The following is a 230686-nucleotide window of genomic DNA, read 5'->3' as shown; positions in this document are numbered from 1 at the left end:
TGTTATATATTTATAAACGTTGTTGAAACGCAACAATGAATAGTTCTTTGAAAACTAAATAACGTTTCGATGAAACAAATGTGCAGGTGTGTCTCATATTTATAATATGGTAGATACAAACATTTGCGAAGTCAATTTCGCTAGTAAATTCGTTTAACATCTGTTAAACAACAAAAAAAGATTGAGTTATACTCAAGCTTCAATTTTAAATTGAGAGTTTGATCCTGGCTCAGGATGAACGCTGGCGGCGTGCCTAATACATGCAAGTCGAACGCACTGTGGTTGAAATGATATGAAGAACTTGTTCAGATTTGATTTTCAACATTGCAGTGAGTGGCGAACGGGTGAGTAACACGTGGGAAACCTACCTCTTAGCAGGGGATAACATTTGGAAACAAATGCTAATACCGTATAACAATTAAAACCGCATGGTTTTGATTTAAAAGATGGTTCTGCTATCACTAAGAGATGGTCCCGCGGTGCATTAGTTAGTTGGTGAGGTAATGGCTCACCAAGACGATGATGCATAGCCGAGTTGAGAGACTGATCGGCCACAATGGGACTGAGACACGGCCCATACTCCTACGGGAGGCAGCAGTAGGGAATCTTCCACAATGGACGAAAGTCTGATGGAGCAACGCCGCGTGTGTGATGAAGGGTTTCGGCTCGTAAAACACTGTTGTAAGAGAAGAATGACACTGAGAGTAACTGTTCAGTGTGTGACGGTATCTTACCAGAAAGGAACGGCTAAATACGTGCCAGCAGCCGCGGTAATACGTATGTTCCAAGCGTTATCCGGATTTATTGGGCGTAAAGCGAGCGCAGACGGTTATTTAAGTCTGAAGTGAAAGCCCTCGGCTCAACCGAGGAATTGCTTTGGAAACTGGATAACTTGAGTGCAGTAGAGGAAAGTGGAACTCCATGTGTAGCGGTGAAATGCGTAGATATATGGAAGAACACCAGTGGCGAAGGCGGCTTTCTGGACTGTAACTGACGTTGAGGCTCGAAAGTGTGGGTAGCAAACAGGATTAGATACCCTGGTAGTCCACACCGTAAACGATGAGTGCTAGTTGTTCGAGGGTTTCCGCCCTTGAGTGACGAAGCTAACGCATTAAGCACTCCGCCTGGGGAGTACGACCGCAAGGTTGAAACTCAAAGGAATTGACGGGGACCCGCACAAGCGGTGGAGCATGTGGTTTAATTCGAAGCAACGCGAAGAACCTTACCAGGTCTTGACATCCTTTGACCACTCCAGAGATGGAACTTTCCCTTCGGGGACAAAGTGACAGGTGGTGCATGGTTGTCGTCAGCTCGTGTCGTGAGATGTTGGGTTAAGTCCCGCAACGAGCGCAACCCTTATTGTTAGTTGCCAGCATTCAGTTGGGCACTCTAGCAAGACTGCCGGTGACAAACCGGAGGAAGGCGGGGATGACGTCAAATCATCATGCCCCTTATGACCTGGGCTACACACGTGCTACAATGGCAAGTACAACGAGTCGCCAACCCGCGAGGGTGCGCAAATCTCTTAAAGCTTGTCTCAGTTCGGACTGTAGGCTGCAACTCGCCTACACGAAGTCGGAATCGCTAGTAATCGCGGATCAGCACGCCGCGGTGAATACGTTCCCGGGTCTTGTACACACCGCCCGTCACACCATGAGAGTTTGTAACACCCAAAGTCGGTGAGGTAACCTTTTATTAGGAGCCAGCCGCCTAAGGTGGGACAGATGATTAGGGTGAAGTCGTAACAAGGTAGCCGTAGGAGAACCTGCGGCTGGATCACCTCCTTTCTAAGGAAAATCGGAAACCTGCATCTTCGTTGAAACGTTATTTAGTTTTGAGAGAATTATCTCTCTGTAATTAGTTCTTTGAAAACTGAATCATATTATAAGTAAATTTTAAAAATTTCAATTTTATTGAATACAATATAAATTGAACCGAGTAAATCAAGGGTTGATCATCGCAATGATGATTGACAGTGAATTACACCGCGTTATTTTTTGAGTTTTTTAATTAGTTCATCACGATATTTATATCGTGGTAATCGCAAGCGACCGTAAGGTCGCATACTCAAACTTGAATCATCAACGAAAGTTGATCGGTTAAGTTATTAAGGGCGCATGGTGGATGCCTTGGCACTAGGAGCCGATGAAGGACGGTACTAACACCGATATGCTTCGGGGAGCTGTAAGTAAGCTTTGATCCGGAGATTTCCGAATGGGGGAACCCAACTTGTTATGCAAGTTATCACTAGTTGAATATATAGACTAGTTGAAGGTAGACGTTGTGAACTGAAACATCTCATTAGCAACAGGAGTAGAAAGAAATATCGATTCCGTCAGTAGCGGCGAGCGAACCCGGAAGAGCCCAAACCAAAGTGCTTGCACTTTGGGGTTGTAGGACTACCGTTGTGGAGTTACAAAATTGTATGTTAGTCGAAGTGGTTGGGAAGCCACGCGAAACAAGGTGATAGCCCTGTAGACGAAAGCAGACAATCTCCCGTGTAGGATCCTGAGTACGGCCGGACACGTGAAATCCGGTCGGAATCTGGGAGGACCATCTCCCAAGGCTAAATACTACCTAGTGACCGATAGTGAACCAGTACCGTGAGGGAAAGGTGAAAAGCACCCCGGAAGGGGAGTGAAAAAGTTCCTGAAACCATGTGCCTACAAGAAGTCAGAGCCCGTTAATGGGTGATGGCGTGCCTTTTGTAGAATGAACCGGCGAGTTATGATTACATGCAAGGTTAAGGTGGAAAGACCGGAGCCGTAGCGAAAGCGAGTCTGAAATGGGCGCCATAGTATGTAGTTGTAAACCCGAAACCAGGTGACCTACCCATGTCCAGGGTGAAGGTGTGGTAAGACGCACTGGAGGCCCGAACCTGTGCATGTTGAAAAATGCTAGGATGAGGTGTGGGTAGCGGTGAAATTCCAATCGAACTTGGAGATAGCTGGTTCTCTCCGAAATAGCTTTAGGGCTAGCCTCGGAATGTAGCGTATTGGAGGTAGAGCACTGTTTTGGTGCGGGGCCCATCTCGGGTTACCAAATTAAGATAAACTCCGAATGCCAATTACGTATGTCCGGGAGTCAGACAGTGAGTGATAAGATCCATTGTCGAAAGGGGAACAGCCCAGATCGTCAGTTAAGGTCCCTAAGTGTGTGTTAAGTGGAAAAGGATGTGGAGTTGCATAGACAACTAGGATGTTGGCTCAGAAGCAGCCACCATTTAAAGAGTGCGTAATAGCTCACTAGTCGAGTGATTCTGCGCCGAAAATGTACCGGGGCTAAACACACCACCGAAACTACGGGTGCCACGTAAGTGGCGCGATAGGAGAGCGTTCTATGGGCAATGAAGTCAGACCGTGAGGACTGGTGGAGCGCATAGAAGTGAGAATGCCGGTATGAGTAGCGAAAGACAGGTGAGAATCCTGTCCACCGAATGACTAAGGTTTCCTGGGGAAGGCTCGTCCTCCCAGGGTTAGTCGGGACCTAAGGCGAGGCCGAAAGGCGTAGTCGATGGATAACTGGTTGAGATTCCAGTACCAGGTGAACATGTTTGAACGATGGAGGGACGCAGAAGGCTAATGGATCCCAGCGACTGGAAGTGCTGGGTTAAATCACAAGTTTTGGGAGTAGTTAAATGCTTATCCCTATAAGAACAAGTGATGATGAGGATCGAAATAAAGTAGAGAAGTCCATGATGTCACGCTGCCGAGAAAAGCTTCTAGTTAGTGTTTACCTGCCCGTACCGCAAACCGACACAGGTAGTCGAGGAGAGAATCCTAAGGTGTGCGAGTGAACTCTCGTTAAGGAACTCGGCAAAATGACCCCGTAACTTCGGGAGAAGGGGTGCTCAGCGCAAGCTGAGCCGCAGTGAATAGGCCCAGGCGACTGTTTATCAAAAACACAGGTTTCTGCAAAATCGAAAGATGACGTATAGGGGCTGACGCCTGCCCGGTGCTGGAAGGTTAAAAGGAGTGCTTAGCAATAGCGAAGGTGCGAATTGAAGCCCCAGTAAACGGCGGCCGTAACTATAACGGTCCTAAGGTAGCGAAATTCCTTGTCGGGTAAGTTCCGACCCGCACGAAAGGCGTAACGATCTGGGCACTGTCTCAACGAGAGACTCGGTGAAATTTAAATACCCGTGAAGATGCGGGTTACCCGCGACAGGACGGAAAGACCCCATGGAGCTTTACTGTAGCTTGATATTGAGTGCTTGTGCAGCTTGTACAGAATAGGTAGGAGCCGTAGAAATCGGAACGCTAGTTTCGATGGAGGCAATAGTGGGATACTACCCTCGTTGTATGATCACTCTAACTCACACCACTAATCGTGGTGGAAGACAGTGTCTGGCAGGCAGTTTGACTGGGGCGGTCGCCTCCTAAAAGGTAACGGAGGCGCTCAAAGGTTCGCTCAGAATGGTTGGAAATCATTCGTAGAGTGTAAAGGCAAAAGCGAGCTTGACTGCGAGACTAACAGGTCGAGCAGGTACGAAAGTAGGACTTAGTGATCCGGTGGTTCCGCATGGAAGGGCCATCGCTCAACGGATAAAAGCTACCCTGGGGATAACAGGCTTATCTCCCCCAAGAGTCCACATCGACGGGGAGGTTTGGCACCTCGATGTCGGCTCATCGCATCCTGGGGCTGTAGTCGGTCCCAAGGGTTGGGCTGTTCGCCCATTAAAGCGGTACGCGAGCTGGGTTCAGAACGTCGTGAGACAGTTCGGTCCCTATCCGTCGCGGGCGTAGGAAATTTGAGAGGAGCTGCCCTTAGTACGAGAGGACCGGGGTGGACGTACCACTGGTGTATCAGTTGTTCCGCCAGGAGCATCGCTGAGTAGCTATGTACGGATGAGATAAACGCTGAAAGCATCTAAGTGTGAAACTCGCCTCGAGATGAGATTTCCCATTCGAAAGAAGTAAGACCCCTTATAGATGATGAGGTAGATAGGCTAGAAGTGGAAGTACCGTGAGGTATGGAGCGGACTAGTACTAATGGTTCGAGGACTTAACCAAGTTGAATACGACGTGGTGGTTCATTTATATTTTTTAAAAAGTACTTGACAATATGGTTCAGTTTTGAGAAAATTAATTCTCGTAAGCGTGTCGTAACGATAGCACTGAGGTCACACCTGTTCCCATCCCGAACACAGAAGTTAAGCTCAGTAACGCCAAAAGTAGTTGGAGGATCGCCTCCTGCGAGGATAGGAAGTCGCGACGCAATCATGGACGTTTAGCTCAGCTGGGAGAGCACCTGCCTTACAAGCAGGGGGTCACAGGTTCGATCCCTGTAACGTCCATCTGGATCGTTAGCTCAGTTGGTAGAGCAGTGGACTTTTAATCCATTTGTCCAGGGTTCGAACCCCTGACGATCCATTGCCGTAAGGCATCATAAAAAGGCAATAAGCAGTTGCCGACTTAGCTCAGTTGGTAGAGCATCGCTCTTGTAAAGCGGAGGTCGAAGGTTCGAACCCTTTAGTCGGCATTGCTGGATTGGCGGAATAGGTAGACGCAGGGGACTTAAAATCCCCCGATGGAAACATCGTGCCGGTTCGATTCCGGCATCCAGCATTTAACATATATTAACGCACCTATAGCGCAATTGGATAGAGTGTCTGACTACGAATCAGAAGGTTGCAGGTTCGACTCCTGCTAGGTGCATTAGTCATTTTATGACTATTTATAATTAATATCGGGACGTAGCTCAGCTTGGTAGAGCACCTGGTTTGGGACCAGGGGGTCGCAGGTTCGAATCCTGTCGTCCCGATTCTATAATGATTTAAAATTATTATATTTCGCGGTGTAGCTCAGCTGGCTAGAGTGTCCGGTTCATACCCGGGAGGTCGAGGGTTCGATTCCCCCCGCCGCGATTTGACTTAACCAAGGACCTTTAGCTCAGTTGGTTAGAGCAGACGGCTCATAACCGTCCGGTCGTCGGTTCGAGTCCGACAAGGTCCATTAATGGATTTTTGTTAATTAATTTCTGGAGATGTACCCAAGTCTGGCTGAAGGGAACGGTCTTGAAAACCGTCAGGTCGGGAAACCGGCGCGTGGGTTCGAATCCCACCATCTCCTTGTTTCATTTAATATTATTATCGCGGGTTGGAGCAGTCTGGTAGCTCGTCGGGCCCATAACCCGAAGGTCGTAGGTTCAAATCCTACACCCGCAATTGGTCGCATGGTCTAGTTGGCTAGGACGCCTGCCTGTCACGCAGGAGATCACGGGTTCGAACCCCGTTGTGACCGTTATAATGGCTCGGTAGCTCAGTTGGTAGAGCATACGATTGAAGCTCGTAGTGTCGGGGTTCGATTCCCTCCCGCGCCATTGGCTTTATGCCATTTTAAAATTTAATTAAGCGGATGTAGTACAATGGCTAGTGCTCCAGCCTTCCAAGCTGGGAATGCGGGTTCGATTCCCGTCGTCCGCTTTTCATATTATTATTTTAATGTGAAGGTGTTATTTACAAACTTAATTAAGCGGATGTAGTACAATGGCTAGTGCTCCAGCCTTCCAAGCTGGGAATGCGGGTTCGATTCCCGTCGTCCGCTCTATGGGCCTGTAGCTCAGCTGGTTAGAGCGCTGTGTTGATAACGCAGAGGTCACAGGTTCGAGTCCTGTCAGGCCCATTTGTTTAGGATTTTTCTTAAACTTATGGGGACATACTCAAGAGGCTGAAGAGGCGCCCCTGCTAAGGGTGTAGGTCGGGAAACTGGCGCGAGGGTTCGAATCCCTCTGTCTCCGTTATATGAAAAATGAATTAATTAAAACCCCGTTATATCGCGATGATCGTTGATATGATGGGGTTTGTTTTTATACATGTGTTCGTGGGAGTTCAAAATCATTCGCCGAAGTTCGAATAAAAGGGTACTTAAGTGGGACTTTTTAGAAATTTACTAGACTGGTAAAAATATCAGCAGTAGTAGCTTTCATCTCCCTTGTAACAACGTTATAAATTGCCAAGGTTGTTTGAACATCATCATGGCCAAGTTGATATTGTAGCTGTTTGATCTTCATTCCAGCTTGATGAAAAAATATAAATAAAAGATTTGGATTTAATAGTAATTATTTATTATATTAAAATTTATTTGATGATTAAAATCATGAAATAATATATATAAAACTTTTAATGACTACAGATGATAAGCAACCCATTCAAATTATTAATAATAGTGATATGAATTAATATGAATATTTTTATGTCGATATAATTTGGTAATCGAAATAATTAATTAAAGGGTTGTTTTGTAGGCATTTCCCCAATATACTTGAAACTATCTTAAAGGAGAGTGGGGATTGCGATGATTATTAAGGGTGAGATACTCAAACATCAAAGAGAATCAATGGGATTAAGTCAGAGGTCATTAGCGGATGGAATATGTCACCAATCGTTGATTTCTAGAATGGAAAGTGAGAGCCATGTAACTAGTATGGTGATCCTTCAAGAAATCTGTCACCGTCTGCAAATTGACTTAGATCAAATTGTATCATTAGAAGAACCCAATTATTTAAATTTAAATGCTGTGCGAAATGCGATCAACGTTGGCAATTATGGAACGGCGCGGTAGCTCTTAAAAAGACAGTGTAATATTAAACATCTACCCGATGAAGCGAAACCGTTGTTTCATACGTTACATGCTCAGTTAGAGCTAAGTGCACGTAATTTTTTTGGTGCTTTAAATGATTTACAAAATGCGAGTGTTGCGGTTACGCCTTTACAACGCAACTTGATTTTGGAAATTGAAATGGTCACAACAGAGGTATGGTTGAAGCTTAAGGATTGTGATAAAGCACGTTACTCTAATGCAATTGTATTAAAAAAATTACGTAATTTTCAAGGAATTAAGCACAGCGTATTAGATAATAATTTAATTGTGGGTATTTACCGTCAGAGTGCCCAATTAGAATTAGAGCAAAAATCGCTCGTCATGGCTGAAAAGTTTTTAAGACAAGCCCGTGATCATGCCTCTAAAGTCACGTTAACTGCTGAATTAGTACGTTTAAATTTAGTTGAAGGATATTTAAAGAAATTACAGAATGAGAAAAAAGAATCGTGTAAAGCATATATTCGTGCTTATACAGGAGCTGAACAATTAGGGGACGCAGTGATGATGGATGATATTAAACCATTTTTGGCTGAACATCATATTGATTATTTTGATTAAGGTGCTCTTAACTTAAATTTGGTATTATATAACCAATAGCCTTCAAAAATTTTATTCATAAAAATTGAAGGATTTAGGTAGGGATGTAAATGGCAAGAAAAAAGAAAAAATGGTTAAAAAGTATACAGAAATTTAAATTTGGGAAAATATTTGTAAAAAAAGGTCATTTACAGGTTGGCCGTGTTTTAATCGCTTTATGTCTGTTACTAATTGTGGTTAGCCGAGCATCAGACCTACTACATTATCAACCGCGTCAAAATGTTGATGTTAGTAAACTACCCATGAATCAATTAACGAAGAAGCAGTTTATTCAAAGAATTGCCCCCGAAGCGCAAGATATCCAAACTCAAACGGGGATTCGAGCTTCAATCAGTATTGCTCAGGCAGGATTAGAATCTGATTGGGGGCAGTCAACATTAGCATATAAATATAATAATTTCTTTGGGGTCAAAGCTTCCGCAGGCATGCAAAGTATTTCTTTGTCAACGAGTGAATATGAAGATAATAAATGGGTCAAAGTCAAGGCTCCTTTTCGCGTTTATAGTTCATGGCAGGCATCAATGGAGGATCATGCTGACCTTTTGTTAAGAGGGACGACTGATAATCCGAATCGATATGCTAGAGTGGTCTCAGGAGAAAATGTTGAAGAGGCAGCCCAAGCGTTAGTAGATGGAGGATATGCGACTGACCCCAATTATGCGAAAAAATTGATTGAGATTATTAATATGTATAATTTAACTCAATATGATCATTAAGGAGTAGTGATAATGCAAATTTTACCAGGAAGTACAATTGGAATTTTGGGTGATAATACCAAGAACGCTCCCCTAATACGTGAAGCTCATAAAATGGGTTTCAATATTGCTTTGTTTACAGAAAATAAATATGAGAATTATCGTACGGAAGCAGATTATTGGTTTATGCAAGCTGCGCAATGGGATGATTTTGTGGGACTATCAACTGTCATTATTTATAATCAAAATTGGTTATCGTTTGAAATAATGGATCGATTAAGTAAAATTGAGATGCTTCAAGGAACAACATTATTGGAACTAACTAGTGATGCTACTTTGTTGCGTGGACTATTTGAAGAAAATGCGATTAATATTTTGCCCTATCAACTTGCTAGTACATTAGATGAAGTAGCTTTAGTGGCTAGTTCATTAAGCTACCCAGTCCAAGTTAAATCAATTTTTAAAACAGGTCAAAACAGCCAAGCAATTATTTTAATGGGGTCATGGGACTTAGGTCTCGTTGCGCCATTAATCGATGGTGGCCAGTTAATAGTGGAAACTTGGGTTGCGGATGCCAAGCAAGTTAGTTTACCATTGGTGATTGATCAGGACGGGCATCATGTAAGTTATCCGCTGCTGGAAACCACAATGCAGCAGGGGGGACAGCAAACTGCTGCAGGGATCCGACTAGAAGCAGAACTGGAACAAGCTTTATACGAAACTGCAGATGAAATTTTGCAAGCAATTCAATATGTGGGCGCCTTGACGGTGAATTTTTTGGTCACAGCAGAAAATAATCTTTATGTGCAAGATATTATTACTGGAATCTATCCTGCTCAATCATTGTCTGAAGTGGGTGAAAATCCTAATATTGCCCTTCAAATGCTTCGAGTTATTTCAGGGCAGGCACTAATGCCAGTTGACCGAAATACGAAGTATAAAGTTTTGGCGCGAAATTTAGAACCTAAACATCTTCCACGTTTATATACGCAATGGGGGATTCGAGAAAATTGGACTTTGACCTTGTATTCTAATACAGACTTAAATGGTCATGCAGGTAAAGTGGTTACCATAGGTGAAGATTGGGATAAATTACAAACTCAATTTGATGTTTCGGGAATCTGGTTGGATGATGAAGAAATGAATACGAAATAAAAATGATGACAAAAAAGCCCAATGAATTCTTTTAGTAGAACGCATTGGGTTTGTTTTAAGCATTAAATAATGTAAAAAACGGTGATGAAAGCACTTGTTAGTGCTAGAAATAACATGAGATAGACAAAAATTTGTAACGTTTTTGCCATACGTGATTTCTTTTTTTTAGCCATGGTTTCTCTCTTTCTAATCATTTACCTGACATACATTGTAACAAACGTTTTTTAATTTGAGTAGGATTACATGCTATAATGAAAAAATTAATGAAAGGAGAATTGATATGTTTTCAATAATTGATTGGAAGCTCGGTTTGGGTGCGATCTTAATTTTTTGGATCTTCTTGAATTTTGGTCGATCACTACCGCTATTAAAAATGATTCCAAGACATATCAAGCCTCTCAGTATTGTAGTTCCCCTGCTTTGGTGGGAAATTGGAGCTATATCGTTTCAAAGATGGCAGTTAGCGTTCACTCCATATGGATTTTTGATCTTAATTTTATGGGGAATTGCACTGGCATTGTATCAGGGCTTTTGGGAACAACGCTATACAGTCAAACGTTTTATCAAAATTTGGTGGCGAGTTATAGAATTCGCAACAACTATGACGTTGATTATATTTATTATTATGAGCTGGGGGCATTAAACAAAATGGAAAAAATTAGTGGAACAGTTAAAAGTTGGAATGAAAAAGATGGATATGGGTATATCGAAATTCCCAATGAAGATGATGTTTTCGTACATTTTTCAGGAATTGAAGATCGCAATCGGAATTTGACGATTGGTGAAAATGTTAAATTAGTTGTTATTAATGGGGTAAGAGGGCCACAAGCAGCCTTAGTTAGTCGGGATCTAGAAACAGAATGAATCAAAATTTAAAAATAACAGATTATCAAGAACGGGTTTTGCAAGAAGAAGTAATCTATACGGGTCAAATTATTGATGTTGTAAAGGAAAAAGTTCAATTACCAGATAGTACAACGGCCTATCGAGAAATTGTGCACCATGCACCCGCAGTAGCGATCATTGTGATCAATCAAGATGACCAAATGTTAGTAGTGCATCAATGGCGAGCAGCTATCAGGGCAATGACAATTGAAATTCCGGCAGGTAAAATGGATGAACGTGATTCTAATCCAGTACAGGCGGCAGTTCGCGAATTAAACGAAGAGACTCGTTTAGCCGCAGGTACCTTAGAACTTGTGACGAAATTTTATTCGTCAATTGGCTTTGCAGATGAAGAAATATATATTTATCATGCACAAGATTTATCAGTTGTTCAAAATGCGTTGCCACAAGACCAAGACGAACAATTGAGTTTAGAGTGGGTCGATTTCAAAACGATGAAGCAAATGTTTCAAACTGGTCAATTAAATGATGTCAAAACTAGTCTCGCTTTTCTATATTGGCAAGGATTAAGATTGAAGGCGGCAAAAATAAGATGAAAAAAATCTGGAAAAACATTTTTAATCGGAATAGCGGTAATGATGAACTAGAGGATTCTGAAAGTGTATTCGAGCAATTAAAAAGGTATTCTGGGGATGATTTAAAAAAACCGTTAACCCGGGCTGAAAATCGGTTAACCCATAAAGGTAAATTTGAAATTAATCCACAAACCCGAAAATTAACACCAGCTGGTAAAACGGATCGGTTGAAGTATCGATTAAATTGGACCATTTTTTGGTTGATATTAGGTTCTATTGTCACTTGGTTAATTTTATTTCTTTTATAGCATAGTTCAGAAATATTGATTCATATTAATTAAGAAATACTATCTAAGTCAGAAGGAGACACAAATGCGATACGGAATTATAAATGCCGAACAAACGGAAATGGATGGGTTATTAGCATCTATGAAAAATGAAACCATTCAAAAGGTTCACGGTGTAAATTTTCATGAGGGCACGATTGGTTCGAATGCAGTTGTGGTAGTTAATGGCGGAATTGGTAAGGTGGCAGCAGCACTTACGGCAACACTATTGCTATCTCATTTTGATATCGACCGTGTTATCAATTCGGGTTCAGCGGGTGCATTAGGTGATGGACTCAAAATTGGAGATGTGATTGTTGCAGATGAATTAGCTTACTTTGATGCTGATGCGCAAGTTTTTGGATATGAATACGGTCAAGTGCCGCAACAACCAGCTCGGTTTATAGCAGATCAAGATTTAGTTCAAGGGTTAATCGCTTCATATCAGAATAAGAATGCACAAGTTAAGCAAGGTTTAATTGTCTCAGGAGATACTTTTATTAACTCTGCGGAGCAAAAGCAGTTGATTAAGATTCATTTTCCATCGGTTCAATCCGGTGAAATGGAAGGGGCGGCCATTGCTCAAGTGGCAACTCAATTTAAAGTGCCGTTTGCAGTGGTGCGCGCTATTTCAGATAATGCGAATGGCGAGGCCGGAATGTCATATGATGAGTTTGTAGTTGCTGCAGGAAAACAATCAGCTCAAGTTTTAATTGATTTTTTCGCATAGGGTCAAAACTTGTCAAGGCTCTTTTAAAATGCTATGATGGTAGATGTAAATAAAAGCTCTTAATCGAGTGGTCTGGAAATCTTTTCTAGACCGCTCATTTTTTTGGAAAATATCATGCTTTGAATTCTGATTAATGAATAAAGGAGGAGTCCTATGACTGAAATTATTGAAAAAGTTCGTGACGTAATTGAACCAGTTCTTGACGAACAAGGCTACATGCTTTGGGCGATTGAGTATGAGCAAATGGATGGGGATATGGTCTTAAGAACTTTAGTGGACCGTAAAAGTGGTGCGATTACGATGGATGACTTGGTCCATTTAACAGAGATCATTGGTGAGTTAATTGATACAATTCAACCAGATCCTTTCCCTGCGGCATATATGCTTGATGTTTCATCACCTGGGGCTGAACGTCCATTGAGCCAAATGCGCGATTATGAATGGGCTTTACATCAAAAGATTGTGATTACTTTAAAAGATACTAAAGCTAATACGAATGATCTGGCTGGCGAATTAATTGAGCTAAAAGAAAATGGCGTGATCATTCGGCAAACGATTAAAAATAAAAATGTTTTGACTCCAGTTGCTTGGTCAGAAATTCAAGGTTCTAAATTAGCGTTAGTTCAAGATCGAAGTTTAAACACGGATGAAGATTTCAACTGGGCATTAAATAAACTAGTCCAGGTTAGTACCTATCAAAAAATTGATGGTGAAAAAGTCTTTAAGGGTGAGTTAGTTGATTTTGATTCAGACCAATTAGTGATTGAAAACGAAGATCAAACATTTGTTGTTCCAAGAAATGCGATTGCAAAAGCACGTCAAGTCAGTACAGATTAATAAGTGGAGATGAAAAAATGAGTAAAGAAATTGTTGCAGCATTAGATGCTTTAGAGACGGAACGCGGAATTCAAGCAGAAGTTTTAATTGAAGCCATTGAAGTTGCGCTTGCAAAAGCTTATGAAGAAAATTACGATGACGCAACTAACGTAGAAGTTAATTTTGATCGTAAAAAGGGAAACATTAAAGTTTATCAAATTAAGACGGTAGTTTCTGAAGATGAATTAGAAAATCATAATTTACAAATTACCCTTGAAGATGCACATAAATTACATAAAGATTATGAAATCGGGGATGAAATTAAATTTGAAGTGACCCCGGGTGATTTTGGACGATTGGCAGCTGGAAAAGCAAAGCAAATTATTATTCAAAAAGTTCGTGAAGCAGAACGAATGAAGGTTTACAATGAATATAAGGATGACTTAGATGATGTCATCACGGGTGAAGTGGCTTACCAAGACAATCGTTATCTATATGTAACATTGCCTGGTGGTAAAGAGGCGGCCATGAAGACGCAAGATCAAATGCCAAACGAAAGTTATCGAAATGGTGATCGCATTAAGGTTTTGTTGACCGAAGTTGAGCAAGAATCAAAGCGGGGGCCGCAAATATTCGTTTCACGGACAGCTCCTAATCTAGTCAAACGTCTGTTTGAAGCTGAAGTGCCCGAAGTGCAAGATGGAACGGTGGAAATTAAGTCGATTGCTCGTGAAGCAGGCGACCGATCAAAGGTAGCAGTTATTTCATATAATGAAAACTTGGATGCGGTAGGAACCATGATCGGACAACGTGGAGCACGTGTTCAAACGGTTATTTCTGAATTGTCGGGAGAAAATCTGGATATTATTCAGTGGTCAGAAGATCCAACTGAATTTATTGTGAATGCTTTACGCACAACTGATAAGGCGGAAGTTTTGGAAGTTATTTTTGACCCAACGAATGAACGTGGAGTGACCGTCCTAGTACCTGATGACCAACTTTCACTCTTCATTGGAAAGCGGGGCCAAAATGCGCGTCTGGCAGCAAAATTAACGAACTTCTCAATCGATATTAAGCCAGAGGCCCAACGGGAAGTAGTATATGCTGAAATGGAAGAAAAAGCTGGATCAGCAGCTACCCCCAAGTCAGCCGTGAATGAAGCCGCACAAGCGTTTGAAGAACTGGACCTAAATTAGAGGTTGGAGGTTAACGATGAAAGAACGTAAAATTCCAATGCGTAAAGATCTTGTTACGGGTGAGATGGTCCCAAAACAAGATTTAATACGGATCGTTAAAACACCAGAAGGAACGGTCAAGCTCGATGAGACCAACCGTGCCAATGGACGGGGTGCCTATCTAAAAATTGACGTTGAAATTGCCAAAAAAGCAAAGAAACAACATACTTTTGATCGGGCATTTAGCACAACTTTAAATGATGAATTCTATGATGAATTAATTGCATATGTCGACCATCAACAAGGACGACGGGAATTATTTGGTAATGGACAATAAACAAAAATTATTAAATCTTTTAGGTTTGGCCCGTCGTGCTGGTAAATTAGTGACCGGCGAAGATATGGTTTTAAAAGCTGTTCGCAACGGGAAAGTACAACTTGTATTTTTTGCCCAAGATGGTGGTAACAGTACCAAAAAGAAATTTACAAATAAAACACAGAGCTATAATGTTGCTTTTTCAACAACGTTAACTCGACAAGAAATTGCAGATGCGACTGGGATGGCACGTTCATTGGTTGCAGTTGCAGATCGAGGCTTTGCTAAGAAAATGAAAGAATATCTAAAACAAGAGGAGGAAACTCAATGACCAAGCGAATTTTTGAATTAGCAAAAGAATTGAATGTTCCATCAAAGGAATTAGTCGCTGCAGCCCAGTCTGCAGGATTTGAAGTTAAATCGCATATGTCAACTGTTGATGCACAGCAGGAGGCAACTTTACGTCAAAAGAAGCAGCCGGCTAAAAAAGAGACAAACCAACCAGCCAAAGCAGCTAATCATAAAAAAGAGGTTCAACCGGTGGAAAAAAAGTCAGCTGAGAATCAAAAACCTAAAACACAAGAAAATAAAAGCCAACCAACAAAAGCCGCTAAACCAGCGGTCAAGAAGGTTGTAGTTGCTCAAAAGAGTCAAGGAAATCAGAACAATCGCAATAATAATGGTGGTTGGAACGACCGTCGGGGAAATAATAACGGAAATCGCCGGGGGAAGCGTAATAACCGGAACCGTAATAATAACACTGCGAATCGTCCGGCACCAACTGTTCGAAAGGATCAACCATTACCAGAAACATTGGTTTATTCAGTTGGGATGAACGTTCAAGACATTGCCAAGTTAATTCATCGTGATGCAACCGAAATCATCAAAAAGTTGTTTATGCTCGGAGTAATGGTTAACCAAAATCAATCATTGGATGCTGATACGATTGAAATTTTGGCGGCTGATTATGGAATTAATGCTGAACCAAAAGTTGAAGTCGATATCACTGACTTAGACAAATTCTTTGAGACTGATGAAGATAATACTGAAGACTTAGAGCCACGAGCCCCAGTGGTAACTATTATGGGACACGTCGATCACGGGAAAACAACATTGCTAGATTATCTGCGTAATTCTCATATTACTGAGGGTGAAGCGGGTGGAATCACTCAACATATTGGTGCTTACCAAGTTAAATTAAACGGACGCGTGATTACATTCCTGGATACACCAGGTCACGCTGCCTTTACAGCCATGCGAGCACGTGGAGCGGATATCACTGATATTACCATTCTAGTGGTCGCGGCCGATGATGGTGTGATGCCCCAAACAATTGAGGCGATTAATCATGCGAAAGCAGCGAATGCGCCAATTATCGTTGCGGTCAATAAAATTGACAAGCCAGGAGCTAATCCTGAAAATGTTATCAATCAATTGATGCAATATGAATTAATCCCAGAAGAATATGGTGGAGATACGATTTTTGTTAATATCTCAGCTAAGTTTGGGCAAAATATTGATGAATTATTGGAAATGATTTTACTTCAGTCAGATGTTTTGGATTTGCATGCTAATCCAAATCAACGTGCTGCTGGATCAGTGATTGAAGCACGATTGGATAAGGGCCGTGGGGCTATTGCAACTGTCTTAGTTCAACAAGGAACGATGCACGTTGGTGATCCGATTGTAGTTGGAAATACTTTCGGTAAAGTTCGAACTATGACCAATGATCGGGGACGTCGCATTAAAGAAGCCACGCCGTCAACACCAGTTGAAATTACGGGACTAAATGATGTGCCTTCTGCAGGAGATCGCTTCGTAGTATTTGAGGACGAAAAAACTGCACGTGCAGCTGGTGAAGAACGTGCTAAGCGAGCTTTGTTATTAGATCGTAAGCGAAATAATGTTGTTTCAGTGGCCGATCTGTTTGATAAAATGGCTGAAAACGAAATGAAATCAGTTCCAGTAATTATTAAGGCAGACGTTCAAGGATCAGTAGAAGCTTTGGCTGGTTCTTTGAAGAAGATTGATGTCGAGGGTGTTAAGGTTGACATTATTCATACCGCTGTTGGAGCCATCAATGAATCTGATATTACTTTGGCTGAAGCATCGGGAGCAATCATTGTTGGATTTAATGTACGACCAACACCACAAGCTAAGATGCAAGCTGAATCAGATTCAGTTGATATTCGTTTACATTCAGTGATCTATAACGCCATTGATGAAATCGAAGCGGCCATGAAGGGCCAATTAGAGCCTGTCTTTGAAGAACAAGTTATCGGAACAGCGCAAATTCTTGAATTATTCCGAGTTTCAAAGGTTGGGACGATTGCCGGTTCAATGATGATGAGTGGAAAGGTTACTCGCGATTCAAGCGTACGTTTGATCCGCGATGGAATCGTCGTGTTTGATGGTAAAATTGGTTCACTTCGTCGCGGTAAAGATGATGTGAAGGAAGTAAAGAACGGAACTGACTTTGGAATGACGATTGAAAATTATAACGATGAAAAAGTCGGTGATGAAATTGAGGTTTACCACATGGTTGAGGTTAAGCCAAAGTAAGATTATTCTTGATCTTATAAATGGGTGATAAGCGTTAATGAACAGGAGGTTTCAATGGCACAACAAAATTTCCGCGTTGGTCGTCTAGAACAAGAGATTCAACGTTCAGTAAATGAAATTTTATTAAAACGAATTCGTGATCCACGCGTCCAAGATGTGACTATTACAGGAGTGGAAGTAACGGGCGACTTACAACAAGCAACGATCTATTATAGTGTCTTGTCGGAGTTGGCATCTGTGAATCAAAAAGCGGCGGATGGCTTGGCTGCAGCAACTGGCTTAATTCGAAAAGAAGTTGGATCCACATTAAACATCTATAAAACACCAGAATTATTCTTTAAGAAAGATGACTCTGTACTTTATGGTAATAAAATTGATGATTTAATTCGTCAATTACATACTGAAGATCGACCAAAACATCAAGATTAAGATGTGAATGGGTCAATTTTTCCAAGAGAGCGCCAATCGTTATTTGGGGCTCTTTTTTGTCTAGCTAGGGGATGACAGTCAGTACAAATGTTAAAGACCATAATAAGATTTAAACGAATTGAAATGGCATCAGGCAAAGATATGCTATACTTTTGGTTGATTGTAAAATTTGAAAATGATAAATAAAAAAATGATGAGGAGGAATTATGGCAAGTCAACGCAAAACCACAAAAAATACCGCTAAGAAGAAGCGGAAAACTAGTCGAAAGAAACAAGCCGAAACGACCAAGTATACATATCATATTATTGGAATCGTTGGAATTTTAGCCGTCATTACGGCAATTGGTAAATTTGGGATTGTCGGTGCTTTTTTAGCTAATATTACGCGGTGGGTCGTTGGAGATTCATATCAATTATTTTTGATTTTAACCTTAGTGATATTAGGTGGGCTAGCCGTCTACGGTAAGATGCCGGCCATTAAACGACATCATTTAGTAGGAATTGGTCTTTTGTATATGGGGATCACATTGATGGGGTCGATTCAATTATTTAATCATTTGAATCAACATCAACAATTTTTACAAAGAGTGGCAAAATTAATTGAGCAGGATATAAATAACAATTTGGTGCGAACTCCTGTTGGGGGCGGTAGTTTGGGTGCCGCAATTTTATCTCTAACTTATCCAGCACTTTCTAACTGGGGGTCATGGATCATTGCGTTGGTTTTGGTGGGGAGTGGTGCAGTTGTACTGTTTAAACTACCGATTAAAACTTTAATGACTGGATTCTTTTCTGCTACTGAATATACAGCAAATAAAGTTAGTGATTCAACTCGAACGGCGGTCGAGATTAGTGCTAAAAAAATGACTGCCATCAATGAAGCGTATAAAGAAAGGCGCAGCAATATTGCTTCAGAAGTTTTTGAATCCGATTTTGAAGTGAAAAATAGTCAAAGTCCTACGACTAAAAATGCGGTGGAAACTCCATTTCAAAATCAACCTAAGCAAGCGGTACAAGGAAATCCGTTTGCAATGGATTTTGAACAACAAGCTACACCGCAGTCCCAGGTGAAGTCTGAAGCCGAATTTGTGATGCCAGAAATTATTGCGCCTAGTGGCGAACCAGCTGTGATGCAAACGGTCAAGGCACCTGGATTTAATTCAGTTGAGCATCAAATTGATCCAGAAACAGGCGAGATTTTAAACTCAACCATGCTAAGTGCAACAGGTGTTACTGTCGATGAACCCGAACATACACTTGATAATGAAACTCATGATTTGATGCAATCAACAGGAATAGTTAGTCCGTCAACAGAGCCACCACATATCAGTACGGATGATGCTTCGTTTAGTACCGAACAAATTAAGGCATCTATGGAAACAAAGGCAGCGATTCGTGATTGGGAAGAAGATGCAAACGATTTACCAAAGGCGCCAGACAGTGAGTTTAAAACAGGGACGGACTTGGCTGCTGAATTAATCGCAAATCAACCACAGAGTGGTGATAAAAATCATATTGATACTGCTGCTGCGGATAGTCATGTGGATTTAATCCGTTCAGCAGCCAATTATCAAGCGTCTCAGCACCAGACAGTGGCTGAAGAGTACCATTCAACTCCTGAGGTTGGAATTGATTTGAACGGCTTTAATCAGCAAATCAGTTCCAAACCATACGAATTACCAGCAGTGAGCCTTTTAACGAAAGCGGGGTCAACTGATCAAAGTAGTGAAAAGAGTCAGTTAGCAGAAAAATCTAGAGTGTTGCAACAAACCCTTGAGAGTTTTAACATAAAGGCAACGGTGGAAAAGGTGGTCTTGGGACCAACTATTACGCAATATGAAATTAAGCCTGCAGTGGGAGTGAAAGTTTCTAAAATTACCAATCTAGCGGATGACTTGGCTATGGCTTTAGCAGCGAAAAGTCTTCGGATTGAGGCACCGATTCCAGGTAAATCATTGGTGGGAATCGAAGTGGCGAACGAAAAGCAAGCTATGGTTGGATTCCGGAACATGTTTGAACAGGTTGGTGTTAATCGAAATAAGATTTTGGAGGTACCGATTGGAAAGAGCGTGACTGGTGAGATTGTTAAAATGGATTTGACTAAGATGCCACACTTATTAATTGCCGGATCAACAGGATCAGGTAAATCGGTTGCTATCAATACAATTTTGGCGGCAATCTTACTACAAGCGAAGCCTTCAGAGTTACGCTTGATGTTGGTAGATCCCAAGAAGGTAGAGTTAAGTATCTATAATGATATTCCGCACTTAATTACTCCAGTGGTTTCCGAACCCCGAAAAGCTGCGGCAGCCTTGAAGAAGGTCGTAGCAGAAATGGATAAGCGATTCGACAAGCTAGCTGAGATGGGCGTTAGGAATCTTGATGGGTACAATAAAGCGGTAGACGAACACAACGCGCAGGGGCAAAGCCAATTATTAAGTATGCCATATTTAGTGGTAATTATTGATGAGTTGGCTGATTTGATGATCACCGTTGCTGGTGAAGTAGAACCAGCGATTGTTCGAATTGCGCAGTTGGGACGTGCTGCTGGAATTCATTTGATTGTTGCCACTCAACGACCTTCAGTGGATGTGATTACTGGTTTGATTAAGGCAAACGTTCCATCAAGAATGGCGTTTGCGGTTGGATCAGGGACCGATTCACGAACGATTTTAGATGGTAACGGGGCAGAAAAATTACTTGGTCGTGGTGATATGTTATTTAAGCCGATTGGTGCAAATAGCGCTGAACGTGTTCAAGGCGCCTTTATGTCGGATGATGATGTTGAAACTTTGACCGACTTTATTAAGAAACAAAGTAATGCGCAATATGATGAAAACATGGAAGTGACCGATGCTGATTTGAAGGCTGTCGATGGAGGCGGTGCCGATCCCTCAAATGATCAAAGCATGTTAGATGATATGTGGGATGAAGCGTTAGACTTTGCAGCAATTGAAGGTGAAATTTCAGCTTCAATGATGCAACGGCACTTCAGAATGGGCTATAATCGGGCAGCTCGACTAGTCGATGATATGGAAGCGCAAGGTGTTATTGGGAGTGCGACTGGTGGGAAAAGGCGCCCAGTTTTGCTAACCAAAGAACAGTGGTATGCACGTCAGGGACAATCTTAAAATATAAATAAAATTGATTAAAGTTCCTCTTTAAGAGACCTTTAATCAATTTTTTGATTTAACGATCAATTAGTTGAGCGTAAAATGTAGAATGCAAGGGATCAGGGCGATTAACTTAAAAACTAACTAAAGTAAATATGTATTAATTTTTTAATATGAGAGAATTAAAAGCTAATCTAATTATCCCTGATTGAAATTAGTGCAAAGGTTATTTACGTCATTAAGGTTAAAGATAACTATTATAATTATGAGTAAATAATTCATTTACCGTGTATAATTAAAGTTATAGAATAAAATCTACAAAAACGAGGATATGATTATGACACCAGGAGATATTTCATTTTTAATTATTGCTATCGCGATCTTAGCATTGGTCTTGTTTATTGGCTACTTTTTAGTCCAATTAAGTGCTACCTTAAATTCCGTAACGCAAGATGTGAAATTAATTGCACACGATGCCGACGACTTATTAATAAATACTAATGATCTCTTAAAAGATGTTAATGGTAAAATGATAACATTGGATCCAGTTTTCCAAGCGGCAGGTGATTTAGGGACCAGTGTCTCTGAGTTAAATGCATCTGCGCAAAAAATCAAAGAAAAAGCAGGCAAGAAAAAGAGTGGACTGGGGTCAAATTTAGGAACTGCGGTAACAACTGCTAGTATGCTTTTTAACTTAAAAAATAAAAATAAGCAAAAAGGGACAAAGGGTGATAAAAAATGAAAAACGTAACTAAAGGTATTTTATTAGGAACATTAACAGCAGGAATTGCTGCTGCTACGGCATATTACCGCTCACTTTCACCAATGCAAAAAGAAGCCGTTCAAGATCGAGTTTTGGCTCAATTGGCTGCTGGTAAAATTAAAATTGATCAATTAAAAAATGACACCACGGCTCATTTTAATATTCTCATGAGTGAACTGCGCCACGCGCAAGAAAATGACGAAGGATGGCAAGTACTCTTAGGTGACTTCAAACAAGAGTATGTAAACTTGAGTAATCAAGCCAAAAATCAATATACTTATTGGCAACAAGAGTTAGCGGAACAAGTGAACGCCCATTTAGATATTGATGTTGACGCGACTTTAGCGCAAATTCAAGCTAGCTATACAGATATTAAAGAACAAGCAGCTAAAGTTTTTGAAGATGCGAAACGAGAATTAACAGCTGAAAACCAAACTTCAAAAGCAGCAGTTGATGAAACTCTTGACGCCGCTCAAAATGAATTTGATATTGTTTTAGATGCACAACAGGCTGATGTGAAAGCTGCATTGGGGTTGACTGAAGAGGGTGAAGAGACAACGAATTAATCAATACGAAAGAAGGCTCCATTATGGCAATATTAGCATGGATTATTATCGCCGTGGCAATCCTTTTGTTATTGGGATTTGGTTATTGGTTTTTCCATAAAATTCAGGGTCAGTTAACTATTCTATTGGGGATTAGTGAAATGCTTCAGCGCGAGTCTGAGCCAGTTTTGGGGCAGGTTGAAAACTTACAAGCAACCTTAGCTGAAAAACAGGCACAGATGGAACAAGTTCAAGTTGATTTTAATAAAATAAAAGATCAATAATTAATTGTTAGAGACCAAGAAAATGTTTTTTCTTGGTTTTTTTTATTAAATTTCAATTATGATTACATATCAGTTGTTTTAAAATGAACGAAGTTAAGTCTAAAATAGATTATTAATAGTAAATTATTAAAAATATGATATATACAATAATTAAAAGATCGTTTGAATATTCCTTTGACTATATGTATAAAAATTAACTTGGATAATACGGAAAGAATAATTGAAGGATAAAAAAATGTCACAACTATTATCAGAATATGAATCATTAAAAATATTAAAGCAACCGCAAGCGATTCATGAACAAATTTACTTTTTGGAAAAAGCACTTTTAGCTACATCAGACACGGATCAATTTGACTTATATAAACTTGAAAAAGATGGATCATCTCGACTAGTTGTACCCCAGGTGAATGATTTTACTGGTAATCAAGAACACCTTTTTTATTTGAAAAACAAACAAATTTTTCAATTAACAGATGATGGGATAATGCAACAATTAACATTTCAATCTGGTGAAATTTTAGAAATGCAGGCAGTCCCACGTGCAGAAGCGGTTTTTTATGTCGCTAAGCAGGTGCAACTAGATCCGGATAAACAATGGGTGAGTGAACTTCGATCAGATCAGGTTGGACAGGTTACGTATCAGTTGCGGTGTATTAGTAGGACTGGTGGGGATGAATTAATTCAAACTTTTAGCGGTGCAATCCGTTTACTAGATGTTTTGAATATTGAGCAAGTCTTATTAGCCCAACAACTACCGCCTTCAGAGCTGTTGCTAGGACAAGAACGGTTGGTAGAAATAGAAGTGAAATCTAAATTATTAAAAATATTTTCAAATCGTTCTATTCTTAAAATTAGTTCCGCACGGTATAGTCCGAACGGAGACAAAATTATTAGTATTGCGACTGATCAGAGTTATGCAGATGGTTATATTCCGCAATTATTCTTGTTTGATCGGTTAATTCATAAAAATATCGTACAATATCGTGAAGAAGCATTGCCATGGAGATTCGATGATTTACAAGACTCAATGTTTCATCAAATTTGGTGGTTAGATAATCAAACTTATTTGTTCGTCACTGTTTTTCACGGGCATAATCGTCTCTATTTGGCAGACGTTACTGGAAAAAAAGAACTAGTTAGTGATGAGGCCCAGATGATTAAAGATTTAACAATCGTTAATGAACAAGTTTGGGCTGTACTCACTAAACCTCAACGGCCAGACTACTTATTTAACTTGTCAACGCATCAGACGATGTATGACCCTAATTTAACAAAGCAAGATTTTAAAAAAGCTCAGAAATATGTTTTTAGAAACCGACAAGGTGCCATTTTGGATGGATGGTTTTATACGAATGTACATGGTCAAAATGGGCCAACAGTTTTATTTTTACATGATCAACTACATGGGATGCATGGTGAAGCTTTTAATTGGCAAATTCAAGCGCTCCTTAATCAAGGAATGAATGTTGTAACCATTAATCCAACAGGCACATCTGGCTATGGGGTTAATCATTTTCAAAATGATTTTTTATTAGCACCTGACTCAGTCGTTGCAGACCTTTTGATTGGACTAACTGTTGCCATCCAGCAACATCCTAAGGTTAGTGATGTAAAACATCAACTTATCTTTGGAGCACAGGCGGGTGCAGCGGTGGCACATCAATTATTAATTCAAAGTAATCAATTTTTAACTGCTGTACTAACTGATCCGATCACTAATTGGGCTCAATGGGCTCAAATAGAAGGACATGCTGAAATTGGACACCAGAATTTAGAAAAACAACAACAGCTTTTAGCTAATTCGATGATTTGGTCACAAGCAACTTGGACCAGTGCAGTTGGTCTTTTAATTTCAGATACAATGACCACTCAAAGCCAAGGACTCCATCAATATTTGAAGCAATATTCTGTCAATCAATCCCCCAAAATACAGGTCTTTACATGGTCAAAGCAAGTAGGAAATCAAGGTGAATTGGATCAAGTAAAAATTGATCAAACAAAAGTAATGATTGATTGGTTCTTACGGTATGGTAAACTGAATATATTGACAAAACGTTTGGGAAAACTATCCCTTTAAATCAAAAATGAAAATGGACATAAAAAAATATGAGTAGTAATTTAACAATTATGCCGTTTGGCGGAATGCGTGAAAACGGTAAAAACATGTATGCAATTACGGTCGGTGAAGATATCTTTATTTTAGATGCTGGTCTTCAATATCCAGAGAGTGATCTTTTGGGAGTCGATGTGGTCATTCCAGACTTTAAATATCTTGTAGAAAATGCAGATCAAATTGCAGGGATTTTCTTGACCCATGGACATGCTGATGCAATCGGTGCTTTACCATATCTTTTGGGCCAAATTTCTGCTCCAATTTTTGGTTCAGAATTAACAATCGAATTAGCGAAGCTAGCTATTAGTAGTGATCCAGCTACGAAAAACTTTGATGATTATCATGTCGTGAAGGGAAGTCAAGAAATTGATTTTGGCGCAGTTAAGGTATCATTCTTTGAAACTACGCATACAATTCCAGATTCATTAGGAATTGTGGTTGATACACCAGAGGGGCAAATCGTTTATACTGGTGATTTTAAATTTGATACGACAGCTCAAGGAGCTTATCAAAGTGATTTGATGCGTTTAGCTGAAATTGGCCGCAAAGGGGTTAAGGCTTTATTGATTGATGCTGCTGGAACCGGAAACATTGGTCAAAGTGCACATGAGTCAGAAATTGAAAAATATATTTATGAAACTTTCCGTCATCAAAGTGGGCGAATTATTGTGGCGGCCGCGGCTTCGAATATTCAACGGATTCAGCAAGTGATTAATGCAGCACATCAAAATAAAAGAAAAATAATTTTGTCTGGAAATGACATTGAAAGAGTTGTTCGGACTGCGTTAAGCTTGGGGAAACTCGAATTACCAATTCCAGAAAATGAATTATTCGTCTCATTAAAGAATATTAAAACCATTGTTCCTGAAGAAATCGTAATTTTAGAGACTGGTAAAATGGGTGAACCAATTCGTCATCTGCAAAGAATGGCGCATGGTGATGATCGTAATATTCAAATTCAAGAGGGTGATTTGGTATTTATTACAACGACTCCTTCCACAGCGATGGAAGGTTATGTCGCACGTACTCGTGATATGCTTTTTCGGGCGGGTGCAGATGTTAAACAAATTTCAAATGATATGAAATCATCAGGGCACGCTTCAAAAAATGATTTCCAAATGATGCTTAATCTAATGAAGCCAGAGAATGTATTACCAGTTCAAGGTGAATATCGATTATTGAACTCAGGTGTTCGGGCCGCTAAAGAATTGAATTATTCAGATGACCACTTGTTTATTCTAGAAAATGGAGATCGTCTAGTTCTAGAAAATGGTCAATTTGAATTAAGCGGTTCCATTCAAGTCAATGCTACTATGATTGATGGTTCGGGGGTAGGTGACATCGGATCAATTGTCTTAAATGACCGACGGATCCTATCAGAAGATGGAGTTTTCATCGCGGTTATCACGATTGATCGGAAGAAGAAGAAAATTGTGGCCAATGCTAAAATCGATTCTAGAGGATTCGTGTATGTTAAAACCTCGCGAGATTTGATGAAGGAGGCGACTGCTTTAGTTGAAACGACGGTCGCTGCCGGTATTAAAAATTCTAAGGAATTTGATTGGGGTAAGCTAAAAAGTTCAGTTCGAGATGCTTTGGGGAAGTTTTTGTATGATAAGACCCATCGTAAACCAGTAATTTTGCCAGTGATTATGGAAGCGAACCAAAATGGACGACGGCGTCGGAGTACGAAGAAAAAAGGCGCTGATCAACCGGTAACTGAGAACTCAACAAATAGTAATTCAAGTGGCAATGATAAAGAAAAAGTAACCCCAGCTAAAAAAATAGATGCGAAGGCGCATACACCTAAAAAACGTCCGCGACGGAAACGAACAAATGCGGACCATGGTGAAAAGCATAGTCAAGATACGGAAGTAAAAAAATAACATAATCTAAGAGGTTGAGATCAGTTATTTCAACTTCTTATTTTTGTATAGATTTTTAATCGGTTGAATGATGAATTAAAGTTTTACGTGAGCTGAAAGATGAGGGTGAAATTTATGGACGCACAAATGAACGCATTTGAAAAATTCTTTCAGGCGGGTCAAGACGCGTACGCCGAAAAAGATTGGCTAACTGCAAATGAGCAATTAGAAAATGCTTATATTTTAGAACAATCAGACCAATTGCTATTATTACTGGTGGATAGTTTAGCGCAAAGTGAACAATTTCAGCAGGCTTGGGATCTAATTCAAAATCATAATCAGCTTTATCAAAAAACAGTTGATAGGGCTAATTTGTATCTTAAAATCGCTTTAGCGAATCAAATGTATTTGGCTGCTTGGGAATTTGCTTTAAATAGTCCTTGGACAGACCGTTTAGTAGATCAAATTAAGCTTAAAGAGCGCCAAGACCAGGTTGAATTAGCTCAGACGATCAAGAATCGCGGCCGTCATTTTTTTAACCTGAGTGATGTTGAATTACCCGAACAAGCCCAAAGATTACAAATGGCAGAGATGCTCCCACGACATTATTTTATTTCCGGGGCCAAGACATTATTAGTAGATCCGTTTTTACCAGCCATTTCCAGAGCAACATTAGCTGATCGGCTTCGACGACTACAAGTCTCAGATGAAATTGACTTTTTGTGGATTGACCAAAAAATCAAAAAAATTGTGCCAAATCAACTGTTAGCGATTGAGGATTCATTTTTCTGGAAAAAAATTAAAACTGTCTTGGAAAATGGAGCCATTCATGATGATCCAGTCATTTTAGAAGGATTAGAGAAACAACTTTACTTAGAAATGACAGTTAGTTATCCACATTATCCCAAGTTTAATTTGGATGCGAATGCTTGGATTCAAACTGAACTTGGGAATGTACAATTTGATCAAGTACGCCCAGAGAGTGATTTACAAGCTCGCTATCATCAACAATTATTAAACGAATTAATGAACTTAATGTGATTTGTAGTTTAACCTAATAATAGGTGTTAATAGCTATCAAAAACATATATATACCAACCGTTTAACTGATAATAGCTATTGATAGGTATAACCTAATATGTGCTTAGTTTTGTGCTTTTTTGATTAAAATTGTGCTTAATTCCGTGCTTAAAAATTAAAGATTTGTCCGCTGGCATGTTCGCTTTGACTTAATTGTTGAAGCGTTTTTTTTTAATTTTTTCACAATTAATGATATGATTAAAAAACTATGATTGTGGATAAAGTTAGGTATATAAAATGAAAATTATAAAGATGAGTAATGGTCACGTAAATGATTTTTGGGATTTAAGGTTAAAACTTTTTTGGGAATTAAATGAGGTAACTGAGGATGACAATATTGAATTATTGGAGAGGGAGACTCGTAAATTTTATATTGAAAATATAAATGATAATTTAATTAGTTTGGGTGCTGTTGTTGATGATAAAATCGTTTCTGTAGGATCTTTGTGTTTGATTAAACGTGTGCCTCATATAAGTAATATTTTAGGTTTTGAGGGATATATTTTGAATGTATATACTGAACAATCATACCGAGGTAAAGGATTTGCATTTAAAATAATAAAGGAATTGATAAATTATTCTAAGGAAAATAAAATTAAAAGAATTTGGCTAGATAGTAGTAAAGACGGAGAACAATTATATAAAAAAATCGGATTTGTAAAAAATGATAATAATGAAATGGAATTAAAGTTATAACCCCGCCCGTTGAGTAGGAAAAGAACCGAATAACAAATGGTGGCGTTTCTTTCACGCAGTGCAGTTATTATTATTTTTCAAAATCCCCCCTATCATAAAAAATAACGTTGCATTTACTTTGGGACACCGGGGGAAGGGGTCTCGACTGTCTGAAATATAGTGAAACCGTAGAGGGGTGGGGGTAACGCTGTTAAATCATTGATATAACTGAATTTATATAAAAAATAAGCGTCCAAAACGGGCGCTTTTTAGTTTATTTTAGTTATTTAATCTTATTGATAAAGTTATAAACTAAATCATCAATATCATCACGAGTAGATCTAAATACGTTCAAAATTTCTTCATTTGTTCCACTTGCTTGTGCTGGATCGTTTAATGGCCAATGTTCCTTTTTTACGCTTGGTGATGTCATAGGGCATTTGTCTTTAGCATCACCACATAATGTAATGACGTAATCGCTTGATTGTAAGTAGTCATTATCGATTAAATCAGAAGTATTATTGGAAATATCAATGCCGTTTTCAGCCATAACATTAACTGCTATATTGTTTAAACCGTGTTGTTCTACACCGGCACTCTTAATTATCCAATCAGAAGGGGCGTATTTTTCAGCAAAACCTTCAGCCATTTGGCTTCTGCATGAGTTACCAGTACATAGGAAGTATAGTTGCATAATTTAATCCCCACTTAATTATATGATTGTTTAATCATACTATTATTTGTATAAATATCACACTCAATAACAATTAAGTGTTTCTATTTTAAATGGTATTTTCAAATTCAAAAACGACGGCTAAAAATATATTATTCTAGAATAGAATGGCTTGATAATAACCTTTATACCCATTGACCCCCCTACCTAAAAGTTTTCAATATCGGGTATTTCTATAAGATCACGAACTGTGTGCGCTCCTTTAACCTGAAAACAGGCAGGGGGGGAGTGTTATGTCCTAAAGTCATATGTATCTTTAAAGTTATCCGCAAACATTAAATGAGCTTCACGTATCAGTTGTAAGCCACGTCGTGTAGAAATGCCACTTATTCTACTTGCTTCAGCCCATTCTAAATTTTTAAAGTATCTAAGTTCAATTAGTCGCTTTTGTCTTTCTGGTAGATTGTCTGTGGCTTCAACGGTACGCTTTAATATGTCTCGGCTGTAACTCATCCACTTGCTAGCTCCGTCTACTGATTCAATCTGATAAGGTTGTTCATTCATGCTTAAACTATAATGTGCCATGAGTTGGAAGCGTGGTAGTTCTTTGTTAAAAAAATATCTAACATCTTTAATAACTTGTGTATCATCTTTAGTCATTGTTGCCACCTCTTAAATCTTTAATTGGTGCAAAGTTTTCTGCAAAGATAAGGACAGATTGATTATAGACTTCCTGTGCTCTTGATTTATGTAGTCCTAAGATTGGTAACGTATCACGCCATGATTTAGCTTTTAAGCAACGTAATTCAAAGACTAGCTTCTGTTTATCGTTCATAGTGTCGCAGGCTTTAATAATGGTCTGTAATGCTTCAACGGCTTTGCTGGTGTAATGATCTGGTAGAGTAGCGATAAATTCATCACTAATAACTATTTGATTTGTTTCTGTTAAATGTGCTTGAGCCATATTGCCAATGTATAGCACAGTTGTCTTAAAGAAGTGTTTAACGTTTTTGGGCTCCTATGTCAATAATTCGGACATAAAAATACGAATAAATTTTGAAAAACGTTTTAATTATTTAACGTACTGGTAAAGTATGTGATTTATCTAAAAAAGTGCATCCTTTAATGTTTCCATGCCATTCTAAACAACCCGTCTATACTTATCGTTTTAAACGGGATATTAATATGATTTATTTGTAGCTACGCTACAAGGGAAATTCGATCACTGTTATACCAGCGAATATAGCTATCAATGCCAGCTATTGCTTCATTAATTGTCTTAAATTCTTGAAAATTAATGTATTCACGCTTCAAAATTGAGTGAAAGCTCTCAATTCTTGCGTTATCACCAGGTTGTCCTTTACGAGAATAAGAATGCTTAATCCCAAAACGAGTTAAAGTACTTTCAAATAAATCGCTTGTATACTGACTCCCCATATCGCTATGAATAATGCTTGGTTTAACAGACTTTACTGCGACTTGATTAATGACGTCGGTTGCTAATTCCTTAGTCATATGACTTCCAACTTTATAAGAAATAACCCGCCGGGTTACGGGATTGTACACACTAGCTAGATAAACCCAAGTATTTTTAACGGGAATATACGTAATATCTGTTAAAAGAATATTGGATTGATCAGGTAATCCTTTAATTAGATTTGGTCGTTGATCATATTCAGTATGTGTTTTAGGCTTATTAATTCGTTTAGTCATCCTAGACCTAATTTTTAAAGCGTACATCTGTTTATAAACCATACGCTGGCTAATTTTAATTTTTAACTGACGATTTAATAAAATTGTTAATCGCGGGTATCCATACATAGGATATTTTAACCATGCATCTAATACCTTTTGCTTAATGAAATTGCGACGAAGAAGGGTTTTACCAGGCTTCCAATGTATATAGCCATAATAAGTCGATCGTGGAATTCTGAGGACGTTCAAAATTTTAGTAATGCGGTGCCCAACCTGTAGATTGTCATTAATAATTTTTAAGGTAGGAATACGTCCTTTGATGATCAATTTTTCGCCATAAGCACCGCTGCTCGTTTTAAAATATCAAGTTCTTCTTTTAGTTGTTTATTTTCTTTAATCAATGCCCTTTCATTTGCTGACAATACTTTCGTATTGTTAGGATCGGCTTGATTAACCCATTTAGAAACCGTTGAAACACTAACGTTGTATTCTTTTGCTAATGAATTAGCTGAACGACCAACTTTATGCAAGCTTACGATCGATTCTTTAAAGTCATTTGAATATTTGATAACCATAATAAAAAGCTCCTTTATGATGTATTATATCGAACAATTTGTCCGTAATTCCATCATAGGAGCCTGAAGCTATCGAACGTGGCGATATTGTTATTAAAGAGCTGGAATACTTGCAACCACAGCCTTATACGTTTGAAGAGGCTTATAAAGAATGGTGGGAGTTTTATAGTAGTAGAGATATTACACAGGCTACTAAGGACAAGACAGCTAAATACTTTGAGAACCATCTTTTAAAGCCCAAGTTATTTGGTGGTCTCAGACTGGAAAGAATTGTTAGGCTCGATATACAAAAAAAGGTAAATAACTTTATTCCGCAATACACACACTCAAAAGAGATATTGCGATATGCTAGCCAAGTATTTAAATATGCGGTGGATAGCGATCATATAATTTGCGAGAGTAACCCATTAGAGCGTATTCAAACAGTTAGAGCTAAGAAAGTACCACGGCGTGAAGTGCGTTTTTATGATGAGACACAAGCTAAATTATTTGAAGCAGGACTAAATGAATATTATAAACAAGGCGATTTGTTCCTAACGTTGTTTACCGTATTGTTAAGAACTGGAATACGTAAGGGCGAGGCGTTTGGTTTGAAATGGAGCAATGTAGATTTTGAACGATGTGAATTATTATTAAATGGTCGTATATCAGAAGACGGACGTGGAGTAGGTAAATACTTAAAAGGGCTTAAAAATGGGGATGAGTTTAGATACATTGATATTGATGATGTCGTAGTTGAGAAATTAAAAGCGTGGCATTATGTACAGGCTCAACAGTCGATGTTAAAAGGTAAGCCCATTAATAAAGATAGTTTCGTCTTTGGTTCATTAAAAGACAGGGCTTATATAGACTTAAAAAAGTTTAATGAATGGTACAACAATAATCATACGCAACGTCTACCGTATTTAAACATTCATGGACTTAGACATACCCATGCTAGTTTATTAATATCAAATGGTATGGATCTTAAAAAGGTAGCTGACAGACTAGGACATAGAGATATTAATATCACGGCAAGCGTTTATGCGGAATTAACACCAAAGGCAAGGCGAGAAGTAGCAGATGTGTTCAGCAATATTATGGGAGATACGAAACAAGGTTAAACTTAATATTGCATTACGTTATTAGGTTAAGTTTAAATAAACACGATTTCGACCGTGCTTGTTCGATTATCAAACTATTTTAAATGGTGTTGTTAAGCTGTTTGCAATATGAAGCGTGAACTTAATGTGATTTAATGAATTATTTAAATCAAAACTTCCAAAAACTGAGAAATTGTTGATATATTGCATAAAAACATATTTACAAACCAATTTTGGTCTTATATAATTATTAACAGCTTCCCAAAGGGGAGAAATCAATTAAATTATTTTCGAATGGGTTGTTTATCCTATTATCCTTTTGGGGTATAATAGTTTTAGCAACTTTTAAGTTGTAAACATGTTTTCGACTTACGAAAATTAGGAGGATATGCTTTTGGCTAAGGAACATTACGAGCGCACTAAGCCGCACGTTAACATTGGAACTATTGGACACGTCGACCACGGTAAGACTACTTTGACTGCCGCAATCTCAAAGGTTTTGGCTGACAAGGGATTGGCACAACAACAAGACTTTGCTGCGATTGACGCTGCGCCTGAAGAACGCGAACGTGGAATCACGATCAACACTGCTCACATCGAGTATGAGACTGAAGCACGTCACTATGCCCACATCGATGCCCCTGGGCACGCGGACTACGTTAAGAACATGATCACTGGAGCCGCTCAAATGGACGGTGCCATCTTGGTTATCGCCGCTACTGACGGACCAATGCCACAAACTCGTGAGCACATTTTGTTGGCCCACCAAGTTGGAGTTGAATACTTGATCGTCTTCTTGAATAAGACTGACTTGGTTGACGATGAAGAATTGGTTGACTTGGTTGAGATGGAAGCACGTGAATTGCTTTCAGAATACGATTTCCCTGGCGATGATGTACCATTCATCCGTGGTTCAGCTTTGAAGGCCCTAGAGGGTGATGCTGAACAAGTTAAGGTTATCGAAGAATTGATGGATACTGTTGATTCATACATCCCTACTCCAGAACGTGATACTGACAAGCCATTCTTGATGCCTGTCGAAGATGTATTTACTATCACTGGACGTGGAACTGTTGCATCAGGTCGTGTTGACCGTGGAACTGTTGTATTGAACGATGAAGTTGAAATCATCGGTTTGAAGCCAGAAGTTCGCAAGACTGTTGTTACTGGAATCGAAATGTTCCGTAAGACAATGGATCAAGGACAAGCTGGAGATAACATCGGAGCATTATTGCGTGGTGTTGACCGTACTGAAATTGAGCGTGGACAAGTTTTGGCAAAGCCAGGATCAATCCAAACTCATACTAAGTTCTTGGCCGAAGTTTATGTTTTGACCAAAGAAGAAGGTGGACGTCACACTCCATTCTTCACTAACTACCGTCCACAATTCTACTTCCACACTACTGACGTAACTGGGGTTGTTCAATTGCCAGAAGGTGTTGAAATGGTTATGCCTGGAGATCACGTTACATTCGATATCGAATTGATCGCTCCAGTTGCCATCGAACAAGGTTTGAAGTTTACTGTTCGTGAAGGTGGACGTACTGTCGGTGCCGGAACTGTTTCAGAAATCAAAGACTAATTTTTAATTAGAATTAATTTTTGAAGAAGTAATACTTCTAACGAGAAGAGAATCTGAATTTATTCGGATTCTCTTTTTTTGTATATGAATTAATTGGCATTTGATAGTAGAAATCAATTAACGAAATTAAAGTTTCGGTTGGGCTGAACATTCCTGAAAGTAAAGTAGTTAAAACACACAAAATTAACGATGGAACCCTATGCAAACTTACTAAAATACGATAAAATATATAAGTATGTTAATTGAAATTAACGGATTAACTAAAAAGATAAGTTAATTGACTGTGGAGGAATAATTATAATGGTTGCAAAGAATGCAGAATTTACACGTGGTGATGGAAACAAAGGGACTTTGAAGTTTGAAATCCCAGTTGAAGATCATGCCGCAGCAATTGATGCTGCTTTTAACAAGATCAAGGATACTTTGGATGTTCCTGGATTCCGTAAAGGTAAGATGCCTAAGCAAATGTTTATTGCCCGCTTTGGTGAAGAAGCCTTGTACGAAGATGCATTAAATTTTGCATTGCAAGAAGCTTATCCATCAGCCATCGATGCAACTGGAATTGCACCAGTTAACCAACCACAAATTGGGGTTGAATCATTGGAAAAGGGTCAAGCTTGGGTTATTTCAGCTGAAGTTGAAATTGCACCTGAAATTGAATTAGGCGAATACAAAGGTTTGACAATTAAGAAGCAAGATGTTGAAGTTTCAGATGCTGATGTTGATGCTGAAATTGAGACAATGCGTCAAGGTCAAGCTGAGTTGGTATTAGCTGAAGACCGTGCGGCCGAAAACGGTGATACTGTTGTGATCGATTTTGATGGATCAGTTGATGGTGATCACTTCGAAGGTGGTAAAGGTGAAAACTTTAGCCTTGAACTCGGTTCAGGACAATTTATCCCTGGTTTTGAAGAACAATTAGTTGGGCATAAGGCTGAAGAATCAGTTGAAGTTAAGGTTACTTTCCCCACTGATTATCAAGCTGAAGACTTAGCTGGTAAAGATGCCATCTTTGCAACAACTATTCATGAAGTTAAGGTTAAAGAAGTGCCAGCCTTAGATGACGAATTTGCAAAGGACGTTGATGAAGAAGTTGCTGGTTTGGAAGAGTTGAAGGCTAAGACGAAGGATCGTTTGGCTGAAGCTAAGAAAAATGAAGCTGCCGAAGCTAAGGAAGACGAAGCCGTTTCATTGGCTGTTGATAATGCTAAGGTTGTTGGTGATGAGATTCCAGCTGCAATGCTTGATGAAGATATCTACCGTCAAATGAATTCATTCTTTGCTTCAATGCAAAACCAAGGTATTTCACCAGAAATGTATTCACAAATTACAGGACAGACAAACGAAGATATTCATAATCAATATGCTGAAGGTGCTGAAAAGCGCGTAAAGACTAGTTTGGTTTTGGAAGCGATCGTTAAAGCTGAAGGAATTACACCAGATCAAGCTGAAATCGATGCTGAAGTGAAGTCATTGGCTGCTCAATATGGAATGGAAGAAGATGCAATTCGCAATGCACTTTCAGATGATATGTTGGCTCATGATATTGCTGTCAAGCAAGCGGTTAATACAATCGTTGATTCAGCCATTGAAGCTTAATTATCTTAAATAAAAACCACTTCTGTAGAAGTGGTTTTTTTAATCAGCTTAATGAAATGTTGCATTGGGCTACTTTGACCCCTCGGCAACAAAATCAGATTCAATGTTTATTATGTTTAGCTTTTGACCATATTTTGTTACAATAGTAATAATTAATTTTGAAAGTAGAGAAGGGGAGATTAAGTGATGATTGATACAACTGATAACACAACTGCAGCATATTGCTCATTTTGTGGGAAATCATCGACTGAAGTAAAAAAATTAGTTGCCGGACCCGGTGTCTTTATCTGTAACGAATGTGTTGAATTAGCTCAACACATTATTGATGAAGATTTGCAACAAGATGCGCAAGATAATCAGATCAAATTGATGACTCCGGCTGAAATTGTGACTAATTTAAATACTTATGTAGTTGGACAAGAAGATGCTAAGCGGACCTTGGCGGTTGCTGTATATAATCACTATAAACGGATTAACGCAACGTTAGATATAAATCCTGAAGATAGCAATGTTGAGCTCCAAAAATCAAATATTGCGATGGTTGGTCCAACTGGATCGGGAAAAACCTATATTGCCCAGTCACTAGCCACAATGTTAAATGTGCCATTTGCGATTGCGGATGCAACTACGTTAACTGAGGCCGGTTATGTGGGGGAAGACGTTGAAAATATTTTGTTAAAGTTAATTCAAGCAGCGGACTACGATGTGGATCGGGCGGAGCATGGAATTATTTATATTGATGAAATTGACAAAATAGCAAAAAAATCTGAAAATGTTTCAATTACGCGTGACGTTTCAGGTGAAGGAGTTCAACAAGCTCTTTTGAAAATGATTGAAGGTACAATTGCCAACGTGCCACCGCAAGGAGGTCGGAAGCATCCCAATCAAGAATTCATTCAGATCAATACAAAAAATATACTCTTTATTGTAGGAGGTGCTTTTGCAGGAATTGAAAGTATCGTGAAGGAACGCTTAGGTGCTAAGACGATTGGGTTTGGAACGATTAGTACTGGGACTAAAACACAGGTCGATAAAAGTTTGATGCAACAGATTTTACCCGAAGATTTGATGACCTTTGGTTTGATTCCCGAATTCATAGGGCGACTGCCAATCTTAACTGCTTTGGAACAATTAACGGAAGATGATTTAGTGCAAATTTTGACGAAGCCAAAGAATGCGCTAACCAAACAGTATGAGGCCTTGTTAGCCTTAGACGGGGTCGAACTTCAATTTGATCCAGAAGCTTTACAGGCCATGGCACACTTAGCAATTGAACGTGAAACTGGGGCCCGAGGTTTACGTTCAATTATTGAGGAAGTTATGCTAGATGTAATGTTTGAAATTCCTAGTCGAAATGATGTTAAGCAAGTTATTATTTCAAAAGAGAATGTCGAGAAGCATACCGACCCTACAGTGGTACTAAAGTAAGCTTGAATTAAAAGGAGAGCCAAACCAAATGGAAGTGCATAATGTTGAAATGGTAATGTCGGCGGTACGACCTAGTCAATATCCAACTGATAATTTACCGGAAATTGCGTTGATTGGACGGTCAAATGTTGGTAAATCTTCGTTAACGAATACTCTGATTAATCGAAAAGCTTTCGCGCGTACGTCTTCTCAACCAGGAAAAACCCAAACTTTGAATTTTTATAAAGTTGAAGATCAAGTTTTCTTTGTCGATGTTCCGGGTTATGGCTATGCGAAGGTTTCAAAGAGCGCCCGTGAACAATTTCAAGTCATGATTGGTGAATACTTAGCTAAACGTGAAGTTTTAAAAGGGGTTATTCAATTAGTAGATGCTCGGCATGCGCCATCCAAGGAAGATATTGAAATGTATCAATGGCTAAGCTCGGATGAAATGGGTGGTTTGCCAGTTCTAGTCGTTGCAACTAAGGCAGATAAAATTGCTCGTGGACGTTGGAATAAGTCTGAAAGTACGATTAAAAAAGCATTACAATTTAAAGATCAAACAACCGATTTTGAAATTTTTTCTTCTGAAACCAAATATGGCAAAGATATTGTTTGGGAATGGATTGAGGCTCGGATGCTAGACGGAACTGATTTTATCGAAACCGATGAGCTTTAATCTTCATTGGTTAGTACGGGTAAATTAATCGATAATTTGCACGTTTAAAAACGCTTTGAAGGTTCTTTTCAAAGCGTTTTTATCAAATTAAAGGATAAGTTTTAGGGGTACGCCTGAAATGATACTTGGCTAGTCGTGAAAATTAAATTGTAATGAATGGGGAGAATCCGGAATGGTGATGAATCGAGTCCAAGGACAGATATTAGGAAAAACATATACTTTATCAACGTCAGAGAACGAAGCACATATGCAGGCGGTTTTTAAACTTGCTAATACACAGTTAATTGATTTACAGCAGCAAAATGCCCAATTGAATCAAAATGATGCGCTAGTGTTAATCGCCTTAAATGCGCTATCTGATCAACTTAGTATGCAACATAAATATGAGGAAAATTAATGGTCATTACAATTATAATTTTAGGATTGTTTTTTGTGGCAGCGATGAATGGATATCGTAGTGGATTAGTAAAAACGCTGTTTCGATTTGTAGGACGGATTATTATTTGGACGATTGCAATTATGCTATCGCACAATATTGGTCAATTTTTGGCTGAACATTTACAATGGTCTTTTGCGTCAAATTGGTCTTCTCCGGTGACTGATAATTTAGTTAATCAATCTAATAAATTTTTGTATTCTGGAATTGGCTTTTCGCTAATCACTGGAGTCGGTTTTTATCTTTTACATCGGCTACAAAGGGGACTGAAATTTATAAACAAGGTTCCATTGGTAGGAACAGTTAATCGATTAGCTGGAGCATTGTTGAGTCTTATAATTATGTATTTGGGAATTTTTTTCTTCTTATACATTGCTGGGGCACTCGATATTACGTGGCTTCATGAACAAATTACCTACTCGACGCTGGCGCAAACAATCATGCAGCAGACTCCAATTTTATCTGAAAAAATATATGAGTGGTTTTTGCTAATGTAGTTAATGAGAGCGTTTGGATATCCAAATGCTTTTTTATTAGAATAGATAGGTATTTGTCCGTAAATATAAGCTTGGCTCAGTTACTGTTATAATGAAATCAGTTATTTAAATTTAAAATCAGAAAAACAATGGAAGGAAACAACTAATGAATCATAAAATATTAGAAACACTTGAATATGATGTCATCAAACAACAGCTACATAATAAAATTATGACAGCCGGTGGTGAACTTGAATTGGAAACCCTAACCCCGACTAGTGATGCCAATGAAATGCAGAAATGGTTGGCTGAAACCGCTGATGCAATGACAATTATTCGAATCGCGGGGGGGATGCAGTTATCACGCCTTGGTAATATTAAACCCCAAATGAAGCGGTTAAAAATTGATGCCGATCTAAATGGAACAGAATTAGCGCAAGTTGGTCGGGTATTATTTGCGACTGGCCAAGTGAAACAATTCTTTGATAATTTTATTTTGGATCATGATGAAGAATTGGAACATCTAAGTCCCTATGTAGATCGTTTAATGACTCTACCAGAGCTTACTAAACAATTAAATCAAGCGATTGACCAAGATGGTAGAATTACCGATGAAGCTTCCAGTGAGTTAAAGCGGATTCGTCAATTGATCTTGGGCACTGAGAATGGGATTCGCCAAAAGATGCAAGAATATACTCGGGGTAAAATGGCTAAGTATTTATCGGACCCGATTGTAACGATTCGAAATGATCGATATGTTGTACCCGTACGTGCAGAGAATCGCAATAAATTTGGTGGCGTTGTGCATGATCAAAGTCAAACAGGCCAAACACTTTATATTGAACCTGCACCAGTAGTTGATCTCAATAATCGGTTAAAAGAAGCTCAACTAAAGGAACGGGCAGAAGAAGTGCGGGTGCTACATGATTTATCAATGGCTTTACAACCATATCAAGATGAAATTTTAGAAAATGCGCAATTATTAGGTCATCTCGATTTTGTAAATGCAAAGGCCCTTTACGCAGTTGATTTGAAAGCAGTTCAACCTGAATATAGTTCTGAAAAGAATATTCGATTAATCCAAGCCCGTCATCCACTGTTGGACCAGAGACGTGCGGTTGCTAATGATATTATTCTAGGCGAAGATTACTCGGCGATTATTGTGACCGGACCAAATACAGGTGGGAAAACAATAACGCTTAAAACTTTAGGTTTATTACAAATAATGGCACAGTCGGGATTGTTTATTCCTGCTGATGAATACTCAACTGTGGGCATCTTTGATAATATTTTTGCCGATATCGGAGATGAACAGTCGATTGAGCAGTCGCTGTCAACGTTTAGTTCTCACATGGTTAATATTGTCGATATTCTATATCAAATAACGGCTAATTCTTTAGTTCTATTCGATGAACTAGGCGCTGGAACGGATCCACAAGAAGGTGCAGCCTTAGCTATGGCAATATTAGATGCTGTTGGGGCCGTGGGGGCGTACACGGTTGCTACGACACATTACCCAGAATTAAAGGTTTATGGTTATAATCGTGTTGATACGATTAATGCTTCGATGGAATTTGATGTAGAAACATTAAAGCCTACGTATCGGTTTATGATTGGAATCCCGGGTCGATCAAATGCATTGGAAATTTCAAAACGCTTAGGACTATCTAATGCGATTATCGAACAAGCTAGTCAGTTGACTAGTGATGATTCACAAGAACTCAATGATATGATTCAAGATTTGGTTGATAAACGCAATTTGGTCACTAAGCAACAAATTGAATTAGAGCAACAGTTACAAATCAACCGCGTTAAAACCAATCAATTAGATCAAGCAACTACAAAATTTGAAGTTGAGCAGGCCCAAATGTTAAATCAGGCTCAGAGTGAAGCGAATCATATTGTGGCGGAATCGCGCAAACAAGCGGATAAAATTATCGCTGAGTTGCATCGTCTGCAACGGCAGGGGGCAAATGTCAAAGAGAACCAAATTATTGATGCTAAAGGGGCTCTAAATGCGTTGAAACAGGAACCAACCGCTGAAAACAATCGAATCCTACGCAGAGCAAAAACTAAAAAACAGGTTGCCATTGCCGTGGGTGATACGGTCTTAGTACCAGAATATGGGCAACAGGGGACCATCTTACGGCAATTAAAGGATGGTAAATATGAAGTCCAAATTGGAATCTTAAAGATGGTTCTTCCAGGCACTGAAATTGAAAAGCAATCTGGAGTCATGGCGACCCAAACGAATAAGACTAAGCAGGTTAAAAATAATGTCAATGCGAAGTCAAAGCGTAATGTCAGTTTAAATCAGGCAACAAATCGGGCCAATGCTTCAGCAACATTGGATCTGCGCGGAGTTCGGTATGAGGCTGCAATGCATGAATTGGACCGGTTTATTGATAGCGCGTTACTGAATAATTTATCTAGTGTTGAGATTATTCATGGAAAAGGAACGGGTGCGATTCGAAAAGGAACACATGAATACCTTCGTTCGCATCGAGCAGTGAAGCAATTTAACTTTACTGGGCCGGATCAAGGGGCTACCTACGCAGAATTAAATTAATGAACACGAGTAATCATCAACTGTACCTAGTGAGTGGGAATGGTTGATGATTATTCGTTTTATTTTAGATTGGAGGTACTTTGAAGTCAGTAACGAACTTTAAAGTGGGTACTGGTTAGTTTGCTCAGCACTTATTATATATAGAAGTACTGATGAGAAAAGAGGTGTGGTAAAAATGCTAAAAACACTGGATAAGAAGATTAAATTAAATAATGGTCTCCAAATGCCACAAATGGGACTTGGGGTCTTTCAAATTCCAAATGATCAAACGGCAGCGGTAGTAGAACAAGGGATTATTAATGGGTATCGCTTAATTGATACTGCTCAAATTTATGGAAATGAAGAAGGAACCGGTGTTGGAATTCAAGCTGGTTTAGCTGCAACGGGCCTCAGACGAGAAGATCTATTTGTGACGTCAAAGATTTGGAATGATAATTTGAGTTTTGATGAAGCGGTTGCAGCGGTGGAGGATAGCCTTGCCAAGCTCCAATTGGACTATTTAGATTTGTATTTAATTCACTGGCCCGGTCAAACTAGTTTTAAAGCAACGTGGCAAGCCCTCGAAATGATGTATAAATTAGGTAAGATTAAGGCGATTGGAGTTAGTAATTTTAACGATACGCATTTATCAATGCTAGATACTTTTAAGACGGTGAATCCGGTAGTGAATCAAATTGAATTACATCCTAAGTTAACGCAAGTTCCATTGCGCAAAACATTATTTGAGCGAGAGCTTGTTGCGGAAGCGTGGTCGCCATTGATGCAAGGGAAATTATTTCAAGAACCAGTCTTATTAAATTTGGCTAAGAAATATCATAAAAATCCGGCCCAAATTATTTTGAAGTGGGATTTACAGCAAGATTTGATTGTGATTACGAAGTCTATTAAGGCCGATCGTCTAAAGGAAAATGCTGAGTTAGATGATTTTGAATTGACTGAGATGGAAATGCAAAATATTAGTGCTTTGAATCGAGACGTGCGTGTAGGACCTGATCCAGAGCAATTCGATTTTTAAAGAATGAATTTATGAAATTGTAAAGCAAAAAGCAGCCATTTTAAATGGCTGATTTTTCATTAGTAGATAAAAAAATAAGTGTATCTACTAAACGTAGACACACTTAAGGACGATAGCTCATCAGGGAGTCGAACCCTGGATGCCGGTGTGAAAAACCGGAGTCTTAACCGCTTGACCAATGAGCCATAATATATTTGCTGTTACTTAACAACAAATAATATAATATCAAGAATATAGAAACTATGCAAGTGTTTTTTGAAATTAATTTTTGATTTTTATAAAATAAGATGGAAATATATTTAAACGGAATGGTTATGCTAAAATAGATTTAACAATTTAGTCTCCAAAAATCTAGTTAAGCGACAATTAGTTATACATAATTGTAGTTTTATGGCTGAATCTGATTGGGTAAAACCATCAATTGAAAAGAAGCATTGAGGTACGGTGAAATGTTTAAAGATAAAAAAATTGTGTTAATTGTAACTGGTGGAATCGCGGCCTATAAAGCAGCAGTCTTTGTTCGGCTTTTAATTAAAGCGGGAGCAGCCGTTCAAGTAGTGATGACTGCTAGTGCACAGGAATTTGTGACTGAAAAGACTTTTGCTGTCTTAACCAAACGGCCGGTATTGACAGACCTATTTAAAGAGACCGCGACTGGAAAAGTGCCACACATTGAATTAGCTGATTGGGCAGATTTAATGTTTGTGGTTCCAGCGACAGCCAACATCATTAGTAAGATCGCTCAAGGAATTGGCGACGATGTGGCTAGTACGCTTCTTCTGGCGCGCCATACGCCGTTATTGGTCGCCCCAGCGATGAATGAAAACATGTATCATAATCCGGCTATACAGCGCAATTTAGATCAATTAAGAGCAGACCAAGTTATTATTTTGGAACCAACTTATGGAATGTTAGCTGAAGGGTATGCGGGAATGGGTAGGCTACCGGAACCAGAAGTGCTTTTTGAACAAGCTGAAATCAATTTACGTCAGCAACAAAAAACACCTTTAGCGGGGAAGAATTATTTAGTGACGGCTGGTGGGACGAAAGAAGCATTGGACCCGGTCCGTTTTATTGGGAATCGCTCATCGGGTAAGATGGGCTATGCCCTGGCCCAAGCTCTGGTTGAAGCTGGAGCACAAGTGACTCTCATTTCAACGGTCGACTTAAAAGCTCCATGGGGAGTAAAAGTGGTAACGGTCCAAACGGCGCACGAAATGGAATTCGCTTTGGAGCAACGGTTTGATCAAAGTGATGGTTTGGTAATGGCTGCGGCGGTTGCTGATTTTAGAGCAGCACAGGTGGCAACTCAAAAAATTAAAAAAAATAATGGACAAGGCTTAGAGCTTCAATTAACGCAAAATCCAGATTTGATAGCGCACTTTGGAGCCAAAAAAGGGCATCAAAAAGTGATCGCGTTTGCGGCAGAGACTAATGATTTAATCACGCACGCTCAAGCAAAGTTGAAAAAAAAGAATGCCGATCTTTTGATTGCCAATGATGTTAGTAAGAGTGATCGTGGCTTTGGAGTCGACCAAAATCAAGTTACATTAATCGAACCTGGTCAGCCAAATGTTGATTTACCACTATTAAGTAAAATTGAAACGGCGCGCGCAATTGTAAAGAGAATTATTCAATTAACGGCAAGGGAGAATTAAATGCAAGTAGGAATTGATCAAATTAGTTTTTTTTCACCAAATTATTATATTGATATGGTTGATTTAGCACTGGCTCGGGACCAAGATCCAAATAAATATTTGGTTGGAATTGGTCAGAGTCAGCAAGCAGTGATTCCACCAACGCAGGATGCAGTTACGATGGCGGCAAATGCGGCCGAACCAATTTTAACTGACTTAGATCGACAACAATTGGATTTAATTATTTTTGCTACTGAATCCGGAGTAGATCATTCAAAATCAGCTGCAGCATATTTACAACGATTATTAAATATTCAACCCTTTGCACGGACCATTGAAATTAAACAAGCATGTTATGCGGGAACCTATGGTCTGATGCAAGCTCGTGATTATGTTGAATTGAATCCAACCAAAAAGGTTTTAGTTGTGGCTAGTGATATTGCTCGCTATGGTCTAAGGACCGGTGGAGAAGTGACACAAGGGGGTGGAGCAGTTGCGATGATGGTGACCGCTAATCCTCGGATTATGACACTTGAACGGGATAATCAGTTTATGACGAAAGAAGTTATGGATTTTTGGCGGCCAACTTATGCGACTGAAGCCCGCGTAGATGGTAAATTTTCAAATAATGTCTATCAAGAATTTTTTGTGGAACTATGGGAACGTTACCGGAAAGTTACTGGAAAGGATATTAACGATTTTAAGGCCTTTGTTTTTCATTTGCCTTATACCAAAATGGGGTTAAAAGGCTTACGACAAATATTGCCTGAAGCTGATGCAGACCAACAAGCCCGTTTACTAGCGCAATTTGAGGCAAGTCGGCTAGATAATAAAAAATTTGGTAATTTATACACGGGCTCGCTTTATCTGAGTTTATTATCACTATTGCGCCATAGTACCGATTTAGTGGCGGGCGATCGGATCGGACTGTTTTCATACGGATCAGGAGCAGAAGGTGAATTTTATTCGGGGATTATCCAAGCAGATTATCAACAAATGTTGGTGCCAAATCAGCTTGATGATTTGTTAGCCGAAAGAATTAAATTATCTATCCCAGAATATGAAGCAATGTTTCAAGCGACCCTAAATGGAGCTGCTGATCGTCAGCTAGATGGAGCTGCTGATCCCGCTCTATATGTCTTAACCGGTCTGCAACAAGAGCAAAGACAATATGAAAAACAATGAATTTGTAATTGTAATTAATGCTAGTTTACACTAAGAAATTAAGGTAAAATGATTAGGTAAGTGACGACCATACGTGGATTTAGAAAGAGGACATTTAGGATGAAAAATATTTATTTGGCTGGACCATTTTTTAGTGATGAACAAATCGCACGTTTAGAACGAGTAGAAGCTGCTTTGGAAAAAAATCCGACAGTTGGATCCTTTTATAGTCCTTTTCGGCATCAATTAGAAGATCTTGAATTTGGCTCAAAGGAATGGGCGGAAGCAGTCTTCGCTGAAGATCGGCATGAACTACATAATTCCGAAGTCGTCGTTGGAATTGTTGACTATCAAGACGAACATGTTGACCCCGGAACTGCTTGGGAATTAGGTTATGCAGGGATGCAAGAAAAGCCAGTGATTGTCTTTAAAGAAAAAGATGGTGGAATTAATATTATGATCTCTGTTCCTGGGCACGCTTTCGTTCAAAATGCAGAAGATCTTGCCGAATATGACTTTGACACTCTTCCTAAGGGTGACTGGGATGGACCCGTCTTCTAAATAATTAAGTAAGCAGGAGTATTAGCCGGTATGTTGCGACGTGGAATGGAAATAATCAAAAAATTTTTAATAAAATTTTGGCTTCCTTTGGGAATTACGGTTGTGATGTTGGCAATTGCATTAGCATTCACCATGGTCTTGTTGGTCCGCCAACAAATTACAGTGCACATTAATAATATTACAATTCGTCAAGGACCGGATGTTTTAAAATCGGCACAGGGTATGTTAAAAAAAGGTGAGCATCTAAATATTTTAGACCGCGATAATGGGTGGTATAAAATTCAACGTGAGGATGAGAGTACTGGTTGGGTCGCAGGATGGTTGGTTGAAAGAAAAGAACCGGTAAAACATATGAGTCTATTGTCTGAGGCTACCATTGAATTGGATCCTGGACATGGCGGTTCTGATAACGGAGCATCTAGTATTGATAAGAAGCATTTTGAAAAAAATTATACGCTTGCTTTAGCTCAAAAAACTCAAAGTGAGTTACAAAACAACTATGGAACACGAGTGCTGATGTCACGAGATGATGATCAAGTTGTTGGCTTACTTAAAATCCCTAAAGTTGGTGAGGCGCACCGTGCCAACGCTTTTGTTTCGTTCCATTTTGATTCCACTGACGAAAATAACACTGGAAGTGGGTTCACTTCTTACTATGGTAAAGAAGATAACGGCTCGCAAGAGTTAGCTCAGTATTTAAATAGTTCCATGGCCCCAGTCATGCCTATTAAAAATTTAGGTGTGAAACAGGCCGATTATATTGTTTTGAAATATAATTCAGTACCGTCTGCATTGTTAGAAAATGGTTATATCAATTCTAGTCGAGACTTTAAAAATATTCGTAATAAAAAATATCAACAAACAATTGCTAAAAGGGTGCCGTTAGGCTTAGAACAATATTTGAATTATCAAGCTAAGCAAACAGAATAACTTGAAAAATAGAGATGATTAAGGGATAATTAACTTTAATTAATAAAGAACCGATGATAAAGCTTATCTGGTGAAAAATGCTCAGCGAGCGGGAGTTGGTGCAAGCCCGTCATTTAATTCATAAGTGGACACTTTTAAGGTCGCATTTGCGCGTTTGCCTCGTTACGGTATTTTTAAGTACAAACCAAGGTGGTACCGTGCTCATAAGCGCCCTTGACGATTTTTTAGTCGGGGGCGCTTTTTATTATTTAAAAGATTGGAAGGATGCTCAGATGGCACAAAGTATGTATCAAAAACCCAAAGGAACAGCTGATCTATTACCAGGAGAATCACATAAATGGCATTATGTGGAAGAAACGGCACGGTTGTTATTTGGAGATTATCAATATCAAGAAATTAGAACCCCGATTTTTGAAAGTTTTGAAGTATTTTCGCGTACTTCAGGAGATACGTCGGATGTTGTAACGAAGGAAATGTATGACTTTAATGATAAAGGTGATCGGCACTTAGCGTTACGTCCGGAAGGAACAGCTGGAGTAGTGCGGGCTTTTGTTGAGAATAAATTATTTGGACCGGAGTATCAAAAACCATATAAGGCCTTTTATATTGGACCAATGTTTCGTTATGAGCGACCACAGGCTGGACGAATGCGTCAATTCCATCAAATTGGAGTGGAAGCATTTGGGGCTGATGACCCGGCTTTGGATGCTGAAATGATTGCGCTGGTTGTTGATTTTTTCCAAACCCTAGGACTTTCAAACCTCAAGGTGATGGTCAATACGTTAGGTGATTTAGAGTCGCGTCAAAATTATCGGCAATCTTTGATCGATTACTTAACGCCTCATTTCGCTGAATTATCACATGATTCACAGGTGCGATTAGAAAAGAATCCACTGCGGGTTCTCGATTCAAAGGATGCTAACGATCAAAAAATTGTTGCGGATGCCCCATCAATTTTAGATTATCTCTCGTCAGCCGCGAAAAGCCGTTGGGATAAATTACAAATTTTGTTAGAGGCGTTAGGAATTGAATATGAAGTTGATGCAAATGTCGTACGAGGATTAGATTATTATAATCATACAATCTTCGAAGTTATGACAAAGTCGGCTACGTTAGGTCATGGGTGGACCACAATTGCTGGAGGTGGTCGCTATAATGGATTAGTTGAAGAATTAGGTGGTCCTGAACTATCAGGAATTGGTTTTGGAATTGGTTTGGAACGCTTGATGTTGCTTTTGGAAAGTGAAAAAGCCAGTTTGCCTGAATCACCATCTCTTGATTTATACGTAGCTAATCAGGGTGAAGATACTGAGGTAGTAGCTTTACAGTTAGTCCAAGCTGCACGTTCCTTTGGCTATTCAGCGGATCGTGATTATTTGAATCGAAAGCTCAAGGGACAATTTAAGGCCGCTGATCGGCAACAAGCTCGGTATGTTGTAGTAATTGGCGAACGTGAACTAGAGACCCAGAGTGCTAATATTAAGAATATGCAAACAGGTAAAGAAGTTAATCTTAAATTAGCGGAGTTATACACTAATTTACCAACTTACTTAACCGATGAAACGGTAGATGTAGATGCTAATACGGAGGCAGAATAACGATGCAACGCACAAATTATGCGGGATTGATTGATGAAAATTATGTTGGACAAACTGTAACCTTGCAGGGATGGGTGCAAAAACGTCGAGATTTGGGCGCGTTAATTTTCGTCGACTTGAGAGATCGCGAAGGACTAGTGCAGTTGACATTTTCAGATGATATCAGCGGGGCTGCATTAAAAATAGCTGATCAATTAAGAACGGAATTCGTTATTGAAGTAGAGGGGATCGTTACCCTTCGTGAGGCGGGAATTAACTCTAATTTGCGGTCTGGTAAAGTGGAGGTTCAAGTTCAAACGGCTAAAATTTTAGCCACAGCTAAAACAACCCCTTTTAACATTGATGATGATGTTGATGCTGCTGACGAGCTACGTTTGAAGTATCGTTATCTGGACTTGAGACGCCCAGTAATGCAAAAAAATATACGAATTAGATCAAAAATTACGGCAGCTACCCATGAATTTTTGGATGCGAATGGTTTTATTGACATTGAGACTCCTTACCTAGCTAAATCAACTCCCGAAGGCGCGCGTGATTATTTAGTGCCATCACGAGTTAATCCAGGATCATTTTATGCTTTACCTCAATCACCACAATTATTTAAACAATTATTGATGGGGGCAGGATTTGATCGTTATTATCAAGTTGCGCGGGCCTTTCGTGATGAGGATTTAAGAGGAGATCGTCAACCTGAATTCACCCAACTAGATGTTGAAACTTCATTTATGAATCAATCTGAAATCATCGCTTTGGTAAATAAGTGGGTTGCTGCTATTATGCAAAAAACAGTTAATTATGAGTTGGAGACAGGCACTATTCCAATGCTAACGTGGCAAGAGTCAATGGATCGATTTGGAACAGATAAGCCTGATTTGCGTTTTGGGATGGAATTGATTGACTTGACGGCATTTATGCAGGACTCTAGTTTTAGTGTTTTTGCAAAGGCAGTTGAAAATCAAGGACAAGTGAAGACTATCGTGGTTCCAGGAGTCGCTGATGATTATTCACGTAAAGACTTGGATAAAAAAGCACAATATGTTGAGCGTTTTGGTGCCAAGGGCTTACCTTGGTTGAAAGTAACGGCTGAAGGGTTAAAGGGACCGATTGCTAAATTCTTTAGTGATAATGAGGAAGCATTGATTGCAACGACACAGGCTCAGGTTGGTGACCTATTAATTTTTGCAGCGGATCAAGCTAGTGTCGTGGCAGGATCCTTAGATGCCTTACGTCGAATGTTTGCGAAAGAACAAGATATGATTGATGAGCAAAAATGGGCTTTTGCCTGGATTATCGATTGGCCTCTTTTTGAATATCAACCAGAAGAAGATCGTTGGATTTCAGCTCATCATCCCTTTACGATGCCAAATGAAGCTGATTTGGAACTCTTGGAAACGGTGGAAGGTGCCCATCAGGCTCATGCACAGTCATATGATTTGGTCTTAAATGGTTATGAATTGGGGTCCGGTTCAATTCGTATTCATCGAATGGATATTCAAGAAAAGATGCTGACTGCGCTTGGATTTACCCCCGAGGCGGCCCAAGAGGCCTTTGGCTTCTTATTGGAAGGAATGGAATATGGATTCCCGCCAATGGGCGGAATTGCCTTAGGTTTGGACCGCTTAGCAATGATTTTGGCTGGGACTGAGAATATTCGGGAAGTCATTGCCTTTCCTAAAAATTCAAAGGGAAGTGAACCAATGACGGAAGCTCCGTTACCTGTTTCGAAGCAGCAATTGGCTGAATTAGAGCTAACGGCACCAATATATGCAGATACCAAAGCGCCGAATTTAGCAGAAGAATAATGAGGGCATTAATAATATTATGCAAACAGTAAAAGATTATATGCGAGGTCATGAGTACACGAGTCGTTTAACGGCTGCGGTGGTTTATGCGGTTTGTGCAGCGATTGCTTTGAATTTCTTTTGGACGAATGGTCATATTTATTCATCTGGCTTTACGGGATTGGCACAATTAATTAACACTATTTTAGTTAAAATCTTTGGGGTTCCGCTACCGATCTATATTATTTTTGTTCTGTTAAATATTCCATTATTAATTTTCTCAATCAAAAATATTGGTGGACGGTTTACGTTTTTTACGGCCGTTGCGATCTTTTTAGCTTCATTTGCAATGCGTTTTATTGTGGGACCACATCAACCTTGGACGCAGGACCCTTTGATGGACGCCATTTTTGGAGGTTTAATTAATGGATTTGGGACGGGATTTGCTTTGCGTAATGGTCTATCAACCGGTGGTTTAGACATTATTGGAATTGTTTTACGTCGTAAGTATGGGATTAATATGGGAAATGCCAACTTGATCTTTAATTTTTTCATCTTGCTAGGCGCTGGTTTTCTCTTCGGACCTAAGTATGCTCTATATACTGCGATTGGTTTGGTGGTGAATGCCCGGATGATTGATGCGCTATATACTCGTCAACAAAAGATGCAAGTGATGATTATTACTGAACGTCCACAAGAGGTGGCGGACTCATTACAAAATAATTTGCGTCGTGGAATTACAATCGTACATCATGCTGAAGGTGCTTATAATCATCGGCCCAAAGAAATTTTATTTACGGTAATTTCACTTTATGAAGAAATTGATGCATATCACGCGATTGGTCAAGCTGATCCCAAAGCTTGGTCGTCAATGTGGAAGATTGAACGTACATTTGGACGCTTCTATGAACCACGGTTGTAGATTGATGTTTTACTAATAATAACTTTAGGCAAAAATGCGCCGTATTTTAATCGGCATAGAAGATATAAAACCTTGCGTTTGAGTTAATGATTTGGTAATATTTAATATTGAACAAAGTGTGGGTCTTATTGACTAATTAAACACGAGAAAGGAGGGAATTTATCATGACAAAGACTGTTGTTCGTAAGAATGAGTCTCTTGATGATGCTCTCCGTCGTTTCAAGCGTGGTGTATCAAAGGATGGTACTTTGCAAGAATACCGTAAGCGCGAATTCTACATTAAGCCATCAGTTCAACGTAAGTTGAAAGCTGAAGCTGCACGTAAGCGTAAGAACAAGAAGAGCCGTTAATTGGTTCATGACCGAATTATCATTAAATTGATAGTTCGGTTTTCTTTTTGTGATCACAAATTTAAATTTAAAGATAAATAATTAGTGAACTATACATAGGTGTGACGAATACCGTATAATTAAATTAATGAATAAAGAAATGAGGCTAGAATAATGACATTGCTAGATACATTAACTGTAGATATGAAAACTGCTATGAAAGCTAAGGATAAGGCTACACTTTCGGTGGTACGGATGTTAAAGGCAGCCGTTTCCAATGAACAAATTAAATTAGGGCATGATTTAACGCCTGAAGAAGAGCTTGCGGTCTTATCACGTGAATTAAAGCAACGAGTAGAGGAACGTGATTCATATCAAGCCGGGCATCGAACAGAATTAGTTACTGAGATCCAACAACAAATGGATGTCGTCAAGCGTTATATGCCTGCACAGATGTCTGAAGCTGAAGTTGAAACGATCGTAAAAGCAACGGTTGAACAAGTTGGTGCCACTCAAAAAAGTGATATGGGAAAAGTAATGGGGGCACTTATGCCAAAAGTAAAAGGTAAGGCGGACGGTAAATTAGTGAACGATTTGGTACAAAAATATCTTAATTGATCCAAAATAATAAGTTTGAATGGTTTATTAATACTCAGTAAAATTTTTATTGAGCCAAGAATAAACAATTCAGACTTTTTTGTTAATAATAAGCAAATGTTAGGTGTCTTATTTAATGTGCGGTATAATAAATAAGACACTTAAACGAATAAAGAGGATGGATTTTTGACAAAAATCGTAAAAAATTATCGTTTTGAAAATTCAGAACAGGAATTGGGCTTAATTGGAGCGCAAGATACGAATTTAAATTTATTGTCTGAAGGTCTTAACGTTCAACTTGTCATAGTAGGGGATCAACTCCAAATTACAGGTGAAGCTGAATCAGTCGAACAAACCGTTGCAGTATTAAATCAATTAGTGCTTTTGGTTAAAAAGGGAATTAAATTGAATGCTGCTGATTTAGTAAGTGCAATACATATGGTTCAGCGGGGAACTTTGGAGTACTTTGTTGATTTGTACACTGAAACTTTAATTCGAGATCAAAAAGGTCGGTCAATCCGGGTTAAAAGTTTTGGTCAAAGGCAGTATATTCAGGCCATTAAACATGCTGACATTACGTTTGGAATTGGCCCAGCTGGAACTGGGAAAACATTTTTAGCAGTCGTGATGGCGGTAGCAGCCTTGAAACGTGGTGAAGTAGAGCGGATTATTATTACAAGGCCAGCCATTGAAGCAGGTGAAAATTTGGGTTTCTTACCAGGTGATTTAAAAGATAAGGTCGATCCATACTTACGCCCTATTTATGATGCGTTACATACTATTATTGGCAGAGAACAGACGGAGCGTTTGATGGAACGAGAAGTGATTGAAATCGCCCCATTAGCTTATATGCGTGGAAGAACTTTGGATAATGCATTCATTATTTTGGATGAGGCGCAAAACACCACATCACAACAAATGAAAATGTTTTTGACTCGTTTTGGTTTTGGTTCCAAAATGATCGTGAATGGTGATATCTCACAAATTGATTTAGGGCATAAATCTCAGTCGGGGTTAGTCCAAGTGGGGCAAATTCTGGAGAACGTGTCAGCAATTACTTTTATTAATTTTGATGCTGACGATGTCGTTCGGCATCCTGTCGTAGGGTCAATTGTACGAGCATATGATGAATATGAAACAAAATAATATACTTTAGAATAAATGCAGGAGATTAATGAAAATGGATTTGGCGATTGATGACCAAACAAAATTAGGGCTGCCTAGCACTCAAATCGATTTGGTGGAACGAGTTTTACAATTTGCAGGAACCTACCTTGAATTACCTGATAATACAGAAATGTCAGTAACCTTTGTTAATAATGATGAAATTCAACGTATAAATCGGGAATACCGTAATTTGGACAAACCAACAGATGTGATCTCATTTGCCTTAGAGGATGATGATGAAGATCTACCAATTATTATGGATCCTGAGATGATGGAAGAAATACCTAAAAATATTGGTGATATTTTTGTGTCAGTTGATAAAGTGCAAGAACAGGCCGATTTTTTGGAACATCCGTTCGAACGGGAATTAGGATTCTTGGTCGTTCATGGTTTCTTACATTTGAATAATTATGATCATATGCGTAGTGCAGAAGATGAAAAAGTAATGTTTCGTTTACAACGGGAGATTTTAGATGACTTTGGACTCAAACGATAATAAAAAAATTAAACCTATGATGCCATTAGATGAGCAGCAAGTAGTCAAAAACTCGCATTTTTTACAATCATTTGGGCATGCTGTTGAAGGAATCGGGCAGTTATTGGTACGGGAACGTAATATGCGCTTCCATTTTTTTGCATCAGTGATTGTAATCTATTTGGGTTTTCATCTTCATATTGGTCGGCAAGATTGGTTGTGGACGGCAATGGCTATCTTTGCGGTAGTGATGTCCGAATTTGTGAACACCATGATCGAAACCATGGTTGATTTGATTGTGGGGTATGAATATCATCCTTTAGCTAAAATTGCAAAGGATGTGGCAGCTGGAGCGGTTGTTTTTGCTGTTGTTTTTGCGATGGCTGTGGGAACAATTGTTTTTTATCCCTATGTAGTACCAATTATTGAACGTTTATTGAATTTAAAATTTTAGTGAATTTTCTACACGAAATTTCAAGCTAAAGTACTAAACGCAAATGACGAACCAAACTCGTCATTAATACGAAAAAGAGGAAAATAATGAGTGAACAAGAATTTAAGTCGGGCTTTATTGCCTTAGTGGGACGACCAAATGTAGGTAAATCAACTTTACTTAACCAGATGATTGGTGAAAAGATCGCGATTATGTCACCAAAGGCGCAGACAACACGGAATAAAATTCAAGGAATTTATACAACAACGCAAGGTCAAATAGTTTTCTTGGACACACCTGGAATTCACAAACCCCAAAATTCATTAGGCGATTATATGGTAAAAACGGCCATGTCAGCAATTCGTGAATCAGATATGGTTTGGTTTTTAGTCGATGCGGAAACACCTAGAGGACGTGGGGATGATTTTATTATTAATCGTCTAAAAGAAACTAAAACACCTGTCTACTTAATTATTAACAAAATTGATTTAGTGAAACCAGAAGCATTACTGGCCTTAATTGCAGACTATCAAGCTCAAATGGACTTTGCGGAAATTTTCCCTATTTCGGCCCGCAATGGGGATGGAGTCCAGAGCCTTCTTGATTTTGCGATGCCAAAAATGGAGGTTGGACCGCAGTATTATCCCGCCGACCAAATTACGGATCACCCGGAACGATTTATCATGGCAGAATTGATTCGTGAAAAAGTCTTGCAATTAACTCGTCAAGAAGTTCCACATTCTGTGGCAGTAGTGATTGATAAAATTGAACGGCAAGATGAAAATCATTTGCATATTCAGGCTACCATTGTGGTAGAACGCCCAACCCAGAAAAATATTGTTATTGGGAAGCAGGGAGCGATGATTAAGGAAATCGGAACAAGGGCTCGTCGTGATATTGAACGTTTGTTGGGGGATAAAGTTTTCCTAGAGACGTGGGTTAAGGTTGAAGAACGGTGGCGTGATAAGCCTCAAGCCCTCCAAACGTATGGTTACAAAGAGGACGCGGATGTTTAATTAAGTTACTTTGGGAGGTGATTAAGGTGGCTGAAACCAGATTAAGCACTTTTCAAGGGATTGTGATGTACCAGCGTGAGCACAAAGAACGAGATTTGTTAGTAAAAATTCTAACACGCGAATTCGGCAAAAAAATGTTTTTTGTAAAAAATGGTAAATCGAAGAAAAACCGTTTGACGGCTGAACTTCAACCTCTCATGCAGGCGACGTATGAGGGAACTATCAACTTTAATGGGTTAAGTTTTATTGATGATGTTAAAGCTATTCATTTGGCACGTTCATTTATGGAAGATATTGAATTAAATGCCTATGGAACATATCTTTTAGGCTTAATAGATTCAGCCTTTGTGGATAATCAGCCGCTCACAACGTGGTTTGATTTAGCTCAATTAGGTTTAGAAAAAATTGAACACGGATTTGATCCTCAAGGAATTGCTAACTATTTTGAATTAGCATTGTTACCGGCTTTTGGATTGGAAATGAATTGGAGTCAATGTGCAATTTGTGGGCGAAGTGACCTTCCTTTGGATTTTTCGGATCAATACCATGGGGTTCTTTGTCAAAATCATTTTCAAGTAGATGATCAACGCTGGCAAATCGATCCTAAAGCCATGCTAGTTTTATCAAAATTTTCTCAAATATCTTTAAACCAATTGGGTTCTTTAAAATTAAAGGCCAAGACGAAACAAGAGATGGCTCGGCTCATGAATCATATTTATGATGATCAAGTTGGAATACATTTAAAAAGTAAAACTTTTATTCAACAATTAGATAATTGGCAGGACCGGCTTGGAAGGCGCCAAACATCAACTTTAGAAAAAGGAAAGCAAAACGATGACTAATCATATTGTTTTATTTGAACCATTAATGCCTGCGAATACAGGTAATATCGCGCGAACTGCTACAGGAACTAACACTAAATTACATTTAATTGAACCTTTGGGTTTTCAGTTGGATGATAAGCATCTGAAACGAGCAGGATTAGATTACTGGGAGACTGTTGATATTACCATTCATCCAGATTTAACAAGCTTTATGAGCACTTTATCCGATCAAGATGAACTATTTTTAATTTCAAAGTTTGCTGATCGGAGTTATCACGAAGTTGACTATACGCTTTCCGACCATGACTATTATTTCATGTTTGGAAAAGAAACCACCGGGTTGCCGGAGACATTTATGCGGGAACATGCTGATTTGGCTTTGCGCATTCCACAAAATGACCAACATATTCGGGCCTTAAATCTTTCCAATTCGGCCGCGATCGTTATTTACGAAGCCTTAAGGCAACAAAATTTCCCGAATTTAGATTTAGTGCATACCTATGAACATGATAAGTTAAAGTAGTGCAGGCACGTCATTTTTGACGTGTTTTTTACCTTTTATTACCTAAATTGTAATGAACTGATTGAGGAGGATCGAGATGGACGGAATTATTGCAATAAATAAACCTAGTGGGATGACTTCGCATGATGTAGTTTTTAAATTACGTAAAATTTTAAAGATGAAAAAAATTGGGCATGCGGGCACGTTAGATCCTTCCGTTGATGGTGTTTTACCAGTGGCATTAGGGCGTGCAACGAAAACAATTGAATTTTTACAAAATAGTGGCAAAATTTACACGGGTGAGATTACTTTGGGATTTGCAACCGAAACTGAGGATTTAGATGGGGCTGTCGTTGAGAAAATGCCCTTAGTAAATCCATTTACATTGGATGAAATTCAAGCGGGAATGCAAAAATTAACAGGGGAAATTATTCAAATTCCACCGATGTATTCTGCAGTTAAAGTGAATGGCCGTCGGTTATACCAATATGCTCGTGCCGGTGAAACGGTTGAACGTCCAAAAAGACGTGTTAAAATTTATGAATTTAAAAATATAAATGAACCCAAGTTTGATGCACAGTCTGGAACCCAAACTTTTAAATTCACAGCTCAGGTTTCAAAGGGGACCTATATCCGAACGTTAGCTGTTGATCTAGGTAAATTTTTAGGTGTACCTGCGGTTATGAGCCAACTGACTCGAATTGAAGCGGGGGGTTTAACTTAGAACAAGCTCATACGCTAGAAAAGCTTGCTGAATCAACCCCGGATGAAATTGAACAGTTAATTTATCCGTTAGACTACGCCTTAAAGCCCCTAATCCACGTTGAATTAACCGCAATCCAATGGGCGGAAGTGAAGGATGGAAAAGGTTTGCCGGTTACAGAAATGCCATTTCAAACGGATCAACTTGTGTACGTCTACGCAAATGAAGTTAAGTCCGTAGTTGCTTGGGATTTTGATAAAAATCAATATCGGCCCTATCGGACGTTTAAAATTAATTGAAATTAAAGGTAAAAAAGAGGTTGAGAACGCATGCGAATTATTCATTTACATCATCCTTATCAATTGAGTCAGATTGATAAAGAACCAGTGGTTTTAGCAATGGGGTTCTTTGATGGAGTTCATATTGGGCATCAGGCAGTATTACAACGAGCAGCTAAAAAAGCTCAACAAGAAAAAATTAAACTAGCTGTCTTAACTTATAATCAACATGCTTCGATTGTGTTTAGCAAACAGTCACAGCCGTTGAAATACTTAACCCCAACATCACAGAAATTAGAAATTTTTGCTGATATGGGGGTGGATTTGGTGTACATGGTCGAGTTTACTTCAGCGTTAGCTCAAGTTCCACCAACACAATTCGTACAACAGTATATGGTTGATTTGCATGCGATGGCAGTGGTGGCAGGATTTGATCATACATTTGGCCCGGCAGACATTGCTAATATGAGTACACTACCCCAATTAGCAAAAGATCGCTTTGAAGTTTTGGAAGTACAGCCAATTTTAGTTCAAGGGACGGAAGCTGCATCAACTAAAATTCGGGCGTTATTAGATGCGGGAAAAGTGGAGCTCGTTACTCCAATTCTCAATCGAGTTTATACAACAACCGGGGTTGTTGTACATGGTGATGCTCGTGGACGTGAGATGGGATTTCCGACGCTAAATATTGTGACACCAGTTGATGAACGGTTGCCCCAAGATGGGGTGTACGTGGTGGAAGTACTAGTCAATCAGAAATGGTATGGCGGAATGGCTCAAATCGGCTATAATGTAACATTTGGTGCTGGTCGTGCTCAAACCTTGGAAATTAATTTATTTAATTTTACTGATTTGGTTTACGGCGAACAGGTGAAGATACGTTGGCATCAATATTTACGAGCTGAAGTCGAATTTTCAGGTATGCCCGATTTGATGGAACAACTGGTTTTGGATCAACAAAGAAGTGAAGCATATTTAAACACATTATCCGATTAATCCCAGGCTGACGATGATCTATGTCAACTAGTGGGTTGAATTTTACAGCAAGAGGAGGTATCGCATGGCATTTGATGGTCTCTTTACACATGCAATGGTACATGAATTAAATCAAACCTTGGCTGGTGGTCGAATCACTAAGATTCATCAACCGTATCCCAATGAAGTTTTTATCACAGTACGCAATAACCGGAAAAATTATCCGGTTCTATTGAGCGCGCATCCAAGCTTTGCACGGGCTCAAATTTCGCAAATTAAGTATACCAATCCGCAAACCGCGCCTAATTTCGTTATGATGTTACGTAAGCATTTAGAGGGAGCACAGTTATTGAGCGTTGAGCAAATCGAAAATGATCGAATCATTAAATTTGCAACCACTGGACGAAATGAATTAGGTGATGAAGAGAAGACGTCTTTGTATCTTGAAATGATGGGTCGGCACTCGAATTTATTCCTAGTTAGTGAAGCAGAACAAAAAATTATTGATTTAATTAAGCACGTTTCGCCTGACCAAAATCGGGTTCGTTCTTTGATTCCAGGTGGTCGTTACATTATGCCACCAAAACAAGACGTCTTGAACCCTTTCAAATCATTACATGGTTTGGCCCAATTAATTTTAGATATTCCAGAAATATCAGATTTAGCAAAGGCTTTACAACAAAGTTTTCAGGGGTTGGCAAAGGATTCAGCATTAGAATTAGCAACTGTCTTACATAATCCGGGGGATGCCTTAGCGAATGCACAAGCTTGGTTGGAACATTTTGACACACCGGCCCCCAAATTGTAGAACAAGAACGCGGGATTAAATTTGCCCCTTTTAATTGGCAGACTCTTCCAGGGACCGTCAGTCAATTTGAGACGCTTTCTGCAATGTTAGACCAATATTTTGCTGAAAAATCTGAACGAGATCGGGTTAATCAGCAGGCGAATGTGGTTTTACGGGTCATTAAAAATGAACTCAAAAAAAATCGAAATAAGGTAAAAAAATTTCAACAAGAACTAGTGACAGTTAGCCAAGCTGATGAATATAAAGTGAAAGGTGAACTTTTAACGACTTATATGCATGAGGTAGAACGAGGTATGACAACCATTGATCTACCAAATTATTACGATGATAATAAATCGTTGACGATTGAATTGTCTAATCAGCTGAGTCCGTCAAGAAATGCTCAAAAATACTTTACTCGATACAATAAATTAAAAGCTTCCGTTAAATATATTGATGAACAAATGAAAATAGCGAATTTGGAGATTGCTTATTTTGAAAATTTGCAATCACAAGTAAATATTGCGGCTCCTAAGGACATTGAAGAAATTAAGCAAGAATTAATTCAAGAAGGTTACTTAAGAATCCAGACTAAGAAAAAACAGAAGCCGCAAGTGAGCGCACCCGAAAAATTCTATGCAACTGATGGGACTTTAATTGAGGTTGGGAAAAATAATCTACAGAATGAACGATTATCAATGAAATCGTCAGATCGACATGATATTTGGTTACACACCAAAGATATACCGGGATCCCACGTAGTCATTCATGATAGTAAACCGAGTGCAAAAACGATTGAAGAAGGGGCTAAATTAGCTGCATATTTCTCTAAGGCACGTGATTCTTCAAATGTACCGGTAGATTATTTACCAATTCGTCGTTTACGGAAGCCGAATGGTTCTAAACCTGGTTTTGTGATTTTTGAGGGCCAACAAACCTTGGCAGTTACACCGCAACGTTCGGTCGTGGAAACATTAAGGAAAAATCAGGCTCCAAAGTAAATAATCAAAACAGGATAGAATTGAGTTTTGATATCAACTTGTTGAATACTAGTTAGCCGTTAAATTGTTAAGAAGCGGGCATGATTGGAATGGTAAACTTGAAAAGTTAAACGTTTTTAGATACCATGATTAAAGCAATCGAATTGATACTTAAATAAAAAGGTGAACAGAATGCTTGATGAAGCGAAACAATATACGGTGCGAGCACAGGGAATAACTAAAAATTTCCAATTGTTTTCAACTCAATCCGAAAAATTAAAATCTATTTTTAAAGGCAACACTGATGGTGCCAATTTTTGGGCTTTACGGGGTTTAACTTTTGATATTGAGCCAGGTGATGTCGTTGGAATTGTTGGAACGAATGGTTCTGGTAAGTCAACTCTTTTGAATGTTTTGAGTGGGGTGATTCCACAAACTTCGGGAACCTTAGAAATTAATGGTTCAATTGGAGTGGTAGCCATTAATGAGGGCTTAAATTGGGATTTGACTGGCCGTGAGAATATTAGGTTAAAACAACTAATGATGGGGATGACTAATCATCAAATTGATTTAGCCATGCCAGAGATTGTCGAATTTTCAGAATTAGGTGAGTTTATTGATCAACCAGTCAAAGATTATTCATCAGGGATGCGATCAAAATTAGGCTTTTCGATCGTAACTCATAATGATCCGGATATTTTAGTCGTCGATGAAGCATTATCAGTTGGTGATCAAAATTTTTCAAAAAAAGCGCTCACGAAAATTAGAGAATTTATCGCTGATGGTAAAACGATTTTTTTCGTTTCGCACGATTTAGAACAAGTTCGCGAATTCACCAATAAAGTGATGTGGATTCAATATGGACAAATGTTGAATTTTGGACCGACGAAACAAGTAGCGGATGAATATCAAGCCTTTACGCAAAAGTTAGATCAGATGAGTGAAGACGAACGCACGCAATTTGTGAACCATGAAAAGCAACAACAACAATTATTTACAATTGACCAATTAAAAGATAAATATATTCAGTCTGGTGTTTCAGAAACTGAAATGCGTCAAATGACAAAGCTGCGCAGCTTTGAAGGGTTTGGTCGCTTTAGCTTGTGGTTCACGTTAGCATTAATCGTGGCCATGATGGCGCTTGTGATCTGGATGGGATATGGTAGGTAAATTAAATGTGGATTATTATTAAATCAATGTTTCAACTGATGTTGGAGCAAATCAAAAATATTGGATTAACAGTAAGGCTGGCTATTTATGATACGCGGGCCAATAATGCGCACAAATATTTAGGTAGTTTGTGGGAAATTTTAGATCCACTATTCCAAGTTTTGACATACGCTGTCATTTTTGGAGGAGGATTTCAAACCCGTGCGCCACAAGATGGAATGCCATATTTTACCTGGATGGCAGTTGGTTTTTCAGCCTGGTATTTAGTAAATCAAGGTTTTTCAGATACGATTCGATCAATCCAGACCCAATTATACATGGTTAAGAACGTTAAATTTCCAGTAGTAATCTTACCAATGATTCGGGTAGTGCAGGTGATTCCGGCGGTCTTATCAATCTCTGGAGTTGCAATGATTGCAATGATTGTAACTGGCCATTTTCACCCTAGTATTTACTGGTTTCAAGTGATTTATTACTTGTTTGCGGCATTTGTAATGTTATTTTTCTTAGGTATTTTTAATGCTACAATCAATATTTTGATTCCCGATTATGATTTGGCGATTCGCCAAGTCTTGCGTCTATTATTCTTTGTTTCTGGAATTCTTTCAGAGCCAGTGCAAGGGAATGGATTCAATAACTTTATTTACTTTATTTCTCGAGTAAATCCGTTCTATTATATTGTGAATGGTTGGCGAGCCACATTTTTAAATAATCAATGGTTCTGGGATTCACCAACAATGATGGCTATTTTCTGGTTAGAAATTGCTTTCTTTGCAGTAATTGGAACGCACCTCTACTTAAAGTTCAAAGATCAATTAATTGATTTTGTATAATTTAATAATTAAATTTGGAGATTAAGATGACAAATAAGAAGGTCGCAGCGGCGATTGTTACTTACAATCGACTAGCCCTGCTTAAAGAATCGTTGCAAGCAGTATTAAATCAAACTGATTACTTAAGCCATGTAATTGTAGTTAATAATAAATCTAATGATGGAACTGCAGAATATTTAGCCACGATTGAAGATCCACGTGTGATCGTTTATAACTCACCGGATAATTTGGGTGGTGCCGGTGGATTTAATCAAGCTGTTCGTTTATTTGCGGAGAAGCTAGACGATGACTATGTTTGGCTCATGGATGATGACACGATTGTAGATCCAGATGCTTTAAAATATTTAGTTGAATTTATTGCTGAAAATGAAAAAGTCGGTTTTGTAAATTCTGTTGTGCGGTGGGGTGAGCGAACAGGTAATCCTTCATGGATGAATGTTCCAGCACCACGTGGATTTACGTGGCAAAGTCATTTAAATAGTGATAACAAAGGAATTGAGGTTGTTAATTCAACCTTTGTGTCTGTGCTATTTTCACGCGAAATGGTGGCAATGGTTGGTTTACCACAAAAAGAGTACTTCATTTGGGGTGATGATATGGAGTATACCAATCGTATTGCAGACGTTAATCGTGGATATACCGTTTTAAATTCGGTTGTTGTGCATAAGTCAAAAGAAAATTCGATGCCAGGTGATGTCATTCGTGAAAAAGACGAAAGTCGACTTTGGCGGTATGGTTATGAATTTAGAAATCGAATTCTAACTGGACGACGAATTTCGAAGAAGGACGCTCGTAGCTTGGCTTGGGGTGCATTGAAGTATGAATTGCCGCGTGTACTATTAAAGCGAAACGTTAAATTTAGGTTTCCAAAAGCTAAGATGATTATCGGCGGAGTCTTTCGTGGAATTAAATTTAATCCCAAAATTGAATATGCGCAAATTCCACGCTTACAAAAACGTTCGATTAATGCAATTATGCGTGCCTATCAATTAGCTCATCCGGATGAACGAATTACGTTGGATCGCGAAATTGAAATTATTAGTGCCTTCCAATTAAATGATCTGAAAGGTATTAATGCAAAAACTGATAAGTTTATTGCTGAATACGAAAAAGAGCAAAGTACACGTTAAAATTAATCAAGGCTCAAAAGTTGAAATTTTTCGAAAAAATTGTAAAAATTATCAGAATTATACAAATTCAAGTTATATTAAAAAGGTTGGGGACCGGGCTTCTACAACCTTTTTTATATCTTTTTTATGAAAACGGTTGCAAAATTAAATCGTTTTACTTATAATATTCAATGTGCTTAAATAATTTACGCAGTTATATGTAAAAATTTTACATATAAAATGCTTGCATTGTAAAAAAGCTTTACATATAATTGTGTATTATAAATATAATAAATAATGCGATTTTTTCATACTTGGAGGATTGAGCGAATGGATTACTTAATTGGTGTTGATATGGGGACGACCTCAACGAAGGCCGTATTGTTTGACAAAGCAGGACATGTCATTACCTCTGCGAATAAAGGATATAATCTTTACCGGGACGCCCCGGATATGGCGGAAGAAGATCTAGATGAAATTTTTGAAGCTTTCTCAGATGCAATGCGTGAAGTCATTCGCTTTGATAAAGATGCAAATATTTTAGCAGTTTCCTTTTCATCAGCGATGCACTCATTGATCGCGTTTGATGCCGATTGGAATCCACTAACGCGAGTAATCACGTGGGCGGATACACGGGCAGTTAAGTATACTGAAGAATTAAAAGCCAATGGATTAGGTGCTGAAATATACGCACATACGGGAACTCCGATTCATCCCATGGCGCCATTGTCAAAGTTACTTTGGTTGAAAAATGAGCATGCTGATGTTTATAATCAAGCAGCCCACTATTTGGGAATTAAGGAATATATTTTCCACCGTTTGTTTGGAACGAATAAGATGGATATTTCTATTGCCTCTGGTACCGGGATGTTTAATAGTTTTAACTTAGATTGGGATGAACAAGCCCTTGAAGTAACAGGAGTTCAGCGTGATCAAATGCCAACTCCAGTTGATCCATATACGATGGAAACTGAAATGTTGGAAGAATACTCAGTTCTTTTGGGATTACCAAAAGATACGCCGTTTGTTTATGGAGCAGGTGACGGTCCGCTATCTAACTTAGGTGTTAATGCGGTGCAACCCAGTGTAGCTGCCGTGACGATTGGAACTTCAGGTGCCATTCGAGTAGTTACGGATGCTCCTAAGATTGATCCAAAAGGGCGGACCTTTACTTATGCTTTGGACAAGGACCATTGGGTTGTTGGTGGTCCGGTTAATAATGGGGGTGATGTTTTCCGGTGGGTCCGGAACAATTTATTTGATTCAGAAAAGTCAACCGCATCATTACTGAATATGGATTCATATGACTTGATTACAGAAATTGCGAGTCAAGTTCCTGCAGGAGCTAATGGATTGCTGTTCCATCCTTATTTGGGTGGAGAACGAGCACCAATTTGGGATGCAAATGCACGGGGCTCTTTCTTTGGTTTGACGCATAGTCACACACGCGCACACATGGCTCGTTCCGTGTTAGAGGGAATTATTTTCAATATTTATATGGTTGAATTAGCCCTTGAGGAAGTTGTTGGTGATTTGAAGTCTATTCAAGCGACAGGTGGTTTTGCTCGCTCAGCGCTTTGGCGTCAAATGTTAGCTGATATTTTCGAACAACCAGTTACAGTGCCGGAAGCGTTTGAATCAGGGGCCTTAGCAGCAACTGTGATGGCGCAAAAGGCATTGGGACTTGTAGATTCACTGGATGTGATTGGGGATATGATTGGAAATGCCAATACGTATGAACCAAATCCAGAGAATTATACGGTTTACCGAGAACTGGCTCCGATTTTTATTCGTTTAAGCCGTCAATTACAGACGGAATATAAGAATATTGCGGATTTCCAACGTTCACATACAAAATAGATAACAAATTTTATTATTCGTTAAAAAATTATTAGGAGTGTTTTAGCTATTATGTTTAATCTTGCAACTGGGGCTGCTCCCAGCTTTTATTCATGGATGGTCAATGGGGTCAATGTTTGGCCATTCTTGATTTTGATCCTCGGAATTGCTTTATTACTATTATTTATCTTGAAGTTAAAGGTGAATACTTTTGTTTCTTTGATTATTATTTCGATTTTAGTTGCTTTGGGTCTTGGAATGGGACCTGCCTCTATTGCTGACGCCTTAAAGTCAGGAATTGGTGGTACGATGGGTGAATTGGTCGTGGTCTTTGGATTTGGTTCAATGATCGGTCGACTAGTTGCTGATTCTGGTGGATCATATCGCATTGCCTCAACATTGATTACGTTATTTGGTAAAAAACGTTTGCAGTGGGCTGTGGCGATTGCATCATTTATTATTGGAATTTCACTTTTGTTTGAAGTTGGACTTGTCGTCTTGATTCCAATTGTGTTCTCAATTGCTTTGGAAGTTAATGTGCCATTGCTTTACCTTGGAATTCCAATGGCAGCGGCTTTGTCAGCGGCGCAAGGATATCTTCCTCCACAACCATCACCAACTGCAGTTACTAACATTTTGGGTGCCAATATTGGAGTGGTACTGATGTATGGAGTGATCGTTGCATTGGTTGCGCTGATCGTTGCTGGTCCAATCTTTACTCGTTTTGCTCAAAAAATGGAACCGGGTGCCTTTAAAGTAACCAAGAAATTGGATGCTTTGGGTGAAGTTAAGAAGTTTGATTTGAAAGATACGCCAAGTTTTGCAATGGCAATTGTAACATCATTAATGCCCGTTATCTTCATGTTGATTGCTACTGCTTATACGATGATCAAAAATGGTGGTAAGCAAGTTTACGCTGGTACAATCGGTGATACAACTTGGCAAGCAATGTCACATGCTGCACAAAGTGGATATTTACATAATCCATCAACTTTTGATCAAATCATGGCAATGTTGGGAAACCCAATGATTGCTATGGTCATTGCCATGGCCTTTGCTATCTGGTCAATGGGACCTAAGCAAGGTCGGACGATGACAGAAGTTGGGAAGACGATGTCTGATGCTTTGAGCTCAATTGCTAATCTTTTGATGGTTATCGGTGGAGGAGCAGCATTTAAGGGGATTTTGACTTCTGGTGGAATTTCAGATGCCATCGCACAAGCTTTCCAACACACTTCACTATCACCAATCATCTTCGCATGGTTAATTGCCTTGATTATTCGTGTTTCAGTTGGGTCAGCCACAGTTGCTGGTTTGACGGCGGCTGGAATCGTTGCACCATTAGTGGCTGGGCAAACGGCCGTGAACCCTGCATTTGTTGTTTTGGCGATCGGGGCTGGATCAATTGGATTATCACACGTCAATGATGCGGGATTCTGGATGTTTAAAGAGTTCTTTGATTTGACAGTCACACAGACATTGAAAGTTTGGACCGTTTTGGAAACAATTCTTTCGGTTGTAGGTTTGGTGGTTATCTTAATCTTAAGTGCAATCTTTTAAATTTTAATGGTAAGATGAAAGCTCCTTTTGACGAAGGGGCTTTTATGTTAAACTCAAATAAATACTTGCTGGGATAGCAACGATAGGAGCATTCATTTAATACTATGCCGTTTTTATACTTACATTTTAATATTTTTGCAGATATTATTGTTTTGCTGAACACAATTGCGGCTGTTGCCATTGTGTTTCATGGTGAACGAGAAGTTTCATCGATGTGGGCTTGGTTAATGGTCTTGGTGACTTTACCAGGAATTGGTTTGATTATTTATATGTTTTTGGGACGTAATCTAAACAGTAAAAAAATTTTTAGTTTACAAACACAAAAAGTATTGGGCATTGATAAAATTGTCAAAAATCAAAAAAAATTAGCACACGAAATTGAGACCGCAGAACATTTAGAAGAAGAAAGTAGTTTTGTACGTTTATTTTTACAAAATGACGCTGCCTTATTAACTTTCCAAAATTCAGTTCAAATTTTTACTGATGGTCATGATAAATTTGATCAACTGTTTTCCGATATTAAACAAGCGAAGCATCACATAAATATTGAATATTTTACGATTTATGATGATGAAATCGGAAATCAACTAGTTGACTTACTCACACAAAAGGCACGTGTAGGGGTTCGGGTTCGGGTTTTATTTGATCAATGGGGTTCCAAAGGCCGACATGATAAAATGTGGCGTCGCTTCAGGGATGCTGGCGGACAGGTGGTTCCTTTTCTATCACCACGATATGTTCCAATTACATTTAGAATCAATTTTAGAGATCATCGTAAAATTGCGGTTATTGATGGTAGCATTGGATATATTGGTGGTTTTAATGTTGGCGATCAATATTTGGGTCGATTTAAAAAATTTGGTTATTGGCGCGACACGCATGTGCGGATTGAAGGTGATGCAGCTTTAGCTATCCAATCTAGATTTTTTACCGATTGGAATGCAACAACTAAGAAGCAACAACTTAATTTTTCTGATGATTACTTTCCAAATCAACAAGCGTCTAATAACCGGACGACAGCAATTCAAATTGTTTCATCGGGTCCAGATGATTCCAAGAAGCAAATTCAAACAGGCTATTTGAAGATGTTTGCGACGGCATCACAGAGCATTTATATCCAGACCCCATATTTTATTCCTGATCAAGCTGTGCTTGAAGTGTTGCGGATGGCGGCTTTATCGGGGGTGCAGGTGAAAATTATGATTCCGGCCTTTCCAGATCACCCATTTGTTTATCGTGCTACTGAATGGTATGTCCAAAAGTTGCTACAGGTTGGTGCAGAAGTCTATCGATATGATAAGGGCTTTATGCACGCTAAAACTGTAACGATTGATGGTCGTATTACATCAATTGGTTCGGCGAATATGGATATTCGGTCATTTATTTTGAATTTTGAAGCTAACGCTTTTATGTACGACCGGAATTTGGCAGAACAACTTGAAAATATTTACCACGCGGATATATTAGACTCAACACAATTAGATTTGAAATATTTTGAACAGCAGCCACTTTGGAAAAAAATTCTTCAACGGATGTCACGTTTATTGGGACCAATTTTATAATTTAGAATCGTTAGAAGGAAGATGAAATAATGGAACAAATTAAAATGGCTGATGGAGTTCATTTGCAAGTTGAAAAAACGGAACAGTTTACGACAACTCAAATTAGTATTAATTTTGCAACGCCCAAAGTAAATGCAGATTTAGCTGGGCGTTTTTTAGCTTCAAATTTTTTGGAGACTGTATCTAAAAAATATCCCACCCAACAAAAATTTGCACAGGTATTAAATGAATTATATGGTGCCGGTTTTAGCGTTGAAGTCAGCAATATGGGTGGAGTTCATAATTTTTGCATAAATTTGGAAATTGTGGATCCAAAATTATTAAATAGTTCAGAAGATTTATTAACGGCGGCTTTTTCTTTTTTGGAAACAATTTTATTTGAACCATTGGGTAATGAGATTGAAGGATTTGAACCAACTATTTTTCAACGGCAAAAAGAAATAGCATTAGATGAAATTGCAGGGCTTAATGATGATCGTGAATATCAAATTATCCGGACGACCATTGAAAATAGTTTTGTTAATGGAAATTTAGGCTTGGCAGCTTATGGAAATCAAGAGTTAGTGGAACAGAGTACTAATTTATCCGTTTGGCGAACTTATCAAAAATTATTAGTTGCAGATCAAATTGATGTCGTGGTAGTTGGTCCGGTTGATGTCAGCCAGATTAAACAATTGATGCATCAATACCTACCATTTCAGGCACGGACCATCCAATTACCAGTGAAACAACAACCAGGCTTTCAGCCCCCCAAAATTCAATATTTGAATGAGCCGGTGTTGCAAGCTCAAATTGTATTAAGCTGGCAACTGACATTAGATTGGTCGGAACGTTTTAGTGGTTACGTTTTAAATGCATTATTAGGTGGGAATGGTTTATCACGTTTATTTTTGCATGTTAGAGAAGAGGCAGGACTCGCATATACCATCTATTCAGATTTTAATTTTTATACAGACCTTATGTTTGTGGTGGCAGGAGTGCGGGTTGATCAAGTTAATGCGGCGCGCAAAATGATTTTAGATGAGGTTCATGATCTACAAGATAATCAGATCACGGAGGCAGAACTCAAGCAAATTAAACAATTAATGCTTAATGACTATCGCTTAGGTCAAGATCAAATCAGGACACGGACTGAACGGGGATTGAGTCGGGCAATCACCAAAAAAGTATTGACGCCCATTGAATGGCAAGCATGCTTAGAAAAAGTTACGAAAAAAGACGTGCAAGCAGTTGCTCAACGGCTACAACTTAAAATACAAATGATTTTGCAACGAAGGGAAGATAAAAATGAATAGACAAGTTCCGCAAGGTCAGCATTATCAACTTGAAAATGGATTGCGAGTTCATTTAATTCAGCGATCCGAATTTCATCAAGTTGTCAGCTTGTTAACGGTTGACTATGGGGCACGTGATTTAGATTTAACACAGCAGTCTGAAAATGTTGAAACATCTAAGCTAGGAATTGCTCATTTTTTGGAACATCAATTATTTAAGCAACCAGGTTATGATGCCATGTTAAAAATTAATCAAGCGGGCGACACAGTTAATGCATACACTTCGCCAACTCGAACTAGTTATTTTACGGTCTCGCCGGCAGAAGAGTACCAAAGCTTGATTGAACTACTAACTTTTACGCAAGAACCATATTTTGAACGGACTTCGGTGGCCCGTGAGGCCAATATAATTAGCCAAGAGATCGACATGTATCAGGATGATCCAGCCTCACAACTTTATCAGGCGATTTTAGGACAACTTTACCCACATGACCCGCTAGCCTTTGATATAGCTGGTACAGTGGAAAGTGTGCATACCATTACAGCAAGTGATTTACATAACGCTTTTGAGATGGCTTATTCACCGAATCGAATGGATTTGGTCATTGTTGGTGCATTTAATGAAGCCATAATTAAAACCTTGATATTAAATTCTCCCGCTGGAAAACGCCAGAGCAAAATGGTCGTTCAATCCACAAATAATGAGAGCCAGTTGATTGAATTTAATGTTAATGAAGAAACGTTATATCTTGATGCGGATATTCATCGAAATCGGGTAGCAGTTGGGCAAAGAATTATGTTGCCGCAAGCAACTGGAAGAATGGGTTTAAAAGATGGATTGGCGCTGGAATTAGCATTGGATTTAGTTTTTAGCGAAATTTCACCTAACTATCGTCAGTGGTATGATATGGGTTTGATTGATGATAATTTCAGTGTAGAATTAACTTGGGAACGTGGATTATCATATTTAGTGCTCTTAGGAGAAACGCCAGAACCGGAGGAGTTGATTACAGTTTTGAAAAATGAACTGATGAGCTTACCACAACGGCTAGAAGATTTAGCTGATGAATTTGGGCGTGTTAAACGGGGCGCAATTGGTCGTTTGATAAACAAATTTAATTCATTAGAAGAATGGGCTACTCAATTTGAAGGCGAAACCTTTGAGGCTGCATTTTTACCTGATGAACTTGAACTCCTGCAAAGTCTGTCTTATCAAGAAATGCAAACGATTACGCGACGAACAAAAATGAGTGGGATTGCAAGTGTAATTATCCAACCGGAATGATAAAAATATGGTAGAATAATTATATAAATATTAATGTAGTAAAGGGATTAAATGATATGGCAGACATAGAGCAAAAGGGAATTGGTGATGAACTGCAAGCAGCTCGGATTGATAAGGGCCTCACGTTAGATGATGTTCAAGCACAAACAAAGATTCAAAAGCGTTATTTGCAAGCAATTGAAAATAACCAATTTGATCAATTACCGGGTAAATTTTACGAACGTGCCTTCACACGACAATATGCAGCGGTCGTTGGACTTGATGCATATGATTTATTAGAGCGACATGATTTAATTACTCCAGTGGCCAGTTCGGATTTGGAACAGGCTCGGGTAGATGAAGATAATATCACACGGGTTGGGATGCGCCGCGAAGAAAATTTGCAAAAGAAACAACTAATGAATGTTTTGCCAAAGGTCATTATGGGAGTAGCCGCATTGGCTGTTGTCATTTTGGTGTGGGTCCTGGTTGCTAATTTTGCGGGTCATTCTAAGTCATCGACAGAAGATTCACATGTTTCGATTAGTAGTTCATCGATTGCAAAGAGCTCATCAGCTTCTGAGACATCAAGTAGTGAAAAGTCATCTTCTGAAGATACTAAAACAGAAGTTGGAGCGCCAGCAATTGCAGGCTCAACAACAACCTTTGAAGCTCAGGTTCCTGCTAATAGTGAACGCAAATTAACTTTGAGCGGACAAAATGGCGATGCTTGGGTGTTAGTTAAGACTAATACGGGGGCAGTTTTGTATTCTGGAACGATTAAAGCCGGTACTAATCAAGACTTTGTGGTTAATAGTGATGTTACTAGTGTTAATTTCCAAACAGGGAATGCTAATAATTTAAAGGCCCAATTTAATGGTAATGACCTGCCATTGAGTAATACCACTTTGGTTTGGCATGCATTGATTAATATCGTTCAAAAATAGGAGTAGGTTTGCATAATTATGAATTTACCGAATAAATTAACCATTTTTAGAATTATTTTAATTCCCGTTTTTGCCGTTATTTTAATGTTGCCAATAGATCTCTGGGGGCAGTTTGGAGTTTTGCCAATTACTCATCTTGTGGCTGCAATAATATTTATTACAGCTTCGCTAACGGATATGGCTGATGGGCAAATTGCTCGTAGACAGCACCTCGTAACTAATTTTGGTAAATTTGCGGATCCCTTAGCTGATAAACTATTAGTTATGACGGCCCTGATTTTCTTTGTTCAATTTCAATGGGTTTCTGCATGGATGATTGCACTGATCGTGATTCGTGAATTAGCAGTGACTGGTTTAAGAACTTTAATCGTAGAGAACAATGGGCAGGTGATGGCAGCGGCAATGCCTGGTAAAATTAAAACTACTACGCAAATGTTAGCCATTATTTTTTTCCTGCTACATAATTTAGGCTTTAATTTGATTAACTTACCATTTGCACAAGTAATGATCTGGATTGCTTTATTCTTTACGCTTTATTCAGGTGTAGAATATTTCTGGAAAGCACGCTTTGTATTTAGTGATGGTTTTAAATAAAAATTTATTAAGAGAAGGTTTGAACGTTTAGTTCAGACCTTCTCTTTAGCTTATTTGGGAAAAACATTATAATTAAGAATAGATTTAATAATTTATTGGATCCTTATTAGTTAGGAGCGATGATAGTGAAAGTAATTGAAAAATTAGGACGACGTTTGATTGAACAAAACCAAAGTATTACGGCTGCAGAAAGTTTAACGGCAGGGATGTTTGTCAGTCAATTGGCAAATGTGAGCGGCATTTCAGCTATACTCAGTGGGTCATTTATTACATATAGTGCAGAAGCAAAAGAGCAACTTATTGGCGTTTCAGTAGAAATGATTGAGCGCTATGGGGTCGTTTCCCCACAAGTAGCTAAAGCTATGGCACGAGGAGCACAGCAAGAGCTAAATACAAATTGGGCAATTGGCTTAACCGGAGTAGCCGGGCCGGAGGCTTTAGAAGGGCACCAAGCAGGAACGGTATACATCGGGATTGCACAGCCGAATGGCTTAGTTACCGCTAAGTTATATCAATTAACGGGCGATCGCATGGCAGTGCGAGAACAAGCGGTAGCATGTGGCGCACAATTAATTTTAGATTTAATGACTAAAAACGTTACAAAAAGTTAAAATTAGGTTATACTTAATATATTGAATTTTGAATTGAACGGAGAAATTAAAAATGGCAAGTGGAAAGAATATTAACCCTAATAAAAAAATTGAAGGTAAAATTACGGAACCCAAGGCCCGTAAAAAAGCATTGGATGAGGCACTCAAAAAGATCGAAAAGAATTTTGGAAAAGGGTCGATTATGCGAATGGGAGATTCAAAATTTTCTCAAATTGAAGCATCTTCAACAGGTTCTTTGAAGTTAGATATTGCTCTTGGAATTGGTGGCTATCCAAAGGGCCGAATTATTGAAATTTATGGACCAGAATCTTCTGGAAAAACGACGTTGGCCTTGCACGCTGCAGCAGAAATGCAAAAAAAAGGTGGTAATGTTGCATATATTGATGCTGAAAATGCCATGGATGTTGAATATGCCAAGGCGCTGGGCGTGAACATTGATGAATTGTTACTCTCACAACCAGATACTGGTGAACAAGGGCTGTCAATTGCAGATGCTTTGATCCAATCTGCTGCGATTGATATGATCGTGGTTGATTCTGTAGCGGCTTTAACACCGAAAGCGGAAATTGACGGTGAAATTGGTGATAGTTCAGTTGGACTACAGGCGCGTATGATGTCTTCTGCTTTAAGAAAGCTATCAGGCTCAATTTTAAAAACTGAAACAACTGTGATTTTTATTAATCAATTGCGAGAAAAGATCGGGGTTATGTTTGGAAATCCTGAAACGACACCAGGTGGGCGAGCTTTGCGTTTCTATTCAACGGTACGTTTAGATGTTCGACGGCGAGGTGGAATCGACGGGACTAAAAAAGACGGTGAAGACGTGAAGTCAGTTGGGAATCTGACTAAAATTAAAGTGGTTAAAAATAAGGTGGCCGCTCCCTTTAGAGAGGTTGAAATTGAAATCATCTTTGGAAAAGGAATTTCTAAAACTGGTGAGATGATCGACCTAGCTGTGGATAAAGATATTATTAAAAAAGCAGGTTCATGGTTCTCGTACGAGGGCGATAAAATTGGGCAAGGAAAAGTTAACGTCATGCGTTGGTTGGACGACCCAGAGAATAAAGCCACATATGATGAAATCATGGAACGCGTACTTGCTGAATACTTTAGCCAAACAACAGATGGGGACAAAGACGCAAATGTGGTTGAATCTGAAGCTTCCGAGACACCAACGACGGATACAAATGATGTTGAATTAGAAATTGAAGAAGAATAGGATGATAATTGTTTTATTTTAATGTAAAACAGAAGCTAAAACTTAGTTGCTAAGTTTTAGCTTTTTAATTTCATTTTAAAGATAATGAATACAGTAAAATTTATTAAATAATACATTCGTCTTTTAATAATATTTTTGGTATACTGAATTTAGTTTAGAATGATTATAAATTAGATGTAGGGAGTTAGTATGAGTAAGGAAAAACAAAGTTTAGCACAACGTAGTAATATTATTCGAGCGGCGGTCATGGGTGCCAATGATGGAATATTATCAGTTTCAGGGATTGTCATTGGGGTAGCTGGGGCGACTACGAATTCTTTTGCGATTTTTATTGCCGGTTTTGCAGGTGCTTTAGCGGGGACTGTTTCCATGGCAATGGGCGAATATGTCTCAGTCCATTCACAAAATGATGCCCAAAAAAAAGCAGAACAAAACCAATCACAACGATTAGATCACGATTGGCAAGCTGAATTTAACTTTGTGCAAGATAAGTATATTGCAGCCGGAATTAAGCCAGAATTAGCTCATCAAGCCACACAAGAAATGATGCAACAAGATGACCTTGGAACTACCGTTCGTGAGCGCTATGGGTTTACTCTAAATCAAGAAATGGATGCCATTTCAGCTGGTTTAGCCTCGATGATCTCATTTCCATTAGGTTCAGTTTTGCCCATGCTCGCAATTACGTTGATTCCTGCTAACTTACACTTGAATATTTGGGGGACAGGCGTAGCGGTAGCAATTGCATTGGCTATTACTGGATTCTCAGCAGCCAAGTTATCCGGCGCTGATTTGAAATGGGCAACCTTACGAAATGTTTTGGCTGGTATTTTTACGATGATTATTACTTACATAATTGGAACATTAATGGGGGGCTTATAAGATGAAGCTATCAAAAGAAGAAGAGCTTCTAATGCAAAATGGGGCCCATAAGCATGAAAAATTAACTTTAGAAGAGCGCTTAAATGTTGTTCGAGCGGGGGTTTTAGGCGCTAATGATGGCGTTTTAACCGTTGTTGGAGTTTTATTTTCCGTCGGAGCAGCCACGAATAATTCATTTACCTTGCTTATTGCTGGAGTTTCAGATTTGCTGGCTTGTGCATTATCAATGGCTTCCGGAGAGTATGCTTCAGTGAGTTCTCAGTCGGATGCCGAGAAGGTTGTTGTTCAAAAAGAGGCATACAGAATTAAAGAACAACCAGCATTAGTTGAGGCGGATTTAGAACAATTTTATGTTGGTCGAGGTGTGTCAGATCAAACTGCGACTTTAATTGCCAAAGATCTTATGCAAAAACAACCTTTGAAGGCAATTTTGGAGACAAAATATGATGTTCAACTCGGACATTATGTTAATCCATGGGAAGCGGCACTTTCTTCCATGATTTGTGCGGCATTAGCAGGGGTGGTGCCACTATTAGCTATGGTTTTGTTAAGTCGGACTCAGGGAATGTTAGTTGCAATCTTAGCAACTACGGTGGCTTCTGCGATCATTGGCTGGGCGAGTGCCAAATTGGGACAGGGATTTGTTAAAAAATCGATTATCAGAAATATTATTATTGGTCTTTTAACGATTACTATTCACTATGGGATTGGTTTGCTATTTTGAATCGTTTCTGCACTCAAATAATATCGGATCTTTTAACTTAAAACGAAATTTTAGCGGTATAATGATAGACAGTAGAATAACGGAGGTTAATGATGATAACGTTAAAATCAAAGCGAGAATTGGTTGCTATGGAGAAGTCCGGGGCAATTATTGCTGGTATGCATCAAGGGATGAAAAAATTGATTAAGCCAGGTCTCTCAACATGGGAAATTGAAGAATTCGGTCGAAAATATATCGAAAGTCATGGTGGACGGGCTGCACAAATTGGGTTTGAGGGTTTTAAATATGCCACAACCGTATCTGTGAATGATGAAGTTGCTCATGCTTTTCCACGTAAAGGATTAATTCTTAAAGATGGGGATCTCGTTAAGGTGGATACAGTTGTAGAATTGGATGGAGCTTTTTCTGACTCTGCTTGGAGTTATGCAGTTGGAGAGGTCTTACCAGAAGTGCAAAAGTTAATGGATGTTACCTTAGAAGCGCTTTATATTGGGATTGACCAAGCCCAAGTTGGTAATCGCCTTGGTGATATTGGCGCTGCGATTAATCATTTTGTGGAGGATGAGCATGGTTACGGTAATGTTCGTGATTATATCGGACATGGAATTGGGCCCACGATGCATGAAGAACCAGCTGTGCCGCACTATGGTGTAGCAGGACATGGGCTACGTTTAAAGCCAGGAATGACAATTACGATTGAGCCGATGGTAAATCTGGGAAGTTGGGAAGTGGAAACATCTAAAGAAGATGGTTGGACTGTTCGAACGATTGACGGTTCTTGGTCTGCTCAATATGAACATGTTATAGCGATTACCGAAGATGGACCTAAGATTTTGACTTCACAAGATCCAGAATTTGACGCAAAATATTTATTGAAATAAGAAAAAAATCATCTTACGCTACTTTTATAAAATAGTATGAGATGATTTTTTATTAGTATTTCTATTCATCAATGTGGATGGCTTCAGTGGTTAAAACAGTCAAGATGACGGTGTCTTTTTCAAATTCAACTTGAGTTTCAGCACTGGAACCAATTTGTTGTTCCGTTTGTTGGGCTAAGAAGCCAGCTTCTAAAAAGAAATCCGGTTTAGTAGCCTCCGACATGCGCCTTTCAACAAGTGAGCCAGTTAAAATCCATCTTTGACTAGTTGCTTTTTGTGATTCGATATTTAAAATTCCAAAGCCAGCATCATTGAAGAAATCAACAATGGCACTTATTCCTTGTAATGGAAATTCACGCGCTAAATCCTTACCGGCCCAATAAGTAATATCGCTCAGATCATCCGTCAATAATGCAGGTAGTAAATGATCTCTTAATAGCGTAATTGGGAAAATATTATTGTTTTGATCAGCCATACGATGCTCCTTTTTTATACTACTTATTATAACGAACATAATTCAATTTGCCAAATAGGTTGCAAAAATGTTACAATTTTTTAATGGAAAGGATGGGTAATTAAATATGGACTTACCAAATAATCCATTAATTAATAGCACCCTTGGGATGCTTGATGGTGATTTATTAACACAAAAGCATCTACCATTAGAGCAACGTCGTTGGAGTAGTGGTAGTTCATTAGCGCTTGCAACGATTGATGCTTTGTCAAAAAATTATGATATCAATGAAATCATGCAAGCTTTTGAAGCATGGTATAAACACGGTAAATATACAGTCGATGGTAAAATTCAGCCTGCTGGAAAAACAACTAAAAAAGCATTGGACACATATTTAGCAACACAAGATCCGTTTTCTTCGGGAGGAATATCTGAAGATGATAACGGGAGTGGGGCATTAGCACGAATTATGCCCATGATAATTTATATGTATAGTCTATATGGATCGGATTTTGTGAATAATGAGACGGCAATGTTGACGTTGCATCAAGTCGCTGGTCTAACTCATAATTACCCTCGAGGACTAATGGGGATTGGATTGTATGCAATTTTGGTTGGACAAATCTTAGACGGTTTTGAATTTGAAACAGCTTTGGATCGGGCAGTAGGGATTTCCTATGAATATTATTCTGAACACAGCTTATTTGCTGGTTTTCTCAAAGAATTAGATAATCTAAATACCCCGGATTTTAGTAGCCAACCCCAAGAAGCTTTGAATGGAAGTGGTTATATTGTTGATACACTTGAAAATTTGGTCTGGATTCTTTTAAACACCAAGTCATATCAAGAAGCAATTCAAGCCGCTGACCAAGTTCAAGGTCCGTCTAAAAAAATTGTAGCAATTGTAGGTGCGGTGGCAGCGCTGATCTACGGGAGACCGATCAAGGCTGACTTAAGCAGTCGCTTAGAAGTGGCACCAAAAGTTAAAAAAATGTTAATTCAAGCCAGTCGCAGTGGTCGATTTGAGATAAAAAAAGCTGAATAATTGGTGCAAACCTGTGATTATCAAGAAAAATGGAATAAGGGATCGTTGAATTATACGATCCTTTTTTATTTTCATGAAATTTGAGACCTATTTAGGATTAAAAATAGTTAGTTTTTTAAGATTTCATGCTAAACTATTATTAGTTTGTTAAAAAATAAAATATGATTATTATGAATCAATAACGAATGTGGTTATCTGATCCTAAGCAACCGATTGCAAGCGTGATAGATTAACGTGTATATCTAGTAGTTGCTTGGTAATAAGACATTGGAGAAAAAATGCAAATATTTAAAATCATTTTGGGATTATTAATGGCTTATTTATTAGGTTCAATTCCCTTCGGTTACTTAATTGGTAAGTATGTTTATCATAAAGACATTATGCAAGCAGGTTCAGGTAACATTGGAACGACCAATACTTTTCGGGTTTTAGGATTTATTCCAGGCACAATTGTATTTATTTTTGATGTTTTAAAAGGAACCGTGGGAGGGTTACTAGCGTATTTAATATGGACGCCATTACCAGATAATCGTCATTTTTTGATTTTAGCAATTGGTGTAGTAGCAGTTTTAGGTCATACTTTTTCAATTTGGTTGAATTTTAAAGGTGGGAAAGGGGTGGCTAGTTCGCTAGGAATTTTGTTGGCGTACTCACCTAAGCTATTTTTAATTTCATTGTGTATTTTTTTGATTTGTCTAATCCTCACTAGTATTGTCTCGATTAGTTCGTTGTTGAATTTTTTCTTTAGTACACTTGTTTTTTGGTACTACGACGAAAAATTTTTAGCTTTAGTTGCGGCTGGTTTAATGGTCTATGTGACATATCTTCACCGCAGTAATTTGGGACGGATGATTCATGGGAACGAAAATACAATTAAATTTGGGATTCCATACTGGATTCGGCGATTAAAAGCAAAATAAAAAGCCAATGGTCTAGGCTTATTAGAAAGTAGGCAAGATATTTTATGCAATTAGAATTTTTAGGAACGGGAGCGGGCGTCCCCGCTCGATATCGTAATGTGACCAGTGTGGCTCTACGATTATTGGAAGAATTAAATGAAGTGTGGCTATTTGATGCAGGGGAAGGGACCCAACAACAGATGCTTCAGTCAACGATTCGCCCTCGAAAAATAACAAAAATTTTCATCACGCATTTACATGGTGATCATATCTTTGGTTTACCAGGTCTATTATCATCGCGTTCATTTCAAGGGGGGATGATCGATTAGATTTATATGGACCACATGGAATTAAGCAGTATGTGGAAACCAGTTTACGTCTTTCACAAACGCATTTGACCTATCGAATTAATTACCATGAAATTAATCCTGAAGGTGGATTGGTTTTTAAAAATGAAAAGTTTCAAGTGGAGGCGTTACCTCTCGACCATCGGATTTTATCCTATGGGTATCGTGTCGTTGAAGCTGATCATGAAGGAGAATTATTGGTAGAGCGATTAAGGGAATTAGATGTACCGGCTGGACCACTTTATGGCAAACTAAAACATGGTGAAAATGTAAGTTTACCAGATGGACGCGAAATTCAGGCGAAAGATGTAGTGGGAGATCCTAAAATCGGGCGGATAGTTACGATTCTAGGAGATACCCGACGGACGGCCAATATTGATGAATTAATCAAGAACGCAACGGTAGTGGTTCACGAATCAACCTATGGTAAGGATGAAGCGAAGTTGGCTCGATCATATCATCATTCAACTAATTTACAGGCCGCGCAGGCCGCGTCCGAACAAAAAGTAGGACGGCTTTTCCTAACGCATATTTCGGCTCGCTATCCCGGCCGTTTAGCGAATGAATTAGCGTATTCCGCTCAACCGATCTTTAAAAATACGCGTGTTGTAAATGATTTTGATGTATATGAGATTCCAATGGGGCAACAGGATAATTCGGGGCCGATTAAAATTCAAATTGAGCCAGATGAAAACGAGGAATAGATAATGATTGATCCACAGTACCAGTGGCAACTTGATCAGTTACCCCAAGATGAACGGGTATCACAATTACAGAGTCAAATTGGCGCACAACCCCTGATTGCAAAGTTGTTAGTTGCACGTGGGTATGACACCCCTGAAGCTGTGCAATCCTTTTTAAATCCAACTTTAGATGATTTGTTAGATCCATTTCAATTACATGATATGCAAAAAGCTGTTGACCGAATATTTGCAGCCATCGATCAAGGCGAAAAAATTGTAGTCTATGGAGATTATGATGTTGATGGAATTACGGCGACGACAATCATGGTCTCAGCGCTGGAGGTCTTGGGGCAGAGGTTGATTATTATGTACCTAATCGTTTCAAAGACGGTTATGGACCTAATCTAGATGTATATGAAACATTGGCCGAACAAGGAATGCAACTTCTGATTACGGTCGATAATGGAATTAGTGGCAGAAACGCGATTGAGACGATTATGCAACAAGGTATTGATGTGATTATAACTGATCATCATGAATTACCTGGAGAATTACCACCAGCCATTGCTATCGTTCACCCTCAATTTCCAGAAGATCAATATCCATTTACTGGATTATCAGGTGCAGGAGTGGCTTTTAAAGTTGCATCCGCTTTACTGGAGGCTCCCGCGGATGAATGGTTAGATCTTGCGGCTTTGGGAACTATTGCAGATGTGATGCCCTTAAATGGTGAAAATCGAGCAATTGTAAAGCTTGGTCTGGATAATTTAAATGAAATGCAACGGCCCGGGCTAGAAGCATTATTAAAAATAGCTAAAATAAGTTCAGAAAAAATTGATGCGACGATGGTTGGCTTTCAGATTGCGCCACGACTGAATGCGATTGGACGGATGGCAGATGCCAAAACGGGTGTTCAAATGTTGTTGGCTGAAGATGAAGCAAGTGCTTTAAAGTTAGCACAGCTCGTTGATCAATCTAATCAAGAGCGTAAACAATTGGTCGATTCAATCGCAGAAGCAGCTCTAGCACAGGCCCAAAATGAATTTGCCAACGATTCAGTCTTAGTGTTAATGGGTCAAAATTGGCACGAAGGTATTTTAGGAATCGTGGCGGCACGTATTCTAGATGCAACAGGTAAACCGACGATTGTCTTGAATCAAACTGATAATCTGGCTAAGGGTTCTGGTCGGTCAGTAACCGGGTTTGATTTATTTGCGGCAATTGATCCACATCGAGACTTATTTATCAATTTTGGGGGACATGCTTTAGCAGCGGGAATGACAATTGAGGTTCAACAAGTTGATCAAGTTCGTCAAATGTTGAATGATGCGGCTTCAGCACAGTCTTTTGATGCGCAAAAGAAAAAAGTCTTAGCGATTGAGGGGACTTTAACCGGTCAAGATTTTAATGCTGATTTTTACCAGCAACTACAACTTTTGGGTCCCTTTGGCGCAGGTAATCCCGAACCAGTGTTCAAGCTAGAATTGGATGACATCGAGAATGTTAAAACCATGTCAGAAGGAAAACATCTACGATTTACGGGAGTTATTAGACAACAACCTATTCCAGTGATTGCCTGGCAAAAAGGGTTATTAGCGAATGACTTACAAGGACGTTTTAAAAAATTGACGGTTGTAGGGACAATCGATCAAAATACATACCGGGGTGCGACTAGTTATCAGTTAATATTTAAGGACATTGAAGCATCAGGTTCGGCGTTAGTTGATGCAAGAACAACGCATTTAACGAAGCAAATGTTTGATCGATCGGTTACCTATCTATTCTTTAATCAGAGGATGCAACAACAATTAACCCCGCTGATTACTAATTCAGGAACAGCTCTTTGGTGGGAAGATGCATTTAATGTTACACAGTTAGATCGAGTCGTTTTTGTAGACTTACCTCAAAACTTAGATGAATTACATCAAGTATTAGCGTATGTTCCAATCGGTAGTTGGGAGACTATTTTTTACACTAAAAATCCGGCATATCTACAAAAAATCCCGGCACGCGATGATTTCGCAAAATTCTTTAAATTTATTCAACAGCAAGAGACAATTGCCTTAAAAACTCAGTTTGAAGCAATGAGACAATACCTAAAAATGGATGATTTGATGTTGAAATTAGTAATTCAGGTGTTTTTGGACGCGAAATTTGTTACAATTGAAGACGATTTGTTAAAAAAGGTGTTAGCCCCGACTAATGTTGATCTAACCACCATGCCTTCTTATCAGAACTTTTTACAAAAACGGGAAGTGGAAGCTAAACTAATTTATAGTACCACTGCCGAGTTAGAACAATTGCTAAATGAATTAGCACAAGATGATTAATTCAGATCATCGACATAGGAGCATAAAATGACAATGGATTTGCATGATTATATTGCATCAATTCCTGATTTCCCACAACCAGGAATTACTTTTCGAGATATTACCCCCTTATTGGCGGATACAAAGGCCTTTGGTTTTGCGATACATGAATTAGCTGAATATGCGAATGAAAAAGGCGCAACTAAAATCGTTGCACCTGAATCACGAGGATTTTTATTAGGAACCCCCATGGCGCTTGAAATGGGAGTTGGTTTTGTTCCAGCTCGTAAGCCTGGTAAATTACCTCGTAAGACAATATCTGAAAGTTATACTTTGGAGTACGGTTCAGCAACCCTTGAGCTTAATGCAGATGCAATTGAACCAGGAGATAAAGTTGTGGTAGTTGATGATTTATTAGCTACAGGTGGTACAATTGCGGCGACTAATAAGTTGATTGAACGCCTCGGTGGTGAAGTTGTCGGCTTAGCATTTCTCATTGAATTAACTGAGCTACAAGGCCGTCAAGTTCTAAAAGATTATGATATCAGGGCCCTGTTAACGTATGAAGGTGAATAAAAATACAAATTAAAATGACCAACCCAATGAGAAAGACTCATTTGGTTGGTCATTTTTAGTTAGTTTGAAATTTTAGTAGACATAGGGGCGAAAAACAGACATAACGCGACCGATAACCGTATTTCTAAACATAATATCTGGGGCTATTAGTTCGTTTTCAGGTTGTAACCGGTATTGGGCTCGTTCTCGAAAAAAACGGGCAATTTTAATTTCTTGATTTTCATTCAAATAAGCTACAATTTCGCCATTTTCCGCATTTTTTTGGCGGTGAATGTACAGCAAGTCGCCAACTGAGATGCCAATGCTTTGCATATTTTTATTATTGATCTGGAAAATAAATAACTCACCAGCATAACGACTGAGATGTTTGGGAAGGGGATATTGGGGCGCATGGTCGGGGATGAAGTTGGCCCATGGCGTCTCTATTAAGGGCACAGTGGCCTGGACCTGGATTCCTAAGACGTTTAGTCCACTGGGTGTGATTTCTAAGGTTCGTGACTTGAGAAGGTTTCGTTTTAAGTATTCTTTTTGCTGCAGGCGTGTCACATAACCCTGAACTGTAGCTGATGAACTTAAGTTTAAGCCATCCCCAATTTCACGAATCGTGGGAGGAAACCCATTGTTCTGGATAGATTCATATATATAACGTAAAACTTTTAACTGTTTTTCTTCGCTACGCGACATGGTAAACTCCTTTGGGTCGATTTCATTAATAAGTTTAACTGATAAATTGGAATTGGGGCATTGTTTTAAGAAACTATAATAAAATGTTATAATTAGAAAAAATATTAAATAGAAAGGAGATTAGGTAATGAGCGAGGATAATCATATGTTGGCGGTTCGAGAACGAATTAACGAATTGGCAGCAAAGGCTAAATTGCCTGCAGGTCTAACAGAAGAGGAGTTGGTTGAGCGAAAGGCCTTACGAGCTGAATTCTTAGAGAACTTTCGTGCATCTTTCCGTTCACAGGTGGAAATGTTGCAAGTCTTTGATAAAGATGGGAAGGAAGTAACGCCAGATAAAGTAAAAGACATTCAACGGGATAAAGGGCTACGGGATAACTAAGAAATCTTTTCTAGATCTAAGCTAGTATTCTAAGCTAGATTTGATACAATTGAAGATGAATTAAAAATAAGGTTAGGTTAAGGTAAACACATGAGTACGTCAATTTGGATTGTTATTGTTGTTATTGCATTAGTTGTGGGAGCCGTTTTTGGTTTCTTCATGGCGCGTCGTTCAATGGAAACTTATTTGAAAAAGAATCCACCAATCTCTGAGGAAATGATGAAGTCAATGATGACTTCGATGGGACAAAAGCCTTCTCAAAAGAAATTGGCTCAAATGATGGCTCAAATGAAAAATCAACAAAACAAGTAATTTATATTTAATTTAATAAAACCCCAGTAGCCATTAAAACTATTGGGGTTTTATTAAATTATTAAGTACTTAGGGGTTGGCCAAAATATTAGTTTGAACAGCACTATTTTGAAATAACTGACAATGGATGTTTTATTTTTGATCTATATATACAAAATTAGGATCAATGCTTTGATCTAATTGTTGGAAAGCTGTTTTTAATACTTGATCGAATTCTTGACTGGCCGTTTCTTTGTTTTTCGAAAAGCCGTTTGGATCAATGGGGGTACCATAAGCTAACGTCACGTTATTTCTTTTGAATAATCCACTAAATTTGAGCGGACCTTGGTAGACTAATGGGACAATCGGTTTTTTGGCTAGTTTAGCGATTAAAAGGGCACCGTCTTTCATGTCAGAAGAATGACGAGACCCAGAAGGGAAGATGATTAGACTCATATTTCCTTTTTTAAGACCCTTGACGGGAATCTTAATAACAGAGGGACCCGGATTATCACGATCTACTGAGAAACCGTTGGCACTTTTAATAATCCAACCGAGGATTGGATTTTTAAATAATTCTTTCTTAGCCATAAACATATATACCGTAGGGAAACCTATGGCAGCAAAGAAAAGAGGATCCCACCAAGTACGATGAGGCCCAACGAGCACATACTCTCCTTCGGGGACCTGATCGCGATTTAATACGGTCACTTTACCATTAATTAACCAAATTAGGCCACGGACAACACGAGCTGCAAATTGATAGAACATTGAAAAATACCTCTTGTTTTCTTAAATCATGTTTTTAATTATCCCATAAAGTAGAATTAGTTGACAATTAATAAATTGGAATAGAAAATAAATGAGACTAAAAAGGATGGAATAAAAAAATGAAAATTGAGTTGCAAGCCGATGAACGGCTAGACATGTTATACCGAGATGAGGTCCAAATCATTCAAAGCCATTCAGTTTTTTCATTTTCACTGGATGCGGTTTTGTTGGCTCATTTTGCGAATCCCAGAAATGGTGGTCGTGGAAGAATTGTTGATTTGGGAACTGGTAACGGAGCAATCCCCTTGTTTATGGCGCATAAAGTTACAGGCCAAATTATTGGGATTGAGATTCAACCACGTTTAGCCGATATGGCGCAGCGTTCAGTGCAATTTAATGAGCTAGAAGATAAAATTAAAATTATTAACACGGATATGCGCGACGTATTTGATTATATTAAACCTGGTTCAGTTGAAACGGTGGTCTCAAATCCGCCATATTTTGAAGCTACAGAAAAATCACATAAAAATCCAAATCAACATTATGCGATTGCTCGACATGAAATCAAAGCTGATTTGAATTTAGTATCACATACCGCTAAAAAACTACTTAAATCAGGGGGGCATTTTTTCATGGTACACCGCCCAGATCGTCTCTTTGAAATCTTAGATGCCTTACGGGCGAATAATTTAATTCCCAAGCGGATTCAGTTTGTCTATCCTAAAGTAGGAAAAGAAGCTAATATTGTTTTAATCGAGTCGATTAAGAATGGAAAATTAACCGGTGCACAGATTTTACCGCCTATTATTACGCATCACGATAATGATGAATATCGAGATGAGGTCTGGGCCATTTATGAAGGCCGGGCATGATCAATGACGGACAAGAATTATTACATGTATGTTCTTTTAACGGCGGATAATACTTTTTATTGTGGATTTACAGATAATGTTGTACGGCGTTTGTCCGTCCATGAAGCGGGTAAGGGAGCAAAGTATACTCGCCCGAAAAAAAGGCATCCATTACGACTAGTTTACTCAGCAGAATACAATACCAAAACAGCAGCTCTGCGAGCAGAGGCAGCTTTCAAAAAATTATCGAGGGCACAAAAAGAAAAATTTTTAGTGCTTCATGATGCCGAGTGGGATAGTCCTCAGATTAATAATTGACAACTTTCATACTTCAGCGTAAAATTTGATATTGGTTTAATAACCAAAAATACTCACTAAATCTAATAGTTGAACGGGTGCCGTTTCGGTCGTCGAACTACATGCGGATTTAGGTGGCAAAACAATTTGGAGGAATTTTACTCATGGCAGTAATCTCAATGAAGCAATTGCTTGAAGCTGGTGTTCACTTTGGTCACCAAACTCGTCGTTGGAACCCAAAGATGGGTGAATATATCTTTACAGAACGTAATGGTATTTACATCATCGACTTACAAAAGACAGTTAAGATGGTTGACCAAGCATATAACTATGTTCGTGATGCTGCTGCAGATGGTGCAATCGTTTTGTTCGTTGGAACAAAGAAACAAGCACAAGATGCAGTTGCTGAAGAAGCTACTCGTGCAAACATGTACTTTGTGAACCACCGTTGGCTTGGTGGAACTTTGACTAACTGGTCAACAATCCAAAAGCGTATTGCACGTTTGAAGGAATTACGTTCTTGGTCAGAAGATGGAACATTCGATCGCTTGCCAAAGAAGGAAGTTGCATTGTTAACAAAGCAACGTGAAAAGTTGGAAAAGTTCTTAGGTGGAATCGCTGATATGCCACGCATCCCAGATGTTTTGTATATTGTTGATCCACACAAGGAACAATTGGCTGTTCAAGAAGCAAGTAAGTTGAATATTCCAATCGTTGCCATGGTTGACACAAATGCTAACCCTGATCAAATTGACGTTAAGATTCCATCAAACGATGATGCGATCCGTGCTGTTCGCTTGATCACTGCTAAGATGGCAGATGCAATCATCGAAGGTAATCAAGGTGAAGATGCGGTTGCTGATGAAGCCTTTTCTGAAGAAGGAGCTGAAAAAGCTTCTTCAATCGAAGAATTGACTGAAATCGTTGAAGGCGACAACAAGTAATTATTTGCTTTAAATCAAGCTGAGGACTTTGGGACTCGGCTTTTTTTATGACCTTTGTTAAAATTCACGGGGGTAGTAGTGTTAAAACACTACTAAATTGTGTATAATTAACTAGATAAAAACTTATATATTTAAAGGAGACCATTTAAAATGGCAATCAAAGCGGCACAAGTTAAAGAATTACGTGACAAGACAAACGTGGGAATGATGGATGCAAAGAAAGCGTTGGTAGAAACTGACGGTGATATGGAAAAGGCTATCGATTTCTTGCGTGAAAAGGGGATGGCTAAGGCAGCAAAGAAAGCCGGAGCAATTGCAGCTGAAGGAATGACATATGTTGCCGTTAAGGGGAATTTTGCGGCTATTATCGAATTGAATTCACAAACTGACTTCGTTGCCGGGAATAAAGAATTCAATGATTTATTGCATGCAGTTGCTGAAACCATTGTGGATGCAAAGCCTGCTACTGTGGAAGCTGCTCTAGAATTACCAATGGCTGGTAAGACTATGAACGAAGAAATCATTCATACTACTCAAATTACCGGTGAAAAGATCACTCTTCGCCGTTTCGAAGTAATTGAAGCTAAGGATGGTCAATCATTGGGAGCCTACTCACACATGGGTGGACGTATTTCTTCATTAGTTTTGCTTGATGGAGCTTCTGCTGAAGTTGCAAAGGACGTTGCAATGCACGTTGCTGCTATTAATCCACAATATGTCTCACGTGAAGAAGTTCCTGCAGATACTTTGGCACATGAAAAGGAAATTCAATTAGCTGCAGATGATTTGAATGGTAAGCCCGATGCAATCAAAGAAAAAATTGTTGAAGGTCGTTTGAATAAGTTCTTATCAGATATCTCATTAGTTGACCAAGCTTTTGTTAAGGGCGATGGTGAAACTGTTGCGGCTTATGTTGAAGCACAAAAGGGTAAGGTTATTTCATTCGTTCGCTACGAAGTTGGTGAAGGAATTGAAAAGGCCGAAAGTGATTTTGCGGCTGAAGTTGCAGCCCAAATTAAGTAAGATTTGATAGGGGTGCACAAACATGGCAGACGTAAAGTATAAGCGAATTTTATTAAAGCTATCAGGGGAAGCCATGGCTGGAGAAAAGGGTTATGGAATTGATCCATCAACAGTTAATAGTATTGCCGCTGAAATCAAAGAGGTTCATGAGTTGGGGATTGAAATTGCCATTGTGGTTGGTGGTGGAAATCTTTGGCGTGGTGAAAATGGAGCTCAATTAGGAATGGAACGCGCTCAAGCTGATTATGTTGGGATGCTGGGGACGGTAATGAATTCTCTTTCATTACAAGATGCGTTAGAAAATATGGGGGTTCCGACCCGCGTACAAACGGCTATTGAAATGCGTCAAGTTGCTGAGCCTTATGTCCGTCGTAAGGCTGTACGCCACTTAGAAAAAGGGCGTGTTGTGATTTTTGGAGCAGGAACTGGTTCGCCATACTTCTCAACTGACACCACTTCCGCTTTGCGAGCCGCTGAAGTAAATGCTGATGCGATTTTAATGGGTAAGAATGGCGTTGATGGTGTTTATAGTGATGATCCACGTAAAAATCCTGAGGCCGTAAAGTATGAAAGCTTAACGCATATGGATGTATTGTCACAAGGCCTTAATATCATGGATTCCACAGCTTCTACCCTTTCGATGGATAATGATATTGATTTAGTGGTCTTTAATTTGAACACGCACGGCAATATTAAACGAGTTGTTTTGGGTGAAAATATCGGAACAACGGTTGGGGGAAAATAAAGCATGGCAAATCAAATTATTGAAAATACCAAAGATAGAATGGAAAAAGCTGGGATGGCTTTGCAAGCTCAACTCGGTAAAATTCGAGCTGGAGTGGCAAATCCATCAATTCTACGAGATGTTAAAGTTCTTTACTATGGAGCAGAGACACCTTTGAATCAAGTGGCATCAGTTTCTGTCCCAGAAGCTCGAGTGCTTTTGATTACACCATTTGATAAGACGGCCTTAAAAGAGATTGAACAGGCAATTTTTGCTTCAGATCTTGGATTAACACCTTCAAACGATGGATCTGTGATCCGCTTAGTGATTCCAGCTTTGACTGAAGAAACACGTAAAGATTTGGCAAAGGAAGTTAAGGCTGAAGCAGAAAAAGCGAAAGTTGCTGTTCGTAATGTTCGTCGAGATGCTTTAGATCAAGCCAAAAAAGAAGAACTATCAGAAGATGAATTACGGAAACTTGAAAAAGATATCCAAGGTTTAACAGATGATGGCGTTAAAAATATCGATAGTATTGCTGCTTCTAAGGAAGATGAGCTTTTGACGATTTAATAGATGAAATACACCACTTGAATGTTAGTTAACAACCTAGATTAAAACTAATGCCAACTGGTGAAAATTAAAGAACCTTTTCATTGCGAAAAAGGTTCTTTTTTATTTAAAAATGAAACCGCATTTCAAAATAACTGTTTGGTGTATTATGACCTTTATTCGTTGTTTTATAATGATATTGTTAATGAGATATATTTTAATTGAAAAAATAATGTGACCGTCAATCGTGAAATTAAACTGTTGAGAATGAATCAAGAAGCCATTTTGATTATTGGGAATGAGATGGTTGTCACTTTTTTAATTGTGGGATTTTTGGTGGCAATCAGGCATGAGGAGCAAGGTTAATTACAGACGCATTTATAACTGGGACTGGGTTAATTATAAGGTTTTGTTGGCAAAGCGCTGTTTAATAACTAAGCAAGATGAAATTTAAATCAGGGGTCGTAAAATTGAAATTGGTTTAAAAAATAAATAAAATATTTGGCAAAAGATTAATAATTTGATAGAATTTGATGCCGATAGGATGAGTGATATAAACATTATACAAACCAATTATGACAATAATTTAATAATATTCAGGTATACCAATATATACCATTCTGTAGAAAAGATATTCTAAAACGATTGACTTAGGGCTATTCAAAGGTATAATTATACATATAATTTTAAAAATATAATATATACCAATTTATAAAAGGTATCAGGGGGAACGTTAATGTATTATTGCGGAATTGTGGGTTACACAGGAACACAAAAAGAATCAGCACCAATCTTATTAAAAGGTTTGGAAAAACTAGAGTATCGTGGATATGATTCTGCGGGGGTTTTTATCCCAAATCAAGATAGTACGGGGGATGAATTAGTTCGTCAAAAGGGGCGTGTGGCTGATCTTGAAGCATTAGTTGCGGAGAAAAATGTGAATGGTAAGGCCGGGATTGCACACACACGGTGGGCGACACACGGTGAGCCTGCTGTTAAAAATTCACACCCTCAATATTCTGAAGATGAAAAATTCTACTTAGTACATAATGGAGTTATTGAAAACTTCATGGAATTAAAAAAGCAATATTTATCAGATGTAACATTTCAATCTGATACGGATACCGAAGTGGCAGTGCAATTGATTAGTAAATTTGCGCGAGAAGATAATCTTTCAACTTTTGATGCGTTCAAAAAGGCAATTAGTTTGTTTGGTGATTCTGCCTATGGATTCCTATTGATGGATCAAGCTGAACCCGAACGTATGTATGTGGCTAAGCGTAAGTCACCATTGTTGATCGGAGTTGGAGCTGATTTTAATGTTGTTACATCCGATGCGGTTGCAATGTTGGATGAGACCCATGACTTTATTGAGTTGTTGGATGGTGAAGTAGCAATTATTGACCCAAAGGCGATTCAATTATTCAATGAGCAAGGTGACCGAGTTGAAAGAGAACCGTTCCATTTGGATATTGATGCTTCTGAAACTGATAAGGGAATTTACCCATATTATATGTTGAAAGAAGTGGATGAGCAGCCTGTTGTAATGCACCGCTTAATGGAACGTTACTTTGATGAACAAGGTAATGTTTTGATTGGAAAAGCGATCTTGGATGAAATTAATGCTGCTGATCGGGTTTATATTATTGCTGCTGGAACATCATATCATGCTGGTTTAGCAGGAGCTCGTTTGTTTGAACAGTGGGCAAATAAGCCTACAAGCGTCTATATTTCATCTGAATTTGCTTATGAACAACCTCTGTTGTCAGAGAAGCCATTCTTTATTTTCTTGAGTCAGTCTGGAGAAACAGCGGATTCCCGTGAAGTTTTGCAAAATATTAATGAAGCTGGATATCATTCATTGACGTTAACTAACGTTGAAAAATCAACGCTTTGGCGCGAAGCCACGTATGCTTTGCCACTACTAGCAGGACCTGAAATTGCGGTAGCATCTACGAAAGCGTACGTAGCTCAAGTGACTTTGGAGTCAATATTGGCCTATGCGTTGGCAGATAATCAGGACTTAAATTTGATGGAAGAATTATCAAATATTGCGGTTGCCATTCAAGCAATTGTTGATGATAAGGAAACCTTTAAAAACGTAGCCGATGCAATGCTGGTACCGGCATCTACGCACAGTGCTTTTTATATTGGTCGTGGAGTTGATTCGACGGTTGCATTGGAAGCAGCTTTGAAATTAAAGGAAATTTCTTATGTTCAAGCTGAAGGCTTTGCGGCGGGAGAGCTTAAGCATGGAACATTGGCCTTAATTGAAGAAGGGACACCAGTGATGGCTTTAATCACACAACCAAAGACGGCTGGATTGGTTCGTGGTAACTTATCTGAAACTACCGCACGTGGTGCACATCCGTACACAATTGTTTCAAAGTCTTTGGCCAAAGAGGGTGATGGATATATCTTACCTGACGTTGATCCTTTGTTAGCACCGTTAGTTGAAGTAATTCCAACTCAATTATTAGCATATTATACTTCTCTTGGCCGTGGTTTGGATGTTGATCGTCCACGTAATTTAGCTAAGTCAGTCACGGTACAATAGTAATATTATCGGGTATTTTAATTGACCATTTAAGGTAATATAAAATTAGTTTATAAATTTTTACAAATCGATGGTTATAAATCATCGATTTTTTAATGCTTAAAATGTAAATTTGTGCTTACTACTTTGTTAAGCTTTTAGTTTAAATCGACGGAAATCTAGAAGTAAAAAGTAGAAGATCGGGGTCTGAAGTGTTTATAAGTGAGCTAGGGTAATATTATTTAGTATATGGATTGAGTTATTGATTATGATTTTGTAAAATAAATTTAATAAAACTGAAAAGGTGGATTGGTAAGGGGTATACAGGGGCTACATACCATAACCAATTTAATAAATGAAGTATTGTATTTAAACTCTGATTTGGGTAATATAGTTATAGCAAGTTTCCTAACGCTATGTTAGTTTACAAGATAAAATTTAATGAAAGAAGGACAATCATGGTGATTATTACGGCAGGCATGATTGGGGTTGGTAAGACAACCTTGACAGATTTAATTGCAAAACATAAAGGGACGCAAGCCTTTTTTGAACCGGTGGGGGAGAACCCAGTCCTACCACTGTATTATGCCGATCCTAAGCAATATGGTTTTCTACTTCAAATCTATTTTTTGAATAAACGATTTGCCATGATTAAAAAAGCGTTAGCAGATGATAATAACGTCTTAGATCGTTCGATTTATGAGGATGCTCTTTTCACGCAAGAAAATCACAGTTCTGGTAATATTTCAGACGCTGAGCTAGATGTTTATATGAAATTGTTGGATAATATGATGGCTGAATTAAGTGGTATGCAAAAGGGGCGTCCGGATCTAATGGTCTTTGCGGATGCTGATTTTGATACAATTTTATATCGAATCAAGAAGCGTGGACGTGATTACGAGCAATTCGATGATAATGCGGAACTTCGAGACTATTACTTTAAAATGTGGAGTGCATATCAACAATGGTATAAGGATTATGATGCGTCACCAAAGATGCGTGTTGATCTACAAAAGTACGATTTAGAAGAGCCAGAAAGTCAAAAAGCTGTTCTAAAAATGATCGATGATCGTTTGAATGAATTAGAAGTTCAATAATTAAATCTTAATAAGATAAATGGTGTTGAAGATAGTTGTGAAATATGACTATTGGAAACACTATTTTTGTATCCAATATATTTTATAAGAAAAATGCAGAATTGTTTTAGAATTCAAGATTAGAGCGGAATGTTATCGTGATTTAAGAAAAAATGATTTCGTTGATTCTCGTATTTATTTAGGAAGTAAGGATATAAATTAAGCAGAAGATGTTGAATGAATTTCTTGTATAAAAAAAGATATATTAAATGACAAAAATTAGATACTTTGCAGATGGTTTAGCAGAATAAAATTCAGTGATTTAATTATTATTTTGGTATTTTTAATATTCGAAAATATAAGCATTGCTGGGTTCAATTATTTAAATATTGAGCATTATTTTAATAGGTAAGTAAAGACATTTACAGATTATTTTGTAGATGATTTTTTATTTAGTAAGTTTATAATGGTTCATTTAATATATCGAGATAAAATATCATTGCTTAGATGTCTTGATAATTTTTTGAAATATTAAATGCAGACGCCTTGTCAAATGATAAGTATAGTTTAATATATGAGAAAAAATAAAAATTAAACGTTCGACTAAGGGGACGTATCACTCGATAAAATAAGTAAGCGCTCTTTTATTGATGTCATGGTAAAATAGAGGTATTACTTTTAAACGGAGGAATGAAACATGAAATCGATTATTTTCGATGTAGATGGGACTTTATTGTCAACGGAAAGTATGTATATTACTGCCTTATCAGAAACATTAAAGGCTCATCAGATTGAACGATCAGAAGCAGAGTTGCATCATGTTTTTGGACTGCCGGGACCAGAGTCATTAACATACCTCAAAATTCCGGAGCCAGCAATGATTCTGGCGGATTGGGTCGCGCGTCTAGATGATTTTCGAGATAGTATTTTCCTATACCCAGAAATTTTTACCATGTTAGAACAATTACAAAAAGCCCAATATAAAATGGGGATAGTCACGTCAAATACGCCTGCTGAATTTGCAGCACATCAGGATCGTTTTGAAATTGAGCAATTTTTTACAGATTTTGTTTTTGCGGGAATGACACCACAAATGAAGCCGGCCGCTGATCCGATATTATTAGCAATGAGCAACTTAGTAAGTGATCCAAAGCAAACCATTTATATTGGTGATTCGATTCATGATATGAAAGCTGCTCATAATGCTGGCGTAGCATTTGGAATGGCAGGCTGGGGCGTTCTGGATCGGACTGTCTTTGAAAATGAAGCAGACTATATTTTTGAAAGCCCAAATGATGTTGTAAAATGGGCTAGACGGTAGAAAGTAGGCAAGGTAATGGACAATCGAGCCATTGGTTATATTGATTCGGGTTTGGGTGGTTTAACGGTTGTTAAGGCAGCACTAAAACGATTACCGAATGAAGCAGTTTATTATCTGGGTGATACAGCTCGAATGCCGTATGGACCACGTTCACAAGCAGAAGTTATTACTTTTACACGCCAAATGATTCAATTTTTAGTTGAACAGAAGGTTAAAATGGTTGTGATTGCATGTAATACTGCCACAGCTGCGGCCTTGACCGTTATGCAAAATGAATTTAAAATCCCAATTTTAGGAGTTATTGCTGCTGGAGCGAAAACGGCCATTGAACGAACCCAAAACAAAATGGTTGGAGTTATCGCGACTCAAGGAACCGTGAAGATGGACAGTTATGTTGAGGCGATTAATCAAAATGCCACTGACGTTGACGTTTATCAACTCGCTGTACCAGAGTTTGTGACTTTAGTGGAGAGTGGTGTTACGGATGATTTGACCATTCAACAGGTTGTGGATCGAAATATGAAGGCTTTTCCGAATGCCAAAATTGATACGCTTATCTTAGGTTGTACCCACTTTCCGCTATTGGAGAGTAATATCAAAAATACTATGGGGGCGGGGGTAACCATTGTAGATGCTGGTGCTGAAACGGTGACATCAGTTGCAAAGCAATTAATGCAGTTAGACTTAAATCATCAGAATGATAATTTCGTCGACCATCATAAAGATCGATATTATACTACGGGGAATGTAAGTCGTTTCAAGCTTTTGGGTGAACAATGGTTAGAACGCAATGATTTGCACGTGCAACGATTAGCACTTATTGATCAAAAACTATGCTTAGATGAGGTGATCTAATGAGACAATTAATTGTTGCAACTAAAAATAAAGGCAAGGCATTAGAAATTAGCACATTTTTAGCGCCCTTTGACATTGAGGTACTTTCGCTCAATGATTTAAAGACACTCCCTGAAATCGTTGAGGATGGAAATTCTTTTGCCGAAAATGCCATGATCAAGGCGGAAACCATTTGCGAAGCAGTTCATTTACCAGTTTTAGCGGATGATTCTGGCTTGATGATTGAAGCGTTAGATGGTGAGCCAGGGATATATTCTGCGCGATATGCAGGGGATCATGATGATGCTGCTAATAATCAAAAGGTGATAAAAAAATTAAAGAACGTACCTGAAGGGCAGCGTCAAGCAGCTTTTCATACGGTGATAGTTGGAATTAAGCCCGATGGTGGTCAAATCATGGCTGAAGGTCAGGTTAATGGCATTATGTTAGACACTCCACAAGGCACAAATGGATTTGGCTACGATCCGTTGTTTTTTTACGAACCATATCAAAAAACACTAGCTCAAATGAGCGCAATAGAGAAAAATAAGATATCACACCGAGGTAAGGCTTTAGAAGCTTTGGCCCGTGATTTTAAAAATTGGTGGTAATAAGGAGGTAAAAATGGATTACTTACTGGTTTCAGATATTCATGGTGATCGAACTATCCTAGAAAAAATTGTGAATCATTATCATGATCAAGTTCATGCGATGTTTTTTAATGGTGACTCAGAGTTATCGGCGGATGATGAATTATTTCGACAAATTCAACCGGTGATTGGAAACATGGATTTTGATGAATTATTTCCAGATGATCGTTTGTATGGAGATCGATGGATCAAAATTTATCAAACACATGGACATTTGTATCACACCGAGGCAAGCTTGAATCAAATCCGGACACATGTGGCAACTCTGGATGCGGATGTAGTTACTTTAGGGCATACACACCAATTAGGAGCTGAAATCATCGATGGTAAATTGTTTATTAACCCAGGATCAATTTCATTACCGCGAGGTCCCTACGCATACTTAAAAGGAACTTATGCAATCTTATCCGTTCAAACAGATAATTTGCAGGTACAATTTTATAATCGAGAATTAGAACCAATCGAGGGCTTGAATTTCATATTTGACCGGCGTGAATTAGGAATGGGGTAGTAAGAATGGCTTTTACAAAAACAGTAACAATCTTAGGCGATAAAAATATTTATCAAATTAATCCGACCTTGAAGAAATATGCCCTGACTGATATTGGGTTTGTTAAAAACAACGCGGGTACCTATGTCATGCAGCGGGCGTTGGAACCTGCTAAAGGACTGGAACAATCTATCAAATTTAAGGTGGCGATTAACGAAACTACAGATGGATTTAAAATGAAAGTCGTAAATGCATCTGGCAATACCAATATTAATATTTTTAAAGCATCCGATCAGACTGAATTAGTGGAGCTATTAAGATATTATCTAGATGAATTGGTCAGTCGAAATATTATTACAATCAATTAAAATTAACTCAATTAAGTTGCTCATTTGATGAGCAACTTTTTTATAGATTTTCATAATTTTTAATTATAATAATTTAGCTAAAATATTTTGAAAAAAGAATATTAAACGATTAAGTTCGTTATTTGCTGTTATATTTAAAATGAATTTGCTTTTTGTTAATAATTTGCGTTAAAATTTAATTATCATAAAAAAAGGCGGAAAAAAAATGATTGAACGATACACCCGGACAGCAATGCAGAAAGTATGGTCTTTGGAGCAACAATATCAATCATGGTTAGAGGTTGAGATTGCAGTGATGGAAGGATTGGTCCAAGAAGGACAACAGCATCCAGAGTTGACCTCAGTACGGCCGACAGCAGCAGAGTTGACCGCCGTAAAAGAAAATGCTCGATTCGACGTGGATGAAATTGCGGCGTTAGAGCAGGTTACTAAGCACGATATTGTGGCCTTTACGCGTAATTTATCAGACTCACTCGGACCGGAAAAAAAGTGGATTCATTATGGATTAACTAGTACCGATGTGGTTGATACGGCGCAAGCATTACGTTTGCGACAAGCGAATCAAATTATTCGACAAGATTTAGTGGCTTATCGTGATGTTATACAGCGTATGATGTTAAAGTATAAAACAACGGTCATGATGGGACGGACCCATGGAGTTCATGCTGAACCGACAACTTTTGGTCTGGTTTTGGCCCGCTATTACCAAGCAGCCCTTCGAAATTTAGAGCGATTTGATCGGGTTGCAGATGCTATGGCTACTGGAAAGTTATCGGGTTCGGTAGGAACTTTTGCTAATATTGCCCCAGAAGTCGAAATTACAGCAATGAAAAAACTTAAGTTAACACCTCAACCGGTTGGATCTCAAGTTTTGCCGCGAGACCTCCATGCCGATTATATTTCGACTTTGGCCTTGATTGGTTCTTCTTTAGAAGAAGTGGCAGTTGAAATTCGAGGATTACAACGTTCGGAAATCCATGAAGTTGAGGAAGGTTTTGCAGGTGGGCAAAAAGGATCATCATCAATGCCACATAAACGTAATCCGATCGGATCTGAGAATATTGTCGGCCTTTCGCGGGTGTTACGTGGGATGACGATCCCCGCCTACGAAAATATTCCGCTTTGGCATGAACGTGACATTTCACATTCTTCTGCTGAACGGATGATTTTACCAGAGGCCACGGCAACATTAGATTATATGTTAAATCGCTTGACTAATATTTTAGATAATTTACAGGTTTTCCCAGAACAAATGGAAAAAAACATGCATAAGACATATGGACTTATCTATTCTCAACGCTTGATGTATGCTTTGATGGATGAAGCAAACTTTTCCCGGGAACAAGCATACGATGTTGTTCAACCTTTAACCGCACGGGCATGGGATGATCAACTTCAATTTAGGGAATTAGTTGATGCTGAACCAGCTATTACTAAACGCCTTTCAACCAAACAGATTGATGCTGCTTTTGATTATCATTGGCATTTGCGTCATGTTGATGATATTTTTGCTCGCTTAAATTTAACCGATGAAAGATAAATTATCTAATATTTGATTTATATTTTAACTATAATGTAAGTAATTTAAAAAATCTAGCCGGCCATTTGATAGTGGAAAGCTAGATTTTTTTGGTTGGTTTGTAACGGACCATATATGATTGACGAAATAATTGTGATATTACTTTCTATCATAGAAAAATTAGGGTTTAAGCTGAACTACAGTGCTGATATTGGTAGCAATAACTATTATGAATACTTCGTTTTGTATATTGCGAGCTGATCTATTAAAAATGTCGTCACAAATTAGGTCAACGAAACGTAAAAAGATTACACATTATTTAATGTTTTACTATGACCATTTATATTAATGGTCATAGTAATGACTCAGTTTGATAAGTCTGGGATTAGTTCGGGTCCATTCGTACTTACTTGTAGTTTGGTGCGGTTGTTTTAAAGATCATAATCATGGATACTCTGATGAATGACAAGGAATACCATCATAAATTTTTATGTACGATTACATGGAATATCAAAATATAGCGCAGCCGTATTCCATGATTAATGCTGCAACTTCAATCGAAGAAATTGATAAATTAAACTTAAAATGGTCCAAGAGATAAATGGCGTAACATTGAAAAAAATTCAAAATAAATACCTTGATCGCTCGCGATCAATTTTTTCAAAAAAGCTCGTATTAAAATTTTCAACGATGCTGAATGAAAATAAAGTGGGGATGAAATGTGGAATTCATAAAATTATAAGTTAAAGTTAACTTTACGGGTTTGCTTGTTATATAATAGAAATAACACACAATAAGGGAGTAAGACATGACAAAATTATATTTTATTCGTCACGGTAAAACAGAGTGGAACAATGAGGGACGGTTTCAAGGAGCCCAAGGAGATTCGCCATTATTACCGGAGTCATACGAACAAATTGCTAAATTGGGGAAGCATCTACAAGATGTTGAATTTAAACATGCATTTGTTTCACCTTTACGGAGGGCCCGTTTGACAGCAGAAAATACATTGCAATTGGTCAAAAAGCGTCCAGCTATGACTTTGAATTCCGGGTTAATTGAATTTAGATTGGGTGTGTGGGAAGGCCAAACCTTTGTCGATGTCAAGAATAAACAAGCTGATCAATATGAAGCTTGGCGAAACCATCCAGATCAATATGATGCCACCTTGGTACCTGGAGCCGAAACATTTGAAGCTGTTCAAAAGCGCTTTAAATATGCGGTTGATGAGGCGGTAAGAGCTTATGGTGGTGATGATGTTAATTTGATATTTTTTGCGCATGGTATGTTATTAACGATTGGGATTGAAACTTTACTAGATACCCCGTTGGCACAGTTACGTGCGCGAGGAGGCTTGAGTAATACTTCCACATCAATTCTTGAGACAAATGATGGAGAACATTATCAAGAAATTTTACGAAATGATACTAGTTATTTAGGCGTAATTGATGATCCCAGTAATACGATTTAAGACGGTAGGAGGTAAGCTGACAGATGCCAAAAAAAGAAACAGAAAAATTACAGGCTGATATGCATCAGCTGGTCCAGTTAATTGAAAAAGATCCGCAACATTGGCGAGCGTATGTTGATTTAGTGAACCTTTTAGCAACCAGTGAAAATTTGATTGAGGCCGAGGAACTTGGATTAAAAAGTTTAGAATTATTTAAATCTGAACCGGTCGCCATGAATCACTTACACTATGTTGTTGGTAATGTGTACTATCTTGCAGGAAATTATGATAAAGCTAATCAATTTTTCCAATTAGTAACGGATGAACAATTGAAATATGATGCAGTTATGATGCAGGCTCAATCCTGGTATAACCAACAAAATTATCAAAAAGCGTTGGTCTATGCATTAACTGGAACTGAGATGGATGAAAATGATCTTGCAGGTTGGATTTTATTGGGGAATATTTGGTTGAGCCTACAAAATTTGGACCAGGCGGCCAAAGCTTTTGAGCGGGCGTTAACTTTTGATCAAGCTAATTTTGATGCTAATTTTGGACGTGGTTTAATTGCTACAGCGTTAAAAGAAAAATCAAATAATTGGTTTGAAAAAGCGAAAAAAATGAATCCAGAACGTTTTAAGCAACAAGTTAACCAATTAGATGCTTTGACACAAATTATGATAGGGAATCAGTAATGGATAAGGCGCTCAAATTAATGGTGGATGAGACGCCTGAGTTAGTGGGACAGGTTCAGGGCATTATCTTTGCGGCGACAGATAGCTTTTATAAAGTGCTTGCTGTTCAAATCGACGAAATGAATTTTGAATACGAAGGTGATGAAATTACTGTTACAGGCTCGTTTGGAGATTTACAAATTGGTTCCAATTATCAATTTACAGGTCAATTAAAAAATCATGCGCGGTTTGGGCAGCAGTTCGCTAGCGAACATTATCAGCGGTTAGATACCAGTTCAGCCGAAGGATTGGTTCAGTATTTATCCGGGGATGACTTTACAGGAATCGGGACTAAAACGGCAGAAAAGATTGTTGATAGTCTAGGGACAGACGCAATTGATCAAATTTTGGATAATCCAGCCGTATTAAATAATTTGGGACTAAGTGAAAAGCAAAGTGCCACAATGGTTGAGCAATTAAAACAGTCTGATGGCATGGAACGAGCCATTATTGCTCTGAATCAATTTGGCTTTGGATCCGCTCTAGCAACGACAATCTATGAACATTATGAAAATGATACTTTGGAAATTATCAAAAGTGATCCTTATCGAATGGTGTGGGAAATTGATGGAGTGTCTTTTAATCGAATTGATCAAATTGTGGTACAAGGTGGATTAGATCCATTGGATCCACGACGTATTCAGGCCGGAATTGTCGCGGCAATGAACCAAGCAACGTTTGAACAGGGAGACACCTTCATTGAGTTGAAGGAACTCAGTTTAGTTGCTAAACGCGCTTTGGAACGCAATGATCATACTAGAATTGAGCCAGAATTAATTCAGAAAGCACTCTTAGATTTAGTTGAGCAAGAAATTATTGTCGCAGATGATGAACGATTATTTATGGCTGATTTATATTATGCTGAGGTCGGAATTGCGCAACGGATCGTTGAATTAAATGAGCAAAAAGGAACCTTTAAGCGCTCCGAAGTTGAAAAAATTTTGAATAAAGTTGAAAAAGTACAGCAATTAGAATATACGAATGAGCAACATGAAGCAATGTTGGCAGCGTTGACTAGCAAATTATTCATTCTGACGGGAGGGCCAGGAACTGGAAAAACAACGATTATTAATGGAGTAGTGGCGGCGTTTCAACAATTGTTGAGCCAAAGCGGACTCGATCAGGATAAAATTGCATCAGCGATTAAACTGGCTGCACCTACTGGTCGTGCCGCAAAGCGATTATCAGAAGCAACTGGAATGCCGGCGGCTACGATTCATCGCCTGCTGGGTATCTCAGGACGCGAAAGTTTAGCGGATCTAGATTTAGATCCATTAGAAGGTCAACTTCTAATTATTGATGAGATGTCGATGGTAGATACTGAATTGTTTAGTTTTCTATTGGAAAATACCCCTAATTCAATGCAAGTGATTTTGGTAGGTGATAAAGATCAATTGCCATCTGTTGGACCAGGACGAGTTTTTTTCGACCTATTAAGTAGTGGAAAATTAAACTATCGGGAATTAGCAACTATTCACCGGCAAGATGCTGATTCAACCATTATTGAATTAGCAAACGATGTTAAGCATGGTGAATTACCCGATAATTTAATGCAAAGGCAAGCAGATCGCTCCTTTTTCCCGGCACATGCCCAACAAATTCCAGCGGCGATGGAAAAGATTATTGTGAGCTGGATTGAGCATGGGAATTCAGTACGAGATATGCAAATTTTGGCTCCGATGTATAAAACATCAGCAGGCGTCAATCAATTGAATTTATTGGCGCAAGCCCTTTTTAATCCGAAATCGAAGCAGAGCCGCGAATTAATATGGCGAGAAGGTGATTTTGAATTCGGTTTTCGAGTTGGTGACAAAGTGATGCAGAAAGCAAACGATCCTGAACATGATGTTTTCAATGGAGACATTGGCTATATTAAAACGATCATGTTTGCTAAAGAGGCTGAAAACGAAATCAAAGCGGATTATATTGAAGTTGATTTTGATGGTAATTATGTTTTGTATCAACGGTCTGACTTGATGAACATTACTTTAGCCTATGCAACGACGATTCATAAGGCGCAAGGGGGAGAATATTCTTTGGTTATTTTGCCATTGGTGCAGGCCTTCAACCGAATGTTACAAAGAAATCTACTTTATACAGGACTGACACGGGCCAAAGATTCATTAGTTTTATTAGGGGAACCAGATGCATACCGTCAAGCAGCTGAAACTGAGGGGGCTAAACGTCAAACGATGTTACCAACCCGTTTGGAAAAGGCATTGGTTGGGATACTTCCCAAGGGACCTAGCCAAGCAGTTCGCCCCCAAAATGAAATACCAACGCCTAGTTATGATATTAATGGGCAAAGAGGAGCACCTGAGGCACAAAGTGTTAATGATCCAAAGGAAGACGATGCGGTGCCAGCCGAAGTTTACCAAACGAAGCAAACGATCGGAGCGGTCCCAACCATCGCAACGCGCTTAAACAACGCAATAATTCAAGATCAAACAATCGACCCCAATGTGGGAATGATGGGGGTATCACCATATGATTTCATGTAAATTAGGTCTAAATCACAAGCAATTAATTGTGAGTTTGGGAGCTCTGTTAATAGGATTAGCGTTATATCAACGAACGATTGAATAGGAGGAACGTATGCAATTAAAACAATTACCAGTAGAATTTGAATCTGCTTTACCAGTGATTAAAACATTGGAAGAAGCGGGATACGAAGCATATTTTGTCGGTGGATCGGTTCGTGACACGCTCTTGCAAAAACCAATTCATGATGTTGATATTGCAACCTCCGCCTATCCAAATGAAATTAAAGAGCTTTTCCAAAAGACAATTGATACGGGGATTGAACATGGAACGGTTATGGTGTTAGATCATGGTAACGGTTATGAAATCACTACATTTAGAACAGAGTCAACTTATACGGACTTTCGACGTCCAGATGAGGTGCAGTTTGTACGCCAGTTAGATGATGATTTGAAGCGCCGTGATTTTACGGTTAATGCCTTGGCACTAAAAAGTGACGGCTCAGTAGTCGATCTATTTGATGGATTAAGCGATTTACAACATAAGTTATTACGTGCGGTAGGAAGTGCAGATGAAAGATTTAATGAAGATGCACTACGAATGATGCGTGCCGTGCGCTTTGCAGCGCAATTGGATTTTAATTTAGATCCAGAAACTAAAGTAGCGATTCATAATAATGCTGCACTCTTAAAAAATATCTCAGTTGAGCGTATTAATGTTGAATTTACGAAGTTACTACAAGGAAAAAATGCCCAATTTGGCTTATTAGCACTATTAAGTACTGGGTTAAACGAGTATATGCCTGGCTTGAAACATACAGAAATTGATCTCTGGGGGTATGCAGAATTATTAGCAGTAGATCAAGCTCATACTGATGGCGAGGCTTGGACGCTACTTGCGTTTGAATTAGGTTTAACTGCTGCTGATGTTAAAGATTTTCTGAAATTATGGAAGCATAGTAACGAAATGATTCAGATAATTCAGCGTTCGTTGAGACTTTTAAACCAATTACGTCTAGATAATGTAACAAATTGGCAACTCTATGAAACTGGTACAGCAATTGAAAATGCATTAGCAGTTTTGAAACTAAGCGAGTTAACAATCGATCCTGAGAAATTGCGGCAACGATATCAGGATTTGACGATTCATCAACGAAATGATTTGAAATTGAATGGTCAAACGTTAAAGCAACAGCTTAAATTAGCACCGGGACCGTTATTAGGTCAATTATTAAAAAAGCTTGAGCAAGCAGTGGTGGCTGGGCAAGTGGTAAATGATGAAGCTAGCTTAATCCAAGCTGCAGAAGAATATTTACAAAAACACCCATCAGTGTAAATCCATTATTAATAGGGTGATTAAAAGTTTAACTTAATTTTAAACTAGCTATGGCACGATTAATTTTATAGCGAATTAAGACGAATAAAATATTAAGAGAAATAGATGAGGATAATATATGAATCGAAAACGATTAACTCAACAAGGCTGGTTTCGGGTTTTAGCTATGATCATTGCATTAGAAATGGTAGCAATAGCAATTAACTTTTTTTATGCACCAATCCATGTCGCAGCTGGAGGAGCGACGGGGGTAGCGATTCTTTTAGATACAGCTTTTGGAATCAATCGTTCCTTAACCGTGTTGATCATTAATCTTGCGATGATTATTTTATCAATAATTTTTTTAGATCGAAAAACCGTAAGAAATATCACAGTTGGTAGTTTTCTATTACCGCTTTTAATGTATGTAACACCAAGCTATAAAGTAGTTAATGATGCCGTTTTGGCAGTCATTATTGGTGGTGGTATATTTGCAACGGGGGTGGCTTTATTATACCGATTGGAAGCCTCAGCTGGTGGGACGACCGTGCCACCCATGGTTTTAAAAAAGTTTTTTGGAATTAATACGGCAGTTTCATTACTTTGTATTGATTTAACGATCACGATGTTTAATCTAATTGTTTCAAGCACAAATGCTTTTTTCTTAGCCGCCTTTTCATTGGTGGTTACTATGATTGTGATGCGCTATATTGAGACTGGCTTGGATTTGAAGCGACAGGTTCAAATTATGAGTAATAAGCACTTGGCAGCTATTCACCAAATGCTCTTAGACGAGAATTTAAGTCTAACAATTTATGAGGCACGTGGAGGATATACTAATGAGGCACGTGAAATGATTATGGTCATGTTGAATGGAAATGAATACGCGCATCTTTTACGGAAAATTCATGATATTGATCCAGATGCATTTATTACAACTACTAACGTGACGGAAGTGCACGGTGGCAGTTTGGGCTATTAAATTTATAAATTCAAAAATCATGTATGGGCAGAAAAGGAGTAGGAGTCATGAGTGATCAATATCAGATTAATCACTATTTGGATGCTGGTAACATTGACATTAGCCTAATTTTACTGCAGCGTTATCACGAGATCGGTCTAACTGATCAAGAACTAATTATTTATTTACAAATCAAAGCGATGCTTGATCGCGGATTTGTGGAACCAAGTACTGAAAAAATAGCAAAGTATATGGGGTTACAACCAACTCAAGTTTTTTCAGGTATTGAGAATATGCGGGCAAAAAATTTAGTAGTTTTTGAAACTAAACGCGATGAAAACCAACGGCTGATTACTACCTTGAACTTTCATCAACTCTATCAAAAGTTATTGGAACTACCTGATGGTAAAGCCACACGTGCCGTTGATCGCCAAAAAAACAAGCTAGTTCAAATCCAGTCCATTCAAGATGAGCCAAGTCGAGCCGAAATTTTTAATATGTTGGAACAAGAATTTGGTAGGTCATTATCACCGATTGATTTGGAAATCGTTAGTAACTGGTTTGATGTTGATCATTTTTTACCTGTTTTAATGCAAGAGGCCATCAAGGAAGCAGTCGCCAATCAGGCACTAAATTTACGATATATTGAGTCAATTCTGGTAAATTGGACAAAATTGAATTATCATTCTAAACAAGATGTGTTAAAAAATTCAAAGCGGCGGCGGAATTTTAAAAATAAGCAAAATGGTTCAAATAAAGATACACCCAAAATTCCTTTGAATGTAGATCTTTTAAGCTTGGACCCCCAAAAACTATAAAACAAAGGATTAACAAATGAAAAAATGGCGACAAAGCAAGATTCATGAAGTGTTACCAGATCAAGTTTCAGCCACTGTCAATCGGGTCAATGATTTGAGTGATACGGTTATGGATAGTGCCCTAGCGGGTGATTTCCGCTCCTTTTTAACGGGCGATCGAGTCACTGGGTTTGCCATTGGTGTGGTCGTTGGGAATGCATTTTCCAGTTTTGTGAAAGATTTTGTTGATCTCATTAGTGGTGTGTTGGAGTTTTTAGGTATTGGGCTTCGCCACGGAACTTGGGCATTTAGTGTAATTCCTTGGGCTAATTTTGGTAAATCATTTTTAACAATGATCTTAGTTGCCGGTTCAGTCTTTTTATTCATTCGGATTCTCAACACTTTTGTGGCACGGAACCCCACTGAAAAATTCGGGTACAATGGTAACTTAATGGAGGTCAAGGCATTACGTAAGGAACAACAACAAACCAATCAATTATTAACAGAATTAATATCCATAGAGAAACAAAGGCAAAATTAGGGTAAAATGTTATAATGGAATTATTAAATAAATGGGGTTAAGATAATGAAAAAATATGATAAATTAGCAAAAAAACAAGCAACAAAGATGGCTAAAGAAATGGAATTACAACTTAAGCGAGGACAAATTCATGTTGAGTTAGTCGAATCACCAACTGAAATGGATGCATTCTTAGCTGGCCTACATTAATCTTTGTTTTCAAGAAGATTGATCATAAATATCGAGTTTAACTCGATATTGAATTTAATGTAAAGGAGGTATCCATGATGGAGATGGAACGCATTAATGATGATACAATTCGGGTGCTAGTTACAAAAGAAGATTTAGATGAACGTAGTATTTCATTGGTTGATTTACTCAGTAATCAAGATGAAGTTGAAAAGTTCTTTTACAGCATCTTGGCTGAAGTAGATGTTGAACATGATTTCGAGCAAAACGAAGCGGTTTCTTTCCAAGTGATGCCTAGTCAAAAGGGGTTGGAAATTTTCATAACTAAAAATATGTCTGAAGATCAAGTTCCTAAAGAAATCTTAGATAAATTAATGGGACCAGAAAAGGGATCAGAGACGCAAACGCAAGATGAAGTGTCAGATAGTACACTCCATGAACTATTGGAAACCGACCAAAATGATTCTCCATCGACGATTGATAAAGCAGCCGGTGATCGAAAAGAACAAGCAAATCACAGTCCGAAAGTTCCGCAAAGCTTAACCTTTAAATTCCATGATTTTGAGGAGTTAATTCAATTATCACAAGTGTTAGAGATTGAAGCGGCCAATAAATTGGTTAAGTATGCGGGTGATTACTACCTAGAATTACTTTTCGATGAAACTTATCAGTTAGATGAGATTAAAGATATTACAGCAATTGTACGTGAATTTGGACAACTTTCGCCAGTGGCAACTGCTGTTTTGGCCGAACATGGGCAATTAATCTTTGAGACACGGGCGTTGAGTCAAATTGTTGGTTTTTTCAAATAATGGGAGAGTCCGATTCTGCAATTAGAATTAGGGCTCTTTTTTGACGCAAATTGGAATTGATTTTTGGTTTAAAGAAGTAGCTTTATAGCTAGAAATATAGTAGATTTAATTGATGTCACCGGATGATCAATGACCTTATTTGTGTAAAATTCAAAAAAACAATTCAGCAAGAAAAAAATATGGGATTTTGGTGATTAAACCATAAAATTTATTAGAGCAGTTAGAACAGCAACGTCCAGATATTGTTTTAGGGATGCCGATGGTTGACTATCAATGCACTGACATTAGTCATGCACTAGAGATAACTGGAATCTCGGGCGTTTTGGTTAGAGTGATAGAATATGGAATGATGTAACAGGCAGAAATTATTTCATCAATTCAAAAAAAATTAGATAATTACTGAGTAAATGTTCCTTACTAATATGCAATATTTTCAAAATAGTAAGGAGCTTTTAAAAATGTTATTCGCAAGAGATCAACAATCACAAGCAATTGTGCACGCCAAACAGGCCCAACGTTTCGTCATTTATCAATGTTTAGATTGTCAGCAACAAGTTCATTTAAAATCTGGACCGGTTCGTCATCCGTATTTTGCACATATGAGGTTGTTAGATTGTGGAATATTTAGCGAAAATGAAACATTCGAACATGTTTTGGGTAAATATCATTTATTAGCTTATTTTTCAAAAAAGGGTTATCGGGTTGAATTAGAAAAATATTTAATTAATTTAAAACAACGTCCCGATTTGATGATCCATCGTGATAAGCTTGAAAATTTTGCGATTGAATATCAGTGTGCACCGATTTCTTTAGGAAAATTGAATTCACGATGTCGGGGTTATCAACAAAATGGAATTAAAGTGCGATGGATTTTAGGTAAGCCATACCAAAATAAGAATTTACAGGCGGGCACTTGGGCAAAATTTGCACAGCCCATTTCATCCAATACAATTGGGGTGACTTTTTGGTCAACCAAGCAACGCCGTTTGTTGGTACGACCATGGATCAAAATTGACGGACGTTCAAATGATCAAAAGAATGTATCAAACGATGTATTAGCTAATAGACAATTAGGCCAATTGATTCGAGCTAGTCGTACTTTTAATCCGTTGAATAATCGTTTATATCAGATGCATCGATTTTTGTGGGGGATTCCTTGAATTTTGCATAATTTTAAAAGCCTAGTAGGGGGCTTAAAGGATTCTAATACGATCGCATTAGTGAAATTTTATTTGTTTTTGGAAATTAATCAGCGATGTTCTTGGGAGAATGTAGTTCGCTTTGTTCAAACTTTACCGTGGCACGATTTTGGTTGTATGTCAGTGAATCAAGTGCAATTGATCTGGATTAGACAAGTACTTGAAGAATGGGAAAAATTGGAGATAGTTAAATTTGAAACAGGTCAATTGGTTATGTTAAAACCCGTTATTTGGTATGAAAATTTAGAGCATAAACGCCGAGATTGGTGTGATGTTTCGCAGCGCTTTTAATCGATAGTGGTAAAATGAATTAAATCAAAAAGAATAAGAATGGAGATAAATTAATGGTAAAAGCAATTCCAACTCGCTCAGAAGTGCCGTTGAGTGCAACCTGGGACTTAACAACAATTTTTGAAGACGAGCAAAGTTTTGAAGCTGCAGTGGAAGATATTAGTCAACGAGTCACATTATCTGAACAAATGGCTGATAAGGTCACCAATTCAGGATTAGATTTGTTAAACGCATTGCAGTATGGATTAAATTTGATGCGTGATTTAGAAAAAGTCTATGTCTATGCCTCAATGAAAGCTGATCAAGATACTACTAATCAGTATTACCAAGGCCTGAATGCAATTGCAGGCAATTTAGCTGCCCAAGTCTCTAGTGCAATTGCCTTTTTTGATCCAGCAGTGCTAAGCTTATCCGAACAAGAACTCGCAAACATGATTGAAGCTGAACCTCAATTAGAACAGTATCAGCATTACTTTGAAACTATTCTGACTCAAAAAGGACATGTTTTATCCCGTGAGGGTGAAGAAATTTTGGCAGGAGCTTCAGAAGTTTTTAACGCCTCACAAAATACATTTGGCATTCTCGATAATGCAGATATTGAATTTGGAGCGGTGGAAAATGAAGATGGTGAGTGGGAACAGCTAACAAATGGTGTTTATAGCCGTTTGTTAGAATCGACTAATCCGATGGTTCGTAAAACGGCATTTCAAACTTTTTATGCAGCTTATGCCCAATTAGAAAATACGTTTGCGACATTAATTAGTGGAAATGTTAAACAGCAGAACTTCCAAGCACAAGTACGCCATTATCACTCAGCGCGTGAAGCTGCATTAAGTAATAATCACATCCCTGAGGTGGTATATGATAACTTAGTAGATGAGACCCACCGGGCCTTGCCTCTATTACATCGCTATGTGGCCTTACGTAAAAAAATGCTGAAACTTTCTGAATTACACTCATATGACCTGTATACACCTATATTAGGGACACCTGACTTTGAGATCGATTATGAGTCGGCTAAGGCGATGGCGTTAGAAGCCCTAAAGCCAATGGGTGAAGATTATTTAGCAATTATGAATCAAGCATTTGACGAACGCTGGATTGATGTGATGGAGAATCAAGGAAAGCGTAGTGGGGCATATTCTGGTGGTTCCTATGATACTAATCCATTTATGCTGTTAAATTGGGTGGATAATCTAAATAACTTGTATACGTTAGTACACGAAATGGGGCATTCGATTCATAGTTATCAAACCCGGCATAATCAACCATACCAATATGGAGATTATCCGATTTTCTTGGCAGAAATAGCGTCAACTACAAATGAAAACCTCTTAACAGACTATCTATTAAGGACGATTCATAATCCACAGATGCGGGCATATATCTTAAATCAATATCTTGATGGGTTTAAAGGTACGATGTTTAGGCAAACTCAATTTGCTGAATTTGAGCAATGGATGCACGAACAAGATGCAGCGGGTATACCCTTGACAGCTGAAGTCTTAGATGAAGCTTATCGTAATTTGAATCAAGAATATTATGGAGCTGCTCTTACCGCTGACCCAGAAATTGCCTTTGAATGGGCGAGAATTCCACACTTTTACTATAATTTCTATGTTTTCCAATATTCAACTGGGTTTGCGGCGGCTACGGCGTTAGCCGAGCAAATTTTACATGGAGGAAGTACTGGGATTGCTAAATACATGGGTTACTTACAGGCCGGATCAGCCGCCTTTCCTTTAGAAGTTATTAAAACGGCGGGTGTTGATATGACGCAAGTAGATTATTTGCAAGCAACTTTTCAAGTCTTTGAAACGCGTCTAAATGAATTTGAAACATTAACTGATACTTTATAAGTGTCTTCCATGAGTAGAAATTAATAACGTTGAAACATGATTAAAACTTGCTGAAATATCATTTTAGGCATATAATTTTCTAGTACGTTATGATTGTAGAAAAAGTGAAGTAGATGTACTCAGCAAGTTATCGTTAATGTGAGGATAATTACATCATTGCACGGGGAGCTATAGGAGCGTATTAAAAATTAAATGAAGCTGTCAAAGGGCATTTTAAGTCGTTATCTTTCCTTTGGAAGCAGGGTGGAACCGCGCTAACAACGTCCCTGCATCAATCATTTTTAAATTTGATTGGTGAGGGATTTTTATTTTGCACTTAATTTTAAATTAGCTATATGAAAGGAATTAAAATGAGTAATACTTTATCAGTCCAGGATATTATTTTAAAGTTGCAAGGCTTTTGGGCCAAGCAAGGGGCGATGTTGATGCAATCTTATGACACCGAAAAAGGGGCGGGGACAATGTCACCATATACTTTTTTGCGTGCCAATGGACCAGAACCATGGCATGCAGCCTATGTGGAACCATCACGTCGACCAGCTGATGGTCGTTATGGAGATAATCCGAACCGACTTTATCAACACCATCAATTTCAGGTGGTGATGAAGCCATCACCGGATAATATTCAAGAATTATACCTAGCTTCATTAGAGGAGCTGGGAATTAATCCACTAGAACATGATATTCGATTTGTGGAAGATAATTGGGAAAATCCATCTATGGGCGCCGCTGGAATTGGTTGGGAAATTTGGCTTGATGGAATGGAAGTCACCCAATTTACATACTTCCAACAAGTTGGTGGTATTCAAGTGGACGCGGTTACCTCTGAAATTACTTACGGATTGGAACGCTTATCATCATATATTCAAAATGTTCCAACGGTGTATGATTTGGAGTGGGGGAATGGTGTATTGTATGGTGATATTTTCAAAGAACCTGAATTTGAACATTCAACCTATTCCTTTGAGCAATCAGATCAAAAAATGTTATTACATCATTTTGATGAATACGAGCAAGAAGCGCAGCGTTTGCTGGATCAAGGCTTAGTACATCCGGCGTATGACTATATATTAAAGTCATCACACACTTTCAATTTGTTGGATGCTCGTGGAACGGTGTCCGTCAGTGAACGAGCGAAGTATTTAAGCCGGATTCGAAAGATGGCACGTCAAGTGGCTCGAGCATTTATTGATGAGCGGAAGAAATTAGGCTTTCCTTTACTAAAAGACGAAGAACTACGAAAGCAATATTTACCAGATGAAACGGAGGAAGACTAAGATGGCTGACTTTTTAATGGAAATTGGTTTGGAAGAAGTACCTGCACATTTAGTAACCCCAGCTATTAATCAATTGGTGGAAAGAACGGCGGTCTTTTTTAAGGAACATCGCTTAGAACATGGGCTAATTCAACCATATTCAACACCGCGGCGTTTAGCTGTTTTAGTCCACGATGTGGCCGCGCAAGCTGCTGATATTGAAGAAGAAATGAAAGGCCCAATTAAACGGGCCGCCTTAGATAACGATGGTAACTTTACCAAGGCCGCACAAGGCTTTGCTCGTGGAAAAGGGATGACAACCGATGAGATTGTCTTTAAAGAATTTAATGGGCAAGAATTTGTAACTTTAAGTCGTCATGAAAAAGGTCAAACGGCACAAGAAGTGTTGAGTCATTTTAACGATGTAGTTATGGCAATGACTTTTTCAACGACGATGAAATGGGCCCGACATACTTTTGAGTATGTACGACCAATTCGCTGGATGGTGGCGTTATTAGATACGGAATTAGTGAATTTTAAAGTCTTAGATATTGAGACTGGTAAAATATCACGTGGACATCGTTTCCTTGGCCAATCCGTTGAAATTAAACATGCTGATGATTATGTTAAGAGTCTTAAAGGTGAGGCAGTAATTGTTGATGCTAAGGAGCGTAAGGAGCTAATTGAAAGTCAGATTAAGCAATTAGGTTCTGAAAATAATTGGAACATTGTGATTGATGCTGAATTATTGGAAGAAGTTAATAATATTGTAGAATTTCCGACTGCATTCTTTGGTCGTTTTTCGGATGAATATTTACAATTACCAGATGAAGTTTTAATTACTTCAATGAAAGAACATCAACGATTCTTCCATGTTCAGGACCAAGCAGGTCAATTATTACCATTTTTTGTTTCGGTTCGAAATGGAAATCAAGACCATCTTGAAAACGTGATTGCCGGGAATGAAAAGGTCTTGGTAGCACGTTTAGAGGATGCTAAGTTCTTCTATCAAGAAGATCAAAAACATAGTATTGATTTTTATAATGATAAATTAGCGGTTGTTTCTTTCCATGAAAAGTTGGGATCAGTCGCGGCTCATACGCGCCGTGTTCAGGTTCTCGCAAACATGATTGCCGATCGGCTTAACTTGGAAGCGACTAAAAAAGAGTTATTAAAGCGCGCGAGTGCCATCTATAAATTTGATTTAATGACGGGGATGGTAGGCGAATTTGATGAACTGCAGGGCGTAATGGGCGAAATTTATGCGCAACAGTTTGGAGAAGATGTCACAGTTGCACAGGCCATTCGCGAGCATTATATGCCCATTTCTGCCGATGGAACGTTACCTGCATCAGACTTAGGAAAGATTTTGGCAAGTGCTGACAAGTTAGAATCATTAGTAGCTTTTTTTGCGGGTGATATGATCCCATCTGGATCTAATGATCCTTACGCACTAAGAAGAGCCGCTTCAGGACTAGTAGCGATCTTAACGGATAATCAATGGCACCTAGACTTAAAAGCCATCTTAACTGAATTTGTGCAAATTATTCAACAACAAGGTGTGAAGTCAGGATTACCTGAAAATATTAGTGCACAATTACCAGCACAAATTACGCCAGTTTTGAATTTCTTAACCGATCGGGTGATGAAAGAATTACAAGAGCAACAGATTCGTCGAGACATTATTGATGCAGTCATCAAGAATGATAATCCTGATATGGTGGCGATGTTAAATAATGCGCAATTATTACAGGCGGCGAGTCAAAAGCCAGCATTCCGACCTGGGATGGAAGCTCTAACGCGAGTAGCCCGTTTAGTAGTTAAAAATCCGACAAGTGTTACGGTGGATGTCACATTATTTGAAAATGAAGCAGAAAAAAAGCTAGCAGCAGCAATGGAGCAATTTCATCCACAAGATCAAGACGACCGGTTGGACCAACTATTAGGCTTAGCACCCTTGATTTCGGCCTATTTTGATCAAACAATGGTCATGAGTGATAATGATGCGATTAAGAAGAATCGTTTGGCGACCTTAATGCTCGTGCAAATGGAGAGTGTTAAGATAGCAAATGTTTTGGAATTGCAACTAAAGTAATAAATTTATCTAAGTTTTGAGACATCGATTGTAAAAAGGTTAATTTGATATTGGAACCGTACCCCGAAAGTTGTTTCTAACCTTCGGGGTACGGTTCTATTTGCTTAGCATTTTTCTCTTGAGAGCTTTAAAATATGGTGTAAATAAATTTGAGAAGGATATAATAGTATAAATAAAAATACATCAAATTAGATGGGAAGGTGAGTGTAATTTGCATAAAATCAAAAATATGCCGGTTTGGCAGCGTAATATGTATATTTTATGGATCGGAGTTTTTTTAACGGGGATTGGCTTAAGTATGGTTATCCCTTTTATGTCTTTATATATTAATACTTTGGGGCATTATTCCAAACGCATGTTGAGTCTGTATTCGAGCTTAGCATTTTCAGGTAGTTATTTAACAATTGCAATTTCTTCGCCCTTATGGGGACGGTTGGCTGATATGAAGGGGCGCAAGAAGATGATTGTCCGAGCTGGGCTTGGTATGGGAATTGTGTTCTTTCTGATGAGTCTAGTAACTAATGTTTGGCAATTAATTTTGTTACGAGCAGTTCAAGGTGCGTTAGGTGGTTTCACTTCCAATGCCAATGCCCTAATTGCTTCTGAAACACCGACTGAACGCTCAGGTTATAGTATGGGTATTATGATGACAGGTTCAACTGCGGGAATGTTATTAGGCCCATTGATTGGTGGAGTGTTAGCCGATACAATTGGTTACCGGTTTGCATTTACTCTGACGGGTGGACTAATACTAATAGCAACAATTCTGGTTATCTTTTGGGTTAAGGAAGTTGTGGTACCAAAGAAAAGGCGGCAACCTTTGCAAAGAAAGGAAATTTTCTCAAGCCTGCCATATCCAAAAGTTATGTGGGGCTTTTTTATAACCACTATGCTGATCATGGCGGTAAATCAGTCGATTAATCCAATTTTAGCGCTCTTTGTTCAGGAATTGAATCATGGATCCAATAATACAGCGTTATTAGCCGGGTTAGTGGCGGCCATGCCTGGAGTGGCATCGTTGATTTTTGCACCACAGTTAGGTCGATTAGGTGATAGATATGGGACATCTAAGATCATGCTAGGTGGATTTATTTTAGGGGTAGTGGTCTTTTTGCCTATGGGTTGGGTGAGTGCAATTTGGCAATTAGCTACCTTACGCTTTTTCGTTGGCATCATTGACTCAACAATGATGCCCTCAATTCAGACTCTGATAACCAAGACGACACCCCATGAAGTCGTTAGTCGAATGTTTGCGTATAACCAAAGTTTTCAAGCTTTAGGCTCAGTTGCAGGACCTATTATTGGTGCTGTTGCCACGGGATTGTTTGATTACCGAGGTGTTTTTGTAATTTCCGCCCTCATTATTGGAATTAATGGAGTTTGGTTTCATCATAATACGAAAATTCTACGACAAGATGGGATTGCTTAGGCAGATTATACGAATTGTCTGGTTGCTATTACTGGATTGTAATAATTCTATTAAGTTAAATAGTAAAACATTTCAATTGATAGTATAATGAAAAAATATGGTTAATTAAAATTAGTGAGAATGGCTGGGTACAATTATGTCAAAATATTTTAAAATTACATGGGTTCATCCAGTGTTAGTATTTTTTGCGCTGATTTTAGATGGAGTGATTGCTCTTAACTGGGCCCCCTTGCTATATAAATTACCAATGTCGGCTAGTCCGTTATTAGTCTTATTGGTGCTGTTAATGCCCATTTTAGTAAAAACAGATGATGTACTAAATGAACATTTAAATCTTTATTTTTTGGCAGGCGTAATTGGCTTAATTTATGATTTTTATTATACGGGCTATGTTGGTGTCTCATTGATTGGTTTTCCGTTGATGGTTGGGTTAGCAACTTGGGTCCAAAAATATTTCGAATATTCATATTTTTGGGAAATGGTCATTTTCTTTACGGTCATTAGTGCATATCTGATTTTTGATTATTTGGCTTTTGGTGTGATTAATGTTGCAAAAGCTAATTTTCAGGAATTTATTATCTTTCATATGTTTCCATCCATTTTGATTAATTTAATATTATTTATTATAGTTTTTCCAGCTTTAAGTATTTTATACCGTTGGCTTCAGGCACCGAATTTAGTTGACTATCAGGTTGATAATAAACAAATTAATAATCGTCTTATTTTTAGGCGTTCTGACCGGATGTAACTAGATTAGTTTGACATTTCGGGTTAAAACGCTTATCCTTACAACATAAATTAAATTCACGTAGAAGAGTAGATCATCTAATTTGTTCAGAGAGTTGCGCCGAAGTTGAAAAGCAATCAAATTAATGAAACGAACCACACCTATGTTTGTTTAAAAATTGTAATGATTTTTCGGTCGACCGCGATATAGGTCCCCACCCTTACGTTAATAATGGTGGCTGAGTGTATCTTAGTAATAAGATGCAAAATTGAGGTGGAACCACGAATTCGATCGTCCTCAAGGTATGTTGTTGACCCGCATACCTTGAGGGCTTTTTTTAATTAATAAAGGATGGGAAATATGAATTATTTATGGTCGATCTTACCTAGTATGCTAGATGGTTTGAAAATGACTTTTGGGGTATTTGGCCTAACATTGATTGGTGCCATCCCACTGGGAATTCTAGTTGCAATGGCGTTAAGGTCAGAAATCGTCTTGTTGAAAATGTTGATCAATTTTTATATTTGGGTAATGCGGGGAACGCCGTTGCTCTTGCAGATTGTTTTTGTTTATTATGGATTAAGCTTAGCTCAAATTGTCACATTTCCCCGCTTTGAAGCGGCAGTGGTGACGTTTATTTTAAACTATGCGGCGTATTTTGCAGAAATTTTTCGGGGTGGGTTACAAAGTGTTCCACAAGGACAATTCGAGGGCGCGCAGGTTTTGGGATTTTCAAAATTGCAAACCATGCAAAAAATTATCTTACCTCAAGTAACAAAGATCGTAATGCCATCTGTGGGGAACGAAGTAGTTAATCTCGTGAAAGATTCTTCATTAGTTTATGTGATTGGCTTAGGGGATTTGATGCGGGCTGGAAATATTGCAGCAGCCCGGGATGTCACCTTGGTTCCGTATCTATTGGTTGGTTTACTATATTTAATTTTGACCGTTGTAGCAACATTGATTATGCGAAAAATCGAAGAGTCTTTGGATTATGACCGATTAAATCGCTAGAAAGGAAGACAAATGTTAGAGATTAAAAATTTAAAAAAACAATATGCTGAACATCTGATTTTTAAAAATTTAAATTTAGTAATTCCAACTGGTAAGATTATGGCAATTGTCGGTCCATCTGGAATTGGGAAAACAACATTTTTAAAAATTATCGCTGGACTATTATCTGCAGATCAGGGAACGATGAAATTAAATGGTGAATTACTTGATTTGACTGGTAACCGACAAGGAGCACAGGTGGGGGTGATTTTTCAAGATTTTAACTTGTTTCCTCAATACACGGTGCGAGAAAATATCACGTTGGCCCCACTAACGGTGTTAAACGACCCCCAAAATGTTGCGAAAGATAAAGCAGACCGTTTGCTGCTCGAATTAGGGTTAAATAATCAAGCTGAGCAATATCCCAGTCAATTATCAGGCGGGCAAAAGCAACGAGTTGCAATAGCTCGTGCTTTGGCGATGCATCCCGGAATGTTAGCGTATGATGAACCTACGTCGGGGTTAGATCAAGCTTCAACGCAACAGGTTATTCACGTGATGCAACAAATGAAAGCCCAAGGTGTGACCCAGTTAGTGGTAACGCATGATTTACCTTTTGCTGAAGCTATAGCGGATCTAACCTTTGATTTTGGAAAAGAGGTTCAGCGGTGAAACATACAAAGCTTTGGGGTAATTTGAGTGTCTTATTAATTCTTATGGGATTAATTGGTGGAATAGTCTGGAAAGTCAATCATCCGCAAGATCAATGGAACAAAACGCAGCAAAAAAAAATCGTCGTGGTTGGAGTGGATGACACTTTTGTACCTATGGGGTTTCGAAATCAAAAAGGGGAGTTAGTTGGGTATGATGTGGATCTAGCTCGAAAAACGTTTCAGGCAATAGGCTTGCAGGTTAAATTTCAAGTAATTGATTGGTCTATGAAGGAAACGGAACTTAAGTCAGGGCATATTGATGCCATTTGGAATGGCTATACGGCCACAGATCAACGAGCCAAGCATGTTGCTTTTTCAACCCCTTATCACCAAGATGAACAAGTCATTTTAACTGTAAAAGATCGTGGATTTAATCAATTAACGGATTTAAATAGTTTAGATTTAGGGATTCAAACTGGTTCTTCTGGTGCTGCTAGTTATGATGAGCATCCAAAGCTGCTTAAAAAGTTGATTCGTAATACTACGCAATATGATGATTTTTCTAAAGCTCTCAACGATTTGCAAGTTAACCGTATTCAGGGAGTTTTGATTGATAGTGACTATGCTCGCTATTATATGGCTCATTCTAAACAAGGCGAAAATTTTAAAATTATTAAAACTCCGTTTCCAAAAGAACAGTTTGTAGTTGGCTTTCGGAAGTCGGATCTTAAATTAAGAACCGCGGTAAATAAACAGTTGGCAAAATTTAAAAAAGATAGTACCATGAATGAGTTGGCCAAAAAATATTTTTAAAATTTTATGGTCATCAAAATAATTAATGTTTATTAAAAAATGAGGTCGTTCACGCGCCTTCATTTTTTATTTTTATCAATTAATTTGAGGGGGGGATTCGGATGCAAACAAGGGGAATGTCATTAAGATGGCTTTTAACGGCTAGTTTTATCAATAATTTTGCCTTGGGATTTATTTGGCCCTTGACGTCGATTTATTTACATAACCAATTAGGGCAGACACTAGTGATGGTCGGTTGGGTAATGTTAATGAATGCACTCGGCCAAATGTTAGGTAGTATTATTTCAGGAAGACTCTTTGATCGGATGCAACCATTTAATTTGATTCAGATCGGGGTTGGAATTATGGCTTTATCACAGATCGCTTTTATTTTGTGGCATGGTTGGCCAGCATATCCTATCATTTTAGCGATTACGGGGATTTTTAGTGGTTGGAATACAGCAACCATTAATTCATATGGCACACAAGTTAAGACTCACGATGGACGCTATGTTTTTAATATGCTGTACTTTATTGCTAATTTTGGGATGGTTTTTGCTACTGCTATGGTTGGACCCATCTATAATTATGGCATTATCTGGTTATTTATGATTTCACTAGTCATGTATAGCGCACTTTTTATTATTATTCAAAAACATTTTAATTTCACATTAGCTCAAGTGAGTAGTGATGATGCTTTGAAAATTAAAAAAATAAAATTACCAGTTTGGAATTTAAGAATTATTTGGACCGTGATTTTAGGGCTTAGTGTTTTATGGATCTCTTATTCACAGTGGCAAGGAAATTTGTCAGTTTATATGTCAGACGTTTTACATTTACCATTATGGCAATATTCAATGCTGTGGACGATTAATGGGTTACTGATTGCAGTAGTTCAATTAACGATGAATTTTTTGAATTTGTCGACGAATCGTAAAATGATGTGGATTCAAATTTATGGTGGGATCGCATGTTTTGGGTTAGCATTTTTAATTCTACCTTATGTAAACAATTTCAAAGGTTTTGCGATTGCGATGATTATTACCACGTTGGGTGAGGCGACGGCATTTCCAATGATTCCGGCCCTAGTTAATGAATTAACACCAATGAGTTTAAAGGGGCAATTTCAAGGTTTAGCTGCTGCCGCGCCATCAGCTGGTCGTGCTTTTGGACCGTTAGTGGGTGGATTTTTAATTGAACGTTTAGGCTATCATTCAATGTTTTATTTAGCTGCAGGACTTGTCGCAGTTACTTTGGTTTTGGTGATATTGATGGTCATGGTCGGCTTTAAAAGGACGACTCTTTTCTAATAAAAAGTATATTAACTGAGATTCAGTAAAAAAAGACACATTGTTAAAATGTGTCTTTTTTTAGTTCTTTTTATGGTTCTTTAACATTGTTATTGCTTGTTACAGTGCTAGTTGTTGCATTCCGGTTACTTGAGGTTGTTGCCGGAGTAGTAGTTTGTTGGGTTGTCGTCGTTCGCGTGGTCGTAGTATAGATTGTCGATGATTGAGCAATTGAAGATGAAGCTGAACCACTGACTGCAGTCGTAGAACCAGCAACACGGTTGGCAAATGGATCATTGAAATCAGCGCCATCAACTTCGTATTCCGTTTGACCATATTTGTTAACCTTTGAAACCGATGAAGGGACACTCCAATCTGAGCCATCACTTCCATTTTTATCCATGACGTATTGCATTAAGCTATCGTAGATCTCACTAGGTAGTTGCGAAGTTGCACTTAGCGGTGTTGTTACATCCATTGGTTGATCATAGCCAGTCCAAACCGAAATTGAGGCAGACTTAGTAAATCCAGTAAACCAAAGATCCTGGGCCGTATTTCCTGCTAACTTAGAGCTAGAAGGGTAAGCAACTGTCCCGGACTTAGCTCCCTGAGTATAATCTGAGTGCACGTATTTATTAAATCCTAGGTTCCAAGGTGCTTTAGCAGTGAAAACGGATTGTAACATACTGTTGACCATGAATGCCGTTGATTCTTTCATAGCCTTTGACCCAGTACTGGTCATATTTTCAACTTTACCTTCACGGGTAGTAACAGTCTTAATGTATGAAGGTTTGTAGTATGTTCCTCCGTTGGCGAAAGCCGCAAAGGCAGCTGCTTCTTGTTCCGTTGAAACATTAAAGCCGATTGCAGAACCACCAGTTAGCTTTTGATCAATCCCCAATTTATTCAGGAATTTCCCAGCACGTTTATAGCCAACATACTCATCTTTTTCACCACTTGGTAAGGTGCTTTGGCCTTCCAGTGTGTGTAGGGCAGGTACATTGAGAGAGCGTGAAAGAGCATTGCGCATGGTTACGTATGATTGGCCACTTTGCTTGGAGTAAGGTGCATTGTTAGTCATACCGGCATCGCCGACGTAAAGATTCGTTCCAGCATATTTAAATGAGGCAGAATCATCAACCGCTCGGTAAGTTGGCCAATTAAAGGCTTCAATGGCCGGAGCGTAGTCAATCAAAGGTTTAACCGTTGACCCACCAGAACGCTGTGTAGAGGTAGCCAAGTTTAGGCCTTGCAAACTATCTTGATTTCGGCCACCGATTTGAGCAATCACATCCCCGGTTTTAGGGTCAGTAATTGTAACGGCTGCTTGAAGTTCATCATCAGGGTAGGCAATTCCGTAGGTATTACTTGTAGATGAATTAATAATATCGTAGGCCTTGTTTTGAACATCACTGTCCAAATTAGTTTTAATAGTTAGGCCATCACGATTAATGTCATATTTCTGTTTCTTAACTTGAGCCAAGACTGATGAAATGTAGGCATCTGAAATTTTTTCATTTTCAGCTTCGACATCTTTTTCGGGATGCTCGGAGACCAAACCATCATCGATGGCTGTGGCCTTATAGGTTGCCGCATCACTCTTTGAGATCGTACCGTATGCAGCCATGGCATCCAAAACTTGATCACGGCGATACTTAGCACCACTAGGATTGGCATATGGATCATAACCAGAAGGGGATTGAGGTAATCCAGCAATTAAAGCAGTTTGTGGGATGCTCAATTCATCCATATTCTTATTGAAGTAGAACTTAGCAGCCGTTTTCATTCCATAGACACCGTTCCCCATGTAAACTTTATTCATGTAGAGGGTTAAAATTTGGGCTTTGGAATATTGCTTTTCCACTTTAATTGACATCCAGGCTTCTTGAATTTTACGTTTAATAGTTTGGTCACTGGTTGCGGATGAAAAAGCGGTCTGTTTGATTAATTGTTGCGTTAGAGTTGACCCACCTTGAAGCCCAAGGGATGAACCAGTTAGATTGGCAAAAGCCGCTCCAATAATTCGGCGTAAATCGACTCCTCCGTGTTTATAAAAACGACGATCCTCAATGGCAACGACGGCATTCTTCATATTGGAAGGATACTCGCTTTGCCGTGCAATTTCTCGCCGTTCATTACCACTGGTCCAGACAGTGTTGCCATCTTTATCTAAGATAGTTGACTGAGATGATCCCACAAGGCCAGCATTGGTGACTTTTGGTGCGGTAAATGACCAATAAGCAGCCAAGCTAATTACTAGAATGGCAATAACACCAATCACGCTCGCTGTAATATAGAGAATGCGTTTTTTCAGAGGATGATGCGCCTTTTTATTTTTAGGATGCGTACGATTAGTTCTAGAAAGATTTTGATCAGACATTTGATCGTTCTCCTTGGATAATATAAATTTAATGTGCTGCAATTAGTTGATCAACTGCATTGAGATAGGGAAGAATTGGTCTTAATCCAGTTGGAATTAAAAACCCATGTTTAACAATTTCAGCGTAGGGGACGGACTTCCGGGTTTCTTGACGATGTTGCCAAGAATCAATTAGAAGACTGCTATCAATTAGATATGTTTCACCACGTTTTGTGAAACGAATAATGAAGAAGCTGAGGCCACCGAGTCGTTTGATATCTGCTAAATGGTCAATTTGATGTTGATGAACATTGCTAAGCGGAAAGGAAGTTTGACTGGCAGTTTCTTTGGCATCAAAATCTAAATAGCGGCCTTGGTAGATTCCGTTATAATCTGTGGTTGAGGCTTGGCGAAAATAAGCTTCGGAAATTTTCGCCGCTGACCGTTTGGGATAATCAACATTAACAATTTGAATTGGCGTCGGTTTCTTATGAATATTGGCTACTCCATTTTGTAAATAAAATTGATTTGCTTGATTTAATTCACTTTCCAAAGACATTCCGCGATGTCCTTGGCTTGGCCGGTGCACAGCACGTTTATTCGATTGTGCCGGGTCAAAACCTTGTCCATTCGGATATTTAATGGTCATCGCAATACCTCCGTATGAAAGATAATCGTTACTATTATACCAAACTTATTATAACTATTCCTAGATTGAAATTATTTAATTTAACAATGGAGTTAAATTAAAATTATTCGGGTTAATTTGTGTTATTAGATTGGAATGATATTAGGTGTTTTTTCCAAGAATTTAATGATTTTATAAGATAACTTTATTCAATTGTCATGGCCCATTTTTGATATAATATTTTAGGAAATAACAACAGTTCTGTTGCGTTAAGGACGGGGTACTGAAAATAAGAAAAAATATATTTAGATATAAAAATTGGAGATATTATGGGGAAAAGGAGATGTTAACGAATGACAAGACTGTGGGTTACGGGTTTTAGAAGTTTTGAATTAGGCGTGTTTGGCAATCAAGACCCTAAGATTACGGTTATTAAATATGCGCTTGAAAAAATTATTAAACGAGAATTGGATGAAGAACTAGAGTGGATCATTACGGGTGGTCAATTAGGAATTGACCAGTATGCACTTGAAGTAGCCAATGCCCTGAAAGCAGAGTATCCAGCCTTAAAGACAGCCTTGATGACCCCCTTCAAAGATTTTGGGGGGCAATGGAACGAGAATAATCAAGCACAGCTGCAAAAATTAAAAGCCGCTGTTGATTTTACCCAGAGCGTGAGTCAAGATGAGTACAAAAATCCGCAACAGTTTAAAAACTACCAGAATTTTATGTTAGAACATACGGACGGAGCAATTCTGTTTTATGATGCGCAAGCTGAAGAAAGTAAAGTTCGTTATTTATATTCGGCCATGCAACAATATGATCGGCAACGAACCTATCCAATTACATTAGTCGATTTTGATCGACTGCAAGAATATGCCGATGAATATGTTGAGAGCATTCGTGAGTGGTAAAGAACTGTCTACAATAATTGGCAGATGGAAATGGCAAAAATTGTCAATTCCATCTGCTATTAAAAAAACTCCATTAATAGAACAACGAGATAATGAGCTTGAAATTTCAAGAGATAAATTAATGGCAGAAGTTTTGAATAATTATGCTGAAAGAATTTCTGAGAAAAAAGCGGCTGAAACAATTCATACGCAACTTGATTCTTTGATGTTAAATCAAAATCGACTAATTGAGGCAACTAATAACTCAGCTTCGAGTTTGTCAGAAGCGATTCAGGAACAGATGAAAATGAACCAATCTTTGATGCCTGGTATGTCACTAGAAAATATTTCTAAAGTATTATTTAGTGCATATGCTAATAACCAGGCTTTAAGGGTGCAAGAGAAGGTCATTGTTGATGGAATAGTACCCGCTATTATTTCTGGAATGGTCAAAGGCTATGATGAGGAATATGTATTTATTGGTGGAACTAAGATTGCGATTGATTCAATTAATTGGATTGAAGATAAAAAATAAAAGAACCTCACATGAATGAGGTCCTAAAAATTTAACTGGAATATAATTAAGAAAAAACGGGAGATAAAACGATATGAAAATAATCGCATTGTCTGGTTTAGAGGGGAGTGAAAAAAGAATATTTTAAAAGCATTAATTTCACTTATATGTATCTAATGTTAACCAAATTTTTGGTTTTGTGAGACATATTGTGTCGATAATAGGTGAAAAATGAGTTAAACTGAAATTAATACTTAAAATAAAAAAATACGGTTGACAGTATATTAGAAAGGATTTGCATAATGATGAAGCACAGCACAGCACAGCACAGCACAGCACAGCACAGCACAGCACAGCACAGCACAGCACAGCACAGCACAGCACAGCACAGCACAGCACAGCACAGCACAGCACAGCACAGCACAGCACAGCACAGCACAGCACAGCAAGATTAAATGTATAGATAGAGATAGATGTGAAGACATGGTTAAGCTATTGTTGGTTTAACTGTGTCTTTTTGTGTGCAATTTTATAATCGGAGTAAGTAATTATGAAACAAAATGGTATGGAAGATATAAATTATTTGTTTTCAAAAATTAAAGAATTAGCTTTAAAAGATGTTGAAGAGTTAGAGATATTGAGAAAAGGATATTTAACAAAATCTGGAGATACGGTATCTAGTGTTTTTATTTTAAGAGAAGGGGTGATACTTTCATCCATTCCTGGAACAAGTGGAAATAATGTAAATATATCATATATGGATGAACCAGGTATTATAACACTGCTTGAAAAAGAGGATATAAATTTAGTGAAACAACCATACAATATCCGAGTTGAATCTAACATTGCAAAATTTTATAAAATAAATAGAATCGAATTTTGGAAAATGATTAGGAATGATCCTTTTCTTCAAGGGCATGTTCGAAACTATTATCGACAAAAAATTGATGAAAATACAACAAGATTAAAAAGACAAGTTAGTAACAATAGGAAGGGGCAAGTGAGTGCCTTTTTATATGATTCCGCTAGGAAGTTTGGGGCAATAGATAAAAATACTAATAATGTTTTAATTGATTTAATCATCACACAAGAAACAATTGCAGACTTTGTCGGAATTAATAATAGAACATCAGTTACTAGAATTATGAACGACTTGGAACGAAATGGTGTAATTGAGTATGTTGATAGAAAAATATTAATAAAGGATTTAGATTATTTATCTGTCTTTTCAAAATCTGTCTTGTAAGTAAGTGAGAATTAGAAATGAAATTAAAAAAATATATATTAATAAGTACAATTATTCTAGGAGTAGTTAATCCTTTATGTGTGTTTGCGGAGGATGAAATCAGTCTTGATAATAATAAAATAAAAGCTCAAATAAATGCAAACGATACTTCTGAACCGCTTAGTGTTCAGAATAATAATTTAGATATTACCGGTAAAATAAAAACTAAAACAAGTAGAGTTAGCTACATTAATAAAAACACACAAACTTTAGATAATTCAGACAACGAAGATGAAATTCCCTCTACATCAGTTAAAACCAATTTTTCTACAATTAAATCATCCAATAATGTTACCAAAATGGATTTACAGATATTGAACGAAGCACCCAACAAATTGATACATAAAGGCGATAAGATTGTTCTAAATATTGATAGTAATGGTATACAATATTCGACTTTAAAATTGATTGATGGGTCGAAGTATTTCTCTATGAAATCTGATGCATCTGCTAGTACGATAACATTAACCGCTACTCAAATAATCGATTTTAGTGGGGTAGTAAATATTAGTGTAACTAGTAATCCAACTAAAAATGAAGATAATACTGGTAAAACAGCTGAATACCCACTTAATGTTAAATATAGTAGAAACGACATATACTTTGATATATACGGTGAGAACATGATATTGATGGTTCAGAATAATAAAGCTGATCAAATTGATAGCTTTGGACCACATTTACAGGGGAGTCTAAAAACAATTTTTGATTCTAATACTGACTGGTTTAATAATTATGTTGGATATGATAATTACAAACATATGTATTCCTATGACCAAGAGGGTATGTTAATTAATGCAAAATTAGATAATTTTGTACATGACTTAACAGCTACTAATGTGAAGTGGGGGGTGACACTTAAATCGGATATATATCATTCTTCATCAACTATTAAAAAAAATACGCTCAGAATATATCATGGCAATGAGGATGTGACTAATACAGTTAAAGTTGTATGGGAAGATGATGATACAGGATTTTATATTCTAATACCAGAATATAAAGGATATGATAAAAACCAGTATTCTGCTAGTTTTATCTCCAATACTAATGGAAATTTGAGTCATGTTGATGGATCATCGTTTGTAAGTGCTGATAATGCTGAAACTGGTAAGCCAATTGAACCGATAAAAAATAATGATTTATCAATAACACTGGGTTCTGGGGATATTATGTTCAGGTATTATCCAACATTAAATGGATCTTTCATACCGCATATTAATGCAAAGCCTCTTACTATTTATAGTACAGAAAAAATCAGTTTAAAAGATATACTGAATTTGGCAAATGCAACAGACCAAGATGATGGTGACATAACATCTAAAATTAAAATAGTGGATTCTTCTGATATTATAAATAATAATAATATTCCTGGAGAATATTTAATTAAATATTCAGTTGAAAATAGTACAGGTAATATTGGAACAGGTCAAACTACAATAACTATACTTGAAGATAAAACTAATATAAAAGTAAAAAATTCTACAATATTAACTGGATCTAATTGGAGTAAAGAAGATAATTTTGTTTCTGCTACAGATAAAAACGGTAAGGATATAAGTATCACTGATATCCTTACCGAAGGAGATGTGAATACATCTACTCCTGGAATATATGAGATTAAATATAAGACATTAAATGCGAATAATAGTCTAGTAGATAGTGTAGCCAAAATTAAGGTTGTTGAAAATAAACAAGGTATTAAAGGTTCTGACGTAACAACATATGTTGGAGACAAAGTTCCTGCAGATGAAGAATTTAAGGCTAGTGCTACAGATAAAGATGGTCAAGATATACCCGTTAAGCTAGATAAAAGTAAGATTAATATGAATAAATCCGGAAATTACGACGTTATCATAACGACAGATGATGGTCAAAGTAAGACGGTTAAAGTACATGTATTAGAAAATAAACAAGGTATTAAAGGTTCTGATGTAACAACATATGTTGGAAATAAAATTCCCGCAGACGAAGAATTTAAGGCTAGCGCTACAGATAAAGATGGTCAAGATATACCCGTTAAGCTAGATAAAAGTAAGATTAATATGAATAAATCCGGAAATTACGACGTTATCATAACGACAGATGATGGTCAAAGTAAGACGGTTAAAGTACATGTATTAGAAAATAAACAAGGTATTAAAGGTTCTGATGTAACAACATATGTTGGAAATAAAATTCCCGCAGACGAAGAATTTAAGGCTATCGCTACAGATAAAGATGGTCAAGATATACCTGTCAAGCTAGATAAAAGCCAGATTAATATGAGTAAATTCGGAAATTATGACGTCATTATAACGACGGATGATGGTCAAAGTAAGACGGTTAAAGTACATGTATTAGAAAATAAACAAGGTATTAAAGGTTCTGATGTAACAACATATGTTGGAAATAAAATTCCCGCAGACGAAGAATTTAAGGCTAGCGCTACAGATAAAGATGGTCAAGATATACCTGTCAAGCTAGATAAAAGCCAGATTAATATGAGTAAATTCGGAAATTATGACGTCATCATAACGACGGATGATGGTCAAAGTAAGACGGTTAAAGTACATGTATTAGAAAATAAACAAGGTATTAAAGGTTCTGATGTAACAACATATGTTGGAAATAAAATTCCCGCAGACGAAGAATTTAAGGCTAGCGCTACAGATAAAGATGGTCAAGATATACCTGTCAAGCTAGATAAAAGCCAGATTAATATGAGTAAATTCGGAAATTATGACGTCATTATAACGACGGATGATGGTCAAAGTAAGACGGTTAAAGCACATGTATTAGAAAATAAACAAAGTATTAAAGATACAGATAATTATAGTAAAAGTACCTTAGATAGTATGTTTAAAAATCTGAACATAAAATTACCCAATACATCTATAAGTAAATTGAATTTAGCAGGACTTGCAAGCGTAGTATTAGCATTATTGGCTTACATAATTATTTATAATAAACGTAAATAATTCCCCCAAATATTAATCATGTGGAAACATTGATTCAAATAAAGGAGATAAATTAATATCATGAAAAAAACAGTCATCCTATCTTTTAGTATATTACTATCAACTAATATTTTAGTTCCAATAGCTCAAGCTGATATGAAAAATAGTGAAGATTATCAAACACGTAATTCAGAGATGGTCCCCCAAAAGAGTGAGTTAGATAACAACAAAAATGAAAAAATTAATTTAGATGTGGACTCTAAGCTAACTAATAATTCAATATCAAATACTACGAATACATCCAGTAGTACATCCGTAAATGAAAGCTCCAGTGTTAGTGATTCAGTGAATATGGCAGAAGGAACATTTGGTACTAGTGACTGGTATATTACAGAATCTGGGGTATTACATATTGGGCAAGGAACTTTTAACAATACAGGTTATCAATCTCCATGGGAAAAGTATTCTAAGTCTATAAATAAAGTGATTTTTGATGGAAAAGTTAGTGCAGCCAGCGATATTAGTTATTTATTTTATAGCTTTGAAAATGTAACAAGTATCGACAACCTTACATATTTAGATACAAGTAAAGTAACTAATATGCGTTATATGTTTCATGCGATGACCAATCTGCAAAGTTTAGATTTATCAAATTTTAATACCCTAAATGTAACAGATATGTTTGGAATGTTCGATTATTGTACAAATTTAACTTATCTCGATTTATCTTCATTTAATACATCAAATGTCAAGAATATGAGTAGTATGTTTAGCCAAACAAAGAAGCTAACACAGTTAGATATAAGCACATTTAATACATCAAATGTAACTAATATGAACGCAATGTTTTCGGAGACAAAATCATTACCTAAATTAGATTTATCTTCATTTAATACAGGTAATGTAAGTGACATGTCTAATATGTTTAGGGGAGCATCAGGGTTAACCTCTCTGGATTTAAGTAATTTTGATACTAAAAAAGTGACTATTATGAGTGATATGTTTTCAGGAGTCTCTAAAATATCATCACTTGATTTGAGTGAATTTAAAACAGAAAATGTTACTAGTATGGCGCAAATGTTTGCGGGTATGACTGCATTAAATGATTTAAATGTAAGTAATTTTAATACAAACAATGTTACAAAGATGAATGGTACATTTTATGGAGATGCTAATTTAAATAGTTTGGATATAAGCTCATTCAATACATCAAACGTTGTTACTATGGTATCGATGTTTGCGGGAATGACTAATTTGAAAAATATTAATTTAGATAATTTCAATACAAGTAAAGTAACTACCATGTGGAGTATGTTTAGTGACATGCAAAACGTTAAATACTTAAATTTACAGTCTTTTGATACAAAAAATGTGACGGATATGAGAGGGATGTTTGTACGATCTGGATTCACAGATATTAATGTTTCCTCATTCAATACGCAAAATGTTGCAAATATGAATGGTATGTTTGAAGAACTACCTAATTTAGAAAAACTGAATTTAGATAATTTTATAATTACTAATAATACTAATATTAAAGATATGTTTTTATCTGATATCGAACTTAAGGAGATAGTACTTGGTAAAAATATTAGTACGTTACTAAATTCAGGAATTCCTGAATTTAAAAAGAGCAATAAATACACAGGTAAGTGGCAAAATGTTGCAGAGGGGAACTCAAGTCGGCCATCGGGGATAAATGTATATAGTTCAGAAGATTTAATGAGTAATTACGATGGATTAAAAAATTCGGATACGTACGTTTGGCAACCCGTTGTTATGGCGGCTAACGTAACGGTTCATTATCAAGACGTAGACGGTAATAAAATTGCCGATGATGAGATCAAGAGTGGTAATATCGGAGATGATTATTCTACCGATAAAAAAGATATCAAAGGTTATACGTTTAAGAAAGTCGAGGGTGATGCCTCAGGTAAGTTGACTGATAAAGCACAAACGGTGACTTATGTTTATACTAAGGATCCTGTGAAGGCAGCTAACGTAACGGTTCATTATCGAGACGTAGACGGTAATAAAATTGCCGATGATGAGATCAAGAGTGGTAATATCGGAGATGATTATTCTACCGATAAAAAAGATATCAAAGGTTATACGTTTAAGAAAGTCGAGGGTGATGCCTCAGGTAAGTTGACTGATAAAGCACAAACGGTGACTTATGTTTATACTAAGAATCCTGTGAAGGCAGCTAACGTAACGGTTCATTATCGAGACGTAGACGGTAATAAAATTGCCGATGATGAGATCAAGAGTGGTAATATCGGAGATGATTATTCTACCGATAAAAAAGATATCAAAGGTTATACGTTTAAGAAAGTCGAGGGTGATGCCTCAGGTAAGTTGACTGATAAAGCACAAACGGTGACTTATGTTTATACTAAGAATCCTGTGAAGGCAGCTAACGTAACGGTTCATTATCGAGACGTAGACGGTAATAAAATTGCCGATGATGAGATCAAGAGTGGTAATATCGGAGATGATTATTCTACCGATAAAAAAGATATCAAAGGTTATACGTTTAAGAAAGTCGAGGGTGATGCCTCAGGTAAGTTGACTGAGAAAGCACAGACGGTGACTTATGTTTATACTAAGGATCCTGTGAAGGCAGCTAACGTAACGGTTCATTATCAAGACGTAGACGGTAATAAGATTGCCGATGATGAGATCAAGAGTGGTAATATCGGAGATGATTATTCTACCGATAAAAAAGATATCAAAGGTTATACGTTTAAGAAAGTCGAGGGTGATGCCTCAGGTAAGTTGACTGAGAAAGCACAGACGGTGACTTATGTTTATACTAAGGATCCTGTGAAGGCAGCTAACGTAACGGTTCATTATCAAGACGTAGACGGTAATAAAATTGCCGATGATGAGATCAAGAGTGGTAATATCGGAGATGATTATTCTACCGATAAAAAAGATATCAAAGGTTATACGTTTAAGAAAGTCGAGGGTGATGCCTCAGGTAAGTTGACTGAGAAAGCACAGACGGTGACTTATGTTTATACTAAGGATCCTGTGAAGGCAGCTAACGTAACGGTTCATTATCAAGACGTAGACGGTAATAAGATTGCCGATGATGAGATCAAGAGTGGTAATATCGGAGATGATTATTCTACCGATAAAAAAGATATCAAAGGTTATACGTTTAAGAAAGTCGAGGGTGATGCCTCAGGTAAGTTGACTGAGAAAGCACAGACGGTGACTTATGTTTATACTAAGGATCCTGTGAAGGCAGCTAACGTAACGGTTCATTATCAAGACGTAGACGGTAATAAGATTGCCGATGATGAGATCAAGAGTGGTAATATCGGAGATGATTATTCTACCGATAAAAAAGATATCAAAGGTTATACGTTTAAGAAAGTCGAGGGTGATGCCTCAGGTAAGTTGACTGAGAAAGCACAGACGGTGACTTATGTTTACGTTAGCGAAGATAATAAGAACAATACACAAAATAATTCAGATAATGCGAATAAGGACGAAAAAAACAGTTTAAATTCAACAACAAAAAATATAGTAAGTAATGCAAAGAATATGTTGCCAAATACTGCAGTACAGAAAGTAACTTTGGCAGGACTTATCAGTTTTATTTTAGCTAACTTAATGGGATTATTAATCTGGAAGAAACGAAAATAATAATTAAATTTTAGACAAAGACAAGTAATTGATTTACTTGTCTTTTAATATGTAAGATTGGATCGAAATACCACCATTGAATAAATCTAATATCAAAAATGTATTTGTAACTAGAGTGGAGCAAGAAATTTAGAATTACCCCTTCCTAATTGTGAATTTGATGAATATGATTAAAACTAAAGTTGCTCCTGTGTCAATAAATGGTACAGAAATAGTTAAACGGTTGTCCGTATTCTATTGTGATTGTACCAATACATATAATTTTCAATTTTCAAAATTAAATCATCATAACTTTGGAATTTAGTTAGGTAAACAAACTCACGTTTGAAAATTGAATGAAAGGCCTCAATTGGTCCATTGTCATAAGGATGACCTTTGAGAGAATACGAGTGTTGTATTTTAACTTTTTTGAGTAATTGTTCAAATTGGTTACTGGTATATTGACTTCCCATATCAGAATGAATAAATTGTGGCCTTTTATGATGTGATAATGCCATTTTCAATGTATCTGTTACTAAATTACTAGTCATCTGATTTGCTACTTTATAGGCAATAATTTTATGATTACTTTCACTATAAACACTACTTAAATAAACCCAATGACCTGGATATTTCTCTATATAAGTAATATCAGTTCGCCAGATTGACGCATTTTTATCACAATGTTTTATTAAATTTGGTCGCTGATCATAATCAACATGCGTTCCAGGTTTTTTAAATCGGCGACACATAAGAGAACGAATATTAAATTGATGCATTAAACGGAATTATACGAGACGTACCAATTCTAATCCCAAATGACCGTAAGGCCATTTGTAAACGTGGACGTCCATAGACTTTATAATTATCACGCCATATATTTAGCATTATTTTACCAATATGTTGATCATCTTGTTCACATCGTGAAGGATGATGATTTATCCAATTATAATAAGTTTGTCGTGGAATTCTTAATTTATTTAAAATCATTGTTAAGCAGTATCCTCGTTGACATAACTTTTCTATAAGCACTAACCCATTTTTAAGTTTTATCTCTGTCCGAGTAATACCGCCGCTAATTTTAAAATTTCATTTTCCTCTTTTAATCTTTTATTTTCTTTAATTAGGTCTTTAATTTCAGTCAGATTAGTTTGTTTCCCGTTTGATAACTTGATGGGTTCAATTGATTTAACCCATTTCGAAATAGACCCAGTCGTTACATCATATTCACGAGATAAAGAGGCCATCGATCGATGGCCTTCTAAATATAATTTTACTATTCGTTCTTTAAAATCAGTTGAATAACGTTTACTTGAATTATTTTTCATAAAAATATCTCCTGTTCTGATTAAATTATCGCACAAGCAGTTTCTCTTTTCTTGTACCATTTATCAGTATAGGAGCACTATACAGCTGCACCTGATACCAATACACCAACAAAACCATTGAATCCAGAGACCAATATGCCCACATTACCAGTAATCGATGATAATGGTAATGACGACCATGGATCAAATGGTAACGACAATAATTCAAATAATATAAACCCAGGGAAAAACAATAGCAATTCAAACCCAAATATTAACAATGATAAAAAGCGCAACGACGTTGTGAATAATGTAGTTGAGGAAGTTCAAACATTACTTCCAAAGACTGCAGCGCAAAATCTGACATGGATAAGCGTTGTGAGCATTATCTTAACAAGCTTAGCTGGGGTGATGATTTGGAAGAGTCGCAAATAGTATTTAAAAGACTACATTAATTTGTGGTCTTTTTTAAATGCCAAAGTAATAATATGGTTTAATAATAATCAATACTTTGACAGCTTAATTTAAGATGAGTGGAATATTATGGTGGATAAGATACCTTTATGGTTAATCAAAATATAAATGTATTAGAATTAATTGTTAACTAATCATCGAAAAATATTCATTTTAGATGAAAAAAAACAAATAAACTGGTAAACTTTAATTAAGATTAAACTAAAGGAGCTCCATTATGGAACAAGTACGGCATACCGTTGAAGAAATTTTTAATAAAGATTTTAAGAAAACTGCAATTCAAGGTTATAACACCAATGATGTAGATAGTTATCTCGATGAATTAATGGCAGATTATCAATCTTTTGAAAGTAATATTGCGGAACTAGAAGAAACGATTGAAAAACAAAAATTAGAAATTGCGGAATTGACTCGTCGAGCTAATGCAGTGACAACGCCTGCAAGTACAATTAATCCGGCTACTCCTTCAGCTAATGCCAATATGGATATCTTAAAGCGACTTTCAAATTTGGAACGTCGAGTCTTTGGAACCGTAAATGAAAAAACTGAATAATTAAAAGCTATAAATTATGGAGTAATTGGTGTATAATTTATGACATTGTGTTAGTGGGTAATTGCGTATCATTTTTATGGTATGAGGAAAGTCCATGCTCGCACTGGCTGTGATGCCAGTAGTGTTCGCGCTAGCTGAAAAAATAAGGCTAGGCTGCCATTTAAATGGTAGACGGCCAACGAACGGCCTAAGGGTAACTATGGTTTAATAGTTGTGAAAGTGCCACAGTGACGAATCTTTTTAGAAATGAAAAGGGTGGAACGCGGTAAACCCCACGAGCGGGCAACCCAAACTTTGGTAGGGGCGCTTGATCTAACAAATTGAAGTGATGATCGGGGAGATATTTATAATATCTGAGATAGATGATTACCACCTAACAAAACCTGCCAAGTTTTGTTAGGAACAAAACATGGCTTACAGCTAACACATCCGGCAGCCGACACTTTTAGGGTGTCGGCTTTTATTTTTACAAAAAAATGAATAAATTATCTTAATTGGGGATTGAGCGCGTTTGCTGAATAACGCATAATTAAGGTAATTAATTCAATTGATAATAGAACTATATTTGAGTCTGTGCTCGAGTGATACCGGGAGCAACTTAATTCTGAAAATATGAGGAGAACAAACTATGACTGAACCAACTTTTAAACTAATGGCCGTGATGGGTGCTGGGATGGAAGCCATTGTTGCCAAAGAATTGAAGAATCTGGGGTATCAGGTCCAAACAGAGAATGGGCGTGTTTTTTTTGAAGGAAGTTTAACCGATATTTATCGGGCCAATCTATGGTTGCGTGTGGCAGACCGGATTAAAATTGTCTTGACTGAGTTTGAAGCTAAAACGTTCGAGGATCTTTTTCAAGGCGTTAAAGCTTATCCCTTTGAAGATATTTTACCTTACGATGCTCAATTTCCAGTTAATGGACGTTCAAAAGGATCAATATTACATTCCGTGCCAACGGTGCAAAGTATTACTAAAAAGGCCATTGTGGAACGTTTAGCTGCGACTTACAACACCCGGGGACATTTACCTGAAACTGGGGCGCGGTATTTGATTGAAACGGCGATTGATAAAAATCATGTCATGGTGACCTTAGATAGCACGGGTGATTCATTATTTAAGCGCGGCTATCGAACTGAAAAAGGGGGGGCACCACTAAAAGAAACAATGGCAGCGGCGCTTATTGATTTATCCCACTGGTTTACAGATAATCCATTTGTAGATCCTGTAACTGGATCAGGGACGATTCCGATTGAGGCAGCTTTAATTGGGCGTAATATTGCACCAGGTTTGAACCGAGAGTTTGATATTTCAGACTGGGAAATGTTTGATCCAGCGATTGGAAAAACATTAAAGGAAACGGCACGGGGCTTGATTGACTTTAATGTTGAATTAAATATCAGTGGTTATGATATTGATGATAATATGATTCAAATTGCCAAAGATAATGCCAATAAAGCGGGCGTGGGTGAAGATATTGAATTTAAGCAGTTGGCTGCTAAAGATTGGGTACCGGAAGGTAAGAATGGTATTATTGTTGCAAATCCACCGTATGGAGAGCGTTTAGGTGATGAGGAAACAGCGCGTCGTTTGTATGGTGAAATGGGGCAAATTTACAGCAAAATGCCAACTTGGTCGAAGTATATTTTAACCAGTGATGATGGTTTTGAAAAAGCCTACGGACAAAAAGCAACTAAGAAACGAAAACTTTATAACGGTGCATTAAAAGTGGACTTGTATCAGTATTGGGGAAAGAAGGAGCGTTAATAAATGAGTCAAGAATTGTTAAAGGGGATGAACCCACAACAAGCTGAAGCCGTAACTACTACGGAGGGACCATTATTAATTATGGCCGGAGCTGGATCGGGTAAGACCCGGGTTTTAACGCATCGAGTTGCTCATTTAATTCAAGATCAAAAGGTTGCGCCGTGGCGCATTTTAGCTATTACTTTCACGAATAAAGCTGCCCGTGAAATGAAGGAGCGAATTGCCGATTTAATTGGAGTGACTGATGCTAATCGTGTTTGGATTTCGACTTTTCATGCGATGGCGGTTCGAATGTTACGACGAGATATTGATAAGTTAGGCTATAAACGTGACTTTACAATCATAGATGCCGGAGCACAAAGGACTTTAGTGAAACGAATTTTAAAGGATCAAAATGTTGATATTGAAAAATTTGATCCAAGAAGTGTTTTAAGTGCCATTTCGAATGCTAAAAATGCGATGGAAACGCCAGTTGGATATGCAAAAACGGCTAATGATATTTTTAGTAAAATTGTAGCGAAAGCTTATGCGGCCTATCAAAAGCAGTTGGAGCTTGCGCAATCTGTCGATTTTGATGATTTAATTATGTTGACGATTGAGTTATTGGAGCAAGAACCAGAGGTCTTAGCATATTATCAAGATAAATTTGAATATATTCACGTTGATGAGTATCAGGATACCAATGATGCGCAATACCGTCTCATTCAATTATTAGCTGCAGGTTGGAAAAATTTAGCGGTAGTGGGTGACTCTGATCAAAGTATTTACGGTTGGCGTGGTGCCAATTTAGAAATTATTTTAAATTTTGAAAAAGACTATTTGGGCGCTAAAAAAGTACTTTTGGAACAAAATTATCGTTCGACACAAATCATTTTAAATGCGGCAAATGATGTAATTGCTAATAACCATGGACGCATCTCTAAAAATTTATGGACCGATAATGGCGATGGTGAAAAAATCACTTATCACCGATCCAACTCTGATCGGGATGAAGCCGTTTATATTTTAGGTGAGATTACGAACCAGGTTAAGAATAAAAATCGACAATATCGCGATTTTGCGATTCTCTACCGAGCCAATGCACAGTCGCGTGGAATCGAAGAAGCCTTAGTTAAAGCAAATATTCCGTATACGATGGTAGGTGGTTCTAAATTCTACGAGCGTAAAGAAATTCGGGATATTTTAGCCTATCTTTCATTAATTACCAATCCAGCTGATGATGAAAGCTTTTTACGCGTGGTAAATGAACCTAAACGGGGTCTAGGTGATACTTCCATTATTAAGCTGCGAGCGTTCGCCAGTGAACATAATTGGCCCCTTTTGGAAGCCGCGGCTAATGCACATTTGATGAACGATTTACAGAGTCGGGCACAAAATAAGTTAATGGATTTTGCTATATTAATGCAAAAATTGATCCAACAAGAACAATTTGATGTTTCAATTACTGATTTAACCCGGGCTGTATATCAGGAAACTAAATATGTTGAGACATTGAAAGTTAGTCCAACCCCGGAAAATGAAAATCGATTAGAAAATTTGGACGAATTTTTAACGGTGACAGAACAATTTGATAAAAATTATGAACCCGACGAGGATAGCGTCTCTAAATATGTTGATTTCATGAGTGAACTAGCCTTGGTTTCAGATATTGATAATGTAGATCAAGAAGATAACAATGTCACCTTGATGACGCTTCATGCGGCTAAGGGATTGGAATTTCCGGTGGTTTTCTTGGTTGGAATGGAAGAATCAATTTTCCCATCATTTCGGGCTATTATTGATCCAAAGCAATTAGACGAAGAACGACGTTTGGCTTATGTTGGTATCACACGAGCCAAAGAAAAGCTCTATCTAACGAATGCCTATTCAAGAATGCTATACGGTAAGATGAGTAATAACATGGCCTCACGTTTTATTGATGAAATTTCACCTAAATATTTGGATATGTCCGCCGCTGGTCAATTGGATAGCTATCAAGCACGAGAAGCCAGTTTGCCATTTGCGCGTCGTTTTCAACCGGCGACTGGTACGACTTTTCAAGGTCGTCCAGTTGGGCAACGTGAGCCTAATAATCGGAATTTAACTTCTAGCCGACAAATCCACCAAGCTCCCAATCCGGACAATCTTGAGCAATCAGTTAGTTGGTCCGTTGGTGATTTGGTAACCCACAAAAAGTGGGGCACTGGAACGGTGGTGAAAGTGAACGGTCTTGGTGAAGATATGGAACTGGATGTTGCTTTTGAGTCGCAAGGAATTAAGCGCTTGTTAGCGGCTTTTGCCCCCATTAAAAAGCAAGAATAAAGGAGTAACGTATGGCCGAAGATCAATTGACATTAGCGACAGCTGAAAAAATGTTAGCTGTTCGGCAGACTCAGTTAAAACAGTGGGCTGAAGAATATTATCAAAATGATGCACCGACGGTTGAAGATAGTGAGTATGATCGGGTTTATCAAGAAGTAATTGATTTAGAAAATCAATTCCCAGAATTGATTAGGACAGATTCCATCACGCAACAGGTTGGGGATCAGACTAAGGAAAATTTGCCTAAAGTTGAGCACATTCAACCGATGCTTTCATTAGGTGATGTTTTTTCGATGGATACATTAAGTGATTGGATGCACACCACACAACAGAATAGTTCAACTGCTTTGGCCTACAATGCAGAATTAAAAATTGATGGATTGGCCATTAGTTTACGGTATGAGAATGGAAGCTTAATTCAAGCAGCAACTCGTGGGAATGGTCAAATTGGTGAAGACGTTACCGCCAATGTATTATATATTCAAAATATTCCGCATCAATTGAGTGAACCGCTTAATCTTGAAGTGCGAGGGGAAGTCTATATGCCCAAGACGGCATTTGTGAATTTAAATGAACAAAGAGATCGAGATGGACTGACACCCTTTGCAAATCCGCGAAATGCTGCCGCAGGTTCATTGCGGCAATTGGATCCGCAAATTACAAAACAACGGCAATTAGCTGGATTTATGTACCAGGTGATTGACTCACGAAACCAACTAGGCGTAAAAACGCAAGCTGAATTGTTAATCAGATTGGCTGAATTAGGATTACCGGTTAATTTAACCAATCAGGTAGTTGAAAGTATTGTCGAATTAGAGCGATATATTGAGCAACAAACGAACCAAAGAGATAATTTAGATTATGGAATCGACGGTATTGTCGTTAAAGTTAATCAATTAGCATTACATGAAGTATTGGGTGCGACTGTAAAAGTACCTAGATGGGCAATTGCCTATAAGTTTCCGGCGGAAGAAAAGCAAACTGTCTTAAAAGAGATTGAATGGACTGTTGGGCGAACGGGAGCTGTGACACCTACTGCCGTAATGAACCCCGTTCAATTAGCAGGAACTACTGTTTCAAGAGCATCGCTCCACAATCCAGAATATTTGGTAGCTAAAGACTTACGCATCGGTGATACAGTAACACTGCATAAAGCCGGCGATATTATCCCCGAGGTGGGGACCGTTATTTTGGAGAAGCGGCCTATGGCTAGTCAAAGCTATCCAATCCCCACGAATTGTCCTGTTTGTGGGGATGAATTGGTGCATGTGAATGGCGAAATTGCACTACGTTGCTTAAATCCATTTTGTCCGGCACAAATTAAAGAACGATTGACTCACTTTGCATCTCGAAATGCGATGAACATTGATGGGTTGGGACCAAAGATTATTGAACAATTACTGGCCCGCGGTCTGGTTAAAACCATTGCGGATTTGTATCGTCTAAATGAAGAAGAGTTGTTAGAATTAGATAAATTTGGCCCCAAGGCTACGCAAAATTTAATTGTTGCGGTTGACCAATCAAAGAACAATTCAGCAGAACGCCTCTTATTTGGATTTGGAATTCGCACGGTTGGGGCAAAGGTTGCACGGCAAATCATGCAAAAATTCCTTAATATCCATCAACTAGCGCATGCGACGGTTGATGATATTGCTGAGATTCCGGGCCTTGGGATGGTGATTGCTGAAAATATTGTCCAATACTTTGCTGATCCATTAGTTCAAGAGCTATTGGAGCAATTAGAGCAACAAGGTGTTAATTTTTCTTATCAAGTAGAAAAGGCAGTGATCAACCAACCTGAATTTACGGATAAGAAAATTGTTTTGACAGGCAAGCTAACGATGTTTAGCCGACAGGAAGCCACGCATTGGTTAGAACAACGTGGAGCACAAGTGGTAGGCAGTGTCTCAAAAAAGACGGATCTACTCATTGCCGGGGCAGATGCTGGAAGTAAACTAAGTAAGGCTGAAAGCCTAGAAATTACCATTTGGTCTGAACAAGATTTGCAAGATGTTATGCAAAATAATTCTTAATTTGTTAAAATATAAATTATATGAATAATATTAAATGTAAAAGGGGCGGATAAATGCGCTATATAAAATGGATCGGGGCCGTGGTTGGTGTAGTGCTCTTGGGCGGCGCTTTAATCTTTTTTGGTAATTTTTATTCTAAAAATTCATCGAAGGTTGAATCTCAAAAAGGTAAAACAACCGTTAATAATAAAGTGGCCACTAAAAAAGGAATCAAATTAACGGGATCAAATTCTAATGATCAGTATCAATCAGTCATTAAAGATGGAAATTACTTAGTGGGCAAGGCACGGGGTGTTACCGCTAATCAAAATGGTAATCAGTATAATACAGTTAATTTTGAAAATGGATTGCTCAGCTTAGCTAAAAAAAGCTTTTCACCAAAATCGTATATATTTCAGGAAGGCCAATATTTAGATACTAAAACAGCCCAAGCATGGTTGAAGCGTAAATCAAATGATAATGCCGTTGGATTAAATCCAGAAGATAATGGTAAAACGGATGATGGTCGAAATCCATACTATTTACAATCAATTGAAGAACAGGACTTCATGATTCAAGAAGACAATAGCTTAAAGCTTAAAGGGATTGTCTTAGGTTTGGCGATGAATACAGAAGATGTTTATCAAAAAGAGGAATTTGGAGCTAATTTCACGCAAAAGATTGATGATAGTACTCGCATAGCTAAAGGACAAGAGATTGCAGCTGAAGTCGTGGCCCGTTATCGTAAGATGGAAGGTATTAGTGCTGATACGCCGATTATCGTGGGGATGTTTAGCCAATCATCTGATGATAGTTTGGCTGGTGGAAGTTTTTACAGTTATGCTGAGTCTAAGTCTGGGACTAAGCTGAGCGATTTTAAGTCAATTAATGAGCAAAATGTTGTTTTACCAATGCAAGAAGGTACCAAAAATTATAAAGATATGGCCAGCGGCTTGAATACTCAGTTTGTTAATTTTCAAAATAATATTCAAGGCTTTTTCCCAAATGTTTCGTACGTAACTGGGACAGCCAATTATGCCGATAAAAATATGACTAACTTGAAAGTTGATATTACCACCCAATTCTATTCACAAACTGAAATGGATAGTTTTACCAATTATGTGGCGCAAACGGCACCTAGTTTTTTGCCAACAAATGTTTCCGTTCAAATTCGGATTAAGACAGTTGAGGGCATTCAAGCAGTCTTAGTTCAAAAATCTAATGGGAAATCATATGATATTACCCGGCTATCAAGCGATTAGATATAACATTCAAAGATAAATTTTATCTGTACCCCAAAAGTTGGAAACAACTTTTGGGGTCTTTTTATTTATTAAATGATGAATGAATCTTTTGAATGAATTAGGTTGATTCAGTTGAAGAAATCCGATGATGCAAAGCTAACTGTAGTAAAAGAATGCCCTTGCAAGAGTTTACAGACTTATGTATAGTAATATCAATTAATAAATTTAGATTAATGATTTTCATAACAGGAGGAATATCAGATGGGATTTCATCAGTATTTATCAGGACTAACTGAATTGGAGATGATTAATCGAGCTCCGGGCTATTTTAAATATTTCCCGCATTCTGTGGCAGCTCATTCATGGAAAGTGACGCAAGTTGCTCAATTTTTGGGTGATATAGAAGAACAGCATGGGGAAACTGTTAATTGGCGGTTGCTTTATGAAAAAGCATTAAATCATGATACGAATGAACGTTTCATTGGTGATATTCGTACGCCAGTTAAATACGCTTCTTCTGAGTTACGACATATGCTATCAGATGTAGAGGAGTCATTAGCAGATAATTTTATTAGAATGGAAATACCGACAGAATATCGACAGAATTATCATCGACGTTTGACTGAAGGCAAGGATGATAGCTTGGAGGGGCGGATTTTATCAGTTTCTGATAAAATTGATTTATTATATGAAGCCTTTGGTGAGTTACAAAAGGGAAATCCTGAGCCAGTCTTTATGGAAATATATAAGGAAAGTCTCGAAACAATTTATGCCTTTCGCGATATGGAAAGCACTAAATACTTCATTCATGAGGTGTTACCGGAAATGTTGGCGGAAGAATTTCCAGGTTCAGAGCGTTTACAAAGAATATACATTGGCATTTTTAACCGCGGAATCAATCAATAATTGAAGACATCATTAGTATGCTGATCCAATTTCTATTGGCGGCATACTTTTTTATACATTTAAAAATATTTAGTTTAAAATTTACAAAACTAAATAAACGATTATAATAATATTTGTTAGTTAATTTGTAACCAAACTAAATATAAATAAGGATGATAACTATGGAACAAAATGATATATTAGAAAATTTAACGGAATTAATGCGACAACCGAGCTTGTGGTTTACGATGATGGCGCGTGGCGATGAACATCGGCAGCGGCCGAATAACCAACGGCGCTTGTTACGAATTTTAAGTACAAGCGACCAAGCCATTACGGCAGGAACAATTGCAGATATTTTAGATATTAGGCCGGCTTCTGTAACTCAAATTATTAAAAAATTAGAAGATGAAGACAGGGTTGAGCGGATTAAAGATCAACAAGACGCGCGGATTGTTTTAATTAAGATTACGCAAAAAGGGTGCGATTTTTTGAACCAACTTGATTTAACGCGTGACAAAATTGAAGATGAAATATTTAATATTTTTACAGATGCGGAACAGGCACAATTTGGAGCGCAACTAGAGCAATTAAATCATCATTTAAATTCAGAGCAATTCGATCAGAGATTTATGGAGCATTTGAGTGAACAACAACGCACACGCTTTAATGAAATTAAAGACCGGAATCATCATTTTGGGCATCACTTCCATCGGGGACCAGATCCAAGGCGTACATTTAATGATCATCCTAGGTTTTAGGAACTATTAGTAAAAAAGAGGGAAATAATTATGCAACGTGAACAACGACAAACTAGAGCCACAAAGACAGTCTCAGGAGCTGGTGGCGCAAAGAGTTTGATTAAAATTATTAAAATGGCACATCCACAATGGGGATTAATGATAGTTGGACTGCTTTTATCATTAGTAGGAGTATTTGCCAATTTATTAGCACCTAAATATTCGGGAAACTTGATCAATTTATTCATGGGAAAGCACGGAATGGATTATCAATTAGTAGGTATTGTATTGGCACTCTTTATCGGTGGTGCATTAATTTCCGCTGGGGGAAGTTTTTTAACATCAGTTGCAGGGGAGCAATTAGTTAAAAATCTACGAATTATTGTTTGGAAGCGCTTGTCGATTTTAAAAGTTCGCTATTTTGATCAAACTAAATCTGGAGAAATCACGTCACGTCTAACTAATGACACGACCCAGGTGAAGCGTTTGGTTGCTAATGACTTACCCAATTTTGTAACAAATATGTTACAAATGTTAGGAGCGGTAGTGCTTATGTTTTCTACAGATTGGCACCTCGCCTTATGGATTTTATTAGCAGCTCCAGTAACCCTATTACTCTTATTACCAGTAATGATGTTTTCACGAAAAGTTGGGCATGCGACACAAGATGCCATGGCTGATTTTTCAGGTGTTGCACAAGAAACATTAGCTGAAATGCGCTTAGTCAAATCATCTGGTGCTGAAGAACAAATTATCGCTACCGGAGATTCTGCGATTAACCGTTTATTTAAATTTGGTCGAAAGGAAGCGGTGGTTGATGGAATCGTCGGACCAATGATGAGTTTAGTTATGATGGGCCTCTTTGTCGTAATTTTAGTGGTGGGAGCGTTAAGAATTGCGCATGGACAATCAACCATGGGAACATTATTTAGCTTTTTAATGTATTTATTCCAAATTATGCCAGCCTTCATGGTTTTGGGAACTTTTTCAACAACTTATGCCAAAACGCAGGGATCAACGCAGCGTTTAACTGAAATTTTGGATGAGGCCTCTGAAGATTTTGAACAAGGACAAGCAATTGAAGTTGAAGGTCAAACTCTAAAAATGCAAAATGTCGACTTTGGTTATACATCCTCTGAAGAGATATTACATAATATTACAATTGAAGCTAAGCCCAATACGATTGTCGCTTTTGTAGGACCATCAGGAGGTGGAAAATCAACCATCTTCCAATTGTTGGAACGTTTTTATACACCGACAGCCGGGAATATCCAGATTGGAAATCAAGCCATTGATGATATTAATTTAAAGAATTGGCGCCAACAAATCGGCTTCGTAGCACAGGATTCGGCGATTATGGCGGGAACAATTCGTGAAAATTTAACTTATGGATCAAATGAAAAATATACCGATGATCAATTGTGGCATGTCTTACAATTAGCATATGCTGATCAATTTGTTAAAAAAATGCCGAACCAATTAGAAACGCAGGTGGGCGAACGTGGAATTATGGTTTCAGGTGGTCAGCGCCAACGCTTAGCCATTGCTCGAGCTTTTCTACGAAATCCTAAAATTTTAATGTTGGATGAAGCAACGGCGTCACTTGATTCTGAATCTGAGGCCATGGTGCAAAAAGCATTAGAGCAATTAATGCAAAATCGAACGACCTTAGTGATTGCGCATCGGCTAGCAACAATTGTAGATGCCGATCAAATCTATTTTGTGGAACAGGGAATGATTACGGGTTCTGGTTCGCACAATGAATTACTACAGAGTCATCCACTATACAAAGAGTATGTGCAAGAACAGTTAGTTACACAGTAATTATCTCAATAACTCACGGTCAAAAGCGATCGTGAGTTTTTTAATGGTAGTAAAAAAATCTAGATAAAATTCTTTTGTATTACTAGATTAGTTTAAACTTAACTTGTTATAGAGTATAATAGAAGTATTAATATATAGGCTTAATTAAAAAAATTCAAATGAGGTATGTAGATGATTACACGGCAAGCAGATCGTAAATATGAAGTAGTATCGAAATATCAACCAACTGGAGATCAACCCAAAGCGATTGATAAATTGGCACAAGGTTTAGCGAATGGCGTCAAGGAACAAATCTTGTTGGGGGCCACTGGAACGGGGAAAACGTTTACCATTTCTGAAGTAATTGCCAAGGCTAATAAACCTGTTTTGGTCCTTTCGCATAATAAAACGTTAGCTGGGCAATTATATGGAGAATTTAAAGAGTTTTTCCCTAATAATGCGGTCGAATATTTTGTATCTTATTATGACTACTACCAGCCAGAGGCGTATGTTCCATCATCAGATACTTATATTGAAAAAGATTCATCTATCAATGATGAAATTGATAAATTACGTAATTCAGCTACCTCTTCATTACTTTCTAGAAATGATACGATTGTGGTCGCATCAGTGTCTTCGATCTTTGGATTGGGTGATCCCCACCAATATCGGGATCATGTGATTTCAATTCGTGTAGGAGAAGAATTAGAACGTAATACGTTAATGCGGGATTTAATTGATATTCAATTCCAGCGTAACGATATTGATTTTCAACGTGGAAGGTTTCGAGCACGGGGGGATGTTGTTGAAATTTTCCCGGCATCATCAGATTCAAAGGCCCTGCGGATAGAGTTTTTTGGGGAAGAAGTCGATCGTATTCGTGAAATTGACAGTTTGACGGGGGAGATTGTAGCGGATTTAGATACAATTACTATTTTTCCAGCGACTCACTTTATGACGAATGAAAAAATTCGTGAAAAAGCACTCAAAACAATCCAAGCTGAATTGGATACCCAGTTAAAAAATTTAGAAGATTCGGGTAAATTATTGGAAGCTCAACGCTTGAAGCAACGAACGGAATATGATATTGAAATGATTCGTGAAATGGGCTTCACCAGTGGGATTGAGAATTATTCCCGACATATGGATGGACGGCAACCTGGAGAACCACCATATACATTACTTGATTTCTTTCCAGATGATTTTTTAATTGTTGTTGATGAATCGCACGTGACGATGCCCCAAGTGCGCGGAATGTATAATGGAGATCGAGCTAGAAAACAAACGTTAGTTGATTTTGGTTTCCGCTTACCATCGGCTCTTGATAATCGACCTTTGAAATTGCAAGAATTTGAAGAACATGTTAACCAAATTATCTATATGTCAGCCACGCCTGGTGATTATGAAAACGAACGTGTTCCTGAAAAAGAAGTAGTGCAACAGATTATTCGTCCGACGGGCTTATTAGATCCAACAATCGAAATTCGGCCCGTCAGCGGTCAAATTGATGACTTATTGGGTGAAATTAATGAGCGGTCAGCCAAGGATGAGCGGGTCTTTATAACAACTTTGACAAAGAAAATGGCCGAAGATCTCACTGATTATTTAGAAGACGTCGGGGTGAAAGTTAAATATCTGCATTCAGATATTAAAACCTTGGAACGAACAGAAATTATACGAGATCTCCGTTTAGGAAAATTTGATGTTTTAATTGGAATAAATCTGTTACGAGAAGGAATTGATGTTCCCGAAGTCTCTCTGGTAGCAATTTTAGATGCGGATAAAGAAGGATTTTTGCGAAATACACGTTCCTTAATTCAAACCATTGGACGTGCGGCTCGAAATGAAAATGGGCATGTTATTATGTATGCCGATCGAGAAACCGATTCAATGCGGTCATCGATCAATGAAACGGCACGACGACGTCAAATTCAGATCGAATATAATGATGCGCATGGAATGGTTCCTCACACGATTATTAAACCGGTTCGCGATTTGATTGCGATTTCGCATGAAACTGATAATTCTAAGAAGCAGAGTTCGTTTACGGAGATTGCTTTCCGTGACATGGCCCGTGATGATCAAGAAAAGATGATTACTAATTTGGAAGAACAAATGCGGGCAGCAGCTAAACGTATGGATTTTGAAGATGCAGCGAATTTGCGAGATTCAGTGATGGAGTTGAAGTTACAATTAGGTAAATAAAAATGATTCCTTCGATTGTGAAATTGAAGGAATCTTTTTTATTTAAGTGTGCATTCTATTCTTTCAGAATATATGAGTTGATTGTAAGCGAGAGTGATTTGCATATAACAAAACAAGTTTTGTATATAGCAATTATAGCTTAAGTGAGACTTTGTCGGGCTAAATGATGAGCTCCTTGATTTGATTTTTCTGGAATCCATTGTGAAATAACCAAGTTAAATTGATCTTGTAATATTAAATATTGTTCTAATAAGGCCTTATATTTTTTTGAATATTTTTTGGCAATGGCATCACTAACCATGCGAGAATCCGTAAAAAATTGAATAGTGTCATCAGGATTAGCGAGTGTAGATAATTTCTTAAAACCTGCAATCGCTGCTAAAAATTCGGCAGTATGGTTATCAGCCGCATAGTCTAATGTTTGATGATATTGATGTTGTATATTGTCTTTGATAATTAGGATGCCGATTCCGACTTGATTATTTTTGTTATAAATGGTGGCATCGGTATAAATTTTAATGATCATTTTAGATCCTTTTCAAGTTTTATGGTCCATTTTAATTATTTTAAGGTGTTTTATAGCAAAAAGGAGGATGATCGCACTGAATAATGTTAACTAGTTTTTGCCATAAATAGCCGTTTCTCTGGTATACTTAGGGTTAATTATAGCGTAAAAAGAAGATTGAGGACGTAACATGCAAAGTTATTATCAACCAGGTGGCCTAGCGGGCTTGGTAAATTTGGCTTGGGTATTAATGCTGGGGCTCTTAGCATTAACATTACAGTTGGAATTCATTACTTTTAATATTTGGACTTTAATAGCAACCGTTATTTTTGTCTTAGCGGTGCTTTTTATGATTTTACGGCGAAAAGTTGAATTAACGAACGACTATATTCATCTGAAGCAAATTCTGAGTTTTAACCGGTTATCAATTCGCCTGGATGGAATTAAACATGTCCAGATGACTAAACATGGTATGATTTTTGATTATAATGATAATTCGTATGATATTTTATTATCTAAAAAAATGCGTAATGCGATTGAACAGAAAACAGGGGTAAAGTAATGACGTTGGAAAAATTTGTGGTGACCGAAACAACTGGTCGATTAGATAAAATTATCGCGGAATATTTGCCGCAATATTCACGGTCACAAGCAAACGAGTGGATTAAAAAGGAATTAGTGCAAGTGAATGGTGAAACTAAAAAAGCTAAATATCAGGCTAAGACTAACGAAGTGATCACTATTGAAGTTCCAGAGCCAGTTACCTTGGATTTAAAGCCTCAAGATATTCCGTTAGACATCGTCTACGAAGATGACGATGTCTTGGTCGTCAATAAACCACAAGGAATGGTAGTACATCCTTCCTTAGGGCATGAAGATGGAACCTTAGTGAATGCTTTAATGTTCTACACCCCTCTTTCAAATATTAATGGCGTCTTTCGACCAGGGATCGTCCATCGGATAGATAAAGATACTTCAGGTTTATTGATGGTTGCAAAAAACGATAAAGCGCATGAGGCGCTATCAGTTAATTTAAAGGCCAAGAAAAATTTACGAGAATATTTAGTTTTGGTGCATGGGGAATTTAAAGAAAATATTGGAACCATCAAGGCACCACTTGGTCGATCAAGTAAGGATCGTAAGAAACAAGCCGTGATCGATGGAGGGCGTGAGGCAGTGACCCATTTCAAAGTGATCAAGCGCTTTGTCGGATATACCTTATTATCGGCAACGTTAGAAACAGGGCGAACACACCAAATTCGAGTTCATTTAGCATATATTGGACATCCGGTAGCAGGTGACCCTCTCTACGGTCCTAAGAAGACATTACCTGGTAATGGGCAATACTTACATGCGCATACCTTAGGTCTAACGCAACCTACAACTGGTCAAGAATTAGAATTTGAAGCACCCTTACCAGAATACTTCACAACAATGCTTAATCAATTAGAACCATATAGTAATCAGGGAAGTGAGGAATAACAAATGGCAGCTAAAAAAATTGTTGATGCAATGTCGATGCAACGGGCTTTAACTCGAATTACGTATGAAATTATTGAACGCAATAAAGGAATTGATAATTTAGTATTAGTGGGGATTAAAACCCGGGGGGTTTACTTGGCCCGTCGAATCGGTGAACGACTCCAACAGTTAGAAGATGCCAAGGTGCCGGTGTTAGAGCTTGATATTACTAATTATCGAGACGACCGTGAAAGTACTGCACAAATTGACAATCGCTTTGAATTAAATTTAGACCATAAGCGAGTGATTTTGGTAGATGATGTTTTGTATACTGGAAGGACTATTCGGGCGGCATTAGATGCACTGATGGATAACGGTCGACCAGCGGCCGTGAATTTAGCAGTCTTAGTAGATCGAGGACACCGTGAATTACCGATTCGGGCCGATTTTGTTGGTAAAAATATTCCGACAGCCGCTTCTGAGCGCATTAAGGTTCATGTAAGAGAATTGGATCAAGAAGATTCGGTTGAAATCGTCTAAAATATAGCAGTAGGCTTAAATTAACAAGCATTAAAGGGGATCAAATCTATGACCCAGCGATATTTAATATTACAAGACCAAACGGTGTTTAAAGGTGAAGCCTTTGGAGCACCTGCAACGACTTTTGGTGAAATTGTGTTTAACACAGCCATGTCGGGTTATCAAGAGATTATAACTAATCCAATTTATCATAATCAAATTGTGATGTTTACCACGCCTACCATTGGTGCTACGGGAATTAATCACCGGGCGGATGAGGCGATTGTGCCAACGATTAAAGGAGTAGTGGCTCGTGAAATTTCAGACGTTTCGACAAACCGTCTGCAACAAATGAGCTTGGACTCTTTTTTGCGGCGGCATAATATCCCCGGTATTTCTCAAATTGATACTCGGGCGTTGGCGCGCCATCTCAGAAAAACGGGAACCCAAAAAGCTAGTATTGTTGATGTACCAGATGCTCATGCTTTTGATCAACTGAAAGCAATGGTATTGCCAACGAATCAAGTAGCTCAAGCATCAACACCAAAGCCTTATGCTAATCCTGGACGTGGAGCGGATGTGGTGATTTTGGATTTGGGGTTAAAACACGGTATTCTCCGTAGTTTGCGCGATTATGATGCGAATATTACAGTCTTACCATATGATGTAACGCTCGAACAAATTGTCAATTTAGATCCAGATGGGATTGTTTTATCTTCAGGACCGGGAAATCCATTAAAGTTAAATGATTCAATTTTAAAGTTGATTCGGATGATTCAAACAGAAATACCATTACTTGGAATTGGATTAGGTCATGAATTATTTGCTCTAGCCAATGGAGCAGAATTGGAACCTTTGGCTTTCGAGCATCATGGGATGAATCACCCAATTCGGGAGCAAATTACAGGCGAGATTATTTTTGCAAATCAGGGAAGTGGGTACACGATTAATCGTGAGTCGTTGAAAGCAACGGACCTAATGGTGACACATTTAGATCTAATGGATAATTCGATTCTGGGATTACGTCATCGAGACTATCCGGCGTTTAGTGTCCAATTTTTCCCAGATGGAGCACCTGGACCATTTGAAGCCACGAATATATTTGCGGAATTTATGGAAATGGTGACAGCTCGGAAAGGGGGGAACTTACGATGATGGAAAATGTTTTAATCGTTGGTGGCTCAGCTAATGACTTTAATCATGAAACAGAGAGTGACCTTGCTAGCTACCAAGCTGTTTCGGTTTTAAAAGAGCATGGAGCCACTGTTTTTTTGGTGGATGATAATCCATACAATTTTACAATTGAACGTTCTGACATCACGCCGATAATTGCGGATTTGACCGTTGAAAGTTTAGTTGCAATCATTCATAAATATGCCATAACTAGTGTAATGGCTAATATTGGTGGTACGACTGGCATCCAATTAATTTATCAAGTGGTTAATGCGATGGGGGAAGCAGCACCTAAAATGTTAGGCCTCTCCATGGACGCACTAGAAGCAACTCAAAATACAGAACTTCTTCGAACTAACTTAGAAGCATTAGGTGAAAAAGGGGTCAAAACCAAATTAGCAACAAATATTTCAGAGGCATTTGATGCGGCTCGTGAGATTAATTTCCCCGTGGTTATTCGACCAGTCACTTCAAGTGGAGGGACGCTTCGATTAAATGCGAATAGCCCAGAACAGCTAGAAGAAGCAGTGCAAACTGCTCTAGAGCGTTCGCCGACGAAGCAAGTTAATGTGGACCAGGGGATCAATGGGTATCAGGAGATCACATTGGTAGCATTAAGGGATCAGTCCGACCATATGATTTTAGTCGGTGGAATTGAAGATATGGATCCAGTTGGCATCCATACCGCTGACTCGATTGCCTTGACACCGATTCAAACGCTTTCTGATCCCGTTTTACAAAGACTACGGCGTTCAGCATTTAATTTAATGCGCGGCTTTAATATTATTGGGTTAGCAGAGGTTCGTTTCGCGGTAAATTCAGAAACCGAAGAGTATGTTGTTACTAGATTAAATCCCTACTTTGACCGTCAATCAGCATTTATTGCTGTTTCGACGGGATATCCGTTATTACCTGTGATGGTGAATTTGGTTATGGGTAAAAATTTATCTGAAATCAAGTTACCATCCAACTTTACGTCCAATACCGCTTTACTGGAACCGGTTATGGATCATATTGTAACGCGTTTTCCCGTCTTTAGTTTTGGTGAATTTGAGGCGGCTTGGGTTGTAACAGACCACCGGTTAAACACGATTCAAAAATCAGTTGGAGCCACTATTGGGGTTGGGCGTAGTGTTGAGGAAGCGTTAGAAAAGGCGTTAAGAGCTGCTCATTTTAATAGTCGGGATTTTTCGCCAACAATTATGAACACCTTATCAGAAGATGATCTAATTGAACGAATTATTCATCCGCGTGATAATCGAATTTTGGTTTTGATGGAAGCATTGAGACGTGGTTACACAGTCGATGAATTAGCAGAGATGACGAAAATTAATCCTTTTTATTTTTATAAACTACAACGGATTATGCGCATTGAAGAAGATGTAGCAGCTAAACCTTGGGATACTGATGTTTTGCGTGAAGCTAAGTATTACGGACTCAGTGATGGTTTGATGGCAAAGTTGTGGGATGAAGAATATGAAAGCATTCGGCGTTTTCGTTGGGATCATAATATTTTGCCTACGTTCAAGGCGTTTGACCCATCAGCAGGTGAATTTGATGAAAACAATCCGCACTTTTACAGTACTTTTGAAACTGAAAATGAAACCAGTCGTTTATCCCAAAATTCAGCTTTAGTAGTTGGAACGGGTGCTTTTCGTTTGGGTGACGGTGCAGCTGGATCATACACCATGGCAATGATTAGCTCTGAATTACGTAGATTAGAGATTCCAACGATTGTGATGAATAATAATCCAAATGATTTATTATTTATTCCGCAAATTGCTGATAAGCATTACTATGAACCATTAGAATTATCGGATGTAATGAGTATCTTGGAAGTTGAAAATCCGCAATATGTTTTTATTCCGGGTAATCGGGTCAAGTTAATTACTAAACTACGTGATATGGGTGTAGCTGTGAATGTTATTGCAAAAGATAAGTATCTACCTACGAGCTTGTCAGAAAATCAAGAGCAAATAATTGTGAACTATTTTTGGGATGGAACTAGTTTAACCCCAATTTCCATGGCTCAACAGGATAATGATCAGATTATTAGTGACCAAAAGGTGATGACGCAATCACTATATGAATCATTACCGAGACCAACGTTAAATGTGGCTCATCCTGGATTATATCAACTAGTGGTGGATCATTGGCCGTTTGAACAGGAAGTTCAATCAACAGACCTACGGCCCATGCCGTTTACACATTTAGCATTTTTAAATAAAATTTCTGGCGTAAATTGGATTAGAATGATGGTAAGATATATGATGGGTCAAGTTACTGTGGCGGATCGGGAGTTGATTAAAAATTGGCGAATTCAAAGTTGGGCCATTCCAGCAGGACGCCTGTCATATTCAAATCCAGATTTTAAATCGCATTTGCGAATTAAAGAATCGCAAATTGACAATGGTCAATTCGCGATGGGCGCACGGATGAATAAAATTGAGAACGATTAATAAAAGGAGCATAGAGGTTTATGAAAAAAGGTTGGTTAGTATTTGGAAGTTTAATTATTATCGCGGGTGGATTGGTTGCTTTTGGTCTTTCAAGTGGTAAAAATGTAGCAACTTCTGATGCAGGTTCAATATCAGAACAAAAATTGTATGATAGTTTGAAGAAAACATCCGAAGGAAAGCAAACTTTCGCGAACTTAATGATCAAGCAGGTTTTGCAAAAAAATTATGGCAATAAAGTTGACCAAAAGGACATTGATCAACAATTTTCAGACGCTAAAAAGCAATATGGAGCATCGTTTGAATCAACTTTGCAAAGTAGTGGAATGACGCCTGATTCGTATAAGGACAACCTATATCTATCTGCTTTGGAAAAGGCGGCTTACCAAGCCAATCAGAAGTTTACGAATAAAGAATTACAAAAAGCATACGATGCATATACCCCCAATGTAAGTGCTTCAATTATTAAAACTGCTTCCGAAGAAGATGCCAAGAATGTTATTAGCGATATTAAAGGTGGGACTGACTTTGCCAAAGAAGCAAAGGATAAGTCTACCGATACGGCTTCTAAGGATAAAGGTGGTAAGCTAGATAAATTTGATTCAACGGTTAGTTCTTCGGTAGTTAATAGTGCCGTGCGTGATGCTGCCTTTAAATTAAAAGCTGGTGAAATGTCTGAATCACCAATTAAGGTTGCCGCAGATGGAACCACTAGTACCAGTGATAGTTATTATGTAATCAAATTAAATTCTAAAGATAAAAAAGCTAGCTTTGCTAAATTGAAGGAGAAAATGAAGGGAATCATCGTGGATGAGAAGTTGAATGCGGATTCAACTGCGATGCAGACCTTTATTGGACAACAATTAAATAAGGCGAATGTCCATATAACTGACAGTGATCTAAAGAACGCACTTTCAACGTATACGGAAGCTGCGAGCAAAAAATAAGTAATTTAAATTTACTGATATAAATAGTGTTAATAAGCGGAGTGAGAACTCTCTTGTTGACACTTTTTTAATATCGAATTATTTAAATAGATAAGCAGGAATAAAAGCCATTAACTGTAGTTATTAAAGAATGATGATCAAGCAAATGAATCTAACTTATCGAATCTGATGGACGATAAAATATTTATATCAACTATTAATCTCAGCAAGGAATGATTCATATTAATCAGGATCAAATAGTAAGCAATCGAAGGATTTGAAAAACAATAATATTAAAGTTTTTAGAGTTAAGATTGATCCAGCAGAAAATGGATACTGATGATTGCTCAATAAAGAAGGAAAGATAGTTGACTATAAATCACCAGAAAGGCACATATCGTATAATTAAAAGGTACCAACTAAGTGATTTTAAAATTTATAGTATGAGGTAATTTAGTATGAGTGAAATGGTATTCCAATAATATGCATGCTAATTTGGCTTGAGAATTTAACGACGTATTACAATATACGCATATCAAATTATGCATTTTAATAAATGATGTAAAAATTTGTTGAATTTACTGAAGGAAAGTCCTTTTTACAAAAATGAAAAGTTTAAATTGATGGTATTCAATCGACCTCTAACGAATTTAGGTTAATAGGTAGTAAAATCTTATAGAAAATAGCAAAGTTCATTGCGTCGAATTTATTAAGTCGTTTAGGCAAAGATGAATTTGCATTATGAAGACAATTATTAATAAATAAAAAGAATGGAACAAGTCAATTTGAGACTTATTTCATTCTTTTTAGTATTGTCTGGTTAATCGAAATGGGACAATCGGTTACATAAAAGTTCCTTGGGCATCAGTCATTTCTTTTGCCATTTCTGATAAGCTTGCAATTGAATCTTGCATTCCGGTTGAAATCCACCGAATCGCAATTGCTAACATCCCTGAAGCCGTGAAATCTGAAATGTAATCGACCGTGGCTGCATTTTTCGCATGGTCACGTAAAATGTCAGAATAAAGGACATGAAGAATATCACGTAATGGTGGATAAAATTGTTCGCGTAGACCAGCATTTAGTAGAATCGCAATTTCAACCGCATTGGCTTGAATAAATTCAAAAAAAGCTTGAGCGACAGCTCGTGAATCTTTGGGAAGATGGCGCGCATCGCGTGAAAAATCGTCAGTTAATTGTTCAACGATGGTATGTATGATTTTTTCTTTGGTTCCAAAATGTCGATAAAAAGCCATTCTAGACACGCCTGCCTTACGGGTGATTTCAGTTACCGCAAGTTGGTCATACGACTGGCTTTGAAGGAGCGTCAAAGTTGCATCAATAATCTGATCATCCGTTTGTTGACGGATACTTTCTGTTTGTAAATTTCGCATATGTTAAGTATATAAAGAAAAAGCGACCTTGTTTAGCAAGTTCGCTTTTTCGACTTAATAGTTTATTAAATCGCAACTTCTGTTAATAAAAATTTAAAATTTGGGTGTGTTTAAATTACGTTGTTGAGCATAATTCGACAATTCCGAATTTAACACATAGGGAACGGCTGTTAAATCCGATTGTTGACTGGCGCCTACCAAGGCATAGAGCTTTGGTAGGTGAGCTTGCCAGAGCTGAATTGTTTCAATTAAATGTTCAGGACCAAAACTTAGCAAATCATGTAAGAAATAACCAGCGACCCCGACGGCTTTAGCGCCAAGGACTTGGGCTTTGACGACATCCAAAGGTGATGAAATACCACCAGTGGCCATAATATGAGCAGAGCTGGATTGTGCTTCCAGTAATGATTCTGCAGTTGTCTGACCCCAATCATATAAATAGTGGTGACTGTTTTTGGGTGTGTCGGTTCGGTTACGACGATCTTCGATCACGGCAAAGTTAGTTCCTGAACGACCCCCAACATTAATATATTTGGCACCTAGTTGTTCTAGCTGCAGAATCGTTTGTTGATCCATACCAAAACCGACTTCTTTAATAATGACTGGGACCGAGCTAGTCGTGATAATTTCACCAATTGATTCTAGCCAATGAAAATCACGGTCACCCTCGGCCATGACGATTTCTTGAGCTACATTGACGTGAACTTCTAGAGCATTGGCCCCAATCATATTAATAACGCGTTGAGCTTCATAGGCTGTGTGGCCTGCACCAATATTAGCAATTAAAAATCCATCGGGGTTTGCTTTTCGGGCAATTTCAAAAGAAGGGATGGCATCAAAATCTTTTAAGGCAATACTTTGCGATCCGACAGCCATAGCTAAGCCAGTGGTTTTAGCGACGGTAGCTAATTGTTCATTAATTTCACCTGTTTTATAACTACCACCGGTCATTGCTTCAATATAGAAGGGGTAATCCCAATTTAAGGCAGTATCTTGTATTCTCAAATCAACATGTTGGACGTTGGTTTCTGGTAAAGAGCGATGAATTAAACGAACTTGATTCAGAGATGAGATCGGCGGATTTTTTTTGAACTCAGCTTCAGCTAAGGCTAAATGTTCATCTTTACGATGGGCGTGTTCAGATTCCATATGAAATTCCTTTCGCTGGCGCAATTTTTAATGGAAGGGGTTGAATACCTTGGTTGCGCCAAGTAGCTAGTAAATCTAAGTTAGGTGCGGGCAATAGTTGAAAGGCGATTCCGTTATCACCGTTTCCAGCTCCCGAAATTTTACCAGGCAAATTAAAATGTTCTAAGCTATTTAAAAATGCTGTTAATGCAGGAGTTTGATAAGGAAGATGTTGTGCATTCGTGTACTTTATCAGAAGTAGCTGGATCTCACTTAGTTTTAATCGGAAATCCGACCAATTTTTTTGTGAAATGGCTTTTTGAATCGCCCAAACTAAATCACTTGATGCTTGTAAAAAATGTTGATCAAGTTGTTTTTGACGCTGCATCGTGTCCAAACTGGATTGAGTGTCAGCGGGGCTTTGGGTCCAACCAACTAGCAGTTGCCAAGTTGTGGGAAAGGGCATGTTTTTAAGCACTAAATGGGGCCAAGGAATTTGTACTAAGTTCGCTAAATGATCATTTTGCAACATCTTTTGAACCCAGGTTCGGTCGAATTTATGATAATAGACTACGCCACCAAAACTTGCAGCCGCCACATCGCCCATTGAGCCATTGCTGAATTTAGGGATTTTGAGTAGGGCTATTGTAGCTAACTTAAAAAGCATTATTTTTGAAAATGAAATTTGATGAAATTGTAAAAGACTAGCTATTAGACCAACCATTGTCGCACCAGAAGAACCTAATCCAATTTTACGTTGATTCAGATTCAAATGGCTTTCAATACTTAAATGAAAAGGCTTGAGTTCTGGAGCATTAGGTAAATCGCGCCGAAATTGTTCAAAAGTTTGCAATCCAGCTTGAATTAAGCTCCAATCATCATTTTGCGCCTTTAGAATTGGTTGGAGTTTATTATTAGAAATTTGATAAGTACCCAAGAGATCACTATTAATTTCAATTGTTTCGGCGGCGGTGATTTTGAATTCAATATAACGATCAATTGCCATAATAATGCTGGGTTGATTCGTGTACGTAGCTGCAAATTCACCAGCTAAAAAAAGTTTACCAGGAACTTGAAGTTTAAGCATGAGCGGCTCCGTTCTGCCAAACGGTTAAACCTGGACCAGGTGTGGCAACTTGAATGCTGATTTCAGGTAAAATTTTGAATAGGGCGGATTTAATTGTTGGAGTATCATCTGGATGAGAAATGATTTTAACGTTGGGACCTGCATCCATGGTTGCATAGACTTGTAGTCCACTTTGCCGCAGATCTTGGACTAGATTAATAATTTGCCATGAGATATCGGTTAAATAGAAAAACGGAGGGTTAGCGACCATGTTTTGCGCATGCATTTCAAGTGCGTTTTGTTCAGCAATAGTTCCCAAGGTGGCCAAATCATGTTGATTGATCGCAGTTTGCATCGGCTTGACTAGGCCATTTGAACGTTCAACCCAGTTTTGATAGAAGGGTGAATTTTGCATGGCATTTTGCATTCCGCCCCGAGAATTAATTTTTTTGGGTTGATCGGAGACGATGACTGTGAGAAGTTGGATGGGCCAATCGACGTTTTCCTGCAGAGGATGGGCCACTGAAGTTTGGTGATCGGTTCCACGATCCCATTGCACGAAGCCACCAAAAATAGAACGACTTGCTGAACCAGACCCTTGGCGCGCTAAACGTGATAAATCGGCTTGCGATAAGTTTAATCCTGCCGCGGCTGAACCAGCCCCCGCTAGCGCAGCAAAAGCCGAAGCAGAAGATGCGAGACCGGCGGCAGTTGGCACATGGTTAACTGATTGGACGCGGGCAAATGTATTTATCTGGGCTTGCGTCCGAATTAGATTAAGAAAGATACTAATTTTATGCCGATCTTTTTCTTTTAAAGGTTGTTGATCGAGTGTGATTTGGTCATTAGGCAATGCAGGGTCAAATTCAACTGTCGTTTCAGTATAAAATTCATCTAGGGTTAAACTAATGGAAGTGGTGGTGGGGATAATTAATTGTTGATCCACCTTTCCCCAATATTTTAATAGAGCAATATTTGTATGTGCCCGTGCTGTAAAAGCCACCATAATAAATTCTCCTTTTTAAAATGTGGGATAGGTCTGTGTCCAAACCTCATTGGCTCCGGCAGTCTCCAAGGCAGTAATGATTCGATTAGCAACTTCCATATTCGGGGCTAATGCTAACATGGTCCCGCCAATGCCACCGCCGGTAAGCTTAGCCCCGAGGGCTCCTGCTTGATTGGCAGCCTCAATTAGAACATCCAGTTGGGGGTGGGAAACTTCAAGGGCCGTTAATTCTTGTTGGGCTTGATTCATTAACCGACCTAGATTTTGCAGATCGTTGGTTTGAAGAGCGGTTTGAGCTTCGGTAGCTAATATACCTAAAGTGTGAATATGTTGCTTAGCATCTTGAGGATTTTCTTCCAGTAAGCTTCTAACAACTGACACGGCCAAACCAGTTTGCCCTTTAATTCCAGTATCTGCTAGGACGATGACCCCATTGAGATTCAAGGAAAAAGGTTGGGTGACTTCGTGTTTAATAAACCAGATCGGTGCATCACTAGAAACTGTCGCAGCATCTAAACCAGAGGGCGATCCATGGGTGATTCTTTCTTCAATCGCCGTCCATTTTTGTAGGGTTTTTGCATCTAGTGGGGTATCAAAAAAATCATAAAAAGCGCGAATGATTGCCGTCGCACTAGCAGCTGATGACCCCATTCCACGTTCTTGTGGGATGTCGGAACGCAGGCGTAAAGTGAACGGCTGTTTAAGTGCGTTAAAGTTGATGAGAAGGCGATTAACTAATTGTCGAATTCCCTCGTAACCCTCAGCTAAGCTAGAAAAAGGGCCTTGGTAGGTTGGGGTGAAAATAATTTGACCAGCTAAACGTTCTTCAACTGTAGCAGTAAAAGTAATGTCTGGTAGTGGCAAAGAGATTGCTGGTTGTCCGTAAACGACTGAGTGTTCACCCATTAAAATTACCTTGGCATGACTTTTACCGATTGATGTTTTTTTCAAGACATTGAACCGCCATTTCTAAAAATATTCTTAATTAATATATTCTACCAACTTTTTAGTTAATAATGAAGCGTTTAAAGGATTTAACCTATTAAAGTCAAGATAAAGGTTCTTCACAGTATAAGCGCATTGAGTTAAAACAAACTTAATGTTAAATGTTTATATACTTCTGAAGTATGGTTGAAATATATTTGTGAATGATCATAAAAAAACGCCAATTTAGCCCACTAAAATGGGGAACTCATGGTACAATTGGAAGGACATTATGGAACATGTGAGGTTAGATTGTGGACGCAAAAACGATTTATGCCGTCGTTGATTTAGAAACAACGAGTAATCAGAATCAAGCCGGCCGAATTATGCAGGTAGCGGTTGTTTTTGTACGGAATCAAAAAATTATTAATCAATTTTCAACACTAGTGAATCCGGGTCAGCCCATTCCAGTTGGAATTCAAAAGCTAACCCATATTAATGATGCAATGGTTAAAAAGATGCCCTTTTTTGAAGATGTAGCTCAGACTTTGCATGCAATGTTGAGTGAGACAGTTATCGTCGCACACAATATTAATTTCGATTTACCTTTTTTAAATGCTGAATTTGAACGGGTGGGATTAACAGCGTTAACCAACCTAGCATTGGATACTGTAACGCTTGCTCAAATTTTGTGGCCCACAGCGAACAGTTATCGCTTAGGCGATTTGACCCATCAATTAGGGATTGCACATTTAAATCCACATCGTGCTGACAGTGATGCAAAGGCTACGGGAGAATTGTTGATTGCTGCGCAGCAAAAAGCGTTAAGGCTACCAATGATCACATTACAGCAATTAAATGATTTGCCATTAGCTTTACCGAGAGATACTAAACAAATTTTTACTTGGGCACTTGCTGAAAATCGACGTCACCCGCAACCGCTGGCTAATAACCTAGAAGTGGTTGATCGGTTAGCATTGCGTCGTTTTGCTACACCATCAGCTTATAAACAACATCAACCAGAATTGCACTTCCCCAAAAAAGAAGATGAGAAGCGTACGCTTTTAACGCCCAGTTTAGATTATCGGGTATCCCAGGCACGACTTATGAACCAAATCTATGAACATTACACAAGTGGGGAGCTCTCGAATCAACCGGGTGAAACTGCGATGGTGGTTGAAGCACCGACAGGAATGGGTAAAACCTTAGGCTATTTGATGCCTTTAGCATACTTGGCCATTCAGCAAGGTCGGCAAGTTGTCTTGTCGGTCCCTACCAAAACTTTGCAAAAACAAATCAGTACGACAATTAACCAAACCTTAAAAAATATTTTACCTTTTGAAGTTCGTGGGGTGCAGCTCAAAGGGCAACAAAATTATTTGAATTTACAGAGCTTTAAACGATCATTAGCTCGAGATGAAGGTTCGATTGCCATGCAGTTTTTAAAAGCTCAAATTTTGGTCTGGCTCACTGAAACTTTAACCGGTGATTTTGATGAACTAAATTTGAATAATGTTAGTCACGACTTTTTAAGACAACTAGCACAAACGGCAAATAATCCCGAAGCATCAAAATTTTATCATCATGAGTTTGCTCATCGGCAATCAATTTTAAGAACACAAGCGACTTTCTTGGTGGTTAATCATGCATATTTGACACGCCAAGTACAACAAATCACGCAACAAGCTAAAAAGCCATTCTTAGTGATTGATGAGGCTCAAAATTTGCCGGATGTGGTTTTACAGCATAGTCGACATCAGATTAGTTGGTCTGGATTAATCGCCCAAGCTCAGTTATTACAACAAAATTTGATGGTCAAAAAAAATAATCATTTAAACCCAATTTTTGAACGATTACCTAATGGGCAACGAATTAGTCAGCAATTTATTCAAACCATGGAACCAATGGTTGATTTGTTGGTTAATATCCAACAGAGTCTATATCGACAATTTGTTTTAAGTGCTAAAATGCCAGCAAATGTGGGTAAAGATGAATATTTAGTGCCAACAGATCATTTGATCCAATTTTGGGTAGAACATCAAAACGATTTTAAACAAGTTCAACAATTAATTCAGCAATTGAGGTTGAGCTTAGATCAAATGATGGAGGCATTTATTCAAATTGGGACTCCTTTTAGTATTGACGAGCGGCAAAGCTTAGCTGACTTTCGTTATTTAATTGAAAGAATTGGGCAGACTAATACGACTTTAAATACTTTTCAGGATGCAATGATTGATTACGCAGAGACAAGTGTTTTCTGGTTAACTGATTATCACGGACAGAGTGGACCTAGTTTGCAGTTGACGGGTGGATTATTGCATACTAAGGATTATTTCAAAAATAATATTTACCCTGCGTTCTTATCACCATTAATGATCGGGGCAACGCTATTTAACAGTGCCAAGTCAACTTATTTATATACGCGATTAAATTTGGATCAGCAAACAGCTCAAGTGGAGAAATTTAAAGATTCTTTTGATTGGGCGAACCAAGCTGAATTGTTATTAGTAGAAGATGGGCCAGTGCCGGGTAGCCCGATGTATGGGGAGTATTTGAGTCAACAATTGTTAGCTATTTTACAAAAATTATCGAAGAATACACTTGTTTTGTTCACGTCGCTTGAACTAATGGAGCAAGTCTACCATGTAGTAACTGAAAATAAAATTTATCGTGATAGCGACATGACGGTACTTGCTCAAGGTATTTCGGGAAATAAATCAAAAATTCTTAAGCGATTACAAAATGAACAACACCTCATGGTTTTTGGCGCATTAAGTTTTTGGGAAGGTATTGATTTACCGAATCAACAATTAGAATTGTTGATTTTAACACGCTTACCATTTGAACAGCCCGATACCATTTTACAAAAAGTTGAGGAACAGCAATTAGCTGCTAGTAAGCAGAGCTTTTTCCATCAGAGTGTTTTACCCAAAGCAACGCTTAAATTACGACAAGGGGTCGGTCGATTAATTCGTTCAGACCAAGATGGAGGAGCAATTGTGATTTTAGATTCACGAATTGTAAATAAACAATATGGAAAAACCATGCAAAAAATGTTGCCTGAAGCATTACCTAAGCAGGTTATTACTCACCAACAGTTGGTAGATAAATTGCTACATTTCTTTAACCGTGATCAGATGAATAATAAATAAGCTTGGATATTAAGGCTTGTCTTTTAATTTAGAGTTTTTTTGGTGCTTAAATCAGGATATGTAGTGGATCAGTCTAGAAAAGTAATGGTAAGTTTGCTACACTTAGCTAAGCGTAATTAATGAAATATTAATCAAAAATATTGGGGTAACTAGCATGCAAATGCGACAGCTGAATCGACAAAAATCAAAGTTTCATTGGGGAAGATGGGTGGTCTTAGGAATCATTATTTTGGTGGTGATAGGTTATGGTATCTTAGGAACTGCCACGAAACCGATTAATCAAGCTAATCAGGAATATAGTAAATTAGTTCTAAAAGAACACAAACTCAGTTCCGTCCAAAATTTTTACTGGAGTAACCGATCAGGTGATTATTACACTTTGATTGGAAAAAATGCTCAAGGTCAAAAAACAGGTGTAATTGTGAATGCAAAGTCAAAGGCGATGACAGTTTTGCCGATGAATGAAGGCTTATCTTACCAAGCCGTTCAAGATCGCATTAATCAAAAATATCAACCTAAAAAAATTACAAATATTGGCATGAGTGTTTATAAAAAGGTTCCTGTTTGGGAAGTTAAATTTATTGATCAGAATGAAAATTTAAATTTTATTACCATTCAATTCACCAATGGAAAAGTAGTTCGTTCAATTAATAATCTATAATTTAGGGTAATTAAAATCAATTAGGAGAGAAGACTAAATGGATACGATCAGATTAGAAGATGTTAAAAATTATGTAGGGCAGGAAGTTAGAATTGGAGCATGGCTTCGTAATAAGCGTGGATCCGGGAAATTACAATTCTTGCAACTTCGAGATGGAACGGCATTTATGCAAGCAGTTGTGGTTAAGGCTGAAGTAGGGGATGAAATTTTTGCTAAGGCAAAAGAGCTGAAGCAAGAGACGAGTATGTACTTAGTTGGAACTATTAAAGAGGATACCCGTTCTGATTTTGGCTACGAAATGGATGTCAATGATTTGGTTGTTGTTGGCGCATCAGAAGGATATCCAATTACACCAAAAGAACATGGAACAGATTTTTTGATGGATCATCGCCATCTTTATCTTCGGCATATCCAGCCATTTGCAGTCTTGCGGATTCGTAATACCATGATTGCAGCCACGTATGAATTTTTCAATAAAGAAGGGTTTATCAAAATTGATGCACCATTCTTAACGGGGTCAGCACCGGAGGGAACGACAGAATTATTTTCAACCGAATACTTTGAAACTGAAGCATATCTATCTCAAACGGGACAATTATATGCTGAAGCTGGCGCCATGGCATTTGGAAAAGTCTTTACGTTTGGACCCACTTTCCGTGCGGAAAAATCCAAGACACGGCGCCATTTGACGGAATTTTGGATGATCGAACCTGAAATGGCTTGGATGGATCAAGCGGCTTCATTGGAAGTTCAGGAACGTTATATTGCCTACTTAATTAATGCCGTTTTGGAACGCAATTCATATGAATTGGATTTGCTTGGTCGTGATAAGGAATTATTGGCATCGTATACTAAACTCCCATACCCTCGGGTATCATATGATGAAGCTATTAAATTGCTTCAAGAAAACAACTTTGATGTCGAATGGGGAGTTGATTTTGGTTCACCGGAAGAAACCTTCTTGGCTAATCATTTTGCAAGCCCCGTTTTCATTACGAATTTTCCAAAGGAGATCAAGGCCTTTTACATGAAGCGTCATCCAACACGCGATGATGTCGTTATTTCTGCTGATTTATTGGCGCCTGAAGGTTATGGTGAGATTATTGGTGGATCGGAACGGGACACTGATTATGAATATTTGGCAGAACGAGTTAAGGCTGAAGGCTTAGATATGGATGAGTATGCATGGTATCTCGATCTTCGTAAATATGGTTCAGTACCACATTCTGGCTTTGGTCTTGGTCTGGAACGTGCGGTTACTTGGATTACAGGTGAAGAACATATTCGAGAAGCAATTCCATTCCCTCGAACTATGACTCGTCTACGGCCATAAAACATCATTAAGTCGCTATTGTTGGCTACCTACCAACGATAAGCGGCTTTTTATTATGCGTCATAATTCGTCACTTTTCGTCATAATTCGTCAAAAATTCGCACAAAATTTGCACAATTTAAAATAATTCGCACCGAACTCGCACCAAAATTACAGAATATTATTTCGTATATAGAGTATCTTTTGTGCTTTCTTTAAAACTCGTTGTGATTTATGGCTCCTATGATGGAATTACGGACAAATTGTTCGATATAATACATCATAAAGGAGCTTTTTATTATGGTTATCAAATATTCAAATGACTTTAAAGAATCGATCGTAAGCTTGCATAAAGTTGGTCGTTCAGCTAATTCATTAGCAAAAGAATACAACGTTAGTGTTTCAACGGTTTCTAAATGGGTTAATCAAGCCGATCCTAACAATACGAAAGTATTGTCAGCAAATGAAAGGGCATTGATTAAAGAAAATAAACAACTAAAAGAAGAACTTGATATTTTAAAACGAGCAGCGGTGCTTATGGCGAAAAATTGATCATCAAAGGACGTATTCCTACCTTAAAAATTATTAATGACAATCTACAGGTTGGGCACCGCATTACTAAAATTTTGAACGTCCTCAGAATTCCACGATCGACTTATTATGGCTATATACATTGGAAGCCTGGTAAAACCCTTCTTCGTCGCAATTTCATTAAGCAAAAGGTATTAGATGCATGGTTAAAATATCCTATGTATGGATACCCGCGATTAACAATTTTATTAAATCGTCAGTTAAAAATTAAAATTAGCCAGCGTATGGTTTATAAACAGATGTACGCTTTAAAAATTAGGTCTAGGATGACTAAACGAATTAATAAGCCTAAAACACATACTGAATATGATCAACGACCAAATCTAATTAAAGGATTACCTGATCAATCCAATATTCTTTTAACAGATATTACGTATATTCCCGTTAAAAATACTTGGGTTTATCTAGCTAGTGTGTACAATCCCGTAACCCGGCGGGTTATTTCTTATAAAGTTGGAAGTCATATGACTAAGGAATTAGCAACCGACGTCATTAATCAAGTCGCAGTAAAGTCTGTTAAACCAAGCATTATTCATAGCGATATGGGGAGTCAGTATACAAGCGATTTATTTGAAAGTACTTTAACTCGTTTTGGGATTAAGCATTCTTATTCTCGTAAAGGACAACCTGGTGATAACGCAAGAATTGAGAGCTTTCACTCAATTTTGAAGCGTGAATACATTAATTTTCAAGAATTTAAGACAATTAATGAAGCAATAGCTGGCATTGATAGCTATATTCGCTGGTATAACAGTGATCGAATTTCCCTTGTAGCGTAGCTACAAATAAATCATATTAATATCCCGTTTAAAACGATAAGTATAGACGGGTTGTTTAGAATGGCATGGAAACATTAAAGGATGCACTTTTTTAGATAAATCACATACTTTACCAGTACGTTAAATAATTAAAACGTTTTTCAAAATTTATTCGTATTTTTATGTCCGAATTATTGACATAGGAGCCTATTTTGAAGAAACGATATATTATAGTTTATAAGAACAGCTTATTCTGAGTAAATTTAATTAAAGAACTTAATGATATAATGAAAGCAAAGAAATTTTAGGAAATACGGGATAAAAACAAATGAAACAGCTAAGGGCAATAGATTTACAAAGTGTTTATGGTGAGAAAACATTATTAGACAAAATTTCATTCCTAATCGAAACCGGTGATCGAATTGGGATTGTTGGTGTGAATGGAACGGGTAAAACGACCTTATTGAATGCTCTTGCCCAAACAGTCCCAGCTGATAGTGGTGAACTTGAAACACCTAACGACTATTCAGTGGGGTATTTAACACAGGATCCAGATTTAGATCCAGAAAAATTAGTTTTAGAAGCGATTTTTTCGGGTGCCCAACCCGTCTTTGAATTAATTCGAGACTATGAAAAAGCCGTTAATTTTTATGCTGAACATCCCTTGGATGAGAAAGCTCAGGATCGTTATACAAAATTAGAGCAACAAATGACCCAAGAGGATGCGTGGGCGGCAGAAGCCGAAGTTAAAACCATTCTTTCTCAGCTTCATTTACCAGATCTCAGTTTACCAATTAAGGCTTTATCTGGTGGGCAAAAAAAGCGAGTGGGCTTAGCGCAGGTTTTGATTCAAGCACCAGATTTACTGTTATTGGATGAACCAACTAATCATTTGGACTTTGATTCAATTGAATGGTTAGAGAAGTATTTATCAAGTTATCAAGGGGCTGTTATGACGGTCACACACGATCGATACTTTTTAGATCATGTGGCAAACCGAATATTTGAATTGTCATTTGGAAAGTTATATGAATATATGGGGAATTATCAAGACTATGTATTGGCTAAGGCTGAACGCGTGGCCGCTGCACAAGTTGCAGATCATAAAAGTATTCAACTTTACAAAAAGGAATTAGCTTGGATGAAAACATCTGCGCGAGCCCGTAGTACAAAACAAAAAGCGCGTGAAACGCGATTTGCTGATTTACAAGAGCAACAAGGAACGCTACAAGTGGATGGGACATTAGAAGTTAATTTAGGGCAAAAAAGGTTGGGTAAGAAGGTTATTGAAATTAAGCAGGCTCAGCTAGCTTTTGATGGAATGCCCATCCTGAAAGATTTTAATGAATTGATCCAAGCCAACCAAAGAATCGGAATTACGGGTCCTAATGGAACGGGAAAGTCAACGTTACTTAATGTGATTGCCGAGAAAATTGCCTTAGACCAGGGGACGGTTGAAATTGGGGAAACGGTTCAGATTGGTTACTATACGCAACAAACAGAGACCATTCCCGAAGATCAAAGGGTCATCGCTTACTTATCGGCTGTTGCTCAAACCGTGACCAATAATGCTGGCGAAAAAGTGTCTGTGGCTGAATTATTGGAACAATTTCTATTCCCTAGTTTTATGCATGGTACCTTAATTCGGAAGCTTTCTGGTGGTGAAAAACGCCGGTTATTTTTATTGAAAATCTTATTACAACAACCGAATGTTTTATTGTTAGATGAGCCAACTAATGACTTAGATATTGGAACATTGACCGTTTTGGAAGAATATTTGAAACACTTTGCTGGGACGGTAATTACTGTTTCCCATGATCGCTATTTCCTAGATAAGGTTGCTGACCACCTCTTGATTTTTAGAGGTCATGGGGCAATTGAACGTTTTGATGGCTCATTTTCAGACTATCTAGTCCAAAATGGGGCTCCGACGTTAATGAAATTAAATCAAGAAAATATTCCTAAAAATGCTGATACGAAAAATATTAAAACGACCGCAGTTACGCAACCGAAAAAAAAGAAGTTAACATATAATGAACAACGTGAATTCGAAACCATTGAAGATAAGATCAGTGGGTTTGAAATGAAAATTGAAGAAATTACGACGGCAATGAATGAGGCTGGAGATGATTTTGGGCAGTTAGCAGATTTACAAAAAGAACTTGATGCACAAAATCAAGCGCTAGAACAGGCGTTGGAACGTTGGGAAGAATTATCAGAACGTGCATAAAGGAGATTTTCGATGGCCGAAAAAGTATTGATTTGGGCTCAAACCCAGGATGGAACGATTGCTATGAATGGAATGATTCCATGGCACGTTCAAGATGATATGAAATTTTTTGCGCAAACTACTAAAAATCAGGTTGTATTAATGGGTAGAAATACCATGTTATCTTTAAATGGATGCCCCTTACCCAATCGGATTAACCTCGTTTTGACCCATCAAAAGACGCTTGAGGTGCCAAGCGGATTTCATCTGGTGAATTCAATGGAAGCTGCAGAAAAAATTGCGGATGCAGCAGATAAGAAGTTAATGGTTATTGGTGGTAAAGGAATTTATGATTCATATTTACCAATCGCTGATCAGTTATTAATAACATATCTTGATACAGATTTTCATGGAGACGTTTTAATGGATCCGATTAAAGATGAATGGAAAAAAGAATTATATGCCTCTGGTGGAGCGAATGAAAATAATGATTACGCTTATCAAATTTGGAATTATCAACGGTCATCAAACAGTTAAATAAAGGCTGGTAATTATTCAATAAAAGCGTAAAATTAAAAATAAGTTAAATCAAAGATTATTGAAGAGTGGAGAAAAAATAATGAAGTATATTACGACTTTCTTTTGGACCGCCATTTTGGGGGCAGTGATTGGGTACATTGGGGGAGCATTACAAAATGTGGAAGCTAATTATACCCAAGCCATGGTTACGGCCTTGATTGCTGGATCAATTGGAACTATTTTGGTTTATTATATTTCTCGTAGTAATGCTCCTAAGGTGAGTAAGACTGAAGAAGATGAATCAGAAAAAGATTAAGACAATTAATTAAAATGAAGGCTGAGTAACTTATTATGTAGTTATTCAGTCTTTTGTTATACTTAAATTCAAAGAAATTAAAATTAATGCTGGGAGGAGGCAATGGGATGGTACCGTTAAATGTCCGGAGTGCGTATAGTTTACTCCAAAGTCCGATGTTACCGAGCCAATATGTTACACAAGCGAATCAATTTGGTTATGCAGCAATAGGTTTAGCAGATGAACAAAATTTATATGCAATGGTTAATTTTTACCAATATGCTAATAAGAATGAATTAAAACCATTATTGGGCCTAACGTTAGAAGTCTACGGTTTAATTAATACGTCAATGACCTTTCCATTGCATGTTTACGTTCAAAATCAAACCGGTTATCAAAATTTATTAGCGATTGCCAGTCAGCAGCGGACGCAAACAAACGCCCTGGATTTAGCTAAACTAGCTCAGGAACAAAAATTGGAGGGACTCTTCCTAGTGATTCCTCCTACCAGTGAATTATCATTAAATTTAATGAATGCACCGGTGTATGGTAAACAAGTAATGGCACAATTTCAAACCTATGTGCACTCCTCACGACTTTATTTGGGGATTGACTTACAGATGGATGCAGAATTACTTGCGTTAGAAAAACAATTAAGTCAGGAAATGGATGTCCCTTTGTTGGCATTTGATGAAATTAGATACGCTCAGCCACAAGATCACTTTGCATACAAAATTTTAACGTACCTTAAAGTTGGCGAAACAATTAGTAATATTGGGGCGATCCAGCAAGAAGCAGGTGAACAAGCTCTTCGACCAATGGATGACTGGTATCAAGCATATATTGATGTAGAGCTGAAAGAAGCAGCGGATCAAACAGAGTTGTTAGCGCAACAAGTTGACTTTATAATCCCGCAGAGAAAGGTTGATTTGCCGCACTTTTACGAAAGTTCTAGTGCAACCCGGCAAAAATTATGGGAATTAACACAGTCACAATTAGCCCAGTTACAGGTTGCAAATCAACAGCAAAAAATTTATCAAGAGCGATTAGCTTATGAATTGAAAGTTATTAATGACTTAGATTTTAATGATTATTTTTTGATTGTCTGGGATGTGATCAATTTTGCAAAGCAAAATGAGATTATGACTGGTCCGGGGCGTGGATCCGTGGCAGGATCATTGGTAGCATATTGCTTGGGGATTACCGAGGTTGATCCAATTGCAAATGAATTATTATTTGAGCGATTCTTGAATCCGAAAAGATCACAGATGCCAGATATTGATATTGATATTCCGGATAATAAACGTGAAATGGTTTTAGATTATTTACATACAAAATATGGACATGATCAAGTGGCTCAAATTATTACCTTTTCCACGATGGGAATGAAGCAAAGTCTGCGCGATGTTGCACGAGTATTTGGGCTGAAACCGGCTGAGATTGATCAATTGGCTCGTAGTCTACCAAAAGATGCTACGAGTTTACAGGAGGCTTACCAAAAATCGCAAAGTTTTCAAAATGCGATCATAGATTTACCCGTGGATGGGCAGTTACTGTTAAAAACCGCATTACAATTGACTGGAATTCCACGTAATAGTTCTTTACATGCGGCAGGGGTCGTTATTTCAAGTGCCCCGTTGATTAACTCCATTCCAGTTCAAATTGGTGAGGATGGGCGATTAGTCACACAATTAACTAAAAATCCAGTTGAGCAACTTGGTTTATTAAAAATTGATTTCCTTGCACTTTCTAATTTGAATATTTTAGCTATTGCGTTACACGAAGTGCACAAAGTTAAACCTAATTTTGATTTACAAGCCATTGATCTCAATGATGCTGAAACTTTAGCTTTATTTGGCCTTGGTCAAACGAATGGAATTTTTCAATTTGAATCAAATGGGATGAAACAGATGTTACGACAAATGCAACCAGATCGTTTTGATGATTTAGTGGCTGCTAATGCATTGTATCGTCCTGGTCCCATGGCCAACATTCCTCATTTTATTGCACGTAAACACCACGAAGAAGCTAATCCGACGATTGATCTGACCATTGATCAGCTGCTAGCACCCACGTATGGAGTTATTGTTTATCAAGAACAAGTCATGCGAGTAGCCGAAGATTTTGCTGGTTTTAGCTTAGCTGAAGCCGACTTGTTACGCCGTGCAATTTCTAAAAAAGATATTGCTCAGATGGAGACAGTTAAACAACAATTTATGCAGGGAGCCCAAGCAAAAGGGCAGTCAGCGGCAGCATCCAAAGAAGTTTATCAATATATTGAACGTTTTGGAGCGTATGGTTTTAATAAATCGCATGCGGTGGCATATTCAAAGTTAGCTTTTGAATTAGCTTATTTAAAGGTACACTATCCACTGGCTTTTTATAAGGCGGTGCTCAACTTAGAAATTAACAATCAAGCGAAGGTTCGGATTTATATTAATGAAGCAAAAATGCGTGATGTTAAAGTTCTTGGACCTCAGATCAATCAGAGTTTTGCTGGATACACTGTGGTTAACGATCATCTGCAAATGGGCTTAGCTAGTATTAAAGGGCTACGCAAAGATTTTCGTGATCATTTGATTAATTTGCGTCAAGAAGCAGGACCCTTTAATAATTTAGGCGATTTTTTATTACGGATTGATCAAACTTTTAGGCAGATGAAATTCTTAGAACCGCTCATAATGGCGGGTGGATTAGACGCTCTACAACCAAATCGAAAAATGCTGAGCTATATTTTGCCTGGTTATCTAGATGCGGTACAACTAGCTGGTAACTCTTTGGATTTATTAAATCGGTTGAAGCCTAAACAAGTGGCGATGGAAGATTATTCTAAACTGGAAAAACTGAATCAAGAATTTGAAGTTTTAGGTATTTATCTTAGTGGGCATCCCCTCGAAAAAATCTTACAAGAAGTGACGATCGATACCTACACGAATATTAGTGAATTATCGGCTAATCAAAATGGGATTAAACTAATTTTGATGATTGATAAGATTAAAATTATTCGAACCAAAAAAGGAACTCAAATGGCTTTTGTGGATGCGGCGGACCTGACTGGTAAAATTTCGCTAACTATATTCCCTAAGCAGTATCAAAAATATCAAAATGCTTTGATTGAGGGTGGCTTAATCGCCGTGTATGGAAATATTGAATATCAACGGAATCAGGTGGACCTCCAGTTGTTGGTAGATCAATTAATTCCAGCGAATGATCTATTGCATTCAAAAGAACCCGTGGTTAATGTAGCTGTTAATTATGGCGTTTGGTATATTCGGCCGCATCTGTGGCCAATTCCAGATGAACGTTTGACAAATATTGCGCAAATTGCACAAGAATTTCCGGGTATGAACTTAGTGATCTTAGTTAACCCCAAGAATAAGAACCAGGCACTTAGATTATCGTCTGGTTATAATTTAGCTAGCGGGTTACCAGTTAAACAAAGGCTCGTGCGAATTTTTGGGGAACAAAATATATCATTTAAGCCAGCCAAAGATGTTGATAAACAATAATTTAAAAGGGAGAGGGCGGTTAGTATGTCTATTTATGAAGAGATTATGACGGATCCTATTAATGCGGAATTTACGGCAAAAGGTTGGCATCCAATCTATCATGTCAATACTGAAGCTCGTCTGTTAATTATTGGACAAGCACCTGGTCAACGAGTACAGGCCACAGAAGTGATGTGGAATGATGCGTCAGGTGATCGACTAAGAGATTGGATGGGGGTTACTAAAGAAACCTTTTATCATTCTGATAAAATAGCAGTTTTGCCGATGGATTTTTATTATCCTGGGAAAGGACGTTCAGGTGATAAACCACCTCGTTTAGCAGTAGCCCAAAAGTGGCATGCGCGGTTAATCCAAACAATGCCACACCTAGAATTAATTATCTTAATTGGCGCTTATGCCCAGAAATATTACTTGCAACTTCCTGCTAAAAGTACGATTACGGCAACAATTGCAAATTATCAAAATTTTTTACCGCAATTCTTTCCAATTGTTCATCCGTCACCACGTAATAATATTTGGTTGAAGAAGAATCCTTGGTTTGAGCGTGACGTCGTTCCGGCCTTAAAAACAGAAGTTCAACGTATTTTAAAATAATTTAGGCGCTACATTTAAAGGTTGCGATTACCTTTAGGTTTATTAGTCATAGTTTGTCAGTTCAGGGGTTTTTAGTTACAATAAATATTATCAAACCGATTAAGTGCTGCGGGTGCAAACCCCTACCGGCGATCAATCGAGAAATCAGGTTTAATATGACAGAAGCAAAAGTATATACCCAAGCAGAAGTGCATCAGATTTATGCTAGTTATATGAATACAGATCATGTAGCTAAGGTCGATCAGGCTTTTGAGTATGCCAATAATTTACACCAAGAACAACGCCGCCGTTCAGGTGAACCATATATTATTCACCCGATTCAAGTTGCTGGTATCTTAGCGGATTTACATATGGATCCTGATACAGTCATTGCTGGCTATCTACATGATGTTGTAGAGGACACTCCAGCAGAGTTAGATGACATTTTAACAAGGTTTGGTGCAGATGTAGCGGCCATTGTTGATGGTGTTTCCAAAATTTCTAAAATTGAATATAAATCAGACTCCGAACGATTGGCTGAAAATCATCGAAAATTATTATTGGCCATGTCCCATGACATTCGTGTTATTTTTGTTAAGTTGGCTGATCGTTTGCATAATATTCGCACCTTGGATGCTTTGAATGCGGCGAAGCAAAAACGAATCGCCGGAGAAACACTCGAAATTTATGCGCCCTTAGCTGATCGTTTGGGAATTATGACGATTAAATGGGAGTTAGAAGATACTTCTTTACGTTACCTCGATTATGAAGCGTACCATGCGATTGCTAAGGCGATGCAACTTCGACGAAATGAACGTTTAGAGATTGTAGCAACCGCTGTTGATGAAATTAAGGTAACGATTGAAAATTTAAAGTTAGCTAATGTTGCAGTTTATGGGCGTCCTAAGCATATTTATTCCATTTATCGAAAAATGCAAAAGAAACAGAAAGCCTTTGATGAAATTTATGATTTATTAGCTATTCGAGTCATTGTTGATTCCATTGGAGATTGTTATGCCGTCCTAGGTGCTATTCACTCACATTGGACACCAATGCCAGGGCGCTTTAAAGATTACATCGCCTTACCAAAGGCCAATGGATACCAATCTCTGCATACTTCCGTGATTGGTCCGGAAGGTCGTCCGCTTGAAATTCAGATTCGAACGCATGAGATGCATGAAGTAGCTGAATTTGGGGTTGCTGCACATTGGGCGTATAAAGAAGGAAAGTTTGATGGTGCAGATGTTCAAAATTCTGACCAACAGCAACTAAATATGATTCAAAGTATTTTAGAATTACAGACTGAATCCAAAGATTCTGGCGACTTTATGGAAACAGTCAAAAGTGATTTATTTACTGATCGAGTATATGCCTTTACGCCGTTAGGGGATGTCGTGGAATTAACACAAGGGGCAGGCCCTCTAGATATGGCATATTCGATTCATACTAAAGTTGGTAATTCCACCACTGGCGCTAAAGTAAACGGTAAAATTGTCCCATTGGATTATGAAATTAAAACTGGTGATATTGTAGAAATTATTACGAGTACTACAGCAAAACCGAACCGTGATTGGTTGAAATTAGTTAAGACCCGCCGGGCACGTAATAAAATTAGGCAATATTTCCGAAAACAAAATCATTCTGAAAATGCGGTAGCCGGTAAACAAGAATTGATGAATTATTTAATTTCACAAGGTTATAATTTAGATGAATTGATGACTAATCAAAATACTGAACAGGTAATGGAACGTTTACATTATCAGTCAATTGATGATATGTATGCTGCGATCGGTTATGGTGATCAATCAGTTCAAGGTGTCACGAATAAGTTAACTGAAGATCTTAGAAATCGAATGGAAGAACAACGACTTTCAGATGAAGAAGCCCTGGTCTTTGAGCAGCATGCAACCGTTGAAAAAGATGATGATGAACATAAAGGCCGCCATCATCGGGGGGATGATCCAATCGTCATTCAAGGGATTGATTCGATGCTGGTTCGACTCGGACGTTGTTGTACCCCTGTTCCAGGTGATGACGTAGTGGGGTATATAACTAAAGGACGTGGGGTGTCCGTTCATCGTGTGGGCTGCCCAAATTTAGCGAATGAAGTTGAGTTGAGTCAACGATTGGTGGATGTAACTTGGGATAGTGATTTAGAACATAGTAAACGAGAATACGTAACCGATTTAGTTGTGACTGGAGAAAGTCGCGCCCGATTGTTGAATGATATTATTCGCATGATTGGAAATCATGCGCGGACATTGAATTCAATTAATGGACGAGTTGATAGTAATAATCAAGCGGTCATCTCGATGACCGTGGAAGTCCATGATTTGGTTCAATTAGAACGAGTAATGGATGCAATCAAAAATGTGAAAGATGTTAGCTCGGTTAAAAGAGCATTTAAATAATTCTGGAGCAGATGAATTTAAGGATTAAAGATTGTCTTTTGAGATGATCTTTTTTAATTCCGCAAATAATTGAAATTATGATATATAGTCCTTATTATAAAATATTTGAGTTTGATTAAAAAATCATTAAATTTAAAATTTAAGGCTTACTTTAAGCTTAGAATGTTGTAATAAGGCTATTCTATCAGGTTGATTGGGCTGGTTAAGTTGAAAATAGATGCTTTTTTTAGTCAATAAAGTAGTTTTTTTATCTAAATATGATTGATTTTAGTGATATAAGTGAACAACTTCTTTTGACAGTCGTAATTTAAGCATGTTAATCTAAGAACACATTTGAAATTAATGCAGAGAATGAGAGGGATACAATTATGGCCGAAAAGTTAATTCAATTAAGAGTTGAAGAGGGTGTCAAGGATGCAGCTGATGAAATCTTTAAGACACAAGGTTTAACAACTCAAACAGCAATCAAGATTTTCTTAACACAAGTCGCTAATACCGGTGATTCACCATTTTCAAATTTATTTACTAAAAAAGAAAAATAGACGATAAACAAAAACAAGACTTTGTAAAAAAGATGTGTGGTTTTAAAAGCTTTTTAGCAATTAATACCAATCACGTCTTTTTTTGTGGCATAATAGAGATTAACCTTAAGAACCAGATGATTATTAGTTGTTAAGACAGCAAATGACTTTGGTTACGCAATTTAAATCATGAATTAACGAAAGAGTTTAAGATGGAAAAAAAAGTCGGTATAATTGTAACAGCGAAAGTAACTGATGAGAATGAACAATCCTTCTTTGCACAAATTGAAGGAGTTACTTATGAAATTGATAAGGCAGAGCTACAAAAGCCACTTCATATCGGTGGCTTAGTAACAGGCTTTGCTTATGAAAACCAAGCTAGTCAATTGCAAATCACAAAGAATATTCCGGAGGTTCGTTTAGGACATTATGCCTTTGGGACTGTGACGGATGTGCGGCGTGATTTAGGGGTTTTTGTTAATATTGGATTACCAAACAAAGACTTAGTGGTCTCTTTGGATGAACTTCCGACAATTAAAGAATTGTGGCCTCAACGGGGTGATCGCTTGATGATTACTTTGAGAATTGATCAAAAAGGTCGACTCTGGGGCGAATTAGCAACGAATGAAGTTTTGAATGCCGTTCGAATTCCAGCAAAAGCTAGTATGAAAGGACAAAAGCATGTCAAGGCCACGGTATATCGCTTAAAAATTGTTGGAACATTAGTATTGACCGATGATTTTAATATTGGCTTCATCCATCCGAGTGAACGTTATCAAGAACCTCGTATGGGTGAGCAATTAGATACGCGTGTGATTGGTGTACGTCCAGATGGAATCTTGAATTTATCATTAAAGCCAATGGCGTATCAAGCCATTGATGGCGATGCCAAGATGATTTTAACGCTCTTGCAGCGTTCTAGAATTGGTCGCTTACCATATAATGATAAATCCAACCCCAAGGCGATTCAGAATTACTTTGGGATGTCAAAGGGCCAATTCAAACGGGCTTTGGGGCACCTTTACAAAGAACATCTGATTCAACAAGATGATGAGGGAATTGTGTTAGTCGCGGATCAGACGGACGATACAAAATAGAAAAGATTAGTTAAGATGAGGAGAATACAGCATGTTAGTGATGGTTTCAGAAACGCAACCTAAAATTGCAATGGGACTAATGTCGCATGTTGATAATCTTCCAACTTTTGTGGAGATCCAACGTGAAGTGAATTGGTATCATGCCGATTCTAATCGGCATTTAATGTTATGGAAAGACCCCAAAACTCGACATTTCACAGCGGTTATCGGAGTCGAGGAGATGGATGAAATTCTAATTTTGCAGCTGGTGGCATTTGGTCCAGAAGTAGCAAATTATGAACAAAAATTAGTTGGGCGTGAAATTTATGCAGCGCTATCGAATTGGTTTCCAAAAACAACTTTAATGGGAACAATTCGAACACAAAAGATCTTAAACGAATGGAAAAAACAGCAATTAACAGATATTGAAATGTCTGATTAGAAGTGAGGATTAAATGGCAGAACGATTACAAAAGGTGATGGCCCAAGCTGGGGTGGCTTCAAGGCGGGCTTCAGAAAAATTAATTAGTGATGGACATGTAACTGTGAATGGTCAAACGATTACGGAACTTGGGACCCGTGTCAATCCTGGAGATAAGATTGAAGTCAATGGAAGTCCCATTGAAGGGTCTGAAAAATTAGTCTATTATCTACTTAACAAACCGCGAGGGGTGGTTACGACGGCATCTGATGAAAAAGGACGGACCACAGTTATTGATGTCCTAGATGAAGTGAAAGAGCGGGTCTATCCAGTAGGTCGGTTGGATTATGATACAACTGGGGCGTTACTATTGACTAATGACGGAGAATTGGCTAATCAACTCATGCATCCCCGTTATAAAATCGATAAAGTCTATGTTGCTAAAGTTAAAGGGATTCCGACCAATGATGAATTAAAAGCCTTGCGATTAGGTGTGGTGGTTGCAGGCAAGAAAACTGCTGAAGCACGGGCTGATGTCGTTAGGACTGATCATAAAAAGGGAACAGCGACGGTGCAATTAACAATTCACGAAGGTCGATATCATCAAGTGAAAGAAATGTTAAAAGCCGTCGGGCATCCGGTGATTAAATTACACCGCGAACGTTATGGAATGTTGGAAGTTGCTGATTTATTGTCAGGTGAATATCGAGCTTTACGGCATGACGAAGTACAATATTTGAAAAATGGACGACAAATTCGTAAGAGTTCCGGTCGCTTGTAATATTTAACGGATTTGTAACTATTGAATGTAGTTATGAATCCTTTTTGTATAATGAAGTGATATGATAAAAAATGTTCACAAATTTTGGGTTAAATTCATTGGAATTAGGCGATCAATGTTGGAGGGATAAAATGACACCGGAATTTTTATTAATGTGTTTTGATACACAGCAACCCCGAAGACAACGCGTTATTTTTGGGTTATTAACGAATCATTTAACGGTCTCGACTGCGTTTAATGGGCTAGCGTACCAATTGTTGGCGTTAATTAATTTGCACCCACAATTGACTAAAGAACAGTACGATCAAATGTTGCGACAATTGGTTGAGCAAAACGCGATTCAAGAAATTGAACCGGGAATGTTTTTAATAACAGAACAAGGTTCAATTATTTTTCAACAAGCTAAGTTATTGCATTACTATCCAGAGTGCTTCATACAAAGCGGTCATGCCAATATTATTGATTTTAGAAATGCGTTTCTACTTGCTAATCAAGTGATCTCAGAACATTCATTTAAAAATAAAAAATATTATCCAGTTTTAAATAATTTGATATTACGTGATCTAGTTAAACAATGGTTTCAAGTCCAAAAACAAACTGATTTAATTTTCAATTGGGTGCAAGAATTACAAAATTTTTTAAAAACTTTACCTGAAATGGACGCGAATCGATTAGCTAATACTTGGACGGGGCATCAACAACCGGGATTGCGCCCCGATCAATTAATGTTTCCAGCAACTTGGAATGAAGCTGATATCTATTATTGGGAAATCGATCAATATGCAAAAATGGCGCAATATTTAGAGCAGGTGGGAGAACAGCAAAGCTTAAAACAGCTATGGCAACCTTTCATGAAAACACAACATTTGAGCTCTTCGATGTGGCAAACTTATCAAGTTTATACTCAAAAAATGTCAATTGAACGAATTAGTAAAATTAGAAATTTAAAAATTGGAACAGTTCGTGAACATTTGCTATCTGCGGCAGTATTTATGCCGCTTGAGCAATTTAATTATCAATTATTGTTGACGCCTCCATTAATTAGTTATTTTGAAGAACATTTGCAAGGTAACCCTGAAAGCTGGGCTTTTCAAGCCGTGCGCTTGACGGGTGATCCCGATGAGTTTTTTTATTTTCGTTTGTATCAAATCCAACAAGTTAAGCAAAATTTATTAAAGGGATAATATGGACTTGGGGGCACTAAAGATAAGGGTGATTAAAATGCTGAATTTACAAACAGAACTAAAAGCATATTTGGGATATACGCGTTTTAGGCCAGGACAAGAAGAGATTTTAAACGCGTTGTTACAGCAGCGTTCCGCATTAGCAATTTTACCCACGGGGGGTGGTAAAAGTTTACTTTATCAAATGATGGGACATTTGCGTCCTGGTTTGGTGATCATCATTTCGCCGTTGCTATCGTTGATGCAAGATCAGGTCGCACGATTAAACTATACGGGTGAAAAGCAAGTTGTCGCGTTGAATTCGACGTTAGATCGAAAGGAACGACAACAAGTTTTACAACAATTACATACATTTAAATTTCTTTTTATTTCACCTGAAATGTTAGCTGACGACCAAGTACAAACACAATTGCAAAATATTAACATCAATTTATTAGTCATTGATGAAGCACATACGATGTTAAGTTGGGGACCTGACTTTCGTCCAGAATATTTAAGGTTACCGCAACTGCACGAAAAGTTGCAACGCCCACAACTATTATTATTGACAGCTACGGCCACGCCAGCGATGAGCCAGCAAATGCTTGATTTATTTAGACTGAAGCGCCCGGATACGTTCGTTTATCAAACTTCGATTGATCGGGCAAATATTTTTCTCAATACTGAAAAATTAAGCAATGAAACGGAGAAGGAGGGGCGCTTAACGCAACTAGTGGAACGTCTAAAAGGTCCGGGGATTGTTTACGTGTCATCACGTAAATTGGCTAATTCGATGGCGCGACGGTTAACAGTCGCAACTGGGTTAAGAGTGGTTGCATACCATGCTGGTTTAGATTACTATACGCGATACCGGATTCAACGGCAGTTTATGCTGGACCAAATTGATGTAATTATTGCTACCTCTGCATTTGGGATGGGATTAAATAAATCAGATATTCGCTACGTGATCCATTATCAACTCAGTAGTGATTTGACCAACTATCTACAAGAATTTGGACGGGCGGGTCGAGATGATCAACCGGCTTTAGCTATCTTACTATATGCGCCTGGGGATGAATTATTGCAATCGTATTTTATTGATTTAACCCTACCAGAGCCGGCGACTGTCGCATTAATTTCTAAAAAAAGTAGCAATACCGAAAGTATCAATGAAAATCAAGTCAATTTGGTTAAGTATTACCTAGAGCAAGGACAAACAGTGACGCAAATCAATCAACAATTTGAAAAGCGCCGCCAACAAAGGTTGTTAGCACTTAATCAATTGGTTAAATATATCAATTTAGAACAAGGGCTCAGACGATATATTTTAGAGGCCTTTCAGGATGAAAGTGAATTTAAGGTGGATCAAGAAGCTGCCAATCAACCGGTTGATTGGCAAAAATTTGCCCGTCAAAAGCCGATTGTAACGGAATCTGATTTCGATCAAATGCAACCGTGGTCAGATAAATTACGGCAACTGTTTAATATAAAGTAAAGACCTACCTAAAAAGCTTCCCTTTGGGGGACCATTTATGGTAATTTAATAACATTAAAACTGTTGTGGAGGTTTCCAGCAAAATGGATGATCAAAATAAGCCTTGGGAAACGTCATTTGACAACCAAGAAGATACTGTAAAAAAATATTCACGTACGGCGAATCGCAAGAAAACAAAACGGGTAAGTTTAATTGTAGGATTATTGGTGACTTTAATTTTGGTACTTTCATTTGTACCGGTTTATAGTTATCTAAAGGAGTTAAATAAACCTAGTCAAGCTAATCAAGGGACCGCTGTATCTGCACTTGACCATAATCAGACGAAAACTTCAGTTTCAAAAGTAGATGGTCAAACAAAGGCCGAAAAAGCGAAACTAAAAAAGCAAAAAGAAGCGGAAGCCAAGGCCACGTCTGAAAAGGAGGCTGCAAAAGCCTCTGAGGAGCAAGCAGCTAAGGAATCATCTGAAAAAGCTGAGAGTACTGTGAAAATGGAATTGCCATCTGATCGGCCAACGTTATTTGGTTTTGCAGCAGCTCATAATATTTCTGTAGATCAATTGTATTCATTAAATCCTGGATTGACGGCGGATAACTATACCCAATGGGTGGGAAAAGACGTTAAAATCAAGTAAAAGATATTTGTGAATTTTTAATTTTGGTGCTTAATTTAAGTGCCATTTTTTATTAAGCATGGAATTTCTTTAAAGGGTAGGTGGGCTAACCACAGAATGATCGGGCATGATTAATGAATTTATGCTAATATGAACAACTGGAATGAAATAAGTTTTCGGGCTTTATTTTGAATTATTAAACATTGTTAGGTGAGATTAAGATGAATGAATTACAAATTGCAATTGATGGACCAGCTTCAGCAGGTAAATCGACAATTGCTAAAATTTTAGCAACTGATTTGAAATATGTTTACGTTGATACAGGGGCGATGTATCGTGCCATTACTTTTGCTGTTTTGACGCAGAATGTGAATCCCAAAGATGAAGTTGCAGTTTCTGCAATGGTCCCGGAATTGGAGATTAGTTTTGCACCAGGCAATCCTGTCCAAAAAGTTTTTTTGAACCGCCAAGAAATTACCACAGAAATTCGGAGTGTTGAAGTAACTGCCAATGTTTCGCTTATTTCATCGTATGCGGTTGTTAGGACGGCTATGACGGCATTACAACGGAAGATAGCTGCAGATGGTGGGGTTGTGATGGATGGCCGTGATATTGGAACAACCGTCCTTCCGGCAGCACAAGTTAAGATTTTTTTAATTGCGTCTGTCCATGAACGTGCATTACGACGATATAAAGAAAATCAAGCCAAAGGAATGCCGGAAAGTTTGGCTGAAATTGAAGAAGCAGTTCAAAAAAGAGATCATCTGGATTCGACGCGTCAAATTAGCCCGCTGAAAAAAGCTGTAGATGCTATTGAAGTCGATACCACTGGTCTATCGATCCCCGAAGTAGTCCATGTTATTAAAGAAATAATTCACCAGCAACAGGCGGTAAACTAATTCCTGGGATTAATCAAAATCAGTGATCGCTAAAACAAATAAAATAGTGTAAAATAAAGAGGTTGAATGTTTAGTTACTTTCAGCAGCTTTAAATTAAAAAAATTTAAAAAGTCACACGAAAACACTGGAAATTGAGGACAGTTTATTTTATAATGGACTGTATTATCACATTCGTGTGACCAGGAGGAATTATTGTAATGAACGAAGAAAACAACGAGCTATTGGCTGCACTTGACGCACAACCTGATGTAAAGGTTGGAGATGTTGTCACTGGTGAAGTTTTGGCGATTGATGATGCTCGTCAAGTTGTAGTTGGTATTGATGGCGCTGGAGTTGAAGGTGTAATCCCTGCCCGTGAATTAACTACTGATCGTGATGCTGATGTTAACGACCTTGTAAAGGTTGGAGATAAAATTGAAGCAGTAGTTAAAATGCCTATTACTTCAGAAAAAGAAGGATACTCATGGATCCTTTCAAAGCGTCAATTAGAAGCTCGTCGTGCTTGGGAAGAAATCGCAAGCAAGTACAGCGAAAATGACATTGTTGAAGCTCCTGTTACGCAAGTCGTTAAGGGTGGATTAGTGGTTGACGTTGCAGGTGTACGTGGATTTATCCCTGCCTCAATGATCGAAAACCGTTTTGTCCAAGACTTGAACCAATACAAGGGTCAAACTGTTAAGGCACAAATCATCGAGATTAATGTAGCTGAATCACGTTTGATCTTGTCACGTAAGGCTGTTTTGTCAGCTGAACGTTCAGAAGCTTTGAAGCGTGTCTTTGAAGAATTGGCTGTTGGTGACGTTGTTGAAGGTAAAGTTGCTCGTATGACTAACTTTGGTGCCTTTATCGACCTTGGTGGTGTTGATGGATTAGTTCACGTTTCTGAAATTTCATACGAACGTGTTTCACAACCATCAGATGTTTTGTCAGTTGGACAAGAGGTTAAGGTTAAGGTTTTGGGATTGGATCCTGAAAAGGAACGTATCTCATTGTCAATCAAGGCTACTCAACCCGGACCTTGGGATGCTGCTGCTGAAAACGCACCCGAAGGAACTGTTCTTGAAGGAGTGGTTAAGCGTGTCGTTGATTTCGGTGCCTTTGTGGAAGTATTCCCTGGTGTTGAAGGATTGGTTCACGTTTCACAAATCTCACATCAACACGTTGAAAACCCTTCAGATGTTTTGAAGGCTGGAGATAAGGTTCAAGTTAAGGTTCTTGATGTTAATCCTGAACGCCAACGTTTGTCATTATCAATTAAGGCTTTGACTGAAGCTCCTGCTCGTGAAGCTGGAGAAAGCAACGATGGAGAACGTCGTAGCAATAACAATAACAGCTCAAGCAACAACAACCGTCGTGGTGGAAACAGCAACAACGGTGGTGGACGTCGTAACAATAACAGTCGTCGTGATTCAGCACCTATGAATTACTCAACGACTGAAGAAGAAGGTAACGCAACTTTGGGTGACTTGTTCAACTTGAAGGACTTCGACTAAAATTAAGTGCATTAAAAAATTTATTAGTGATTTATTATTAATAAATATTTTTGAAATCAATCCTTTAATAGGATTGATTTTTTTATTAAAAATATTTGTAAAATGAATTAGTGACTTCTTAGAAGAATGCCAAGGTTTAATGGTATAATTAACGTTATTATATAAAAAGCAAATTAGCAGAAAAGAGGTGGCGAAATGGCCTACCCAGTCGTAGCAATTGTAGGACGTCCGAATGTTGGAAAATCAACGATTTTTAACCGAATTGCGGGAGACCGAATTTCAATTGTTGAAGACACACCAGGTGTGACTAGAGATCGAATTTATACCCGAGCAGAGTGGTTAACGCACGAGTTTCGCTTAATTGATACTGGTGGAATTGAAATGAGTGATGAACCATTCATGAGTGAAATTAAGCAACAAGCTGAAATCGCTATGGATGAAGCTGATGTGATTGTCTTTATGGTTTCTGGTCGCGAAGGTTTAACTGAGGCCGATGAACAAGTGGCAAAAATGCTCTATAAGACCAATAAACCAGTTGTATTAGCAGTTAACAAAGTTGATAATTTTGAGATGCGTAGTGAAATTTTTGACTTCTATGCCCTTGGATTCGGAGAACCATTCCCTATTTCTGGTTCTCACGGAACTGGGTTGGGTGATCTTATGGATGAAATTGTTAACAATTTTCCTGCTGATGCTGGCATTCCAGATGATGATACGATTCGATTCTCATTCATCGGTCGACCTAATGTTGGGAAATCATCATTAGTGAATGCAATGCTAGGCGAAGAACGAGTTATCGTTTCTGATATTGCTGGAACAACACGTGATGCGATTGATACTAAATTCGTCACTGAGAACGGCGACCAGTTTACGATGGTCGATACTGCTGGAATCCGAAAGCGTGGTAAGGTTTATGAGAATACTGAAAAGTATTCTGTCATGCGAGCAATGCGGGCGATTGATGATTCTAATGTGGTATTAATGGTTTTGAATGCGGAAGAGGGAATTCGTGATCAAGATAAACACGTTGCTGGATATGCCCATGAGGCTGGACGAGCAGTGATTATTGTGGTCAATAAGTGGGATACTTTAGAAAAAGATAACCATACGATGCACGAATTTGAGGAATTAATTCGGACCGAATTCCAATATTTGGCCTACGCACCAATTGTCTTTGTATCGGCTAAGACGAAACAACGGTTGGATAAGCTTCCAGAGATGATTAAGCAGGTAAATGATAATCATCAACGTCGCATTCAATCTTCAACCTTAAATGAAGTCGTGATGGATGCATTGGCCTTGAATCCAGCTCCAAATCGTAATGGTAAGCGATTGAGGGTTTACTATGCAACACAAGTTTCAATTCAACCACCAACATTTGTGGTCTTTGTAAATGAGCCGGAATTAATGCACTTTTCTTATGAACGTTTCTTGGAAAATCAAATTCGAAAAGCGTTTGATTTTGAAGGAACGCCTATTCATATTATTAAACGGGCACGGACATAAAATTACATTAAATTTGTATGTATACAATCAAAAATGGGCTAAATATTAAAAAAGTGTTATAAAAGGCGCTGTTACGGCGTTTGATTCATGAAAACGCTTGTTATTGCGTTCAAATTATGATAAATTTAATATCGACATAAAGTGAGTTTGACTTATTTTATGATTCAAAAATTGTAATCTCACATATCAGGAGGATAGTCGCATGGCTAACAAGCAAGATTTGATCAACAAGGTAGCGGAAGCTGGTTTCTCAAAGAAAGATGCAACAACTGCTGTTGATGCTACTTTTGCCGCAATTCAAGAAGAATTAAGCGCTGGTGAAAAAGTTCAATTGATCGGTTTCGGTACTTTCGAAGTACGTACGCGTGCTGCTCGTAAGGGACGTAACCCACGTACAAACGCTGAAATTGATATTCCAGCATCAAAGATTCCAGCATTTAAGCCTGGAAAGGGATTGAAGGACGCAGTTAAGTAATTAACTTATCATTCAATCCAAAAAGAGTGAGCCTATCTAGACTCGCTCTTTTTTAATATTTATAATAAAAATTAATTAAATAAACCAATTAAAAAAAATAATGTTTAAATGGTTAAACGATTTAACTTGAAGCGTATACCAATTTGAAATAAATTTACAATTTAAGCATTTATTCCAAAAATGATGCAATAAATTTACAAAAGTGAACGCTTACATTCGTTTATGTGGTACAATTTTTAACATAATATAATTGGAAATGGGGAAATATAAAATGCAAGCATCATTATTAATTGCATTAATACCAGCTTTAGCGTGGGGTGCAACTGGGATCGTTACAACTAAAATGGGTGGATCAGCTGGTCAACAAAGTTTAGGAATGACCTTTGGAGCATTGATTTTTGGAATTCTAACCTTAGTCTTGTATGTTATTCCGTCTGCGGGGTTTGATTTTGCAATGAATCCACGTTTGTGGGTTGTTGGCTTTGTCTCAGGCTTATTTTGGGCGGTTGGAACCGCTGGTCAATTTATTGGCTTTAAGAAAATGGGTGTTTCAGTTGGGAACCCTATTTCAACGGGGGGACAAATTGTATCAAATGCTTTAATGGCAGCAGCTGTTTTAGGGGAGTGGACGACAGGCAAGATGTGGTTGTTTGGTTCATTGGCCATTCTAAGTGTGGTAGTTGGAGCAATTTTAACTTCGTTGCCAGATGCTAAGACGCCGAAAGTGGAAAATCCTAATTACGATTTTAAGGCAGGGTTACTAGCCATGCTGATTTCGACGTTAGGTTTTATGATGTATTTTGTGCTACCAAATCTTCTATTTAAATTGGGATATATTTCATCTGCAATTCATGGAGCTCCAAATGGAAATGGTTTGTATTACATGACTTCCGTCGTGGGACCGCAATCGATTGGGCAAGTTTTGGGTGCATTTATCATTGTTATTTTCTTTTTGAAAGAACGTTCAATTATGTTTGAACTGCCCACTTGGCGAAATATTGTGACGGGATTAGTTTGGGCAGTCGGAAATGTCTTTATGTTTGTTTCGGCTGCGAATCCTGCAGTGGGACAGGCTGTGGCAACTACCCTTTCTCAAATGGGTGTGGTCGTGGGTGTTTTTGGCGGTATTTTCATTCTTGGGGAGAAGAAATCGAAGCGACAATTGGTTTATGCTGTCATTGGTTCGCTCTTAGTTGTCCTAGGTGGTATTATGATTTCAAATTTGAGCATTTTCTAAATTTTGAACGGGCTATGCTATAATTAATTTTAGTTAAATCGAAGTGAGACTTTCAAGAATTAAAGCTTGAATGATTTGGAAACGGTAAAGGAATATAGCAAAATGAATAATATAAAAATTATATCAATTGATATTGATGGGACTTTGTTGAATGATCAACACGAGGTTACCTCGGATGTTAAAGTTGCGATTCAAACAGCAATGAAGCAAGGCATTAAGATTGTGATTACAACTGGTCGTCCGCTATCTGGAGTGCAACCTTTACTGGATGAACTGGAGATTAATGGAAATCAGCAATATGTGGTCACCCATAACGGTGGTTTAATGCAAACGGCGGATGGTCATGAAATTCTATTTGCTTCTGCGTTAACTTTGACCGAATGGTCTGAAATTCATCAATTTATGCAGCGGGAGAAGATTTATCTCCAAGCTGAAGACCAGAATCAAGCCCACACTACAGCTAAATTGGTTGATCCTTGGGCTAGTTATGAAAATTACTTAGTCAATCTTCCGTTACATGTTTATGAACATGATACTGATCTACGGGACGTTAACTTGATTAAAGCGATTGCAAATGCTGATGCGAAAGAATTAGATCGGGTCCAAGCAATCATTCCAGAAACCATCAAAAGCCAAGTTACTGTTATTCGATCAACCGCCAATAATTTAGAATTTGTGAATAAGAAGACTTCCAAAGGAAATGCGCTTCTTGCCCTTGCACAACATTTAGATGTTAAGATCGAGCAAACAATGGCCATCGGTGACCAAGCCAATGACGCTACGATGATTAAAGCGGCCGGTTTAGGTGTTGCAATGGGGAATGCTATTCCTGATATTAAGCAATTAGCGAATGTGATTACAGAAGATAATAATCATTCAGGAGTTGCTAAAGCGATTAAAGCTTATGCATTAAATTAAAAATAACCAAATTAATAAATTAATATATGATATGCAGAGAACCAGATTAGTTTTATAACTAGTCTGTTTTTTTTAGGCATAAAACGAAAAATTAAATTCATCACATATAAACACTGCCGAGTAAGGATATCTTGGGTAAGATACCTTGATTGTTAAAGTAGTGTATGTGTTTAATAAGTGAAAATATCAACAAAAACGAGGCCAGTATAATGATCACCAAAATACTTCAATTTTATCGTAATGTACCTATTTATATGTGATATACTAAAAATGTACGAAAGAGTAAGCGCTTTCATTAGTGCGTGCAAAGGAGTGCTAAACATGAGGTATATTAATTATTTAGGTCAGGATGCCTATGAGAACATTGCGATGGATAGTTGGTTATTGGATCATTTAAAACCTACTGAACCTGTCTTTGCTCTTTGGCAAAATAAACGCGCCGTGATTGTTGGTCAGAATCAAAATACTTTTGGTGAAATTAATCAAGAATACATTGATCAAAATCAAATCCAAGTCGTCCGACGTGTTTCAGGAGGTGGCGCAGTCTATCATGATTTAGGAAATATCTGTTTTACATTCTTTGTTCCAGTTAAACAGAGTAGTTCAGTAAACTTTAAACAATTTGTCCAGCCAATGTATGAAGCCTTACGTTCGTTAGGAATTCAGGCTGAAATCACGGGACGAAATGATCTAGAGGTGGCTGGAAAGAAAATTTCTGGTAATGCGCAGCGTTACGCAGGAGGTTACCTCATGCACCATGGAACTTTACTTTGGGATACAGATGTAGATGCGATGGTTCATTCATTAAATGTTGCCGATGAAAAGTTTATTTCAAAGGCAGCTAAGTCCGTTCGAGCCCGAGTTGGCAACATTAAAGACTATGCACCGCAAGATTTGACAATTGAAAAATTTATTGAGGCACTACGATACTATCTAACTAATAAAGGTCAAGATGGTGAATTGGTATTGTCTGAGGAACAGTTAGCTGGAATCAAAGACTTACGTGATCATAAATTTGCGACATGGGATTGGAATTATGGTCATAGTCCAAAATTTGATTTTGAGAATCACGCCAAATTTGCGGGTGGTAGTATTGATGTGCAAGTTAACGTTGATCAAGGAAACATTCAGGAAATTAATTTTAAAGGTGATTTCCTTGGTGTTAGGGATTGGCGTGAAATTAAGGATCAATTTATTGGCGTACCATTTGACAGACGAGTAATTGAGAATGTCTTGATCGCCAATCAAGATTGTCAATATTTTGGAGGAATCCAAAATCAGGAATTGGCAAGCCTCTTTGTTGGTGACCGGGAAGATTAGAAAGGAGCCTGAAATGGCAAATATGACAGAGCAAAATGCAAAGGTTTTAGATTTTGATTATCAAATTCAGCAACAAGATGAGGCTTTTCCAACCCTCCAGATATTGAATAATGCTGGACAACTGGTTGATGAAGAAACTTTTAATCAATCTGATATTAGTGATGATGACCTAGTCGCTATCATGCAGCGCATGATTTTGAGCCGGCAACTAGACATTCGCTCCACAAAGCTTGCTAAGCAAGGACGCTTTGGATTCTTCGCACCAACGGCGGGACAGGAAGCTTCACAAATGGCTTCATCATACGCATTCAAAGATGATGATTGGTTGTTCCCTGGCTATCGTGATATTCCAGAAATTGTCGTCAAAGGATGGCCAATTTGGAAAGCGATTTTGTGGTCACGGGGACATGCCAAAGGGAACGAAATGACAACTGAGGATGGTAAGCCTGTAAACGCTTGGATGCCACAAATTATCATTGGAGCGCAATATGTTGAGGCAGCTGGAACGGCATTGGGTCTAAAAAAACGGAAGCAGGATGCTGTTGCGTACACATATACAGGTGATGGTGGTTCTTCACAGGGAGATTTCTACGAAGGAATTAATTTTGCATCTGCATACAAAGCGAATGCAGTCTTCTTCATTCAAAATAACGGGTATGCCATTTCAACTCCGCGTAAGTTACAAACAGCTGCTCAGCACTTAGCGGCTAAAGGTTGGGCATCCGGCTTGCCAAGTATGGTTGTTGATGGAAATGACCCATTGGCCATGTATTTAGCTGCCAAGAAAGCACGGGCTTGGAGTGTAGCTGGTAATGGTCCTGTTTTGATTGAAACTCTTACTAATCGATTGGAACCACATTCAACGGCTGGGGATGACCCGTTACGCTATCGAGAACAATCAGATATTGATGAATGGTGGAAGCGTGAACCTTTGATTCGAATGCGTCAATTTATGACGGATAAAGGAATTTGGGATGAGACAAAGGAACAAGCATACGTTGATGAAGTTAATGCATTGATTGATGATCAAATTAAAATTGCTGATAATATTGAAAAACAAAAAATTTCGGACTTCATCAAAAATACCTTAGAAGTTCCAAGTCAAGCGATGCAAGAGCAGATTGATAAGTTTGAAAGTGAGGGAAAGTAGTTATGGCTAACAAAACATATATTGCGGCAATTCAAGAAGCATTGGATTTAGCCCTAGCTAAAGACGACAATACTTTGATCTTTGGTGAAGACGTGGGTGAAAATGGAGGAGTTTTCCGAGCAACGGATGGCTTGCAAGCCAAATTCGGAGAAGATAGAGTTTTCAACACACCTTTAGCAGAATCAGGAATTGGCGGCTTAGCCATGGGTTTGGCAACGCAAAATTATCGACCAATTATGGAAATTCAATTTTTTGGATTCGTGTTTGAAGTTATGGATTCCATTGCTGGTCAAATGGCTCGGACCCGCTATCGCTTTAATAATACTCGAAATATGCCAATCGTCGTTCGCTCGCCTTATGGTGGTGGAACTAAGACTCCTGAAATGCACGCGGATAATTTGGAAGGTTTAGTAGCACAAGTTCCTGGAATCCGGGTAGTGATGCCTGCTAATCCTGCTGATGCGAAAGGACTTTTGTTGAGTTCGATCGAATCAAACGATCCGGTAGTCTTTCTGGAAAATTTGCACTTATATCGATCACTAAAAGGGGAAGTTCCAGAAGGCTATTACACTACACCACTAGATCAAGCGGCAATTGCACGACAAGGTGATGATATTTCAATTATAGCCTACGGTGGTTCAGTACCAGTGGCTTTAAAGGCTGCAGACGAACTAGCAAAGCAGGGTATTAATGCTGAAGTCGTTGATTTGCGGACGGTTTCGCCAATTGATATTAAGACGATTGGTGAGTCAGTACAAAAAACTGGTCGAGTTTTGGTAGTGCAGGAAGCACAACGGATGGCTGGGATTGGTGCGACGGTTATGGCAGAAATTTCAGAACGATTTATTCTTAGCTTAAAAGCCCCCATTGGACGAATTGCTGCACCGGATTCAATTTATCCATTTGCACAAGCTGAAAATGATTGGATGATCAAGGCTGATGATGTGGTGGAAAAGGCTAAGGAGGTAGTGAATTATGACTGAAATTTTTAAAATGCCAGATATTGGTGAAGGAATGGCCGAAGGTGATATTACCAATTGGCTCGTTAAAGTAGGTGATCAAGTGGCCGTGGATGATTCGGTTGCTGAAGTTCAAAATGATAAGTTAATGCAAGAAATCCTTTCGCCCTACGCTGGAACAGTAACGAAGTTATTTGTCGAGCCCAATACAACGGTTGCGGTCGGTGATCCCCTGATTGAATTTGATGGGGACGGAAGTAGTACAGGTGATTCAGGGGAAATAGAACCAGCCAAGGAAGCATCACCATCAGCTCCGGCAAAAAAGGCAGAGCAAACGGATCCCGAGGCTAGTGAAACGGAGCAAAGCCCGGTAGTTGCATCCAATGGTCAAATTTTAGCGATGCCATCTGTCCGGCATTATGCAGCAGCACATCAAATTGACTTAACGCAAGTCAAAGCAACAGGTCGACATGGTCATATTACCTTACAGGATGTTGAGAATTTCTCTGGTTCAAATGTGGCGGAAGCTAAGCCAATGGTGGCAGCACCGGTGGTAAATAATGTGACAGAAGCATCGACGGTGATGCCTGAGAATAATGCGACGTCAAGTGTGCATGTCCCAGAAACCAAAGAAGGTCGTCAACCAATGTCGGGCGTTCGAAAGGCAATTGCTAAGGCGATGACTCATCAAAATGAAACCATTCCGACAGTAACTAATTTTGATAGTGTTGAAGTTGCTAAACTGGTCCAACATCGAAAGACTTTTAAAGACCAAATGAAGGAACAAGGGTCCATCTTACATATTTGGCGTATGCTGTTAAAGCAATGGCTGCCGTTGGTAAAAAGTTCCCAGAATTGAATGCTTCACTTGATATGAATACAAACGAGATTGTCTATCATGACACGGTTAATATGGGAATTGCTGTGAATGCACCAACTGGATTATATGTGCCAGTCGTCGCACATGCTGAAAGTAAGTCAATTCAAGCAATTGCAAAAGAGATCAGCGAATTAGCTGAAGCTGTCCGGGATGGTTCAATCAAACCCACTCAAATGCAAGGTGGGACAATGACTATTTCAAATCTTGGTTCTGCGCGTGGGACTTGGTTTACACCAATTATTAACGGAAAAGAAGTAATGATATTGGGATTAGGATCTATTTTGAAGGAGCCGATTGTAGCTGAAGATGGTGAATTAGCTATTGGTCAAAATATGAAGTTGTCATTGAGTTATGATCATCGATTGATTGATGGGATGTTAGCGCAAAATGCGATGAATTATCTGAAGCAATTATTAGCTGATCCAGCATTTATGCTGATGGAGGTGTAATAAATATGGTTGTAGGTGCACAAGCAACAGAAGTGGGGACCGTAGTGATCGGTTCTGGACCTGGTGGTTATGTTGCCGCCATCCGTGCGGCCGAACTGGGTCAAAAAGTAACCATCATTGAAAGAGATCAAATTGGTGGAGTTTGTTTAAATATTGGATGTATACCATCAAAGGCATTAATCAATGTGGGACACCATTACCGTGATTCACAGGAACAGAATCCATTTGGATTGTCTATGACTGGTGAACTGGATTGGCAGCAAACGCAAGATTGGAAACAACATCAAGTTGTGGAGAAATTAACGAGTGGCGTTGCAATGCTCTTGAAAAAACATCACATTGATGTAATTCAAGGTGAAGCTAGTTTTAACGATAATGAAACGTTAAATGTAGTTCAAGAAGATGGACATCAACTTTTGCAATTTGATAATTGTATTATTGCAACAGGCTCACGTCCGGTTGAGATTCCAAATTTTAAATTTGGCGGACGAATCGTTGATTCAACAGGTGCATTGAGCCTACCAGAGATTCCTAAGCATTTGATTGTAATTGGTGGTGGAGTCATTGGATCTGAATTAGGTGGTGCATATGCCAACTTAGGGGCAAAAGTAACCATTATTGAAGGATTGGATCATACCTTAAATGGTTTCGATAGTGAAATGACTAAACCAGTCTTGCAAGATTTTAAGGCTCATGGTGGTGAAATCTTTACTTCAGCAATGGCGAAGTCGGCCACGCAAACGGATCAAGATGTTACATTGACGTTTGAAGTGGATGGGAAAGCACAAACCGTTACTGGCGACTATTTACTCGTCTCAGTGGGACGAAAAGCGAATACAGATACATTAGGGCTAAATAATACTGATATTAAACAAGGCGAGCATGGATTGTTGGAGACGAATGATAGTATGCGTACGAGCGTTCCTCATATTTATGCAATTGGAGATATTGTAGCTGGTCCAGCTTTAGCCCATAAGGCTAGTTTCGAAGGGAAAGTTGCTGCGGCTGCAATTAGTGGAGCTGATAATGCGCATGACTTACACTATTCGTTGCCATCAGTGGCATATACTCATATTGAATTAGCTTCTACTGGAGAAACACCTGAATCGATTAAAATTAATCAAATTGACGCGCAGGTTACAAAATTTCCTTTCGCAGCCAATGGACGTGCATTAGCCATGGATGCAGGGACTGGATTTGTACGCCTAGTGACAGATAAGAAGACTAAGGCTATGCTGGGTGCTCAAATTGTGGGGCCTGGTGCTTCAGACTTGATTTCAGAACTATCACTAGCCATTGAAAATGGATTAACTTCAGAAGACATTTCCTTAACAATCCATCCACATCCAACTTTGGGTGAAGCAATTATGGACGCGGCCGAAGTTGCAGATGGCTTAGGCATTCATATCTAAAGATGAAACTTGCTTTACGCTATTTTGATACTTTGATGCAAAATATCATTCAATTACTTAAGAGTAGGCAACGTTAGTATCAAAAATAGAGTCATTTTAAATCAAGGTTGTTGCACCAATTTTTGGGGATGCAGCAACCTTTTATATTCTTATATAAGATGGTGTGAATTTCTGAGACCCTGAAAGGTTGGGAGATAACTTGATTTTAACAATTGGACTGACACAGTTTAATGCAACATACTAGTAACTCGGAAGACGCGAACGAAAATAATCATTGTTTATAGTTTAAAAAGGAGGGGTATTAATGTCATTTTTTAAAACCAACGATGGGATTCAACTCAATTACCACTGGGATGGTCCATGGGAAGGTCCGGTTGTATTGTTACTTGGTGGTTATACTAGTAATATAGCCACATGGTTGCCGCAAGTTGAGACCTTAACAGCGGCTGGTTATCGAACGTTACGGCTCGATTATCGCAGTCATGGACAAAGTGAACAGACTAAACGAGGACTGCGTATTGCGCGTTTAGCCACAGATGTTCATGAATTGTTAAAGACGCTTCACGTGCAGCGATGCCATGTGATTGGGCATTCAATGGGAGTTAGTGTAATTGAAATCTATTTATCTTTGTTTGGTAATCAAAAAATTATCAGTCTTATAACGGAGGATCAAACCCCTAAAATGCTGAATGAGGGAGATTGGCAATTCGGGTTAAAAGAATCTTCTATGGATCAATTGGCAATCTTTGCGGATCGTTTTCCGAAAATCAAATTAACACAACAACATTTAAATGATGAGATTAAAAAAGTATTGGCAGATAATTATACGCCGTTTGATTTTAAATTAACCCGGCCTTTATTATTAGATGGAATAGCGCAAGATTGGCGGGATGTCTTACCACAAGAAGAGCGACCACATTTATTTTTATCTGGAAATAAATCGCCACTCTATCCAGCAGGCTATCCAGAAGCAGCGCTGAAATTACAAAAACATATAAATTCAGCAGTTTATCATTTCCAAGGGGTTGGACATATTCCACATTTAGAGGCCGTGGATGAATTTAATCGGGTGATATTAAATTTTATTCAATTAAACGACAAAGTAAATTAATTTCTTTAATGCCGGCATGAAGGGATTTGAGAGGTTAGAAACATTGATTTCTTTGGTATTATCAAAACAATAGGGTATAATAAACCTAATTCAAAAAAGAATTGGGGAAAATCATGAAAAAAGTTTTGTTGAGTATTCTCGGAATTGTAGTGGCCTTAGGTGTTGGAATAGGCGGATATGCCTTTTACCAATTACATAGCACTACATCTAAAATTAATTCCTTGGACAGTACCTTAAGTAAAACATCTGATACCAAAACAAGCTCAAGTGAGTCTGTCTCATACCTATTGTTAGGGACAGACACGGGTGCTTTGGGACGGAGTTATAAGGGACGGACTGATACAATGATGGTCATGACCGTTAATCCAAAATCACAAAAAACTACATTAGTTTCAATTGAACGTGATACTAAAATACAATTAAACGGGCATACTGCTAAATTAAATGCGGCCTATGCTGAAGGTGATTCGGAATCAGCCACTAGTGCTGTTGAGAATTTACTAGATATTAAACTTGATGGGTATCTATTAGTAAATATGAATGGTCTTAAGCAATTAGTGAATGCCGTTGGCGGGGTAACCGTAACCGCGCCTTTGACTTTCGATTATGAAGGATATTCATTTGTGAATGGTCAAAGTTACAGTATGAATGGGACTAAAGCCTTAGCCTTTTCTCGGATGCGTTATGATGATCCCAAGGGAGATTATGGGCGTCAACAGCGTCAACAATTAGTTGTTAAAGCCGTCTTGAATAAATTGAAACAAAATCCGACCTCTGCATTGTCAGGTGACTTCTTAGCATCTGTTTCAGACAATGTTCGGTCAAATATTTCGCAGTCATCTTTGCAAAATTTGGCTTTGAAGTATAATAAAGCCGCCAATACGATTGAAACGGATCAAATTGTTGGTGAAGGTATTATGGAGGGTGGAGTTTCATACCAAGTTATTCCACAAAGTGAAATAACTCGTGTTCATGATGAAATTGAATCAGCAATGAATGAAAATTAAATATATTTGGGAATCCGCATAGCAGATTCCCTTTTTTGGTTGTTTAAAATATTAGAAATGAGAGAATTTAAAAATGCGTAAAATCACAAAATTAGGACAAGAGATTGAATTACCTTTTGGATTAGATTTACCAGGATACCAGCTTACTAGTGTAAAGCAGACAACTATTCCATCTATATTGAGTAACTCATTTTTTCAAGGGATATCTGTTATAAACATTCAAAAGAAATTAAAGGGCTTCCGGAGTAATCCAGAACTACAGAAGTTGTTATCACCTACATTGGTTGAAACAGGAATATCAATTCATTTGGATGAAGATGAGATGATTCAACTAGTTGTAAATGATAATTTAATACAAAATAAACATCTAATTCCGGTACAAACAGTCATTTCAGGTCAGAATATCAAAGTACAATTAATTAACGTAGGTTTAAAAGATATTGTGGTAAATATTGAAGAACTGATTGCAACGGCGATAATTTTTAAATCGTATAGATAATAAATTACATTGGAATGGAATACGTCTTTTAATTTATATTTAATTCATGTAATTAGTAATTTTTGATGTATAACAAGGGGAAGTTCACTTAATTAGCAAATTAATCTACTAAATAAAGCAAGTTAATTTAACGTTTTAATATTCCTTAGGTGTTACAAAATTGACATCTTGTTAATGTATAATCTAATGTGTAATACTGATTAATCAACTTACTTAAGTGTTTTCTTTAAATAATGATCTCTATAAGTGGATTCTAATAAATTAGGAGTATGAACAATAATTAATAATGCAAAAATTAAAAAATCTAATTAAAAATTCTTTTTTGGGATGGTTATTTTTAGCTATTTCAATCGTTTTCATTAAAATTCTTCAGATTTTTATAAAACCGAACTCTAAAAGCGTTATTTTCATGTCTTATGGAGGCCGGCAGATCTCTGATTCACCAAATGAAGTTTATCTGAATATGATAAATGATGACGATTTTAAAGATTGGAATCTGAAATGGGCTTTGAATAAGCCTAAATTATTTCAACAAATATCTAAAGAAAATAAAATCAGTTCCAATAGCCCTTTATATTTTTACCATTTACTGAAGTCTAAATATTGGATTACCAATTCATCAATAGAAAGGCTGATTCCGTTTAAGCATCGGCGAAATATTTATATACAATTTTGGCATGGTATGCCCATGAAAACATTGGGTGACGATGAAAAAGAGTTATCAGGGGTTGTTAAATGGTGGTATAGTCATGCTAAATTTGATTTTCACTTTGTTTATGGAGATTTTGATCGTAAGCACATGCAACATGTATTTAAGAATAGTCATAATATAATTAATCATGGATTATTACGTAAAAGTATTTTAAATCGACGATCTAAGATAGGAATTAATAAGTTAAGACATGAAATGGAGATAGAAAGTAACAAGCCGGTTCTATTGTATGTTCCATCTTTTAGGGAATATAAGACAAAAAAATCCCCATTTTTAAGTGATGAGTTTTTGGCAAAACTATCTAAGGATTATACGATTATATATCGGGGCCATTATTATAGTGAAAGTGAAAAAACCTCCTTAGATATCAAGTACTTTGCCAATAAATCACTTTATAAATTAATGTTAGTGTCCGATTTTATGGTAACTGACTATTCTAGTGTTATCTTTGATTATTTGCCATTACGAAGGCCAATTTATTTATTTCAATCAGATATTAATGAGTATACAGAGCATCGAGGACTCTATTTAAGAGGTGAAGATTTACAATTACCTGTTGCATATTCTGAAAACACTTTAAACGAACAAATTAAAAATGATCGATATAATTATCAGCAACTAGATATACTCTTAGAGAAGTATAATAATGAACCAATGACTAGGGCTTGGGAAGATATCAGGAATATTTTAGATAAAGAAAATAAAAGGAACTAATATTGTATGGATTCTGAAAAGGAATATATAAATATAACCGAAATTCAAAAAATTATGCTTGATATATTGAGAGATGTGATAACATTTTGTAATAATAATGATTATCACTATATTTTAACTGGAGGTAGCGCATTAGGTGCTACTAGACATAAGGGCTTTATACCTTGGGATGATGACATGGATATTGCATTGCCACGAAATGAATATGAGCAATTCATACATAAATATCAACCCCAATATTCTAATTTAGTTAAATTAAACAGTGAAAATACAAAAAATTGGTTATATCCATATACGCGTATTAGTGACTCTAAAACGGTAGCTGAAGGTCGGTGGGCTGAAGTCCAGAATGGAGTTTATGTTGATATATTCCCAATTGATGCTATATCTGGAAATAAGACTGGTCAAATAATTGGTTACTTAAAAATGAAATATTTGGATGTGATGCGAAATTCTACTAGAAGAATAGCAATATCTAAAGAAGAACCGTTTTGGTGGCTAAAACCTCTTTTAATTAAATTTGCTAAACGTAAATCAACAGGCGAGTGGGTTAATAAGATGGAGCGATTAGCACAAAAAAGCAATCGCAAACATTTCAATTATTCTAATGCTTTCAGTTTATTTGTTGTTCAAGGCCTAAATAAACGCAGAGAAAATTTTAATAAAGATATGTATTTTAAACGGAATAAGGCAGTTTTTGAGGGAGAGAGTGTGTTTGTCCCTGGAAATGTTAACCAGTACTTGACACAGATGTATGGGAATTGGGAAAATATACCAAATAATATTGAGAAGAAGACACATGCACGATTTTATCGAAAAGGAATTTAAAGATAATGTTTGGTTTGTATATTATAGTGATAGGCTTTTTAGCCCTTTTTTTTGGGGTATTTGTTATTTTGTACATTGGTTTTAAAAAACTTAATCGTTCAAAAAAAATGGGATGGAGAGTGCTTTGGATTGGAGTGACATTGATAATAGTAGGAGTCTTTGTATATCATCAATATAATAGTTCTAGAGAATTAATTAAATCACACCAAAAACGATTAATTAGTGAACAACTATATGACTCACAGTTAATTCATCTTGATAAGAATAAAATGGTTTTAAAGGATGGTACTGCATATATAACGATGTATGTCGCTAAAAATACCAACTTAAAAATTCATCATGAAGATGGCCTTTTGGAAGACTCATATTATAAAAGCCAGCCAAGTATAAAACGTGTCAAATTAGCTTTTATCTTACCTGGTGTATATGAGGCGACAGCTACTAGGGATGGGCAAAAAGTAACAAAGAAGATTGAAATTAAAAATATTGAGAGTTCAGCGAGCATCGCTTCAAGTAGTAGTAAAATAATAAGTAGCGTGGTACCTTCAATCCAAGAAGCTCCCGTTAGTTCAAATACTAATTCGCTTACTACAGATACGACAAATAGTATAGTAGAAAGCCCAATTGATAATAATGTCAACGACGTAAATGGTGATAATACAAATAATTCTGTTGTGAATAATGATGATGATAACGTAAATGAATCTGAAGATGCTACAGAAGAGGGGCCTAGTTCAGAGAATTAACTAAATTAAAAGTTATAATGTTATTTCTTTAAAATATAAAATGGTAGGCATGGTTAAATAAATGGATAATAAAATTACAGTTTCAGCAAATCATGTTACTAAAAAATTTGATTTAGCCGAACGACAATCAGATAAAGTAAAAGTGATTTTTAAATTTTGGGGTCGCGGAATTCCAAATTTTTGGGCAGTTAAGGGAGTGTCTTTTACTGCTCATGCTGGTGAGACCATTGGTATAATTGGTACAAACGGTTCAGGTAAATCAACATTACTAGAGATGGTTGCTGGGTTAAGTCAACCGACTAGTGGTGAAATGACGATTAACGGAAGTACATCTATTATTGCAATAGGTGCAGGAATGCGTCCGCAACTTACAGGACGTGCCAATATCAAATTAAAAGCACTTATGCAAGGGATGTCTGAAAAGGAAATTGATCGAAAAATGGATTCAATTATTGAATTTTCAGAATTAGGTGATTTTATTGATCAGCCAGTAAAAAATTATTCTTCTGGAATGAAGTCAAAATTAGGATTTGCCATCTCGGTATATTCAGATGCCGATATCATCATTATTGACGAAGCATTGTCAGTTGGAGATCCAACATTTACAGAAAAATCATTGGAACGAACACGTCGCTTTAAAAAAGAGGGTAAAACAATTTTTTTTGTAACACATTCTTCAGCTCAGATGCGCAAAATGGCAGATCGTGTTATTTGGATGCATTATGGGAGTGTAAGAATGGATGGACCAATTGATGAGGTCCTTCCTAAGTATGATCATTTTTTAAAACGATTTAATCAATTTTCTGAACCAGAAAGATTGGCTTATCAAAAACATTATAAAAATGCTCAGAAGGACTTTAATTTAAATCGTTTACGTCAATTAGAATACAATCGACATATTTTAGATGGTGATGATATGAATGCAGTTACTGATAAACGGGCATGGACACATTCATTCACCGAAGATGATGAAAAAATGGGAATTATTTCTAAAATATTTTTAATTGTCATTTCAATATTAACCCTAATCACAATTGATAAAAATATTTTGAATATGTCTTGGACAGGAGTACTGAATAATCCTAGACATTTAATAACAAATTTGACGCCTAGTAAATTGTCTGCTCTTGAAAAGAGACATAGTAACAAATCAACTAATGATATAGTATATAATCAAAATAAATATAAGGTACCAGAAAATACGTCTTTGTATGACGTTTCGAGTGAATTTAATGTTCCTATTGATAAATTAATGCAGGTAAATCATAAGTCTACTACTGTTTTAAATCCTGGTGATATTTTAATTATTCCGATAGAAGGAGAAAAATAATGAAGGATATTATAAAAATTATTAAGGAAATTTTTAGCAGTAGAAGAGTTGTATTACGAATTGCGAAATACAATAATGATCAAGCATATCGGAATAATTATTTAGGTGATTTTTGGCATTTTGCTGATCCTGCATTACAAATTGGAGTTATGTTATTTATGTTTGCAATGCGAATGGGAGATAATTATAAAAATCCACATGCACATGGTATCCAGGGATATGTAGCATGGATTGCTCTCGGGATGATTACATATTTTTTTATGCAGTCTTCAATGACAAAATCTGCTAATAGTATTAAAAGACAATTGAACTTACTGGCAAAAATGAATTTTGCGTTATCTGCAATTCCGCTTACCGAAATAATTACTGAATTACGCAGATATTTTGTTATGCTCGGAATGGTAATGTTTTTAATTTTATTTACTGACGTAAAACCAACAATATGGTGGTTTCAGTTTATATATTACTTTATTGCTATGATCATATTTTTATATGCTTTATCCTTGGTTACTTCAACAATCACTGTATTGGTGCCGGATTTTTATAATGCTTATGTCGCAATTTTACGAGTAGGAATGTGGTTATCTGGAGTAATTATACCTATAGATGGTCCCGCTTTTCCAATTGTTATCTCAAATATTTTAAAAATAAATCCATTGTATTATATTATTGAAGGTTTTCGAGAAACTTTGTTAGAGAATCCACAAGGATTTTGGGAAAAACCTAGTGATATTATTGTTTTTTGGGGTATTGTAATTATATTGCTTATTGTTGGGTCTCATATTCATATCAGATTCAGAAATCGGTTTATTGATTTTGTATAGGAGAGGTTGAAATGCTAAAAAAAAGTTTGGGAATAATTCAAATATTATCCATTATAATGATTGGCCTAATTATTGGTGCATATGCAGAAAGAAGTCATTTTTTTGGATATTCTGACAATACTCCAATTTTACCAAGTGGAACATATAATACGACATCAGAGGGTGATTGGAGTAAAGTGACAGTTACAAAAGATCATTTCATAACAACAAAAAATGATTATATTGTTGTTGATAATCGATTTACTAATAAAGTTCATGGACGTATAGTAATTGCGGCACAAAAAGGTGGTAATATTTCAAAATCATATTATGTAACCAAAATTAAAGAGGGCTGGAGATTGGAACCAATTATTAATGGTAAGCCTAGTTCTACCAATGTCTCAATATTATATATTGATAAATAGGTATGTATGATTGATTAATCGAGGTATTGGATATGATTCAAGTAAAAGTTATTGTCAACACAATTAACAAAGAAACATTAAAAGAAATTTATAGATATATTTTAAATTTAGAAGCATATACACATCAGCAATCTAGAATAACGATTTTAGATCCTAGCTATAATAAAGATTATTATACTTTTGAAGAAAAGATTAAAAATATCTTAGGATCTATAAGTGATTTGGAAGTTCATAACTTGTATTTACAACAATATTTCAGCTCGGATAGAGAAAATAATATTAATGAATATACGAATAATTTTATTAATGGACAAAAGATAGAAGTGGAAAAAAATGATGACGGTCATCGCCTTTTTAAAAGTGAAGGTCATACTTTGGTATCAATTGAGTCAGATAAAAATAATAAAGTTAATTTAGTCGAGTTTTTTAATAAAGGAAATAAAATTCCTTTTAGGAGAGCTCTAGTTAATGGGCATGGAAATATACAAACTATTCGAACTTTTGATGATAAATCGGGAAAGGCAGTCTATGAAGAGTATGTAGATGCCAACTTAGTCCCATTTATTAAAATATGGTTCAATAAAAAAGGCCAAAAGGAAAGTTATCAATTCATTGGTTGGGATGAACCTGTAGTCAACAGTGAGGTAGATTTTAATGATTGTTGGATTCGAAAAGAAATTGGCGTAAGTGATTACGTCATTAATTTAAATCGAGATTTTGACGTTCTTTTTTCAACTTTTGTCGATGTAGAGAGATTATTTTTGGTGTAAATATATTTTTTAATTAAAGGGGAATAAGATGAAACGAGTTATTACATATGGTACTTTTGACATGTTACATTATGGTCATATAAATTTACTGAAGCGTGCTAAGCAGATGGGAGATTATTTGATCGTAGTATTGTCTTCTGATGAATTTAATTGGGAAGCTAAGCAGAAGAAAACGTATTTTTCATTTGAAAAAAGAAAACAGCTGCTTGAAGCCATTAGATATGTGGACTTAGTAATTCCAGAAAATAGTTGGGACCAAAAAATTTCAGATATGCAGGCATGGCAGGTTGATGAATTTGTCATGGGGGACGATTGGGCAGGTAAATTTGATTACTTAGCCGAACAAACGGGCGTTAATGTGACTTATCTTGCTAGAACGCCTGAAATATCAACAACTCAAATAAAAAATGATTTAAATAGGAAAAATTTAGCTGCCAAATAAGTATTAACATGTCATTAAATTTATACAAATGTGGGAATTATTAAATGTTTTTATTTAAGCGTGAGAAAAAAGAATATAATAATTGGAAAAATAAGCGGGTTGTTGTATTTGGAGATAGCATTGTTGCTGGGCAAAAGTTAGTGAGGGAAGAAACACCTTATAGAGATATAGTTTACGCTAAACTAGCATCATACAGATTAGGTGCAGATAAATTTGATAATTTTGCTGAGACAGGTACGGGTCAGTTTAAAGGTCAACATAATTTAGACAATCATACTGGCTGGGTTCATGATTTTGGGGGAGTTATTCGTCATTACCATAAAGATATAAGTATAGCTGACGTTGGGTTAATAGCATACGGAAACAATGATTGGAAGCAGCTAACCGCCGATGGTAATACTCATTCTTTAATGGATGTTGAAGAAAAATTAAGAGAGAATATTAATCTAATAAAGAAGTATAACCCTTATATTGATTTAATAGGTGTTTTAGAAACTATGGCTTTTAGAAATCATAAATCGGCATGGTATTTAAAAGGACCAAATGGATTTGATTATTCCCAGATGTTAAATTCTTATATATCAGTATTTAATGAAATGGACGTACCAATTTTTGATTTAAGAGATTATAATATTGGGAATTCAATTGAAGATTATGTTGACGATAGAGATCACTTTACTGAAATTAAGCATCGGGATATTGCTATACAATTTGAAAAATTTATAAGAGGCGGAAAAAAAAGTTTTTATTCAAAATATTATAGAGTTATTAAAATTATTGATGTAAAAAATGAGATAAATAGTTCTAATATCGTAGATATTGAAAAAGGAATATACGATTACAATAAAAAAAAGGATTTAATTGAAATTATTAAATTTGATAAAAATGAGAATATTAAAAAATCCGAAAACAATGTAAAATTTATTAATATTTACGAACAGGCGGAAATTAGTAGGCGTCATGATTTAATTTTAGAGTATCAGTTCGAACTTAAAAGAAAAAATAAAGTGGTAAAAAAGAATGGTAAATATGTTTTTCTACAAAATTTAGACTGTTCATGGAACAAAGTTCCCGAAATAGATTTTTTTGATAGCTGGTTACGTAAGTATGTATCTACAAAAGATGAGGTATACGTATTGAAAGAAAAAAAAATGTCAAAAATTGATATAGTTAATTTTAATTTTAAAAATATATTTATAAATAATTAGGAGTGTATAAAAACAGAATGGCTGTTATTAATATTGCTAAACGCGTAATATCTGAAGATTTTTGGAAAAAAACTATTTCAAAAAAACCAAGAATATTTGTAGAAAATTTAATGATTAAGAACGAATATGTTGATTTAACTATTGTAGAAAATATAAAAAGTGTTTATATTACGTTAGATAATAAAATATATAGTTATTTAAATTTTATTCAAGAAGGCGATCATTTATATCTTAAAACAGAAGATATTATGGACAAAATAAATACATCACATAATCGTTATGATTTGATGATTACTAATATGTCCAATAAACAATATAATTTAGAATTGAGAAATATTTTATATAAGCATGTTAAAGATAGGTACTTTAAATTAAGTGAAAAAGACGGATATGTGTATACAATTTATTCATCAATTACTGGAAAAATTAAACTAGCCAATTTAAGTAGTGGCCAATTCAAAGAATCAACTAAAATAACAGGTGTTATAAAGACGGATATTGTTAAGACTAATATTATTTCAGATGAAGTAATCTCTTTTAAGTTGAAAGTTAATGATGAAACAACAAAAATAAATAGGGTTTTGCTACATGATGATATTTTGAAAAAAGCAATTAATTTGAGATTTATTTATATTGATGACATTATCGAAGTATTAATAAAAAAGAACGATTTAATTAATAATGGATGGATATCTTTTGAAATTAATAGTAATATATATCAAAGTTTAGGCGTAAAAATAAATGATGTATATCATAACTCGGATTTGTTTGATTTGAATGATAAAGAAAGAGTAACTAGATTAGTTCCTTCATATTTTTTGAGAAGTAAGTTGAGGGGAAAAATTTCTAACTTCAATATGTCTATTGATGATAATAATTGGAAATGGAATTTTCCGAGCTTTCATATATCTCAGTCCAAGCGAATTTGTGAAAATCCACTTGTAACTATTATTGTTCCAAATTGGAACAATGGACCGTACTTAAAAAGAGCAATGGACTCTATAGTAAATCAAACTATCGGGTTAAATAATATTGAAATAATTTTCGTGGATGATCTTTCTAGTGATCATAGTAGAAGTATCATGGATCAATATGTGAATGATTTTCCTAATTTTAAAGTAGTTAAATTGGATGAAAACACTGGTGCAGCTGCTACACCTAGAAATATTGGGTTAACATTAATGCGAGGGAAATATTTAGCACTGCTTGATCCTGATGATTGGTACAATATTGATGGTATAAAAAAGCTCATTGAAGGTTTGGAACTTAGTGGAGATGATTTTGCTATTGGGGCAATGATCGAAAAAAATGGAGAAAAATATAAACGAGTGTATGCTGGTACTAGTTTTCAAGAATCACATGGAGTAGATATTAATGAATTACCAGTCCCTTTTTTTTCATGGATGGGACCTCAATCCATTTTAGTAAGATCGGAAATTATTAAAAAAAATAATCTTCATTTTCCGGAAATGAGAACCTCTGATGATCAAAAATTTTTTATGGATGCTCTTTTAATTTCTAAAAAAATTACACAATTGAAAAATGTTATTAATTATGTTAACCATGACGAAGATAATATTAGTCTAATGACATTGGCTGGTAAAACGACTGAAATATTTGATAATGCCATTCGATTATGGACTTACTTGATTAATTTAAATGCTGAATCTGAAGCAATTCATAAATTAATATCAAGAAAATTAGAAATTCAATTTGAACGATATTTTTATTTTTCTGGAATGCGACAAGTTTTAAATGAAAGCGATTTCGAACAAATTATAAGTAAATTTCAGTGGATTAAATCAGAAATTGGATTTGATCCATCAAAATATTTTGAAGTAAACGATCATAAGGTAGCTTGGAAATTATTAATAGAAGATCAAGAATTATCAAAAGCTTTGAATTTTATTGATTGGGCAAAACTTAGTATGAAATTTGTACCAACTTTTATTAAAGATAAAATCATTTATCGTGATCCCAGAGAAATGGGTGAGCAACCAATACCATATAATTGTATTGTTAGAGCTGATAGTGTAGAGAAAGTAGATGATGGAATTAAATTGAACTTAAATATTTATTCTAAAAATAATATAAATTCACTGGTATTAAGAGAATCTAAGGGAGAACAATTAGAGCATGAGATAGAGATTTTAAAAACTGAAACTGGAAATTACTATTCGATAATAAGTGACAAATTCATTGAATCTCTTGGCGATTTAGAATTATATTTATATGTTCGATGGAACAGTGCATATTATGCAACAGTTAACTTCGCAGATTTAGTAGCATACAATTATGATGATTTACGAGAAGTTGGATTCTTTAAATCAGGACAAAGATTAGGCTTCAGAGTAAGACCAATATTATATTCTAATTTCTTTAATGTGAACTCAGATAATATTGAAATTAATATTCGTATTGAAGGATATTATTCAGAAATAATTGGAATAAAATTCGAAAATACATATGATAAAGAAGTATATTATTTATCAAATAAGCTAGATAAGGATGGGCATTATTATTTGTTTGATATAGATAGATCAGAACTAAACAAATTATCTACAGGAAACTATATTATCAGAATGATTTATGATCGTGACAGAAGTATACCTGTTGGGGCGTATTCTATTTCAAATGAGGCATTGCTTGGTACAGGTTTGTTTGAAAATAAAAATCATAATCTTGAATTTAGAAAGGGGTAAATATTTTCAGTCATGTTAGATAAAAATTATGATATTATAAATATAGATAAAATAGAATATAAAGATGGTACTTTAAATGTTAAAAGTCATATGAATGACGTTTTTTTTGATAAACTTATATTAGAGAAAAAAATAAATTCAGCTGAAACTAGTATTGTATTTAAGCAATTTAATGAAACAATTGAATTGAATTTAAATTTATCTGATTTATCTGATTTAAGAGGTGGATATAGAATATTTGCTGTTAGAAATAATCGGAAATATGCATTTAAATATGATATTTTCACAAATAAAAATATTTGGGAAAAAAAAGAAAAGCTAGACGTGCGCTCTGCGAATCCATTTAGTTTTTACTTAGGTACAGATCAAAATAATTTATTAGAAATTTTAATTGACGTATCAGCTAATGTTGACTCGGAATTATTGGAAATACCATATAGTGGAGCAGTGGATAGTATTAGTGATGATGTAGAATGTATACACATTAGTGCAACATTTACATTAGGATTTTTATTTAGTTCTAATAAGAATATCGAAATAAATCCAAGCTTATTTTTGGTCAGATCTGCAGAACAAAGTCAAATAAAGTCTGTTAATTATAGTGTGCTTTTTGATGAAAATAACCAAGTTTATAAAATTGATGCTTTTTTTCTAAAAAAAGATTTTGGATTGATGGGACAATGGGCATTTGGTGTTGTGATCGAAGGATCAGGTTATAATTATAAATTAAAAATTAAATGTACAAGTAAGGAAGTGTATAATAATATTTTTGCCATTGGAAAAAAGAATTGGTTCAATTCTACAATTCCGGGAACTATAATTGATCCACAATATCTTTCAAATGGTAGTTTTATCTTAAGAGCGCGCCCAAAAACAAAGTTAGAAGATTCTGACGTTTTAGATAATATGAAACTGGCGTATCAAATTTATAAGATTGAAAATAAATTAGTGCTTCCTAATAAAAAATCTGCTAATTCTTCTAGACTAGTTTTTGAAAGAGAAACTTGGTTTGCCCAAGATAATGCATTTGCTATTTTTAAATCAGCAAAAAACAGTAATAAAGACAATAATGAATTTAAGTATGTTATTAATCCCGAATCACCACATTATGAACGGGTGAAAAATTTATATTCTGAGGATGTAATAGATTTATATTCAGTGGAATATTTTTATGCATTATTGACAGCAAAGGAATTAATAACTTCAATTTTCCCATTAGAGTTACTATCACTTTACAAAACATCAGGTTTTTTTGTTAATAAAATTAGAGAAATACCGACTTATTATTTGGGACATGGTGTATTGGCGTTAAAACGTATGACAAGTGATTATAGTTACAAATCAGGTTTGTATGATCGTGTTTCGGTTGGGAGTAATTTTGATTATAATATTCATCGAGAATCTCTAGGATTTCCCAGAGATAGAGTTCGTAAATTAGGGTATCCTCGTTGGGATGAATTAAATAATAGTACCAAAATAAAATATAATCAAATACTATACTTTCCTACATGGCGTCCTTGGGTAGATAAACTAAGTGATATTGAGTTTGTTAATTCTGAATACTTTAATAAAATTAGGGAACTTTTGCAAAATGATGAATTACTAAATAAATTAAAGAAACATAAAACAAAATTGATTGTTTATTTACATCCTAACATTAGAAGATTTAGTCATTTACTATATAAAACAAATAGATCAGAATTTGTTGAAATTATAGATGACTCAAGTATTACAGTGGAAAGATTGGAAATAGAAAGTGATTTAATTATTTCAGATTATTCTTCAGTAGTATGGGATTTTGCTATACAGAATAAACCTATAATTTTCTATCAATTTGATTTGAAAAAATATGAATTAATGCAAGGTAGCTATTTCGATTTAAAAAATCTACCATATGGGAAAAGTGCTAATGATGCTGTTGATTTATCAAATATGTTAGATTATTATTTGAATAAAAATGAGATTTATTTGAGAGAATCGGATAGAAATATTAACTCTTTTTATAATTTCAAATCAATGTCTGAAAAGATAGTAATGGATATTATGAGTGAACGTGTTCCTAAAAAGTATATAAAAAAAGACATGACATTTAATAATTTAAAAATTATTTGGGGTAGTGAATAACTAATGGTTGATAGGTATTTTCATCTTTCAATTTTATGAAATTAGACTATGAGTTGCATTGTGTTGCAGTTGAATGTAATTGAGAGGAATAAAACCAATGACTTTGAACGATAAAAAGTATGATTATTTAATTGTTGGAGCAGGACCTTATGGTTCGGTTTTTGCCTACGAGGCAGCTAAACGTGGTAAGCGTTCGTTAATCATTGAAAAGCGTTCTCATATTGGTGGGAATATGTATACGCACAGTGAACACGGAATTACGGTGCATGATTTTGGGGCGCATATTTTTCATACTGATAATAAAGAAGTCTGGGATTATATTCGGAAGTTTGCAGAATTTAATGGATTTCAAAATCAAGTTGTGGCCAATTACAATGGCTCACTTTACAATTTGCCCTTTAACATGAATACATTCTATGAGATGTGGGGAACTAAGACTCCTGCAGAAGCGAAAGCTAAGATTGATGAACAAAAAGCGACAGCAGTTGCAGCAATGGATGGAAAAGCTCCTCGTAATCTTGAAGAACAAGCCATTTCATTGATCGGGACTGAAATCTATGAAAAGTTAATTAAAGGTTATACTGAAAAGCAATGGGGACGTAAAGCCACGGATTTACCAGCTTTCATCATTAAGCGTTTGCCAGTCCGATTTATTTACGATAATAATTATTTCAATCACCGCTATCAAGGAATCCCGGTTGGGGGTTACACGCAAATCTTTGATCGTTTGATTATGGACAATGATTTAATTGATGTACAAGTCAATGCTGACTTCTTTGCACATCGGGATGAATATATGGCTGAGTTCCCCCGGATCGTTTATACGGGAATGATTGATCAATTCTTTGATTATAAGTATGGTGAGTTGGAATATCGCTCATTGCGTTTTGAGAGCGAGACAATTGACAGTGATAACTATCAAGGAAATGCAGTAATTAATTACACGGACGCTGAAACACCATATACACGAGTAATGGAATGGCGTCATTTTGATGGGTTAGCTGATGAAGGGAAGACGGTCATTACGCGCGAATATCCACAGGCGTGGGATCGTAGTAAAGAAGCTTACTACCCAGTTAACGATGAAAAAAATACTAATATGTATAAACAATATGCAAAAGAAGCACGAGCCAATGAAGATAAAATTCTCTTTGGTGGTCGCCTAGGTCAATACCGTTATTTTGATATGGATCAAGTGATTAACGCCGCGTTCAATGACTTACGTCACGAATTTGATTTAGATAGTGGTTTTAACTTCGCATATGATATCATTAAATAGATAAATTAATAGAGGGAGATTCATTTTACGATGACTCTCCCTCTATTGCTAATATAGATAAAATATTTTAAAAATAAGGAAATAAAAGGTGAAATGAATAAGTTTATTAAAATAGCGGCTAAACGTGCCAGAAAATATTTACCTCGATATTATGATCCATCTCGTCCATATCGAGGTTATTATGATCGTAATTATGATCATGCTAAAATTGAGAAAAATAGTATCTTATATGAGGTGCGTGATGGACAATCTATGACTGATTCGCCATTATTTATCTTTTTGAGTTTGATTGAAGATGATAAGTACAAGAAATATAAACATATTTGGGTAATTAGAGATGGAGTTGATGAAAAATCATTTATTATTAACGTTCCTAGAGAGTATAGGAATAGAATAGAATTAGTTCAAAGAAATACAATTTTATATGCTAAGTGGCTATTGAAAGCAGAATATTTGATAACTAATTCTACATTTCAAAATTTCTTTCATAAAAGACGGGGTCAACATTACATAAATACATGGCACGGAACGCCTTTAAAATTCATGGGATATGATGTTCCGGGAAGTAAAACTTCGCTTAAAAATGTTCAGCGCAATTTTATGATGACTGATTTTTTAATCTCCCCTAATAAACACACAACAAATCTATTTTTAAATAAATATAAATTAAATGGAATGTATGAGGGAACAATTCTGGAATCTGGTTATCCTAGAAATGATATTTTGTTTGATTACGATGAATCCGTTTTGACCGATTTACGAAGTATGGGTATTCATTTAAATGGTAAACCTATTGTGTTGTATACACCAACTTGGAAGGGAACTGCTATTAATAGTCCCGCAGGTAGCATGGAACAAATTTTAGCCGAAACAAACATTTTACAAACAGCTAATCAGGATAAACAAATTCTAGTTAAAGTTCATCCATATGCATATCGTCAAGCATTGAGGGAACCACAATTATCAAAAATTTTGATTCCGGATGTTATAGATGCAAATAGAATTCTTTCAATAGTTGATACTTTGGTTACAGATTACTCAAGTATTTTCTTTGATTTTTTAATTACAAATCGACCGATTGTTTTTTATTCGTGGGATAAAGAGCAATATGATATTTATCGTGGTATGTATTTAGACGAGAGTGATTTGCCAGCGCCGGTGTTAAATAACATTAACGAAGTAGCGGACTACATTTCTAAAAATTACGATACAAATAATAACAGATATCAAAGTATGAAATTGAAAATGACTTCCTTAGAAGATGGATTATCGACTCAACGTGTAATTGATAGAATATTTGATCAGGTAAAATTTAATAATGGTAGAGAAATACATTTAAGAAATAGTAAGAAAAAAGTACTTATATTTACTGGTGGAATGATAAATAATGGTATCACTACTAGTTTACAAAATTTAACTAGAAATATAGATTATGATAAGTATGACGTAAGCGTTATAACTTGGGATAGTAATACCAAGGAGAAAGTGGATAATGTGAATCGACTAGATGAACACGTACGTATACTTTACCGATTTGGTTGGTCATCATTTACTTTTGTGGAAAGCTTTGAAGATAAATTCATTCAGCATTTTGGTATTAAGCCTTGGAATAAATGGCTGATCCCAGTAAAAGGTTATAAGAGAGATATTCATCGCTTAATTGGAGAAACTAACTTTGATGCGGCCATAGATTTTTCAGGATATTCCTACAACGGTTCTAGAATCATTGCTTTTTTAAATGCGTCGGTAAAATCAGTTTTTCAACATAATGATTTATGGGCAGATGCTCATAAAGTAATTAAGGGTAAACAACCAAATAAAAGAGGACTTTTAACGTTATTTAGTTTGTACTATAAATATGATCATGTTGTTTCAGTATCAGAAAAATTAGCAGATATAAATGCCGTTAAATTAGAACGTTTTACTAGAAAAGATCAACAATCCTTTTCAAAAAATACACTTAATCTTAATCAATACTTAGATGAAGAAAATGATGATTTTGTAGAAATATCGACGATTAATGAAGGGGTTGTATTTAAAAAATTATCTGTAACTAGCTATGAAGACTTAACCCATTATTATCAAGGAAATTCAGATGAAATTTATTATGATAACGAGGATAAGTACATTGGAATAACCAAAATTACATTTGATAATGGTGTTGAATTGGTTAAATTAATTAAAAATAATCTTCCATATGTTTGGGTAGAAATGAAAGACATAGAATTTACGAATGAAATTATTATAACTGAAGAACAATATGATAGGAAAGTTTTTTGGATAAATAAAAATAGAAGAAATGTGTATGAAAATATTGATAAAAAACAAGCTATTACAAGAGGTTGGCTGTTAAATAATAGTTTTGCAAAATCAGAAAAAATTGTTAAAACAAATGTGGGAGAATATATAAAATTTAAGATTCCAGGTTCTAAACAATACGGATTTATTGATAAAAGATCTATTAAATGGCTTAATTCTGACCATTTAACGTTCATGCAAAAAATTTGGAATATTAGAAAACATGGTGAAGATAGTTTTGATTCACAATACAGATTGATATGTTATATTGGAGACGAGAATCAGACATCTTTATGGTCTGAACCACCTAAAGTTAGTTCAAAATCAATATTAATAAATAACAAAAATAGACTAAATCATAATAATTTATATTTGGTGAATGCATCAAGTGTATATAAAAATGTGCGTTATTTTAGAATCATTGATGAAGATGGTTCTTTCTGGATAAACGATCAGGATTTAACTGTTTTAGATTTTCATGAATCCGCTCTAAAGGTAGGTATTGATGAGAATACATTGTTGTCAGGTTCTTTGACTGATGATGGAAGGAAAATTTCAAGGGATGATTTCGGTGTTGTAGATAAAGATAATAATATTCAGATATTAAGTATTACGGATGAAATTTATAAAACCAAAAATACTTTGATGTTGAATCCTGTTAAAAATGTATTTTATTGGTCATCTAAAAAATTGACTATGAATTTGTCAAATTCTTATTCTGTAATTAGCACATCCAATAAGGAAGACGTGAAAAACTATATTGATGAAATTCAAGCAAAATTTGCAGTTGATACTAAAATGCTTGATCAAACTGATGCAATTGATATTTTAAAAATTAAAAGACATAATAACAACGTCTTGAAAACAAGAAAACTAGATAATTTTGAAATTAAATCAATAGAAAATAAATTCATTACTATATTTGATGATATTAATGGAAATATATTATATAAGCATCTAGAAATGCCTGATTTTATACATGTAAGTAGGTTTTTGATTCAAGGTGGTGATATTTGGTTTAATGGAATTGATCCAGATGGAAAACATATTATATTTACAATCGAACAAGATAATATGGATGAATCAAAAGAAGATATGAATATTTTTCTAAATAAATTGATTTATATGTCAATGGGACGATTATCGCCTGAAAAAAATCACATATCTTTATTGATTGCATTTAAGAAAGTTTTGTTAAAGAAACCTAATGCACGCTTATGGATTTTGGGTGATGGAAAAATGCGTCAAGATTTAGAAAAATTAACGGTTATTTTAAATATAGAAAAATATGTTGTTTTTTGGGGATTTAATGACAATCCACAAGAATTTTTACAAAAATCTGATGTATTTGTTCATCCATCTTATTTTGAAGGTCAACCTATGGTATTACTGGAAGCATTGAATCAAAATGCGCTTGTTGTTGCTTCGAATATCACGGCAAATGTGGCTGTTATTGGTAACCAAGAATATGGATTGATCATGAAGGATGTATCTTCAAAAGCAATAGAGGACGGAATGTTCCAAATAGTTGATAATAATTTTGAATTTGATATATTTGATGAAAATTTGTACAATCAAGCTGCGATTGATCATTTTTCTGATAATATATTAGATAAATAGAGTAAATAGATATCAGATTTATTCTGATATCTTTTTTAATTATCCGATATAAAATTATGTTTATTTTATATTGTTTAAGTATGATATAATAGTTGTTTAGAAATTTATTTTTGGATAAAATATATTAGTTGTGAAAATGAGGGTATGTAAAATGACAAGCAGTGGTTATGTGATGGCCATAGATCAGGGTACCACGAGTACTCGCGTTATTGTATATGATCATAATGGGAATACCATTGGTAGGATCAAAAAGAATGTAGATCAACATATTAGATTCAACGGTTGGATAGAACACGATGCTAATCAAATCTGGAGTGATGTACGACAACTTATGCACGAAATCTTAATCAATTTATCGATTAGTTCGGAAGATATTATTACAATAGGTATAACAAATCAACGCGAGACTACAGTTTTATGGGATAAAAATACCGGGGAACCGATCGCTCCAGCAATTGGTTGGCAGTCGAAACAGTCGAATGAAATTTCGGAAGATTTGAAGTCAGCTGGGTTAGAGCAATTTATTTATAGTAAAACAGGATTATGGATAGATTCATATTTTTCAGCTACAAAAATAATGTGGCTAGTTAAAGAAAATCCATATGTACAAATGCTAATTGATAAAAACCAGTTAGCATTCGGTACAATTGATTCTTGGCTATTGTGGAAACTAACTGATGGTAATGTACATGCAACAGATTATACTAATGCTTCTAGGACGATGCTATTTAATATACATACATTAAATTGGGATGAAGAATTACTGGACTTATTTAATATAGATGAAAGTATACTTCCAGAAGTTAAAAATTCATCTGATGATTTTGGGAGCACGGTATTAAATGGTATTAAAGTTCCAATTGGTGCGTTAGCCGGTGATCAGCAAGCAGCACTAGTTGGACACAAGGCTTTTAACGATGGAGATATTAAAAGTACATATGGAACGGGTGCTTTTATCGTAATGAATACAGGAAATATTCCACTTATCTCTAAAAATAAGTTATTGACAACGATTGCGTATGGAATAAATGGTGAGATTAATTATGCATTGGAAGGTTCTATTTTTGTGGCAGGGTCTGCGGTTCAGTGGTTAGAAGAAGGGATGGAAATTATTGATAATGCATCTCTATCATCTGCATATGCATATCGGTCTAGAAACACATTACCTTTCCAAGACATTTACTTAGTGCCAGCTTTTACTGGATTAGGAGCGCCATATTGGGACCAAAAAATTAGAGGTGCTATTTTTGGGTTAACGAGATCAACTAGAAAAGAAGACCTAGTTAGAGCTACGATAGAGGCATTAGCATACCAAACTAAAGATATTTTAGATGTAATGATTGAGGATTCTGATATTAATATTTCAAGTTTATTTATAGATGGTGGAGCAGCATCCAATGAATATTTACATGAGTTCATGGCAAACTTATTACAAATTGACATTAATAGGCCAACGAATTTAGAGATGACGTCTCGTGGTATAGCGTATTTAGCTGGCTTGAAATATAATGTTTGGGATTCAATAGACAAACTACCAAAAACACCGGAATTACTAACTATTAATTTCGAAAAAGAACTTCAAGAAGATCTGAGAAATAAATATATAAAATGGCAAAATGCAGTTATGTCTGCACAAAAATTTGCCTTTGATGGATAAACTTTTATTTATATAACGTACCAAGAGTACGAATGGCATTGATGATTTTCAAAACTATCGGATCTCGTTCGTCCAGGTAAGCCAACCCGTAAAAAATACGGTGATATTGATGATCTAATTCTTGGAATGGCATCGAAGGAGTAATAAAGCGTCTGGAGATTAGTGAGGCTCCTAAACCGGCCTGTAGGTGCGCCACAATCATATCATTACTATTCATACTAATTAAATGATCAATTTTTAAACTAGTTGATTTCAAATATTGTTTAGTATAATGACTAACGCCAGAACCTTCTTCACGAATGAAAAAATTACCAGTATCTTGGGGACCAGCTAGGACCAATTCGTCTGAAAACAGTGCAAAACTTTGGGTTTGGTCGCCACGAATCGGTTTTTCAATAATGCCAAAGGAGATGGCATGGTTACATACTAATTGAAAAACTTCTTCAGAATTTTGCATTTCAATGGTTAAATCTAAAGTATCTAGAAATGGGTTTAGCGCTTTGAAAATGATGGGCATGATACTGGTAGCGGCACTATGAGAAACGGCGATTCTAAAAGGGATTTTATCAGCTGAGCGTTGGTGCATGTTAGCTTGAAATTGTTGCCAATCCTTAAGTTGACTGACCGCCTGGGGATAAAACAGGGTCGCAGCTTCGGTCGGGATGACTTGATGATTTTGATCGCGTAAGAAAAGTGTTGTTTTGAGTTCATGCTCTAGCTTTTTGATACGGACGGTGACAGTGGGTTGTGAAATGAAGAGATGTTGGGCAGCATGGGTAAAACTTTTGGTTTCATAAACTGTAATAAAAGTTTCAAATAAATCAAACATAATAATTTCCAATCGTTATTATAAATATTAATAATAACCATTATAACAATCTATTTTACTAATATCATTAATAGGATTAAAGTAGGAATGGTTAAACAATATCACTAAGGTATTGTAGGGAGAGGGAGATGAAAGAATGAAAATTAAGCAAAATATGTGGCTTGGTATAATCGTTACCGTATTGGTATCAATTATATCTGAATTTCTCAGTAAATTTATGCCTAGTCTAGGAGCGGAAGCCATCGCCTTGATTCTAGGAATTATTTTAGGAAATACGTTGTTAAGACAGCCGCAATTAGTAGCTGGAGTTAGATGGTCAGAAAAGTATCCGATTGAAATTGGAATTGCATTATTGGGGATTGAGGTCACATTACAAACAATTCGTTCGTTAGGTTGGCAGGGAATTATTTATATCATTATCTTAATGACCGCTACGATTTTATTCGTGATGTGGATTGGTAAGCTGATCTTTAAAGTCGATCAAAAATCGGGGATGTTAATGGGGGCTGGTAACGCTGTCTGTGGTTCCAGTGCTATTGCGGCGGTGGCACCCGAAATTAATGCAACTGATACGCAACGACGGACAGCGGTGGCGACCGTATCATTGTCCGGAGTGGTATTGTTATTTATTTTGCCTATCATTGGTCCGGCGGTATTTCATGGAAATGATCTCCTAATTGGGGCATTAATCGGTGGAACCGTTCAATCTGTTGGACAAGTGATTGGAACCGCTTCGCTCGTGAATCCGCAAGTAATTGACTATGCAACCTTATACAAAATGTTACGAGTGGTTATGTTAGCTGTGGTGGTTTTAATTATGTCTACAATTGTTAAACGCCGTGATTTTAAAATGCGGTCAAATGAAATGGCTCAGGGAAAAAAGCATATTAAGGTATATAAATTAGTGCCTTGGTTTATCTACACCTTTATTATTTTATTGTTCGTTAGTTCAATCGTAAGTATTCCACATTCAGTTGTGCAGGGAGCTAAGACAATAACCGGATTCTTTGGAGTTGTTAACTTGGCTGGGATTGGTTTGAACTTAAAGTGGCAAACCATTGCTAATTCCGGTTTGAAATATCTCGGTTATGGATTTATGACGATTGTATTCCAGGTTGGAATGGCTTTACTTCTAATTAATATGATTTATTAAGAATTTGATGACGATGGTGGAGTGATTTTCCACCGTCGTTTTTAATTTATTTATAATAAAAATAAGATACTATTAATTAACACCAAAAATTGTAGATATTAATGCAAAATCTGGAAAAAATATAGCAAACATTAAACTATAATAAATTGTTATGTGACTTATTTAAACTATTTCTAATAAAAATTGAAAAAAGGAGGATAAATTTATGTTAAATAATATGTTGGTTACCGCCAATCAATTTTTTGATGTTTTTATTCATGTTTTTAATGCCTCCAGTTTCGAAGGTTTGTTTATTGTTTTTGGGTTAATCATAATTTGTTATATTGCGGTGGGGATGTTGGATGATAATTTTTTTCAAAATCGGGCATTACAAAAAAGAACTGCAATGATTGTCGGTTTTGTTCCGTTGATCGCAGTTCTATTCCTACAACTTTACTGGATGGCAACCAAAGCAGACAAGTTAAGTTTGTACGAATCAAATCTACAGCTTGTTTTGATTTTTTACTTCTTACTCATGTTTAATACTAAAATCCAGGTTTATGTGGATAGTGCTTTGGCGATTGTATTAACGGGGATTTTTATCTTGGATAGTCCTGATTATATCTCTGGATCAAGCCTCTTTATTGGTCTAGTTGGTCTCATCCTGATTATTATAACGATGTACATCATTCAAAAATATGCTCAAAAAATTGTGGAAAGTTGGTTACTTCAAGTGACCGCTGTCTTATTTTTTGCTAATGCTTGGTGGCTAATGTTGAGTTTGTCAGAGGACGTTAGTATTATGTTATACATCGCCTTAGTTTTGAAATTTATTTTCTTTATCAGTATTATTTTGGGAATCAATCAGATTATCGTTAGGCGTTGGCAAAAGTATCAACAAATGATGGATGAATTAAATAAAGACTTTTTAACAGGTATTTTCAATCGCGAGGCTTTTGACGAAGATTTTACAACCTTGTTTATAGAGAGCAATCAAACAAATTTTGATTGGACCTTTATTATGTTTGATATTGATAATTTCAAATCATTTAATGACAATTATGGCCATTTAATGGGCGATGAAGTTCTAAAGGAAGTTACTAAGACGGTACAAGAAACTTTAAATCATAGTTATATTGGCGGAAAGTTATATCGCTTAGGTGGAGAAGAGTTTGGTATCTTGATCCGAAAACAAGATCATGAACGAATTGAACAATTAGTTCGCCAGATTGGGTCAGAAATTCATTCGATTGATATTAAACGAGCTGAATTTGATGTGCGTTTATCAATTTCCATGGGAATGACGATGTTTCGAGCTGATTCAGATGCAAATGTACGCCAAATTTATGATCGGGCTGATGGATTTGTATATTATTCGAAGCAACATGGTAAAGATGCACTCACAGATGAAGGTAATTTAATTCATTTTGAATAAATCAATAAAAAGCTTTTAATCTAGTTAATTTAAAAACTAGCATTAAAAGCTTTTTTAATTTGGATGAATTAAGTTAAGTAATTTTAGAAACCTGGCACTAAACTTCACGTTGAACATAACCAGGCTTAAATAATGCTTCCCACGTTAATGTTGAAGAAGTCTTAGGATTAACAAGTTGATTAAGCCGCGTAATCGTCACACCGTTTTGTGAAGCCGCATCGTGGAGAATAAAGTTCCCGCCTAAATAAATGGCAACATGCTGGCGCTCTTCCGAGTATCCATCAGGTGTCACTAGGAGGTCTCCTCGTTCCTTGGTATCCCAAGTATGGGAAGTCCCAGTTGTGGCAAGTAGGGAAGTTCTAGTATAAGCCTGAACTACAAGTGGTTGTCCGGCTTTGCGATAGAACCAAGATACAAACGAGGAACAATCAAAACGATTTTTAGCAATATCAGATTGCGTCCGACCACCACCATAGACATATGGGCTCTTACCAACTAATTTAGAACCAGAGGAAATAACTTTTTCAATGATGGAATTGTCTGATTTCAAATTAGAGGCAACGTGTTCATAAGCCTGAATGGCATCATCAGATCCATCTTTGGTAAAGTAATAATAATTATCATCAAGCTTCTTCAAGCCATGCACCATTTCACCGTTATGTGTATTAAAATAGTACTGTTTATTATCTAGAGTTTGTAGCCCTGTCAGCTTTTTTTGAGTATCAGCATTTAAGAGATAAGTTTTAAAGTTGATGGTTTGTAACTCCACCTTGGTACCGTTAGCAAGGTGATACTGCTTAGAATCACCGTGAATGGTAAAGACCTGAAATTTAAATAGACAAAGCAACGCAATTAAGATTAATAGTAAGAAACCAATCCATTTAAAAAGAAGGTTCTTACGTTTAGATTTATGCTTTTTTTTCGGCCTCTTTTGAGGCTTTTTACTATACCGGGAACTTCTTGAGGGAAATGATTGACTGGTCATCAGAGACCTCCACTGAAATATTTATGAATGTTATCTATAAATAAATATATTAAACAAAATTAATTAATGGAAACTTAATTTAAATTCTAAAAATCTATTAATTATATAATTTACGGAATATTTACTAAATAAATTATATTAATAGATATATTAAAAAAACACAATCCTTTAATGGAAGATTAGCCGTTGGACCGGACCTGCCATTTTAATTATTAGTGGATGTTAAATTTTTAATTTTAACCGCTGTACCATAAGCAGTAACTGAATCGCCCATTGAAGCCGAAGATGAGTCGAAGCGGAACATGATGTCGGCGTCGGCGCCTAATTCTAGAGCATGTTTCCGCATTCTTTGAATAGCCTCTTCACGAGCAGTATCCTGAAGTTTAGTATAGCCTTTGATTTCTCCACCCACAACAGCTTTTAAAGCTTGACCTAAGCTGGAAAAGACGTTTCTTGAGCGGGTTGTTAACCCAAAGACCTCTCCTAAATTCGCAGTGATTTCATAATTAGCAATTTTTTCTGAAGTAACAACGATAATATTATTCAAAATAATCTCCTTTTAATAGCGTTCAATACGGCGGAATACTTGATATTGTTTGAATTAAAAAAAATGATGAAAAATTAAGGCGAGGCAACGGATTTAGCCGGTAGAAAATGTTGACAAAGTATGATGATAAATGTCATACTTAAGGTTGCTTATTTAGTGTAAAAAAATGAGGAGGGGTCATCATCGCAATCTCAATTCCAGATGAGTTAGTCGAAAATATTCGGCAAAGTGTCAACATTGTTGATGTGGTTAGTCCATATGTTGCTTTAAAAAAACAAGGACGCAATCTCTTTGGTCGTTGCCCCTGGCATGAAGAACGTACGCCATCATTTTCTGTCAATGAGGAAAAGCAGATTTTTCACTGTTTTTCTTGCGGGCGAGGTGGCAATGCCTTTACATTTTTAATGGAAAAAGAAGAGTTATCATTTCCACAAGCAGTGGCTAAGGTTGCTGATTTAACGGGAATAGCGCTCGATACTGCGTACACAGCGACACAAGATGAAAAAGTTCAAATTCCCCAACGTCAACGCGATCTCTTAGCATTGTATGAAGAGGCAACTAAATTTTACCATTATTTGTTAGTCAATGCTGCGTCTGGCGAAACAGCGCTACAATATCTCCATCAACGCGGACTCGACGATAATACGATCGATGCGTATATGCTAGGATATGCCCCAGAAGAAGATGCACTTTACAATTATTTTAATGAAAAAAAGATTGATTACCAGTTGATGCGAGAGTCGGAGCTCTTTATTGTTTGGGATGATGGTAGCTTGCATGATCGATTTGTTGATCGGGTCTTATTTACGATTAGAAATAAGGGCGGCGCGCCAATTGCTTTTTCAGGACGTCGTATGTCAAGTGATGACACCATCGCAAAGTATATGAATAGCCCGGAGAGTGTCCTCTTTGATAAATCGGAAGAACTATTTAATTTTGACCTAGCTAAGACGACTATTAAAAAAAGTAAAGTTGTAATCTTGTTTGAAGGATTTATGGATGTTATCGCAGCTTTTCAGGCGGGAATTCACAATGGGGTTGCATCAATGGGAACGAGCTTGACAAAAGCTCAGGTTCGGCGACTGAATCAAAATGCAGAAGAAATTCATGTGGCCTATGACTCTGATGCAGCGGGTCAAGCAGCCACCCATCGGGCGATTGAACTGATTGATCAAAATAGTTCATTAAAAACTAAAATTATTCATATCCCAGACAACCAAGATCCGGATGAATATTTACGAAGTCAAGGGATTGATGCGTTTCAAGAAGTTTTAACTCGTAATTTAGAAGATCCGGTCGCATTTAATTTGAATTATCTACGTCAAGATTTTGATTTGAGTAACCAAGGAGATATTTTTAATTATCTTGAGCAGGTTTTACCAACTTTAGCGCAGGTTAAAGAACCATTAGTGCGGCAAACTTTTGTTCAACAATTAGCGACGGAATTTAACGTTAGTAGTTCAGGTTTGGAAGAACAATTACGTAGTTTAATGTTACAAAAACAAGTGATTAAAAGAGGCCCTGAGTCATATATTGAACCGGAACAGGTTATAGTAGACCGACCGACGTTGTTCGAAAGACCCGCCTTATCACGAGTGGAGCAAGCTGAGCAAATTTTACTGACTTGGATGTTGAAACGCCAAGATGCGTGGTTAAAAGTAACTAGTAGTTCGGATTTTCATTTTGTTGATGTCATTTATGAAACGCTGTTCTTATTAGCAGATGGATTTAAACAAAAAAAACAAATTCAAGAAATCAAAGATTGGGCGGAATTTATGGATTTCGTCAAGGAGCCAGAACTGGTTCGCGTGCTTTCGCAGTTGAATCAAATTGACGATGCATTGATGCAAGATCTTGAACAAGTGGATGAGTATGTTAGCGTACTTTTAAATCAGGCACCATTGGAAGAGAAGATTAAACAAAAACAGCGAGAATTATTAGAAGCGAAACAAGTTCATAATGAAGTTTTGGCCACACAGTTAAGTTTTGAGGTGCTAACTTTATTACGGGAAAAACAAGCTAAACAATAATTATTTTTGTCAAATTAAGGAGTATATAGTATGCCAAAAAAAGTAGAGCAAACTGATGTGGAATTCGATCAAAAAGGCTTTGATAAAGCAATCAAGGATTTGGTTAAAGACTACAAAAAAGCAACGTCAATTAAAGAAGATGAGTTACATGAAACTTTAGTTAAACGTTGGAATTTAAATGCACCGCAAATTGATGAATTATATGATAAAGTGGAAGCGGCTGGGATCTCAATTGTTGATGAACAAGGTGAGCCAGCCGCGCGTGCTTTGAATAATCAAAAAAATGCCTTAAGTGAAAAAGAATTAAAACAAGCTGCTGAAGCTCCGACTGGTATTAAGATTAATGACCCGGTCCGGATGTACCTTAAAGAAATTGGTCGGGTAAGTTTGCTAACCGGTGAAGAAGAGGTGGCATTGGCTGAGCGGATTGAAGATGGGGACGCCAGTGCGAAGCAAGAATTGGCTGAAGCAAACTTACGTTTAGTTGTTTCGATTGCCAAACGTTATGTCGGTCGTGGAATGCAATTTTTAGATTTAATTCAAGAAGGAAATATGGGATTGATGAAGGCCGTTGAAAAGTTTGATTACCGAAAAGGATTTAAATTTTCAACCTATGCAACATGGTGGATTCGTCAAGCTATTACCCGTGCAATTGCGGATCAAGCCCGAACGATCCGAATTCCTGTTCACATGGTTGAAACGATCAATAAATTGATTCGGATTCAACGTTCATTGCTATCTGATTTAGGACGTGAGCCAACGCCCGAAGAAATTGGGGCTGAAATGGATATTGCAACTGAAAAAGTTCGCGATATTTTGAAAATAGCTCAGGAACCAGTTTCATTGGAAACTCCGATTGGGGAAGAGGATGATTCTCATCTTGGCGATTTCATTGAAGATAATGAAGCAATCTCACCAGCAGATTCTGCGGCATATCAAATGTTGAAAGAGCAATTAGAGTCGGTCTTGGACACTTTAACGGACCGCGAAGAGAACGTCTTACGGCTTCGGTTTGGTTTAGAAGATGGTCGGACGCGAACTTTGGAAGAAGTTGGTAAGGTATTTGGGGTTACTCGAGAACGAATCCGACAAATTGAAGCAAAAGCGTTACGAAAGTTGCGCCATCCAACGCGTTCAAAGCAATTACGAGATTTCTTAGACTAAATTATTGTTCGTAATGTTACTGCGAACATTGAAGTTACAACTCAAATTAAAGCAACTTGCTTAAAGTGATTTTCATTTAGTGCTAAAATCTAAATGAATCCGGGAGCAAGTTGTTTTTTATAAGTTGATATTTTAAAGCAATTTTATTTCGGATGAGATCAAAAAAATTTAAAATATTAGAAGATGGGTAGACCTATTTCTTGGAAACCCTTAGAAATTAGCTCTTTTAGCACTCTTCAAATATAAGTGCTAAAAAGGTTGACATTCATTTTTAGACGTGTATTATTATAGATGTTAGCAAGAAGAAAGATCGAGTGCTAATAACCAAGAAAGGAAGAATTGCGATGTTAACAGAACGGCAAAGAATCATTTTAAATGCGATTATTGCTGATTACATCCGATTTGGAAAAGCTGTTGGCTCAAAAGCTTTGTTGGTTGATATAAATCTACCGGTTAGTTCGGCGACAATTCGAAATGAGATGGCACAGTTAGAAGGGCAGGGATTGATTCAAAAGGAACATACTTCTTCTGGACGAATCCCTTCTCAAGAGGGTTACCGTTATTATGTTGATTATTTAATGACGTCCCGTCGGTCTTCTCAAGAGGAACGGCAACAAATCTATCGCACCTTTAGTCGGAGATTTCAACAAGTTGATGATTTGTTAATTCAAGTTACCAAATTTATGGCGAATATCACAGGATATACCACCATTGCGTTGAAACCAGCTACCATTGATGTAAAACTTTCGGGCTTTCAACTGATTCCAATTGATGGGCAACAAATTATGGCGGTCTTGGTCACTAGTAATGGACAAACTGCCAGTCAAAGTTTCCGACTCCCTAAGGGAACATCGATTGAAGAATTAGAGATGATTGTCACGTATATTAATCATCAATTGGTTGGTCGTCCCATTCGAGAAGCACTACAGAGTTTAAGCGGTGATCTACCGCTAGACTTAGAACGAACAATTTGTTCGCCCCAAGCCTTCTTACAGTTGTTTGGAGATATGCTCTCGCAAGCTATTCAAGATAAGGTGTTTATTGGGGGGAGCTTGAATGTGATGGACTTTACGACTGATAACGATTTAAAGGATATTAAGGCGCTTTACCAATTGTTAGATGATCCAGAAGAAATGCATCGAATTATTGGCTCCGCAAATGAGGGTGTTTTCGTTCAGATTGGTGAAGAAAATACGAATGAAATTTTAAAACCTTATAGTTTAGTTTCAACGCGGTATCAAATTCCAATGCATGGCTTTGGAGAGTTGGCAATTTTAGGACCGACAAATATGCCCTACGCTAAAATCGTAACCATTTTGAATGAAGTACGCCAAGCAGTAGTAGAAGAATTACAAGAATATTATTAGAAAAGAGGTGTTGGTATGGCCGAAAATAAGGCGGAGCAAGCAACGTCAGTTGACGAAGAATTATTGGAAGCAGTTGATGAAACAGACCATCAAACTGATAGTGAAACAATTGCAACCGATGCTGATGTTTCTAATGATGAGAATTCGATCGACGTAGATCCGTTGCAAGAATTACAAGCAAAGTATGATGCATTGGAAGACAAGTATTTGCGAACTAATGCTGAAATGCAAAATATGCAAACTCGTTTTGCAAAAGAGCAAGCAATTTCATTAAAATATGCAAATCAAAAGTTAGCGAAAGATATTCTACCAGCGCTAGATAATTTGGAACGAGCAATTAATGTTGATGCTAATGATGAATCTGCTCAACAGATTAAAACTGGAGTAGAAATGGTTTACAAGACTTTGAATAGTGCATTGGCAGATAATGACATCAAAGCGGTCGGCGTAGTGGGGGAAGATTTTGATCCTGAAATACATCAATCGGTTCAAACTCAGCCCGCAGATGATCAGCATCCAGTTGATACGGTGGCGCAAGTTTTGCAAAAAGGTTACTTGTTAGCTGATCGAGTTGTACGACCAGCGATGGTTGTTGTTTATAACTAATTGTTAAAGATAAAATAAAAAAATAAATCGAGGTAATTAATATGTCAAAGATTATTGGTATTGATTTAGGAACTACAAATTCAGCTGTCGCAGTGATGGAGGGAGGAACTCCCAAGGTTATCACGAATCCTAATGGTGGACGGACAACGCCTTCTGTTGTTTCGTTTAAAAATGGTGAAAGTCAAGTTGGTGACACTGCTAAGCGTCAAGCCATGACAAACCCAGATACTATTGTGTCAATTAAGTCACACATGGGTGAAGATGGTTATAAGGTAACCGTGGCTGGAAAAGATTATTCTCCAGAAGAAGTTTCAGCGATGATTTTACAATATATCAAGCAATATGCTGAAGATTACTTAGGTGAGACAGTTGATAAGGCGGTTATTACCGTTCCAGCTTACTTCAATGATGCCCAACGTCAAGCTACTAAGAATGCCGGTAAGATTGCTGGTTTGGAAGTGGAACGTATCATCAACGAGCCCACTGCGGCAGCATTGGCGTATGGACTTGATGACTTGACTAAGGATGAAAAAGTCTTAGTATATGATCTTGGTGGTGGAACCTTTGACGTTTCTATCCTTGAATTAGGAGATGGAGTCTTTGAAGTTTTGTCAACGTCAGGAGATACACATCTTGGTGGTGATGACTTTGATGAAAAGGTAATTGATTGGTTAGCTGAAGACTTTAAGAACGAAAACGGAATTGATTTGAAGCAAGATGCTTTGGCAATGCAACGTTTGAAGGAAGCTGCTGAAGCGGCAAAGAAGACTTTGTCACAAGCTACTGAAGCGCAAATTGACTTACCATTTATTGCTTCATCAGATAATGGACCATTACACATTCAAACAACTTTGACTCGTGCTAAGTTTAACCAATTGACACGTGATCTTGTTGAGCGGACTAAGGCTTCAGTTGAAACAGCCTTGAAGGATGCTGGGTTATCAAATTCTGAGATTGATCAAGTAATCTTGAATGGTGGTTCAACTCGTATTCCAGCCGTTCAAGAATTCGTTAAGGATTTGACTGGTAAGGAGCCAAATCACTCAATTAACCCTGATGAAGCGGTTGCCTTAGGGGCAGCGGTACAAGGTGGAGTGATTACTGGTGATGTTAAGGATGTTGTTTTGCTTGACGTGACACCATTAACACTTGGAATTGAAACAATGGGTGGTGTCTTCACTAAGTTAATCGATCGTAATACAACGATCCCTACTTCAAAGTCACAAGTCTTCTCAACTGCTGCTGATAATCAACCAGCTGTTGATATTCATGTTTTGCAAGGTGAGCGTGCGATGTCTGCTGACAACAAAACATTGGGACGGTTCCAATTGACTGATATTCCGGCTGCTCCACGTGGAGTACCACAAATCGAAGTTAAGTTTGACATTGACCGAAACGGAATTGTAACTGTTTCTGCCAAGGATCTTGGAACACAAAAGGAACAAAAGATCACCATCCAAAACTCAGGATCATTATCTGATGAAGAGATTGAAAAGATGATGAATGATGCCAAGGCCAATGAAGAGGCTGACAAAAAGCGTAAAGAAGAAGTCGATTTGCGTAATGATGTCGATCAATTAATCTTCTCAGCTGAGAAGACTTTGGAAGATACAGGGGATAAGTTGTCAGCTGACGATAAAAAGCCGGTTGAAGATGCTTTGACCGAATTGAAGTCGGCTAAGGAAGCTGACGATTTGGACCAGATGACAGCAAAGAAGGAAGCCTTGGAAAAGGTTTCTCAAGAATTAGCAGTTAAATTGTATCAACAAGCTTCTCCTGAACAGGAAGCAGATGCAACTGAAAATAAGGCTGATGATAACACTGTTGATGGTGATTTCGAAGACGTTTCTGACGATAAAAAGTAATTGTAATTACTCTCGTGAGGGACGGATGCCATTAAGAATAGGCGTATGGCCTATTCTTATACATAAAAAATAAAAAATGGAGGCGGTTTTCCTCATGAATAATACAGAATTATATGAAACGCTAGGCCTGGATAAAAATGCATCGCAAGATGATATTAAAAAGGCATATCGTAAATTATCAAAAAAGTATCATCCAGATATTAATAAGGAGTCCGGGGCTGAAGATACTTATAAGAAAGTTCAAGATGCTTATGAAACCTTAGGGGATGAAAGCAAGCGAGCTTCTTACGATCAATTTGGAACTACGGGTGATCAACAAGGCTTTGGTGGTTTTGGTGGTCAAGGTGGCTTCGGTGGTGGTCAAGGTGGATATTCTGACTTTGGGGATATCTTTAGTCAAATGTTTGGTGGTGCTTTTGATCCGAATCGGCCTAGACAAGGTTCAGACTTGCAGTATCGTTTAAACTTATCATTTGAAGAGGCAATTGCCGGTTTAGATACTGAAATCGAATATAATCGAACTGGATCTAATGGTCAAAGTGAGCATAAAAAGGTTAAAGTTACGGTTCCAGCTGGAATTGATGATGGTCAACAAATGCGGATGAGTGGATATGGAGAAGCTGGATCTAATGGTGGACCATTTGGAGACCTTTTCGTCGTATTTCATGTGGCGGCATCAAAGGATGGCTTTGAGCGGGATGGGGCAGATGTTTATCTTGAACAACCGCTCGACTTTGCTACGGCAACTCTTGGTGGTGAAATTCTGGTTAAGACCGTTCATGGAGATGCCAAGTTGAAGATCCCTGCTGGGACGCCAAATGGTAAACGATTCCGTTTGCGTGGTAAGGGAGCTCCCCGATTGCAAGGGAGTGGGTATGGTGATCAATATGTAATTGTGTATATTGATGTGCCAACTAAGTTAACTCGCGAACAACAAGATGCTTTAAAGAAATTTCAGAATGCTATGCATGGTGAAGTGAAAAAAGGTTTCTTTAATTAATTTATTAATATCTAAGCAGCAGGGTGAGTGCCCTGCTGCTTTTTTTGAGGGATTATTTTGGTTGAGTATTTCGATTATTATTTACATTTTGTAGTTAAGTTTGTATACTGATTAGATTCGATTTAAGAAAGGAGCGTGACCAATGTCTAAATATGTTGTATTTATTGCTTGCGCAACCGTAAGCGGATTAGGACGTTTATTGACTAAATAAACAAAAGATTCTTAAGGAGAATTTACGTAATGAACGTCCTAAAAAAACAACCTTCAATTTTAATTATTATCGCTTTAATCGGCTTTCCTCAATTGAGTGAGTCGATTTTCACGCCAATTTTACCAGCATTGAGTCAGGGGATGTCCGTGACTGAATCGACCATTCAGCTTATGATGAGTACTTATTTTTTTGCATTTGCGTTTGGTGTTTTATATTTTGGGCCCCTATCAGATCGAATTGGTCGAAAAAAAGCAATGGCCATTGGGTTAAGTATCTACTTAATGGGTAATCTTGGCTTATTATTAGCACCTGGTTTCCACTGGTTGCTCGGGGCACGAATTATTCAAGCCTTTGGTGCAGCTTCAGGTTCCGTTATTACCCAAACCATTATGCGAGAAGCTTTTGTGGGAGAAAAGCGAGCTCGAATTTTTGCTCAAGTGGGCGCAGCCTTGGCTTTGGCCCCGGCACTCGGTCCTTTATTAGGTGGGCTTTTTCAAATGATTTACGGATACCACAGTGTATTTTCAGCTTTAATTGCGATGGCTGTGGCACTCTTATTTTATGTCGCTACAACGTTGCCAGAAACCCGTCTGATTAATAACGATAAGCAAGGTCAAAATTGGCTAATGGTGACCAAACGGTTGCTAAGTAGCCCCAAGGTTTGGAGTTACGGCTTATTAATTAGTGGGGTGAATGGAATTTTATTCAGCTATTACGCTGAAGCACCATTTATTTTTA

Annotated in this window: 196 protein-coding genes, 17 tRNA genes, 3 rRNA genes, 1 other RNA gene and 8 pseudogenes (1 of these 225 running past the window's edge); 204 read left to right on the top strand and 21 right to left on the bottom strand. The window is 37.4% G+C overall.

Annotated features, from left to right (window positions below; genetic code table 11):
* The first annotated feature begins 206 nt into the window (after window positions 1-206).
* The 19 genes from G7084_RS06450 to G7084_RS06360 all read left to right on the top strand — a co-directional run bounded on the left by G7084_RS06450 (window position 207) and on the right by G7084_RS06360 (window position 6738).
* Window positions 207-1787, top strand: a 16S ribosomal RNA gene (locus G7084_RS06450).
* 310 nt (window positions 1788-2097) lie between these two features.
* A 23S ribosomal RNA gene (locus tag G7084_RS06445) occupies window positions 2098-5012 on the top strand.
* An 88-nt stretch (window positions 5013-5100) separates the two neighbouring features.
* Window positions 5101-5217: ribosomal RNA gene (gene rrf / locus G7084_RS06440) — 5S ribosomal RNA — on the top strand.
* Together the 16S, 23S and 5S rRNA genes with 16 tRNA genes alongside form the textbook arrangement of a ribosomal RNA operon.
* 6 nt (window positions 5218-5223) lie before the next feature.
* Window positions 5224-5296 (top strand) — tRNA-Val (locus tag G7084_RS06435).
* 3 nt (window positions 5297-5299) lie between these two features.
* Window positions 5300-5372 (top strand) — tRNA-Lys (locus tag G7084_RS06430).
* Window positions 5373-5408: 36 nt separating this feature from the next.
* Window positions 5409-5481, top strand: a tRNA-Thr gene (locus tag G7084_RS06425).
* A gap of 2 nt (window positions 5482-5483) precedes the next feature.
* A tRNA-Leu gene (locus G7084_RS06420) sits at window positions 5484-5567 on the top strand.
* A gap of 16 nt (window positions 5568-5583) precedes the next feature.
* Window positions 5584-5657 (top strand) — tRNA-Arg (locus tag G7084_RS06415).
* A 32-nt stretch (window positions 5658-5689) separates the two neighbouring features.
* Window positions 5690-5763: transfer RNA gene (locus tag G7084_RS06410), tRNA-Pro, on the top strand.
* Window positions 5764-5792: 29 nt separating this feature from the next.
* Window positions 5793-5866: transfer RNA gene (locus G7084_RS06405), tRNA-Met, on the top strand.
* A gap of 14 nt (window positions 5867-5880) precedes the next feature.
* Window positions 5881-5954 (top strand) — tRNA-Ile (locus tag G7084_RS06400).
* A 27-nt stretch (window positions 5955-5981) separates the two neighbouring features.
* A tRNA-Ser gene (locus G7084_RS06395) sits at window positions 5982-6071 on the top strand.
* 21 nt (window positions 6072-6092) lie between these two features.
* Window positions 6093-6166 (top strand) — tRNA-Met (locus tag G7084_RS06390).
* A gap of 2 nt (window positions 6167-6168) precedes the next feature.
* Window positions 6169-6242 (top strand) — tRNA-Asp (locus tag G7084_RS06385).
* A 7-nt stretch (window positions 6243-6249) separates the two neighbouring features.
* Window positions 6250-6321 (top strand) — tRNA-Phe (locus tag G7084_RS06380).
* A gap of 31 nt (window positions 6322-6352) precedes the next feature.
* A tRNA-Gly gene (locus tag G7084_RS06375) sits at window positions 6353-6424 on the top strand.
* 49 nt (window positions 6425-6473) lie between these two features.
* Window positions 6474-6545: transfer RNA gene (locus tag G7084_RS06370), tRNA-Gly, on the top strand.
* 4 nt (window positions 6546-6549) lie between these two features.
* Window positions 6550-6623, top strand: a tRNA-Ile gene (locus G7084_RS06365).
* Between the two features lie 27 nt (window positions 6624-6650).
* Window positions 6651-6738: transfer RNA gene (locus G7084_RS06360), tRNA-Ser, on the top strand.
* A 141-nt stretch (window positions 6739-6879) separates the two neighbouring features.
* Here the strand turns inward: G7084_RS06360 and G7084_RS06355 are convergent.
* Window positions 6880-7020: pseudogene (locus G7084_RS06355) on the bottom strand (site-specific integrase); the annotation flags it as partial.
* Between the two features lie 275 nt (window positions 7021-7295).
* Between G7084_RS06355 and G7084_RS08290 the strand changes: the two are divergent.
* The 23 genes from G7084_RS08290 (at window position 7296) to G7084_RS06240 (ending at window position 28285) form a co-directional block, all read left to right on the top strand.
* The gene (locus G7084_RS08290) at window positions 7296-7562 is read left to right on the top strand and encodes a helix-turn-helix domain-containing protein (protein ID WP_246163775.1); all 267 of its coding nucleotides are present in this window, start codon (window positions 7296-7298) and stop codon (window positions 7560-7562) included.
* Window positions 7563-7613: 51 nt separating this feature from the next.
* A complete protein-coding gene (locus G7084_RS08285; protein ID WP_246163773.1) occupies window positions 7614-8159 on the top strand; it encodes a hypothetical protein in 546 nt (181 codons plus the stop codon).
* An 89-nt stretch (window positions 8160-8248) separates the two neighbouring features.
* Window positions 8249-8914 carry a glycoside hydrolase family 73 protein gene (locus G7084_RS06345; protein ID WP_166011093.1) on the top strand — a complete coding sequence of 222 codons (666 nt, stop codon included), beginning with the start codon at window positions 8249-8251 and terminating at the stop codon, window positions 8912-8914.
* 12 nt (window positions 8915-8926) lie between these two features.
* Entirely contained in the window at window positions 8927-10048 is a 1122-nt protein-coding gene (locus G7084_RS06340) for an ATP-grasp domain-containing protein (RefSeq protein ID WP_166011091.1), read from the top strand.
* Between the two features lie 280 nt (window positions 10049-10328).
* Window positions 10329-10691 (top strand): DUF3397 family protein, encoded by a 363-nt coding sequence (locus G7084_RS06330; protein ID WP_166011087.1) that lies wholly within the window; start codon window positions 10329-10331, stop codon window positions 10689-10691.
* Between the two features lie 5 nt (window positions 10692-10696).
* The gene (locus G7084_RS06325) at window positions 10697-10912 is read left to right on the top strand and encodes a cold-shock protein (protein WP_166011085.1); all 216 of its coding nucleotides are present in this window, start codon (window positions 10697-10699) and stop codon (window positions 10910-10912) included.
* Window positions 10909-11490: an NUDIX hydrolase gene (locus G7084_RS06320; protein ID WP_166011083.1), complete on the top strand. Its 582-nt coding sequence runs from the start codon at window positions 10909-10911 to the stop codon at window positions 11488-11490. Before G7084_RS06325 ends, G7084_RS06320 begins: the two co-directional genes overlap by 4 nt.
* Window positions 11487-11777: a hypothetical protein gene (locus tag G7084_RS06315; RefSeq protein ID WP_246163771.1), complete on the top strand. Its 291-nt coding sequence runs from the start codon at window positions 11487-11489 to the stop codon at window positions 11775-11777. The genes G7084_RS06320 and G7084_RS06315 overlap by 4 nt, the downstream gene beginning before the upstream one ends.
* A gap of 64 nt (window positions 11778-11841) precedes the next feature.
* Window positions 11842-12525 carry a 5'-methylthioadenosine/adenosylhomocysteine nucleosidase gene (locus tag G7084_RS06310; RefSeq protein ID WP_166011081.1) on the top strand — a complete coding sequence of 228 codons (684 nt, stop codon included), beginning with the start codon at window positions 11842-11844 and terminating at the stop codon, window positions 12523-12525.
* 153 nt (window positions 12526-12678) lie between these two features.
* Entirely contained in the window at window positions 12679-13362 is a 684-nt protein-coding gene (locus G7084_RS06305; RefSeq protein ID WP_166011078.1) for a ribosome maturation factor RimP, read from the top strand.
* A 17-nt stretch (window positions 13363-13379) separates the two neighbouring features.
* The gene (gene nusA, locus G7084_RS06300; RefSeq protein WP_166011076.1) at window positions 13380-14537 is read left to right on the top strand and encodes a transcription termination factor NusA; all 1158 of its coding nucleotides are present in this window, start codon (window positions 13380-13382) and stop codon (window positions 14535-14537) included.
* A gap of 16 nt (window positions 14538-14553) precedes the next feature.
* Complete coding sequence (gene rnpM / locus G7084_RS06295; protein WP_166011074.1) at window positions 14554-14853, top strand: RNase P modulator RnpM; 300 nt, start codon at window positions 14554-14556, stop codon at window positions 14851-14853.
* Window positions 14843-15163: a YlxQ-related RNA-binding protein gene (locus G7084_RS06290; RefSeq protein WP_166011072.1), complete on the top strand. Its 321-nt coding sequence runs from the start codon at window positions 14843-14845 to the stop codon at window positions 15161-15163. The genes rnpM and G7084_RS06290 overlap by 11 nt, the downstream gene beginning before the upstream one ends.
* Entirely contained in the window at window positions 15160-17394 is a 2235-nt protein-coding gene (gene infB, locus G7084_RS06285; protein WP_166011070.1) for a translation initiation factor IF-2, read from the top strand. The genes G7084_RS06290 and infB overlap by 4 nt, the downstream gene beginning before the upstream one ends.
* A gap of 54 nt (window positions 17395-17448) precedes the next feature.
* Window positions 17449-17823: a 30S ribosome-binding factor RbfA gene (gene rbfA, locus G7084_RS06280; protein WP_166011068.1), complete on the top strand. Its 375-nt coding sequence runs from the start codon at window positions 17449-17451 to the stop codon at window positions 17821-17823.
* A 206-nt stretch (window positions 17824-18029) separates the two neighbouring features.
* Window positions 18030-20954, top strand: coding sequence for a DNA translocase FtsK (locus G7084_RS06275; protein WP_166011066.1), 2925 nt, complete (start codon window positions 18030-18032; stop codon window positions 20952-20954).
* A 319-nt stretch (window positions 20955-21273) separates the two neighbouring features.
* Window positions 21274-21678 (top strand): DUF948 domain-containing protein, encoded by a 405-nt coding sequence (locus tag G7084_RS06270; RefSeq protein WP_166011064.1) that lies wholly within the window; start codon window positions 21274-21276, stop codon window positions 21676-21678.
* Window positions 21675-22265 carry a hypothetical protein gene (locus G7084_RS06265; protein WP_166011062.1) on the top strand — a complete coding sequence of 197 codons (591 nt, stop codon included), beginning with the start codon at window positions 21675-21677 and terminating at the stop codon, window positions 22263-22265. Before G7084_RS06270 ends, G7084_RS06265 begins: the two co-directional genes overlap by 4 nt.
* 23 nt (window positions 22266-22288) lie before the next feature.
* Window positions 22289-22528, top strand: coding sequence for a hypothetical protein (locus G7084_RS06260; protein ID WP_166011060.1), 240 nt, complete (start codon window positions 22289-22291; stop codon window positions 22526-22528).
* Window positions 22529-22763: 235 nt separating this feature from the next.
* A complete protein-coding gene (locus G7084_RS06255; RefSeq protein ID WP_166011058.1) occupies window positions 22764-24608 on the top strand; it encodes an alpha/beta hydrolase family protein in 1845 nt (614 codons plus the stop codon).
* Window positions 24609-24637: 29 nt separating this feature from the next.
* On the top strand, window positions 24638-26530 hold the full coding sequence (locus G7084_RS06250; protein ID WP_166011056.1) for a ribonuclease J: 1893 nt from the start codon (window positions 24638-24640) through the stop codon (window positions 26528-26530).
* A gap of 114 nt (window positions 26531-26644) precedes the next feature.
* Complete coding sequence (locus G7084_RS06245) at window positions 26645-27550, top strand: restriction endonuclease subunit R (protein ID WP_166011054.1); 906 nt, start codon at window positions 26645-26647, stop codon at window positions 27548-27550.
* 276 nt (window positions 27551-27826) lie between these two features.
* On the top strand, window positions 27827-28285 hold the full coding sequence (locus G7084_RS06240) for a GNAT family N-acetyltransferase (RefSeq protein ID WP_166011052.1): 459 nt from the start codon (window positions 27827-27829) through the stop codon (window positions 28283-28285).
* Between the two features lie 262 nt (window positions 28286-28547).
* Here the strand turns inward: G7084_RS06240 and arsC are convergent, their stop codons facing one another.
* From arsC to G7084_RS06220, 4 genes are all read right to left on the bottom strand, one after another.
* Complete coding sequence (gene arsC, locus G7084_RS06235) at window positions 28548-28961, bottom strand: arsenate reductase (thioredoxin) (RefSeq protein ID WP_425508994.1); 414 nt, start codon at window positions 28959-28961, stop codon at window positions 28548-28550.
* 267 nt (window positions 28962-29228) lie between these two features.
* Window positions 29229-29597, bottom strand: a complete 369-nt coding sequence (locus G7084_RS06230) for an RNA polymerase sigma factor (protein ID WP_166011048.1) — start codon at window positions 29595-29597, stop codon at window positions 29229-29231.
* A complete protein-coding gene (locus G7084_RS06225; protein WP_206212037.1) occupies window positions 29590-29901 on the bottom strand; it encodes a hypothetical protein in 312 nt (103 codons plus the stop codon). The genes G7084_RS06230 and G7084_RS06225 overlap by 8 nt, the downstream gene beginning before the upstream one ends.
* Window positions 29902-30137: 236 nt before the next feature.
* A protein-coding gene (locus G7084_RS06220) for an IS3 family transposase (protein ID WP_166009179.1) occupies window positions 30138-31207 on the bottom strand; the annotation gives its coding sequence in 2 pieces (ribosomal slippage) (window positions 30138-30991 and window positions 30991-31207; 1071 coding nt in all).
* Window positions 31208-31317: 110 nt separating this feature from the next.
* Here G7084_RS06220 and G7084_RS06215 point away from each other — a divergent pair.
* The 9 genes from G7084_RS06215 to G7084_RS06175 all read left to right on the top strand — a co-directional run bounded on the left by G7084_RS06215 (window position 31318) and on the right by G7084_RS06175 (window position 42052).
* Window positions 31318-32310 (top strand): site-specific integrase, encoded by a 993-nt coding sequence (locus tag G7084_RS06215; RefSeq protein WP_246163768.1) that lies wholly within the window; start codon window positions 31318-31320, stop codon window positions 32308-32310.
* A 367-nt stretch (window positions 32311-32677) separates the two neighbouring features.
* A complete protein-coding gene (tuf, locus tag G7084_RS06210; RefSeq protein ID WP_206212036.1) occupies window positions 32678-33871 on the top strand; it encodes an elongation factor Tu in 1194 nt (397 codons plus the stop codon).
* 300 nt (window positions 33872-34171) lie between these two features.
* Window positions 34172-35470 (top strand): trigger factor, encoded by a 1299-nt coding sequence (gene tig / locus G7084_RS06205; protein ID WP_166011042.1) that lies wholly within the window; start codon window positions 34172-34174, stop codon window positions 35468-35470.
* A 186-nt stretch (window positions 35471-35656) separates the two neighbouring features.
* Window positions 35657-36898 (top strand): ATP-dependent Clp protease ATP-binding subunit ClpX, encoded by a 1242-nt coding sequence (clpX, locus tag G7084_RS06200; RefSeq protein WP_166011040.1) that lies wholly within the window; start codon window positions 35657-35659, stop codon window positions 36896-36898.
* A gap of 28 nt (window positions 36899-36926) precedes the next feature.
* Entirely contained in the window at window positions 36927-37556 is a 630-nt protein-coding gene (gene yihA, locus G7084_RS06195) for a ribosome biogenesis GTP-binding protein YihA/YsxC (protein ID WP_166011038.1), read from the top strand.
* A gap of 172 nt (window positions 37557-37728) precedes the next feature.
* On the top strand, window positions 37729-37953 hold the full coding sequence (gene zapA, locus G7084_RS06190; RefSeq protein ID WP_166011037.1) for a cell division protein ZapA: 225 nt from the start codon (window positions 37729-37731) through the stop codon (window positions 37951-37953).
* Window positions 37953-38489 carry a CvpA family protein gene (locus G7084_RS06185; RefSeq protein ID WP_166011035.1) on the top strand — a complete coding sequence of 179 codons (537 nt, stop codon included), beginning with the start codon at window positions 37953-37955 and terminating at the stop codon, window positions 38487-38489. The genes zapA and G7084_RS06185 overlap by 1 nt, the downstream gene beginning before the upstream one ends.
* A 145-nt stretch (window positions 38490-38634) precedes the next feature.
* Window positions 38635-41037 (top strand): endonuclease MutS2, encoded by a 2403-nt coding sequence (locus G7084_RS06180; RefSeq protein WP_166011033.1) that lies wholly within the window; start codon window positions 38635-38637, stop codon window positions 41035-41037.
* Between the two features lie 175 nt (window positions 41038-41212).
* Window positions 41213-42052 (top strand): aldo/keto reductase, encoded by an 840-nt coding sequence (locus G7084_RS06175; protein WP_166011031.1) that lies wholly within the window; start codon window positions 41213-41215, stop codon window positions 42050-42052.
* 113 nt (window positions 42053-42165) lie between these two features.
* Here the strand turns inward: G7084_RS06175 and G7084_RS06170 are convergent.
* Window positions 42166-42237: transfer RNA gene (locus tag G7084_RS06170), tRNA-Glu, on the bottom strand.
* Between the two features lie 264 nt (window positions 42238-42501).
* Between G7084_RS06170 and coaBC the strand changes: the two genes are divergently transcribed.
* From coaBC to map, 33 genes and pseudogenes are all read left to right on the top strand, one after another.
* Window positions 42502-43710: a bifunctional phosphopantothenoylcysteine decarboxylase/phosphopantothenate--cysteine ligase CoaBC gene (gene coaBC / locus G7084_RS06165; protein WP_166011029.1), complete on the top strand. Its 1209-nt coding sequence runs from the start codon at window positions 42502-42504 to the stop codon at window positions 43708-43710.
* A complete protein-coding gene (locus G7084_RS06160) occupies window positions 43711-44874 on the top strand; it encodes a hydroxymethylglutaryl-CoA synthase (protein WP_166011027.1) in 1164 nt (387 codons plus the stop codon).
* Window positions 44875-44973: 99 nt separating this feature from the next.
* Window positions 44974-45414, top strand: coding sequence for a nucleoside 2-deoxyribosyltransferase (locus G7084_RS06155; RefSeq protein WP_166011024.1), 441 nt, complete (start codon window positions 44974-44976; stop codon window positions 45412-45414).
* 30 nt (window positions 45415-45444) lie between these two features.
* Window positions 45445-46344 carry an N-acetylmuramoyl-L-alanine amidase family protein gene (locus G7084_RS06150; RefSeq protein WP_166011022.1) on the top strand — a complete coding sequence of 300 codons (900 nt, stop codon included), beginning with the start codon at window positions 45445-45447 and terminating at the stop codon, window positions 46342-46344.
* 272 nt (window positions 46345-46616) lie between these two features.
* Complete coding sequence (hisS, locus tag G7084_RS06145) at window positions 46617-47942, top strand: histidine--tRNA ligase (protein WP_166011020.1); 1326 nt, start codon at window positions 46617-46619, stop codon at window positions 47940-47942.
* 2 nt (window positions 47943-47944) lie between these two features.
* A complete protein-coding gene (aspS, locus tag G7084_RS06140) occupies window positions 47945-49744 on the top strand; it encodes an aspartate--tRNA ligase (RefSeq protein WP_166011018.1) in 1800 nt (599 codons plus the stop codon).
* A gap of 19 nt (window positions 49745-49763) precedes the next feature.
* Complete coding sequence (locus G7084_RS06135; RefSeq protein WP_166011016.1) at window positions 49764-50645, top strand: YitT family protein; 882 nt, start codon at window positions 49764-49766, stop codon at window positions 50643-50645.
* A 164-nt stretch (window positions 50646-50809) separates the two neighbouring features.
* Window positions 50810-50995, top strand: a complete 186-nt coding sequence (gene rpsU / locus G7084_RS06130) for a 30S ribosomal protein S21 (RefSeq protein WP_166011014.1) — start codon at window positions 50810-50812, stop codon at window positions 50993-50995.
* A 153-nt stretch (window positions 50996-51148) separates the two neighbouring features.
* Window positions 51149-51592: a GatB/YqeY domain-containing protein gene (locus G7084_RS06125; protein WP_166011012.1), complete on the top strand. Its 444-nt coding sequence runs from the start codon at window positions 51149-51151 to the stop codon at window positions 51590-51592.
* A 165-nt stretch (window positions 51593-51757) separates the two neighbouring features.
* A complete protein-coding gene (locus G7084_RS06120) occupies window positions 51758-52717 on the top strand; it encodes a PhoH family protein (protein ID WP_166011010.1) in 960 nt (319 codons plus the stop codon).
* A 34-nt stretch (window positions 52718-52751) separates the two neighbouring features.
* Window positions 52752-53234, top strand: coding sequence for an rRNA maturation RNase YbeY (gene ybeY, locus G7084_RS06115; protein WP_166011008.1), 483 nt, complete (start codon window positions 52752-52754; stop codon window positions 53232-53234).
* Window positions 53212-53667: a diacylglycerol kinase family protein gene (locus G7084_RS06110; RefSeq protein ID WP_166011006.1), complete on the top strand. Its 456-nt coding sequence runs from the start codon at window positions 53212-53214 to the stop codon at window positions 53665-53667. The genes ybeY and G7084_RS06110 overlap by 23 nt, the downstream gene beginning before the upstream one ends.
* Before the next feature lie 86 nt (window positions 53668-53753).
* Window positions 53754-54662: a GTPase Era gene (gene era / locus G7084_RS06105; RefSeq protein ID WP_166011004.1), complete on the top strand. Its 909-nt coding sequence runs from the start codon at window positions 53754-53756 to the stop codon at window positions 54660-54662.
* Between the two features lie 26 nt (window positions 54663-54688).
* A complete protein-coding gene (gene recO / locus G7084_RS06100) occupies window positions 54689-55504 on the top strand; it encodes a DNA repair protein RecO (RefSeq protein ID WP_166011002.1) in 816 nt (271 codons plus the stop codon).
* A complete protein-coding gene (locus G7084_RS06095; protein WP_166011000.1) occupies window positions 55497-56009 on the top strand; it encodes a tRNA (cytidine(34)-2'-O)-methyltransferase in 513 nt (170 codons plus the stop codon). Before recO ends, G7084_RS06095 begins: the two co-directional genes overlap by 8 nt.
* A 76-nt stretch (window positions 56010-56085) precedes the next feature.
* Window positions 56086-56990, top strand: a pseudogene (gene truB / locus G7084_RS06090) (tRNA pseudouridine(55) synthase TruB).
* A 30-nt stretch (window positions 56991-57020) separates the two neighbouring features.
* Window positions 57021-57965, top strand: a complete 945-nt coding sequence (gene ribF, locus G7084_RS06085; RefSeq protein WP_166010998.1) for a riboflavin biosynthesis protein RibF — start codon at window positions 57021-57023, stop codon at window positions 57963-57965.
* 64 nt (window positions 57966-58029) lie between these two features.
* Window positions 58030-59732: pseudogene (locus G7084_RS06080) on the top strand (NFACT RNA binding domain-containing protein).
* 171 nt (window positions 59733-59903) lie between these two features.
* Window positions 59904-60881 carry an ABC transporter ATP-binding protein gene (locus G7084_RS06075; protein WP_166010996.1) on the top strand — a complete coding sequence of 326 codons (978 nt, stop codon included), beginning with the start codon at window positions 59904-59906 and terminating at the stop codon, window positions 60879-60881.
* Window positions 60882-60886: 5 nt separating this feature from the next.
* Complete coding sequence (locus G7084_RS06070; protein WP_166010994.1) at window positions 60887-61714, top strand: ABC transporter permease; 828 nt, start codon at window positions 60887-60889, stop codon at window positions 61712-61714.
* A gap of 26 nt (window positions 61715-61740) precedes the next feature.
* On the top strand, window positions 61741-62844 hold the full coding sequence (locus G7084_RS06065; protein ID WP_166010992.1) for a glycosyltransferase family 2 protein: 1104 nt from the start codon (window positions 61741-61743) through the stop codon (window positions 62842-62844).
* Between the two features lie 309 nt (window positions 62845-63153).
* Complete coding sequence (gene gntK / locus G7084_RS06060; RefSeq protein WP_166010990.1) at window positions 63154-64683, top strand: gluconokinase; 1530 nt, start codon at window positions 63154-63156, stop codon at window positions 64681-64683.
* Between the two features lie 51 nt (window positions 64684-64734).
* A complete protein-coding gene (locus G7084_RS06055) occupies window positions 64735-66222 on the top strand; it encodes a gluconate:H+ symporter (RefSeq protein ID WP_166010988.1) in 1488 nt (495 codons plus the stop codon).
* Between the two features lie 104 nt (window positions 66223-66326).
* On the top strand, window positions 66327-67784 hold the full coding sequence (cls, locus tag G7084_RS06050) for a cardiolipin synthase (RefSeq protein WP_166010986.1): 1458 nt from the start codon (window positions 66327-66329) through the stop codon (window positions 67782-67784).
* A gap of 29 nt (window positions 67785-67813) precedes the next feature.
* A complete protein-coding gene (yfmF, locus tag G7084_RS06045) occupies window positions 67814-69079 on the top strand; it encodes an EF-P 5-aminopentanol modification-associated protein YfmF (protein ID WP_246163766.1) in 1266 nt (421 codons plus the stop codon).
* Window positions 69072-70343, top strand: coding sequence for an EF-P 5-aminopentanol modification-associated protein YfmH (gene yfmH, locus G7084_RS06040; protein WP_166010984.1), 1272 nt, complete (start codon window positions 69072-69074; stop codon window positions 70341-70343). Before yfmF ends, yfmH begins: the two co-directional genes overlap by 8 nt.
* A gap of 56 nt (window positions 70344-70399) precedes the next feature.
* A complete protein-coding gene (locus G7084_RS06035; RefSeq protein ID WP_166010982.1) occupies window positions 70400-71269 on the top strand; it encodes a helix-turn-helix domain-containing protein in 870 nt (289 codons plus the stop codon).
* An 18-nt stretch (window positions 71270-71287) separates the two neighbouring features.
* The gene (gene pgsA, locus G7084_RS06030) at window positions 71288-71863 is read left to right on the top strand and encodes a CDP-diacylglycerol--glycerol-3-phosphate 3-phosphatidyltransferase (RefSeq protein ID WP_166010980.1); all 576 of its coding nucleotides are present in this window, start codon (window positions 71288-71290) and stop codon (window positions 71861-71863) included.
* Between the two features lie 125 nt (window positions 71864-71988).
* Window positions 71989-72474 (top strand): nicotinamide-nucleotide amidohydrolase family protein, encoded by a 486-nt coding sequence (locus G7084_RS06025; RefSeq protein WP_166010978.1) that lies wholly within the window; start codon window positions 71989-71991, stop codon window positions 72472-72474.
* Window positions 72475-72526: 52 nt separating this feature from the next.
* Window positions 72527-73693 (top strand): recombinase RecA, encoded by a 1167-nt coding sequence (recA, locus tag G7084_RS06020; RefSeq protein WP_166010976.1) that lies wholly within the window; start codon window positions 72527-72529, stop codon window positions 73691-73693.
* 189 nt (window positions 73694-73882) lie between these two features.
* Window positions 73883-74575, top strand: a complete 693-nt coding sequence (locus tag G7084_RS06015; protein WP_166010974.1) for a VIT1/CCC1 transporter family protein — start codon at window positions 73883-73885, stop codon at window positions 74573-74575.
* A 1-nt stretch (window position 74576) separates the two neighbouring features.
* Window positions 74577-75299: a VIT1/CCC1 transporter family protein gene (locus G7084_RS06010; protein WP_166010972.1), complete on the top strand. Its 723-nt coding sequence runs from the start codon at window positions 74577-74579 to the stop codon at window positions 75297-75299.
* Between the two features lie 92 nt (window positions 75300-75391).
* Window positions 75392-76180 carry a type I methionyl aminopeptidase gene (map, locus tag G7084_RS06005; protein WP_166010970.1) on the top strand — a complete coding sequence of 263 codons (789 nt, stop codon included), beginning with the start codon at window positions 75392-75394 and terminating at the stop codon, window positions 76178-76180.
* Between the two features lie 61 nt (window positions 76181-76241).
* Here map and G7084_RS06000 read toward each other — a convergent pair whose 3' ends face one another.
* Window positions 76242-76655, bottom strand: coding sequence for a YslB family protein (locus G7084_RS06000; protein ID WP_166010968.1), 414 nt, complete (start codon window positions 76653-76655; stop codon window positions 76242-76244).
* Window positions 76656-76761: 106 nt separating this feature from the next.
* On the opposite strand from G7084_RS06000, the gene G7084_RS05995 reads away from it, so the two are divergent.
* From G7084_RS05995 to G7084_RS05975, 7 genes and pseudogenes are all read left to right on the top strand, one after another.
* A complete protein-coding gene (locus G7084_RS05995; protein ID WP_166010966.1) occupies window positions 76762-77679 on the top strand; it encodes an ADP-ribosylglycohydrolase family protein in 918 nt (305 codons plus the stop codon).
* Between the two features lie 278 nt (window positions 77680-77957).
* Window positions 77958-78599 carry a glycerol-3-phosphate 1-O-acyltransferase PlsY gene (plsY, locus tag G7084_RS05990; protein WP_206212035.1) on the top strand — a complete coding sequence of 214 codons (642 nt, stop codon included), beginning with the start codon at window positions 77958-77960 and terminating at the stop codon, window positions 78597-78599.
* Between the two features lie 44 nt (window positions 78600-78643).
* Window positions 78644-79629: pseudogene (rnz, locus tag G7084_RS05985) on the top strand (ribonuclease Z).
* 3 nt (window positions 79630-79632) lie between these two features.
* Window positions 79633-80016 (top strand): single-stranded-DNA-specific exonuclease RecJ family protein, encoded by a 384-nt coding sequence (locus G7084_RS08275; protein ID WP_246163764.1) that lies wholly within the window; start codon window positions 79633-79635, stop codon window positions 80014-80016.
* Window positions 80016-80252 (top strand): annotated as a pseudogene (locus tag G7084_RS08460) (DHH family phosphoesterase); the annotation flags it as partial. The gene G7084_RS08275 and the pseudogene G7084_RS08460, both read left to right, overlap by 1 nt.
* 72 nt (window positions 80253-80324) lie before the next feature.
* The gene (locus tag G7084_RS08390) at window positions 80325-81938 is read left to right on the top strand and encodes a single-stranded-DNA-specific exonuclease C-terminal domain-containing protein (protein ID WP_425508993.1); all 1614 of its coding nucleotides are present in this window, start codon (window positions 80325-80327) and stop codon (window positions 81936-81938) included.
* 27 nt (window positions 81939-81965) lie between these two features.
* Window positions 81966-82493, top strand: a complete 528-nt coding sequence (locus G7084_RS05975) for an adenine phosphoribosyltransferase (protein ID WP_166010964.1) — start codon at window positions 81966-81968, stop codon at window positions 82491-82493.
* A 72-nt stretch (window positions 82494-82565) separates the two neighbouring features.
* Here the strand turns inward: G7084_RS05975 and G7084_RS05970 are convergent, their stop codons facing one another.
* Window positions 82566-83177 (bottom strand): LexA family protein, encoded by a 612-nt coding sequence (locus tag G7084_RS05970; protein WP_166010962.1) that lies wholly within the window; start codon window positions 83175-83177, stop codon window positions 82566-82568.
* Between the two features lie 127 nt (window positions 83178-83304).
* On the opposite strand from G7084_RS05970, the gene G7084_RS05965 reads away from it, so the two are divergent.
* Entirely contained in the window at window positions 83305-83559 is a 255-nt protein-coding gene (locus G7084_RS05965; protein WP_166010961.1) for a DUF896 domain-containing protein, read from the top strand.
* 90 nt (window positions 83560-83649) lie between these two features.
* Window positions 83650-83871, top strand: coding sequence for a YneF family protein (locus tag G7084_RS05960; protein WP_166010959.1), 222 nt, complete (start codon window positions 83650-83652; stop codon window positions 83869-83871).
* A gap of 132 nt (window positions 83872-84003) precedes the next feature.
* Here the strand turns inward: G7084_RS05960 and G7084_RS05955 are convergent, their stop codons facing one another.
* The gene (locus G7084_RS05955) at window positions 84004-84621 is read right to left on the bottom strand and encodes a lysophospholipid acyltransferase family protein (protein ID WP_166010957.1); all 618 of its coding nucleotides are present in this window, start codon (window positions 84619-84621) and stop codon (window positions 84004-84006) included.
* Window positions 84622-84740: 119 nt separating this feature from the next.
* On the opposite strand from G7084_RS05955, the gene G7084_RS05950 reads away from it, so the two are divergent.
* The 34 genes from G7084_RS05950 to G7084_RS05785 all read left to right on the top strand — a co-directional run bounded on the left by G7084_RS05950 (window position 84741) and on the right by G7084_RS05785 (window position 119665).
* Entirely contained in the window at window positions 84741-85493 is a 753-nt protein-coding gene (locus G7084_RS05950) for a tRNA1(Val) (adenine(37)-N6)-methyltransferase (RefSeq protein WP_166010955.1), read from the top strand.
* A gap of 3 nt (window positions 85494-85496) precedes the next feature.
* Window positions 85497-85790 carry a GIY-YIG nuclease family protein gene (locus G7084_RS05945; protein WP_166010953.1) on the top strand — a complete coding sequence of 98 codons (294 nt, stop codon included), beginning with the start codon at window positions 85497-85499 and terminating at the stop codon, window positions 85788-85790.
* 143 nt (window positions 85791-85933) lie between these two features.
* The gene (rpsB, locus tag G7084_RS05940) at window positions 85934-86713 is read left to right on the top strand and encodes a 30S ribosomal protein S2 (RefSeq protein WP_166010951.1); all 780 of its coding nucleotides are present in this window, start codon (window positions 85934-85936) and stop codon (window positions 86711-86713) included.
* A 150-nt stretch (window positions 86714-86863) separates the two neighbouring features.
* A complete protein-coding gene (tsf, locus tag G7084_RS05935) occupies window positions 86864-87736 on the top strand; it encodes a translation elongation factor Ts (RefSeq protein WP_166010949.1) in 873 nt (290 codons plus the stop codon).
* Window positions 87737-87758: 22 nt separating this feature from the next.
* Window positions 87759-88481 (top strand): UMP kinase, encoded by a 723-nt coding sequence (gene pyrH, locus G7084_RS05930; RefSeq protein ID WP_166010947.1) that lies wholly within the window; start codon window positions 87759-87761, stop codon window positions 88479-88481.
* A 3-nt stretch (window positions 88482-88484) separates the two neighbouring features.
* Window positions 88485-89030 (top strand): ribosome recycling factor, encoded by a 546-nt coding sequence (gene frr / locus G7084_RS05925; RefSeq protein ID WP_166010945.1) that lies wholly within the window; start codon window positions 88485-88487, stop codon window positions 89028-89030.
* A gap of 715 nt (window positions 89031-89745) precedes the next feature.
* Complete coding sequence (glmS, locus tag G7084_RS05920; RefSeq protein ID WP_166010943.1) at window positions 89746-91566, top strand: glutamine--fructose-6-phosphate transaminase (isomerizing); 1821 nt, start codon at window positions 89746-89748, stop codon at window positions 91564-91566.
* Window positions 91567-92003: 437 nt separating this feature from the next.
* Window positions 92004-92642, top strand: a complete 639-nt coding sequence (locus G7084_RS05915) for a deoxynucleoside kinase (RefSeq protein ID WP_166010941.1) — start codon at window positions 92004-92006, stop codon at window positions 92640-92642.
* 676 nt (window positions 92643-93318) lie between these two features.
* Complete coding sequence (locus G7084_RS05910; protein WP_166010939.1) at window positions 93319-93942, top strand: HAD family hydrolase; 624 nt, start codon at window positions 93319-93321, stop codon at window positions 93940-93942.
* Between the two features lie 15 nt (window positions 93943-93957).
* Window positions 93958-94797: a glutamate racemase gene (gene murI / locus G7084_RS05905; protein WP_166010937.1), complete on the top strand. Its 840-nt coding sequence runs from the start codon at window positions 93958-93960 to the stop codon at window positions 94795-94797.
* On the top strand, window positions 94797-95387 hold the full coding sequence (locus tag G7084_RS05900) for an XTP/dITP diphosphatase (RefSeq protein ID WP_166010935.1): 591 nt from the start codon (window positions 94797-94799) through the stop codon (window positions 95385-95387). Before murI ends, G7084_RS05900 begins: the two co-directional genes overlap by 1 nt.
* Window positions 95388-95400: 13 nt before the next feature.
* The gene (locus tag G7084_RS05895; RefSeq protein WP_166010933.1) at window positions 95401-95937 is read left to right on the top strand and encodes a YfcE family phosphodiesterase; all 537 of its coding nucleotides are present in this window, start codon (window positions 95401-95403) and stop codon (window positions 95935-95937) included.
* Window positions 95938-95942: 5 nt separating this feature from the next.
* The gene (locus tag G7084_RS05890) at window positions 95943-96284 is read left to right on the top strand and encodes a DUF1831 domain-containing protein (protein WP_166010931.1); all 342 of its coding nucleotides are present in this window, start codon (window positions 95943-95945) and stop codon (window positions 96282-96284) included.
* 205 nt (window positions 96285-96489) lie between these two features.
* On the top strand, window positions 96490-97824 hold the full coding sequence (gene purB / locus G7084_RS05885; RefSeq protein ID WP_166010928.1) for an adenylosuccinate lyase: 1335 nt from the start codon (window positions 96490-96492) through the stop codon (window positions 97822-97824).
* A 787-nt stretch (window positions 97825-98611) separates the two neighbouring features.
* Window positions 98612-99274 carry a histidine phosphatase family protein gene (locus G7084_RS05880; protein WP_166010926.1) on the top strand — a complete coding sequence of 221 codons (663 nt, stop codon included), beginning with the start codon at window positions 98612-98614 and terminating at the stop codon, window positions 99272-99274.
* Window positions 99275-99297: 23 nt separating this feature from the next.
* Window positions 99298-99948, top strand: coding sequence for a tetratricopeptide repeat protein (locus G7084_RS05875; RefSeq protein WP_166010924.1), 651 nt, complete (start codon window positions 99298-99300; stop codon window positions 99946-99948).
* A gap of 20 nt (window positions 99949-99968) precedes the next feature.
* Complete coding sequence (gene recD2 / locus G7084_RS05870) at window positions 99969-102488, top strand: SF1B family DNA helicase RecD2 (RefSeq protein WP_246163762.1); 2520 nt, start codon at window positions 99969-99971, stop codon at window positions 102486-102488.
* A gap of 94 nt (window positions 102489-102582) precedes the next feature.
* The gene (locus G7084_RS05865) at window positions 102583-103803 is read left to right on the top strand and encodes a CCA tRNA nucleotidyltransferase (protein ID WP_166010921.1); all 1221 of its coding nucleotides are present in this window, start codon (window positions 102583-102585) and stop codon (window positions 103801-103803) included.
* A 118-nt stretch (window positions 103804-103921) separates the two neighbouring features.
* Entirely contained in the window at window positions 103922-104764 is an 843-nt protein-coding gene (locus G7084_RS05860) for a YitT family protein (RefSeq protein ID WP_166010919.1), read from the top strand.
* Window positions 104765-104811: 47 nt separating this feature from the next.
* Window positions 104812-105561 carry a DnaD domain-containing protein gene (locus G7084_RS05855; protein WP_166010917.1) on the top strand — a complete coding sequence of 250 codons (750 nt, stop codon included), beginning with the start codon at window positions 104812-104814 and terminating at the stop codon, window positions 105559-105561.
* Window positions 105562-105577: 16 nt separating this feature from the next.
* Window positions 105578-106081, top strand: coding sequence for an MscL family protein (locus G7084_RS05850; RefSeq protein WP_166010915.1), 504 nt, complete (start codon window positions 105578-105580; stop codon window positions 106079-106081).
* Between the two features lie 45 nt (window positions 106082-106126).
* Window positions 106127-106270 (top strand): hypothetical protein, encoded by a 144-nt coding sequence (locus G7084_RS05845; RefSeq protein WP_166010913.1) that lies wholly within the window; start codon window positions 106127-106129, stop codon window positions 106268-106270.
* A 77-nt stretch (window positions 106271-106347) separates the two neighbouring features.
* The gene (locus tag G7084_RS05840; protein ID WP_246163760.1) at window positions 106348-107061 is read left to right on the top strand and encodes an adaptor protein MecA; all 714 of its coding nucleotides are present in this window, start codon (window positions 106348-106350) and stop codon (window positions 107059-107061) included.
* 458 nt (window positions 107062-107519) lie between these two features.
* Window positions 107520-108221, top strand: coding sequence for a competence protein CoiA (locus tag G7084_RS05835; RefSeq protein ID WP_166010910.1), 702 nt, complete (start codon window positions 107520-107522; stop codon window positions 108219-108221).
* A gap of 3 nt (window positions 108222-108224) precedes the next feature.
* Window positions 108225-108551, top strand: coding sequence for a hypothetical protein (locus G7084_RS05830; protein WP_166010908.1), 327 nt, complete (start codon window positions 108225-108227; stop codon window positions 108549-108551).
* Between the two features lie 53 nt (window positions 108552-108604).
* Entirely contained in the window at window positions 108605-110410 is a 1806-nt protein-coding gene (pepF, locus tag G7084_RS05825) for an oligoendopeptidase F (protein WP_166010906.1), read from the top strand.
* A gap of 350 nt (window positions 110411-110760) precedes the next feature.
* On the top strand, window positions 110761-111687 hold the full coding sequence (glyQ, locus tag G7084_RS05820) for a glycine--tRNA ligase subunit alpha (RefSeq protein WP_166010904.1): 927 nt from the start codon (window positions 110761-110763) through the stop codon (window positions 111685-111687).
* 1 nt (window position 111688) lies between these two features.
* Window positions 111689-113761, top strand: a complete 2073-nt coding sequence (glyS, locus tag G7084_RS05815) for a glycine--tRNA ligase subunit beta (protein WP_166010902.1) — start codon at window positions 111689-111691, stop codon at window positions 113759-113761.
* Between the two features lie 211 nt (window positions 113762-113972).
* Window positions 113973-115190 (top strand): MFS transporter, encoded by a 1218-nt coding sequence (locus G7084_RS05810; protein ID WP_166010900.1) that lies wholly within the window; start codon window positions 113973-113975, stop codon window positions 115188-115190.
* A gap of 136 nt (window positions 115191-115326) precedes the next feature.
* Complete coding sequence (mreD, locus tag G7084_RS05805) at window positions 115327-115938, top strand: rod shape-determining protein MreD (RefSeq protein WP_166010898.1); 612 nt, start codon at window positions 115327-115329, stop codon at window positions 115936-115938.
* A gap of 339 nt (window positions 115939-116277) precedes the next feature.
* Complete coding sequence (locus tag G7084_RS05800) at window positions 116278-116931, top strand: amino acid ABC transporter permease (RefSeq protein ID WP_166010896.1); 654 nt, start codon at window positions 116278-116280, stop codon at window positions 116929-116931.
* Window positions 116932-116943: 12 nt separating this feature from the next.
* Complete coding sequence (locus tag G7084_RS05795; RefSeq protein ID WP_166010893.1) at window positions 116944-117582, top strand: amino acid ABC transporter ATP-binding protein; 639 nt, start codon at window positions 116944-116946, stop codon at window positions 117580-117582.
* The gene (locus G7084_RS05790; RefSeq protein ID WP_166010891.1) at window positions 117579-118376 is read left to right on the top strand and encodes an amino acid ABC transporter substrate-binding protein; all 798 of its coding nucleotides are present in this window, start codon (window positions 117579-117581) and stop codon (window positions 118374-118376) included. The genes G7084_RS05795 and G7084_RS05790 overlap by 4 nt, the downstream gene beginning before the upstream one ends.
* 101 nt (window positions 118377-118477) lie before the next feature.
* On the top strand, window positions 118478-119665 hold the full coding sequence (locus tag G7084_RS05785) for an MDR family MFS transporter (protein WP_166010889.1): 1188 nt from the start codon (window positions 118478-118480) through the stop codon (window positions 119663-119665).
* 70 nt (window positions 119666-119735) lie between these two features.
* Here the strand turns inward: G7084_RS05785 and G7084_RS05780 are convergent, their stop codons facing one another.
* Both G7084_RS05780 and recU read right to left on the bottom strand, forming a co-directional pair.
* Window positions 119736-122024: a transglycosylase domain-containing protein gene (locus tag G7084_RS05780; protein WP_166010887.1), complete on the bottom strand. Its 2289-nt coding sequence runs from the start codon at window positions 122022-122024 to the stop codon at window positions 119736-119738.
* A gap of 28 nt (window positions 122025-122052) precedes the next feature.
* Window positions 122053-122652: a Holliday junction resolvase RecU gene (recU, locus tag G7084_RS05775; protein ID WP_166010885.1), complete on the bottom strand. Its 600-nt coding sequence runs from the start codon at window positions 122650-122652 to the stop codon at window positions 122053-122055.
* Between the two features lie 332 nt (window positions 122653-122984).
* Here recU and G7084_RS05770 point away from each other — a divergent pair, with 332 nt between their 5' ends.
* The 5 genes from G7084_RS05770 to G7084_RS05750 all read left to right on the top strand — a co-directional run bounded on the left by G7084_RS05770 (window position 122985) and on the right by G7084_RS05750 (window position 131919).
* Window positions 122985-123545, top strand: coding sequence for an SLOG family protein (locus G7084_RS05770; protein WP_166010883.1), 561 nt, complete (start codon window positions 122985-122987; stop codon window positions 123543-123545).
* Window positions 123535-124059, top strand: a complete 525-nt coding sequence (locus G7084_RS05765; protein WP_166008878.1) for a hypothetical protein — start codon at window positions 123535-123537, stop codon at window positions 124057-124059. Before G7084_RS05770 ends, G7084_RS05765 begins: the two co-directional genes overlap by 11 nt.
* Window positions 124060-124588: 529 nt before the next feature.
* A complete protein-coding gene (locus tag G7084_RS05760; protein ID WP_166010881.1) occupies window positions 124589-125284 on the top strand; it encodes a Crp/Fnr family transcriptional regulator in 696 nt (231 codons plus the stop codon).
* A 17-nt stretch (window positions 125285-125301) separates the two neighbouring features.
* The gene (locus tag G7084_RS05755) at window positions 125302-128283 is read left to right on the top strand and encodes a bacterial Ig-like domain-containing protein (protein WP_166010879.1); all 2982 of its coding nucleotides are present in this window, start codon (window positions 125302-125304) and stop codon (window positions 128281-128283) included.
* A gap of 60 nt (window positions 128284-128343) precedes the next feature.
* Complete coding sequence (locus G7084_RS05750; protein ID WP_166010877.1) at window positions 128344-131919, top strand: MucBP domain-containing protein; 3576 nt, start codon at window positions 128344-128346, stop codon at window positions 131917-131919.
* 215 nt (window positions 131920-132134) lie between these two features.
* On the opposite strand, the pseudogene G7084_RS05745 reads toward G7084_RS05750, so the two are convergent.
* A pseudogene (locus G7084_RS05745) lies at window positions 132135-133226 on the bottom strand (IS3 family transposase).
* A 117-nt stretch (window positions 133227-133343) separates the two neighbouring features.
* Between G7084_RS05745 and G7084_RS05740 the strand changes: the two are divergent.
* The 11 genes from G7084_RS05740 to uvrB all read left to right on the top strand — a co-directional run bounded on the left by G7084_RS05740 (window position 133344) and on the right by uvrB (window position 147187).
* Window positions 133344-133640, top strand: a complete 297-nt coding sequence (locus tag G7084_RS05740) for an LPXTG cell wall anchor domain-containing protein (protein WP_206212034.1) — start codon at window positions 133344-133346, stop codon at window positions 133638-133640.
* A 256-nt stretch (window positions 133641-133896) separates the two neighbouring features.
* Complete coding sequence (gene gpsB, locus G7084_RS05735) at window positions 133897-134232, top strand: cell division regulator GpsB (protein WP_166010873.1); 336 nt, start codon at window positions 133897-133899, stop codon at window positions 134230-134232.
* Window positions 134233-134281: 49 nt separating this feature from the next.
* Window positions 134282-134654: RNase P RNA component class B (rnpB, locus tag G7084_RS05730), an RNA gene on the top strand.
* Window positions 134655-134860: 206 nt separating this feature from the next.
* A complete protein-coding gene (locus G7084_RS05725) occupies window positions 134861-135997 on the top strand; it encodes a THUMP domain-containing class I SAM-dependent RNA methyltransferase (protein ID WP_166010871.1) in 1137 nt (378 codons plus the stop codon).
* A gap of 3 nt (window positions 135998-136000) precedes the next feature.
* Window positions 136001-138298, top strand: a complete 2298-nt coding sequence (pcrA, locus tag G7084_RS05720) for a DNA helicase PcrA (RefSeq protein WP_166010868.1) — start codon at window positions 136001-136003, stop codon at window positions 138296-138298.
* 11 nt (window positions 138299-138309) lie between these two features.
* On the top strand, window positions 138310-140331 hold the full coding sequence (gene ligA, locus G7084_RS05715) for an NAD-dependent DNA ligase LigA (protein WP_166010866.1): 2022 nt from the start codon (window positions 138310-138312) through the stop codon (window positions 140329-140331).
* 53 nt (window positions 140332-140384) lie between these two features.
* On the top strand, window positions 140385-141572 hold the full coding sequence (locus G7084_RS05710) for a CamS family sex pheromone protein (protein WP_166010864.1): 1188 nt from the start codon (window positions 140385-140387) through the stop codon (window positions 141570-141572).
* Between the two features lie 243 nt (window positions 141573-141815).
* A complete protein-coding gene (locus tag G7084_RS05705) occupies window positions 141816-142460 on the top strand; it encodes a YfbR-like 5'-deoxynucleotidase (protein ID WP_166010862.1) in 645 nt (214 codons plus the stop codon).
* Between the two features lie 161 nt (window positions 142461-142621).
* Window positions 142622-143200, top strand: coding sequence for a MarR family winged helix-turn-helix transcriptional regulator (locus tag G7084_RS05700; protein WP_166010860.1), 579 nt, complete (start codon window positions 142622-142624; stop codon window positions 143198-143200).
* 30 nt (window positions 143201-143230) lie between these two features.
* On the top strand, window positions 143231-145003 hold the full coding sequence (locus tag G7084_RS05695) for an ABC transporter ATP-binding protein (RefSeq protein ID WP_166010858.1): 1773 nt from the start codon (window positions 143231-143233) through the stop codon (window positions 145001-145003).
* 171 nt (window positions 145004-145174) lie between these two features.
* Window positions 145175-147187, top strand: a complete 2013-nt coding sequence (gene uvrB / locus G7084_RS05690) for an excinuclease ABC subunit UvrB (RefSeq protein WP_166010856.1) — start codon at window positions 145175-145177, stop codon at window positions 147185-147187.
* Window positions 147188-147326: 139 nt separating this feature from the next.
* On the opposite strand, the gene G7084_RS05685 is transcribed toward uvrB, so the two are convergent.
* Entirely contained in the window at window positions 147327-147713 is a 387-nt protein-coding gene (locus tag G7084_RS05685; protein WP_343032801.1) for a reverse transcriptase-like protein, read from the bottom strand.
* 169 nt (window positions 147714-147882) lie between these two features.
* On the opposite strand from G7084_RS05685, the gene G7084_RS05680 reads away from it, so the two are divergent.
* From G7084_RS05680 to G7084_RS05655, 6 genes are read left to right on the top strand one after another with little or no spacing between them, the layout of a single operon-like run.
* The gene (locus G7084_RS05680) at window positions 147883-148254 is read left to right on the top strand and encodes an EbsA family protein (protein ID WP_166010854.1); all 372 of its coding nucleotides are present in this window, start codon (window positions 147883-147885) and stop codon (window positions 148252-148254) included.
* On the top strand, window positions 148254-149174 hold the full coding sequence (locus G7084_RS05675; RefSeq protein WP_166010852.1) for an RluA family pseudouridine synthase: 921 nt from the start codon (window positions 148254-148256) through the stop codon (window positions 149172-149174). Before G7084_RS05680 ends, G7084_RS05675 begins: the two co-directional genes overlap by 1 nt.
* Window positions 149175-149177: 3 nt before the next feature.
* A complete protein-coding gene (gene pyrR, locus G7084_RS05670) occupies window positions 149178-149693 on the top strand; it encodes a bifunctional pyr operon transcriptional regulator/uracil phosphoribosyltransferase PyrR (protein ID WP_166010850.1) in 516 nt (171 codons plus the stop codon).
* A 48-nt stretch (window positions 149694-149741) separates the two neighbouring features.
* Window positions 149742-150827 (top strand): carbamoyl phosphate synthase small subunit, encoded by a 1086-nt coding sequence (locus tag G7084_RS05665; protein WP_166010848.1) that lies wholly within the window; start codon window positions 149742-149744, stop codon window positions 150825-150827.
* Window positions 150824-153304 (top strand): ATP-binding protein, encoded by a 2481-nt coding sequence (locus G7084_RS05660; RefSeq protein WP_166010846.1) that lies wholly within the window; start codon window positions 150824-150826, stop codon window positions 153302-153304. Before G7084_RS05665 ends, G7084_RS05660 begins: the two co-directional genes overlap by 4 nt.
* A gap of 20 nt (window positions 153305-153324) precedes the next feature.
* The gene (locus G7084_RS05655) at window positions 153325-154248 is read left to right on the top strand and encodes a peptidylprolyl isomerase (RefSeq protein WP_166010844.1); all 924 of its coding nucleotides are present in this window, start codon (window positions 153325-153327) and stop codon (window positions 154246-154248) included.
* Between the two features lie 821 nt (window positions 154249-155069).
* Here the strand turns inward: G7084_RS05655 and G7084_RS05650 are convergent.
* From G7084_RS05650 to mvk, 5 genes are all read right to left on the bottom strand, one after another.
* Complete coding sequence (locus G7084_RS05650) at window positions 155070-155621, bottom strand: TetR/AcrR family transcriptional regulator (protein WP_166010841.1); 552 nt, start codon at window positions 155619-155621, stop codon at window positions 155070-155072.
* 93 nt (window positions 155622-155714) lie between these two features.
* Complete coding sequence (fni, locus tag G7084_RS05645; protein ID WP_166010839.1) at window positions 155715-156770, bottom strand: type 2 isopentenyl-diphosphate Delta-isomerase; 1056 nt, start codon at window positions 156768-156770, stop codon at window positions 155715-155717.
* Window positions 156760-157836 (bottom strand): phosphomevalonate kinase, encoded by a 1077-nt coding sequence (locus tag G7084_RS05640; RefSeq protein ID WP_166010837.1) that lies wholly within the window; start codon window positions 157834-157836, stop codon window positions 156760-156762. The genes fni and G7084_RS05640 overlap by 11 nt, the downstream gene beginning before the upstream one ends.
* Window positions 157829-158821 (bottom strand): diphosphomevalonate decarboxylase, encoded by a 993-nt coding sequence (mvaD, locus tag G7084_RS05635; RefSeq protein ID WP_166010835.1) that lies wholly within the window; start codon window positions 158819-158821, stop codon window positions 157829-157831. The genes G7084_RS05640 and mvaD overlap by 8 nt, the downstream gene beginning before the upstream one ends.
* A gap of 15 nt (window positions 158822-158836) precedes the next feature.
* Window positions 158837-159772 carry a mevalonate kinase gene (mvk, locus tag G7084_RS05630; RefSeq protein ID WP_166010833.1) on the bottom strand — a complete coding sequence of 312 codons (936 nt, stop codon included), beginning with the start codon at window positions 159770-159772 and terminating at the stop codon, window positions 158837-158839.
* Between the two features lie 287 nt (window positions 159773-160059).
* Between mvk and G7084_RS05625 the strand changes: the two genes are divergently transcribed.
* The 46 genes and pseudogenes from G7084_RS05625 to glpK all read left to right on the top strand — a co-directional run bounded on the left by G7084_RS05625 (window position 160060) and on the right by glpK (window position 216777).
* The gene (locus G7084_RS05625; RefSeq protein ID WP_166010831.1) at window positions 160060-162897 is read left to right on the top strand and encodes a helicase C-terminal domain-containing protein; all 2838 of its coding nucleotides are present in this window, start codon (window positions 160060-160062) and stop codon (window positions 162895-162897) included.
* A gap of 154 nt (window positions 162898-163051) precedes the next feature.
* The gene (locus G7084_RS05620; RefSeq protein WP_166010829.1) at window positions 163052-163558 is read left to right on the top strand and encodes a cell wall elongation regulator TseB-like domain-containing protein; all 507 of its coding nucleotides are present in this window, start codon (window positions 163052-163054) and stop codon (window positions 163556-163558) included.
* A gap of 37 nt (window positions 163559-163595) precedes the next feature.
* Entirely contained in the window at window positions 163596-164891 is a 1296-nt protein-coding gene (gene asnS / locus G7084_RS05615; RefSeq protein ID WP_166010827.1) for an asparagine--tRNA ligase, read from the top strand.
* 279 nt (window positions 164892-165170) lie between these two features.
* Window positions 165171-166240, top strand: a protein-coding gene (locus G7084_RS05610; protein ID WP_166009179.1) for an IS3 family transposase whose coding sequence is annotated in 2 segments (ribosomal slippage) — window positions 165171-165387 and window positions 165387-166240 — 1071 coding nt in all. Because the reading frame shifts where the segments join, the coding sequence is not laid out codon by codon here.
* 307 nt (window positions 166241-166547) lie between these two features.
* Window positions 166548-168449, top strand: a complete 1902-nt coding sequence (locus tag G7084_RS05605) for an ABC-F family ATP-binding cassette domain-containing protein (protein ID WP_166010825.1) — start codon at window positions 166548-166550, stop codon at window positions 168447-168449.
* Window positions 168450-168461: 12 nt separating this feature from the next.
* Window positions 168462-168965 (top strand): dihydrofolate reductase, encoded by a 504-nt coding sequence (locus tag G7084_RS05600; protein WP_166010823.1) that lies wholly within the window; start codon window positions 168462-168464, stop codon window positions 168963-168965.
* Between the two features lie 82 nt (window positions 168966-169047).
* Entirely contained in the window at window positions 169048-169263 is a 216-nt protein-coding gene (locus tag G7084_RS05595; RefSeq protein ID WP_166010821.1) for a YjzD family protein, read from the top strand.
* Between the two features lie 107 nt (window positions 169264-169370).
* On the top strand, window positions 169371-172751 hold the full coding sequence (locus G7084_RS05590; protein WP_166010819.1) for a DNA polymerase III subunit alpha: 3381 nt from the start codon (window positions 169371-169373) through the stop codon (window positions 172749-172751).
* A gap of 24 nt (window positions 172752-172775) precedes the next feature.
* Complete coding sequence (locus G7084_RS05585; RefSeq protein ID WP_166010817.1) at window positions 172776-173345, top strand: uracil-DNA glycosylase family protein; 570 nt, start codon at window positions 172776-172778, stop codon at window positions 173343-173345.
* Window positions 173346-173500: 155 nt separating this feature from the next.
* Window positions 173501-175735, top strand: coding sequence for a RelA/SpoT family protein (locus tag G7084_RS05580; protein WP_166010815.1), 2235 nt, complete (start codon window positions 173501-173503; stop codon window positions 175733-175735).
* Between the two features lie 368 nt (window positions 175736-176103).
* On the top strand, window positions 176104-176277 hold the full coding sequence (locus G7084_RS05575) for a type II toxin-antitoxin system RelB/DinJ family antitoxin (protein ID WP_166010813.1): 174 nt from the start codon (window positions 176104-176106) through the stop codon (window positions 176275-176277).
* A 191-nt stretch (window positions 176278-176468) separates the two neighbouring features.
* A complete protein-coding gene (locus G7084_RS05570) occupies window positions 176469-177353 on the top strand; it encodes a CvfB family protein (protein WP_166010811.1) in 885 nt (294 codons plus the stop codon).
* A gap of 31 nt (window positions 177354-177384) precedes the next feature.
* The gene (locus G7084_RS05565; protein ID WP_166010809.1) at window positions 177385-177774 is read left to right on the top strand and encodes a hypothetical protein; all 390 of its coding nucleotides are present in this window, start codon (window positions 177385-177387) and stop codon (window positions 177772-177774) included.
* A gap of 13 nt (window positions 177775-177787) precedes the next feature.
* Window positions 177788-178534, top strand: coding sequence for a pseudouridine synthase (locus G7084_RS05560; protein WP_166010807.1), 747 nt, complete (start codon window positions 177788-177790; stop codon window positions 178532-178534).
* Between the two features lie 131 nt (window positions 178535-178665).
* A complete protein-coding gene (locus G7084_RS05555) occupies window positions 178666-179718 on the top strand; it encodes a helix-turn-helix domain-containing protein (protein ID WP_166010805.1) in 1053 nt (350 codons plus the stop codon).
* A 37-nt stretch (window positions 179719-179755) separates the two neighbouring features.
* On the top strand, window positions 179756-181192 hold the full coding sequence (locus tag G7084_RS05550) for a RecQ family ATP-dependent DNA helicase (RefSeq protein ID WP_166010803.1): 1437 nt from the start codon (window positions 179756-179758) through the stop codon (window positions 181190-181192).
* An 83-nt stretch (window positions 181193-181275) separates the two neighbouring features.
* Window positions 181276-181824, top strand: coding sequence for a hypothetical protein (locus G7084_RS05545; RefSeq protein WP_166010801.1), 549 nt, complete (start codon window positions 181276-181278; stop codon window positions 181822-181824).
* 200 nt (window positions 181825-182024) lie between these two features.
* The gene (gene cmk, locus G7084_RS05540) at window positions 182025-182702 is read left to right on the top strand and encodes a (d)CMP kinase (protein WP_166010799.1); all 678 of its coding nucleotides are present in this window, start codon (window positions 182025-182027) and stop codon (window positions 182700-182702) included.
* A gap of 198 nt (window positions 182703-182900) precedes the next feature.
* Window positions 182901-184196: a 30S ribosomal protein S1 gene (gene rpsA / locus G7084_RS05535; protein ID WP_166010797.1), complete on the top strand. Its 1296-nt coding sequence runs from the start codon at window positions 182901-182903 to the stop codon at window positions 184194-184196.
* A 195-nt stretch (window positions 184197-184391) separates the two neighbouring features.
* Window positions 184392-185702, top strand: coding sequence for a ribosome biogenesis GTPase Der (gene der / locus G7084_RS05530; protein WP_166010795.1), 1311 nt, complete (start codon window positions 184392-184394; stop codon window positions 185700-185702).
* A gap of 202 nt (window positions 185703-185904) precedes the next feature.
* Window positions 185905-186177, top strand: a complete 273-nt coding sequence (locus G7084_RS05525) for an HU family DNA-binding protein (protein ID WP_166010793.1) — start codon at window positions 185905-185907, stop codon at window positions 186175-186177.
* Window positions 186178-186448: 271 nt separating this feature from the next.
* Window positions 186449-187414: a GRP family sugar transporter gene (locus tag G7084_RS05520; protein WP_166010791.1), complete on the top strand. Its 966-nt coding sequence runs from the start codon at window positions 186449-186451 to the stop codon at window positions 187412-187414.
* Window positions 187415-187516: 102 nt separating this feature from the next.
* Window positions 187517-188332: a Cof-type HAD-IIB family hydrolase gene (locus G7084_RS05515; protein WP_166010790.1), complete on the top strand. Its 816-nt coding sequence runs from the start codon at window positions 187517-187519 to the stop codon at window positions 188330-188332.
* A gap of 321 nt (window positions 188333-188653) precedes the next feature.
* Window positions 188654-189652 carry a lipoate--protein ligase gene (gene lplA / locus G7084_RS05510; RefSeq protein ID WP_166010788.1) on the top strand — a complete coding sequence of 333 codons (999 nt, stop codon included), beginning with the start codon at window positions 188654-188656 and terminating at the stop codon, window positions 189650-189652.
* 13 nt (window positions 189653-189665) lie between these two features.
* Window positions 189666-190802, top strand: a complete 1137-nt coding sequence (locus G7084_RS05505) for a thiamine pyrophosphate-dependent dehydrogenase E1 component subunit alpha (protein ID WP_166010786.1) — start codon at window positions 189666-189668, stop codon at window positions 190800-190802.
* 2 nt (window positions 190803-190804) lie between these two features.
* On the top strand, window positions 190805-191785 hold the full coding sequence (locus G7084_RS05500; protein ID WP_166010784.1) for an alpha-ketoacid dehydrogenase subunit beta: 981 nt from the start codon (window positions 190805-190807) through the stop codon (window positions 191783-191785).
* Window positions 191778-192258: pseudogene (locus tag G7084_RS08455) on the top strand (biotin/lipoyl-containing protein); the annotation flags it as partial. The gene G7084_RS05500 and the pseudogene G7084_RS08455, both read left to right, overlap by 8 nt.
* 38 nt (window positions 192259-192296) lie before the next feature.
* A pseudogene (locus G7084_RS08450) lies at window positions 192297-193090 on the top strand (2-oxo acid dehydrogenase subunit E2).
* A gap of 5 nt (window positions 193091-193095) precedes the next feature.
* Window positions 193096-194502 carry a dihydrolipoyl dehydrogenase gene (lpdA, locus tag G7084_RS05490; RefSeq protein ID WP_166010782.1) on the top strand — a complete coding sequence of 469 codons (1407 nt, stop codon included), beginning with the start codon at window positions 193096-193098 and terminating at the stop codon, window positions 194500-194502.
* 304 nt (window positions 194503-194806) lie between these two features.
* On the top strand, window positions 194807-195613 hold the full coding sequence (locus tag G7084_RS05485; protein WP_166010780.1) for an alpha/beta fold hydrolase: 807 nt from the start codon (window positions 194807-194809) through the stop codon (window positions 195611-195613).
* Window positions 195614-195726: 113 nt separating this feature from the next.
* Window positions 195727-196620, top strand: a complete 894-nt coding sequence (locus G7084_RS05480) for an LCP family protein (protein ID WP_166010778.1) — start codon at window positions 195727-195729, stop codon at window positions 196618-196620.
* A 73-nt stretch (window positions 196621-196693) separates the two neighbouring features.
* Window positions 196694-197119, top strand: coding sequence for a hypothetical protein (locus G7084_RS05475; RefSeq protein WP_166010776.1), 426 nt, complete (start codon window positions 196694-196696; stop codon window positions 197117-197119).
* A 286-nt stretch (window positions 197120-197405) separates the two neighbouring features.
* Window positions 197406-198545: a CDP-glycerol glycerophosphotransferase family protein gene (locus tag G7084_RS05470; RefSeq protein WP_166010774.1), complete on the top strand. Its 1140-nt coding sequence runs from the start codon at window positions 197406-197408 to the stop codon at window positions 198543-198545.
* A 6-nt stretch (window positions 198546-198551) separates the two neighbouring features.
* Entirely contained in the window at window positions 198552-199373 is an 822-nt protein-coding gene (locus tag G7084_RS05465) for a LicD family protein (protein ID WP_166010772.1), read from the top strand.
* Between the two features lie 107 nt (window positions 199374-199480).
* Window positions 199481-200119: an OTU domain-containing protein gene (locus G7084_RS05460; protein ID WP_206212033.1), complete on the top strand. Its 639-nt coding sequence runs from the start codon at window positions 199481-199483 to the stop codon at window positions 200117-200119.
* A 61-nt stretch (window positions 200120-200180) separates the two neighbouring features.
* Complete coding sequence (locus tag G7084_RS05455; RefSeq protein WP_166010768.1) at window positions 200181-201449, top strand: ATP-binding cassette domain-containing protein; 1269 nt, start codon at window positions 200181-200183, stop codon at window positions 201447-201449.
* A complete protein-coding gene (locus tag G7084_RS05450) occupies window positions 201449-202273 on the top strand; it encodes an ABC transporter permease (RefSeq protein WP_166010766.1) in 825 nt (274 codons plus the stop codon). Before G7084_RS05455 ends, G7084_RS05450 begins: the two co-directional genes overlap by 1 nt.
* 11 nt (window positions 202274-202284) lie before the next feature.
* Window positions 202285-202677: a hypothetical protein gene (locus tag G7084_RS05445; protein ID WP_166010764.1), complete on the top strand. Its 393-nt coding sequence runs from the start codon at window positions 202285-202287 to the stop codon at window positions 202675-202677.
* Window positions 202678-202709: 32 nt separating this feature from the next.
* On the top strand, window positions 202710-203447 hold the full coding sequence (locus G7084_RS05440) for a hypothetical protein (protein ID WP_166010762.1): 738 nt from the start codon (window positions 202710-202712) through the stop codon (window positions 203445-203447).
* A 28-nt stretch (window positions 203448-203475) separates the two neighbouring features.
* Window positions 203476-203889 carry a glycerol-3-phosphate cytidylyltransferase gene (gene tagD, locus G7084_RS05435; RefSeq protein WP_166010760.1) on the top strand — a complete coding sequence of 138 codons (414 nt, stop codon included), beginning with the start codon at window positions 203476-203478 and terminating at the stop codon, window positions 203887-203889.
* 44 nt (window positions 203890-203933) lie between these two features.
* Window positions 203934-205097, top strand: a complete 1164-nt coding sequence (locus G7084_RS05430; RefSeq protein ID WP_166010758.1) for an SGNH/GDSL hydrolase family protein — start codon at window positions 203934-203936, stop codon at window positions 205095-205097.
* A 17-nt stretch (window positions 205098-205114) separates the two neighbouring features.
* On the top strand, window positions 205115-207799 hold the full coding sequence (locus G7084_RS05425; RefSeq protein ID WP_166010756.1) for a glycosyltransferase family 2 protein: 2685 nt from the start codon (window positions 205115-205117) through the stop codon (window positions 207797-207799).
* Between the two features lie 12 nt (window positions 207800-207811).
* On the top strand, window positions 207812-209923 hold the full coding sequence (locus G7084_RS05420) for a CDP-glycerol glycerophosphotransferase family protein (RefSeq protein ID WP_166010754.1): 2112 nt from the start codon (window positions 207812-207814) through the stop codon (window positions 209921-209923).
* Between the two features lie 97 nt (window positions 209924-210020).
* Entirely contained in the window at window positions 210021-211202 is a 1182-nt protein-coding gene (glf, locus tag G7084_RS05415) for a UDP-galactopyranose mutase (RefSeq protein WP_166010752.1), read from the top strand.
* Between the two features lie 93 nt (window positions 211203-211295).
* Window positions 211296-215120, top strand: coding sequence for a CDP-glycerol glycerophosphotransferase family protein (locus G7084_RS05410; RefSeq protein WP_166010751.1), 3825 nt, complete (start codon window positions 211296-211298; stop codon window positions 215118-215120).
* A 151-nt stretch (window positions 215121-215271) separates the two neighbouring features.
* Entirely contained in the window at window positions 215272-216777 is a 1506-nt protein-coding gene (gene glpK / locus G7084_RS05405) for a glycerol kinase GlpK (RefSeq protein WP_166010749.1), read from the top strand.
* 4 nt (window positions 216778-216781) lie between these two features.
* Here glpK and G7084_RS05400 read toward each other — a convergent pair whose 3' ends face one another.
* Window positions 216782-217606 carry a LysR family transcriptional regulator gene (locus G7084_RS05400; RefSeq protein WP_166010747.1) on the bottom strand — a complete coding sequence of 275 codons (825 nt, stop codon included), beginning with the start codon at window positions 217604-217606 and terminating at the stop codon, window positions 216782-216784.
* A 136-nt stretch (window positions 217607-217742) separates the two neighbouring features.
* Between G7084_RS05400 and G7084_RS05395 the strand changes: the two genes are divergently transcribed.
* Window positions 217743-218759, top strand: coding sequence for a YeiH family protein (locus G7084_RS05395; RefSeq protein ID WP_166010744.1), 1017 nt, complete (start codon window positions 217743-217745; stop codon window positions 218757-218759).
* 205 nt (window positions 218760-218964) lie between these two features.
* Window positions 218965-220173: a GGDEF domain-containing protein gene (locus G7084_RS05390; RefSeq protein ID WP_166010742.1), complete on the top strand. Its 1209-nt coding sequence runs from the start codon at window positions 218965-218967 to the stop codon at window positions 220171-220173.
* Window positions 220174-220270: 97 nt separating this feature from the next.
* Here G7084_RS05390 and G7084_RS05385 read toward each other — a convergent pair whose 3' ends face one another.
* Window positions 220271-221158: a C40 family peptidase gene (locus tag G7084_RS05385; RefSeq protein ID WP_166010740.1), complete on the bottom strand. Its 888-nt coding sequence runs from the start codon at window positions 221156-221158 to the stop codon at window positions 220271-220273.
* A 205-nt stretch (window positions 221159-221363) separates the two neighbouring features.
* The gene (locus G7084_RS05380) at window positions 221364-221705 is read right to left on the bottom strand and encodes a heavy metal-binding domain-containing protein (RefSeq protein WP_166010738.1); all 342 of its coding nucleotides are present in this window, start codon (window positions 221703-221705) and stop codon (window positions 221364-221366) included.
* Window positions 221706-221941: 236 nt separating this feature from the next.
* On the opposite strand from G7084_RS05380, the gene dnaG reads away from it, so the two are divergent.
* From dnaG to G7084_RS05345, 7 genes are all read left to right on the top strand, one after another.
* Entirely contained in the window at window positions 221942-223735 is a 1794-nt protein-coding gene (gene dnaG / locus G7084_RS05375) for a DNA primase (protein ID WP_425508992.1), read from the top strand.
* Between the two features lie 30 nt (window positions 223736-223765).
* Window positions 223766-224899, top strand: a complete 1134-nt coding sequence (gene rpoD, locus G7084_RS05370) for an RNA polymerase sigma factor RpoD (protein ID WP_166010736.1) — start codon at window positions 223766-223768, stop codon at window positions 224897-224899.
* 344 nt (window positions 224900-225243) lie between these two features.
* On the top strand, window positions 225244-226266 hold the full coding sequence (hrcA, locus tag G7084_RS05365) for a heat-inducible transcriptional repressor HrcA (RefSeq protein ID WP_166010734.1): 1023 nt from the start codon (window positions 225244-225246) through the stop codon (window positions 226264-226266).
* 15 nt (window positions 226267-226281) lie between these two features.
* A complete protein-coding gene (gene grpE, locus G7084_RS05360; protein ID WP_166010732.1) occupies window positions 226282-226872 on the top strand; it encodes a nucleotide exchange factor GrpE in 591 nt (196 codons plus the stop codon).
* 41 nt (window positions 226873-226913) lie between these two features.
* Window positions 226914-228737 (top strand): molecular chaperone DnaK, encoded by a 1824-nt coding sequence (gene dnaK / locus G7084_RS05355; RefSeq protein ID WP_166010730.1) that lies wholly within the window; start codon window positions 226914-226916, stop codon window positions 228735-228737.
* A 94-nt stretch (window positions 228738-228831) separates the two neighbouring features.
* Window positions 228832-229737, top strand: coding sequence for a DnaJ C-terminal domain-containing protein (locus G7084_RS05350; RefSeq protein WP_166010728.1), 906 nt, complete (start codon window positions 228832-228834; stop codon window positions 229735-229737).
* A 240-nt stretch (window positions 229738-229977) separates the two neighbouring features.
* On the top strand, window positions 229978-230686 hold the 5' portion of the coding sequence (locus G7084_RS05345; protein WP_166010726.1) for a multidrug effflux MFS transporter. The gene runs 464 nt beyond the window's last position; only the first 709 of its 1173 coding nucleotides appear in the window; its start codon is at window positions 229978-229980; its stop codon lies off the right edge, out of view.

This window comes from Weissella coleopterorum (assembly GCF_011304355.1).
GTDB classification, from domain to species: domain Bacteria; phylum Bacillota; class Bacilli; order Lactobacillales; family Lactobacillaceae; genus Weissella; species Weissella coleopterorum.
The sequence above is the reverse complement of the archived record's forward strand: the minus strand, read 5'-3'. Positions and strand labels throughout refer to the sequence as shown.

Coding starts and splice junctions, on each gene's coding strand:
- G7084_RS08290 (WP_246163775.1), top strand. CDS start 7,296: ATGATTATTAAGGGTGAGATACTCAAACATCAAAGAGAATCAATGGGA.
- G7084_RS06345 (WP_166011093.1), top strand. CDS start 8,249: ATGGCAAGAAAAAAGAAAAAATGGTTAAAAAGTATACAGAAATTTAAA.
- G7084_RS06340 (WP_166011091.1), top strand. CDS start 8,927: ATGCAAATTTTACCAGGAAGTACAATTGGAATTTTGGGTGATAATACC.
- G7084_RS06330 (WP_166011087.1), top strand. CDS start 10,329: ATGTTTTCAATAATTGATTGGAAGCTCGGTTTGGGTGCGATCTTAATT.
- G7084_RS06325 (WP_166011085.1), top strand. CDS start 10,697: ATGGAAAAAATTAGTGGAACAGTTAAAAGTTGGAATGAAAAAGATGGA.
- G7084_RS06320 (WP_166011083.1), top strand. CDS start 10,909: ATGAATCAAAATTTAAAAATAACAGATTATCAAGAACGGGTTTTGCAA.
- G7084_RS06315 (WP_246163771.1), top strand. CDS start 11,487: ATGAAAAAAATCTGGAAAAACATTTTTAATCGGAATAGCGGTAATGAT.
- G7084_RS06310 (WP_166011081.1), top strand. CDS start 11,842: ATGCGATACGGAATTATAAATGCCGAACAAACGGAAATGGATGGGTTA.
- G7084_RS06305 (WP_166011078.1), top strand. CDS start 12,679: ATGACTGAAATTATTGAAAAAGTTCGTGACGTAATTGAACCAGTTCTT.
- nusA (WP_166011076.1), top strand. CDS start 13,380: ATGAGTAAAGAAATTGTTGCAGCATTAGATGCTTTAGAGACGGAACGC.
- rnpM (WP_166011074.1), top strand. CDS start 14,554: ATGAAAGAACGTAAAATTCCAATGCGTAAAGATCTTGTTACGGGTGAG.
- G7084_RS06290 (WP_166011072.1), top strand. CDS start 14,843: ATGGACAATAAACAAAAATTATTAAATCTTTTAGGTTTGGCCCGTCGT.
- infB (WP_166011070.1), top strand. CDS start 15,160: ATGACCAAGCGAATTTTTGAATTAGCAAAAGAATTGAATGTTCCATCA.
- rbfA (WP_166011068.1), top strand. CDS start 17,449: ATGGCACAACAAAATTTCCGCGTTGGTCGTCTAGAACAAGAGATTCAA.
- G7084_RS06275 (WP_166011066.1), top strand. CDS start 18,030: ATGGCAAGTCAACGCAAAACCACAAAAAATACCGCTAAGAAGAAGCGG.
- G7084_RS06270 (WP_166011064.1), top strand. CDS start 21,274: ATGACACCAGGAGATATTTCATTTTTAATTATTGCTATCGCGATCTTA.
- G7084_RS06265 (WP_166011062.1), top strand. CDS start 21,675: ATGAAAAACGTAACTAAAGGTATTTTATTAGGAACATTAACAGCAGGA.
- G7084_RS06260 (WP_166011060.1), top strand. CDS start 22,289: ATGGCAATATTAGCATGGATTATTATCGCCGTGGCAATCCTTTTGTTA.
- G7084_RS06255 (WP_166011058.1), top strand. CDS start 22,764: ATGTCACAACTATTATCAGAATATGAATCATTAAAAATATTAAAGCAA.
- G7084_RS06250 (WP_166011056.1), top strand. CDS start 24,638: ATGAGTAGTAATTTAACAATTATGCCGTTTGGCGGAATGCGTGAAAAC.
- G7084_RS06245 (WP_166011054.1), top strand. CDS start 26,645: ATGGACGCACAAATGAACGCATTTGAAAAATTCTTTCAGGCGGGTCAA.
- G7084_RS06240 (WP_166011052.1), top strand. CDS start 27,827: ATGAAAATTATAAAGATGAGTAATGGTCACGTAAATGATTTTTGGGAT.
- G7084_RS06230 (WP_166011048.1), bottom strand. CDS start 29,597: ATGACTAAAGATGATACACAAGTTATTAAAGATGTTAGATATTTTTTT.
- G7084_RS06225 (WP_206212037.1), bottom strand. CDS start 29,901: ATGGCTCAAGCACATTTAACAGAAACAAATCAAATAGTTATTAGTGAT.
- tuf (WP_206212036.1), top strand. CDS start 32,678: ATGCTTTTGGCTAAGGAACATTACGAGCGCACTAAGCCGCACGTTAAC.
- tig (WP_166011042.1), top strand. CDS start 34,172: ATGGTTGCAAAGAATGCAGAATTTACACGTGGTGATGGAAACAAAGGG.
- clpX (WP_166011040.1), top strand. CDS start 35,657: ATGATTGATACAACTGATAACACAACTGCAGCATATTGCTCATTTTGT.
- yihA (WP_166011038.1), top strand. CDS start 36,927: ATGGAAGTGCATAATGTTGAAATGGTAATGTCGGCGGTACGACCTAGT.
- zapA (WP_166011037.1), top strand. CDS start 37,729: ATGGTGATGAATCGAGTCCAAGGACAGATATTAGGAAAAACATATACT.
- G7084_RS06185 (WP_166011035.1), top strand. CDS start 37,953: ATGGTCATTACAATTATAATTTTAGGATTGTTTTTTGTGGCAGCGATG.
- G7084_RS06180 (WP_166011033.1), top strand. CDS start 38,635: ATGAATCATAAAATATTAGAAACACTTGAATATGATGTCATCAAACAA.
- G7084_RS06175 (WP_166011031.1), top strand. CDS start 41,213: ATGCTAAAAACACTGGATAAGAAGATTAAATTAAATAATGGTCTCCAA.
- coaBC (WP_166011029.1), top strand. CDS start 42,502: ATGTTTAAAGATAAAAAAATTGTGTTAATTGTAACTGGTGGAATCGCG.
- G7084_RS06160 (WP_166011027.1), top strand. CDS start 43,711: ATGCAAGTAGGAATTGATCAAATTAGTTTTTTTTCACCAAATTATTAT.
- G7084_RS06155 (WP_166011024.1), top strand. CDS start 44,974: ATGAAAAATATTTATTTGGCTGGACCATTTTTTAGTGATGAACAAATC.
- G7084_RS06150 (WP_166011022.1), top strand. CDS start 45,445: ATGTTGCGACGTGGAATGGAAATAATCAAAAAATTTTTAATAAAATTT.
- hisS (WP_166011020.1), top strand. CDS start 46,617: ATGGCACAAAGTATGTATCAAAAACCCAAAGGAACAGCTGATCTATTA.
- aspS (WP_166011018.1), top strand. CDS start 47,945: ATGCAACGCACAAATTATGCGGGATTGATTGATGAAAATTATGTTGGA.
- G7084_RS06135 (WP_166011016.1), top strand. CDS start 49,764: ATGCAAACAGTAAAAGATTATATGCGAGGTCATGAGTACACGAGTCGT.
- rpsU (WP_166011014.1), top strand. CDS start 50,810: ATGACAAAGACTGTTGTTCGTAAGAATGAGTCTCTTGATGATGCTCTC.
- G7084_RS06125 (WP_166011012.1), top strand. CDS start 51,149: ATGACATTGCTAGATACATTAACTGTAGATATGAAAACTGCTATGAAA.
- ybeY (WP_166011008.1), top strand. CDS start 52,752: ATGGATTTGGCGATTGATGACCAAACAAAATTAGGGCTGCCTAGCACT.
- G7084_RS06110 (WP_166011006.1), top strand. CDS start 53,212: ATGACTTTGGACTCAAACGATAATAAAAAAATTAAACCTATGATGCCA.
- era (WP_166011004.1), top strand. CDS start 53,754: ATGAGTGAACAAGAATTTAAGTCGGGCTTTATTGCCTTAGTGGGACGA.
- G7084_RS06095 (WP_166011000.1), top strand. CDS start 55,497: ATGACTAATCATATTGTTTTATTTGAACCATTAATGCCTGCGAATACA.
- ribF (WP_166010998.1), top strand. CDS start 57,021: ATGCGAATTATTCATTTACATCATCCTTATCAATTGAGTCAGATTGAT.
- G7084_RS06075 (WP_166010996.1), top strand. CDS start 59,904: ATGCTTGATGAAGCGAAACAATATACGGTGCGAGCACAGGGAATAACT.
- G7084_RS06070 (WP_166010994.1), top strand. CDS start 60,887: ATGTGGATTATTATTAAATCAATGTTTCAACTGATGTTGGAGCAAATC.
- G7084_RS06065 (WP_166010992.1), top strand. CDS start 61,741: ATGACAAATAAGAAGGTCGCAGCGGCGATTGTTACTTACAATCGACTA.
- gntK (WP_166010990.1), top strand. CDS start 63,154: ATGGATTACTTAATTGGTGTTGATATGGGGACGACCTCAACGAAGGCC.
- G7084_RS06055 (WP_166010988.1), top strand. CDS start 64,735: ATGTTTAATCTTGCAACTGGGGCTGCTCCCAGCTTTTATTCATGGATG.
- cls (WP_166010986.1), top strand. CDS start 66,327: ATGCCGTTTTTATACTTACATTTTAATATTTTTGCAGATATTATTGTT.
- yfmF (WP_246163766.1), top strand. CDS start 67,814: ATGGAACAAATTAAAATGGCTGATGGAGTTCATTTGCAAGTTGAAAAA.
- yfmH (WP_166010984.1), top strand. CDS start 69,072: ATGAATAGACAAGTTCCGCAAGGTCAGCATTATCAACTTGAAAATGGA.
- G7084_RS06035 (WP_166010982.1), top strand. CDS start 70,400: ATGGCAGACATAGAGCAAAAGGGAATTGGTGATGAACTGCAAGCAGCT.
- pgsA (WP_166010980.1), top strand. CDS start 71,288: ATGAATTTACCGAATAAATTAACCATTTTTAGAATTATTTTAATTCCC.
- recA (WP_166010976.1), top strand. CDS start 72,527: ATGGCAAGTGGAAAGAATATTAACCCTAATAAAAAAATTGAAGGTAAA.
- G7084_RS06015 (WP_166010974.1), top strand. CDS start 73,883: ATGAGTAAGGAAAAACAAAGTTTAGCACAACGTAGTAATATTATTCGA.
- G7084_RS06010 (WP_166010972.1), top strand. CDS start 74,577: ATGAAGCTATCAAAAGAAGAAGAGCTTCTAATGCAAAATGGGGCCCAT.
- map (WP_166010970.1), top strand. CDS start 75,392: ATGATAACGTTAAAATCAAAGCGAGAATTGGTTGCTATGGAGAAGTCC.
- G7084_RS06000 (WP_166010968.1), bottom strand. CDS start 76,655: ATGGCTGATCAAAACAATAATATTTTCCCAATTACGCTATTAAGAGAT.
- G7084_RS05995 (WP_166010966.1), top strand. CDS start 76,762: ATGGACTTACCAAATAATCCATTAATTAATAGCACCCTTGGGATGCTT.
- plsY (WP_206212035.1), top strand. CDS start 77,958: ATGCAAATATTTAAAATCATTTTGGGATTATTAATGGCTTATTTATTA.
- G7084_RS08275 (WP_246163764.1), top strand. CDS start 79,633: ATGATTGATCCACAGTACCAGTGGCAACTTGATCAGTTACCCCAAGAT.
- G7084_RS08390 (WP_425508993.1), top strand. CDS start 80,325: ATGCCCTTAAATGGTGAAAATCGAGCAATTGTAAAGCTTGGTCTGGAT.
- G7084_RS05975 (WP_166010964.1), top strand. CDS start 81,966: ATGACAATGGATTTGCATGATTATATTGCATCAATTCCTGATTTCCCA.
- G7084_RS05970 (WP_166010962.1), bottom strand. CDS start 83,177: ATGTCGCGTAGCGAAGAAAAACAGTTAAAAGTTTTACGTTATATATAT.
- G7084_RS05965 (WP_166010961.1), top strand. CDS start 83,305: ATGAGCGAGGATAATCATATGTTGGCGGTTCGAGAACGAATTAACGAA.
- G7084_RS05960 (WP_166010959.1), top strand. CDS start 83,650: ATGAGTACGTCAATTTGGATTGTTATTGTTGTTATTGCATTAGTTGTG.
- G7084_RS05955 (WP_166010957.1), bottom strand. CDS start 84,621: ATGTTCTATCAATTTGCAGCTCGTGTTGTCCGTGGCCTAATTTGGTTA.
- G7084_RS05950 (WP_166010955.1), top strand. CDS start 84,741: ATGAAAATTGAGTTGCAAGCCGATGAACGGCTAGACATGTTATACCGA.
- G7084_RS05945 (WP_166010953.1), top strand. CDS start 85,497: ATGACGGACAAGAATTATTACATGTATGTTCTTTTAACGGCGGATAAT.
- rpsB (WP_166010951.1), top strand. CDS start 85,934: ATGGCAGTAATCTCAATGAAGCAATTGCTTGAAGCTGGTGTTCACTTT.
- tsf (WP_166010949.1), top strand. CDS start 86,864: ATGGCAATCAAAGCGGCACAAGTTAAAGAATTACGTGACAAGACAAAC.
- pyrH (WP_166010947.1), top strand. CDS start 87,759: ATGGCAGACGTAAAGTATAAGCGAATTTTATTAAAGCTATCAGGGGAA.
- frr (WP_166010945.1), top strand. CDS start 88,485: ATGGCAAATCAAATTATTGAAAATACCAAAGATAGAATGGAAAAAGCT.
- glmS (WP_166010943.1), top strand. CDS start 89,746: ATGTATTATTGCGGAATTGTGGGTTACACAGGAACACAAAAAGAATCA.
- G7084_RS05915 (WP_166010941.1), top strand. CDS start 92,004: ATGGTGATTATTACGGCAGGCATGATTGGGGTTGGTAAGACAACCTTG.
- G7084_RS05910 (WP_166010939.1), top strand. CDS start 93,319: ATGAAATCGATTATTTTCGATGTAGATGGGACTTTATTGTCAACGGAA.
- murI (WP_166010937.1), top strand. CDS start 93,958: ATGGACAATCGAGCCATTGGTTATATTGATTCGGGTTTGGGTGGTTTA.
- G7084_RS05900 (WP_166010935.1), top strand. CDS start 94,797: ATGAGACAATTAATTGTTGCAACTAAAAATAAAGGCAAGGCATTAGAA.
- G7084_RS05895 (WP_166010933.1), top strand. CDS start 95,401: ATGGATTACTTACTGGTTTCAGATATTCATGGTGATCGAACTATCCTA.
- G7084_RS05890 (WP_166010931.1), top strand. CDS start 95,943: ATGGCTTTTACAAAAACAGTAACAATCTTAGGCGATAAAAATATTTAT.
- purB (WP_166010928.1), top strand. CDS start 96,490: ATGATTGAACGATACACCCGGACAGCAATGCAGAAAGTATGGTCTTTG.
- G7084_RS05880 (WP_166010926.1), top strand. CDS start 98,612: ATGACAAAATTATATTTTATTCGTCACGGTAAAACAGAGTGGAACAAT.
- G7084_RS05875 (WP_166010924.1), top strand. CDS start 99,298: ATGCCAAAAAAAGAAACAGAAAAATTACAGGCTGATATGCATCAGCTG.
- recD2 (WP_246163762.1), top strand. CDS start 99,969: ATGGTGGATGAGACGCCTGAGTTAGTGGGACAGGTTCAGGGCATTATC.
- G7084_RS05865 (WP_166010921.1), top strand. CDS start 102,583: ATGCAATTAAAACAATTACCAGTAGAATTTGAATCTGCTTTACCAGTG.
- G7084_RS05860 (WP_166010919.1), top strand. CDS start 103,922: ATGAATCGAAAACGATTAACTCAACAAGGCTGGTTTCGGGTTTTAGCT.
- G7084_RS05855 (WP_166010917.1), top strand. CDS start 104,812: ATGAGTGATCAATATCAGATTAATCACTATTTGGATGCTGGTAACATT.
- G7084_RS05850 (WP_166010915.1), top strand. CDS start 105,578: ATGAAAAAATGGCGACAAAGCAAGATTCATGAAGTGTTACCAGATCAA.
- G7084_RS05845 (WP_166010913.1), top strand. CDS start 106,127: ATGAAAAAATATGATAAATTAGCAAAAAAACAAGCAACAAAGATGGCT.
- G7084_RS05840 (WP_246163760.1), top strand. CDS start 106,348: ATGGAGATGGAACGCATTAATGATGATACAATTCGGGTGCTAGTTACA.
- G7084_RS05835 (WP_166010910.1), top strand. CDS start 107,520: ATGTTATTCGCAAGAGATCAACAATCACAAGCAATTGTGCACGCCAAA.
- pepF (WP_166010906.1), top strand. CDS start 108,605: ATGGTAAAAGCAATTCCAACTCGCTCAGAAGTGCCGTTGAGTGCAACC.
- glyQ (WP_166010904.1), top strand. CDS start 110,761: ATGAGTAATACTTTATCAGTCCAGGATATTATTTTAAAGTTGCAAGGC.
- glyS (WP_166010902.1), top strand. CDS start 111,689: ATGGCTGACTTTTTAATGGAAATTGGTTTGGAAGAAGTACCTGCACAT.
- mreD (WP_166010898.1), top strand. CDS start 115,327: ATGTCAAAATATTTTAAAATTACATGGGTTCATCCAGTGTTAGTATTT.
- G7084_RS05800 (WP_166010896.1), top strand. CDS start 116,278: ATGAATTATTTATGGTCGATCTTACCTAGTATGCTAGATGGTTTGAAA.
- G7084_RS05795 (WP_166010893.1), top strand. CDS start 116,944: ATGTTAGAGATTAAAAATTTAAAAAAACAATATGCTGAACATCTGATT.
- G7084_RS05785 (WP_166010889.1), top strand. CDS start 118,478: ATGCAAACAAGGGGAATGTCATTAAGATGGCTTTTAACGGCTAGTTTT.
- G7084_RS05780 (WP_166010887.1), bottom strand. CDS start 122,024: ATGTCTGATCAAAATCTTTCTAGAACTAATCGTACGCATCCTAAAAAT.
- recU (WP_166010885.1), bottom strand. CDS start 122,652: ATGACCATTAAATATCCGAATGGACAAGGTTTTGACCCGGCACAATCG.
- G7084_RS05770 (WP_166010883.1), top strand. CDS start 122,985: ATGACAAGACTGTGGGTTACGGGTTTTAGAAGTTTTGAATTAGGCGTG.
- G7084_RS05760 (WP_166010881.1), top strand. CDS start 124,589: ATGAAACAAAATGGTATGGAAGATATAAATTATTTGTTTTCAAAAATT.
- G7084_RS05755 (WP_166010879.1), top strand. CDS start 125,302: ATGAAATTAAAAAAATATATATTAATAAGTACAATTATTCTAGGAGTA.
- G7084_RS05750 (WP_166010877.1), top strand. CDS start 128,344: ATGAAAAAAACAGTCATCCTATCTTTTAGTATATTACTATCAACTAAT.
- gpsB (WP_166010873.1), top strand. CDS start 133,897: ATGGAACAAGTACGGCATACCGTTGAAGAAATTTTTAATAAAGATTTT.
- G7084_RS05725 (WP_166010871.1), top strand. CDS start 134,861: ATGACTGAACCAACTTTTAAACTAATGGCCGTGATGGGTGCTGGGATG.
- pcrA (WP_166010868.1), top strand. CDS start 136,001: ATGAGTCAAGAATTGTTAAAGGGGATGAACCCACAACAAGCTGAAGCC.
- ligA (WP_166010866.1), top strand. CDS start 138,310: ATGGCCGAAGATCAATTGACATTAGCGACAGCTGAAAAAATGTTAGCT.
- G7084_RS05710 (WP_166010864.1), top strand. CDS start 140,385: ATGCGCTATATAAAATGGATCGGGGCCGTGGTTGGTGTAGTGCTCTTG.
- G7084_RS05705 (WP_166010862.1), top strand. CDS start 141,816: ATGGGATTTCATCAGTATTTATCAGGACTAACTGAATTGGAGATGATT.
- G7084_RS05700 (WP_166010860.1), top strand. CDS start 142,622: ATGGAACAAAATGATATATTAGAAAATTTAACGGAATTAATGCGACAA.
- G7084_RS05695 (WP_166010858.1), top strand. CDS start 143,231: ATGCAACGTGAACAACGACAAACTAGAGCCACAAAGACAGTCTCAGGA.
- uvrB (WP_166010856.1), top strand. CDS start 145,175: ATGATTACACGGCAAGCAGATCGTAAATATGAAGTAGTATCGAAATAT.
- G7084_RS05685 (WP_343032801.1), bottom strand. CDS start 147,713: ATGATCATTAAAATTTATACCGATGCCACCATTTATAACAAAAATAAT.
- G7084_RS05680 (WP_166010854.1), top strand. CDS start 147,883: ATGCAAAGTTATTATCAACCAGGTGGCCTAGCGGGCTTGGTAAATTTG.
- G7084_RS05675 (WP_166010852.1), top strand. CDS start 148,254: ATGACGTTGGAAAAATTTGTGGTGACCGAAACAACTGGTCGATTAGAT.
- pyrR (WP_166010850.1), top strand. CDS start 149,178: ATGGCAGCTAAAAAAATTGTTGATGCAATGTCGATGCAACGGGCTTTA.
- G7084_RS05665 (WP_166010848.1), top strand. CDS start 149,742: ATGACCCAGCGATATTTAATATTACAAGACCAAACGGTGTTTAAAGGT.
- G7084_RS05660 (WP_166010846.1), top strand. CDS start 150,824: ATGATGGAAAATGTTTTAATCGTTGGTGGCTCAGCTAATGACTTTAAT.
- G7084_RS05655 (WP_166010844.1), top strand. CDS start 153,325: ATGAAAAAAGGTTGGTTAGTATTTGGAAGTTTAATTATTATCGCGGGT.
- G7084_RS05650 (WP_166010841.1), bottom strand. CDS start 155,621: ATGCGAAATTTACAAACAGAAAGTATCCGTCAACAAACGGATGATCAG.
- fni (WP_166010839.1), bottom strand. CDS start 156,770: ATGGAATCTGAACACGCCCATCGTAAAGATGAACATTTAGCCTTAGCT.
- G7084_RS05640 (WP_166010837.1), bottom strand. CDS start 157,836: ATGCTTAAACTTCAAGTTCCTGGTAAACTTTTTTTAGCTGGTGAATTT.
- mvaD (WP_166010835.1), bottom strand. CDS start 158,821: ATGGTGGCTTTTACAGCACGGGCACATACAAATATTGCTCTATTAAAA.
- G7084_RS05620 (WP_166010829.1), top strand. CDS start 163,052: ATGCAAATGCGACAGCTGAATCGACAAAAATCAAAGTTTCATTGGGGA.
- asnS (WP_166010827.1), top strand. CDS start 163,596: ATGGATACGATCAGATTAGAAGATGTTAAAAATTATGTAGGGCAGGAA.
- G7084_RS05605 (WP_166010825.1), top strand. CDS start 166,548: ATGAAACAGCTAAGGGCAATAGATTTACAAAGTGTTTATGGTGAGAAA.
- G7084_RS05600 (WP_166010823.1), top strand. CDS start 168,462: ATGGCCGAAAAAGTATTGATTTGGGCTCAAACCCAGGATGGAACGATT.
- G7084_RS05595 (WP_166010821.1), top strand. CDS start 169,048: ATGAAGTATATTACGACTTTCTTTTGGACCGCCATTTTGGGGGCAGTG.
- G7084_RS05590 (WP_166010819.1), top strand. CDS start 169,371: ATGGTACCGTTAAATGTCCGGAGTGCGTATAGTTTACTCCAAAGTCCG.
- G7084_RS05585 (WP_166010817.1), top strand. CDS start 172,776: ATGTCTATTTATGAAGAGATTATGACGGATCCTATTAATGCGGAATTT.
- G7084_RS05580 (WP_166010815.1), top strand. CDS start 173,501: ATGACAGAAGCAAAAGTATATACCCAAGCAGAAGTGCATCAGATTTAT.
- G7084_RS05575 (WP_166010813.1), top strand. CDS start 176,104: ATGGCCGAAAAGTTAATTCAATTAAGAGTTGAAGAGGGTGTCAAGGAT.
- G7084_RS05570 (WP_166010811.1), top strand. CDS start 176,469: ATGGAAAAAAAAGTCGGTATAATTGTAACAGCGAAAGTAACTGATGAG.
- G7084_RS05565 (WP_166010809.1), top strand. CDS start 177,385: ATGTTAGTGATGGTTTCAGAAACGCAACCTAAAATTGCAATGGGACTA.
- G7084_RS05560 (WP_166010807.1), top strand. CDS start 177,788: ATGGCAGAACGATTACAAAAGGTGATGGCCCAAGCTGGGGTGGCTTCA.
- G7084_RS05555 (WP_166010805.1), top strand. CDS start 178,666: ATGACACCGGAATTTTTATTAATGTGTTTTGATACACAGCAACCCCGA.
- G7084_RS05550 (WP_166010803.1), top strand. CDS start 179,756: ATGCTGAATTTACAAACAGAACTAAAAGCATATTTGGGATATACGCGT.
- G7084_RS05545 (WP_166010801.1), top strand. CDS start 181,276: ATGGATGATCAAAATAAGCCTTGGGAAACGTCATTTGACAACCAAGAA.
- cmk (WP_166010799.1), top strand. CDS start 182,025: ATGAATGAATTACAAATTGCAATTGATGGACCAGCTTCAGCAGGTAAA.
- rpsA (WP_166010797.1), top strand. CDS start 182,901: ATGAACGAAGAAAACAACGAGCTATTGGCTGCACTTGACGCACAACCT.
- der (WP_166010795.1), top strand. CDS start 184,392: ATGGCCTACCCAGTCGTAGCAATTGTAGGACGTCCGAATGTTGGAAAA.
- G7084_RS05525 (WP_166010793.1), top strand. CDS start 185,905: ATGGCTAACAAGCAAGATTTGATCAACAAGGTAGCGGAAGCTGGTTTC.
- G7084_RS05520 (WP_166010791.1), top strand. CDS start 186,449: ATGCAAGCATCATTATTAATTGCATTAATACCAGCTTTAGCGTGGGGT.
- G7084_RS05515 (WP_166010790.1), top strand. CDS start 187,517: ATGAATAATATAAAAATTATATCAATTGATATTGATGGGACTTTGTTG.
- lplA (WP_166010788.1), top strand. CDS start 188,654: ATGAGGTATATTAATTATTTAGGTCAGGATGCCTATGAGAACATTGCG.
- G7084_RS05505 (WP_166010786.1), top strand. CDS start 189,666: ATGGCAAATATGACAGAGCAAAATGCAAAGGTTTTAGATTTTGATTAT.
- G7084_RS05500 (WP_166010784.1), top strand. CDS start 190,805: ATGGCTAACAAAACATATATTGCGGCAATTCAAGAAGCATTGGATTTA.
- lpdA (WP_166010782.1), top strand. CDS start 193,096: ATGGTTGTAGGTGCACAAGCAACAGAAGTGGGGACCGTAGTGATCGGT.
- G7084_RS05485 (WP_166010780.1), top strand. CDS start 194,807: ATGTCATTTTTTAAAACCAACGATGGGATTCAACTCAATTACCACTGG.
- G7084_RS05480 (WP_166010778.1), top strand. CDS start 195,727: ATGAAAAAAGTTTTGTTGAGTATTCTCGGAATTGTAGTGGCCTTAGGT.
- G7084_RS05475 (WP_166010776.1), top strand. CDS start 196,694: ATGCGTAAAATCACAAAATTAGGACAAGAGATTGAATTACCTTTTGGA.
- G7084_RS05470 (WP_166010774.1), top strand. CDS start 197,406: ATGCAAAAATTAAAAAATCTAATTAAAAATTCTTTTTTGGGATGGTTA.
- G7084_RS05465 (WP_166010772.1), top strand. CDS start 198,552: ATGGATTCTGAAAAGGAATATATAAATATAACCGAAATTCAAAAAATT.
- G7084_RS05460 (WP_206212033.1), top strand. CDS start 199,481: ATGGGATGGAGAGTGCTTTGGATTGGAGTGACATTGATAATAGTAGGA.
- G7084_RS05455 (WP_166010768.1), top strand. CDS start 200,181: ATGGATAATAAAATTACAGTTTCAGCAAATCATGTTACTAAAAAATTT.
- G7084_RS05450 (WP_166010766.1), top strand. CDS start 201,449: ATGAAGGATATTATAAAAATTATTAAGGAAATTTTTAGCAGTAGAAGA.
- G7084_RS05445 (WP_166010764.1), top strand. CDS start 202,285: ATGCTAAAAAAAAGTTTGGGAATAATTCAAATATTATCCATTATAATG.
- G7084_RS05440 (WP_166010762.1), top strand. CDS start 202,710: ATGATTCAAGTAAAAGTTATTGTCAACACAATTAACAAAGAAACATTA.
- tagD (WP_166010760.1), top strand. CDS start 203,476: ATGAAACGAGTTATTACATATGGTACTTTTGACATGTTACATTATGGT.
- G7084_RS05430 (WP_166010758.1), top strand. CDS start 203,934: ATGTTTTTATTTAAGCGTGAGAAAAAAGAATATAATAATTGGAAAAAT.
- G7084_RS05425 (WP_166010756.1), top strand. CDS start 205,115: ATGGCTGTTATTAATATTGCTAAACGCGTAATATCTGAAGATTTTTGG.
- G7084_RS05420 (WP_166010754.1), top strand. CDS start 207,812: ATGTTAGATAAAAATTATGATATTATAAATATAGATAAAATAGAATAT.
- glf (WP_166010752.1), top strand. CDS start 210,021: ATGACTTTGAACGATAAAAAGTATGATTATTTAATTGTTGGAGCAGGA.
- G7084_RS05410 (WP_166010751.1), top strand. CDS start 211,296: ATGAATAAGTTTATTAAAATAGCGGCTAAACGTGCCAGAAAATATTTA.
- glpK (WP_166010749.1), top strand. CDS start 215,272: ATGACAAGCAGTGGTTATGTGATGGCCATAGATCAGGGTACCACGAGT.
- G7084_RS05400 (WP_166010747.1), bottom strand. CDS start 217,606: ATGTTTGATTTATTTGAAACTTTTATTACAGTTTATGAAACCAAAAGT.
- G7084_RS05395 (WP_166010744.1), top strand. CDS start 217,743: ATGAAAATTAAGCAAAATATGTGGCTTGGTATAATCGTTACCGTATTG.
- G7084_RS05390 (WP_166010742.1), top strand. CDS start 218,965: ATGTTAAATAATATGTTGGTTACCGCCAATCAATTTTTTGATGTTTTT.
- G7084_RS05385 (WP_166010740.1), bottom strand. CDS start 221,158: ATGACCAGTCAATCATTTCCCTCAAGAAGTTCCCGGTATAGTAAAAAG.
- rpoD (WP_166010736.1), top strand. CDS start 223,766: ATGCCAAAAAAAGTAGAGCAAACTGATGTGGAATTCGATCAAAAAGGC.
- hrcA (WP_166010734.1), top strand. CDS start 225,244: ATGTTAACAGAACGGCAAAGAATCATTTTAAATGCGATTATTGCTGAT.
- grpE (WP_166010732.1), top strand. CDS start 226,282: ATGGCCGAAAATAAGGCGGAGCAAGCAACGTCAGTTGACGAAGAATTA.
- dnaK (WP_166010730.1), top strand. CDS start 226,914: ATGTCAAAGATTATTGGTATTGATTTAGGAACTACAAATTCAGCTGTC.
- G7084_RS05350 (WP_166010728.1), top strand. CDS start 228,832: ATGAATAATACAGAATTATATGAAACGCTAGGCCTGGATAAAAATGCA.